Annotated in this window: 202 protein-coding genes, 1 tRNA gene, 2 pseudogenes and 1 riboswitch (1 of these 206 cut by a window edge); of the genes and pseudogenes, 99 read left to right on the top strand and 106 right to left on the bottom strand. The window is 65.4% G+C overall.

All coding sequences use genetic code 11. From position 1 onward, the window contains the following. Positions 1-339 (top strand): hypothetical protein (locus QX132_RS04720; RefSeq protein ID WP_316160244.1); only part of this gene is annotated, 339 nt, incomplete at its 5' end. Here QX132_RS04720 and QX132_RS04725 read toward each other — a convergent pair. After that, positions 309-716: a hypothetical protein gene (locus QX132_RS04725; RefSeq protein ID WP_316160245.1), complete on the bottom strand. Its 408-nt coding sequence runs from the start codon at positions 714-716 to the stop codon at positions 309-311. The two genes, QX132_RS04720 and QX132_RS04725, sit on opposite strands and share 31 nt — an antisense overlap. A gap of 180 nt (positions 717-896) precedes the next feature. Between QX132_RS04725 and QX132_RS33015 the strand changes: the two genes are divergently transcribed. After that, complete coding sequence (locus tag QX132_RS33015) at positions 897-1187, top strand: hypothetical protein (RefSeq protein WP_410052844.1); 291 nt, start codon at positions 897-899, stop codon at positions 1185-1187. A 45-nt stretch (positions 1188-1232) separates the two neighbouring features. Here the strand turns inward: QX132_RS33015 and QX132_RS04735 are convergent, their stop codons facing one another. From QX132_RS04735 to QX132_RS04745, 3 genes are all read right to left on the bottom strand, one after another. Further along, positions 1233-1796: a DUF4399 domain-containing protein gene (locus tag QX132_RS04735; protein ID WP_315813784.1), complete on the bottom strand. Its 564-nt coding sequence runs from the start codon at positions 1794-1796 to the stop codon at positions 1233-1235. 384 nt (positions 1797-2180) lie between these two features. After that, complete coding sequence (locus tag QX132_RS04740) at positions 2181-3695, bottom strand: formylglycine-generating enzyme family protein (protein WP_316160247.1); 1515 nt, start codon at positions 3693-3695, stop codon at positions 2181-2183. 34 nt (positions 3696-3729) lie between these two features. Next, positions 3730-8784, bottom strand: coding sequence for a helicase (locus QX132_RS04745; protein WP_316160248.1), 5055 nt, complete (start codon positions 8782-8784; stop codon positions 3730-3732). A 449-nt stretch (positions 8785-9233) separates the two neighbouring features. On the opposite strand from QX132_RS04745, the gene QX132_RS04750 reads away from it, so the two are divergent. From QX132_RS04750 to QX132_RS04815, 14 genes are all read left to right on the top strand, one after another. Next, positions 9234-9470, top strand: coding sequence for a hypothetical protein (locus QX132_RS04750; RefSeq protein ID WP_315775874.1), 237 nt, complete (start codon positions 9234-9236; stop codon positions 9468-9470). Positions 9471-9702: 232 nt separating this feature from the next. Then, positions 9703-11541, top strand: a complete 1839-nt coding sequence (locus QX132_RS04755; RefSeq protein ID WP_316160251.1) for a porin — start codon at positions 9703-9705, stop codon at positions 11539-11541. Between the two features lie 137 nt (positions 11542-11678). Then, entirely contained in the window at positions 11679-14036 is a 2358-nt protein-coding gene (gspD, locus tag QX132_RS04760; protein ID WP_316160252.1) for a type II secretion system secretin GspD, read from the top strand. Then, a complete protein-coding gene (locus tag QX132_RS04765) occupies positions 14033-14560 on the top strand; it encodes a tetratricopeptide repeat protein (RefSeq protein ID WP_316160254.1) in 528 nt (175 codons plus the stop codon). Before gspD ends, QX132_RS04765 begins: the two co-directional genes overlap by 4 nt. 113 nt (positions 14561-14673) lie before the next feature. Continuing rightward, entirely contained in the window at positions 14674-16350 is a 1677-nt protein-coding gene (locus tag QX132_RS04770) for a GspE/PulE family protein (protein WP_316160255.1), read from the top strand. 4 nt (positions 16351-16354) lie between these two features. Further along, entirely contained in the window at positions 16355-17569 is a 1215-nt protein-coding gene (locus tag QX132_RS04775; RefSeq protein ID WP_316160257.1) for a type II secretion system F family protein, read from the top strand. A gap of 18 nt (positions 17570-17587) precedes the next feature. Further along, positions 17588-18067: a type II secretion system major pseudopilin GspG gene (gene gspG / locus QX132_RS04780; RefSeq protein ID WP_315813763.1), complete on the top strand. Its 480-nt coding sequence runs from the start codon at positions 17588-17590 to the stop codon at positions 18065-18067. A 2-nt stretch (positions 18068-18069) separates the two neighbouring features. Further along, on the top strand, positions 18070-18543 hold the full coding sequence (locus tag QX132_RS04785; protein WP_316160258.1) for a prepilin-type N-terminal cleavage/methylation domain-containing protein: 474 nt from the start codon (positions 18070-18072) through the stop codon (positions 18541-18543). Then, positions 18512-18925, top strand: a complete 414-nt coding sequence (locus QX132_RS04790; protein ID WP_315813765.1) for a type II secretion system protein — start codon at positions 18512-18514, stop codon at positions 18923-18925. Before QX132_RS04785 ends, QX132_RS04790 begins: the two co-directional genes overlap by 32 nt. After that, positions 18925-19629 carry a prepilin-type N-terminal cleavage/methylation domain-containing protein gene (locus tag QX132_RS04795; RefSeq protein WP_316160259.1) on the top strand — a complete coding sequence of 235 codons (705 nt, stop codon included), beginning with the start codon at positions 18925-18927 and terminating at the stop codon, positions 19627-19629. Before QX132_RS04790 ends, QX132_RS04795 begins: the two co-directional genes overlap by 1 nt. Positions 19630-19631: 2 nt before the next feature. Next, entirely contained in the window at positions 19632-20573 is a 942-nt protein-coding gene (locus QX132_RS04800; protein ID WP_410052847.1) for a general secretion pathway protein GspK, read from the top strand. A gap of 2 nt (positions 20574-20575) precedes the next feature. Beyond that, positions 20576-21673 (top strand): PilN domain-containing protein, encoded by a 1098-nt coding sequence (locus tag QX132_RS04805; RefSeq protein WP_316160261.1) that lies wholly within the window; start codon positions 20576-20578, stop codon positions 21671-21673. After that, positions 21670-22227, top strand: coding sequence for a type II secretion system protein GspM (gene gspM / locus QX132_RS04810; RefSeq protein ID WP_315738695.1), 558 nt, complete (start codon positions 21670-21672; stop codon positions 22225-22227). Before QX132_RS04805 ends, gspM begins: the two co-directional genes overlap by 4 nt. After that, positions 22224-22904 carry a hypothetical protein gene (locus QX132_RS04815; protein WP_316160262.1) on the top strand — a complete coding sequence of 227 codons (681 nt, stop codon included), beginning with the start codon at positions 22224-22226 and terminating at the stop codon, positions 22902-22904. The genes gspM and QX132_RS04815 overlap by 4 nt, the downstream gene beginning before the upstream one ends. 98 nt (positions 22905-23002) lie before the next feature. On the opposite strand, the gene QX132_RS04820 is transcribed toward QX132_RS04815, so the two are convergent. Further along, positions 23003-23305 (bottom strand): hypothetical protein, encoded by a 303-nt coding sequence (locus QX132_RS04820; protein WP_315738692.1) that lies wholly within the window; start codon positions 23303-23305, stop codon positions 23003-23005. A 575-nt stretch (positions 23306-23880) separates the two neighbouring features. Here QX132_RS04820 and QX132_RS04825 point away from each other — a divergent pair. The 5 genes and pseudogenes from QX132_RS04825 to QX132_RS04845 all read left to right on the top strand — a co-directional run. Continuing rightward, the gene (locus QX132_RS04825) at positions 23881-25875 is read left to right on the top strand and encodes a multicopper oxidase domain-containing protein (RefSeq protein WP_316160504.1); all 1995 of its coding nucleotides are present in this window, start codon (positions 23881-23883) and stop codon (positions 25873-25875) included. A gap of 628 nt (positions 25876-26503) precedes the next feature. Further along, a complete protein-coding gene (locus tag QX132_RS04830; RefSeq protein ID WP_315715594.1) occupies positions 26504-26962 on the top strand; it encodes an FMN-binding protein in 459 nt (152 codons plus the stop codon). After that, positions 26943-27833, top strand: coding sequence for an FAD:protein FMN transferase (locus tag QX132_RS04835; protein ID WP_315775887.1), 891 nt, complete (start codon positions 26943-26945; stop codon positions 27831-27833). The genes QX132_RS04830 and QX132_RS04835 overlap by 20 nt, the downstream gene beginning before the upstream one ends. Next, complete coding sequence (locus QX132_RS04840) at positions 27823-28353, top strand: hypothetical protein (protein ID WP_315775888.1); 531 nt, start codon at positions 27823-27825, stop codon at positions 28351-28353. The genes QX132_RS04835 and QX132_RS04840 overlap by 11 nt, the downstream gene beginning before the upstream one ends. A 93-nt stretch (positions 28354-28446) precedes the next feature. Continuing rightward, positions 28447-29006 (top strand): annotated as a pseudogene (locus tag QX132_RS04845) (tyrosine-type recombinase/integrase); the annotation flags it as partial. A 17-nt stretch (positions 29007-29023) separates the two neighbouring features. On the opposite strand, the gene QX132_RS04850 reads toward QX132_RS04845, so the two are convergent. Next, a tRNA-Ile gene (locus QX132_RS04850) sits at positions 29024-29096 on the bottom strand. Positions 29097-29272: 176 nt separating this feature from the next. Beyond that, entirely contained in the window at positions 29273-30238 is a 966-nt protein-coding gene (locus QX132_RS04855) for a tripartite tricarboxylate transporter substrate binding protein (protein ID WP_316160263.1), read from the bottom strand. Positions 30239-30360: 122 nt separating this feature from the next. Between QX132_RS04855 and QX132_RS04860 the strand changes: the two are divergent. After that, positions 30361-31307, top strand: a pseudogene (locus QX132_RS04860) (TAXI family TRAP transporter solute-binding subunit). A gap of 63 nt (positions 31308-31370) precedes the next feature. Here the strand turns inward: QX132_RS04860 and QX132_RS04865 are convergent. The 3 genes from QX132_RS04865 to mobA all read right to left on the bottom strand — a co-directional run bounded on the left by QX132_RS04865 (position 31371) and on the right by mobA (position 33998). Next, positions 31371-32582 carry an ABC transporter substrate-binding protein gene (locus QX132_RS04865; protein ID WP_315738686.1) on the bottom strand — a complete coding sequence of 404 codons (1212 nt, stop codon included), beginning with the start codon at positions 32580-32582 and terminating at the stop codon, positions 31371-31373. Positions 32583-32768: 186 nt separating this feature from the next. Continuing rightward, complete coding sequence (locus tag QX132_RS04870) at positions 32769-33359, bottom strand: cation transporter (protein WP_315775891.1); 591 nt, start codon at positions 33357-33359, stop codon at positions 32769-32771. A gap of 9 nt (positions 33360-33368) precedes the next feature. Then, positions 33369-33998 carry a molybdenum cofactor guanylyltransferase MobA gene (gene mobA, locus QX132_RS04875; protein WP_315813773.1) on the bottom strand — a complete coding sequence of 210 codons (630 nt, stop codon included), beginning with the start codon at positions 33996-33998 and terminating at the stop codon, positions 33369-33371. A 243-nt stretch (positions 33999-34241) separates the two neighbouring features. Here mobA and mobB point away from each other — a divergent pair, with 243 nt between their 5' ends. The 4 genes from mobB to QX132_RS04895 all read left to right on the top strand — a co-directional run bounded on the left by mobB (position 34242) and on the right by QX132_RS04895 (position 38002). Continuing rightward, the gene (gene mobB, locus QX132_RS04880) at positions 34242-34775 is read left to right on the top strand and encodes a molybdopterin-guanine dinucleotide biosynthesis protein B (RefSeq protein ID WP_315738683.1); all 534 of its coding nucleotides are present in this window, start codon (positions 34242-34244) and stop codon (positions 34773-34775) included. 120 nt (positions 34776-34895) lie between these two features. Further along, positions 34896-35135 (top strand): sulfurtransferase TusA family protein, encoded by a 240-nt coding sequence (locus tag QX132_RS04885; RefSeq protein ID WP_315738740.1) that lies wholly within the window; start codon positions 34896-34898, stop codon positions 35133-35135. 732 nt (positions 35136-35867) lie between these two features. Beyond that, a complete protein-coding gene (locus tag QX132_RS04890) occupies positions 35868-37523 on the top strand; it encodes an OFA family MFS transporter (protein WP_315771955.1) in 1656 nt (551 codons plus the stop codon). A gap of 221 nt (positions 37524-37744) precedes the next feature. Then, entirely contained in the window at positions 37745-38002 is a 258-nt protein-coding gene (locus tag QX132_RS04895; RefSeq protein WP_315775895.1) for a hypothetical protein, read from the top strand. A 36-nt stretch (positions 38003-38038) separates the two neighbouring features. Here the strand turns inward: QX132_RS04895 and dapA are convergent, their stop codons facing one another. The 4 genes from dapA to QX132_RS04915 all read right to left on the bottom strand — a co-directional run bounded on the left by dapA (position 38039) and on the right by QX132_RS04915 (position 40149). Next, positions 38039-38989, bottom strand: a complete 951-nt coding sequence (gene dapA, locus QX132_RS04900; RefSeq protein ID WP_315775896.1) for a 4-hydroxy-tetrahydrodipicolinate synthase — start codon at positions 38987-38989, stop codon at positions 38039-38041. Beyond that, on the bottom strand, positions 38986-39261 hold the full coding sequence (locus tag QX132_RS04905; protein WP_315775897.1) for a hypothetical protein: 276 nt from the start codon (positions 39259-39261) through the stop codon (positions 38986-38988). The genes dapA and QX132_RS04905 overlap by 4 nt, the downstream gene beginning before the upstream one ends. Before the next feature lie 132 nt (positions 39262-39393). Beyond that, positions 39394-39678 (bottom strand): hypothetical protein, encoded by a 285-nt coding sequence (locus QX132_RS04910; protein WP_315782057.1) that lies wholly within the window; start codon positions 39676-39678, stop codon positions 39394-39396. An 18-nt stretch (positions 39679-39696) separates the two neighbouring features. Further along, the gene (locus tag QX132_RS04915) at positions 39697-40149 is read right to left on the bottom strand and encodes a hypothetical protein (protein WP_315738677.1); all 453 of its coding nucleotides are present in this window, start codon (positions 40147-40149) and stop codon (positions 39697-39699) included. Between the two features lie 439 nt (positions 40150-40588). On the opposite strand from QX132_RS04915, the gene QX132_RS04920 reads away from it, so the two are divergent. The 6 genes from QX132_RS04920 to QX132_RS04945 all read left to right on the top strand — a co-directional run bounded on the left by QX132_RS04920 (position 40589) and on the right by QX132_RS04945 (position 48768). Next, positions 40589-40678 (top strand): K(+)-transporting ATPase subunit F, encoded by a 90-nt coding sequence (locus tag QX132_RS04920; protein ID WP_012046201.1) that lies wholly within the window; start codon positions 40589-40591, stop codon positions 40676-40678. Between the two features lie 33 nt (positions 40679-40711). Beyond that, positions 40712-42415 carry a potassium-transporting ATPase subunit KdpA gene (kdpA, locus tag QX132_RS04925; protein WP_316160266.1) on the top strand — a complete coding sequence of 568 codons (1704 nt, stop codon included), beginning with the start codon at positions 40712-40714 and terminating at the stop codon, positions 42413-42415. 16 nt (positions 42416-42431) lie between these two features. Then, positions 42432-44549 carry a potassium-transporting ATPase subunit KdpB gene (gene kdpB / locus QX132_RS04930; RefSeq protein ID WP_316160268.1) on the top strand — a complete coding sequence of 706 codons (2118 nt, stop codon included), beginning with the start codon at positions 42432-42434 and terminating at the stop codon, positions 44547-44549. 113 nt (positions 44550-44662) lie between these two features. Further along, entirely contained in the window at positions 44663-45268 is a 606-nt protein-coding gene (locus QX132_RS04935) for a K(+)-transporting ATPase subunit C (RefSeq protein WP_316160270.1), read from the top strand. Between the two features lie 96 nt (positions 45269-45364). Then, the gene (locus QX132_RS04940) at positions 45365-48082 is read left to right on the top strand and encodes a sensor histidine kinase KdpD (protein ID WP_316160272.1); all 2718 of its coding nucleotides are present in this window, start codon (positions 45365-45367) and stop codon (positions 48080-48082) included. Further along, a complete protein-coding gene (locus QX132_RS04945) occupies positions 48079-48768 on the top strand; it encodes a response regulator transcription factor (protein WP_315775903.1) in 690 nt (229 codons plus the stop codon). Before QX132_RS04940 ends, QX132_RS04945 begins: the two co-directional genes overlap by 4 nt. Before the next feature lie 179 nt (positions 48769-48947). On the opposite strand, the gene QX132_RS04950 is transcribed toward QX132_RS04945, so the two are convergent. Further along, the gene (locus QX132_RS04950; RefSeq protein WP_315771968.1) at positions 48948-49205 is read right to left on the bottom strand and encodes a hypothetical protein; all 258 of its coding nucleotides are present in this window, start codon (positions 49203-49205) and stop codon (positions 48948-48950) included. Between QX132_RS04950 and QX132_RS04955 the strand changes: the two genes are divergently transcribed. Both QX132_RS04955 and QX132_RS04960 read left to right on the top strand, forming a co-directional pair. Next, the gene (locus tag QX132_RS04955; protein WP_315738670.1) at positions 49204-49383 is read left to right on the top strand and encodes a hypothetical protein; all 180 of its coding nucleotides are present in this window, start codon (positions 49204-49206) and stop codon (positions 49381-49383) included. The genes QX132_RS04950 and QX132_RS04955 overlap by 2 nt on opposite strands. Positions 49384-49566: 183 nt before the next feature. Further along, complete coding sequence (locus QX132_RS04960) at positions 49567-49860, top strand: DUF6496 domain-containing protein (protein ID WP_315738669.1); 294 nt, start codon at positions 49567-49569, stop codon at positions 49858-49860. A gap of 45 nt (positions 49861-49905) precedes the next feature. Here the strand turns inward: QX132_RS04960 and QX132_RS04965 are convergent, their stop codons facing one another. After that, positions 49906-50787: a Ku protein gene (locus tag QX132_RS04965; RefSeq protein WP_316160274.1), complete on the bottom strand. Its 882-nt coding sequence runs from the start codon at positions 50785-50787 to the stop codon at positions 49906-49908. 640 nt (positions 50788-51427) lie between these two features. Here QX132_RS04965 and ligD point away from each other — a divergent pair. Next, positions 51428-54112 carry a DNA ligase D gene (gene ligD, locus QX132_RS04970; RefSeq protein WP_316160275.1) on the top strand — a complete coding sequence of 895 codons (2685 nt, stop codon included), beginning with the start codon at positions 51428-51430 and terminating at the stop codon, positions 54110-54112. A 94-nt stretch (positions 54113-54206) separates the two neighbouring features. Here the strand turns inward: ligD and QX132_RS04975 are convergent, their stop codons facing one another. Further along, positions 54207-54371, bottom strand: a complete 165-nt coding sequence (locus tag QX132_RS04975; protein WP_006614022.1) for a DUF3309 family protein — start codon at positions 54369-54371, stop codon at positions 54207-54209. Positions 54372-54541: 170 nt separating this feature from the next. Between QX132_RS04975 and QX132_RS04980 the strand changes: the two genes are divergently transcribed. Beyond that, entirely contained in the window at positions 54542-54853 is a 312-nt protein-coding gene (locus QX132_RS04980; RefSeq protein ID WP_315796646.1) for a polyhydroxyalkanoic acid system family protein, read from the top strand. On the opposite strand, the gene treY is transcribed toward QX132_RS04980, so the two are convergent. From treY to treS, 5 genes are read right to left on the bottom strand one after another with little or no spacing between them, the layout of a single operon-like run. Next, positions 54854-57655, bottom strand: a complete 2802-nt coding sequence (gene treY, locus QX132_RS04985; protein ID WP_316160276.1) for a malto-oligosyltrehalose synthase — start codon at positions 57653-57655, stop codon at positions 54854-54856. 1 nt (position 57656) lies between these two features. Further along, the gene (gene treZ / locus QX132_RS04990) at positions 57657-59423 is read right to left on the bottom strand and encodes a malto-oligosyltrehalose trehalohydrolase (RefSeq protein WP_316160277.1); all 1767 of its coding nucleotides are present in this window, start codon (positions 59421-59423) and stop codon (positions 57657-57659) included. Then, positions 59420-61495, bottom strand: coding sequence for a glycogen debranching protein GlgX (gene glgX / locus QX132_RS04995; protein WP_315811638.1), 2076 nt, complete (start codon positions 61493-61495; stop codon positions 59420-59422). The genes treZ and glgX overlap by 4 nt, the downstream gene beginning before the upstream one ends. Positions 61496-61499: 4 nt before the next feature. Then, positions 61500-63638 (bottom strand): 1,4-alpha-glucan branching protein GlgB, encoded by a 2139-nt coding sequence (gene glgB, locus QX132_RS05000; RefSeq protein WP_316160278.1) that lies wholly within the window; start codon positions 63636-63638, stop codon positions 61500-61502. After that, positions 63635-66940, bottom strand: coding sequence for a maltose alpha-D-glucosyltransferase (gene treS / locus QX132_RS05005; RefSeq protein ID WP_315796651.1), 3306 nt, complete (start codon positions 66938-66940; stop codon positions 63635-63637). Before treS ends, glgB begins: the two co-directional genes overlap by 4 nt. 352 nt (positions 66941-67292) lie before the next feature. Between treS and malQ the strand changes: the two genes are divergently transcribed. Together malQ and QX132_RS05015 are read left to right on the top strand one after the other, a co-directional pair. Next, positions 67293-69245 carry a 4-alpha-glucanotransferase gene (gene malQ, locus QX132_RS05010; protein WP_315796652.1) on the top strand — a complete coding sequence of 651 codons (1953 nt, stop codon included), beginning with the start codon at positions 67293-67295 and terminating at the stop codon, positions 69243-69245. A gap of 40 nt (positions 69246-69285) precedes the next feature. Further along, entirely contained in the window at positions 69286-71097 is a 1812-nt protein-coding gene (locus QX132_RS05015) for a glycoside hydrolase family 15 protein (RefSeq protein ID WP_315775914.1), read from the top strand. Positions 71098-71108: 11 nt separating this feature from the next. On the opposite strand, the gene QX132_RS05020 is transcribed toward QX132_RS05015, so the two are convergent. Genes QX132_RS05020 through QX132_RS05045 form a run of 6 tightly spaced genes read right to left on the bottom strand, consistent with a single transcriptional unit; the run spans position 71109 to position 78640 of the window. Continuing rightward, positions 71109-71933 carry an HAD family hydrolase gene (locus QX132_RS05020; protein WP_315738656.1) on the bottom strand — a complete coding sequence of 275 codons (825 nt, stop codon included), beginning with the start codon at positions 71931-71933 and terminating at the stop codon, positions 71109-71111. 19 nt (positions 71934-71952) lie between these two features. Then, on the bottom strand, positions 71953-72483 hold the full coding sequence (locus tag QX132_RS05025; protein WP_315775915.1) for a gluconokinase: 531 nt from the start codon (positions 72481-72483) through the stop codon (positions 71953-71955). Next, entirely contained in the window at positions 72470-73219 is a 750-nt protein-coding gene (gene pgl / locus QX132_RS05030; protein ID WP_316160280.1) for a 6-phosphogluconolactonase, read from the bottom strand. Before pgl ends, QX132_RS05025 begins: the two co-directional genes overlap by 14 nt. A 2-nt stretch (positions 73220-73221) precedes the next feature. Beyond that, the gene (gene zwf / locus QX132_RS05035) at positions 73222-74745 is read right to left on the bottom strand and encodes a glucose-6-phosphate dehydrogenase (protein WP_315775916.1); all 1524 of its coding nucleotides are present in this window, start codon (positions 74743-74745) and stop codon (positions 73222-73224) included. Continuing rightward, positions 74742-75779 (bottom strand): phosphogluconate dehydrogenase (NAD(+)-dependent, decarboxylating), encoded by a 1038-nt coding sequence (gnd, locus tag QX132_RS05040; RefSeq protein ID WP_315775917.1) that lies wholly within the window; start codon positions 75777-75779, stop codon positions 74742-74744. The genes zwf and gnd overlap by 4 nt, the downstream gene beginning before the upstream one ends. Before the next feature lie 14 nt (positions 75780-75793). Then, positions 75794-78640 carry a bifunctional transaldolase/phosoglucose isomerase gene (locus QX132_RS05045; protein WP_315775918.1) on the bottom strand — a complete coding sequence of 949 codons (2847 nt, stop codon included), beginning with the start codon at positions 78638-78640 and terminating at the stop codon, positions 75794-75796. 1135 nt (positions 78641-79775) lie between these two features. Between QX132_RS05045 and QX132_RS05050 the strand changes: the two genes are divergently transcribed. From QX132_RS05050 to QX132_RS05060, 3 genes are all read left to right on the top strand, one after another. Continuing rightward, entirely contained in the window at positions 79776-81719 is a 1944-nt protein-coding gene (locus tag QX132_RS05050) for a PrkA family serine protein kinase (RefSeq protein ID WP_315755266.1), read from the top strand. A gap of 224 nt (positions 81720-81943) precedes the next feature. Further along, positions 81944-83221: a YeaH/YhbH family protein gene (locus tag QX132_RS05055; protein WP_315782020.1), complete on the top strand. Its 1278-nt coding sequence runs from the start codon at positions 81944-81946 to the stop codon at positions 83219-83221. After that, a complete protein-coding gene (locus tag QX132_RS05060) occupies positions 83218-84756 on the top strand; it encodes a SpoVR family protein (protein ID WP_315738648.1) in 1539 nt (512 codons plus the stop codon). Before QX132_RS05055 ends, QX132_RS05060 begins: the two co-directional genes overlap by 4 nt. 15 nt (positions 84757-84771) lie before the next feature. Here QX132_RS05060 and QX132_RS05065 read toward each other — a convergent pair whose 3' ends face one another. Further along, positions 84772-85182, bottom strand: a complete 411-nt coding sequence (locus tag QX132_RS05065) for a VOC family protein (RefSeq protein ID WP_315811649.1) — start codon at positions 85180-85182, stop codon at positions 84772-84774. Between the two features lie 161 nt (positions 85183-85343). Between QX132_RS05065 and QX132_RS05070 the strand changes: the two genes are divergently transcribed. Further along, on the top strand, positions 85344-86615 hold the full coding sequence (locus QX132_RS05070; RefSeq protein ID WP_316160281.1) for a TMEM143 family protein: 1272 nt from the start codon (positions 85344-85346) through the stop codon (positions 86613-86615). Positions 86616-86774: 159 nt separating this feature from the next. Here the strand turns inward: QX132_RS05070 and QX132_RS05075 are convergent, their stop codons facing one another. From QX132_RS05075 to pqqA, 10 genes are all read right to left on the bottom strand, one after another. Continuing rightward, positions 86775-87830, bottom strand: coding sequence for a 2-oxoacid:ferredoxin oxidoreductase subunit beta (locus QX132_RS05075; protein ID WP_316160282.1), 1056 nt, complete (start codon positions 87828-87830; stop codon positions 86775-86777). Positions 87831-87996: 166 nt separating this feature from the next. Further along, positions 87997-89847, bottom strand: a complete 1851-nt coding sequence (locus QX132_RS05080; protein WP_315738643.1) for a 2-oxoacid:acceptor oxidoreductase subunit alpha — start codon at positions 89845-89847, stop codon at positions 87997-87999. Then, the gene (locus QX132_RS05085) at positions 89817-91616 is read right to left on the bottom strand and encodes an FAD-dependent oxidoreductase (RefSeq protein ID WP_315796661.1); all 1800 of its coding nucleotides are present in this window, start codon (positions 91614-91616) and stop codon (positions 89817-89819) included. The genes QX132_RS05080 and QX132_RS05085 overlap by 31 nt, the downstream gene beginning before the upstream one ends. A 335-nt stretch (positions 91617-91951) precedes the next feature. Next, on the bottom strand, positions 91952-92620 hold the full coding sequence (locus QX132_RS05090; RefSeq protein ID WP_315811652.1) for a DUF4286 family protein: 669 nt from the start codon (positions 92618-92620) through the stop codon (positions 91952-91954). 179 nt (positions 92621-92799) lie between these two features. Then, a complete protein-coding gene (gene pip, locus QX132_RS05095) occupies positions 92800-93789 on the bottom strand; it encodes a prolyl aminopeptidase (protein ID WP_315811653.1) in 990 nt (329 codons plus the stop codon). Next, on the bottom strand, positions 93782-94978 hold the full coding sequence (gene pqqE, locus QX132_RS05100) for a pyrroloquinoline quinone biosynthesis protein PqqE (RefSeq protein WP_315811654.1): 1197 nt from the start codon (positions 94976-94978) through the stop codon (positions 93782-93784). The genes pip and pqqE overlap by 8 nt, the downstream gene beginning before the upstream one ends. After that, the gene (pqqD, locus tag QX132_RS05105) at positions 94975-95283 is read right to left on the bottom strand and encodes a pyrroloquinoline quinone biosynthesis peptide chaperone PqqD (RefSeq protein WP_315811655.1); all 309 of its coding nucleotides are present in this window, start codon (positions 95281-95283) and stop codon (positions 94975-94977) included. The genes pqqE and pqqD overlap by 4 nt, the downstream gene beginning before the upstream one ends. A gap of 206 nt (positions 95284-95489) precedes the next feature. Continuing rightward, positions 95490-96245 carry a pyrroloquinoline-quinone synthase PqqC gene (gene pqqC / locus QX132_RS05110; protein ID WP_409999327.1) on the bottom strand — a complete coding sequence of 252 codons (756 nt, stop codon included), beginning with the start codon at positions 96243-96245 and terminating at the stop codon, positions 95490-95492. Between the two features lie 20 nt (positions 96246-96265). Continuing rightward, positions 96266-97195, bottom strand: coding sequence for a pyrroloquinoline quinone biosynthesis protein PqqB (gene pqqB / locus QX132_RS05115; RefSeq protein ID WP_315811657.1), 930 nt, complete (start codon positions 97193-97195; stop codon positions 96266-96268). Between the two features lie 215 nt (positions 97196-97410). Beyond that, positions 97411-97491 carry a pyrroloquinoline quinone precursor peptide PqqA gene (gene pqqA, locus QX132_RS05120; protein WP_012029362.1) on the bottom strand — a complete coding sequence of 27 codons (81 nt, stop codon included), beginning with the start codon at positions 97489-97491 and terminating at the stop codon, positions 97411-97413. A gap of 305 nt (positions 97492-97796) precedes the next feature. Between pqqA and QX132_RS05125 the strand changes: the two genes are divergently transcribed. Continuing rightward, a complete protein-coding gene (locus QX132_RS05125; RefSeq protein WP_315718026.1) occupies positions 97797-98054 on the top strand; it encodes a DUF6894 family protein in 258 nt (85 codons plus the stop codon). A 54-nt stretch (positions 98055-98108) separates the two neighbouring features. On the opposite strand, the gene QX132_RS05130 is transcribed toward QX132_RS05125, so the two are convergent. Together QX132_RS05130 and QX132_RS05135 are read right to left on the bottom strand one after the other, a co-directional pair. After that, entirely contained in the window at positions 98109-98543 is a 435-nt protein-coding gene (locus QX132_RS05130) for a group III truncated hemoglobin (RefSeq protein ID WP_316160505.1), read from the bottom strand. Between the two features lie 80 nt (positions 98544-98623). Beyond that, entirely contained in the window at positions 98624-99727 is a 1104-nt protein-coding gene (locus QX132_RS05135; protein ID WP_316160283.1) for a lactonase family protein, read from the bottom strand. Positions 99728-99971: 244 nt separating this feature from the next. On the opposite strand from QX132_RS05135, the gene QX132_RS05140 reads away from it, so the two are divergent. The 4 genes from QX132_RS05140 (at position 99972) to QX132_RS05155 (ending at position 103535) form a co-directional block, all read left to right on the top strand. Then, positions 99972-101366, top strand: a complete 1395-nt coding sequence (locus QX132_RS05140) for an amidase family protein (protein ID WP_316160284.1) — start codon at positions 99972-99974, stop codon at positions 101364-101366. Continuing rightward, on the top strand, positions 101366-101842 hold the full coding sequence (locus tag QX132_RS05145) for a glutathione peroxidase (RefSeq protein ID WP_316160285.1): 477 nt from the start codon (positions 101366-101368) through the stop codon (positions 101840-101842). The genes QX132_RS05140 and QX132_RS05145 overlap by 1 nt, the downstream gene beginning before the upstream one ends. Further along, positions 101839-102093, top strand: coding sequence for a DUF3297 family protein (locus QX132_RS05150; protein ID WP_315718031.1), 255 nt, complete (start codon positions 101839-101841; stop codon positions 102091-102093). Before QX132_RS05145 ends, QX132_RS05150 begins: the two co-directional genes overlap by 4 nt. 401 nt (positions 102094-102494) lie before the next feature. Next, positions 102495-103535 carry a hypothetical protein gene (locus QX132_RS05155; RefSeq protein ID WP_315775933.1) on the top strand — a complete coding sequence of 347 codons (1041 nt, stop codon included), beginning with the start codon at positions 102495-102497 and terminating at the stop codon, positions 103533-103535. An 84-nt stretch (positions 103536-103619) separates the two neighbouring features. Here QX132_RS05155 and QX132_RS05160 read toward each other — a convergent pair whose 3' ends face one another. Both QX132_RS05160 and QX132_RS05165 read right to left on the bottom strand, forming a co-directional pair. After that, complete coding sequence (locus tag QX132_RS05160; protein ID WP_315775934.1) at positions 103620-104132, bottom strand: DUF4411 family protein; 513 nt, start codon at positions 104130-104132, stop codon at positions 103620-103622. A 3-nt stretch (positions 104133-104135) separates the two neighbouring features. Further along, positions 104136-105332: an XRE family transcriptional regulator gene (locus QX132_RS05165; RefSeq protein WP_315775935.1), complete on the bottom strand. Its 1197-nt coding sequence runs from the start codon at positions 105330-105332 to the stop codon at positions 104136-104138. A gap of 462 nt (positions 105333-105794) precedes the next feature. On the opposite strand from QX132_RS05165, the gene QX132_RS05170 reads away from it, so the two are divergent. Next, positions 105795-106211 carry an SRPBCC family protein gene (locus tag QX132_RS05170; protein ID WP_315775936.1) on the top strand — a complete coding sequence of 139 codons (417 nt, stop codon included), beginning with the start codon at positions 105795-105797 and terminating at the stop codon, positions 106209-106211. 677 nt (positions 106212-106888) lie between these two features. Here the strand turns inward: QX132_RS05170 and QX132_RS05175 are convergent. Together QX132_RS05175 and QX132_RS05180 are read right to left on the bottom strand one after the other, a co-directional pair. Continuing rightward, positions 106889-108238: a malonyl-CoA decarboxylase gene (locus tag QX132_RS05175; protein WP_315775937.1), complete on the bottom strand. Its 1350-nt coding sequence runs from the start codon at positions 108236-108238 to the stop codon at positions 106889-106891. A 126-nt stretch (positions 108239-108364) separates the two neighbouring features. Further along, complete coding sequence (locus QX132_RS05180) at positions 108365-109171, bottom strand: helix-turn-helix transcriptional regulator (protein WP_315796673.1); 807 nt, start codon at positions 109169-109171, stop codon at positions 108365-108367. 62 nt (positions 109172-109233) lie between these two features. Between QX132_RS05180 and QX132_RS05185 the strand changes: the two genes are divergently transcribed. The 4 genes from QX132_RS05185 to QX132_RS05200 all read left to right on the top strand — a co-directional run bounded on the left by QX132_RS05185 (position 109234) and on the right by QX132_RS05200 (position 112873). Further along, a complete protein-coding gene (locus QX132_RS05185) occupies positions 109234-110427 on the top strand; it encodes an MFS transporter (RefSeq protein ID WP_316160286.1) in 1194 nt (397 codons plus the stop codon). A gap of 161 nt (positions 110428-110588) precedes the next feature. Continuing rightward, positions 110589-111512: a hypothetical protein gene (locus QX132_RS05190; protein WP_316160287.1), complete on the top strand. Its 924-nt coding sequence runs from the start codon at positions 110589-110591 to the stop codon at positions 111510-111512. Between the two features lie 164 nt (positions 111513-111676). Beyond that, the gene (locus QX132_RS05195; protein WP_316160288.1) at positions 111677-111910 is read left to right on the top strand and encodes a hypothetical protein; all 234 of its coding nucleotides are present in this window, start codon (positions 111677-111679) and stop codon (positions 111908-111910) included. Between the two features lie 165 nt (positions 111911-112075). Next, positions 112076-112873, top strand: a complete 798-nt coding sequence (locus QX132_RS05200) for a transporter substrate-binding domain-containing protein (RefSeq protein ID WP_315738623.1) — start codon at positions 112076-112078, stop codon at positions 112871-112873. 77 nt (positions 112874-112950) lie between these two features. Here the strand turns inward: QX132_RS05200 and QX132_RS05205 are convergent, their stop codons facing one another. The 3 genes from QX132_RS05205 to QX132_RS05215 form a co-directional block, all read right to left on the bottom strand. Then, on the bottom strand, positions 112951-113745 hold the full coding sequence (locus QX132_RS05205; RefSeq protein WP_316160289.1) for an extracellular solute-binding protein: 795 nt from the start codon (positions 113743-113745) through the stop codon (positions 112951-112953). A 161-nt stretch (positions 113746-113906) separates the two neighbouring features. Beyond that, entirely contained in the window at positions 113907-115394 is a 1488-nt protein-coding gene (locus QX132_RS05210) for a flavin-containing monooxygenase (RefSeq protein WP_316160290.1), read from the bottom strand. A 268-nt stretch (positions 115395-115662) separates the two neighbouring features. After that, a complete protein-coding gene (locus tag QX132_RS05215; RefSeq protein WP_315718048.1) occupies positions 115663-116112 on the bottom strand; it encodes a cupin domain-containing protein in 450 nt (149 codons plus the stop codon). Between the two features lie 131 nt (positions 116113-116243). On the opposite strand from QX132_RS05215, the gene QX132_RS05220 reads away from it, so the two are divergent. Then, positions 116244-117278: an AraC family transcriptional regulator gene (locus QX132_RS05220; RefSeq protein WP_316160292.1), complete on the top strand. Its 1035-nt coding sequence runs from the start codon at positions 116244-116246 to the stop codon at positions 117276-117278. On the opposite strand, the gene QX132_RS05225 is transcribed toward QX132_RS05220, so the two are convergent. Then, the gene (locus tag QX132_RS05225) at positions 117268-118488 is read right to left on the bottom strand and encodes a polyhydroxyalkanoate depolymerase (RefSeq protein WP_316160293.1); all 1221 of its coding nucleotides are present in this window, start codon (positions 118486-118488) and stop codon (positions 117268-117270) included. The two genes, QX132_RS05220 and QX132_RS05225, sit on opposite strands and share 11 nt — an antisense overlap. Before the next feature lie 191 nt (positions 118489-118679). Here QX132_RS05225 and QX132_RS05230 point away from each other — a divergent pair, with 191 nt between their 5' ends. From QX132_RS05230 to QX132_RS05240, 3 genes are all read left to right on the top strand, one after another. Further along, positions 118680-119333 carry a glutathione S-transferase family protein gene (locus tag QX132_RS05230; protein WP_315811671.1) on the top strand — a complete coding sequence of 218 codons (654 nt, stop codon included), beginning with the start codon at positions 118680-118682 and terminating at the stop codon, positions 119331-119333. Between the two features lie 349 nt (positions 119334-119682). Beyond that, a complete protein-coding gene (locus tag QX132_RS05235) occupies positions 119683-120117 on the top strand; it encodes a cupin domain-containing protein (RefSeq protein ID WP_316160295.1) in 435 nt (144 codons plus the stop codon). Positions 120118-120424: 307 nt separating this feature from the next. Further along, positions 120425-120901: an HXXEE domain-containing protein gene (locus tag QX132_RS05240; RefSeq protein WP_315738615.1), complete on the top strand. Its 477-nt coding sequence runs from the start codon at positions 120425-120427 to the stop codon at positions 120899-120901. 23 nt (positions 120902-120924) lie between these two features. On the opposite strand, the gene QX132_RS05245 is transcribed toward QX132_RS05240, so the two are convergent. After that, positions 120925-121197: a hypothetical protein gene (locus tag QX132_RS05245; protein ID WP_315718054.1), complete on the bottom strand. Its 273-nt coding sequence runs from the start codon at positions 121195-121197 to the stop codon at positions 120925-120927. Positions 121198-121331: 134 nt separating this feature from the next. On the opposite strand from QX132_RS05245, the gene QX132_RS05250 reads away from it, so the two are divergent. The 5 genes from QX132_RS05250 to QX132_RS05270 all read left to right on the top strand — a co-directional run bounded on the left by QX132_RS05250 (position 121332) and on the right by QX132_RS05270 (position 126188). Continuing rightward, a complete protein-coding gene (locus QX132_RS05250) occupies positions 121332-121709 on the top strand; it encodes a hypothetical protein (protein WP_315738614.1) in 378 nt (125 codons plus the stop codon). A gap of 78 nt (positions 121710-121787) precedes the next feature. After that, positions 121788-122627 (top strand): AraC family transcriptional regulator, encoded by an 840-nt coding sequence (locus QX132_RS05255; protein WP_315781980.1) that lies wholly within the window; start codon positions 121788-121790, stop codon positions 122625-122627. 159 nt (positions 122628-122786) lie between these two features. Then, positions 122787-123713 carry an SMP-30/gluconolactonase/LRE family protein gene (locus QX132_RS05260; RefSeq protein ID WP_316160296.1) on the top strand — a complete coding sequence of 309 codons (927 nt, stop codon included), beginning with the start codon at positions 122787-122789 and terminating at the stop codon, positions 123711-123713. A gap of 183 nt (positions 123714-123896) precedes the next feature. Next, positions 123897-124490, top strand: a complete 594-nt coding sequence (locus QX132_RS05265; RefSeq protein ID WP_315775948.1) for a GNAT family protein — start codon at positions 123897-123899, stop codon at positions 124488-124490. Between the two features lie 63 nt (positions 124491-124553). Further along, the gene (locus QX132_RS05270) at positions 124554-126188 is read left to right on the top strand and encodes a GMC family oxidoreductase (RefSeq protein WP_316160297.1); all 1635 of its coding nucleotides are present in this window, start codon (positions 124554-124556) and stop codon (positions 126186-126188) included. A 375-nt stretch (positions 126189-126563) separates the two neighbouring features. Here QX132_RS05270 and QX132_RS05275 read toward each other — a convergent pair whose 3' ends face one another. Then, a complete protein-coding gene (locus QX132_RS05275; RefSeq protein WP_316160298.1) occupies positions 126564-127709 on the bottom strand; it encodes an ABC transporter substrate-binding protein in 1146 nt (381 codons plus the stop codon). A 177-nt stretch (positions 127710-127886) separates the two neighbouring features. Between QX132_RS05275 and QX132_RS05280 the strand changes: the two genes are divergently transcribed. Next, entirely contained in the window at positions 127887-128678 is a 792-nt protein-coding gene (locus QX132_RS05280; RefSeq protein WP_316160299.1) for a helix-turn-helix transcriptional regulator, read from the top strand. A gap of 90 nt (positions 128679-128768) precedes the next feature. Continuing rightward, positions 128769-129947, top strand: a complete 1179-nt coding sequence (locus QX132_RS05285) for a cytochrome P450 (RefSeq protein WP_316160301.1) — start codon at positions 128769-128771, stop codon at positions 129945-129947. A 182-nt stretch (positions 129948-130129) separates the two neighbouring features. On the opposite strand, the gene QX132_RS05290 is transcribed toward QX132_RS05285, so the two are convergent. Beyond that, a complete protein-coding gene (locus QX132_RS05290; protein WP_315738605.1) occupies positions 130130-130612 on the bottom strand; it encodes a MarR family transcriptional regulator in 483 nt (160 codons plus the stop codon). Positions 130613-130715: 103 nt separating this feature from the next. On the opposite strand from QX132_RS05290, the gene QX132_RS05295 reads away from it, so the two are divergent. Beyond that, positions 130716-131120 carry a VOC family protein gene (locus QX132_RS05295; RefSeq protein ID WP_315738604.1) on the top strand — a complete coding sequence of 135 codons (405 nt, stop codon included), beginning with the start codon at positions 130716-130718 and terminating at the stop codon, positions 131118-131120. A gap of 852 nt (positions 131121-131972) precedes the next feature. On the opposite strand, the gene QX132_RS05300 is transcribed toward QX132_RS05295, so the two are convergent. Continuing rightward, complete coding sequence (locus QX132_RS05300) at positions 131973-133565, bottom strand: ATP-binding protein (RefSeq protein WP_315775954.1); 1593 nt, start codon at positions 133563-133565, stop codon at positions 131973-131975. Between the two features lie 277 nt (positions 133566-133842). Here QX132_RS05300 and QX132_RS05305 point away from each other — a divergent pair, with 277 nt between their 5' ends. Continuing rightward, on the top strand, positions 133843-135972 hold the full coding sequence (locus QX132_RS05305) for a phosphocholine-specific phospholipase C (protein WP_316160303.1): 2130 nt from the start codon (positions 133843-133845) through the stop codon (positions 135970-135972). Between the two features lie 45 nt (positions 135973-136017). On the opposite strand, the gene QX132_RS05310 is transcribed toward QX132_RS05305, so the two are convergent. After that, the gene (locus QX132_RS05310; RefSeq protein WP_315738600.1) at positions 136018-137529 is read right to left on the bottom strand and encodes an ATP-binding protein; all 1512 of its coding nucleotides are present in this window, start codon (positions 137527-137529) and stop codon (positions 136018-136020) included. Between the two features lie 238 nt (positions 137530-137767). Between QX132_RS05310 and QX132_RS05315 the strand changes: the two genes are divergently transcribed. Continuing rightward, positions 137768-141466: a PAS domain-containing protein gene (locus QX132_RS05315; protein WP_316160305.1), complete on the top strand. Its 3699-nt coding sequence runs from the start codon at positions 137768-137770 to the stop codon at positions 141464-141466. After that, positions 141459-141842 (top strand): response regulator, encoded by a 384-nt coding sequence (locus QX132_RS05320; protein WP_315738598.1) that lies wholly within the window; start codon positions 141459-141461, stop codon positions 141840-141842. The genes QX132_RS05315 and QX132_RS05320 overlap by 8 nt, the downstream gene beginning before the upstream one ends. A 33-nt stretch (positions 141843-141875) precedes the next feature. On the opposite strand, the gene QX132_RS05325 is transcribed toward QX132_RS05320, so the two are convergent. Further along, the gene (locus QX132_RS05325) at positions 141876-142718 is read right to left on the bottom strand and encodes a MoxR family ATPase (RefSeq protein WP_315717852.1); all 843 of its coding nucleotides are present in this window, start codon (positions 142716-142718) and stop codon (positions 141876-141878) included. A gap of 97 nt (positions 142719-142815) precedes the next feature. Then, positions 142816-143061 (bottom strand): GlsB/YeaQ/YmgE family stress response membrane protein, encoded by a 246-nt coding sequence (locus QX132_RS05330; protein WP_316160307.1) that lies wholly within the window; start codon positions 143059-143061, stop codon positions 142816-142818. Positions 143062-143176: 115 nt separating this feature from the next. Here QX132_RS05330 and QX132_RS05335 point away from each other — a divergent pair, with 115 nt between their 5' ends. From QX132_RS05335 to sseA, 3 genes are all read left to right on the top strand, one after another. Next, positions 143177-144352, top strand: coding sequence for a VWA domain-containing protein (locus QX132_RS05335; protein WP_315755313.1), 1176 nt, complete (start codon positions 143177-143179; stop codon positions 144350-144352). A gap of 120 nt (positions 144353-144472) precedes the next feature. After that, positions 144473-144886: a rhodanese-like domain-containing protein gene (locus QX132_RS05340; RefSeq protein ID WP_315796689.1), complete on the top strand. Its 414-nt coding sequence runs from the start codon at positions 144473-144475 to the stop codon at positions 144884-144886. Between the two features lie 107 nt (positions 144887-144993). Further along, positions 144994-145851, top strand: coding sequence for a 3-mercaptopyruvate sulfurtransferase (gene sseA, locus QX132_RS05345; RefSeq protein WP_315796690.1), 858 nt, complete (start codon positions 144994-144996; stop codon positions 145849-145851). A 14-nt stretch (positions 145852-145865) separates the two neighbouring features. On the opposite strand, the gene QX132_RS05350 is transcribed toward sseA, so the two are convergent. After that, the gene (locus QX132_RS05350) at positions 145866-146888 is read right to left on the bottom strand and encodes a hypothetical protein (RefSeq protein WP_316160309.1); all 1023 of its coding nucleotides are present in this window, start codon (positions 146886-146888) and stop codon (positions 145866-145868) included. Positions 146889-147251: 363 nt separating this feature from the next. Between QX132_RS05350 and QX132_RS05355 the strand changes: the two genes are divergently transcribed. Next, positions 147252-148487 carry a L,D-transpeptidase gene (locus tag QX132_RS05355; RefSeq protein ID WP_315775960.1) on the top strand — a complete coding sequence of 412 codons (1236 nt, stop codon included), beginning with the start codon at positions 147252-147254 and terminating at the stop codon, positions 148485-148487. Positions 148488-148568: 81 nt separating this feature from the next. Here the strand turns inward: QX132_RS05355 and QX132_RS05360 are convergent, their stop codons facing one another. After that, positions 148569-149531: a D-2-hydroxyacid dehydrogenase family protein gene (locus QX132_RS05360; protein ID WP_315738591.1), complete on the bottom strand. Its 963-nt coding sequence runs from the start codon at positions 149529-149531 to the stop codon at positions 148569-148571. A gap of 124 nt (positions 149532-149655) precedes the next feature. Then, the gene (locus tag QX132_RS05365; RefSeq protein ID WP_315738590.1) at positions 149656-149874 is read right to left on the bottom strand and encodes a hypothetical protein; all 219 of its coding nucleotides are present in this window, start codon (positions 149872-149874) and stop codon (positions 149656-149658) included. Between the two features lie 304 nt (positions 149875-150178). Between QX132_RS05365 and ettA the strand changes: the two genes are divergently transcribed. The 3 genes from ettA to QX132_RS05380 all read left to right on the top strand — a co-directional run bounded on the left by ettA (position 150179) and on the right by QX132_RS05380 (position 153872). Beyond that, entirely contained in the window at positions 150179-151828 is a 1650-nt protein-coding gene (gene ettA / locus QX132_RS05370; protein ID WP_315755321.1) for an energy-dependent translational throttle protein EttA, read from the top strand. Between the two features lie 145 nt (positions 151829-151973). Further along, complete coding sequence (locus tag QX132_RS05375; protein WP_316160310.1) at positions 151974-152552, top strand: TIGR00645 family protein; 579 nt, start codon at positions 151974-151976, stop codon at positions 152550-152552. A 132-nt stretch (positions 152553-152684) separates the two neighbouring features. Further along, positions 152685-153872, top strand: a complete 1188-nt coding sequence (locus tag QX132_RS05380) for a lytic murein transglycosylase (protein WP_316160311.1) — start codon at positions 152685-152687, stop codon at positions 153870-153872. 82 nt (positions 153873-153954) lie between these two features. Here QX132_RS05380 and QX132_RS05385 read toward each other — a convergent pair whose 3' ends face one another. Together QX132_RS05385 and QX132_RS05390 are read right to left on the bottom strand one after the other, a co-directional pair. Then, positions 153955-154236: a hypothetical protein gene (locus QX132_RS05385; RefSeq protein WP_008964967.1), complete on the bottom strand. Its 282-nt coding sequence runs from the start codon at positions 154234-154236 to the stop codon at positions 153955-153957. 215 nt (positions 154237-154451) lie between these two features. Then, a complete protein-coding gene (locus QX132_RS05390; RefSeq protein WP_315738586.1) occupies positions 154452-154790 on the bottom strand; it encodes a hypothetical protein in 339 nt (112 codons plus the stop codon). Positions 154791-154971: 181 nt separating this feature from the next. On the opposite strand from QX132_RS05390, the gene QX132_RS05395 reads away from it, so the two are divergent. From QX132_RS05395 to bfr, 3 genes are all read left to right on the top strand, one after another. After that, positions 154972-155229, top strand: a complete 258-nt coding sequence (locus QX132_RS05395; RefSeq protein WP_316160312.1) for a hypothetical protein — start codon at positions 154972-154974, stop codon at positions 155227-155229. 188 nt (positions 155230-155417) lie between these two features. Further along, the gene (locus QX132_RS05400; RefSeq protein WP_316160313.1) at positions 155418-155702 is read left to right on the top strand and encodes a bacterioferritin-associated ferredoxin; all 285 of its coding nucleotides are present in this window, start codon (positions 155418-155420) and stop codon (positions 155700-155702) included. A 120-nt stretch (positions 155703-155822) separates the two neighbouring features. Beyond that, on the top strand, positions 155823-156308 hold the full coding sequence (gene bfr, locus QX132_RS05405) for a bacterioferritin (protein ID WP_316160314.1): 486 nt from the start codon (positions 155823-155825) through the stop codon (positions 156306-156308). 108 nt (positions 156309-156416) lie between these two features. Here bfr and QX132_RS05410 read toward each other — a convergent pair whose 3' ends face one another. The 5 genes from QX132_RS05410 to QX132_RS05430 form a co-directional block, all read right to left on the bottom strand. Further along, complete coding sequence (locus tag QX132_RS05410; RefSeq protein ID WP_316160315.1) at positions 156417-156728, bottom strand: DUF3240 family protein; 312 nt, start codon at positions 156726-156728, stop codon at positions 156417-156419. Then, positions 156725-159799 (bottom strand): CusA/CzcA family heavy metal efflux RND transporter, encoded by a 3075-nt coding sequence (locus QX132_RS05415; protein WP_316160316.1) that lies wholly within the window; start codon positions 159797-159799, stop codon positions 156725-156727. Before QX132_RS05415 ends, QX132_RS05410 begins: the two co-directional genes overlap by 4 nt. After that, positions 159800-160921 carry an efflux RND transporter periplasmic adaptor subunit gene (locus QX132_RS05420; protein ID WP_315771986.1) on the bottom strand — a complete coding sequence of 374 codons (1122 nt, stop codon included), beginning with the start codon at positions 160919-160921 and terminating at the stop codon, positions 159800-159802. It abuts the gene before it with no gap. A 163-nt stretch (positions 160922-161084) separates the two neighbouring features. After that, on the bottom strand, positions 161085-161438 hold the full coding sequence (locus QX132_RS05425) for a hypothetical protein (protein ID WP_315796699.1): 354 nt from the start codon (positions 161436-161438) through the stop codon (positions 161085-161087). Positions 161439-161459: 21 nt separating this feature from the next. After that, positions 161460-162521, bottom strand: coding sequence for an alpha/beta fold hydrolase (locus QX132_RS05430; RefSeq protein WP_316160317.1), 1062 nt, complete (start codon positions 162519-162521; stop codon positions 161460-161462). A gap of 96 nt (positions 162522-162617) precedes the next feature. Here QX132_RS05430 and QX132_RS05435 point away from each other — a divergent pair, with 96 nt between their 5' ends. After that, positions 162618-162890, top strand: coding sequence for a DUF2277 domain-containing protein (locus QX132_RS05435; RefSeq protein ID WP_315717862.1), 273 nt, complete (start codon positions 162618-162620; stop codon positions 162888-162890). 30 nt (positions 162891-162920) lie between these two features. Here QX132_RS05435 and QX132_RS05440 read toward each other — a convergent pair whose 3' ends face one another. Both QX132_RS05440 and QX132_RS05445 read right to left on the bottom strand, forming a co-directional pair. Continuing rightward, positions 162921-163448, bottom strand: a complete 528-nt coding sequence (locus QX132_RS05440; protein ID WP_316160318.1) for a collagen-like protein — start codon at positions 163446-163448, stop codon at positions 162921-162923. A gap of 161 nt (positions 163449-163609) precedes the next feature. Further along, positions 163610-163879 (bottom strand): helix-turn-helix domain-containing protein, encoded by a 270-nt coding sequence (locus QX132_RS05445; RefSeq protein ID WP_315738577.1) that lies wholly within the window; start codon positions 163877-163879, stop codon positions 163610-163612. A 416-nt stretch (positions 163880-164295) separates the two neighbouring features. Here QX132_RS05445 and QX132_RS05450 point away from each other — a divergent pair, with 416 nt between their 5' ends. Continuing rightward, positions 164296-164736, top strand: a complete 441-nt coding sequence (locus QX132_RS05450; protein ID WP_315717830.1) for a hypothetical protein — start codon at positions 164296-164298, stop codon at positions 164734-164736. 953 nt (positions 164737-165689) lie between these two features. On the opposite strand, the gene QX132_RS05455 is transcribed toward QX132_RS05450, so the two are convergent. Next, positions 165690-166217 (bottom strand): mismatch-specific DNA-glycosylase, encoded by a 528-nt coding sequence (locus QX132_RS05455; RefSeq protein WP_316160507.1) that lies wholly within the window; start codon positions 166215-166217, stop codon positions 165690-165692. Positions 166218-166325: 108 nt separating this feature from the next. Here QX132_RS05455 and QX132_RS05460 point away from each other — a divergent pair, with 108 nt between their 5' ends. Beyond that, positions 166326-166946, top strand: coding sequence for a glutathione S-transferase (locus QX132_RS05460; RefSeq protein WP_315771990.1), 621 nt, complete (start codon positions 166326-166328; stop codon positions 166944-166946). A 33-nt stretch (positions 166947-166979) separates the two neighbouring features. Here QX132_RS05460 and QX132_RS05465 read toward each other — a convergent pair whose 3' ends face one another. The 11 genes from QX132_RS05465 to QX132_RS05515 form a co-directional block, all read right to left on the bottom strand. After that, the gene (locus QX132_RS05465; RefSeq protein ID WP_315738575.1) at positions 166980-167249 is read right to left on the bottom strand and encodes a hypothetical protein; all 270 of its coding nucleotides are present in this window, start codon (positions 167247-167249) and stop codon (positions 166980-166982) included. 195 nt (positions 167250-167444) lie between these two features. Next, entirely contained in the window at positions 167445-167702 is a 258-nt protein-coding gene (locus QX132_RS05470) for a hypothetical protein (RefSeq protein WP_315738574.1), read from the bottom strand. 188 nt (positions 167703-167890) lie between these two features. Next, entirely contained in the window at positions 167891-169150 is a 1260-nt protein-coding gene (locus tag QX132_RS05475) for an acyltransferase (protein WP_316160319.1), read from the bottom strand. A 434-nt stretch (positions 169151-169584) separates the two neighbouring features. Then, on the bottom strand, positions 169585-169968 hold the full coding sequence (locus tag QX132_RS05480; RefSeq protein WP_316160321.1) for a RidA family protein: 384 nt from the start codon (positions 169966-169968) through the stop codon (positions 169585-169587). A gap of 86 nt (positions 169969-170054) precedes the next feature. Then, entirely contained in the window at positions 170055-171644 is a 1590-nt protein-coding gene (locus QX132_RS05485; protein WP_316160322.1) for an RNA-directed DNA polymerase, read from the bottom strand. Positions 171645-171771: 127 nt separating this feature from the next. Next, the gene (gene thiC / locus QX132_RS05490; RefSeq protein ID WP_316160323.1) at positions 171772-173670 is read right to left on the bottom strand and encodes a phosphomethylpyrimidine synthase ThiC; all 1899 of its coding nucleotides are present in this window, start codon (positions 173668-173670) and stop codon (positions 171772-171774) included. 387 nt (positions 173671-174057) lie between these two features. Then, positions 174058-174666 (bottom strand): thiamine phosphate synthase, encoded by a 609-nt coding sequence (locus tag QX132_RS05495; RefSeq protein WP_315796707.1) that lies wholly within the window; start codon positions 174664-174666, stop codon positions 174058-174060. Beyond that, a complete protein-coding gene (locus QX132_RS05500) occupies positions 174653-175435 on the bottom strand; it encodes a thiazole synthase (RefSeq protein WP_316160325.1) in 783 nt (260 codons plus the stop codon). The genes QX132_RS05495 and QX132_RS05500 overlap by 14 nt, the downstream gene beginning before the upstream one ends. Before the next feature lie 358 nt (positions 175436-175793). After that, the gene (gene thiS, locus QX132_RS05505) at positions 175794-175991 is read right to left on the bottom strand and encodes a sulfur carrier protein ThiS (protein ID WP_315771998.1); all 198 of its coding nucleotides are present in this window, start codon (positions 175989-175991) and stop codon (positions 175794-175796) included. Continuing rightward, complete coding sequence (locus tag QX132_RS05510; RefSeq protein ID WP_316160327.1) at positions 175982-176995, bottom strand: FAD-dependent oxidoreductase; 1014 nt, start codon at positions 176993-176995, stop codon at positions 175982-175984. The genes thiS and QX132_RS05510 overlap by 10 nt, the downstream gene beginning before the upstream one ends. Further along, a riboswitch (TPP riboswitch) is annotated at positions 176983-177093 on the bottom strand. Its footprint overlaps the gene before it by 13 nt. A gap of 79 nt (positions 177094-177172) precedes the next feature. After that, a complete protein-coding gene (locus QX132_RS05515; protein WP_315772002.1) occupies positions 177173-177955 on the bottom strand; it encodes a lytic transglycosylase domain-containing protein in 783 nt (260 codons plus the stop codon). Positions 177956-178170: 215 nt separating this feature from the next. Here QX132_RS05515 and QX132_RS05520 point away from each other — a divergent pair, with 215 nt between their 5' ends. The 3 genes from QX132_RS05520 to QX132_RS05530 all read left to right on the top strand — a co-directional run bounded on the left by QX132_RS05520 (position 178171) and on the right by QX132_RS05530 (position 181194). Further along, on the top strand, positions 178171-179658 hold the full coding sequence (locus QX132_RS05520) for a hypothetical protein (RefSeq protein ID WP_316160508.1): 1488 nt from the start codon (positions 178171-178173) through the stop codon (positions 179656-179658). Positions 179659-179821: 163 nt separating this feature from the next. Continuing rightward, positions 179822-180070 carry a hypothetical protein gene (locus QX132_RS05525; protein WP_315772004.1) on the top strand — a complete coding sequence of 83 codons (249 nt, stop codon included), beginning with the start codon at positions 179822-179824 and terminating at the stop codon, positions 180068-180070. Positions 180071-180657: 587 nt separating this feature from the next. After that, positions 180658-181194 (top strand): PRC-barrel domain-containing protein, encoded by a 537-nt coding sequence (locus tag QX132_RS05530; protein WP_315811696.1) that lies wholly within the window; start codon positions 180658-180660, stop codon positions 181192-181194. A gap of 71 nt (positions 181195-181265) precedes the next feature. Here QX132_RS05530 and QX132_RS05535 read toward each other — a convergent pair whose 3' ends face one another. The 4 genes from QX132_RS05535 to QX132_RS05550 form a co-directional block, all read right to left on the bottom strand. Continuing rightward, positions 181266-182678 (bottom strand): ATP-binding protein, encoded by a 1413-nt coding sequence (locus QX132_RS05535; RefSeq protein ID WP_316160510.1) that lies wholly within the window; start codon positions 182676-182678, stop codon positions 181266-181268. Positions 182679-182701: 23 nt separating this feature from the next. Beyond that, complete coding sequence (locus tag QX132_RS05540) at positions 182702-183442, bottom strand: response regulator (RefSeq protein WP_315717811.1); 741 nt, start codon at positions 183440-183442, stop codon at positions 182702-182704. A 411-nt stretch (positions 183443-183853) separates the two neighbouring features. Next, complete coding sequence (locus tag QX132_RS05545; RefSeq protein ID WP_316160329.1) at positions 183854-185491, bottom strand: DUF4403 family protein; 1638 nt, start codon at positions 185489-185491, stop codon at positions 183854-183856. 255 nt (positions 185492-185746) lie between these two features. Beyond that, positions 185747-186445 (bottom strand): L,D-transpeptidase, encoded by a 699-nt coding sequence (locus QX132_RS05550; RefSeq protein ID WP_316160330.1) that lies wholly within the window; start codon positions 186443-186445, stop codon positions 185747-185749. 357 nt (positions 186446-186802) lie between these two features. Here QX132_RS05550 and QX132_RS05555 point away from each other — a divergent pair, with 357 nt between their 5' ends. From QX132_RS05555 to QX132_RS05565, 3 genes are all read left to right on the top strand, one after another. Continuing rightward, on the top strand, positions 186803-187858 hold the full coding sequence (locus QX132_RS05555; RefSeq protein WP_315796711.1) for a glycosyltransferase family 1 protein: 1056 nt from the start codon (positions 186803-186805) through the stop codon (positions 187856-187858). A gap of 50 nt (positions 187859-187908) precedes the next feature. Beyond that, positions 187909-188598, top strand: a complete 690-nt coding sequence (locus QX132_RS05560; RefSeq protein ID WP_315738560.1) for a class I SAM-dependent methyltransferase — start codon at positions 187909-187911, stop codon at positions 188596-188598. Positions 188599-188742: 144 nt separating this feature from the next. Beyond that, positions 188743-189375 (top strand): hypothetical protein, encoded by a 633-nt coding sequence (locus QX132_RS05565; protein ID WP_316160331.1) that lies wholly within the window; start codon positions 188743-188745, stop codon positions 189373-189375. Positions 189376-189650: 275 nt separating this feature from the next. Here QX132_RS05565 and QX132_RS05570 read toward each other — a convergent pair whose 3' ends face one another. Continuing rightward, positions 189651-191315, bottom strand: a complete 1665-nt coding sequence (locus tag QX132_RS05570) for an aminotransferase class III-fold pyridoxal phosphate-dependent enzyme (RefSeq protein WP_410052848.1) — start codon at positions 191313-191315, stop codon at positions 189651-189653. A 35-nt stretch (positions 191316-191350) separates the two neighbouring features. Here QX132_RS05570 and asd point away from each other — a divergent pair, with 35 nt between their 5' ends. The 4 genes from asd (at position 191351) to QX132_RS05590 (ending at position 195314) form a co-directional block, all read left to right on the top strand. After that, entirely contained in the window at positions 191351-192226 is an 876-nt protein-coding gene (asd, locus tag QX132_RS05575; RefSeq protein WP_316160332.1) for an archaetidylserine decarboxylase, read from the top strand. Positions 192227-192341: 115 nt separating this feature from the next. Then, positions 192342-193337: an NUDIX hydrolase gene (locus QX132_RS05580; RefSeq protein WP_316160333.1), complete on the top strand. Its 996-nt coding sequence runs from the start codon at positions 192342-192344 to the stop codon at positions 193335-193337. Positions 193338-193367: 30 nt separating this feature from the next. Continuing rightward, positions 193368-194246, top strand: coding sequence for a DMT family transporter (locus tag QX132_RS05585; protein WP_315755497.1), 879 nt, complete (start codon positions 193368-193370; stop codon positions 194244-194246). A gap of 174 nt (positions 194247-194420) precedes the next feature. Next, on the top strand, positions 194421-195314 hold the full coding sequence (locus QX132_RS05590; RefSeq protein WP_315738555.1) for a DUF3313 domain-containing protein: 894 nt from the start codon (positions 194421-194423) through the stop codon (positions 195312-195314). A 106-nt stretch (positions 195315-195420) separates the two neighbouring features. On the opposite strand, the gene QX132_RS05595 is transcribed toward QX132_RS05590, so the two are convergent. From QX132_RS05595 to QX132_RS05610, 4 genes are all read right to left on the bottom strand, one after another. After that, a complete protein-coding gene (locus QX132_RS05595) occupies positions 195421-196695 on the bottom strand; it encodes a DUF2130 domain-containing protein (RefSeq protein ID WP_316160334.1) in 1275 nt (424 codons plus the stop codon). 110 nt (positions 196696-196805) lie between these two features. Next, the gene (locus QX132_RS05600; RefSeq protein WP_316160336.1) at positions 196806-199883 is read right to left on the bottom strand and encodes an efflux RND transporter permease subunit; all 3078 of its coding nucleotides are present in this window, start codon (positions 199881-199883) and stop codon (positions 196806-196808) included. Next, a complete protein-coding gene (locus tag QX132_RS05605; protein ID WP_316160337.1) occupies positions 199880-200956 on the bottom strand; it encodes an efflux RND transporter periplasmic adaptor subunit in 1077 nt (358 codons plus the stop codon). Before QX132_RS05605 ends, QX132_RS05600 begins: the two co-directional genes overlap by 4 nt. Next, the gene (locus QX132_RS05610; RefSeq protein WP_315772008.1) at positions 200953-202074 is read right to left on the bottom strand and encodes an efflux RND transporter periplasmic adaptor subunit; all 1122 of its coding nucleotides are present in this window, start codon (positions 202072-202074) and stop codon (positions 200953-200955) included. Before QX132_RS05610 ends, QX132_RS05605 begins: the two co-directional genes overlap by 4 nt. Positions 202075-202389: 315 nt before the next feature. Here QX132_RS05610 and QX132_RS05615 point away from each other — a divergent pair, with 315 nt between their 5' ends. Next, positions 202390-203028: a TetR/AcrR family transcriptional regulator gene (locus tag QX132_RS05615; protein WP_316160339.1), complete on the top strand. Its 639-nt coding sequence runs from the start codon at positions 202390-202392 to the stop codon at positions 203026-203028. 310 nt (positions 203029-203338) lie between these two features. Here QX132_RS05615 and QX132_RS05620 read toward each other — a convergent pair whose 3' ends face one another. Both QX132_RS05620 and QX132_RS05625 read right to left on the bottom strand, forming a co-directional pair. Continuing rightward, complete coding sequence (locus QX132_RS05620; protein ID WP_315781907.1) at positions 203339-203638, bottom strand: hypothetical protein; 300 nt, start codon at positions 203636-203638, stop codon at positions 203339-203341. A gap of 518 nt (positions 203639-204156) precedes the next feature. Beyond that, positions 204157-205341: a urate hydroxylase PuuD gene (locus QX132_RS05625; protein WP_315811707.1), complete on the bottom strand. Its 1185-nt coding sequence runs from the start codon at positions 205339-205341 to the stop codon at positions 204157-204159. Between the two features lie 200 nt (positions 205342-205541). On the opposite strand from QX132_RS05625, the gene QX132_RS05630 reads away from it, so the two are divergent. Next, positions 205542-205853 carry a hypothetical protein gene (locus QX132_RS05630; protein ID WP_315811708.1) on the top strand — a complete coding sequence of 104 codons (312 nt, stop codon included), beginning with the start codon at positions 205542-205544 and terminating at the stop codon, positions 205851-205853. Positions 205854-205969: 116 nt separating this feature from the next. Here QX132_RS05630 and QX132_RS05635 read toward each other — a convergent pair whose 3' ends face one another. Both QX132_RS05635 and QX132_RS05640 read right to left on the bottom strand, forming a co-directional pair. After that, complete coding sequence (locus QX132_RS05635; protein WP_316160341.1) at positions 205970-208684, bottom strand: molybdopterin-dependent oxidoreductase; 2715 nt, start codon at positions 208682-208684, stop codon at positions 205970-205972. Next, complete coding sequence (locus QX132_RS05640; RefSeq protein WP_315811710.1) at positions 208681-209508, bottom strand: FAD binding domain-containing protein; 828 nt, start codon at positions 209506-209508, stop codon at positions 208681-208683. Before QX132_RS05640 ends, QX132_RS05635 begins: the two co-directional genes overlap by 4 nt. Positions 209509-209648: 140 nt before the next feature. On the opposite strand from QX132_RS05640, the gene QX132_RS05645 reads away from it, so the two are divergent. After that, the gene (locus tag QX132_RS05645) at positions 209649-210995 is read left to right on the top strand and encodes an 8-oxoguanine deaminase (RefSeq protein WP_315796724.1); all 1347 of its coding nucleotides are present in this window, start codon (positions 209649-209651) and stop codon (positions 210993-210995) included. A gap of 9 nt (positions 210996-211004) precedes the next feature. Here QX132_RS05645 and QX132_RS05650 read toward each other — a convergent pair whose 3' ends face one another. The 9 genes from QX132_RS05650 to QX132_RS05690 all read right to left on the bottom strand — a co-directional run bounded on the left by QX132_RS05650 (position 211005) and on the right by QX132_RS05690 (position 221559). Beyond that, positions 211005-211982: a peptide ABC transporter ATP-binding protein gene (locus QX132_RS05650; protein WP_315811711.1), complete on the bottom strand. Its 978-nt coding sequence runs from the start codon at positions 211980-211982 to the stop codon at positions 211005-211007. Then, complete coding sequence (locus tag QX132_RS05655) at positions 211979-213013, bottom strand: ABC transporter ATP-binding protein (protein ID WP_315811712.1); 1035 nt, start codon at positions 213011-213013, stop codon at positions 211979-211981. The genes QX132_RS05650 and QX132_RS05655 overlap by 4 nt, the downstream gene beginning before the upstream one ends. Positions 213014-213040: 27 nt before the next feature. Continuing rightward, positions 213041-213952: an ABC transporter permease subunit gene (locus tag QX132_RS05660; RefSeq protein ID WP_315811713.1), complete on the bottom strand. Its 912-nt coding sequence runs from the start codon at positions 213950-213952 to the stop codon at positions 213041-213043. Further along, positions 213949-214959: an ABC transporter permease subunit gene (locus tag QX132_RS05665; protein ID WP_315738539.1), complete on the bottom strand. Its 1011-nt coding sequence runs from the start codon at positions 214957-214959 to the stop codon at positions 213949-213951. Before QX132_RS05665 ends, QX132_RS05660 begins: the two co-directional genes overlap by 4 nt. A gap of 92 nt (positions 214960-215051) precedes the next feature. Further along, positions 215052-216650 carry an ABC transporter substrate-binding protein gene (locus QX132_RS05670; protein WP_316160342.1) on the bottom strand — a complete coding sequence of 533 codons (1599 nt, stop codon included), beginning with the start codon at positions 216648-216650 and terminating at the stop codon, positions 215052-215054. 203 nt (positions 216651-216853) lie between these two features. Next, positions 216854-217933, bottom strand: a complete 1080-nt coding sequence (locus QX132_RS05675; RefSeq protein WP_315796727.1) for a BMP family ABC transporter substrate-binding protein — start codon at positions 217931-217933, stop codon at positions 216854-216856. An 81-nt stretch (positions 217934-218014) separates the two neighbouring features. Further along, the gene (locus tag QX132_RS05680; protein ID WP_316160344.1) at positions 218015-218932 is read right to left on the bottom strand and encodes an ABC transporter permease; all 918 of its coding nucleotides are present in this window, start codon (positions 218930-218932) and stop codon (positions 218015-218017) included. Continuing rightward, complete coding sequence (locus QX132_RS05685) at positions 218919-220010, bottom strand: ABC transporter permease (protein WP_315811714.1); 1092 nt, start codon at positions 220008-220010, stop codon at positions 218919-218921. Before QX132_RS05685 ends, QX132_RS05680 begins: the two co-directional genes overlap by 14 nt. Next, positions 219994-221559, bottom strand: a complete 1566-nt coding sequence (locus tag QX132_RS05690; RefSeq protein WP_316160346.1) for an ABC transporter ATP-binding protein — start codon at positions 221557-221559, stop codon at positions 219994-219996. The genes QX132_RS05685 and QX132_RS05690 overlap by 17 nt, the downstream gene beginning before the upstream one ends. 571 nt (positions 221560-222130) lie before the next feature. Between QX132_RS05690 and QX132_RS05695 the strand changes: the two genes are divergently transcribed. Continuing rightward, positions 222131-223252: a hypothetical protein gene (locus QX132_RS05695; protein ID WP_315811716.1), complete on the top strand. Its 1122-nt coding sequence runs from the start codon at positions 222131-222133 to the stop codon at positions 223250-223252. Between the two features lie 52 nt (positions 223253-223304). Here QX132_RS05695 and QX132_RS05700 read toward each other — a convergent pair whose 3' ends face one another. The 3 genes from QX132_RS05700 to QX132_RS05710 form a co-directional block, all read right to left on the bottom strand. Next, positions 223305-223823, bottom strand: a complete 519-nt coding sequence (locus QX132_RS05700) for a nucleoside deaminase (RefSeq protein WP_410052849.1) — start codon at positions 223821-223823, stop codon at positions 223305-223307. Between the two features lie 271 nt (positions 223824-224094). Further along, the gene (locus QX132_RS05705; protein ID WP_315781879.1) at positions 224095-225231 is read right to left on the bottom strand and encodes an MFS transporter; all 1137 of its coding nucleotides are present in this window, start codon (positions 225229-225231) and stop codon (positions 224095-224097) included. Between the two features lie 31 nt (positions 225232-225262). Then, positions 225263-226087: a DeoR/GlpR family DNA-binding transcription regulator gene (locus QX132_RS05710; RefSeq protein WP_316160347.1), complete on the bottom strand. Its 825-nt coding sequence runs from the start codon at positions 226085-226087 to the stop codon at positions 225263-225265. Positions 226088-226158: 71 nt separating this feature from the next. Between QX132_RS05710 and QX132_RS05715 the strand changes: the two genes are divergently transcribed. The 5 genes from QX132_RS05715 to QX132_RS05735 all read left to right on the top strand — a co-directional run bounded on the left by QX132_RS05715 (position 226159) and on the right by QX132_RS05735 (position 229309). Beyond that, a complete protein-coding gene (locus QX132_RS05715) occupies positions 226159-227091 on the top strand; it encodes a 2-dehydro-3-deoxygalactonokinase (protein ID WP_316160348.1) in 933 nt (310 codons plus the stop codon). 1 nt (position 227092) lies between these two features. Then, a complete protein-coding gene (locus tag QX132_RS05720; protein ID WP_315738529.1) occupies positions 227093-227734 on the top strand; it encodes a 2-dehydro-3-deoxy-6-phosphogalactonate aldolase in 642 nt (213 codons plus the stop codon). A gap of 95 nt (positions 227735-227829) precedes the next feature. Continuing rightward, the gene (locus QX132_RS05725) at positions 227830-228465 is read left to right on the top strand and encodes a phosphatase PAP2 family protein (RefSeq protein ID WP_316160350.1); all 636 of its coding nucleotides are present in this window, start codon (positions 227830-227832) and stop codon (positions 228463-228465) included. Further along, positions 228462-228809 (top strand): DUF3147 family protein, encoded by a 348-nt coding sequence (locus QX132_RS05730; protein WP_315811719.1) that lies wholly within the window; start codon positions 228462-228464, stop codon positions 228807-228809. The genes QX132_RS05725 and QX132_RS05730 overlap by 4 nt, the downstream gene beginning before the upstream one ends. Beyond that, positions 228809-229309, top strand: a complete 501-nt coding sequence (locus QX132_RS05735; RefSeq protein ID WP_316160352.1) for a DUF3147 family protein — start codon at positions 228809-228811, stop codon at positions 229307-229309. The genes QX132_RS05730 and QX132_RS05735 overlap by 1 nt, the downstream gene beginning before the upstream one ends. On the opposite strand, the gene QX132_RS05740 is transcribed toward QX132_RS05735, so the two are convergent. Continuing rightward, positions 229290-230686 carry the 3' portion of a flavin-containing monooxygenase gene (locus QX132_RS05740; RefSeq protein ID WP_316160354.1) on the bottom strand. Its footprint extends 1258 nt past the window's final position, so only the last 1397 of its 2655 coding nucleotides appear in the window; its start codon lies beyond the right edge, outside the window; the stop codon is at positions 229290-229292. The two genes, QX132_RS05735 and QX132_RS05740, sit on opposite strands and share 20 nt — an antisense overlap.

A 230686-nucleotide genomic window follows, 5' to 3' on the forward strand; every position in this document is an offset into this window, starting at 1 on the left:
GTCGAGCTGAGTGCCGCAATCGAGCTTTTTGTCAGCAAAGTGAAAGGCGATTTCGGCACTGATCGCAGTCTAGCGAACTCCGGCGAAAAACTCGGTGGAGCTACGCAACGAGTGCAGGATCTGCGACTCGGAGTGCGGGTTGACCGATCAATCGTGTTGCGCCGTCGTATCTCGGAGCCTTGGCCGATGCGTTCCGCCGCCGCGGCCGGAATGAAATCTTGGTCGTTTCCTTCGGGGGATCACTCGGGTCAGACGGTGCTACTGCTGCCGACCTCGGCCTCCTGTGCGGGCCTATCGATCTCAGCTCCTTATCGCTCCAGCCAAAAGCCAGGGGCATGATACCAGACCCGTTCGGAATCTGCGGACGATGGGTTCCCGCGGTGGAGTGCCCGGATCGGGACATTCACCGTGTTCGCGCTCTCGAGTGCGCTCTTCAGCCGGCGGCTGGCGTCCTCATCGCGGCCATTTTTGCAGGGGTAGATGCTGACCCCACCGGTGGACGAGGCGTCGAGAGAAGTGCCGCGGCGGACCACGCGCAGCAGGAAGCCGGACCAATCCTCGGCGGTCAGCGGGAGGAGCAGCCGGCCGTTCTCGGCGAGGCCATCGAGCCATCGCGCCGTGGTATGCGTGCAGCCCGCGAACACGATCACGAAGCGCGTGCGACGTCTGCGCAACTGGCCCCGTGGAATCCCGGGCGGCGACATCGGCGACGACATGGTCGACGAGCGTGTCGGCGCGTCCCCGCGTCTGCAGGGCGAGGTCGGCGCGGCTAACGAGCATTCGCGGGGGTGTGCCGGCTGCCGGGGAGGGCGGCGAGGATCCCTCTCGCTTTGCGCAGGGACCAATGCGCTGAGCAGCGGCTCGGAAGAGGTCACCGGGAGCTTGAGCCGGACTACATGTTCGGCAGGATGGGCGTTGACGCCAAGGTCGGTGGTGCCGCAATCCCAGGCTGGACCGTTACGGCTCTGGTGTTCATTCCATTCGCGGCTGGTTATTTCCTGTCGTACCTGTTCCGGACGATCAGTGGCGTGGTCTCCCAGCGCCTCGCCTCCGAGCTTGGACCGATGCTGATGATCGCTCTTGGCGCTTGCCGAGGCGAAGCAAGCCACGCGTCTGGAGGTCGTATCAATAGAGCCGAGCCGGACAAATGCAGCGCTGCGGTTGGAGGCTTCGGCACGTCGCGATGAACTGATGTGCCGGCCGAACCGGCTCCATGGGGGAGCGGCGGAGGTTCATTTCGCACCCGACAGGAAGCTCTTGATGAAATCGACGGCTCCCGCCGATTTTGCCGGATCGGGCGGCGGCGCTTCGGCGGCCGACGGTTGCGCCGCCTGACGCGCGGTGTGCGCGTGAAGATGCCGCGTCCGCCGGTGGGCGTGAGTGGCGCTCCGCCCGTGCCTCTGCGAAGCACTGCTCACGGTGATCGTGATCTTCTTCGATACCAGCGGCGGATCGAAGTTGAAGTGCATGCCGTCGCCCAGGACGAGCTGCAGGGTATGCTTGCCGGGGGGCAGCTCGATCAGAGCCTCGGTCTCGCCCGCGCCGTAGTGCAGGTGCTTTCTGTCCTGCGGAATCGGCTCGCCTGGGCTGATCGGCTCATCGGCGTCGATCAGGAGGTGATGATGGCCGGTATTGGCAAAGGCGTCACCGGCATGGGTCACGCCCATGTTGCGAAGTCCGAAGCGGCACCAGAACGCGCTCTTCACGGTGTCGCCGTCGGTTGGCGTGATGAAATACAGGTAGGCGTCCTTCGGCGCCGTTTTCGCCTGTGCCCATGCGAGAGTCGGCAACAGCACCAGCGTGCAGGCCAACACGGTGGGTCCGAGCGTCGCGACTGGGGCGAGACGACGTCGTCGCCAGGGCGTCAGATCCAATAGCGGCGCGCGACGCGTAGATTTCTCACTCCACATAAATCCCCAACTCATAAACAACGACGATCATCGATCGCAAATATCGAACGGTGTAGCCGGCCCATGAATGGGGCGTAGCGCGGCAAATTTGAGGTTTCGATCGGTCTCGTCCTACGATTCTCGATAAGAATTTGAATAAAGAGGCTCGGCAGAACAGGCGTCCTGCGGATCTGCGACGCTGGTGTTCGCTGTGGTGCGAGACATTTGCGGGCGCAGGCCCGGCATCGGTGTCGACGGCACGCTGGCCTGGCTCAGCATACAGCGGCCGCATCAGAGCGAAAGAGCGAGGCGAAAGCCATGGGTCGGATACCTGACGCGCCCATCATAGCGATCGCGGCTCCCGCTGCGGGCATAGCTCGCATCCTTCTTCCATGAACCCGAGCGAATGACATGGACGAAGCTCTGCTCGTCGATCCATGCCGAGCCATCGGACGGCGCGCCCTGATAGCTCTTGTGCCAGCTGTCGGCCACCCATTGGTCGACGCTCCCGCCCATGTCGAACAGGCCAAACGGATTGGCCGCAAAGCTTCCGACCTTCATGAGCTGCGCGGGCGCGCCGGGCTCGTTGCATCCGTTGCAATTGGCCATGCCGGAGCGCATCTGGTCGCCCCACCAGAACGCCGTCGTTGCGCCGCCGCGCGCTGCATATTCCCATTCGGCCTCGGTCGGGAGCCGGAACGGCTTGCCGATGGCCCGCGAGAGCCAAGCCAGATAGCCCCTGGCGTCGTCGTAGCCGACATTTGTCACGGGGTTGTCGTCCGGGCCGCTCATCACGTCGGCGCATGCCCTGTCAGCCACGCACGCCTTCCACTCGCCAATCGTGACGGGGTATTTGCCGAGCGCGAACGGCTTGATCGTGACGCGGTGGACCGGAAGCTCGGAGCGCTCGACGCCGCCCATTGCGAATGCCCCTCCTGGAATCATCACCATGTCAGGCAGGCGAATCGCCGCTGCCTCCGCCGGCCCTGGGGTCGCAGTCGACTCTGCCGCCGGCGCAGTCTCGGGAGCAGTCGCAGCGCTTGCCGACGCGAGCAGGGCGGGCGCCTCGAGCGGCGCGGTTTCCGCGGAACGCGAGAGCGTTGCAGTGTCCGAGGGCGCGTCCGGCAGCGGCGCCGGGGCGGGGGCGGTCGCGGCCGACACGGCCTCTGCCGTGACGACGCGCCCCGAACTCTCGACGCTTGCGCGGCTCGACGCGGCCACAGAGGCCTCGGCGGCTTGCGGCTGTGTTGGTGGGGGAGCGGCCGGCTCCCGCGCCAGCGTGAACCAGCTAGCGGCGGCAGCGAGCAACAATGCGCCGAGGCCGGCCGCCGCAGCGCGGGTCCAGACCAGCGGCCTGCGTTCCGCCCTCGCCGCGGCCGCACGAAGCGTCGTGGCCAGCTTGTCGTACCCGTGCGCCTGCCAGATCTCCGCGCGGCTGCGCGCCTCGTTCGGGGCGTATTGAGCGATCGAGACGCCGGGAATGCTGCAGACGACCCGTCCCGCCTGTCCGCCACCGGGAGCGGTGGCCTCGACCTCGGCCGCATCGCATCGTGCGGCGAGCGATTGCTTCAAGGGGCCGCACATCATCAACAACAGTCCGCCGTCGCCCCTGCTGCGGCGTTCCTGGATCTCGGGGCAGGCGACCTGCTCGTCGACACGGTGGAAACTGGGCGGGCGCAGCGTGTTCATCGCCACCCGCACGATCCGGCCGCACTGCTCGCAAGGCACCGGATAGGTGACGGCGGTCAGCGGTCGCTCGTCCCGATCGGTGGCCGGCGCCTGCGCTGGCGCGACGACGTCGATCATCGGACGCCTTTCGTGCGCCGGCCTTGCCGTCTGGTCATTGGCCCCAGGCGGCAAACGCATCCTTGAACGCGCGCTCACCGTCCGCTCCCTTCTCGATCGCCAGCACCGCCCGGCCGCCGCCATTGTAGACGATCGGGATGTCGATCCAGTCCTTGCCCTTGAGCAGCAACACGTTCCGCTTCATGTCGACATCCCCCGCCGACAGCGCGATCATGAAGAACTCTGGCGTCACTTTGGCGGTCATGGTGGTCAACGGGGTCCCGCGGCCCGCTTCCTTGGGTTTCATGCTGACGCCCTTCAAAGTCTCCACCCCGACGTGAGACGGATCGTCCGGCCAGTTGAACTTGATCTCCATGATGTGGCTCGCTGGCATTTCGGTTTCCTTGTTTGGACGCAGCGACAACGTCGCCTTCATCCTCTTGTCGATCTCCACATCGCCTTTGATCGATGCCGGCACCGCTCCTGCCTCAGGCTCGACATGCCAGGTTACCTTCCCGAGATAGCGCTTGCCGTTCGGATCCTGCGGATCCTCCTGATACAGCACGGCGTGGGATACCATCGTCGCGGTCGCGTTCCCCGTGGTGATCGCATCGCCGCCTGCACCGCCCCTGACGTCGGGCGTGATCCGATCCGCGGTGACCTTGCGGGGCTCGGTGCCGGCCGGTAGCGCGGCGGCCGGCGAGGCCGCATTCCAGGAGACCGGGAGTCGGTTCAAGACCGTCTGCCAGGACGTCGTGATCCGGCTCGCCGCCGGCTGCCAGTAGATCGATGCGCCAACCACCGCGACCGCCAAGCCGGCGGCAGCGGCCATCATGTGCCGGCGGAGCGAGCGGTGTGGACGCCTCGCTCCATGATCAGGCCGCGGACGCCGACCCGGCGACAGCGCGCGATGATCGATACGGACAGCGGCAGGCTCCGACTCGGCTTGACCGAGTGTCATCGTCTCGGACGTTTCCACCTCGTGGGCGAGCACGGCCACTCGTGCGACGGCGACATCGTCCGCCGGCGGCCTTGCAGCCTGCGCAAAACGATCGGCCACGGGCGGCTCATTCTCCGCGATTTCGACCGGCGCTGCGGGCGCGACGGACGTTGGCGGCGCAGAGGCGGGCGTATCAGACGACGAGGCGGCAGGCGTTTCGTCGGTCGCGACCTCACGCGCCCCGCGCCGCGATGGGCGTGCATCGATGCCGGCGCCTGTCCTGTTGCTCAGCCAATCCGGCACCGGACTCTCGATCGAGATGGCCGGCTCGTCGCGTTGCTCCGACAGCCGGGCCATCGACAGGCTTTCGGCCACCGTGGCGATCTCGTCTTCCAGCGAATAGGCGCGGCGCGTCAGGGATTGCGCAGATGCAGGGTGATCCGCCGCCGTGCCAGCAGCGGGTCCCGTGGCAGCCGGATGCATACCGGTTGCCGGCTGTGCCGATGGCTGCGGTGAGCCGACGGCTGCAAGCGCGACCGGATCGACCCGGCGAGCGTGCTCCCGAAGTCTGATCATCCGGTCGGGAAACAGCATCTTGACGAAATCGCAGAGCGCTGCGCCCGGCAGCAGGAACTGGCGCATGGCAGCCGGACCGCTGCGCAGGATGCTGCGTGCGATGGTTTCGATGTCGTGCTCACCTTGCGCGACGCGCTCGCCGGTCTGCCGATCGTCCTCGATGACGACGACCTTGCGGGCCCGGAGCATCGCAGTGAGTTCGCGCAGATCGGATTGCGAGGCATCGTCGATGACGACGAGATCAAATGCGCCGAGCCGGGCCGGTAGCTGCTCGGCCACGCGCCATGCCGGCACGAGCTGGCATGGGATGCCTTCGTAGCAGCTCTCGAGTGCCTCGCGTGTAACCTGACGCAACCGGCATGCGGTGGGGCCGGAACAGGTCGCTGCCATTTTTCGCAGCGTGGTCATGAACACGGTGAGGGCCTGCCTCATGGCGCTGCCGGTGTTCTGTACCAGGCCGAGATGCATCCGTGCCACGACCACCTGGCCGAACAGCTCGCGCAGTCGCATCTCCATCGCCGCGCGCTGGTCGGACAGATCTCGCAAGCGCTGATGCTGACCGATGCCTTCGTTCTGCCGCATCAGCACCGCCCAGTTCCAGGCCATCATCCAATCTGCAACGAGCACCGGATCGCCGGTCTGCGGATGTGCCGGCTCGGTCCTGAGCCGACGGGCGAAGGCATCTGCTCCGGCCTCGGTCATCGCTCGGCAGACCTCGTCGAGCAGCTCGAGATCCTGGCGCCGGTCGTGCAGCGACTTCAGCCGGGTGCGAAGGGTGGTCCAACGCGTCTCGATGTCGCGCGGCTCGACACCATCGCAGCCGATCTGCGACAGCACGTCGGCATGAGCCAGCGTTGTGAGCTTACCGCTGCCGCGAAACAGCCCGTTCAGCCGGGTGAGCTCCAGCCGCTGCTTGGTGATGCGGAGAGCCATGCTCCTCACCGCAGCTGCCAGCGCAGAAAGTCGTCGGCCGTCGCCGAGCAATCCGGCGATCGCGTCGTCCGACATCGACAGCTTCGGTGCGGCGGTGAGAACATTGCGCTTCGCCAGCGCCGCCAGCACGATCGCGGCCTCGACGCTTTTGACGACGCGCTCGTGACCGTGGAACGTGTGAGAGGAGTCCGGCTCGGGCGCAGGCGCACCGATTTCGGCCGCCAGCGATCGCCATCTGGCGTCGAGCGAATGCAGGTGACGACGCCAGGTCAGATAGTCGCGAACATGGCCCCAGTCGGCCGCGCCTTTCGGCGCGAAGCCCGCCACCCTGATCGCCTCCACGGTCTGCTTCAACGCACGGCCGGACAGGGAGAATGTCGCGAACGGCCTTGCTCCGGCCGACAGCCGTTCGACAATCGTGAGCAGTTCCTGGCTGGCGAAGGCGTCCGCCGGCGTTTCCACCGGCCGAACCAGGAAGCCGGCACGTTGCGACAGCAGGGACGACGCATCGCGGGCAAAATCGACGAGGATGCCACCGTCAACCGACATTGCATCGGCCTTGCGGCCGACCGGCGACAGCGCTGCGAGCCAGGGCTCGTCGGCAATGACCCGGTGGGCCGCCGCGAGCGCGTCGAGGTCGCCGGCGAGCAAGTCCGCTCCGTCCGGCCCGAGCTCCGCGATGATCTGGCAGGCAAGCCGGCCGTCACGGCTTTCGCCGTCGATCCGCGCCGGCTGCAGGTCCTGGTGCAGACGTCTCACTGTCGCGGCGTCCGGCAGGGCCGCGATTTCCGGGAGCGCGTCGTCGACATATGCGAGATCGGCACCCAGCCGAACACGCGCCTCACGGGCCTGCTCGACCGCCGCAACCAGAAGGTCGTTCTCACTCACGAATCGTGACGGCTGGTCGGTGAACCAGGCATAGGCGTCGCGGTCGGCGATCAGCGTCGTCAACGCGTCGAACGGCAGGTCGGGGACACCGGATGACCGCAGCATGCTGCGGCTGGCGATGTCTGCGAACGCATCATCGAGACGTGATATCTCGACGCTGGTCGCGATGATGTCGCGCTCCAGCCGATTGACCTGTTCCGCCTGCGCGCGCGGGTTCGTGGTCTTGAGGATCGACAGCAGCCGGCTGACGACTGTCTCTGCATGCTTCAAGACGTCCTTGTCGGAGCCGGTCAGATCGACGGTCAGATCACGGACGGCGCGCGGCAGCTTCTCGGACAACAGTCCGAGCGCAGCCTCGTTGCGCGAGACGACGAGAACGCGCAGGCCCATTGCGAGGTGATGGCAAACCAGGTTGACGAGGGTGGACGTGCGCTCGGACCCGCGCGCGCCTTGCACGACAAGTCCGTCCGATCGCCGGAGCTGTCGCACGATCTCCATCTGGTCGGAGTTCGTCGGCAGCGGAAAGAACAGGTCGCCGTGATCCGCCGCGATCTGCGCATCCGGCCCGACGTCGATCGGGTCACCGATCACGCCGGATAGACGACGGCGCGCGCCGTCATGGGCTTCGTGGTCCGGCGCGCCAAGCAGGAGGCGAGACAGTGCGGCCAGGCAGCAAGCGTCGCCGGGCGCGTATTCGATCGCTCGCTTCAGTCGGTCGATGTCGCGCAACAGCAGTGCGTCCGAGCGCGGCCGCGCAAAGATCACCCAGCGATCGGAGACGACCAGTTGCTCGTCCTCCTCGGGAAGCAGCAACGCGGAGTCGGGCATGGTGGGACAGTAGATCCCATGCGGGTCGAGCTGTGAGCCGATGGCGCTGAGAACCGGCTCGAAGCTGGCGGGCTGGAATGGCGAAAGCTCGTTGCCGCGCTCGATCGTCTCGAGCAACTGCTCGGCCGTTTGCCCCGCCAAGCCGGCCGCTGATGTCAGCGGTTCGAACGCCTTGAGATTGGCCGTCGCGCCGACCATGCGGGGCCGGATTCTGATTTCGGTGTCGGAGCCATCGAGGACCTCGATCTCGACCAGGCGTTCGAGCAGCGGCAGATCCAGCTCGCGGCCTTGTCGCCGCCAGCGTGACACGCCAACGCCCCACACGATTTCGCAGCTGCCATCGTTGCCTCCGGCTCCCGCCACGCGAGCCATCTCGCGCAATCGCTGGTGAACCGCGATGGTCTTGCGGCGTGGCCGCTCGGCCGCGGCCCAATTGGCCCACGAGCCGGCGAGATAGCGGTCCAGACGCTCGACGATGTCCGGGCGCTGCTCAAGATGCAATCGCACGCTCCAGAGCCCGGCGGCCACCCCCGGGCCGTTCGCCGGCGAGCAGTGCTCGGCGCGTGCGTGACCGGCCGCGATCAGCAGGTCTTTTTCCGCCGCGTGCACCGTGATCGTCACGCGCTGCCGAACCAGAGGGCGGCGGTCCGGATCGGCGGACACGTCGATCCACATCGCCAGGTCGTACTCGACGGCGGGAGGATCGGTGGCGACCAGGCGTTCGATGGAGAGCCACACGGGGCCATCAGCATCGAACGTGTTGTAGGTAATGCCGGGCAGCTTCTCCAGCTCATGCTGATGAAACACGAAGCATTGTCCGCCCGCAAGCCGATGGTCAGACAGGCGCGCGACCGCACGTGCATCGCGCAGGATCATCTCGGTGAGATATCCAAGAACATTCTGCAACGGTCCGGCCGCCGGCTCCAACCGATGGACAGCGTTCATAGTGCCTCTCCGATGATAGCGGCGACCAAGCGAAGCAATCGGTTCACCCTCAACTCCCGTCCTGACGTTCGTCCCGCTTTGCAGAAAATTCCGTCACGCGCGTCGAAGAAGATGGACGTATCTGACTATTCACGATCCCGATGTGGCCAGGCGACGTCTTTCGTCGACGGCATTCGAGGGAATACTGAAGCCAACGTCAGATAGACCGCACTAACTGGCGAATAGTAGCGTCACGCAATGCGGCGTAATGATGGGAGCTAGTCCGGGCGTGTCGTCGGTCCTGAAAATTGCGCCAACTGATTTGTTATCATTTCGAGAACCGCCGCTGTCGGTTCGCGTAACCGGTTTAGAATCCCTTTAAAGAAGCCGAGCGTCTTTCCGGTTTGACTGCCTTGATCGGAAACGGCTGGTATTCGCGTGCGTAGATGCGGCATCTCCATGAGAGAAGCATGCGGCGTCTTGCCGCAATCTCAGTCGCGATCACTTGCGGTTTTTCGTCGGATTCCATCGCTTCGTCCGAGCTGCGCCATCGCGCCAACGCAATTTCTTTCGGAGTAGGGCCGTCGCTGACGAAGTGTGACATCGCTTATTACTTCGCGATGCAAAGGCATGAATGCAGCTCTACGCTGCGCTACTCGGCGCTTCGCACGCCGGACATGAACCCAGCAGCAATTATCAATGACTGAAAACACTTAGCCAGATCTCGGCAGGGTCCGAGCGATTGGTAGGCCCAGCCGCGCCTCTGCCGCGCAACGAGCGCCGCCCAAGTGCTGACACGCGAGCATCCCCGACGAGCCCAAGTATCGACATCGCGGGCTTCTAGCGCGAATGGCTCGCAGTCGCGCACGAATTCTGTGCTCACGGCGGCGCGGGCGAAGGGGATGCACGTCCGCGCATCATCATGGGGAGGTTTGACTGATGGTCTTGATTAGCTGCAGCGGAAGGCGCGCAGATTGCTCCGCGTCTTCACACGACGGCGCTTTGAGTATTGGCAAAGGCGGCGGCCCGCTTCGCGGCCGCGACCGACTCCTGCCATCTCTGCTTGCCGCCGTATCGACATTGGCGTTGAGCGCGGCAGCAGCCCAGGCGGCCGACGCCGGCTCGGCGCGGTCCACGGACGGGGCGGCCGTCAAAGCGCTGATGGCGAAGCTCGAGTCCATGGAGCAGCGCATCAACAGCCTTCAAGTCGAGCTCAAGGACGCCAAGGCAAAGAAGACGACCAGCGTCGGGCAGTCCGCATCACTTGCATCCCGCCGCCCGTCCGATCCGATGCCTCTGATCGGCGCCAAGGACGCGCGTGCCGGCGGCGCGAAGGCATCCGACAACGCGCAGGCTGCATCCAGGTTGCCGGTCGGCAATGCCATGGCGCTCGCCGACCCGAAGGACGTCAAGGCCAGTGGATCGAAGGCGGCTGATGCCGCACCATCGTCGTCCCCGGCATCACGGCTCGCGGCAGCGTTCGCCGATTCGGATTCCAAGCCGCGAGTTCTCCCAGCAGCCGATCTGAAAGCGCCTGCGCCGCAGCCCAGCAGAGACCTGTTCGGTGCCGCGCCGTCGCCGGTCCCCGGCATGAAGATCGGCATGTACGGCGAGATCAAGTTCGGCTCGGTGCAAAATCCCGCAGCTAACGGTCAGTGGCAGAACGGCTTCGACATGGCCCGCCTGGTCTTGCTGCCGACCTATCAGGTCAATGACTCCATCACCTTCAACGCGGAGCTGGAATGGGAGCATGGCGGCATCGCGTTCGACAATGACGACAAGCTCCACGGTGCGGTCGAGGTCGAGCAGGCCTTCTTCGACATCAAGTTCAACGACCACTTCACCCTGCGCTCGCCGGGTATCGACCTGATCCCGATCTCCTTCACCAACCTGTATCACGAGCCGACGCTGTTCTACAGCGTGCATCGGCCGGAGCTCGCCAACGGCCTGATCCCGACGACCTGGTATGCGCCATCGGCAGGATTTCATGGCAAGATCATCGATGGCTTGAACTACCAGTTCCAGGTCAGCCAGAGCGCGGAGGACTTCGGCGACGGATTCGATCATCGCGGCGACAATGGCCACATCAATCCGGGAGGCTATGAAGGCGGCATCAGCGGCTCGGAAGCGCTCGCACTGTCGCGAGCGCCGATCGGCGACTATCGGCAGCTGAGCAACGAGCTCGCCTATACGCTCCGGCTGAGCTACACGCCATCGTTCCTCCCCGGCTTTGCCGGAAGCTCGGCGATCTATTATTCGCCGAACGTCACGCCGCGGGGCGCCTATGCGACGCTGCCGGACGGCAGCGAGGTGCCGCTCGGCAAGAACGCGATGACGATCTTCAATACCGAGGCTCGCTATCGCGTTCCGAACACCGGGCTGGAGCTGCGGGCTGAATATGCCCACGTAAACTTCTCCAATCCGGAGAACCTCCGCGCCAACAATGATCTCGTCGACGACAACAACGTCGGCAAGAACATGTGGGGCTATTCCGGCGAGATCGCCTACCACTTCAGGGCGCCGAACGACTACGACATCGTGCCGTTTTACCGCTATACCCGACAGAATTTCCAGACGTCGGGCATGCTCGGCTCCGATCTCACCAACGGCCTGAACAACATCACGGGCAGCGGTGACATGACGTTCCACGATGTCGGCATTGCCGTGTTTCCCAATCCGAGCCTTGTCTACAAGCTGAACTACACCAAGGTGATCGATCACAGCGCGGCGGGGGCGATGTCCGATCGGGTTCTCGCGGGCGTCGGCTGGCTCTGGTAGCCGACCGACGCGAGCAGGGGCCGCGGCCTGACGGCAGCGGCGTCTCCTCGCAAGACACAGGTTGGAGCACCCGGGCGGAAAGCGACCGCTCTCCGTCCGGGTGTGCCTCGAAACGAAGAACGGACTCGGCAGATCGGGTGGGCGTGCGAGTGGTTGAGATTGCTGATTTGAGCGCAGGTTGGCTGCGATGCCGCACGCTCGCAACGCTGGTCATGACGTCGATCGCGTTGGCGGGCTGCAACCCGGCGACGCTCGGCAGCGATAGCCGCGGTGATGACGTGCTTGACAAGGTGGGCCGGATCGACCTTTCGCCGCGCTATCCCAGGCAGGCGATGCCGGAGCAGTCGCCGGCGGCGCGGCGCGCCCGTGCCGAAATCTATGGTGGCAACGACGATGCACGAGATGCCAGGGATGCGCGAGCGGAAGCGCCGGCCGCGGGCTCGCTTCCGATCCAGCAGGTGGCGGCGCATTCGCAGCCGGTTGGCAACGGGTTCGAGCTGAACTTCGAGAATACGCCGATCGCGACGGTGGCCAAGGTCGTGCTCGGCGACGTCCTCGGCGTCGGCTACACCATCGATCCAAGGATCCAGGGAACGGTCAGCCTGTCCTCGGTGCGCCCGGTCCCGAAATCGGACGTTGCCTACGTGCTCGAGAACGCGCTCCGGCTCTCGGGGACGGCGCTGGTTCGCGACAACTCCGGATACCGGCTGATTCCGCTCGGCGACGCGGTCGGCGCCGGCAACGTCGATCCCGCCGGAGGCTCGGCAGAGCCTGGCTACGGCATCTCCGTGCTGCCGCTGCAATATGTCTCCGCCCCGACATTGCTGAAGCTGCTCGACAGCTTTGCGCTCAAGCCGGGCACGGTGCGCGCCGATCCGGGTCGCAATCTGCTGCTGATCCAGGGCACCGGAGCCGAGCGTCGCACCGCGATCGATGCCGCGCTGAGCTTCGATGCGGACTGGATGCGCGGACAGTCGGTCGGGATCTTTCCGATCGTCAATGGCAATCCCGAGCCGATCGTCGCCGAGCTCGAGAAGATCATGGACACCGGCGACAGCGGGCTCGGCCAGAACATGGTCAAGTTCCAGACTGTCAGCCGGATGAACGCCGTCATGGTCATCAGCCGCAAGCCGGCGCTGCTGCACACGGCGGAGACCTGGATCAAGCGGCTGGATGCCGGCAACACGCTGCGCAACAGCGTCCATGTCTACCGTGTCAAGTATGGCGAGGCGCGCCAGATGGCGCGGGTGCTGAACGACATGTTCACCGGAAACGCGGGCAGCGCGGCCGAAGCGTCGTCCTCGGACCTCGCTCCTGGGTCTGGAGCATCGTCGACCTCGAGCAGCGAGCGGCTCTCGGCTGCCGGCACGACGGCCCAGTCGGGCGGCTTCTCGAGCCAGCAGCAAGGCAACAGCGGCCTGGTCGCCAACCGCGGCTTCGGCGGGGCGCCGCCGCCGACCCAGGCCGGCCTTGATACGGGATCGGAATCGCGCGCATCGGGTTCGGGCGGCAAGCCGCTCATGGAGGGCGTGCGGATCACGCCCGACGTCGTCAACAACACGCTTCTCATCTACGCGGACAGGGAAAACTACCGGCTGATCGAAGCCACCCTGCGTCAGTGCGATCGTCCGCAGCTGCAGGTCGCCATCGACGCGACGATCGCCGAAGTCACGCTCAACGATTCGCTGAACTACGGCGTGCAGGCCTATCTCACCAGCAAGAATCTCGGCCTGAAGCCCGACCAGGGGTCAGTGCTCAACACCACCTCGACATCGGCGCCGGCAACGGTTGCCTCGGCCGCGGGAACGATCACCAACGCCTTTCTTAGCCGCGCTTTCCCCGGGTTCAATTTCCTGGTCGGGTCGGAATCCCAGCCGAGCGCGATCCTGAGTGCGTTGCATACGGTCACCGACGTCAAGGTGCTGTCCAACCCATCGCTGGTGGTGATCGACAACCAGGCGGCGACTTTGCAGGTCGGCGATCAGGTGCCGGTGTCGACCGGCAGCGCGACGGTGCTCACGACAAACAACACGGTCGTCAACACGATCGATTACCGCAACACCGGAATCATCCTGCGGGTCGCTCCGCGGGTCAACGAGAACGGCAACGTCCGGCTGGAGATCGAGCAGGAGATCAGCAACGTCTCGCCGCAGACCGCCAACAGCCTCACGCCGACGGTTGCGCAGCGCAAGGTGAAGAGTTCGGTCGCAGTCGCCAGCGGCCAGACCGTCCTGCTGGCCGGTCTCATCAGCGAGACCCATCAGGGCACCCGCAGTGGCATTCCGGGGATCGACCAGATCCCGGGTCTCGGCGACCTCTTCAGCAACAACGACCGCAGCCGCGGGCGGACCGAGCTGATCATCTTCATTCGCCCACAGATCGTCCGCGACGGCACTGACGCGCACTACGTCGCCGAAGAGCTGCGCTCCAAGCTGCGCGGCACGATCAGGCCGGTGTCGACGAGTGCGCTCCAGGCGCCGCGGAGCAATCGATGACGCGGCAAGCGACGGCCGCCTTCGCTGTTCTGGCGCTCGCCTTCGGCATCGCCGCGGCCGACGCGCGGCCGCGCGGAGACGCATGGGCGGCGCTGGCGCGCGGCGATTATGTCAGGGCGGCCGCAGCGTTGGCGCCGATGGCGCAGAGTGGACATCCTCGCGCCATGACCGCGCTCGGCTACATGTATGAAAACGGGGTCGGCGTCCCGCAGTCCTACGAGGCGGCGGTCGATCTCTATATCGGAGCCGCCGAGCGCGGCGATCCGACGGCGCAGCACCTCTTGGGCCTGAGCTACGACAAGGGGCATGGCGTCTGCCAGGACCTCGTGCTGGCCTACAAATGGCTCAATCTTGCAGCGGCCGCAGCGTCCAATCGTCTGCGCGAACCCTATTTGCGAATCCGGGACGCCGTCGCGTTCAAGATGTCGCCCGATCAGATCGCCGACGGCCAGCGGCTCGCGCTCGAATGGCGGCCGACGCAGCCCGGCGGAGGTCGCGCGACCGCATCGATTTCGGGTTTGTAGTTGTTCTAATCAGCTGACCGCAGAAGGGTCATCTTTGGTATCGATAACGAACTGATCAGCAATCCGGACCTCGGCAATGAAGTGATCGACAACGATCCGTCACGGGACGCGCCATGAGCTCGACTCCTCCTCTACGATTGGCCGACGATCTGCGGGATAGCCGCGGGCCGGTCCGGCTCGCCGCTGGACGGGTCGGCGCTGCGGCGCAGGAAGGCGCGGGGATGGGATCTTCGACGGCGACCAATCCCGCAGGTCCCGAGTCCGCCGACGACATCGCGCGGCAGCTCGGATTGACTCGGATCGCGCTGTCCGATTTGCTGGCGTCCAAACCGCTCACAGAACATTTTTCACGGCGCTTCCTGCGCGAGACGATGGTCTTTCCGTTCCAATCCGCGGGGCACGGACCGTGCCTTGCGGTGGCGGATCCCCGCGACACCGCAGCGGCACGCGCCGCGGAGCTGGTGTTTGGTGGCGCGGTCGAGCTGGTGGTGGCCTCCACTGAGGACATTGCCACCGCGCTGAACCGGCTCGCCGGTGATGACGAGGTGCCTGCGCGCAACGAGGTGGCCGCGCCGCAGCTGCGCGACGACGACATCGAAAGCCTGCGCGACCTCGCCACCGGAGCGCCGGTGGTGCGCGCCGTCAACGATCTGTTCGAGCAGGCGGTCGAGCTGCGCGCCAGCGACATTCACGTCGAAGCGATGCGGAGCGGGTTGTCGGTCCGGATGCGCGTGGACGGCCTGCTGAAGCCGGTCCCTGAGCCGTCGGGCGTGCTGCCCCAAGCCGTCATCTCGCGCATCAAGATCGTCGCCGGGCTGAATATCGCCGAACGACGCCTGCCTCAGGATGGCGCTGCGCGGCTCCGCGCCGGCCGCTTCGAGCTCGACGTGCGCGTTGCGGTGATGCCGACGCAGCATGGCGAGTCGGCGGTGATCCGGCTGCTTCCGAAGGACCGGGGTCTGCTCGCCATCGAGAAGCTCGGCTTTGCCCCGCACGACGATCGATCGCTCCGCCGGCTGCTGGCGCTGCCGCATGGCATGATCGTGATCTGCGGGCCGACCGGCAGCGGCAAGACCACGACGCTCGCGGCCGCGCTGTCGATCCTCAACGAGCCGACGCGGAAGATCCTCACGATCGAGGATCCGGTCGAGTACGAGATTCCCGGCATCAACCAGTCGCAGGTCAAGCCATCGATCGGGTTGACCTTCGCCTCTGCCTTGCGGTCCTTCGTGAGGCAGGACCCGGATGTCATCATGGTCGGCGAGGTGCGCGACGACGAGACCGCCCATGTCGCGGTCCATGCGGCGCTGACCGGCCATCTCGTGCTGACCACGCTGCACACCGAAAACGCTGCGGCGGCGGTGCCGCGGTTGCTCGATCTCGGCGTCGAAGATTTTCTGTTGCGATCGACGCTCCGCGCGGTGATCGCGCAGCGGCTGGTGCGCCGGCTGTGCGAGCGCTGCAGGTCGAAAAGGATGCTGAGCGCCGCCGATCTCTGCGCGGACCCGCGCTACGCCGCGGTGGGCTTCGACGTCGGCGAGACGGTCTATGAGCCGGCGGGCTGTGAGAGCTGCGGCGGTACCGGCTATCGGGGCCGGCTCGGCATCTTCGAGGTCCTGGAGCTAAATCCGGAGATCCGATCGCTGATCCAGGGCACGACCGATGCGGCCGTGATCGACCGCAGCGCCATTCTGAACGGCATGACCACGATGCTCGACGATGGCCTCGAAAAGTGCCGGGCCGGCGCCACGTCGGTCGCGGAAATCCTGCGCGTTACAACGTTGCGGTGAGCCGGTGAGCAAGTTCCGCTATCGCGCACTGACCGAGAACGGCGACGTGGTGCACGGCACGATCTCGGCTGCGACGGCCAAGGAGGTGATTGACCGGATCGAGTATCTGCGGCTGTTGCCGATCGAGACGATCGAGGAAAAGACCGCGAGCTTCGTCGCGCGCGACATGCTTGCGCTGCTCGGCGGTCCGACCCACGGCGATGTCACGACCTTCACGCGCGATCTGGCGCTGTTGTTGAAAGCCGGGGCACGGCTCGAGGAGTCGCTCGAACTGCTGGCCGGCGACGCCGATATCGGGCGCCTGCGTCCGATCATCAGCCGGTTGCGATCCAGCGTGCTGGCGGGAGAAAGTTTCGCCGAAGCGCTGTCGCATCATGCTGTGCAGTTTCCTGCGATGTATGTCGCGCTGGTGCGGGTCGGCGAGGTCTCGGGCACCCTCGATCACGTGCTCGATGTGCTCGGCGCCGAGCGGGCGCGCGCGGAAGCCATGCGTCGCAAGCTCAGTGACGCGATGCAGTATCCGTGTTTCGTGCTGATCGCCGCGTGTCTGGTGATGCTGTTCTTCTTCATCGTCGTGCTGCCGCAGTTTTCGGCCGTGCTGCGCGACTTCGGCGCCAGGACCGATGCCACCATCAACACGTTTCTGGACATCTCTGATTTTGTGCGCGGCAACGGCACGGCGATGGCGCTATCGGCAAGCGCGCTGATCGCTGTAGGTCTGCTCGCTTTCAGCCGCGCCGGCGTACGGGCTGCGGTGATTGCGCGGCTCTGCCGGCTTCCGGGTCTTGCGACCGTGTTCCGGTCGTATCGCACGAGCGTGTTCTGCCGCAATCTCGCGATCCTGCTTGGCAGCGGGCTGACATTGACGGCGACGCTGCGCATCCTGATCGACATCATGTCGGTCACCGGCAGCGCTGCGGCGTGGAACGCCGCCGCCGACCGCGTTCGTCACGGCGGCAAGTTGTCGGAGGCGCTGGCAGCGACCAACATCCTGCCGGCGATGGCGACGCGGATGATCCGGATCGGTGAGGAGACCGGGCAGCTTCCGGTCCTCGCCGGCCGCATCGCCGAGTTCTACGAGGCGAAGCTGCAACGCGGCCTCGATCGCATCGTCGGCATCGTCGGTCCGGCCGCGATCATTCTCATCAGCACCGTCGTCGGAGGTCTCATCGTCTCGGTGATGACGGCGCTCCTGTCGGTGACGCAACTCGTCGGGTAGCCCAAGATGGACCATCGCATGAAACAGGCAGGGATCAGCGGCAGCGCGCGGCGGACACGCACCGCGCGCGACGACCCTCAGAGCGGCTTCACGCTGGTCGAGATGCTGGTCGTCATTGCCATCATCGGAATGATCATGGGTCTGATCGGACCGCGTGTGCTGTCCTCCCTGAACGAATCCCGGGTCAAGACGGCCCGGATTCAGATTCAGAGTTTTTCCAGCGCGCTCGATCTGTTCTATCTCGATACCGGCCGCTATCCGACCTCGTCGGAAGGCCTGACCGCGCTGGTCCGGCCCGCCTCGACCATCCCAGGCTGGGCGGGACCGTATCTCAAGGGAGGAAACGTCCCGAGCGATCCCTGGAGCCACGCTTACGTCTACCGCTCGCCCGGGCAGCATGTGCCCTACGAGATCGTGTCGTACGGATCGGACGGGCAGGAGGGGGGCGTGGATCTCGCCGCTGACATCTCCTCGTCGATGACGATCGGTGCCAGATAGCAATGAGGGGCCGTGACGGCTGCGAGGCCGGCTTCACTCTGATCGAGGTGGTGTGCGTGCTCGCGATCGTCGCGCTGCTGGCGTCCGTCGTGGTCCCCGCCATATCGCGGCAGACCTCGCGGCCGCAACTCGAAGCCTATGCGGTCGAGGCTGCTGCGCTGTTGAAGGCCGATCGCAATGCCGCGATCAGGCGGGGCCTCGAGGTCACGACTCGCATCGATGCGCAGGCGCGGGCGCTCCGCTCGGGCGCGAACGGGCACGTCGTCCGCTTACCTGCGGACGTGCGGTTCGAGACGGTGCTGCCGCGCAGTTGCGACGAGCGGCCCGCCTTCGAGACCATCAGCTTCTTCGGATCGGGCAGGTCGTGCGGCGGCGTCATCACGCTCACCCATCTCGACGCCGGCTACCAAATTCGCGTCACTTGGCTGACAGGAAGGATCGAAGTTGTCTCAAACGCTGGTCTGTCGAAGCGATAGGGCGACAGCGGGATTCACGCTGATCGAGACGCTCGTCACGCTCGCGATCGTGGCGGTGTCGCTCGTCGCCATCGGTGCGCTCATGGGGTCCTCGGCGCGCGGCAGCAGGAAGCTGGAGCAGCACGTCGCGCTGGTGCAGGCCGCCTACGACGCGCTGTGGCTGGCCTTTCCGTCGCGCCTGCCGCCGGCATCTCCGACGCAGTCGGGGGAGGCGACGGCACATCTCTGGCGCGCGCAGGCGGAGCCCTTCCCCGTCGATATCGGCGCGCCGGGCGGCGCATCCGCCTGGATCCCGCAGAAGATCATGCTTCAGGTGCGATCGCCATCGGGCGCGACCATGGAGCTGGAAACCGTCCGGCTGTTCCGGAGGCGGGCCGAGTGATGACGACACGGGTCAACGATCGTCGAGCAGGCTTCACGCTGGTCGAAGCCCTCGTCGCGATGGTGGTGATGGGGCTGCTGGTCTCCGCGCTGTTCGCGATCACGGCGCAATGGCTGCCGAACTGGAATCGCGGTCTGCATCGCATCCAGCGCAGCGAATCGGTGAGCGTGGCGCTCGACCGCATTGCCGCCGATATCGCGGCCGCCGAGTTCATGAGGCCCGATGGACAGGCCAAGTCCGTTCTGTTCGACGGATCGGAGACGTCGATCACGCTCGTCCGAACGGCGCTCGGACCGCAGCGGGGCCGGGGTCTCGATGTGATCCGCATCGCCGAAAGCGGCGGTGGCGACGACGTGGCGTTGACGCGGACTCGCGCGGCCTTCGCACCTGGCAGTGTGTCCGCCTGGGAGTTCGCCGATCCGGTCGTGCTGCTGCAGGCGCCGTACCGGGTGTCGTTCGCCTATGCGGGGGCCGACCGGATCTGGAGTCCGTCGTGGCGCAATGCAGAGAAGTTGCCGGCAGCCGTGCGGGTGACGGTGCATGACGGAAGCCGCGGGAGCGCGCCGTCGCTGTCGCGGATCGCGGTCATTCGTGTCTCGGCACCGGCCGACAGCGTCTGCCGGCCCGCGGACACCAATTGCGACAGGCAGGCGGTTTCCGCCGATGCGACGGTCGGACGTGCCTCCGCGGCATCGAAGCCATGATCATGTGCCGAGACAGCCATCCGCGAGACGCTGATCCCGATGATCGGGAAGGTGGCTTCGTCCTCGTGGCGGTGCTCTGGCTCCTTGTCTCGCTCGCAGGACTCGCGGGAGCCCTGTCCGTCTATCTCGTCAGCACCGCCCAGCGGCTGTCGCTCGACGATGCGCGCCTGCGATCCGCCGCGCTGGTCCCCGCCGGCCTGGAGCTTGCGGCCTACAAATTGTTGGCGTTGCCGAAGCCGCAGCGCCCCGCTGCCGGGGCCTTTTCGTTCCGGCTCGATCATGCGCAGGTCTCGGTCGCGTTTCGGTCGGAAGCAGCTCGCATCGATCTCAATCATGCCTCCAAGCAGATGCTGGCCGCCTTGTTAGAGGGTCTCGGCGCGCGCGCTGACAGGGCCGGCGAATATGCCGAGCGGATCGTCGGCTGGCGAACGCCGCCGGCCGAGACCGGCGCGGACACAGAGCGCGATCTCTACCGCACAGCCGGTGCGGACTACATGCCGCGCACCGCGCCGTTCGCCAATGTCGAGGAGCTTCGGCTGGTGCTCAACCTGCCGCCGGCGCTGGTCGACAAGGCGATGCCCTTCGTGACCGTCTTCAGCGGCCGCAGGGAGGTCGACCCGCTGGAGGCCGCCCCCGAAGTGGTGGCCGCGCTTCCCGGAATGACGCCGGATCAGCTGAAGAGCTTCCTCGAGCAGCGAGCCGGCCTGCGTCGAGACGTCAGGTCGCTCAACGCGGCGCTCGGTCCCGCACGCGCCGCAGCGACGCTGGAGGTCGCCGATGCCGTCCGCGTGTGGATCACGATCGGCTTTGACGGCGGTCGCCGGGCCGCAACGGAGGCGGTCATCCTGCTGGGCGATGGTGACGATCCTTACCGGGTGCTGTCGTGGCGCGATGACGTCGATGCTCCGGGGATGCTCAAACAAGCGGGGAGGGCGCCGAGATGACGATGTCGACGAGAGTGCGCCACGAACTGGCGGCCTGGATCGGCTCCGTCGCCGAAACCATCGTCGCCGCGATCGGCCGGCTCAATATCAGGCCGGGGATTCGGCTGATCGAGACCGAACGGAACGTCTTCATCATGCGGATGGTCGCGCGGCCTCGGCGACCGGTCCCGCCGGATTGTCGCGTTCGTCTGCCGGACGGCCACGAGGCCTTTCCCGCACTTCCCGAGAGCTGGAAGACAGTCCTGCGCGGCAGCCGGATCGAAGTGGTGCTGAGATCGGACCGCTTCCTGTGGCGGCCGCTGTATCTGCCCAAGCGGGCCGTCGAGTTTCTCGATGCCATGATACGCTCGCAGCTCGATCGGCTGACGCCGTGGTCGGCCGAAGAGGCCGTGTTCGGCAGGACTGCGCCAGTAGAGATATCGGGCGAGCGCATCCGGACCATGGTGATCGCAGCACCAAGAGCGAAGCTGGATCCGCTCATTCGCCTTGCCGAGTCCTGGCGTGCCGGATCGATCGTCCTGTTTGCTGCGCCCGAGACGGCGCCGACGCCGCGTGACGACCGGCTCATTGCGTTCAGCGAAACGAGGCTGACCGAGCAGCGCTTGGAGGGAGCGCTCGACGTCGGCCGTATCAGTCGCGTCCTCACCGCGCTCCTGATGGTCGCCGCCCTCGCGGCGGCGCTGTCGTTCGCGACAACGAGCCTGCTGGGAGGACATCTGGACGAGCAGCAACGCCAGCTCGCGCAGAAGATCTCGGATCGGCGCGCGGCGCTGCGCCTCGATCTGCAAGGGGCCGACAGTGCCGCGCTGCGTGGCCTGATGCGACGCAAGCAGGAGACTCCCGCAGCGGTCGTGCTGCTGGAGGCGCTGTCCCGGATCCTACCGGACAACACCTACGTGACCGAGTTGCGGATCGAGAAGGACAGGATGCAAATCGTCGGCATGACCCAGGACGCGCCGGCGCTGGTCAAATTGATCGAGCAGTCGGCGCACTTCACGCGTGCGACCTTCTTCGCGCCGACCACGCGTTCGGCTGAGGATCCCGGAGAACGGTTCCATATCGAAGCTGGCATCAAGCCCCATTTTGGACTTGGCACATGAGCGTCGCAAAGCTCGTCACGGATAATTCCGCATCGCCCTCGATCGCCGCGGTCGCCTATGCGGGACTGCTGATCGTGCTGATCTCGGTCACGGTGCTGTCGATCAAGAGCATGATCGATCAGCGCAGCGAAGTGACCTCGCTCGCCGATACACTCCACCTGCTGGACGCCCACAGCATGGCGGCCGCGCGTCAGGACAGCAACGGCGATGCCGGCATGACGGGATCGGCCTTTCTCGAAGGACCGACCGTGACCGTAGCAGGAGCAGCGCTGCTGCAGCGCCTCGGCGACGTGGTGACGCGTCATGGCGGCAGCGTGTCGTCGTCGCAGCTCGATGTGCAGGGCCCCCGTGCCAAGGACGGTCATATCAGCGGGAGCGCGAACTTCGAGGCCGGTCAGTCCGACCTGCAGCCGATCCTCTACGATCTGGAGGCCGGCATGCCCTGTCTGTTCGTCGACGAGCTGGTCGTCGAGGGGCACGCCCCCGCGGCGGCATCCAGCGGAAAACTGCGCGTGCTGATCACGGTCTCTGGACAGTGGCAGGGCCCGCAATGAGCAGTCTCGCCAAGCTTTGCATGATCGGCTGTTGCAGCGTTCTGGCGGTGGGGTCGGCGTTCGGCATCGCTCATTCGACCGGCCTGGACGTCTCGGAAGCGGTCTCCGCCGAACAGCCGAGCGGATCGGCGCAAGCCTCGTCCATCGCGCAGCGACCGCCGTCGCGCACCGGCAACCCATTGTGGGGCATTCCGCTCGAGCAGCTGTCGGCAACGCGCGAACGCCCGCTGTTCTCGCCGTCTCGCCGCCCTCCGCCGACCGATGTCCCGCCGCCGGCCGTCGTGGCCGCTCCGGTGGTGCAGGAGCCGTCCGTTCCGGAACGGCCGCAGCTCGCGCTCGTCGGCACCGTCGTGAACGGGGACCGCGGCCTTGCCGTCTTCGTCGACCCGGGCAGCAAGACCGCGTTGCGGATCAGAACCGGTGCGGACTATCAGGGCTGGACGCTGCGTCTCGTAGAGGCGAGATCCGTCACGCTGCAAAGGGGCGAGGACGTTACCGTTCTCACGCTCGCGCCGGCGCCGGGCCAGCCGGCGAACACGGTCGGCGAGAGCCTTGCGCAGATGCCATCGACGCCCACGGCGCCTCCGCTGGCTCAAGCGGGGCCGCCCTATCTGTCGCCCGAGTCCAGGCTGCTTCGGATGCACCAGCGCCAGCGCTCGGGGCGCCGTCAATTGTAAGCAGCGATCCGACCGGGAACGGGGCGCGTCGATGGGCGCCTGCAGTCCGCGCCGGCACGCTCTCGATCACGGCCGTTTCGGCCTGTGCCCGACGGCGCTCAGCGCTTGCACAATCCGCTCGTCAGAACCCATCCCTTGTCCGTGAGAGCGGCGGAGACGATGTCGAAATACAGGCGCTTGTCGGGGTCGTCCTCCGACACGAACGAGACCTGGCACAGGAAACGGCCGCCCTCGTCGCCCTTGTCGCAGGTCGCCTCGACGATCTTGAGGCCCTTGTCGTGGCGGACTCCGGACGACGGCGCCTCCTGCTCATAGGCCTTCTGGATGATCTCGGTGGTCGGTGCTCCACAGGCCATGCCGGTCACGTTGCAGGCCCATGCGAGAACAACAGCAAGCAGCATCGTTCGGTCTCCTCGGAGCGGGGCACTCACAAACATGTCCGGCAGCGTTCGCGTCCGACACGATCTCATGAGCTTCATGGCGAGCTAGGGGAGCTGGTTGTCGTTTTTGTGTCGCTGCTGTCCGCCACGCGCACAACGCAGCCGGCTGGATGTGTAGTTAGATCGATTCTTAAACGCCGGTCGGCAATTCTCACAAAGCGAAAGAAAACGTCACAAAGGAGCCACCCGACGTAGCGACGAAGGCAGAGGGGGACGATGCGGCAGATCGGCTGATGAGTTCGGACTGCTCATTCGAATTCCGCATCCCGGGGACGGTGATCGTTCCTACCGGTGTATCTCGAGCCAGATGGGGATCAGGCATGTTAGTTGGGCGTGTGCGCAAGCCAACTCTGCGATTACTGACATCGGCGGCCGCGATGTTGGCCGGTTTGACCGTTGCGGGTCCTGCGGCGCAGGCCCATGATCTGGCCGAGCCGACGGTGTTCAGGAGCTGGCACGGCGTGCTCGATCTGCTGATGATCGCACGCCCCAAGCCGATCTCGACGATCACCTATGCGCCCCCTGGGGGCTCGCCGATGAACCCGACCGGCTGGGTCTACGAGATCTGTCGGCGGCCCGCCTCAGGCGACAAATGTCCGGCCGGCGCCGCGGTGGCGGACTACGGTGGCGTGCGACTTGCCCTGCAGAAGGGGGATACGCTGAAGATCAGGCTGGTGAACCAGCTGCCGCAGCTCGACCCGGCCAAGGTGAATCACAACACCGATCCCGGTCAGGCCAATTTGTTTCGCAACCCGACCAACCTTCATACCCATGGGCTGATCGTCGAGCCGCGCGCGCCGACGCTGACCGACCAGACCTTCGGGGACTACGTCTTCGTCCAGATCTTCAATTCGGCCAACGGCATGCCGGTGCCGCAGACCACCCACCAGCACGGCTCCAACAAGATGGACTCCGCGGATTTCCGCATCGAGATTCCGCGCAACCACCCGTCGGGCCAGTTCTGGTTTCACCCGCACATCCATGGCATTTCGCTCAACCAGGTCTCGCAGGGGCTGGCCGGCATCATCTCGGTCGGCGAGGTCTCGGACTACGCGCATGGCGATGCCAGGCATTCGCCGTTTCCGGACGCGAGCGTGCGCCATCTGATCCTGAAGGATCTTCAGGTCGCGCCCGGCGGCCCGGTGCAGTTCGACGGCGGTCCGGTGGACGTCCAGCCGGGCGAGGTGATCAACCAGCAGGATCCGGGCTTCTGCGCCCAGTTTCCGGCAGACAGCTCCGAAGTGCGTGAAGGGTCGTGCCCGGGCGTCGATCTGTCGGCCGATGGCGGCTCCAACTTCTCCGGCGGCAAATGGTTCTTCACGGTCAACGGCCAGACGTTCCCGAAGATCAAGGTCACCGATCCCGATGGCGAGATCTGGCGGCTCACCAATGCGTCCGGCAGCCTGTCCTACAATCTTCAGCTGACCGATGACGAGACGCAGAAGCCGATGGTCATGCAGCTGATCTCGGTCGACGGCGTGAGCGTGAACCTGCCGCAGGATACGACGATGGACACCATGGTTCGTCTCGGCGGCGCCCGCTTCAGGGTCGTTCCCTGTCCGCCGTCGCCGACGTCGGGCTTCCATTCGAAGCCGGTCTGCGTCACCCAGATGGTCATGATGCCGAGCTCGCGCACCGAAGTGTTCGTCACCTATCGCGATCCCGCGACGGGTGCGATCGCCAGCCTCGGGCGGTCTGCCTCCGCGACCTTCAAGATGGCCGGACTGACGATGGGCAGCGGCGATCAGTGGCCGGCGGTCGATCTCGCCAAGGTGCACTTCCACCAGCGCGGTTGGCGCAACCACATCGCCTACGCCATGGACATCAGGGGCGACGCCTTGGCGACCATGCAGCCATCAGGCATCCTCGATGCCAAGGTGCCGTATGCGAACGCTGCGCCGCTGCGTGCCGGCTGCCGTCCGCTGCCGGCGGGACATCGCCGCCGGATCTTCTTCGGCATCGCCGACCTGACCGACGACGGCACCTTCGGTCTCGGCTATGAGGAGGTCGATCAGAACGGCAACCCGGTGCCCGGCACCCAGCTTCCGGTGAGCCAGTTCGACCCGTCGCAGAACATCGTCTGCCTACCGCTCGCGCCGGGACAGCGCCCCGTCCACGAGACCTGGGAGCTGGTGCAGCTGTCGACGGAAAATCACAACTTCCACATTCACCAGACGCGCTTCCGGACCGTCAACAGCAAGGCGGGGGAGAACACGCCACTATCAGTATCGCTGAACAGGAGCATCGGCGGGGGCATGCTGCAGGACAACGTCCCGCTCGGCGTCGCGACTCCGAACGTCCCGGAAGTAATGGAATCCCAGAGCGGGGTCTGCAGCATCGAGCAGTGGCGGAACGGGCAGTGCACGTCGAAGCCCGTGGTGGTTGATATCCCGTTCTCACAGGTCGGCGAGTTCGTCTATCACTGCCATATTCTCGAACATGAGGACGGAGGCATGATGGCGAAGATCAAGGTCGTGCCCTCGCCCTATGGCGGCAATCCATGGGAGGCAATGAACCAGATGCCGTGGTAGTTGCGGCAGCGGTCTTCTGCCATGTCGTTCACGAGGTCGGCGCCACATCTGCGGCGCCGACCTTCGTTTGTGCGCAGCGATGCTCTTGCGCGGCTGCCTTACCGCCGCGAAGGACGATCGCCTGCCAAACGCGACGCGCTTTCCAGGTCTGGTTCGAAGAAGGAATTGCGCATTTTGAATCGGTCTAAACGGCTGCAAACGTCTTTGCATGACTTTGAAATGTCAGGCTCGCGTGCCGCAAGCTGCACGAGCGCGGTCCCCGCGACGTGGCGATCTGCAGCAACATTGTTATTCCTCAGCCGCTCCGGCAAATCGCCAACATCGACGTGGCAATTCGCCGCAATCGAAACACTACTCTCTCGACTGACATTCGGAGCCATTTGCAGCGCGCTTGGTTGCGAACGTCGCAAGGACGGAGGCAGACCCGCGAACGGGTAGGGCTGTTGCCGAGGCAAAGTGTGATCGATCGCTCGGGTTCATTGTCGCACTGAACTGGATGGTTCGGAGCGTCGCTGCTGCCGTTTAGACGGCTTCGCAGGAGAGGTTGACAGCGATTGATGCCCTGAGAAGACGAAAATGCGTTCGGCGAGGGAGGGCGTACCATGGAAACAAAGTTGAGGTGGACGAGATGAGCGATTGGTTGAAATGGACGGCGCCCGCAGTGGCCGTCATGTCGATCGCCGCACCGGCCCATGCCATTCAGTACATGAGCGTCGAAGAGGCGCAGAAGGCCGCTTTTCCGGGAGCCAGCTTTTCCGAAGTCCAGCCGGGCAGGGTATGGAAGGCGAGCAATGGCGGCTACTTCTATTACGATCACGTCGTCGGCAAGCACCTCCTGATTGACTACACGGTTGCCGTCGGACCCGACGGGCGGGTGCGTCGCGTCGACATTCTGAACTATCGCGAATCCTATGGCGGCGAGGTGCACGATGCCAGCTGGCTCGGTCAGTTCGTCGGCAAGAGCAGTCAGAACGAGCTTCGCATCAACTCCGACATTCGCAACATCTCGGGCGCCACGCTGTCCTCGACCCACTTGACCGAGGGCGTTAAGAAGGTGCTGTCGTATCATGCCAGCCACTTCCGCTAGCCTTCGACGAGCACGGGCTCTGCTCGGGACATTCGTCGAGATCGACGTCACGGATGCACACCGCTGCGATGCGGAGAATGCCGTTGAAGCTGCGTTTTCCGCGGTGACCGACGTGCATCGGCTGATGAGTTTCCACGATCCCGACAGCGACGTGTCGCGGCTGAACCGCGCGGCATCGAGCGGCGTCGTGAAGGTGCATTCCTGGACCTACGCCGTGCTGAAGATGGCGCTCGATGTGACCCATCACTCCGACGGCGCCTTCGACGTTGCCGTCGCCGGCGCGGGAAGGCCGTCTGTGGGCTCGACGGCGCAAGCGGATGTCCCGCAGTCGACTGCGATCGAGTTGCTCGCCGACGACCGCGTCCGTTTCCGCGATTCCGCCGTCAAGATCGATCTCGGCGGCATCGCCAAGGGGTTCGCCGTGGACCGCGCGATCGCGGCGTTGCAGAGCCGCGGCGTGCGCTCCGCAATGGTCAATGCAGGTGGGGACCTCGCCGCCTTCGGGCCCGATGCTCGCATCGTCCACATTCGCGACCCGCGTTTCCCAGACAGGCTTTTGTGCCAGGTCGAAGTAAGCAATGGGGCGCTCGCGTCGTCGGCGCGCCGCTTCGACCCGTTTCGATCGATGGAAACAATGGATACAGCGGTCGTCACGCCTTCGACCCGGCTGCCCACAGGGGTGGCCCACGGCGCCACCGTGAGCGCGCCAACCTGCATGGTTGCCGACGCCCTCACCAAGGTCGTGATGGTGGCTGGCCAACAGGCTGCGGCGCCACTGGCGCGCTTCCAGGCGAGCGCGATGTTGATTGCGGCGAACGGCGCCATTCATACGACACCGGACTGGCAAGGAGTTCACCAGCATGCGGCTTAAAGGCTTGTTTCGGTTCGCCCTCTACGGAATTCTCGGACTCTTGTTCGCCAGCGGGGCGCTGTGGATCTATGCCGATCAGATGAAGACCCGCACGGAGCTGGACAGCGAGATGTGGCAGCAGGCCGCCGCATTCCTGCTGAGCATGCATGGCGGAACTGCAATGGTGACGCTGATGCTGCTTGGGGCGCTCGGTCCCGTGCACGTCCAGCGCGCGTGGCGTGCCGGGAAGAATCGAGCGACCGGTATCGTCAGCCTCGCGATGTATGGTCTGCTGATCGCGACGGCGTTCGGGCTCTACTACGTCGGATCCGAAGCGCTTCGGCCCTGGATCAGCACGGTCCACATTGCGTTCGGGCTCGGCGTTCCGGCTGTCATCACCGCCCACATCATCGTCGGCCGCTCGAGCGTTGTCGCCACGGCTCAGTCCGTGCGGCCACAACGTGCGACCTCTCCGACCCTGGTTCCTGCCGACGCGCCTGCCGATGCCGATCTGGTCAACGTCATGAGCAAGGTAGGTTGACCGCATCCGGCGTTGGGCCGAGCAGGTCTCCATCCCGGCAACGACTTCCTTGCTCGCAGTTGGCCAGTCGCCGCATGGAGGAATTCTCCGAGCCGGCGGCCGCTGCGCCATATCGCCCGTTTCTTGCTGATCGGGTTGTACACTGGTACGCGCGCTGGGGCCATCGCGTCGGCTTCGTCGATCTCGATCGGGGGATCTTCTATCGCCTCGCGGAGGGCAAGCGAGCGACTAACAAGCGGCAGCCTCCAGTACCGATACCAGGACGGCTTTTGGCGCACATGCGGCGCTGGACGCGGCGCGGCGCAGTGCGTTCGCACTTCGTCGAATGGAACGGCCAGCCGGTGAAATCCGTCAAAACTGGATTTGCGACCGCGGTGCGGCTGTCAGGGCTGTCGCTGAGGGAGGGGAATATCTCGCCGCACACGCTGCGCCACACGGCAGCGACGTGGCTCATGCAGAGGCGCGCCGACCCCTGGCAGGCCTCAGGTTTTCTCGGAATGTCGGTCAAGGTACTGCTCGACATATATGGCCATCATCATCCGGATTACATGCGCGAGGCCGCGGCCGCGATTACGTCAAAGGACCGCAAGCAGAACGTATCGGTGGTCGAAACAGTGGTTGACCTGGAGAGGCACTTGGCCCGCAAGCCGTAGACTATTGACTTTGCGAGTGGGCCCGGCAGGACTCGAACCTGCAACCAGACCGTTATGAGCGGTCGGCTCTAACCATTGAGCTACAGGCCCCGCGGCGCGGAGGTCTTGCTGGCGGCGGGCAGGAGCGGGCCTGTCCGGCGCGGCGTGGGAACCCCAACGACGGTTCGGGCTCCGTTTACAGCCTGGCCAGCCATCCGGCAATGCCGCTACCGGATCGTTTTGGCGCGCCGCCGTCGCCGCCGGCCCGGTCTCGGCCCGCCGCGACGCTAGTCCACCGAAACCCCGGCGAATTCCACCACCTTGCGCCACTTCTCGGTCTCGTCGACGACCAGCTTGCCGAACTCCGCCGGCGTCATCGCGCGCGGGATGCCGCCGGTTTCGGTGAGCCGTGCCACCAGCTTGGGGTCCTTCAGCGCCTCGCCGACCGCCTTGTTGAGAATCTCGACGATCTCAGGCGGCGTGCCCTTGGGCGCCGAGATGCCGTAGAAGCCAACCGATTCGTAGCCCGGCACGGTCTCGGCGATCGCCGGGACGTCCGGCACCGTCGGCCAGCGCTGCGGCGAGGTGACGCCGAGCGCGCGCACGCTGCCGCCGCGCGCCTGCTCCAGCGCCGTCGGCAGATTGTCGAAGATCAACTGCACCTTGTTGGAGATGATGTCCGGGAACGCCAGCGCCGAGCCGCGATAGGGCACGTGCAGCATGTCGCATTTGGTCATCGTCTTGAACAGCTCGGCCGCCATGTGCACCGAGGTGCCATTGCCCGAGGAGGCGAAGGCGATCTTGCCGGGGTTGGCCTTGCAATAGTCAATGAACTCCTTGACGGTCTTGGCCGGCACGTCGTTGCTCACCACCAGCATGTTGGTGAGCTGCATGATGCTGGCGACCGGCACGGTGTCGCGGATGAAGTCGTAAGGCAGCTTCTTGTAGAGCGAGGTGCTGATCGCGTTGTTGGGCGCGACGAACAGCAGCGTGTAGCCATCCGGCGGCGCGTTGATCGCGGCGGCTGCGGCGATGTTGCCGCCCGAGCCGGTGCGGTTCTCGACCACCACCTGCTGGCCGAGCCGATCGGACAGCCACTGCGCCATGATGCGCGCGACGATGTCGACCGGCCCGCCCGGTGCAAAGCCGATCAGCCAGCGGATCGGACGGTCGGGGTAGGCCGCCGCGGCCGGTTGTATCGCCAGGCATGCCGTGACCACCAGGCCGGCCAGGAACGTGCGCGCCCACTTCATCTCGTCCTCCCGAAGTTCTTGTCGTCGTCTTTGGCGACATGCTTCCATAGATCTGCACGCTTGCATACAAGCTTGTGTCGGACGCGCAGGCAGGGAAAGGCAGGCTCATGACGTCGTTGCGAATGCTCGGCCTTGCCGTTGCGCTGGTGTCCAGCGCCGCCGCAGCGCAGCAGGGAGGGAACGCCATCAGCAAGCTCACGATCAGTCTCGGGACCGCGACGCCAGGCGGCGGCTTTCCGCTCTATGGCGATGCCTTCGCCAAGGCCCTGAATGACGCCGATGCCGGGCTTGCGATCGTCACGCGCAACACCAAGGGCAGCAACGAGAACATTCCGCTGCTGGAGCAGGGTGAGCTCGATCTCGGCCTCGTCGCCGGCGAGCCGGCCTACCAGGCCTTCATGGGCATCGACCGCCCCAAGACGCGGCTCAAGATCCTGACCGCGATCTTTTCCAGCCCGGGCCTGTTCGTGGTGCGCGCCGACAGTCCTTATCGCAGCATCCGCGATCTCGTCGGCCAGACGGTGGTGTTCGGCGCCAAGGGCTCGGGCCTGCCGATCATGTCGCGCTACATGCTCGACGGGCTCGGCCTGCAGCAGGACCAGGACTTCAAGGCGATCTATCTCGTGCTGGCGACGGCCCGGCCATGGTGCAGGACGGGCGCGCCGCGGCGCTGTGGGGCGCCGGCATCGGCTGGCCCGGCTTCGCGGCGATGGCCAAGGCGCCGGGCGGTGCCCGCTTCATCGCGCCGTCCGCCGAGGAGATCGCGCAGGTCAGGGCGAAGCACGGTTTCCTCAAGGCCCTGACGGTGCCTGCCGGCAGCTATGCCGGGCAGGACGCGGCGATCGATTCGATCGGGTCATGGAGCTTCGTGCTGGTGCGCGAGACCTTGCCCGACGACGTTGCCTACCGGCTGGCGAAGACGCTGCATGGCGCGGAAGCCGCGCTGTGCAGGACGCTGGCGCAGGCCTGCGAGACCACGGCCGCCAACACCGTTGCGGCAGCGCCCGATCTCGCACTGATCCATCCAGGCGTGATGCGATATTTGAAAGAGATTGGCGTTGCCAAGTGAACCGCTGTCGTCCCGTCGAACGCCGGCGTTCGCCGGGACGATGCCTTCATCGTTGCGGCGCCCTCACTTCTTGATCAAGGGGCACGCTGGATCTGGCGGGCCGAACGCGTCATCGCCTTTGATGGTCGCGAGGATTTTGTAGTAGTCCCACGGATATTTGCTCTCCTCCGGCGATTTCACCTGCGCCAGCACGAGATCGTGCACCATGAGATTGTCGGCGCGCAGCTTGCCGTTGCGGGCGAAGAAGTCCTCGACCGGCGTGTCCCGCATCTTCGCGGCGACCGCGAGCGGATCGTCGCTGCCCGCCGCCTTGATGGCGTTGAGATAGTGCATGACTGCGGAATAGACGCCGGCCTGCCACATCGTCGGCATCCGGTTCATCTTGGCGAAATAGCGCTTCGACCATTCCCGCGTCTTGTCGTCCATGTCCCAGTAGAACGAGGTGGTGAGCAAGAGCCCCTGCGCCGCCGGCAGGCCGAGCGAATGGATGTCGGTGACCAGCGCGAGCAAAGCCGCCATCTGCTGTCCGCCCTTGAGCAGGCCGAACTCGGATGCGGTCTTGATCTCGTTCATGTTGTTGGGCGGGCCGGCGGCGATGCCGATGATCTTGGCCTTGGAAGCCTGCGCCTGCAGGATGAAGGACGACAGATCCGGCGTCGCGAATGGCGGCCGCACCGCGCCCACGACCTTGCCGCCATTGGCGGTGACGACGCTCGACGCGTCGCGCTCCAGCGAATGGCCGAAGGCGTAGTCGTCGGTGATGAAGAACCAGCTGTCGCCGCCGCGCTTGACGACCTCCTTCGCCGTGCCGGTGGCGAGTGCGCGGGTGTCGAACACCCATTGCATCGCGTAGGGCGAGCAGAACTTGCCGTGGAAATCGGCGGAACCGGTCGACTGGGTGATGAACAGCTTCTTCTTCTCGGTGGCGATGGTCTGCACCGCGAGGCCCACCGCGGAGACGGGCACGTCGACGATGAGATCGACCTGCTCGGTGTCGTACCAGCGGCGCGCGATCGCCGCGCCGATGTCGGGCTTGAGCTGATGATCGCCGACGATGACGCTGATCGGCTTGTCCAGCACCTTGCCGCCGAAATCATCGACCGCCATCTGCGCCGCGGTGACGGACCCTTGTCCGGTCGGCGTCGAGGCCGGGCCGTTCATGTCGCTGAGCACGCCGATCTTGACGACGTTGTCGGAGATCTCGGCCTGCGCGGCGGTCGTGACCAGCAGCGCGGCTGCGGCCCACGCCGCCCGCTTCAAGCAGCTGAGTTGCAATCAGTCCTCCACCGATACAGGCATGATGCCGTTGTTTGTTCCGGCTCTGCCGGCCGGTCCGCCTATCTGCAATCAATCCAGGGCGGCCGTCAATCGTGCCGGACGGCGGAGCGGTGGAGCGATCCTGTGCGCTGCAATGCCGCAAGCAGCGAGGTCGTCGCTCACGCGCGCAGGCTCCTCGGCCGTTCAGGCCTTGGCGGTCTTTTGCTCCTCGTGCGCAGCCTCCCACACCTCGCGTGCGGCGTCGGCGTTCATCAGCGCGATGCCGACGCCCACGATCAGGTCGGGCCAGATCGAGGGCCACACAAAGGCGGTCACGAGACCGACCGCGATGATCGCGATGTTGGCGAAGGCGTCGTTGCGTGCGGACAGGAAGGCGGCGCGGGTCAGGCTGCCCCGGTGGTCCCTGACCCGCGCCAGGATCAGCGCGCAGCCGAGATTGACGATCAGCGCGCCGAGGCCGGTCACGGTGAGCGGCAGCGGCGCGGGCACGATCGGCGTGAAGAACTTCTCCCCGGCGGTCCACAGTCCGGCGATCGCCGGCGCCAGCAGGATCAGCGCCAGCACCTTGCCGAGCAGCGCCCGCCGCGGCGGGCTCCAGCGCAGCGCCAGCGCAATCAGGATGTTGACCGAGGCATCTTCCAGAAAGTCGACGCTGTCGGCGAACAGCGACACCGAGCCGATCGCCAACGCCACGGCGAACTCGATACCGAAATATCCGAGATTGAGCACAGCAACGGCGAGCACGGCGCGGCGGACCATGGTTGTCGCGTCCATCAGGAGTCCTCAATCCTCGAGAGCTGCGAGCCGCTCCGCCTCGGCGAGGTCGAGCGCGGTATTGGCATTGAAGAACGGATCCAGCGGAACCGACGGCCAGCTCACGGTCGCGACCTTGTAGCGCGCCGTGAAGCGGGTGACCTTCCGGATGTCCTCCGCGACCAGGGCGTGGCGGAGGTCCTCGCGCAGCCCGACCGGCCACAGCCCGATCACTGGGTGGATCTGTCCGCCGGACGCCGCCAACGCCAGTTCGGCCTGCTCCGCCGCCCGCGCTGTCGCCAGCCGTGCGACCAGATCACGCGGCAGGAATGGACAGTCGCCGGCGGCGCTCAGCATCCACCGTGCCTCCGGCATGTGCGCCGCAACCCAGTCGAGGCCGGCGAGAATGCCGGCGAGCGGGCCCGGAAAGCCGACGACACCATCCGGCACGACTGTCAGGCCGTTGCCTGCGAAGCGCGCGGGGTCGCCATTGGCATTGAGGATCAGCCGGCTGCACTGCGGCGCCAGCCGCGCGATCACGCGCTCCAGGATGGTGCGGCCGTCGACCATGCGCAACGGCTTGTCGCCGCCGCCCATCCGCTGCGCGCGACCGCCGGCGAGCAGCACGCCGGGGATCGAAGTCGAGGTCATGGCTGTCATCGCGGGTTCGTTACCACGACTGCTGCCAGGGCGTCAGCGTTGGGCGCGCACGATCCACCATTTGAGTCTGCGGGGCGGCCGCACGCACCGGCATGCCCCTCGCTTACGGGCCTTGCCTGGTCCGCGGGGCTGCTGGCATGACAGCGCGAAGCGTGGACATGGCGTTCCACCCGGCCTTCGGGCCATCGATCGATTCCGCGCTCCTGGCTGTGCGAAAGCGCCGGGGCTTTTCTGGAGACCGCGATGAAAGTCATCGGCCTCGCCGGCTGGAGCGGCGCCGGCAAGACCACGCTGCTGACGCGGCTGATTCCTCATCTCAAGGGGCAGGGACTGCGCGTCTCGGTGATCAAGCATGCCCATCACAAGTTCGACGTCGACGTTCCCGGCAAGGATTCGTGGCGGCATCGCGAGGCTGGCGCCGAGGAGGTCCTCGTCGCGTCGGGCACGCGCTGGGCGCTGATGCACGAGCTGCGCGGCGCAAGGGAGCCGGCACTCGCGGAGCTTCTGGCGAAGTTGTCTCCCGTCGATCTGGTCGTCATCGAAGGCTACAAGGCCGGGCCGCATCGCCGCATCGAGGTGCATCGCACAGCCAACGGCAAGCCGCTGCTGTTTCCCGATGATCCAGGCATCGTCGGGCTCGCCAGCGATGGCGATGTCGAGACCGCGCTGCCGCGCGTTCATCTCGACGATATCCCGGCGATCGCGGCGCTCGTCCACCATCTGGCGATGCCGCTGGCGGACGTTCTGGCGTTGTGCGACAAACTTGGTGTTCCGTGATGGAACTCGCGCGAGTTCGCAACGCCAGTGTTCCTCTGGCATCCCAGGAACCCAGTTCAGGGTTCCCGTGATGGTGCGGCCCGGTTGACGTGCCGGAACCGCTTGGCCATGGTCGCGCACATGATGATGACGAGGCTGGATCTGACGGGCCTGAAGTGCCCACTGCCGGTGCTGAAGACCCGGAAGGCGTTACGGACGCTCAAGGCGGGAGAGCGGCTCGAAGTGTGCTGTACCGACCCGCTTGCGGTGATCGACATCCCGAATCTGGTACGGGAGACCGGAGATCGGGTGGAGAGCGTCGATCGCACCGAGCGCGGCATTCTGTTTCGGATCGAGAAGGCGGCGGGACCGGCCGGATGACCCGTGCGGCGGTGAACATCCTCTGCTGCAGGTTGCTCGAACTACGTAGTTCGTGCGTGCGATCTCGACGCATCGATGTGTCAAGGGATCGTGCTGCTTCCTATCGTCGCAGCGGCGTCAACCCGAGCTCACAACAATGCCGCGTTCTCAGTCCAGGCTTGCGCCGCTGTTGCCAGGCAAGGACAAGTTGCTTCGTCTTCACGTTTCCGCGAGCGCGCGCATGCGGCCTTAAGCCGTGTCCCGTCGCTGATCGCCCGGACATCTCATTAGTTGATTCCATCAGGAATGGTCGTGACGCGTCCGGAAAGTAATCGAGAGCAATGTGGCTACAGCCGTGAGTGGCGGTCGCGTTGGTTGCACGTGAATTTGTGTGTTTGTTAGCAACACATTCCCGCTGCAGTGCGATCAATCCACGAAGATCGACCGATTATTACCATTTTACTATCGACAATTTGCCTCAGTTCTGCACCAATTGAGACGCTTCCGCGGAGGTTGCGGGAGACGAGTCATGCCCGCTGGGGAGCGGGCCAGGCAGAACAGCGGCACAAAGATGGTGAGGGCATAACGTCTCGGGTGGGGTGTTATGCGCATCGAGCCAATGATGAGCGTTTGTGCGTTGCGGGACTGCTCTGGTACGCGATAGCGGGCGGGGTGAGTGGGCGTATTGATTCTGATCAAGGGGACAGAACATGACGTTGTTGCGTTGGACGGGAGTCCGTAGGGGAGGAATGCATGGCTACCATTGAAAGCGCGGGCACGCTCCCGGGCTCGCAGGCGGGGATCTTCGATCGTGAGCACACGGTCGCCAAGGCGGGGTTCAACCGCTGGCTGGTTCCTCCGGCTGCGCTGTGCATCCATCTGTGCATCGGCATGGCGTATGGCTTCTCGGTGTTCTGGCTGCCGCTGTCGCGCGCGATCGGCGTGACCAAGACTCAGGCCTGCCCGGACATGACCCTGGTGCAGGAGCTGTTCACGACGACCTGCGACTGGAAGGTCGCAAGCCTTGGCTGGATGTACACCCTGTTCTTCGTACTGCTGGGTGGCTCCGCGGCGGTCTGGGGTGGCTGGCTCGAGCGGGCCGGACCGCGCAAGGCGGGTGCCGTTGCGGCCTGCTGCTGGGGTGGCGGCCTGCTGATCGCAGCGCTTGGCATCTATGTGCACCAGCTCTGGATGATGTGGGTCGGCGCCGGCGTCATCGGCGGCATCGGCCTCGGCCTCGGCTACATCTCGCCGGTGTCGACCCTGGTGAAATGGTTCCCGGACCGGCGCGGCATGGCGACCGGCATGGCCATCATGGGCTTCGGCGGCGGCGCGATGATCGGTGCTCCGCTCGCCAACCTGCTGATGAACTACTTCAAGACCCCGACCTCGGTGGGTGTCTGGGAAACTTTCGTCACGATGGGCGTGATCTACTTCGTCTTCATGATGATCGGTGCCTTTGCCTATCGCGTCGCTCCGGTCGGCTGGCAGCCCGAAGGCTGGACGCCGCCTGCGGTCAAGAAGGCAATGATCTCGGAGCACCATGTGCATCTCGACAACGCGCACAAGACTCCGCAGTTCTGGCTGGTCTGGTGGGTGCTCTGCTTGAACGTGTCGGCAGGCATCGGCGTGATCGGCATGGCCTCGCCGATGCTGCAGGAGATCTTCGCCGGCAAGCTGATCGGTCTGCCCGACGTCAGCTTCAACCAGCTCGACGCCGGCCAGAAGGCCGCGATCGCGGGCATCGCGGCAGGCTTTGCCGGCCTGTTGTCGTTGTTCAACATCGGCGGCCGCTTCTTCTGGGCGTCGCTTTCGGATCACATCGGCCGCAAGAACACCTATTACTGCTTCTTCCTGATCGGCATCGTGCTCTATGCGCTGGCGCCGACCTTCGCAGCGATGGGGTCCAAGCTGCTCTTCGTGGGGGCCTTCGCCATCATCCTCTCGATGTATGGCGGCGGCTTCGCGACCGTACCTGCCTATCTGGCCGACCTGTTCGGCACCCAGTTCGTCGGTGCCATCCACGGCCGGCTGCTGACCGCGTGGGCGACGGCCGGCATCATCGGTCCGGTGGTCGTCAACTACATCCGCGAGTTCCAGCTCGCCGCCGGCGTGCCGCGCGACCAGCTGTACAACACGACGATGTATATCCTCTGCGCCATGCTGCTCGCCGGCCTGATCTGCAACTTCCTGATCAAGCCCGTCGATGACAAGTGGAACATGAGCGCGGACGAAGTCGCGAAGTACCAGGCGGAGCTCGCCAAGAACGAGTCGGCGATCCAGCACGGGTCGTTCGGCATCGGCAAGGGCGGCCTCGACGTCAAGGCCGCCCTGTTCTGGGCCTTCGTCGGCGTGCCGCTGGCCTGGGGCGTCTGGAAGACGTTGGAAAGCGCGGTCAAGATCTTCTGACCGATCGACGATGATACAAACGGGGCGGCCGGATCGGCCGCCCCTTTTTTTGCGCGGTGCTGCGCGGCCGCTAGGTGGAAGCTCGCTTACCGCGAAAGCGCCGAACCTCCTTGCACTTATTGATTTCCTATACGAGACGAATTCGGCCTCTCTCGCATTCCTACGCTGCTGGGCTCCATCTTCCGCCTTGCCGGCCGGATCTGGCGCCGGCCCGACGGAGAATGGACATGAGCGCGGTTGACCTGTTTCGCGAAGCCCGCGGCGCTATCGGCCTGAGAGCCATCCGGCGGCCGCATCCAATCAAGACGCTGCGCGGCATCTTCAGGACCATTCATGCCGCGATCGCCGCGGCCAAGCTGCGGCGCTTGCGCAACGAGCTGCTCTGTCGGCGCAGTTCCGTGGCGTCTCCGTCGCCGCCGGGTGATGCGAGAGTCCGGCCGCGGTCGCCGCAGATTGTTGACGACAAAGGGAGCTTCTGAACGATCGGTCCTCGCGGCACCGCGCGGTGGGCCCTCTCAACACCGGACCTCCTGCCTCCGTGACGCGGCTGCGGTGTGAGCGCTGAGCAGCGTCATGGCCTGCATGACGGCTGCCATCGTGGGAGAGTCCAAAGCTGTCAATGGCAGACGAACGCCGGCGGCGATGAGCCCCTGGAGACTGAGCGCGTATTTGACTGCGGCCGGCGTATCGCGGCTGAATGCCTCGATCAGCGGCAGCAACTGATGATGCAGCCGTCGCGCCGCGCGCCAGCGGGCGCGCTGACAATAGGCGAAAAGCGCGCCGCAGAGCTGCGGTGCGACGTTGGCCACCAGCGAGATGTTGCCGTCGCCTCCGGCGGCTGCGAACGGCACCGCCGTCGCATCGTCGCCTGACAGCAGGCGGAAGCCGACCGGAAGCCGCGATCGCAGATGTACGGTCCGTGCGATATCGCCGGTGCCGTCACGCAGGCCGACGAATTGCGCCCACCGCGCAAGGCGCACCAGTGTATCGTCGGGCAGTGCGCGTCCCGTGCGCGACGGGCAATCGTGCAGAATGACCGGCAGCGCCGTCGCGTCGCCGACGGCGCGGAAATGCGCGTAGATTCCCTCTGCCGTAGGTCGGTTGTAGTAAGGGACCACCGACATGATCGCGTCCGCGCCGGCGGCTGCCGCCTGGCGGGTGTTCTGCACGGCCTGGAGCGTCGCGTTGGATCCTGCTCCGGCGATGACGTGGACCCGATTGGCGGCCGCCGTCACTGCCGTGCGAATGACCTGTTCGCGCTCTGCCGCGGTGAGCGTAGATGCTTCGCCTGCGGTCTCGCAGACCAGGATCGCGCTGGCGCCCGCTTCGATCTGCCGCTCGCACAGTCTGGCGAGCGCCGGGCGGTCGAGCGCACCATTGGCATCGAACGGGGTTGGAATGTCCGCGATGGTGCCGGCGAGCCAGCGTGCGGCCGATCCAGGCTGCATCCTGAGCGCATCGCTCATGCGACCGGTCGCCTTCCGCTCGCGAACAGCAGACCGATCGGAGCAAGCCGGCCATCGGCATCGAGCTCGATCGTGCGCGCGAGCTCGACGATGGTTTCCGGGTGGTGGCCGTTCTCGAACAGCGCATATTTCATCGCCTCGGCACGGCTCACGAACAGGCCGCCATAGAGCCCATTCTGCTCCTGGGCGACCCACTGGCCACGGCCGTTCTTGCCGATGAAGACGAGCGCGGGGGCCGGCATGCTGCACGATGGGGGTTCGAGACTTTTCACGGGTGTGATCCTTGCTGTGGTGTGAGCAGGCCGGTCGGAACGATCGGCGCTCATGGTCGGCAATATCGAAGGCGAGGGGTAGGAATTCGAGATGGCGCCGCGTGCGATCGCATAAGAGCGGTGTAAGGGCGCTTAGTTTCCGGACGGCTGGATCAGCGCCATCACCGCGCAATAGAGCGCGGTGTAGCCGATCATCTCGTCCCAATGGTTCAGGCTCGCGGCGAACACGCGCTCCCGACGCAGCATCGCGAGCACGGCACACAGGATCGTCGTCATCCAGAGCAGGGCAGCGAGGCTGCGACCGAAGCCGATGCTGCCGAACGCGGCGAACAGGATGAGGACCAACATTCGTAGCAGAAATCGAAGCAGCACCCTGGCGGCCGGAAGCTCCGTGGCCTTGTCAGCGGAAAGCAACATCGCGGCAATGACGGCGGCTCAGAAATTGTCGCAGCAGAGCAGGTCGGCGACCGCCGGCTCCGTCGTGATGCCGCGCCTTGCGTCAGGCTGCGAGACGCTCGGCTCGAGACGGCGGGCTTCGGCCGCGGCGTGGAGAATGGCGAGGGCGAGATCGCTGTGGCGGGCTTCAGCGCAACGATCGAGCCAGTCCGGCAATTCGCGCTGTTGCGACAATGCGCAGTGCCATTCGCCGTCATCATAGGCGATGCGGCGGAGCTGCCATCGCGGCAGTTGCAGCGCGATCAGCTCGAGCGCGGCATCGATCCGCGCCTCGACCTCCAGGAATCGTGCGATCCGCAGCCGGCGCCGCCCGCGCGCCGACAAGGGTGAGACTCCCTCGTCGTCGTCAAGCAAAGCCGCCAGCATCGCCGTGGTGGTCTGCGCGATCTGTGCCGGCTCCGGCACATCCGGTCGTGTCGTCAAGGCAGCCATGCTGGCCTCCCGTCGTCAGTGAGCGTTGGCCCGGTGGGCCCTGACCGGCAATGTGGCCGACGGCGCCGTAGGAATGCGAGAAGGGCGGGGGCTGAGAGAAATAAGCGGCGCATAAAGACGCCTCCGCCGTGCGGCCGCTCATATGCGGACGAGGCCCGCAGCCGCGCGATTTTGCCCGGGGAATGCCGCGGTCCTTATGAGATTCCTATAACTCAGCCGGTGGTGCCGTCTCGAAAACCTACGAGGCCCGATGCCATCTGTCCGCCATGGAACGGACCGTGGCTGCACCGGCGCTCGCGGCCGCTCCACGCATTGCGCGTCTTTCGCGCGCATGAGGAGCACACCATGCTTGACATCCTGATGCTGGCGCTGGCCGCCGGCTTCTTCGCCTTGGCGATCGGCTATACCTACGCCTGCGAGCGACTCTAGGAGACGCGCCATGATCTTCGACTATTCGCTCGCCGGCGTCGTGTCGCTCGGCCTTCTGATCTATCTCACCTACGCGCTGTTGCGGCCCGAGCGGTTCTGACCGCCGGCTCTCGCACCTTCAAGGACACATCCCATGACTGTGATCGGCTGGATCCAGATCCTGCTCTACTGCGCCGTCATCGTCGCGCTCGCCAAGCCGCTCGGCTGGTACATGACGCGCGTCTTCAATGGCGAGCGCACCTTCCTGTCGCCGGTGCTGCGGCCCGTGGAGTCCGCGATCTACTGGGCCGGCGGCGTCGACGAGCGGCGCGAGCAGCATTGGCTCACCTACACGGTCGCGATGCTGCTGTTCCACGTCGGCGGCTTCCTGATCATCTACGGCGTGATGCGCTTGCAGGCCGTGCTGCCGTTCAATCCGGCCGGGCAGTCGGCGGTAGCCGAAGATCTGTCGTTCAACACCGCGATCAGCTTCCTCACCAATACCAATTGGCAGAACTACGGCGGTGAGAGCACGGTCTCCTATCTCGTGCAGATGCTCGGCCTCACGCACCAGAACTTCCTGTCGGCCGCAACCGGCATCGTGCTGGCGATGGCGCTGATCCGCGGCTTTTCACGCGCCTCGGCGCGGACCGTCGGCAATTTCTGGGTCGATGTCGTCAGATGCACGCTCTATGTGCTGCTGCCGCTCTGCATCGTCTACACGCTGTTCCTGGTCTGGCAGGGCATCCCGCAGACGCTCGGGCCCTATATCGAGGCGACCACGCTGGAAGGGGCGAAGCAGACCATCGCGGTCGGCCCGGTGGCCTCGCAGGTCGCGATCAAGATGCTCGGCACCAATGGCGGCGGCTTCTTCAATGCCAACGCCGCGCATCCGTTCGAGAACCCGACCGCGCTGTCGAACTTCATCCAGATGCTCTCGATCTTCGCGCTCGGCGCCGCGCTCACCAACGTGTTCGGCCGCATGGTCGGCAATCAGCGCCAGGGCTGGGCGATCCTCGCCGTGATGGGCGTCCTGTTCATCGCCGGCGTCGCTATCACCTACTGGGCCGAGGCCAACGGTACGACCACGTTGAACGCGCTGGGACTGACCGGCGGCAACATGGAAGGCAAGGAGGTCCGCTTCGGCATCGTCGCCTCGTCGCTGTTCGCCGTGATCACCACGGCGGCGTCCTGCGGCGCCGTCAACGCCATGCATGATAGCTTCACCGCGCTCGGCGGCATGATCCCGCTCATCAACATGCAGCTCGGCGAGATCATCGTCGGTGGCGTCGGCGCCGGGCTCTACGGCATGCTGCTGTTCGTCGTGCTCGCGATCTTCGTCGCCGGCCTGATGGTCGGCCGCACGCCGGAATATGTCGGCAAGAAGATCGAGGCGCGCGAGGTCAAGATGGCGATGCTGGCGATCCTGGTGCTGCCGCTGATGTATCTCGGCTGGACCGCGGTTGCGGTGGTGCTGCCACAGGCCGTCGCCTCGATGGCCAATGCCGGTCCGCATGGCTTCACCGAGGTGCTCTATGCCTTCACCTCGGCGACCGCCAACAACGGCTCTGCGTTCGGTGGCCTCACCGGCAACACCTTCTTCTACAATTTGACGCTCGCCTCCTCGATGTTCGTCGGCCGCTTCTTCATGATCGTCCCGGCGATGGCGATCGCCGGCTCGCTCGCCGCGAAGAAGTCGATCCCGCCCTCGGCGGGCACGTTGCCGACCACCGGCGGGCTGTTCGTCGGTCTCGTCGTCGGCGTCATCCTGATCATCGGCGGCCTCACCTTCTTCCCCGCTCTCGCCCTTGGTCCAATCGTCGAGCATCTCGCGATGACCGCCGGCACCGTGTTCTGATCCCGGAGCAACCTCCATGGAAACCATGAAACTGCAGAAGCGCTCGTCGATGTCGACGATGCTCGACCCGAAGATCGTGCTGCCGGCCATCAAGGCCGCCGTCGTCAAGCTCGATCCGCGGCTGATGATCAGGAACCCCGTGATGTTCGTGGTCGAGGTCGTCGCCGCGCTCACCACGGTGATCTTCCTGCGCGACGTCGTCACCGGCGGAGCGAACCTCGGCTTCACCTTCCAGATCATTCTCTGGCTGTGGTTCACCGTGCTGTTCGCCAACTTCGCCGAGGCAGTCGCCGAAGGTCGCGGCAAGGCGCAGGCGGATTCGCTGCGCAAGACCCGCACCGAGAGCCAGGCCAAGCTGCTGACGGGCTCAAGCCCGACGGACCGCACCTACAAGCTCGTGTCGGGCACCAGCCTGAAGGTCGGCGACATCGTGCTGGTCGAGGCAGGCGACACGATCCCCTCCGATGGCGAGGTGATCGAAGGCGTCGCCTCCGTCAACGAGGCCGCCATCACCGGCGAGTCCGCTCCCGTCATCCGCGAATCCGGCGGCGACCGCTCGGCGGTGACCGGCGGCACCCAGGTCCTGTCGGACTGGATCCGCGTCAAGATCACGGCCGCACAAGGCTCGACCTTCATCGACCGCATGATCAAGCTGGTCGAGGGCGCGGAGCGGCAGAAGACGCCGAACGAGATCGCGCTCAACATCCTGCTCGCCGGCCTCACCATCATCTTCGTGTTCGCGACCGTGACGATCCCGAGCTACGCGGCCTATGCCGGCGGCTCGATCTCGGTGGTGGTGCTGGTGGCGCTGTTCGTGACCCTGATCCCGACCACGATCGGCGCGCTGCTGTCGGCGATCGGCATCGCCGGCATGGACCGCCTGGTGCGCTTCAACGTGCTGGCGATGTCCGGCCGCGCGGTCGAGGCCGCCGGCGACGTCGATACGCTCCTGCTCGACAAGACCGGCACCATCACGCTCGGCAATCGCCAGGCGACTGCGTTCCGTCCCGTCAGGGGCGTCAGCGAGCAGGAGCTCGCCGACGCGGCGCAGCTCGCCTCGCTCGCCGACGAGACACCGGAGGGCCGCTCGATCGTGGTGCTCGCGAAGGAGAAGTACGGCATCCGCGGCCGCGACATGGCCGAGCTCGGCGCCACCTTCGTGCCGTTCACGGCGCAGACCCGCATGAGCGGCGTCGATGCCGGCGGCTCCTCGGTGCGCAAGGGCGCGGTCGACGCCATCCTCAACTCCATCGGCGGCGGCCCGACCCAGCCCGTCTCCGGCAATACGGTGCGCGCGGTCCAGCCGGTCGAGAGCGAGCTTGTCCGCGAGATCCGTGCAATCTCCGACGACATCGCCAAATCCGGCGGCACGCCGCTCGCGGTCGCCAGGGACGGGCGCCTGCTCGGCGTCGTCCAGCTCAAGGACATCGTCAAGGGCGGCATCCGCGAGCGTTTCGCCGAGCTGCGCCGGATGGGCATCCGCACCATCATGATCACCGGCGACAACCCGATGACCGCGGCGGCGATCGCCGCCGAAGCCGGCGTCGACGATTTCCTGGCGCAGGCCACGCCCGAGGACAAGCTCAGGCTGATCCGCGACGAGCAGGCCAAGGGCAAGCTGGTGGCGATGTGCGGCGACGGCACCAATGACGCGCCGGCGCTGGCGCAGGCCGATGTCGGCGTCGCCATGAACACCGGCACGCAAGCCGCGCGCGAGGCCGGCAACATGGTCGACCTCGACTCCAATCCGACCAAGCTGATCGAGGTGGTGGAGATCGGCAAGCAGCTGCTGATGACGCGCGGCGCGCTGACGACATTCTCGATCGCCAACGACGTCGCCAAATATTTCGCGATCATCCCGGCAATGTTCCTGGCGTTCTACCCGCAGCTCAACGTGCTGAACGTCATGAACCTGGCGAGCCCGCAGAGCGCGATCCTGTCGGCGATCATCTTCAACGCGCTCGTCATCATCGCGCTGATCCCGCTGGCGCTGAAGGGCGTCGCCTACCGCGCCATCGGCGCCGGCGCGCTGCTCGGCCGTAACCTGATGATCTACGGCTTAGGCGGCATCATCATCCCCTTCATCGGCATCAAGGCGATCGACCTGATCGTGACCGCCTTGCATTTGGCTTGACCACTTACCGGCGTCATTGCGAGCGAAGCGAAGCAATCCAGAGTCCCGCGCGCAGCCCTGGATTGCTTCGTCGCTTCGCTCCTCGCAATGACGGAGAAAAATAGGAGACACCGATGCTCAAAGAAATCCGTCCCGCCATCTTTGTCCTGCTCGCCCTCACGCTCATCACGGGCTTGATCTACCCGCTCGCCATGACCGTCGTCGCCGGCACCATCTTTCCGGCCCAGGCCGAAGGCAGCCTGATCACGCGCAACGGCCAGGTGATCGGCTCGGCGCTGATCGGCCAGGAGTTCAAGGACGACAAATATTTCCACGGCCGTCCGTCCGCGACCTCGGCCGCCGATCCGAACGATGCGACCAAGACCGTGCCGGCACCCTACAACGCCGCCAACTCGTCCGGCTCCAATCTGGGCCCGACCAGCAAGGCGCTGGCCGACCGCCTCAAGGAGGACGTCGACAAGCTGAAGGCGGAGAATCCCGCGCAGGCCGTGCCGGTCGATCTGGTGACGACCTCGGCGAGCGGGCTCGATCCGGACATCTCGCCGGAGGCGGCGCTGTTCCAGGTGCCGCGGGTGGCCAAGGCACGCGGCTTGCCGGAGGCCAGCGTCCGCAGCCTGATCGCTCAGCAGACCCAGGGCCGTCTGCTCGGGCTGCTCGGCGAACCCCGCGTTAACGTGCTGGCGCTCAATCTGGCGCTCGATGCTGCCAAACCGCAATGAAGCCTTGCCGGCCGCGCCTTGAGGGTCTTGGCCTTAAAGGTCCTGGCCTTAACGGTCCTGGCCTTGGCGCCGAGGTCCCTCCGTCTATAATGCCGCATGGCCAGTCAACGCCGCGATCCTGACCAACGTCCCTCGCCGGAAGCCCTGCTCGAAGCGGCCCGGCGGGAGGACAGTCCTGCCGGCAAGCTCAAGATCTTCGTCGGCGCCGCCCCCGGCGTCGGCAAGACCTATGAGATGCTGTCGAGCGCGCATGCCAAGCTGAGGGCCGGCGTCGACGTCGTCATCGGCTTCGTCGAGACCCATGGCCGCGCCGAGACCGAGGCGCTGGTGCGCGGCCTGGAGGTCGTCCCGCGCAAACATATTTCCTACAAGGACCAGATCGTCGAGGAGATGGATCTGGATGCCGTGATCGCGCGCCGTCCCAAGCTCGCGATCGTCGACGAGCTCGCGCACACCAATGCCGCCGGCAGCCGCCACCCCAAGCGCTATCTCGACGTCGAGGAGCTGCTGTCGCACGGCATCGACGTCTACACGGCGGTCAACGTCCAGCACATCGAGAGCCTCAACGACGTCGTCGCCCAGATCACCCATGTGCGCGTACGCGAGACCGTCCCGGACTCGATCCTCGACCGGGCCGATGCCATCGAGCTGATCGACCTCACGCCCGACGATCTGATCCAGCGGCTGAAGGAGGGCAAGGTCTATGTCCCCAAACAGGCCGAGCGCGCGCTGGAGCATTATTTCTCGCCCGGCAATCTGACCGCGCTGCGCGAGCTCGCGCTGCGCCGGACGGCCGAGCGCGTCGACGAGCAACTGCTCACCCACATGCAGGCCAACGCCATCGCCGGACCCTGGGCAGCCGGCGAGCGGATCCTCGTCTGCGTGTCGGAGGATCCGCGGGCGACAGGGCTGGTGCGCTACACCAAGCGGCTCGCCGACCGTGTCCACGCGCCGTGGACCGCCGTTACCATCGAGACCCGGCGCAACCTGCAGCTCACGGACAAGCAGCGCGACCGGCTCGCCGATACGCTGCGGCTGGCCGAGACCCTCGGCGGCGAGGCGCTGACGATTCCGGGCGTCGGCCGGCGCATCGCGGATGACCTCATCAGCTTCGCGCAGGCCAACAACGTCACCCAGATCATCATCGGCAAGTCGAGCCGCTCGCGCCTGTTCGAGATCATCAGGGGCTCGGTGGTGCATGACCTCGTCAGGCGCGCCGGCAACATCAGCATCCACGTCATCGCCGGCGAGGAGGCGCCGGACACGCCGAGCCCGTCGGTGCAGACGCGCCCGCGCAGCGAGCCGCTGCAGCCAAAGCCCTATCTGATGGCGCTGCTGATCACGGCTGTCGGCCTTGGCCTCGCCGAGCTCATCCAGCCCTTCTTCGGTATCGAGAACGTCGATCTGGTGTTCCTGACCGCCGTGGTCGGCGTCGCCGCGCGTTACGGTCTTGGGCCGTCGCTGCTGGCGAGCCTCGCCGCCTCGCTCTGCTACAACTTCTTCTTCCTCCCGCCTCTGTATACGTTCACGATCACCGATCCGACCAACATCGGCGCGTTCTTCTTCTTCATGCTGATCGCCATCCTGGTGTCCAACGTCGCCGCGCGCGTGCGCGTTCAGGCTGACGCCGCCACCCAGCGCATCCGGACCACCGAGCAGCTCTACGCCTTCAGCCGCAAGCTCGCGGGCACCGCGACCCTCGACGACGTGCTGTGGGCGACGGCCTATCAGGCGGCGTTGATGCTGAAGGTGCGGGTGGTGCTGCTGCTGCCGCAGGACGGCAAGCTCACGGTCATGACCGGCTATCCGCCGGAGGATCAGCTCGACGACGCCGACCTCGCCGCTGCGAGCTGGGCCTGGAGCAACGACCGCGCAGCGGGCCGCGGCTCCGACACGCTGCCGGGCGCCAAGCGCCTGTTCCTGCCGATGCGCACCGGGCGCGGCTCGATCGGTGTCATTGGCATCGACGACGATCGTACCGGGCCGCTGCTGACGCCGGACCAGCGCCGGCTGCTCGATGCCCTGGTCGACCAGGGGGCGCTCGCGATCGAGCGCGTGCTGCTGGTCGAGGACATGGACAAGGTCAAGCGCACCATGGAGCAGGACCGGCTGCGTTCGGCGCTGCTCACCTCGATCTCGCACGATCTGAAGACGCCGCTTGCCTCCGTGCTCGGCGCGGCTTCGACGATGCGCGATCTGGCCGCCAGGCTGTCCGACAAGGAGAAGCTCGACCTGCTCGCCACCGTCATCGACGAATCCGAGCGGCTCAACCGCTTCATCGCCAATCTCCTGGACATGACCAAGCTGGAATCGGGCGCGATCGTGCCGAACGCCGCGCTCCACGACGTCGGCGAGATCGTCGGCAGCGCGCTGCGGCGCGCGGGCAAGATCCTCGCCGGTCATCATGTCTCGCTGGAGCTGGCGCCAGATCTGCCGATGGTCGAGGTCGACGCGGTGCTGTTCGAGCAGGTGCTGTTCAATCTGCTCGACAACGCCGCCAAATATGCGCCTCCCGAGACCTCGATCGCGATCCGTGCGGCCCGCGACAACAACTGGGTCGTGCTCGAGATCCGTGACGAAGGCGACGGCATTCCCGCCGCGGAGGTCGAGCACGTGTTCGACAAGTTCTATCGTGTGCAGAAGGGCGACCAGGTGCGACCAGGCACGGGGCTGGGGCTTGCGATCTCGCGCGGCTTCATCGAGGCGATGCATGGCCGCATCTTCGCCGGCAACCGCACCGATCGGCGCGGCGCGGTCCTCACCATCCGCCTGCCCGTGCTGGCGCAGGCCAGACCGCTGGATACGGCCGCATGACCGGCGCTCCGATCAAGGTGCTCGTGATCGACGACGAGCCGCCGATCCGCAAGCTGCTGCGGATGGGCCTGACCACGCAGGGCTACGAGATTCTCGAAGCCTCGAACGGCAGGATCGCGCTGGATCTGTTGGGTCAGGAGCCGGCGCTGATCATTCTCGACCTTGGCCTGCCCGACATCGACGGGCTCGAGCTGCTGCGCACCATCCGTGGCCGCAACGAGGCCGTGCCGGTCGTGGTGCTGTCCAGCCGCGGCGACGAGGCGGGCAAGGTCCAGGCGCTCGATCTCGGCGCCGACGACTACATCACCAAGCCGTTCGGCATGGATGAATTGCTGGCGCGGCTGCGCGCGGCGTTGCGGCATCAGTTGCAGGTGCAGGGCGAGCGTCCGGTGTTCCGCTCCGGCGATCTCTCCGTCGATCTCGTCCGCCGCATCGTCAAGGTCGGCGAGCGCGAGATCAAGCTGTCGCCCAAGGAGTACGATCTGCTCCGCGTCCTGGTGCAGCACGCCGGCAAGGTGCTGACGCACCGCTTCCTGCTCAAGGAGCTGTGGGACGAATTGACCGACGCGCAATATCTGCGCGTCTATGTGCGTCAGCTCAGGCAGAAGATCGAGGCCGATCCCGAGCGCCCGCAATTCGTATTGACCGAGACCGGCATCGGCTATCGGCTGCGCGCGCCGGACTGAGCTTGGCCGTATCGGCCGACTGGTCCTATGTGTCAGGGGCGTTGACATCGCCATTCGATGGGCGAGCTTGCGTGTCCCGCGGGCGGCATCAGCTCGTTTCGTTAAATTTACGAGCAATTTTGACCAACCGGTCATCTCGCGCTGCGGCACAGTACGTCCGCAGGCGCCCGTTCTCTGGATCAACGGATGATCGAGACTGCGGTCGTGCCACCTGATCGGCGCAGCTGATCGTGCGTTTGCATGCACGATGGTGTAAACACGGGACGTGCCATGTCTCGGCTTGTCAGAACGCGATCTGAATTTTGGGGGGCGAGGCTGCCGACTGCGGCGCAGAGATTGTCATCGGCGATACCGGGAAGAGCATCATGCCCGAAATTCATCTCAATCAAGGTCAGCCCGACGCGTTGTTCTTGGCTCCCATCAGTGAGGTCGGTCATGGAAGAATACATTCATCTGCAGAACCTCATCCTGTTCAGGAAACGTCTCGCTGAATTCAACGATGAGTCCAAGCGGACGGTGCTCCTGAAATTGCTGACTGAGGAAGAGGCCAGGGACGCATCATTCGGAACGTCGCCTTGTCCAGTTGCGCCTCATGCGGCGGATCAGAACGTCTGATCGGCTTCTCGGTCTATCCGTCATCGAAGCGACGAGCGCGAAGCTGCATTGGAATCTCGATGTATCGACGGGCTTCGATTCCCGCGATCGTGAAAGCATGTGTGGAGGTACGCGGCATCAGCTTGCGCTTTGGAACTTTCGTCTCGCCGACGCGGTTTACGTGTCGCAATCGGGAGGATGTTTATGGCACGACAATACTCGCGCAAGGCATCGGCCAAGGTCGGCCGGGCGATGAAGAAGCGCAAGGCCGGCACGCTGCGCAGCGGCGGTTCCGGTCGCAAGGTCAAGAGCCGCAAGCAGGCCATCGCGATCGGCCTGTCGGAGGCGCGCCGCGAGGGCAAGAAGGTGCCGCCGAAGAAGAGCGCGCGGACATCGGCGAAGAAGTCATCGAAAAAGACAACCAAGAAGGCATCGAGCAAGAAGACCACGAAGAAGACCAGCCGGAAGACAGCAAAGAAATCATCGAAGAAAAGCTGAGGCTCGGGATTGTGCCGCCTTGCGCTCATCCGGGCTACGGCGTACTCAGCCCGCCTTCCTCTGCCGCGCCGCCGACCGATGCGCCTTCTTCGCCGTGCGTCGATGCGTGCTCGTCCGCCGTGGCGCCGCACGCGCCGTCTTTTTTCCGCTCTTGCCGTTCAGGCTCTGCTTCAGCGCATCCATCAGGCTGACGACGTTGTCGGGCCGTTCCTCCGGCTCCGGTAGCTTGATCGGCTTGCCCGACGCCTTGCGTTTTACCAGCGCCTTCAGCGCGGTCTCGTATTGGTCCTTGAACTCCGAGGGATCGAAATGCGCCGCCTTGGTCTGCAGGATGTGGCCGGCGAGCTCGACCATGTCCTTGGTGATCTTCGGCGCCTTGATGTCGTCGAAGAACTCAGCTTCGTCGCGCAGCTCATAGGGAAAGCGCAGGGTGGTGCCGAGCATGCCCTTGCCCATCGGCTCGATGGCGATGATATGCTCACGGTTGGTCAGCACGATGCGCGCCAGCGCGACGCGGTCCTGATCCTTCATCGCATCGCGGATCACCGCGAAGGCGTCGATTGCCGCCTTGCCGTCGGGGGCGATGTAATAGGGATGGTTGAGATAGCGCTGGTCGATCTCGTCGCGCGGCACGAAGCTGTCGATGTCGATCGTATGGTTGCTCTTGATCTGGACCGCCTCCAGCTCCTCGGGCTCGATCTCGACGTACTGTCCCTTGGACAGCTCGTAGCCGCGGCCCTTCTGGTCGCCTTCGACGATGTCGCCGGTCTCGGAGTCGACCATCTGCTGCTTGAGCCGGTTGCCGGTCTCGCGGTTGATCAGATGGAAGCGCGTCTTCTCCACCGAGGTCGACGCCGGATAGAGGACGACGGGGCAACTGACGAGCGAGAGTTTGAGCGAGCCTTTCCAATAGGCGCGGGGGGCCATCGTGGTCTCCTTGGACAATCCGGACGAGGCTGCAACGGGCAAGCGTCGGTGTGGGTTCCATGGGCCCGGCGAAGGTCGCTTCGGGAAAAAATAATTCGCTTGACGACTTCGTAAAATCAGCATTATGGTCAGACCCGTTCCGTTGCGTCGGAGGGGACGTATCGCGGTCGTCACGGACGTCGGCAGCGGAATGCGATGGGTGTGTCGGATTGCAGCGTGATTCAGTCGCGCCGACGAACAATCCGGCATGCACGGTCAAGTCGCGCGGTCCTGATACCCCGATGCTGGTATCCAGCGCGATGCGCGCAAGCGCATTGTCGCGACACGGTGGCCAACAAGCCCGGCGCGCCGAGGAGAACGCGAAGCAGCCGTTAAAGCCGTCGCGCAGGGAGGGCCGGGATGTCTCGGCTGCACCTGTGGTACCTGCCGCCTGCATTTTTTTCGCAGGCGGGCCATGGGGGCGGCGAGCTCCCGGCCTTCCCTGCGCCCTCTCGATTGGCAGAGGGCGGACGCCAGCGCAGCCTGGGCTCCCTGAGCCGCGGGAACGCGGAACTTTGCCCGATGTTATCATCATGGTGATGCGGCCGGTTCCACGAGTTCACCGGCTTTGCTACGCTACCACTCAACGCGAGGGATCACCGTGGCGCTCAGGAAGCTCTCCACCTATCGCAAGAAGCGCGATTTTGACAAGACGGCGGAGCCGTCCGGCGACGCCAAGGTTGCGCGTGCGCCGCGGCCGCGTTTCGTCATCCAGAAGCACGACGCGACGCGGCTGCACTACGATCTCAGGCTCGAATTTGGCGGCGTCTTCAAGTCGTGGGCGGTGACCAAGGGCCCGTCGCTCGATCCGCATGACAAGCGGCTCGCGGTCGAGGTCGAGGACCACCCGCTCGACTACGGCGATTTCGAAGGCACGATCCCAGAAGGCGAGTATGGCGGCGGCACCGTCATGCTGTGGGACCGTGGCTATTGGGAGAGCGAGGATCCCGAGAGCGGCTTCAAGAAGGGCGATCTGAAGTTCACGCTGGATGGCGAGAAGCTGCATGGCAGTTGGGTGCTGGTGCGCATGCGCCACGATCGCACCGGCGGCAAGCGCACCAATTGGCTCCTGATCAAGCATCGCGACGAATTTGCCAAGGAGGGCGAGGCCAACGACATTCTCGACGCCGACAAATCAGTGGCGTCGGGGCGCACGATGGAGCAGATCGCGACCGGCAAAGGCAAAGCGCCGAAGCCGTTCATGCTCGCCAAGACACAGCGCATGAATGCCGATGCGGTGTGGCATTCGAACCGCAGCGACGGCAAGGCCACTTCGACGAAGACGGCGCCGTCGGCAAAGACGACGAAAGCGAGCCCGAAGTCGAAGACAGCGGCGCCGCGCATGGTGTCATCGTTGCCGGACTTCGTCGCCCCTGAGCTTTGTACCTCGGTCGCGAAGCCGCCGAGCGGTGAGGGGTGGGGGCATGAGATCAAGTTCGACGGCTACCGCGTGCAGATCAGGGTCGAAGACGGCAAGGCAACCCTGATGACGCGAAAGGGCCTGGACTGGACGGCCAAGTTCAGTGCGATCGCGCAGGAGGCCGCGAAGCTGCCGGATGCGATCATCGACGGCGAGATCGTCGCGCTCGACAAGGACGGTAATCCGAATTTCTCGGCGCTGCAGGCGGCGATCTCAGCGGGCGAAACCGACGAGCTGATCTTCTTTGCCTTCGACGTGATGTTCGCCGAAGAGTTCGACCTTCGCCGCCAGCCTTTGCGCGAGCGCAAGGCGCGGCTCGCGAAGCTGTTGAAGGCGAACATCAAAGGCAAGGCGCCGCGCATCCGCTATGTCGAGCACTTCGAGAGCGACGGCGAGGCGGTGCTGGAGTCCGCACGCAAGCTGTCGCTGGAGGGCATCGTCTCCAAGAAGCTGGACTCGGCCTATCATTCGGGACGGAAGGAGAGCTGGACCAAAGCCAAGACCAGGCCCGGCCACGAGGTCGTCATCGGTGGCTGGAAGACGACCAACGGCAAATTCCGCTCGTTGATGGTCGGCGTCAACAAGGACGATCATCTCGCTTATGTCGGGATCGTCGGCACCGGCTTCGGCCAGGACACGGTGAAGGAGATCATGCCGGCGCTGAAGGCGGCTGCCTCCGACAAGAGCCCGTTCAGCGGCAAGAACGCGCCGCGCAAGACGCGTGAGGTGCATTGGCTCAAGCCCGAGCTGGTCGCCGAGATCGAGTTTGCAGGCTTCACCGGCGACGGCAATGTCAGGCAGGCCTCGTTCAAGGCCCTGCGCGAGGACAAGCCGGCGCGCGAGGTCGTTGCCGAGGAGCCGGTGGTGACGACGAAGGTTGCGAAGCCGGTGGCGCGCGCCGCGGCGAGCGTCGCGACCGTCGGCACCACGGTCCACAAGACGCCGTCTCGGACGAAGGGCTCGGCCACCGTGATGGGCGTTGCGATCTCCAAGCCCGACAAGGCGCTGTGGCCGGACGCCGGCGACGGCGAGCCCGTCACCAAGCTCGATCTCGCGAACTATCTGGAAGCCGTCGGAGACTGGATGATCGGTCATCTTAAGGGCCGGCCATGCTCGATCGTGCGTGCGCCTGACGGCATCGGTGGCGAAAAATTCTTCCAGCGGCACGGCATGCAGGGCATGTCGGACCTGCTCGAGCTGGTCAAGGTCTCGGGCGATCGCAAGCCGTATCTGCAGATCGATCGCGTCGAGGGATTGATCGCGGTGGCTCAGGTCGCCGCCGTCGAGCTGCATCCATGGAATTGCGCGCCGGACGCCTATGACGTTCCGGGCCGGCTGGTGTTCGATCTCGATCCGGCGCCGAACGTCGCGTTCGAGGAGGTGATCGCGGCAGCCAAGGACATGCGCCAGCGCTTGAAGAGCCTCGGACTCGAGAGCTTCTGCAAGACCACGGGCGGCAAGGGTCTGCATGTGGTGACGCCGTTGCTGCACGGCGCGCGCGACAAGGTGAGCTGGCCCGAGGCGAAGGCGTTTGCCCAGGGCGTGTGCCAATGGATGGCGAACGACAGCCCGGAGCAATATCTGCTCAACATGTCGAAGAAGCTGCGCGGGGGAAAGATCTTCCTCGACTACCTGCGCAACGACCGGATGTCGACGGCCGTCGCCGTGCTGTCGCCGCGCGCCCGCGAAGGTGCCACCGTGTCCATGCCGCTGACCTGGGCGCAGGTGAAGAACGGGCTCGAACCCAAGCGGTACACGGTCCGAACCGCGCCGGCGCTGTTGCCCAAGACCAAGGCGTGGGAGGGCTATGACGACGCGGCCGGAGCGATCAAGCCGGCGATGAGGAAGCTCGCGAACGAAGTGTAAGGGATGCGATGCGGGGCGCAATCAAGCCCAGGCCGACGTGGCGCGGCCACGTCAGCCCGAACTGATCAGTTGGATGGCTATGAGATCGATCGGATCAGATGCGTCCGAGCAGGACGAGAATCAGCACGATGACGATGATCAGGCCGAGGCCGCCGCCGCCGTAGTAGCCGGTGCCGTAGAACGGACCGCCGCCGATGCCGGAAAAGCCGCCGAGCAGGGCGATGATGAGAATGATGAGGATGATAGTTCCGATGGACATGTGCTTCCCTCCAGTGCCCGGCAGCGGGGCGACAACGTGCTCTGCCTTCGCCGAGGAAACTGGTTGGAACTTCGAAAGTTCCGCATGGGAACAAGTAAAATGCAGCGTGTGTCTTTGCGGTCGCATCCACCGATGACTACATGAAGACGGTTGTTAGTCAGGAGATCGCGATGTCAAGTCCGCTTGTCGTTTCCATTCCGCATCGCCTCGGCAAGGACGAGGCCGTGCGCCGGCTCCGGGCCGGTCTCAGTCGCGCCGCGACCAGCGTTCCGGTCCTGAAGGTCGACGAGGAGCGCTGGGAGGGCGACAAGATGATCTTTCGCGTTCGCGCGCTCGGTCAGGCGGCGTCGGGCCATGTCGACGTCGCCGACGATCACGTGCGTGTCGAGGTCGTGCTACCCTGGCTGCTGCAGCGCTTTGCCGAGGCGGCGCAGGCCGCGATCCGTAACCGCGGCCAGTTGCTGCTGACGAAGAAGAGCTGATCAGGTCGGCGCTGCCGCTGTCTGGCGTCGACCAGCCGGGTGGGCTGCCGCATCAGTTCGCGCCGGGATCACTGCTGCAGGCAAGTGCGTGAAGATGGAGGACACCGCGACCATGCCGTTCTGCATGTCCGCAGATGTGTAACCGCGGGCATGAACCTCGGCTTCGAAATCATCCGCGTGGGGCCACACCCGGCCAGCGTCGGTAAACGGCGCAAAGTTGCGCGCAGTGACGACGATGACGGCGTCGCGCCCGCGCCGCCGTGCGAAGGCAATGATGTGATCGGCATGACGTCCGCTCACCTCGAGCGGCTCATAGGAACCGTCGGTGAAGACCGAGGACATCTCGTTACGCAGCCTGAGCAGCCGCCGCGTCCAGGCCAGCTTGATGCGGCCATCCGGCCAATGGCCCGCGAGGTGCGCCCAGTCGGGACTCTCGCACGCACGCAGCGCCTGTTCGCGTGCGGCGAAATCGACCGGGCGGCGATTGTCGGGATCGACCATCGAGAGGTCCCAGAATTCGGTGCCCTGGTAGAAGTCGGGCACCCCCGGCATGGTCGCCTTGAGCGTCAGCTGCGTCAGGGAGTTCAGCGCGCCGAGCAGCGCCAGCCGCTTGGCAAGCGTCTCCAGCGACTGCAGGAACTCGGGCGAACGGTCGCGGTCCAGGATGCGTTCGATGAAGGCGCGCAGGCCGTTCTCATAGGCCTCGTTCGGATTGAGCCAGCTGGTCTCCTCCTTGCCCTCGCGCGCGGCCTTCAGCGCATAGGCCTGCAGCCGATCGGGCAGGGTGTCATCGGTGCCGCTTGCCGGCCAGATGCCGACCAGCGTCTGGTACAGCATGTATTCGAACGCCGCCGAGGGCGCGCGCATCTTGCCATCCGTGATGACGTGCGGCGCGTTCAAGGTCTTCCAGCGCGCGACCGACGACGTCCAGTCATTGGGCAGCTCGGTGATGGCGGCCAGCCGCGTGCGCGCATCCTCGCCGCGCTTGGTGTCGTGCGTGGCGGTGGCGGTCATGCCGTGCGGCCAATGCCTGGCGCGGTCCTGCATCAGCTTGTGGAAGTCGGCGATGGCCAGAGCATGTGCCGCCGGATCGCCGCCGACCTCGTTGAGCGCGAGCAGCCGGTGGAAGCGGTAGAAGGCGGTGTCCTCCAGCGACTTCGCCATCATGGGCCCGGTGAGCTGCTGCACCTTGAGGGCGAAGCGCCGCACGCGCGGGACGCTGTGATTGGTGCTGCGGTCGCGCTTGATGAGGTCCATGGTCAGCGCATCGCGCAGGAACTCGAAGATCGAGCCGTCGGAGGCGAACCATTCGGCCCGGGCGCCTGCGATGGCGTGGTCGATCAGCTTGCGGTCGGTCTCGGTCGGACCGGCTGTGGTGAGATAGGTGCGATAGACCGGGAAGTGGAGAACATACAGTTCGAGCGCCTGGCGCAGGATGTCTTCCGAATAGTCGCGCGTGGAGTAGTGGCCGTTGGCGATGCGCGCCAGCAGGCGCGTCAGCACGGTGAACTCGCTGGTCAGCAGCGTCTCAAGCACGCGTCGCTTGGCTTCCTTTATCACCGGCGCCAGCTTCGGCGGCTTGTTGCTGATCTGGCGCCAGATCTCGTCGAGCGGCTCCAGGCCGTTGCCGTCGATCAAAAGCTGGATGACCACGTTCATCCATTCGTAGCCGGTGGTGCCGTGCACCCCTGCGAAGCGCGGCAGCTTCTCCTGCTCGCAGAGGATCTTCTCGATCACGACGTAGAACGGCCCCGCCGCGGGCCCGCGGGCGTCGCGGATCAGCCGGCGCAGGCGCTGAAAATATTGTGCGGGATCGCGCAGGCCATCGATATGGTCGAGCCGCAATCCCTGCAACTGGCCGCCGGAGATCAGCGTCTTGACCAGCCGATGGATCGCTTCGAACGTGCCGGCATCCTCGACGCGCAGGCCCGCCAGCGTGTTGACGTCGAAGAAGCGGCGGTAGTTGATGTCGCTGGAGGCGAGCCGCCAGTGGCCGAGCTTGTAGTGCTGCCTCTCCAGCAGATGATGCAGGGCGAGCGTCTGTGCCGGACGCTCGGGCCCGGCCTTGTAGGCCGCGATCCCGCGGGCAATGACGTCGGCGGCGCCCGGAATGGCCTTGAGGGCCGCCTTGAATGCCGGCGCTTCCTTGCGGTTCGGATGGCGCAGGCCTTGATAGCGCGAGGCGAGCTCCAGGATCGCCCTGCCGGTCTCACTGCTTTCTGCGCCTGCCTCCTTGACGATGATGCGCAGCACTTCGCCGTAGCGCTCGGGCGCGATCGGCAGCCGATGCTCGAAGTACCAGCAGGAGAACGAGCCTTCGCCTGGGTCATAGCGCAGCTCGATGTCGCCATGTTCGAGTGCATGCCCGTAGGAGGTGCCGACGATCGGCAGCAGCACGCCGCCGCGTGCGCGATACGGCAACTGGTCCCAATCGATGTCGAACGAGGCGGCGTGCGGCGAAGCCTGGCCCCATTCGAGGACGTCGAGCCACCATGGATTGTCGTCGAAATGCACGCCGACATGGTTCGGCACGAAGTCGAGGATGAGGCCGAGATCGTGCTGCTTGAGCGCCGCGCTCAGTTTGGCAAAGCCGTCCTCGCCGCCGAGCTCGGGATTGAGCTTGGAATGATCGGTGATGTCGTAGCCATGCGTCGAGCCCTTCCGCGCCGTCATGAACGGCGAGGCGTAGACGTGGCTGATGCCGAGCGCCTTCAGATACGGCACGACGCGCACGGCCGCTTCGAAGTTGAAATCACCCGTGAGCTGCAGGCGATAGGTCGCGAGGGGAACGGCCGGAGGCATGCTATCCTCCGATGCTCCAGAACACGGACCACGGCGGCAGGCGGTCTCCAGGCGTGCCGCCCCAGATCGGAGTGCCCGGGACGCCGTTCGGCGAAGCCGCGAGCTCCTTGTCCGAGACGTTGGCAAGCAGAGTCAGCCTGCTGCCATCGCCCATCTCCCAATGCGTGGTCAGGCGACCGTCATCGGTCACATCAGCGTCGCCGAATTTTGCGCCCGGAAGCCGCGGCGCAACCTCCTTGTGACGCACGGCGAGGAGCGCGCGCACCAGCGCCAGACGCTCGCGCCCCGGCGATGAATTACGGGAGTCCCAGTCGATGATCGCGGACTTGAAGGTTTCGATGTCGAGCGGATCGGGGACCTCGTCGCCATGTTTGGCGTATGCCCACTCATACTCCTTGCGGCGTCCCTTACGCACCGCATGCGCAAGGTCGCCCTGGAAGTCGCAGAAGAATGGGAACGGCTGCTTCGAGCCCCATTCCTCGCCCATGAACAGCATCGGCACGGTCGGCGCCAGCAGCGTCACCGCGAGCGCCGCCGCGATTCCTTGCGGCGGCGCCAGCGCCTCGAGCCGATCGCCGAACACGCGATTGCCGATCTGGTCATGGTTCTGCAGGAAGTTGACGAACGCTCCGGGGGCCAGATGACCGCTCGGCTCACCCCGCGGATCGCCGCCCCAGAATGCCGCCGGTTCGCCTTGATAGACGAAGCCGGAGGCGAGCGCGCGAGCGAGATCGCGGCGCGGCGCCTGCTGGTAGTCGCCGTAATAGCCGCCGCTCTCGCCCGTCAGCATGACGTGCCAGGCATGATGATAATCGTCGTTCCACTGCGCGCGGAATCTGCCGCGCGGCGGCTCCTCCGCGGAATCCAGCATGCTGGCGCGGTTGTCGCCGTTTTCGAGCACCAGATGGATGTGCCGCCCGGTTGCTTCGACAAGCTTGCCAACCGCCGCGCTCAGATCGTGCAGCATCGGGATCTCACCCTCGTTGGACAGGATGTGATTGACCGCATCGAAGCGCAGGCCGTCGAAGCGATAATTCGTCAGCCAATGCAGCGCGTTCTCGATCGCGAAGGCGCACACTTCCGCGCGCCGGTAGTCGATCGCGCTGCCCCATGGCGTATGCGCATCGGTGAAGAAGGTCGGTGCATACAGGCCGATGTAGTGTCCCTCCGGGCCGAAGTGATTGTAGACGACGTCGAGAAACACCATCACCCCACGCAAATGGGCCTCGTCGATCAACGCCCGCAGGTCGTCGGGCCGGCCGTAGACGCTGTCGGGTGCGTAGAGCAGCACGCCGTCATAGCCCCAATTGCGCCGGCCGGCGAAATCCGCCAGTGGCATCAGCTCGAGTGCCGTGATGCCGGTCTCGACGAGGTGATCGAGCTTGTCGATCATCGCGCGGTAGGTGCCTTCCGACGTGAAGGTACCGACATGACTTTCCAGGAACACGGCATCCTGCCACGGGCGGCCGCGCCAGTTTTCCGAGCGCCAGGTGTAGGCGCGGTGATCGATGACTTCGCTCGGACCGGAGACGTCCTCTGGCTGGAAATCCGAGCCGGGATCCGGAACGTCGAGCTCGTCGTCGATGCGGAACTTATACTGCGTGCCGGCGCCGGCGCCGGCGACCTCGAGCGCATACCAGCCGCCGTCGAGGCGCTGCATCTCGTGCTTGCCGTCGAGCACCAGATCGACGCGCTTGGCGGCGGGAGCCCACAACCGGAACGTCGTGCCTTTCCCGGTGATGCGAGGTCCGAACTGACGGGGGCTCATGGCAGGCCCGCAAACGCCAGCACGGAGCGGGGCGGAGCCTTGAGGTCGGCCCCGGCGGTGAAATCGACCTGCTTCTGCTGGGCTTCGGTGGTGTCGAGGACCTGCTGCCACGTCTTGTATTCGGCGAGCTCGGGCAATTTGAATCCAATCTCTTCGGGCGCTGCATTCAGAACGATAAAGATCGGAGCCTGCTCCTGTTCCAACGGGGCGAGCACGTAGGCGAGAAATCGTCCGTCGGGAAAGGTCCAGTCGGTTTGCGTCATCTCCTCCGCCGAAGGCGTCAGCCACAGCACGCCGAAGCTGCCGTCCGAGCGGCGGCCGTCCAGCCAGCGGCGTGCGCGGATCTGGCCGAAGCGGCGGCGCAACTCGGTCATATGCGCGATGAAGTCGATGAGGTCGTCACCCTCGCGGCCCATGCCGCTCCAGTCGACCCAGCCGACATCGTTGTCCTGACAATAGGCGTTGTTGTTGCCGTGCTGCGAGTTGCCAACCTCGTCGCCTGCGAGCAGGATCGGCAGACCCTGCGCGAGGAACAGACAGGCGAGCTGGTTCTTGCGCAACTGTCGGCGCATCGCATTGATCGCGACGTCGTCGGTCGGGCCTTCATGGCCGCAATTGTTGCTGTGATTGTCGTTGGAGCCGTCGCGATTGTCCTCGCCGTTCGCCTCGTTGTGCTTGCTGTTGTAGCTGAACAGGTCCGCCAGCGTGAAGCCGTCATGGACGGTGACGTGATTGACGCTGGCGCGTTGGCTACGGCCGTCGTGATTGAAGATGTCGGACGAGCCGGTCATGCGGCTGGAGACCTCGCCGATCAGGCTGCCTTCGCCGCTCCAGTAGCGGCGCATGGCGCTGCGATAGCGGTCGTTCCACTCCGACCATTGCGACGGGAAGGCACCGACCTGGTAGCCGCCGAGGCCGACGTCCCACGGCTCTGCCACGAGCTTCACGCCGGCGAGCACGGGGTCCTGGCGGATCGCGGTGAGAAACCCGCTGCGCCGGTCGAAGCCGTGCTTCTCGCGCGCCAACGTCGTCGCGAGATCGAAGCGGAAGCCGTCGACGTGACAGACCTCGACCCAGTAACGCAGCGAGTCCATCACCATCTGCAGCACGCGCGGATGGGTGAGGTTCACCGACGAGCCGCAACCAGTGAAGTCGTCGTAGAAGCGCGGATTGTCGGGCTGGAGCCAGTAGTAGGAGGCGTTGTCGATGCCACGATAGCACAGGGTCGGCCCGAGATGGTTGCCCTCGGCGGTGTGGTTGTAGACCACGTCCAGCATCACCTCGATGCCGGCATCGTGCAGCCGCGCCACCGTCGTTCGGAAGGCATCGAGCGGATTGTCCTGCGCGTAGCGCAGCTCCGGCGCGAAGAAGGAAATGGTGTTGTAGCCCCAGTAGTTGACGAGCTTCTTCTCGACCAGCATGCGGTCGTCGATGAAGGCGTGGATCGGAAGCAGCTCGATCGTCGTGACGCCGAGCCGCTTCAGATGCTTGATCATCGCGGGCGAGGAGAGTCCGCCATAGGTGCCGCGCAGATTGGGCGGCACGTCGTCGCGCTTGTTGGTCAGGCCCTTGACGTGGGCCTCGTAGATGATCGTGTCCTCCCACGGGATCTGCGGCCGCATCTCGCGCCGGCCCCAGTTGAAGGTCTCGTCGATGACGACAGCCTTGGGCATGCCGCGGGCATTGTCGCGCCGGTCGAACGAGAGATCCTCGCGCGGCGAGCCGGCGCGGTAGGCGAAATGGGCATCGCTCCAGACCAGCCGGCCAGCGAGCCGCTTGGCATAGGGGTCGAGCAGCAGCTTGTTGGCATTGAAGCGGTGGCCGCGCTCCGGCTCGTAGGGCCCGTAGACGCGGTAGCCGTAGAGCTGCCCCGGCGAGACGTCGTTGAGATAGCCGTGCCAGACATCTTCCGTCCGCTCCGGCAATTCGATCCGCTCGATCTCTCGCCGGCCCTGGCTGTCGAACAGGCAGAGCTCGACCTTCTCGGCATTGGCGGAGAACAAGGCAAAATTGGTCCCCCGTCCGTCCCAGGTTGCTCCGAGACGGGCGTGGCTTCCTGCGGCCAGACGCATTGCGTCAGGCTTCCGGGACGAGAAATACCGCTGCCATGGGCGGGAGGATGAGGTTGAGCTGGTGTTCTTCAGAGGCATGGACCTGGCCGACATTGCCGACATTGCTGCCGCCATAATGCAGGGAGTCGGAATTGAAAGCTTCCCTCCATTTGCCGCCGAACGGCACGCGGACCCGGTAATTGTAATACACGTTGGGCGAAAAGTTCACGACCACGACGCAGCGCGCGTGCTCATCGAAGCCCTTTCGCACCCAGGCGAACACGTTGCGGTCCGCGTCATCGGCGATCAGCCACTCGAATCCGTCCGGCTCGCAGTCCCGCTCATGCAGCGCCGGCACGTTGCGGTAGAGATGGTTGAGGTCTCGGATCAGGGCCTGGATGCCGGCATATTTGGCATCGCCGAGCAGATGCCAGTCGAGCGAGGTGTCGTGATTCCACTCGCGCTCCTGAGCGAGCTCGCAGCCCATGAACAGGAGCTTCTTGCCGGGATGCCCGAACATGAAGCTGTAATAGGCGCGCAGATTCGCAAAGCGCTGCCAGTCGTCGCCGGGCATCCGCCCGAGGATGGAGCGCTTGCCGTGCACGACCTCGTCATGCGACAGCGGCAGGATGAAGTTTTCCGAAAAGGCGTAGTGCAGGCCGAACAGGATCTCCCCGTGGTGATATTTGCGGTGGATCGGATCCTTGCTGATGTAGCGCAAGGTGTCGTGCATCCAGCCCATGTTCCACTTGTAGCCGAAGCCGAGCCCACCCATATCGACTGGGCGCGACACCTGCGGCCACGCCGTGGATTCCTCGGCAGCCGTGGTCGCCTGCGGGAAATGACCGAACACGTCGATATTGGTCCGACGCAGAAACTCGATGGCCTCGAGGTTCTCGCGCCCGCCATATTTGTTCGGGATCCAGCCGCCGGAGGGACGGCTGTAGTCGAGATAAAGCATCGAGGCGACGGCATCGACGCGCAGGCCGTCGATGCCGTAGCGCTCCAGCCAGAACAGCGCGTTCGAGCGCAGGAAGTTGGCGACTTCGGTGCGGCCGTAATTGTAGATCAGCGTGCCCCAATCGAGATGCCGGCCCTGCATCGGGTTGGCGTGCTCGTAAAGCGCCGTCCCGTCAAAATGGCCGAGGCCGTGCGGATCATCCGGGAAATGGCCCGGCACCCAGTCGAGCCACACCGCAAGGCCTTCGCGGTGGCAGGCATCGACCAGCGCACAGAAATCCTCAGGACTGCCAAAGCGGCTGGTCGGCGCGAACAGGCCGGTCGGCTGATAGCCCCAGGAGCCGTCGAACGGATGCTCGCTGACGGGCAGGAATTCGATGTGCGTGAAGCCCATGTCGCGTGCATAGGCCGGCAACTGCTCGGCGAGCTCGCGATAGGTCAGCCACTGGTTGTTGTCCCTGCGCCGCCAGGAGCCGAGATGCACCTCGTAGATCGAAACCGGTCGATTCAGTTTGTTGATGTCATGTGGCGCCGGCCGAGGCCGCGGCAGGCTGGTTTCGTCGATCACGATCGATGCGGTCTTGGGACGCGTCTCGGCCGCGAAGGCCATCGGGTCCGATTTCAGCGGCAGGTGCTCGCCCTGCGGGCCGATGATGTCGAACTTGTAGTGGTCGCCGGCCCTGGCACGGGGAATGAACAGCTCCCAATAGCCGTTGCCGCGGACGCGCATCGGGTGGCGCCGCGCATTCCAGAAGTTGAAATCGCCGACCACGCTGACGCGACGTGCATTGGGCGCGAGTACGACGAATCCGACGCCATCGACGCCGTCGAGCACCATCGGATGCGCGCCAAGCTTGTCGTAAAGCCGCTCATGGTTGCCTTCGCCGAGCAGATGCAGGTCGAAATCGCTCAGGATCGGCAGGAAACGATAGGGATCCTCGAGGTCGGTGACGTGGTCGCCGAATGTCGCCCGAAGCCGATAGCGCTGCAGCGACGGCATGGTCCCGGTGAACAGGCCGGCATCATGGACGCGCGTCAGCGGCGAGACTTCGCCGTGCTCGCCGACCACCTCGACCCGCGAGGCCTCGGGCAGGAAGGCACGCACCACGGTCCGCCCGTCGACATTGTGCTGACCGAGATAGCGAAACGGGTCGGCATGCCGACCTTCGATGATCGCAAACGCCTCGGGAGAAAGATGGGTCATGAGGACTCGCTGGCTGATGCTGGCTCGGACAGGACGCGAAGCAGGTTGCCCAATGCGACGCGCAACCAGTCCGGCCGGTGAGCCAGATCATATTCGAGCGCTCCGAGGGCTTTTTCCAGCATGAAAAAGTTAAGGAGCGCCTCCGCGGTGTGCGGATCGTCCGGCCAGAGGCGCTGGTTGGCCTTGATCTCCCGATAGCCCGTCAAAAAGGCCGTAACAGCCTGGTCGCGCCATTCCGACAGCGCGGCGGGGATCCGGCCGTGATCGTCCGGGCCTGCCCTCAGAGCACGCTCGAGCGCGACGCGGACCGAGCAATCGATCGAGCGCAGGAAGCCCGCGATGTCGCGGGCCGGCGGCGCCTTGCGCAGGCGCTCGGCGAGCGGCTGCTCCTCGTCGCCGTCGAAATCGATGATGAAGATATCATCCTTGACGATGAGGATCTGGCCGAGATGGAAATCGCCATGCAGCCGGATGTCGCAGCCGCCGACATGGTGCGGGATCAGGCTGCTGAGGCGCTCCGACAACTCGCCGCGCCTGGCGAGCACCTGGTCGACCAGCCCTCGTTCGGGATCCTTGAGGTGATCGCGGCGCTCGCTCAGGTCCGTCAGGACCCGTCCGGCCTGGGCGCGCAGCCGGTCGATCCAGTGATCGAGATGATCTGCGGTCGTGGGTTCGGGCGCGAAATCGGCGACGTCGCTGCGCGAGGCGAGCGCCGCATGCAGTTCGCCGACGCGACGGCCTGCCTGCGCCATGTAGCGCAGATAGGGCGACAGCTCCTCGCTCTGCCGCACGTCGCCGCTCGCGGCGAACACGCGCTGGTCGTCGACGTAGCGATCGAGATAGGCGGCGCTGACGGTCCAGCCGTCGCCCTGGTTCTCGATGAAACCATGGACGCAGCCGACGGTCTGCCGCTCGCCCTCCTGGATCACCTCGATGCTGCCGAGCAGCGGCGGGACATTGGCGAAGCCCACCGCCTCCGTGAGGAATCGGCCGATCTCGATCTCCGGATGCGGGCCGGCCTCCAGCTCGCGGCGGATCTTGATGAAGAACTCGTTGTTGACGACCGCCTTGCTGCTGCAGCGGTCGGTTTCGACCACGCGCACCTGCTCGGATTCGCGGATTGGCTTGTCCGGAAACCGCGACGTCGGCCGGAATTCGAGGCGCACCCCGTTTTCCTCGACCGTCAGCGATTGCTTCAGATTGTGCAGGAGCAGCGCAAGAAAGATCGGGCTGGTCGCTGCATCGAGCAGCGTTCCCTCGCGGGCGCCCTGGCGCACGGCGGCAAAGGCTTGCGGATTGTAGCGATCGCGATCGAAGCGGACCCATTCGATCTGCATCGGCAGCAGATAGCGCAGCTTGTCGTCGCGCTCAGCGGCCTTGAAGAAGATCAGCCAGGGCCGGTTGTCGCCGATGTCGCAGAACGGGATCGCCGAGGTCAGCGTCGGATGGATCGCGTCCGCCGAGCGCTCGGGGTACCATCGTGCGCGCGCCAGATGACCGGGCAGAACGTCGCGTTCGAACACGCTGCGAGTGCGGGCCAGCGATACCCAGGTCGAGCCGAGCGGCACGACCAGCGTCTCGAACTCCGGCACCGCGCGCTGGATGATGGGCTCCGACTTCTCGCGCTCCTTGAGCTGGAACCAGTAGAATCCGTAGGGCGCGAGCGTGATCATGTAAGGCAGCTCGCCGACCGGGGGAAAGCGCGAGCGGCCGAGCATCTCGATCGGGACGCGATCCTTGAACGGCGAGAGATCGAGCTCGGTCGCCTGCGCCGAGCGCGACAGGTTGGCGACGCAGAGGATGACCTCGTCCTTGTACTGGCGGACATAGGCCAGCACCGACCGGTTGGCCGGGCGGATGAAGGTCATGGTGCCCCTGCCGAAGGCCAGCGTCGACTTGCGCACCGAGATCAGCTTCTTGGTGGCGTTCAACAGCGACGACAAGCTGCGCGATTGCGCCTCGACATTGACCGCCTCGTAGCCGTACACCGGGTCCATGATCATCGGCGCGTAGAGCCGCGCCGGGTCGGCGCGCGAGAAGCCGCCATTGCGGTCGGGCGTCCACTGCATAGGCGTGCGCACGCCGTTGCGGTCGCCGAGATAGATGTTGTCACCCATGCCGATCTCGTCGCCGTAGTAGATGATCGGCGTGCCCGGAAACGACATCAGCAGCGAGTTCATCAGCTCGATCTTGCGCCGGTCGTTGTCCATCAGCGGCGCGAGGCGGCGGCGGATGCCGACATTGATGCGTGCGCGCGGATCGTTAGCGTAGGTCGACCACAGATAGTCGCGCTCGACGTCGGTCACCATCTCCAACGTCAGCTCGTCATGGTTGCGCAGGAACAGCGCCCATTGGCAGGTCGCGGGGATGTCGGGCGTCTGGCGAAGGATGTCGGTGATCGGGAAGCGGTCCTCCTGGGCGATTGCCATGTAGATGCGCGGCATCAGCGGGAAGTGATAGGCCATATGGCATTCGTCGCCCTGGCCGAAATATTCCTGAACGTCCTCCGGCCACTGATTGGCTTCCGCAAGCAGCAGCTTGTCCTTGGCGTAATTGTCGAGCTCGACACGCAGGCGCTTGATGATCGCATGCGTCTCGGGGAGGTTTTCGTTGTTGGTGCCGTCGCGCTCGCAGAGGTAGGGGATGGCGTCAAGCCGGAAGCCGTCGACGCCGGCATCGAGCCAGCGTTTCATCACCTGGATGATCGCGTTGACCACGCGCGGATTGTCGAAATTGAGGTCCGGCTGGTGCGAGAAGAAGCGGTGCCAGTAGAACTGGCAGGCCTCCGGATCCCAGGTCCAGTTGGACTTCTCGGTATCGGTGAAGATGATTCGGGTGCCGAGATATTTCTGGTCGGTGTCGCTCCAGACGTACCAGTTGCGGGCGCTGGAGCCGGGCGGGCTGCGCCGGGCGCGCTTGAACCAGTGATGCTGGTCGGAGGTGTGATTGACCACGAGCTCGGTGATCACCCGCAGGCCGCGCCGCTTGGCCTCCTGGATGAAGCGCTTGAACTCCTTCATCGTCCCGAAATCGGGATTGATGCTGCCGTAATCGGCGATGTCGTAGCCGTCGTCGCGGCCGGGCGAGGGGTAGAACGGCAGCAGCCACAGCGTGGTGACGCCGAGGTCCTGCAGATAATCCAGCTTGTCGGTCAGGCCGGCGAAGTCGCCGACGCCGTCATTGTTGCTGTCGGCGAACGCCTTGACGTGCAGCTGGTAGATGATCGCGTCCTTGTACCAGAGACCGTCGCCGTCGGTCTCGGTCTGCAGACTCGGCGAATCCAGGGATGACATCAGGTTCACGAGGCCCTCACCTAGGAGAGAGGATGATGATGCAGCTGCGATTGGAGGCGTCTCGAAAGATGTCTCGGTCTCGGCAGATGCGGCTCTCCTCAAAAGAGGGCAGAATAGGGGAGAAAGCGTCCTTGGGGGTGACGCTCTCGAACGTGTGCGCAAATTTGTTCACGGTGATGCCATTGACAAGAAAACGGCGTCCCGGTTCGCTAGAAACCGAGACGACCCCCTTACAAAGCTGCAAGGCTCGTTTTGTTCCCCCGGGAACGACGGCCATGCCGCGGCGTTAGGGGCTTATCTTCTTGCCGTCCCACAACAATTTACGACGTACGTCTCCCGTTACGTCCAGATCGCGTGCCGAATGGATCTCTACAGCGAAGCCCATAGTCTCGGAATCCTGACAGAATTCTACGATGGTCAGGGGCAGCGTCGTGTCACCGACGAAGCGGCGCTCAAGATCATCGTTGAGGCTTTTCCCAGGCCCACGCCTCATCGGCTGCTGAGCGGCGCGGTCGTGATTCGGTCCGGGCAGCCGGCGCGCAGCCGCCTCAACGAGGCGGCCAAGCTGCCAGTCAGGTGGACCATCAGGCGTGGCGACGCTGAGACAGTCTCCGGGCAGGCCGCTGAGGCCCTGGTCGAGTGGCCGGGTGATCTGCCGGTCGGCAGCTATCGCCTCGAGCTGGTGGATGCGTCGTCGTACCGCGAGGAGCTGCCGCTGCTGGTCGCGCCGGCGAAGGCCTTCGGCGGTGATTTCGATCGCGTCTGGCTGCTGGCGGTCCAGCTCTACGGCATTCGATCCGGTCGCAACTGGGGCATGGGTGATTTCACCGATCTTGCCGATCTCATCACGCTTTGCGCCAAGCTCGGCGCCGATGGCGTCGGCCTCAATCCGCTGCACGCGCTGTTCGACGACCGGCCGGGCGATTTCAGCCCCTATGCACCGAATAGCCGGCTGTTCCTGAATGCGCTCTATGTCGATGTGGAGCAGGCGCCCGGCTTCGCGAAGGGGCCGGACAGCAAGGTGCTCGAGCCGCTGCGGCGGGCCGAGCTGGTGGACTACAAGGGAGTGGCGGCGTTGAAATGGCCGGCCTTGCGCGCGGCCTTCGACGCCTTCATGGCTGCGCCCGCCGCCGCCGCGGCGGCGGAGTTCAAGGCCTACCGCGCCGAGCGCGGCGATCTGCTGGCGCGCTTCACCTGCTTCGAGGTGTTGCGGCATCGCTTCCAGAAGCCGTGGTGGGACTGGCCCGAGGAGTGGCGGCAGCCCGATGCGGGGCGCTGCGCGGCGCTGCTCAGCGGCCCCGATCGGAGGGAGGCCGATTTCGTCGCCTATGTGCAGTGGCTCGCCGAACGACAATTGAGCCATTGCAGGGATCTCGCGCAGCGGCTGGGAATGAAGGTCGGTCTGTATCTCGACGTTGCGGTCGGCGTTCAATCCGACGGTTTCGATGCCTGGAACGAGCAGGGCGCCATTTCGCGCACGCTGTCGGTCGGGGCGCCGCCCGATCCCTTGAACACGGTCGGGCAGAACTGGGGGCTCGCCGGCTTCAACGCGCCTGGACTGGCGCTGAAGAATTTCGAGCCGTTCCGGGAAATGGTCCGGGCGTCGATGCGGCATGCCGGCGCGATCCGGCTCGACCATGTGCTCGGTTTGAAGCGGCTCTATCTGGTGCCGCACGGATTTCCGGCCAAGCAGGGCGCTTACGTGCAGATGCCGTTCGAGGCGCTGCTCGCCGCAACCGTCATCGAGAGCGTCGCCAACGAATGCATCGTCATCGGCGAGGATCTCGGCACCGTGCCGGAGGGCTTTCGCGAGCAGATGGCCGATTGGGGACTGTGGTCCTACAAGGTGATGATCTTCGAACGCGACGACAACGGGCGCTTCCGCGATGTCGACTTCTATCCGCCGAATGCGCTGGTGACGCTGAATACCCACGATCTCTCGACCTACGCCGGCTGGCGCTCGTTCGGCGATCTCAAGACCAAACGCGGGCTGGGCATCGATCCCGGTGAAAGCGACCAGGATCGCTGGGATGCGTTGGGGCTCTGGGACGAGGTGCTCCGCCAAAACGGCATTCGAGCCAACGACGTCCACTCAGCGATCGCCTTCCTGTCGCGGACGCGGTCCCGGCTGCTGGTGATTTCCCTGGAGGATCTGCTGGAAGTGGTCGATCAGCCCAATATTCCCGGCACGATCGACGAGCATCCGAACTGGCGCCGCAAGATGCCGATCAAGCTCGAGGACATCGCCGGTGCGACCAGCGTCGCGGCGTTGAAGGCGGCGACCGCCGAACGGATCAGCCCGGCCGGCGTTTAGAACGGGGGGATTGCGGGGGGCAGTTGCACGCGGATGCCAAATGTCCTGCAGGATCGAAGACTACGCGCTGATTGGTGATTGTGAGACGGCTGCCCTGGTGAGCCGGAACGGGTCGATCGACTGGCTGTGTTGGCCGGCGTTCGATTCGGATGCCTGTTTCGCAGCCTTGCTGGGAGATCGCAGCCATGGCCGCTGGCTGATCGAGCCGCGCGGCGACGTCCGATCGACGTCTCGCCGTTATCGCGGCGACAGCCTCATCCTCGAGACGCGATACGAAACTGCGACCGGCACCGTCGAGGTGATCGATTTCATGCCGCCACGGGGCAGCGCCTCCGATGTCGTTCGGCTGGTCCGCGGCGTCTCCGGCCGGGTCGCCATGCGGATGGAGCTGATCATCCGATTCGGCTTCGGCATCGAGATTCCCTGGGTGAAGCGCTCGGAGGATCGCTCCGCGCTGCTCGCCATCTGCGGCCAGGACATGGCGGTGTTGCACACGCCGGTCGCCACCCGCGGCGAGGACATGACCACGGTGGCGGAGTTCGAGGTCGCTGCCGGCAACACCGTGCCCTTCGTGCTCACCTACGGTCCGTCGCATCTGCCGGTGCCCAAGGCGATCGATCCGGATCAGGCGCTTGACGACACCGAAACGTTCTGGGCCGACTGGTCGCGGCGCTGCACCCATCAGGACGAGCATCGTGCGCTTGTGATGCGCTCGCTGATCACCTTGAAGGCGCTTACCTACGCGCCGACCGGCGGCATCGTCGCGGCGCCGACCACCTCGCTGCCGGAGAAGCTCGGCGGCCGGCGCAACTGGGACTACCGGTTCTGCTGGCTGCGTGACGCGACATTCACGCTGCTGGCGCTGATGAACTCGGGCTACACGGAGGAAGCGCTGGCCTGGCACAACTGGCTGCTGCGCGCCGCGGCCGGCGCTCCCGCCTATATGCAGATCATGTATGGCATCATGGGCCAGCGGCGGCTGATGGAGTGGGAGGCCGAGTGGCTGCCGGGCTACGAGGGTGCCCAGCCGGTGCGGATCGGCAATGCCGCGCATGCGCAGCTCCAGCTCGATGTCTACGGCGAACTGATGGATGCCTTCCACCAAGCCCGCATGACCAAGCTCAAGCTGGACGACGGCACCTGGGACCTGGAATGCGCGGTGCTCGACCATCTCACCGACGTCTGGGACCAGCCCGACCACGGCATATGGGAACGCCGCGGCGATGGCCGTCACTACGTGTTTTCCAAGGTGATGACCTGGGTCGCGTTCGATCGCGCGATCAAGAGCGCGGAGAAGTTCGGGTTCAAGGCGCCGCTGGAGCGCTGGCGGCGGCTGCGCGAGGCCATTCATCGCGACGTCTGCGACAAGGGCTACGACGAAGGCCTCGGCAGCTTCGTCGAGTCCTATGGCTCGCGGCTGCTCGATGCCAGCCTGCTGCTGTTGCCGGCGGTCGGCTTCCTGCCGTGCTCCGATTCGCGCATTCGCGGCACGGTCGAGGCGATCGAGCAGCATCTGCTGCGGGATGGCTTCGTGCTCCGGCACGATCCGCGCGACGTCTCTCCGGACGAGCAGCAGCCGATCGAAGGCGCGTTCCTGGCCTGCACGCTGTGGCTGGCCGACGCGCATGTTCTGGCGGGCGCCACCGAAAAAGCCGAGACGCTGTTCCGCCGCGTTGTGAACATCGCCAACGACGTCGGACTGCTGGCCGAGGAGTACGACACCGAGGCACGGCGGCAGACCGGCAACTTTCCCCAGGCGCTGACCCATATCGCGCTCATCAACACGGCGCAGAATCTGAGCAGTGCCAAGAAGGCCAGCGACAAACCCGCAAGGCAGCGGTCGGAAGCCTGAGCTGCCGTGTGTCAGCTTGCGGATGAGCCTTGCGCGTTCTCTGCCAGGATCATCTCCATCGCATTGGCAAAGCCTTCGTCCTGATTGGACGTGGTGATGCGCTTGGCTTTGCTCTTCACCTCGTCACTGGCGTTGCCCATGGCGATCGACAAGCCGCTCACCTCGAACATCGCGACGTCATTATGCATGTCGCCGATGGTCGCGACCTGGTCGAGCGGGATACCGAGCCGCTGGGCCATCGCTTTGACGAAGGTGCCCTTGTTGCGGCCTGGCGGCGTGATGTCGAGATAGTAGCTCTGCGAGCGGACAGCGGTCGCTTCCGCCCCCAATGCCTGCTGCATCTGGCTCTCGCAGCGCGCCAGCAGCTCGAAATCGCTGCTGGCGCCGACGATCTTGCAGGCGTTCGACAGATAGGGGGAGAAATCGTCGACGATCGTCGGCTCCGCGCGAATGGCGCGCCGCTCGTTCGGGACGTACTCGCCGTCCGGATTGCGCGTCAGCCAGGCATCATTGGTGAAGACCCAGATGTCGACGCCGGATTGATGGAGAAGATCGACGCAGCGCGCGGCGGCCGCGGGCGGGATCAGGCTCTGCTCGAGCGGGCGCATGTCGGCGCCGATGATCGAGCTGCCGTTGAACGGGCCGACCGGAAGGCTGATCTGCAGCGGCTCGATCAGAAAGCGCATGCCGATCGCCGGGCGGCTCGAGGTGAGCGTGAAGGCGACGCCGCATTCATGCAGCCGTCGCGCCACCTTCGCAGCCCGCTCGGTCAGAACCTTGTCCTTGGTCAGCAGCGTGCCGTCGACGTCGGATACGACGAGAGCGATGCGGGTCATGAGCCCTTCCTGTTCGCGGTCAGGAGCAGCGCCGACCGGCGTGAAGCTGTTGCATGATGTCGTCCACGATCGCCGCGACCGGCGCGTCGACCGAGACGGTGATGGGATGCTCGGCGGCCCCAGGTGGTTCCAGGGTGGCGAACTGGCTGGCGAGCAGGCCCGGCGGCATGAAGTGCCCCTCGCGATGGCTCATCCGCTCGCCGATCAGCTCCTGACTGCCTTGGAGATAGACCATGCGGACATCGTTGCGGCCGCCGACGAGGATGTCGCGATAGGCCTTCTTGAGCGCAGAGCAGGCGATGATGATGTGCTGGCCCGCAGTACGGCAACGCGCGATCTCCGCCGCAATGGCCTGCAGCCAGGGCCAGCGATCCTCGTCCGTGAGCGGGTGGCCGGCGCTCATCTTGGCGACGTTCGGGGGCGGGTGAAAGCTGTCGCCATCCTCGAAGCGCCAGCCGAGGCGCTGGCCCAATGCTTGCCCGATCGTGCTCTTGCCGGAGCCGGACACGCCCATGATGACGAGCGCATGGGGCAGGTCAGATCTCGCCACTTCGCCCCTCCGGCCAGGCCTCGCTGTCGATGAGCAGGATCGTCTGCTGAATCGAGCGGGCGCGATTGGCGGGCAGGTCCTCACCGGCCAGCACGTGCGCCATGATCGCGCGCTTGTCGGCACCGGCGACCTCGAACAGCATGGTTCGGCAGGAGGCGAGCGCAGGCAACGTCAGGCTGATCCGCGGCACGAAGGGTGCGACGTGAGCCTTGTCGACGCCGACAACCCAGCGATCGGTGACGTCGATTGCGGGAAAGCCGGGGAATAGCGACGCGACATGGCCATCGGGACCGATGCCGAGCAGCACGAGGTCGAACAGCGGCCGCCCGGAGTCGAGCCGCGCGGCGCCGTAGAACGCTTCCAGCGTGCGCTGATAGTCGCGGGCAATGGCCTCCGGGTCCGACCCATCGGTCGCGATCGGGTGGATGTTCGCGGCCGGCGCGCAGGCATCGAGGAACACGTGACGTGCCGTGGTCATGTTGTGCAGGGAATCGCCGGGCGGAACATATCGCTCGTCACCTATGAACCAGTGGACGCGCGGCCATGGAATCCGTTCACGATAAGCGTCCGTCGCCAGCAGCTCATAGAGCTGCCTCGGGCTCGATCCCCCGGTGAGACAGATGGCCACGCGTCCCGGATTGGTATCAGTCCGAGCCAGGAGATGTTCGGCCGCGACCCTCGCCATCGTCGCCCGGTCGGCGACGCGCACGAGCTTGCGGTCCTGCGGCCCGGCCACGGCTAAACCAGCTTGCGCCAGCTGCGGCCGTCGCGGGCCAGGAGATCGGCCGCCGCCTCAGGTCCCTCGCTGCCGGCCGCGTAGGAATGCAGGCCATCGCGGCCAGCCTTCTTCCACGCCCCGATGAACGGCTCGACGGCCTTCCAGCCGGCTTCGACGCTGTCGGCGCGCTGGAACAGGATGTTGTCGCCGATCATGCAGTCATAGATCAGCGTCTCGTAGCCGGTGGCCGGCTCAGCCTGGAAATAGTCCTTGTAGTTGAACTTCATCTGCACGCCGTCGGTGCGGATGGTGGGGCCGGGTACCTTGGTGTTGAACTGCAGCGTGATGCTCTGGGTCGGCTCGATGCCGATGACCAGATAGTTTTCGGCCAGGGTTTCGATCGGCGTGCAACTGAACATCGCGAACGGCGCCTGGCGGAACTTGATCGCCACCTCGGTGCGCTTGGCGCCAAGCGCCTTGCCGGTGCGCAGATAGAACGGAACGCCGGCCCAGCGCCAATTGTCGATCGTGAGCTTGAAGGCGGCATAGGTCTCGGTGGTGCTGTCGGTACGGACGTCCTTGCTCCTGACATAGTCGGGCAGCTCGGCGTCGCCGATCATGCCGGCCGTGTACTGGCCGCGCACCGAGTTGAGCAGCGCCTCCCGTTCGCTCAACGGCTGGATCGCCGATAGCACCTCGGCCTTCTCGGAGCGGACGGTATGTGCATCGAACCGTGCTGGCGGCTCCATCGCCACCAGCGACAGCAATTGGAATAGATGGTTGGGGACCATGTCGCGCAGGGCGCCGGTGGCGTCGTAGAAGCTGCCGCGCGTGCCGACGCCGAGCTTCTCCTCGACGGTGATCTGGACATGGTCGATGTGATGCCTGTTCCAGATCGGTTCGAACATGCCATTGGCGAAACGCAGCACCAGGATGTTCTGCACCGTCTCCTTGCCGAGGTAATGATCGATCCGGTAGATCTGGTGCTCGGTCACGAGCTGCAGCAGCTCGTCGTTCAGCTTCTTGGCCGAGGCGAGGTCGGTGCCGAACGGCTTTTCCACCACGAGGCGGCGCCAAGCCTTGCCGTCCTCGCGCAGCAACCCGACGCGCCCGAGCTGTTGCGCGATCGGCGCAAAGGCGCTCGGCGGCGTCGCAAGATAGAACAGCCGATTGCCGTGGGTCTCCCGCGCGGCTTCCAGCTTTTCCAGCTTCGCCTTCAACTGATCGAAGCTTTCCGGCTCCTTCGGATCGGCCTCGATCGCCGTCACGCATTGCAACAGGCGCTGCGCGATCTCGTCCTCGATCGGGCGTGTGGCGTATTTGCGCAGGCCTTCCATGAGATTGTCGCGCAGTTGCTCGCTCGACATGCCCTTGCGGGCAATGCCGACGATGCAGAGCCTGTCGGGCAGCAGATGATTGGCGGCCAGATTGTAAAGCGATGGCAGGACCAGCCGATGCGTCAGGTCGCCGGTCACGCCGAAGAGGACGAAGGCGCAGGCGTCAGGCTTCTGGTGTTGCGGCTGATGCGAATGGTGGGCGGTCACGCGCGGTCCGCCTTCGGCTTGACGATCTCGGGCGCGCTCTGGCGCGCCGGGTCTGGGTGCTGTTCGGGCTCCTTGTGTCCGCCGAAGCCTTCGCGCATGGCCGAGAGAATCTTCTCCGCGAACGTGTGCTCCTGGCGCGAGCGGAAACGGGCGAACAAGGCGGCGGTCAACACCTCGGCCGGCACCGCCTCGTCGATCGCCGCATTCACGGTCCAGCGGCCCTCGCCGGAATCCTCGACATAGCCGGAATATTTCTCCAGACCGGGCTGCCGCGCCAGCGCGCTGGCGGTGAGGTCGAGCAGCCAGGACGGAATGACGCTGCCGCGGCGCCACACCTCGGCGATATCTGCGAGATCGAAGTCGAAGCGGTGCGCCTGCGGCAGCGCCGCGCTGTTCGCATTCCTGAGGATGTCGAAGCCCTCGGCATAGGCCTGCATCAGGCCATATTCGATGCCGTTGTGGATCATCTTGACGAAGTGCCCGGCGCCCACCGCACCGGCATGCAGATAGCCCTGCTCGACGCGCGGGTCGCGGCCATCACGGCCCGGTGTGCGCGGGATGTCGCCGATCCCAGGCGCGAGCGCGGCGAAGATCGGATCGAGCCGGTCGACGACCGGCTTGTCGCCGCCAATCATCATGCAGTAGCCGCGATCGAGGCCCCAGACTCCGCCGGAAGTGCCTACGTCGACGTAGTGCAGACCGCGCTCCTTGAGCGCCTTGCCGCGGCGGACGTCGTCCTGCCAAAAACTGTTGCCGCCGTCGATGATGACATCGTCGCGGGTCATCAGCCCGGTGAGCTGCTCGACGGTGGCTTCCGTGATCTTGCCGGCCGGCAGCATGATCCATGCGTGCCGCGGGGGGGCGAGCTTGCCGACGAACTCCTCGAGACTCGCGGCGCCGGTGGCGCCTTCGGAGACCAGCGCGGCCACAGCCTTTGCGTCGCGATCATAGACCACGCAGGAGTGCCCCGCGCGAATCAGGCGGCGCACGATGTTGCCGCCCATCCGCCCGAGACCGATCATTCCAAGCTGCATCGACGAGGCCCTTCCTAGCTCAGCGCTTCGCTGATCGCGCTGTCGAGCATCTTCAGGCCCGATTTCAGATTGCCCTTGAGATGGACCCGAAGAGCCCGGCGCCCGCGCTCGGTGAGCACGTCGAAATCGCCGCGCGCCTGCGCCGCCTTGATCACGCCGAAGCTCGCCTTCTGCCCGGGGATCGGCAGATCCTCGGCATCGTCGGCGGTGATCTGGAGAAACACGCCGCTGTCCGGACCGCCCTTGTAGGCCTGGCCGGTCGAGTGCAGGAAGCGCGGACCGAATTCGGCGCAGGTGGCGAGGTGCTTGGCGTCGCGCAGCCTCAGCCGGATCCGCTGCAGCGTGTCGATATTGCCTGCATTGCGGTCGATATAGCCCAGCAGGGCGATGTAGTCGCCGTCGCCGGCGCGGCCGAGATGCGCCTTCAGCCAGGACGCGAGCGTTCCGTCGGCGCCATGCCCGCGCAGGCTCTCGGCGTTCTGCGCATCGGTGTAGAGCTCGCAGCCCTTGATCGCCACGACGGGGTCCTCCGCCGGCAGTGCGCCGCTTTGCTCGAACGCCGCGGTCAGTTCGCGGGTCTTGATCTTGGCCGATTCGACGTCGGGCTGGTCGAACGGGTTGATGCCGAGCACGGCGCCGGCAACAGCGGTCGCTATCTCGAAGCGGAAGAATTCCTGGCCGAGCTGGTCGATCGACTTCATGACGATGCGCACGACCGGATGACCGGCCTCTTCGAGCGCGGCGAGCTTCGCGTCATGGCCCGCCACCTCGTCGCCCTCGACCTTGATATCGACGAAGAAGCGATCGCGGCCATAGAGCTCAGGCGACGCGATAGGCTCGCCGTCGATCGGGATCAGGCCTTTGCCTTCCTTGCCCGTGGATTCCGCGATCAACTGCTCGGCCCAGGCGCCGAAATCGGCGATCTTGGGCGAGGCGAAGATCGTCACCTTGTCGCGGCCTTCGAGGCCGGCAAGGCCCATCGCCAGACCGAGCTGCACACCCGGGTTCTGTAGCGGCGGCACGTCGGGCCCGCAGGAGCGCACCATGGACAGCGCCTGCGTGATCAGCCTGCGCACGTCGATGCCGGCGGTGGCGGCCGGCACCAGGCCGAACGGGGACAGCACCGAATAGCGGCCGCCGATGCTCGGCTCGCCGTGGAAGATGCGGGCGAAGCCTTGTGCCTTGGCCGCCTTCTCCAGCGACGAGCCGGGATCGGTCACGGCAATGAAGCGATGGCCGGCCTTCTTGGGCCCGATCGCGTCGGCCACGCGTGCGAAGAAATAGTCCTTCATCGCGTTCGGCTCGGTGGTGCCGCCCGACTTCGAGGAGACGATGAACACCGTCCTCGCGATGTCGATCGCCTTCTCCATCGCGCGCACCTGCGCCGGATCGGTGGAGTCGAGCACGTGCAGCTTGGGGAAGCCAGCCCGGCGCGGGAACGTTTCGGCCAGCACCTCCGGCCCGAGGCTGGAGCCGCCCATGCCGAGGACCACGGCGTCGGAGAATTTCTGTCCCTTCACCCGCTGCGCATAGTCCTCGTAATCGGCGATGTCGGCCTTCTCCGCGCTGGTCAGCCAGCCCAGCCATTTGTGCTCGTCTCGGCCGGTCCAGACCGTCGCGTCCTTGTGCCAGAGCCGGCGAATCTTGGCGTCCTTGCGCCAGTCCTCGGTAGCGGAGGCAACCTTCTTCTGCAGATCAGCAGCAACCGCGATCGACTGCTGCCCAAGCCCGGTCCCGAGCACGACGGCGCGCTTGTGCGCAACCGCGCCATAGAGCTTGTCGGCGGCGTCCGCGAACTGCTTGACGCCGTCGATCACGAGATCTGCGGTGATGTCGTCGAGCGAGATGCCGGTCTTCGCCAGATCCTCAAGGGCGGCCTGGGCGGCATCGACGTCTTCCTCCAGACTGTCGCGCACCTTGCCGTGATCACGGAAGGCGTCCAGCGTGGCCGGCGGCACGGTGTTGACGGTGTTCGGCCCGATCAGCTCCTCGACATAGAGGACGTCGCTGTAGTCCTTGTTCTTGGTGCCGGTGGAGGCCCAGAGCAGCCGCTGCGGCTTGGCCCCTTGCTTGGCCAGCCGCTCCCAGCGCGCGCCGGCGAACAGCTGCTTGTAGTCCTGATACGCCATCTTTGCATTGGCGATGGCGATCCTGCCCTTGAGCGCGGCCAGCCGCTCCTTCTCGGTCGGATCATTGGCCTGGGCGATCTTCTCGTCCAGCTGCTTGTCGACCACGCTGTCGATGCGGCTGACGAAGAACGAGGCCACGCTGGCGACATGCGACGGATCGCCGCCGGCGCCGACGTAGGCTTCGAGGCCGGCAATGTAGGCTTCGGCAACCTGCCGGTAGACGTCTTGCGAAAACAGCAAGGTGATGTTGACGCTGATGCCCTTGGAGATCAGGTGCTGGATGGCTGGCAGGCAGGCGTTGGTCGCCGGCACCTTGATCATCAGATTCCTGCGGTCGACCGCCGTCCAGAGCTGCTCGGCCTCGGCGATCGTGCCCTTGCTGTCCATCGCCAGATAGGGCGAGACTTCGAGGCTGACGAAGCCGTCATTGCCCTCGAAGCGGTCATAGACGGGCCGCAGCACGTCGGCGGCATTCTGGATGTCCTCGACGGCAACGGCCTCGAACAGCTGCGTCGGCGATCGATCGCCGTTCTTCAGCGCCGTGGCGATCGGTGTGTCATATTCGTCGGAGCTGCCGATCGCCTTCTCGAAAATCGCGGGATTCGAGGTGACGCCCTTGACGCCATCCTCATCGATCAGCCGCTTGAGGTCGCCTTTGGCGACGAAGCCGCGTGCGAGGAAATCGAGCCAGACCGCCTGGCCGTGTTCTTCGAGAGCTTTGACCGGATTCATGATGCCTATCTATGTGCGTCGGCTTGCTTTTTTGGGTTCCCGCCTGGCCGCTGCCAGGTCGATGGGGACCTCACATGAACAACTATGCGCCAGCCCTCAGGAGAACGCCATTCATAATGGATTGATCCCTCTGGAATCCCAAGAGCTTCGAGCCGGGGTGACGTGCCGGCGGGGGGCGTCCGGAGGGAGATCGGCAGGCGACGCGAAGCCCGCCGCTGATCGTTCCGGCCAAAGCGCGCGGCGGAGCCGCCAGAGCGCGGTCGGCGTTCGGCCTGCGTCGACCTCAGCAGCGCTCGTGCGCCGGAGAGGCTCCCGGGAGGCAAGCAAATGCCGTCGATCGAAAGCTTCTCCGGCTTGCAATGCTGGAAAGGTGCCACATGTGTTCTGGGTAATGGTGCCCTACGCAACGGATCATGGCGAACGTCTCGCGGTTGTCGCCTCGGCAGCGCCTCACGAGTGTCGGCGGATAACCCATGATGCTTTCCGGCTGCAGATGCTCAGCGGCGAACTGCCGTGTGATCATGGCAATGATCGGCATCGAGTGATCCATCCGGCTTCGGCCGCGCGTTATTTCACGACGTTCGGATCTGGCGGCGAACATGCGTGCGCGCGGCCCTATGAGATGCGCGCGGTCATCGCTCGCTCGAGGACGTTGTATGAGCGACGGCAGATGCGGTCGCAGGCCCATGTTTGGTCGGCCGCCGTGGCCGGCGCGCATCAGGTCGCGCAGCGAGTGAGACGTTCCCTGCCTGGAGCGCTCGCGAGAAGAGCTGCGTTCACTCGCGGTTCACTTCGGGAAGAGAGACTGATTTTGGAGCTGTCACGCCACCAGTTCACGTGGCTTCACAACACCTTGTGCGGCGCAGGGAGACTACGGTGCCGGGGTATTGCGGATGTTGCGAAGCAGAGACAATGAGGTACAAATGGGGAGAGTCGGCCGGCTTTTGCCGAACTATTGAGCGAAGTGCATGTTGATAGGGCATATGCTGCATGCACTTTGCGTTGCGGAAAAGGACGAAGACGGTGCCCAATGGGGGCTAGCGCGCTTCACTCTGAGTCGGTTCGGGATCAGCAGGAACGTACTTGGATCTCGGCCCGTTGCAGCAGTGCGGCGGAACCTACGTGGAGAGGGATCATGTACAACGATTCGTTGTTCAACGCGTTCGCAAGGTCGTTCGAGGCACGCAGCCAGACCGACATGTCGATGCAGGAATATCTAGAATCGTGTCGAACCGACCCGATGCGATACGCGAACGCCGCTGAACGACTACTAGCTGCGATCGGCGAGCCTCAGATGATAGACACGGCCAAGGACCCACGCCTTGGCCGTATTTTTTTGAACCGGACGGTTCGCCTGTATCCTGCATTCGCCGGCTTCTACGGCATGGAGGACACGATCGAGCGCATCGTCGGCTTCTTCCGTCACGCCGCGCAGGGTCTCGAAGAGCGCAAGCAGATCCTCTATCTGCTCGGACCGGTCGGCGGCGGCAAGTCGTCGCTGGCCGAACGGCTGAAGCAGTTGATGGAAACCCATCCGATCTACGTGCTCAAGGCCGGAGATGAGCTGAGCCCCGTGTTCGAGTCGCCGCTCGGCCTGTTCGATCCCGACACGCTGGGCCCGATGCTCGAGGAGAAATACGGCATTCCGCGCCGCCGTTTGTCCGGCCTGATGAGCCCGTGGTGCTACAAGCGGCTGGAAGCCTTCGGCGGCGACATCTCGCAGTTCCGCGTCGCCAAGATCCAGCCGTCGCGGCTGCGCCAGATCGGCATCGCCAAGACCGAGCCCGGCGACGAGAACAACCAGGACATCTCCTCGCTGGTCGGCAAGGTCGATATCCGCAAGCTCGAGACCTACGCGCAAAACGATCCCGACGCCTACAGCTATTCGGGCGGTCTCAACCGCGCCAACCAGGGCATTCTCGAATTCGTCGAGATGTTCAAGGCGCCGATCAAGATGCTGCATCCGCTGCTGACGGCGACGCAGGAAGGCAACTATATCGGCACCGAGAACATCGGCGCCATTCCCTACAACGGCGTGATCCTCGCCCACTCCAACGAGTCGGAGTGGCAGAGCTTCAAGACCAACAAGAACAACGAGGCCTTCATCGACCGCATCTGCGTCATCAAGGTGCCGTACTGCCTGCGCGTCACCGAGGAGCGCAAGATCTACGAGAAGCTGATCCAGGGCTCCGAGCTCTCCACCGCGCCCTGCGCGCCGGCGACCTTGGACACGCTCGCCCGCTTCTCGGTGATGTCGCGCCTGCGCAAGCATGAGAACTCGACGCTGTATGCCAAGATGCGGGTCTATGACGGCGAGAGCCTCAAGGAGTCCGATCCGAAGGCGCGCAGCGTGCAGGAATATCGCGATGCTGCCGGCGTCGACGAGGGCATGGACGGCATCTCCACCCGCTTTGCCTTCAAGGTGCTGGCTGCGACCTACAATCACGATACGGCGGAAGTATCGGCCGACGCCGTGCATCTGATGTACGTGCTGGAACAGTCGATCAAGCGCGAGCAACTACCCGAGGAGATCGAGAAACGCTACCTCGAATTCATCAAGGCGGATCTCGCGCCGCGCTACGCCGAGTTTATCGGTCACGAGATCCAGAAGGCCTATCTCGAATCCTACTCCGATTACGGCCAGAACCTGTTCGATCGCTACGTCGACTACGCCGACGCCTGGATCGAGGATCAGGACTTCAAGGATCCCGATACGGGACAGTTGCTCAATCGCGAGCTGTTGAACCAGGAGCTGACCAAGATCGAGAAGCCGGCCGGGATCGCCAACCCGAAGGACTTCCGCAACGAGGTTGTCAAGTTCTCGCTGCGCTCCCGAGCCCAGAATGGAGGCAAAAATCCGTCCTGGACCTCCTACGAAAAGATCCGCGAAGTCATCGAAAAGAGGATATTCTCGCAGGTCGAGGATCTGCTTCCGGTCATCTCGTTCGGTACCAAGAAGGACGGCGAGACCGAGAAGAAGCACGACGACTTCGTCGCGCGCATGGTCGAACGCGGCTACACCGAGCGGCAGGTCCGTCGGCTGGTCGAGTGGTACATGCGCGTGAAGCAGGCGGGTTGATCGTGGTCCGGCGCCGATGTCCACTGCAGGTGCGGCAGGCCATCGGCCTGACGTCGGCGCCAGGGTTACGAACGAGATGAACGTTCGACGCTGAGCTTCGCTGGGAGGCGTCGGACAGGCAGAGGGTGCCGTTGCAGTGTCGGGTCCGATACTGCACCGCGGCATCGCGGCGGGGGAGAGCAGGAGTCGAAGCCGCTGCAGCAGGAGGCGTATGGAACGTGGTCATGCACATCATTGATCGGCGCCTGAATCCGGGCGGCAAAAGTCTCGAAAATCGCCAGCGATTTTTGCGCCGCGCCAAGGCCTTGGTTCAGGGAGCGGTCAAGAAGACCTCGCAGGACCGCGACATCAAGGACGTGCTGGAGGGCGGCGAGGTCTCGATCCCGCTCGACGGCATGGACGAGCCGCGCTTCCGCCGCGAGGGCGGCACCCGCGATATGGTGCTGCCCGGCAACAAGAAGTTCGTCGAAGGCGACATCCTGCCGCGCTCCGGCGACGGCAGCGGCCGCAAGTCGGCGCCCGGACAAGGCGACAGCGAGGACGCGTTCCGCTTCGTGCTGAGCAAGGAGGAGTTCGTCAATCTCTTCCTCGACGATCTCGAATTGCCTGATCTCGCCAAGCGCAAATTCGCCGAGGCCGAGAGCGAGGGGCTGGTGCGTGCCGGCTACTCGACGTCGGGCTCACCGGCCAACATCTCGATCAGCCGCACCGTCACCCGCGCCTTGGCCCGCCGCGTCGCGCTGCGCCGTCCGCGGCCGGAAGCGATTGCCGAGCTCGAGGCCCAGCTGGAGCAGGAGACCGACGACGACAAGCGTGCCGCGCTGCTGGCCGAGCTCGAAGCCCTGAAGGCCAAGGCCAAGCGCATCCCCTTCATCGATCCGATCGACATCCGCTACCGCCGCTTCGAGGCCGTGCCGAAGCCGATCGCGCAGGCCGTGATGTTCTGCCTGATGGACGTGTCCGGCTCGATGTCGGAGCACATGAAGGACCTCGCCAAGCGGTTCTACATGCTGCTCTACGTGTTCCTGACCCGGCGCTACCGCCATGTCGAGATCGTCTTCATCCGTCATACCGATCGGGCCGAGGAGGTCGACGAGCAGACCTTCTTCTATGGACCGGCGTCCGGCGGCACCTTGGTGTCGAGCGCCCTGCAATGCATGCACGACATCGTCCGCTCGCGCTTCCGCCCCTCGGACTGGAACATCTACGCGGCGCAGGCCTCCGACGGCGACAACGCCACCTCGGATTCCGAGAACGTCGCCCGTCTCTTGACCGACAACATCCTGCCGGTGTCGCAGTTCTTCGCCTATCTCGAGGTCGGTGAATCCGGCACCTATTCGTTCGAGATGCCGGACTCCGCACTGTGGTCGCTGTATGAGCGGCTGCGCGCCGATGGCGAGCCGCTGTCGATGCGCAAGGTGCGTGACCGCAGCGAGATCTTCCCGGTGTTCCACGACCTGTTTCAGCGTCGCGGCACCACGCAGGAGAGGGCGGCGTCATGAGCGGGTTGCTGTTCGAGGGCGCGGATTGGAATTTCCTCACCCTGCAGCGCATCCACGATGCCTGCGAAGCCGTCGCCGAGAAGGAGCTCGGGCTCGACACCTATCCCAACCAGATCGAGGTGATCACGGCCGAGCAGATGCTCGACGCCTATTCCTCGGTCGGCATGCCCCTGTTCTACAAGCACTGGTCGTTCGGAAAGCACTTCGCCTACCACGAGGCCTCGTACCGCAAGGGCCTGATGGGCCTCGCCTATGAGATCGTGATCAACTCCTCGCCCTGCATCTCCTATCTGATGGAGGAGAACACGGCGACGATGCAGACCTTGGTGATCGCGCACGCCGCGTTCGGCCACAACCATTTCTTCAAGAACAACTATCTGTTCAAGCAGTGGACCGACGCCGACGGCATCCTCGACTATCTCGATTTCGCCCGCGGCTACATCGCGCAATGCGAGGAGCGCTACGGCCGGCTCGCCGTCGAGCATACGCTGGACGCGGCGCATGCGCTGATGTCGCACGGCGTCGACCGCTATCCCGGCAAGAAGAAGCTCGACTTCCGCGAGGAGGAGAAGCGCGCCGGCAAGCGCAGGCTCTACGAGGAGGGCCAGTTCAACGATCTCTGGCGTACGGTGCCGACCGGCCCGGTCAAGACCAACGCGATGCTGAACGTCGAGCGGCGCCGCGCGCTGCTCGGCCTCCCGCAGGAAAACCTGCTCTATTTCCTGGAGAAGACCGCGCCGCGGCTGGCGATGTGGCAGCGCGAATTGCTGCGCATCGTCCGCCACATCGCGCAATACTTCTATCCGCAGGGCCAGACCAAGGTCATGAACGAGGGCACGGCGACCTATGTGCATTATCGCATCATGAACCGGCTGCACCAGGACGGCCGCCTCACCGACGGCAACTTCCTGGAGTTCCTGCAGTCGCACACCAACGTCGTCTTCCAGCCGGAGTTCGACGATCCGCGCTTCTCCGGATTCAACCCTTACGCGCTCGGCTTTGCGATCATGCAGGACATCGAGCGCATCGTGAAGGACCCGACCGACGAGGACCGCGAGTGGTTTCCGGACATCGCCGGCACCGGCGACGAGATGGCGGTGCTGCGCGACGTCTGGGCCAATTATCGCGACGAGAGCTTCATCAGCCAGTTCCTCAGCCCCAACCTGATCCGGCAGCTCAGACTGTTCCACCTGCATGACGATCCGGCCGAGCGCGCCGGCATCCTCGTCGACGCCATTCATGACGAGCGCGGCTATCGCCGCGTCCGCCGCGAGCTATCCAAGCAGTACGACGTCGGTTGCATCGATCCGAACATCGAGGTGGTCGATGTCGATCTCGCCGGCGACCGCCGCCTGATGCTGCGGCATACCGTGGTGAAGGGGGCCCAGCTCAGCGAGACCGACACCAAGCGCGTGCTGCAGCATCTCGCCGATCTCTGGAGCTACGACGTCTCGCTGGTGGAAGTCGATGCCGCCACCGACAAGGTGCTGAAGGAGTACGTGCTCAATCCCCGGATACAACCGGCGGCCGCCTAGCGCGGCCGCCAAGCCTTAGATGTCCGCAAACACCTCGAGCAGATTGCCGTCGGGATCCCTGAAGAACAGCGTGCGGTGGCCGAAGGGCTGGTCCGTCGGCGGCTCCATGAGGGCGATGCCCTTGCCGGTCAGCTCGGCCGCGCAGCGGTCGACATCGTCGCGGGTCACCTTGAAGGCGAGCTGAAGCGATGCGCTCCCTGGCGGCGTCGGCTGGTCCGAGGCCAGCCGTTGCGGCCGGGCGAGCGCCAGCGTGTTGCTGCCGGCCTGGTACTCGATCCAGCCTTGTGACAGCTCGCGCAGCAGGGGAAAGCCCAGCACCTCTTCATAGAAGCGGCGCATCGCGGACCAGTCGCGCACCAGGATGACGGTGTAGTCGATGGCCCGGATGGCCCGGAACGGGGATGTCTGCTGTCCGGCGTCGGTCATGATCAGTCTCTCGTTCTGCAGGCGGGACCTGCAGCTTACGTGTTGCGGCGAGTGGCGTGAACGGGATCGGGGCGCTATGGTATGCGGGTTGGCCGGACGCGCCGGCCCGTGCAGCCGGATCGGCTGTCAATGGCGCAGATCGAAGCTCGGGCGTGAGAGGCGTGGTCGGACCAGGGAAGACGGCGGCGGCGGAGCGGCGGGACCGGTTCATTCCGTTGCGCAAGTCGGACATTCTTGATGGCCTGATCTCGAACGGCCATGTCGATGACGCCCAGGCCAGCGAGCTGCGGCAGCTGGCGCGTATGCTCGGCGCGATTCTGCACCATCAATATTTCGACGAGCTCGATCGGTTCCGCGACGCCTATTTCGACTTCGATCCCGAGGTGCCGGTCGGCCGCCGTCGATCGCCGGAGGATCTCGACGCGGCCTATCGCAGCCTCGCCGACGAAGTCGTGCGGGTGCTCGGCGAGGCCAATTTCATCGAGATCAGCCATGACGAGATCGAGCGCGCCTTTGCCGAGCATGCGCTGGTGCGGGTCAAGCTGAAGGCGCCGATCTCCGACTATCGTGCTGTACGGATGTTCCGGCGTGGCCAGCATCAGGAGACGATCGAGGTCCCCATGCTGTATGGGCTGCGACGGCGCAAGCATGAGATCGAGGTCTATGACGACATCGTGCTGATGGTCGCGACCAAGCCCGACGAGCCGGTCAAGAAGAAGAGCAAGGCCGCCGCCTGGCGCGGCCGCAACAAGATCCGCGGCGGCGCGGTGCTGTTCAAATATTTCCGCCACATCGCGCGCTTCGACCTCGAGGCGCTGCTGCCGAACGTCCGCGTCGTCATGGGCCTGCGCGAGCAGCTGACCCTGGGCGTGCCGGCGCTGGTCGGCGGGGTGCCGATCCTGCTCAAGCTGGCCTCGACCTTGACGGTGCTGTTCATCGTCGCCGGCTTCTATCTCGGCCTCAGCGGCACCGTGCACGACAACGATACGGAGCAGGCGCTGGCGGCGCTGTCGGGATTGTTCGCGCTCGGCGCCTTCATCCTGCGGCAATGGGGCAACTTCCACCGCCAGTCGCTGATCCATCAGAAGCAGGTCACCGACAACATCTACTTCCGCAACGTCAACAACAATTCCGGCATCTTCAACTATTTGATCGGCGAGGCCGAGGACCAGGACTGGAAGGAAGCGATGCTGGCCTATGGCGGCCTGCTGCTGGCGTCGGTGCCGCTCTCGCGTGCTGCATTGGGCAGCCATGTCGAGGAGTTGCTGCAGCAGATGTTCGGGCTGGGTCGGGCGTTCAATATCGATGAGGCGCTGCTGCGGCTGCGCGAGTTTGGGCTTGTGAGTGGTGGCGACGACGCGCTCTCGGCGCTGCCGCTGCCAGAGGCGATCGCGCAGCTCGATCGCGTTTGGGCGAGCGCGCTGCGGCCGTAGCCGCACGTGGACGATGAACAGGATCGTAGTCCGGATGAGCTCAAGCCTGCGCCCGGAGGGCGGAGGCGGACGCGACATCCGGGTTACGAGAGCCAGCTCCGAAACCGGCGCGGCAAACAGGCGTCGTCTCGAAGCACGACTGCGGGCGTTGCTGCCGCGTCAGCGCAGGCTCGCATTGATCTTGTCGAGCGCCGACTGCCCCGGGCACAGATCCGCCGCCTCCAGCCGGTTGAGCGGGCGCTCCACCGTGTTGAGGTGGCTGTGCAGATCGTCGGCCTCAGGGTCGACATAGAGTAACCCGGTCACGATCTGGCCTTGCGCGGCATGCTTCTGGAGGAAGGTCATGGCGCCGAGCCGGTCATGCGGGTCGTAGTCGGCGTCGATCTTGCGCAGCGCCAGCCTGGAGCCGTCGTGCTGCTCGACGATCTGCACCGTGCCCGGATCCTGGTCGATCTCGATCGGATCGCGTCCGGTCAGCACGTCGAGCCGGTTCACGGCATCGTTGTGCTCGCGGACATAGTCGAAGCTCTTGGTTGAGCCGGCGTGATTGTTGAACGCGATGCACGGGCTGATGACGTCGATGAACGCCGCGCCCTTGTGCTGGATGGCGCCCTCGATGATCGGCACCAGCTGCTTCTTGTCGCCCGAGAAGGACCGCGCCACATAGGTGGCCCCGAGCTGCAGCGCGATGCCGACCAGATCGATCGGATTGTCGGTGTTGGTGACGCCCTTCTTCGACTTCGACCCGCGGTCGGCGGTCGCCGAGAATTGGCCCTTGGTCAGGCCGTAGACACCATTGTTCTCGACGATATAGGTCATGTTCACGCCGCGCCGGATCGCGTGGGCGAACTGGCCGAAGCCGATCGAGGCGGAATCGCCGTCGCCGGAGACGCCGAGATAGATCAGCTCGCGGTTGGCGAGATTGGCGCCGGTCAGCACCGAGGGCATGCGGCCGTGCACGGTGTTGAAGCCGTGCGAATTGCCGAGGAAATAGTCCGGCGTCTTCGACGAGCAGCCGATGCCGGAGATTTTTGCCACGCGATGCGGCTCGATCGACAGCTCGAAACAGGCCTCGATGATCGAGGCCGTGATCGAATCGTGGCCGCAGCCGGCGCAGAGGGTCGAAATCTTGCCCTCGTAGTCGCGATGGCTGTAGCCGAGCGCGTTCTTCTTGATGCCCGGATGCTGGAACTTCGGCTTTGCGATGTAGGTCATGAGAGCCTCGCATCACCCGGCATCGTCATGGCCGGGCTTGTCCCGGCCATCCACGTCGGGGCCGGGAGGAAAGACGTGGATGCCCGGGCCTTCGCCGCGTCGAAGCAGCTACGGCCGCGCAGGCGGGTCGAGCCCGGGCATGACGGCGGAGAGAGCGGAGAGTACGTCATGACACGGCCTTGCGCAGTGGGGTGACCTTGATGTGGTCCTGGTGGTCGCCGATAGCATCGGCGATGAAGCGCGCCGTGATCGGCGTGCCGTCATAATGCAGGATCGGCACCAGCCGGACCGGGTCGATGCCGTTCTCCGTGACGATCAGCTGGCGCAGCTGGGCGTCGCGGTTCTGCTCGACCACGTAGACGAAATCGTGCTCGGCGATGAAGCTCGCCACGCTCGAATGGAACGGGAAGGCGCGGATGCGCAGGCGGTCGAGCTGGCAGCCGCGCGCCTCCAGCAGTCCGATTGCCTCGTCCATCGCCGGCGCGGTCGAGCCGAAATAGATCACGCCATATCTCGTCGGCTTGCTCGCATTGGCCTGCAGCGGCCGCGGCACCATGTCTTGCGCGGTCTGGAACTTGCGCAGCAGGCGCTGCACGTTGTCGGCATAGACGGCGCCTTCCTCGGAATAGCGCGCGTAGCGGTCACGCGACGTGCCGCGGGTGAAGTAGGAGCCCTTCGTCGGATGCGTGCCGGGGTAGGTGCGGAACGGAATGCCGTCGCCGTCGACGTCGAGATAGCGGCCGAAGTCGCGGCCTTCGTCGAGCATCTCCGCCGTCATCACCTTGCCGCGGTCATACTGCTTGGCATCGTCCCACTTCAGCGGTCTGCACAGCCGCTGGTTCATGCCGATGTCGAGGTCGAGCATCAGGAAGATCGTGGTCTGCAGCCGCTCGGCAAGATCGAACGCCGCAGCGGCAAACTCGAACGCCTCGGCCGGATCTTCGGGGAACAGCATCACGTGCTTGGTATCGCCGTGCGAGGCATAGCCGCAGGCGATCAGGTCGCATTGCTGCGTCCGCGTCGGCATGCCGGTCGAGGGGCCGGCGCGCTGCACGTTCATGATCACGGCCGGGATCTCGGCAAAGTAGGACAGGCCGATGAACTCGGTCATCAGCGAAACGCCGGGGCCCGATGTCGTGGTAAAGGCGCGGGCGCCGTTCCAGGACGCGCCGACCACCATGCCGATCGAGGCGAGCTCGTCCTCGGCCTGCACGATCGCGTATTTGGCCTGCCCGGTTTCCGGATCGTGCCGCAGTTTCTTGCAGTGGTTGCTGAACGCTTCGGCCAGCGAAGACGACGGCGTGATCGGGTACCAGGCGCAGACCGTGGCGCCGCCATAGACGGCGCCCAGCGCGGCGGCGTTGTTGCCCTCGATGAAAATGCGGTCGCCGACCTTGTCGGCCTTCTTGATGCGCAGGCCGATCGGGCACTTCAAATTCTGCAGCGCCCAGTCGCGGCCGAGATGCAGCGCGTGGACGTTGGAGGAGAGCAGCTTCTCCTTGCCCTTGTACTGCTCGCCGATCAATTGCTCGATCAGCTTCGGATCCATGTCGAGCAGCGCTGAGAGCGCGCCGAGATAGATGATGTTCTTGAACAGCTGGCGCTGGCGCGGATCCGAATAGGTCGAGTTGGTGATCGCGGTCAGCGGGACGCCGATGACGGTGATGTCGTCGCGGAACTTGGTTGCCGGCATCGGCTTGGTGGAATCGTAGAACAGATAGCCGCCCGGCGCGATACCGGCGACGTCCTTGTCCCAGGTCTGCGGGTTCATCGCCACCATCAAATCAGTGCCGCCGCCGCGCGCGCCGAGATGGCCCGCTTCGGTGACGCGCACCTCGTACCAGGTCGGCAGGCCCTGGATGTTCGACGGGAAGATGTTGCGCGGGGATACCGGCACACCGTGGCGGAGCACGGCGCGCGCGAACAATTCGTTGGCGCTGGCCGAGCCGGAGCCGTTGACGTTGGCGAAGCGGACGACGAAGTCGTTTACGCTGCTGAGCGGCGCTTGCTGGGACATGCGTTACCTGCGTGGGTCGTCTCGATGAAATATTTCTGCATGTCCCACGCACCGGTGGGGCAGCGTTCGGCGCACAGGCCGCAATGGAGGCAGACGTCCTCGTCCTTCACCATCACGCGCCCGGTCTTCAGATCCGAGGACACGTAGAGGCTCTGGTCGGGATGCAGCGAGGGCGCCTTCAGCCGCGCGCGCAGATCCGCCTCTTCGCCATTGTCGGTGAAGGTGATGCAATCCATCGGACAGATGTCGGCGCAGGCGTCGCATTCGATGCACAGCGTGTCGGAGAACACCGTCTGCACGTCGCAATTCAGGCAGCGATGCGCCTCGCCGAGCGCGAGCTTGACGTCGTAGCCGAGCTCGACCTCGGTGCGGATGTCCTTCAGCGCCACGACCTTGTCACGATGCGGCACCTTGAAGCGCTTGTCGGAGGAGATGTCGTTGTCATAGCTCCATTCATGAATGCCCATCTTCTGCGAGGAGATGTGCACCTCGGGCAGCGGGCGCTCGGTGATGTCCTCGCCCGAGAGCAGGCGATGGATCGACAGCGCGGCCTCGTGGCCCTGTGCGACCGCCCAGATGATGTTCTTCGGCCCGAACGCGGCGTCGCCACCGAAGAACACCTTTGGATTGGTCGAGACGAAGGTGGTCGGATCGACCTTGGGCATGTGCCGCTTGTCGAATTCGATGCCGCAATCGGCTTCGATCCAGGGGAATGCGTTCTCCTGGCCGACGGCGACCAGCACGTCGTCGCAGGGATAGGTCTCGTCGGGCTCGCCGGACGGCACCAGCGAGCGTCCGCCGTTGGCGTCATATTCCGCCTTCACCTTCTGGAAGGTCATGCCGGTCAGCTTGCCGGCGGCATGGTGGAACGCGATCGGAACGAGATAATTGAGGATCGGAATGTCCTCGTGCAGCGCGTCCTCCTTCTCCCACGGAGACGCCTTCATCTCCTCGAAGCCGGAGCGCACGATGACCTTGACGTCCTCGCCGCCGAGCCTGCGTGCGGTGCGGCAGCAATCCATCGCGGTGTTGCCGCCGCCGAGCACGATCACGCGCTTGCCGATCTTGTCGGTGTGGCCGAACGAGACACCGGACAGCCAGTCGATGCCGAGATGGATGTTGGCCGCCGCTTCCTCCCGACCTGGAATGTTCAGCTCGCGGCCGCGTGGCGCGCCGGAGCCGATGAAGACGGCGTCATAGTTCTCGGCCAGCAGCTTCTTGAGGCTGTCGATACGATGGCCGGCCTTGTAGTCGACGCCGAGGCTGAGCACGTAGCCCGTCTCCTCGTCGATGACGCTGTCGGGCAGGCGGAACTTGGGAATCTGTGAGCGCATCATGCCGCCGGGCTTGGGATCGGCGTCGAACACGGTGCAGTGATAGCCGAGCGGCGCGAGATCGCGCGCCACGGTCAGCGACGCCGGGCCGCCGCCGACCAGCGCGATGCGCCGGCCGTTCTTCGGGGCAGGGCGCGGCATGCGCTGATGGACGTCGTCCTTGAAATCGGCCGCAACGCGCTTGAGGCGGCAGATCGCGACCGGGCTTTCCTCGACGCGCCCGCGTCGGCAGGCGGGCTCGCAAGGGCGATCGCAAGTGCGTCCGAGAATGCCCGGGAATACATTCGATTTCCAATTGATCATGTAGGCGTCGCTGTAGCGACCCTCGGCGATCAGGCGGATGTATTCGGGGACCGGAGTGTGTGCGGGACAAGCCCATTGGCAATCGACTACTTTGTGAAAGTAGTCGGGGGCCGAGATATCAGTCGCTCTCATTCATACCCTGTCCGCGCGGCGAACCATGAGCGCGCGGCCTTCCTGACGTGAGGACGACTGCTTGTTCAGGATCGGCTGGGGATCGATTGGGAGTCCGGAGCAGGTCCTGTTCGTCGCCCTTCTGTTTTTTGAATGGCTCAATTGAATAGTCTTATCAGACTAGAGCCATTCCAAGGCGCACACAAAGGCAAATTTGCAAAGCTGCCCTTCGTGCACAGTGTGCGGCGCCGCATTGCGGGCGTGATGATGCCATCGAATGTTGCGTTGCGGCATTGTGGCGAGCGGCTGCATCTGCCGGTTGCACGCTCGCGTCATTGATGCAGAACAATGCGCGCTCAGCCAGAGGCGATGTCCGCGCGGCTCAGGTCCCACATCAGCCTGTAGATGCCGGCCGAGATCTGCGTCGCCAGCGGACCGTCGATGGCCGCGAAGCGCGTGGTCATCAAGGTCGCGATGGCATGACTGTCGGCGCCGTCGATGAGGATGAACCAGTCGGCATCGCGCGAGCTCGCAGGAACCCCGGCTGCCGGACCGGAGAGATCAGCATCGCCCTCGAGCAGGTGCATCGAGATGACGCCCTTGACCTCGCTCGGATCGAGCTCGATCTGCAGCGCGTCGCGCAGCGCCCCGTCCTGTCCCGGCTTCGGCCGCAGGCGGATGATGCCGAGCACCGCGCCGCGACCGGCGCCGATCGAGATCGTGATGCGTGCGACGCTGCGGATCATGTTCTTGAACCGCGCCATCACTGCCTTCGACCATTCCGTCGGCGACTCCAGCCGGGCGCGATAGGGCGCGCTGTCGAGCACGTCGATCGTCTCGGTCGAATACAGGCAGAGATATTTAGGGCTGCCCTGCTCGGCGACATAGCGCCGCGCCTCGATGAAGCCGGGGATGGCCACGCGCTCTTCGAGATGCTCGCTGTCATACCAGCGGTTGAAGTCGGCTTCGTCAGCGGCATCGATATTCATCGATGTCAACAGCATGCCTTTCCCGGCGATGGGCATTGCAGATGTCCTTAGTTTGGCGGCCAATTCCTCATGGTGAGGAGCGCCCCTCGGGCGCGTCTCGCGGACAATGCTTGCGCATTGCCTGGTGAACCATGAGGTCGGGATGGATCGGCCTCATCCTTCGAGACGCCATGCTGCGCATGGCTCCTCAGGAATGAGGGGAGACGATCACATGTTTAAGGCGCGGTCGTGCGCTTAGCCATGTCGGAGATGGCTTTCATGACCGCATCGCGGATGCCGGGGTCATAAAGATTGTGACCTGCGGCTTCGACGACACGGATTTCGGCGTCGCGCCACACCTCCGCCAGCCGTGCCGAGGTCGCCGGCGGACAAAGCAGGTCGTAGCGGCCCTGCACGATGATTCCGGGAATCCCGTTGAGACTGTTCGCATTGCGCAGCAACTGGTCCGGCGCCATGAAGCTGTCGTGCGAGAAATAGTGCGCCTCCATGAACGGCGTCGCCGGCAAGGCGGTGCCGGAGCGGATGGCGAGGCGATCGAGCCGGGCGCGCGCGGGCTTCACCTCCGACAGCGCGCGCTCGGTATCGTGCCAGGCGCGGGCGGCAGGGCCATGGATCGCCGGATCGGGATCGAGGATGCGCCGGAAGTAGGCGTCGCACGGATCGGCGTGCTCGTTCTCCGGCAGCAGCTCCAGAAAGTCGCGGTGCAGGGCCGGGTGAAAGCGCGCCAGCGTCTCGCCGAAGGCGGTCGCCACCTCCGCGCGGGTGCCGAAAAAGGTCGCGCGCAACACCAGCCCCGTGACGCGCGTCGGGTGCGCCTGCGCATAAGCCAGCGCCAAGGTGGCGCCCCAGGAGCCGCCGGCGACGATCCAGCGCTCGAAACCGAATCTTTCGCGGATCGCCTCCATGTCGGCGATCAGGTCGGGCAGGGTGTTGTTGTCGCGGCTGCGTGCAGGACGCGAACGGCCGGCGCCGCGCTGGTCGAACAGCACGGCGTGGAAGCGCTCGGGATCGAACAGCCGGCGGTGATCCGGCTGGCATCCGGAGCCCGGCCCGCCGTGCAGATAAACCGCGGGAATGCCGCCAGCGCGGCCGCTGCTCTCGACATAGATCTGGTGACCGCCGGAGACATCCAGCCATTCCGACGTCAGCGGGATGAACGGATCGCTGCGGTGCGCGGAGGCGCGGCCGGCTTCGGCGTCAGGCATCGTTGCCGTTCTCCGGCGTGCCGCCGGCGAAGTTGCGATACAGGAAGCGGTCCTGGCCCGAGGCCGCGTCACGCTCGGCCTGCTTGAAGATGCTCTCGTGCAGCGGGGACAAGGTGCAGGCCGGATCGGTGTTGGCGGCGTCGCCGGTCAGCGCGAACGCCTGGCAGCGGCAGCCGCCGAAATCAATCTCGCGGAACTCGCAGGATTTGCACGGCTCCTTCATCCAGCCGGTGCCGCGGTAGCGGTTGAAGGCCTCGGAGTTCTGCCAGATCCAGGCGATCGAATGGTTCGAACGGACAGACATGAAGTCGAGGCCGGTGATGCTCTCGGCGGCGTGGCAGGGCAGGATCTTGCCCGAGGGCGAGATGTTGAAGAACTGCCGGCCCCAGCCGCCCATGCATTTCTTCGGCCGCAGCGCGTAATAGTCCGGCACCACGTAGTCGATGGTCAGCGTGCCCTTCAGCCGCTCGCGGGCGTCCTCGACGATGCGGTCTGTCTCTTCGAGCTGGGCGTAGGTCGGCATCAGGCTGGCGCGATTCTTCAGCGCCCAGCCGTAATATTGCACGTTGGCGACCTCGAGCCGGTCGGCGTCGAGATCGACCGCCATCCGGATGATATCAGGCAGCTGATGCAGGTTCTGCCGGTGCATCACGGCGTTGACCGTCAGCGGCAGGTCGAGCTCGCGAGTCCAGCGCGCCACTTCGAGCTTCTTGGCGTGGCCGCCCTTGTAGCCGCCGACGCGGTCGGCGATGCCGGCCTCGCTGCCCTGGAAGCTGATCTGGACATGGGACAGCCCGGCATCGGCCAGCTCCTTGAGCCGCTCGCGGGTCAAGAGCACGGCCGAGGTGATCAGGTTGGTGTAGAGCCCGACGTCGTTGGCATGCTGCACCAGCTCGACCAGATCCTTGCGCGCGGTCGGCTCGCCGCCGGAGAAGTGGATCTGCAGCACGCCGATCTCGGCGAGCTCCGACAGCACCTTCTTCCACTCCGCCGTCGTCAGCTCCTGCCCGGCGCGATCGAGCTCCAGCGGGTTGGAGCAATAGGGGCATTGCAGCGGACAGCGATGCGTCAGCTCGGCCAGCACGGCGAGCGGGATGCCGTAGGTCTCGGCCACGGAGCCGCGCCGCTCCAGCACGGCAAGGCCGTCATTCGCGGCGATCTGCGGCGTCGTCTCGGTGAGCTCGGTCATGATGTCGTCTCCCGAACCTCGGTCAGGAATCCCTTGTCAGCGAGATCCTGCAGCATGGCGACGACGTCGGTCGCGATGACGTCGCGGGGCGCGGCATATTTCACCGCGAGATCGTCGATGATGCCGGCGACGGCGCGCGCGCCGTCGCACAGCTTGAGCACCTCGACCGCGATCTCGTCCGGCGCCAGCACGCGCTCAGGGGCGAGGATGACCCAGACCTGGCGCGTCTCGTCGAACTTCAGCTTGGTGTGTCGCGGCAGCACCACGCGGCTGGTCTCGGTGACTTGGATGTGACGCGGGGCCATGGCGGGTCTCTAAGTCGTGTAGTCGTGAAGAAGCACGGTGGCCGCGCAGAGCACGATGCCACTCCCCTCCCCCTTGCGGGGAGGGGTCGGGGGTGGGGGTCCCAGCAAAGACTTCCCGTGTGGACCCTCCACCCCAACCCTCCCCCGCAAGGGGGGAGGGAGTGCACCGTTCGCGGTACGAGAGCGGTGGTTCAAACGGGACACGGCTACCCCTCCTTCGGCACGAAGGCGCCGGGCGGGATGTTGCCTTCGACATAGGCGTAATACAGCGCGTCGAGCTGCACCCACAGCACGTTGGTCTTGAAGATCAGCGCGTTGCACACGGCGGCGCGCTGCTCCGGCGTGGTGGCGTGCTCCTTGACGTAATGCAGCGCGAAGTTGGCGTCGCGCGGCGCCTGGGTGAGACGCCGCTTGAAGTAGCTCATCGTGTCGTTGTTGACGAAATTGTAGTGCTCGAGCATGCCCGAGATACGCTCTTCATGGATGCTCGGCGCGAACAGCTCGGTCAGCGACGAGGCGATCGCCTCCAGCGGCGTGCGGTCGCGGCAGAAATGCACATAGGCTTCGACCGCGAAACGGGTAGCGGGCAGGATGCCCTCGGTGGATTCGACATAGTCCGTGTCGAGGCCGAGGCCCTCCGTGAGCTTGATCCAGCGCTCGATGCCGCCTTCGCTGCCGACGTCGCCATCATGATCCTCGATGCGGTGCCGCCATTCCAGCCGGGTGGCGCGATCGCGGAAGCGCGTCATCACCATCGCGTCTTTGATTGGGATCGTCGACTGATAGTAGTAGCGGTTCAGCGCCCAGGCCTGCACCTGGCCCTTGTTCAGCTTGCCGCCGTGCAGCAGCTTATGAAACGGATGCAGGTTGTGATAGCGCGTCGCGCCGATATGGCGAAGCGCCGCTTCCAGCTCGCTGGCACTGTTCAAGGTCACGCCCTTGCCGACCGACAGCGCCGTCATTCCACTCAGTTTCGCCTCACTCACAGCTCGATCTCCATCCCTTCAGCGGGGATTTCCCATCCCTCGCGTTCCAACGTTTGCCGCTCGGGTGAGGCGTGCAGCCACGCCGGATTGGAGTTGTTGATGTGCAGGAAGACCTTCCTGCCGATCCCGATATCCGCCAGCGACTTGATCGCGCCGCTTTCTCCAGACATCGCGATATGTCCCATGCTCTGCCCGGTCTTGTTGCCGAGTCCGGCCTGGATCATCTCGTCGTCGCGCCACACCGTGCCGTCGAACAGCACCAGGGGCGCGCCCTTCAATCTCGTTCTCAGATCATCGTCGACGCCGGCACAGGCGGCGATGACGTAGCAATATTGGCCGCCTTCGAGATCGGCAATCTTCAGGCCCAGCGTGTCGCCGATCGAGGAGCTACCGCCGGGATGCTGCTTGTCGCGCAGATACCACGCGCTCGTTCCCGAGACGGCGAAGGCCGTGACCTCCAGGCCCGAGGGCCTGCCGTCCTGCAAAAGCGGCCGGAACGGCACATCGATCACGATCGGCACGCGCTTGACGGTCTCGTCCTTCAGCACATCGAAGATGTTGTTCGATCTGAGGATCGCAAGCACCTTGGGATGCGCATGGATCGAAAATGGCGAGCTCTCGCGCATCGACAGCAGCCCCGTGACCGCGTCGATCTCGCCATTGGTCAGGATCACGCCGGCGATCGGACTGTGGCGCAAGGCGCCGGGCTTCGGATGCAGTTGCGGCGTTCGGGTGACCTGCTGACGCAGATCGGGCGAGGCGTTGATCAGGAACCAGTTGGCGCCATCGGCGCTGACCGCGACCGAGGCCTGGCTGTTGCTGATCTCGGGATGATCCGTGCGCGCGGCACGACACACGGGGCAGCCGCAATTCCACTGCGGCACTCCACCGCCTGCGGCGGCGCCCAGGACGACGAGGCGAAGCATGAGCCGTCTCCTGGAATTCAGCTGTGGTGGCGCACGCGATTACCAGCGGCAGGATGACCGACAGGCAAGCTGACCAACGGCCAGGATCGCCCGCAGGGAAGGTGACGAGGGTGGGACATCCGACCCGCGTACGGGCTGGCACATACGCGGTCGCTGATCCCCACCCTCAAGCGTCGACGTCCTGATCGCCGAGACCTGGACGTCACACCCGCGAATTATTTGCGGGCCGCGCAGGCGTACATGTTGATTTCCATGCCGACCGGCACTTCAACGATCTTCGGTGCTTTCCAGGCCATTGTCCTCTCCTTCAAGACGGGACGGTTATCGTCCTCAGCATTAAACTACCGTGCTACGAAAAGTTCGCCAGTGGAATCTTTTTGTTTGAGCCTCTCAGGCCTGTTTATTGCAGTGCGAAGTTGCAGATGCGAGTTGCTGCCGTTTTCGTCGGATTGAGCCGCGAAAACAACGAATTCGTGATCGATGGCTTCGCAACGCCGTACAATTCGGTCCCTAGCTTGAGGGGCTGAGCTGGCCGGATGAAGCAGTCGTGAGATGTTCGAGACTTCAAAACCCAAGCGCGCGACCCCATTGGAAGCTGATGATGCCTAGATATTTCTTCAACACACGGATCGGCGAGGAACTGGTCTCCGATACCGACGGCGAGGTGCTGCGCAGTCCCGACCGCGCCTGGGAAGTCGCGCGCGACATGATCAAGGAACTGCTGCGTACCGAAGGCGGCAACGCGGCGCTGATGACGGCCGTCATCGAGGTCACCGACGAGGACGGCGAGATCGTGCTGGAGTTCCCGTTCTCCGAAGCGATCTTCAACATGCCGGCGCAATCGATGACGCGCCATTGAGCGCAGAGCGGCCGCATCGCCGCTCCTCGAACGCTCGCATGTTTGCAGCCGGGGTCAGACCGAATGGCGCGGGCGCACGATGTCGCCGCGCGTGCTGGCGATGCCCATCTCGAAGCTGTCGGCGATGCGGCGGGCGCGGATGATGAAGAGCTCCGCGAGGTCGGGCGTGAACAGGTCGCGCACCGTGGCTTCGAACAGTTGCAGCCAGCGGTCGAAATGCGGCCCCTGCAACGACAGCAACAGATGCGGCCGCATCGGCGCGCCGCTGTAGCGGCCGGTCTTCAGGAACATCGACGACCAGAAATCGCTGATCCTGCCAATATGTTCGTCCCAATCCTCCACCGCACGGTTGAAGATCGGGCCGATCAGCTCGTCCTCCCGTGCGCGCCCGTAGAAGGTCTCGACCAGCAGGCGGATCGATGCGTCGTCGAGTTCCGGATGTTGAACGGCGAGGGGATGGCGGTCGGGCTGGGCGGCAGGCATGGTCATGCGCTGTATATAGGGGATGATAGCGCCGGTGGAAACGCCGGGGCCGCCACTCACGATCTCGCGGCGGCCCTGGCGTTCGGTCACGGCAGGCTGACGAACTCCACCCAGTTCGGCTTCTTGCCCACGGCGTAGGATTTCAGCTTCTCCAGCGCGCCGCCGGCGGCGTCGATCCGATACACCGTCATGCCGTTCGACAGCTCGCCGACAGCGGCGAGATAGCGCCCGGTGGGATCGATGGCGAAGCCGCGCGGCTGGGTCTCGGTCGGCACGCTGCCGATCAAGGTCAGGCGCCCGCTGGCCGCATCGACCTTGAAGCCGGCAATCGTGTTCGAGCCGCGTTCCGAGGCGTAGAGGAACTTGCCGTCAGGCGTCACGTGAAGATCGGCCGCCCAGGGTTTGCCGGTGAAGCCGGCGGGCAGGGCGGTGGTGCGCTGCTGCTCGCTCCAGCTGCCTTTCTCGGCATCATAGGCATAGACGGCGAGATCGGCGTTGAGCTCGTGCAGGAGGTAGATGAACTTGCCGTTCGGGTGGAAGATGAAGTGGCGCGGCCCTGACTTCTCCGGCGTCTTCACCGTCAGCGCATCCTTGGCCGTTAGCGCGCCGGTGGCGGCGTCGAAGGCGAAGCCGAGCACCTGGTCGGAGCCGAGATTGGTCGCGAACACGAAGCGGTTGTCGGGCGAGGGCAGGAAGGCATGCGCGTTCAGCCCGGTCGGGAGCACCTGGCTCGGCGCGGCGACCACGCCGTTGGCCTGGACCGGATTCGCCGCGACCTTGTTGCCGCCATAGGACGCGCTGAACAGCACCTTGCCGGTGCGGTCGAAGGCGATGTTGGCCATGCTGTCGGCGAGCGGGCCGTTGCCGACATGCGTGAGCTGGCCGGTCTTGGCATCGATCGCGAAGCTCTCCGCGAGGTAAGGCTGCGACCGCACACCGGCGATCAGCACCCGCTTGTCCGGGCTGACCGCGAGCGGGATCGACGAGCCCGGCTTGTCGACGCCGACGAAGGAAGCCGTCTGCACCGGGATCATCTCGCCGGTCGCGGCGTCGAATTTGAAGACGCTGATGTCGTTGCTGTCGGCGTTGCCGACATAGGCGTAGGTCTCGGCGTGGCCTGCGCGCGGCGCCAGCGTTGCTGCAGCGGCGAGAACGAATGTAGCGGCCATGATGGTGCCCGGTCTGATCATGTGGTTTCCCCCTTCGTGATGTTGTTGCTTGAGGTCTTAAAGTCGTTTGTGAAGCTTGACCAAGCTTGTTTCCGGATCGATCGATGCAGGATTGGCATTGATCGTCCCCTCGGTCCCGATCGGCGAGCGGGGGACAAGACCCATGCGCGTTGCTGCATGGGCTATCCCGGAGTGCCGCGCCTGGACGGCTTTCTCCCATCCAGCCCGCGCGCTAGAACAGCCATCCGTCACCACGGAGCTCCCCATGACCGAACTCTGGCGCCTGCCGGCTGCCGACCTCGCCGCCCTCATCAAGTCGAAACAGGTCTCCGCCCGCGATGCCGCGACCGCGGCGCTGGCGCGGCTCGATGCGGTCAATCCCGCGATCAACGCCGTGATCGACCATCGCCCCGAGGACGTGCTGCAGCAGGCCGACGCCATCGACGCCCGGCTGGCGCGCGGCGAGGATCCGGGGCCGCTCGCCGGCGTGCCGGTGACGATCAAGGTCAATGTCGACCAGGCCGGCTTCGCCACCACCAACGGCCTCAATCTGCAGAAGGACGCGATCGCGTCGGCACACAATCCGGTCGTCAACAACCTGGTCAAGGCCGGTGCCGTGCTGCTCGGCCGCACCAACACCCCGGCGGTGTCCTATCGCTGGTTCACCAGCAACCTCATCCACGGCCACACCAAGAATCCGCGCGACCCCGGCATCACGCCCGGAGGTTCGTCGGGCGGCGCCGGCTCGGCCACCGCGGCGGGCATCGGCCATATCGGCCACGGCACTGACATCGCCGGCTCCGTCCGCTATCCCGCCTATGCCTGCGGCATCCACGGCCTGCGCCCCACGGTCGGGCGCATCCCCGCCTTCAATACACAGTTCCCCGAGCGTCCGATCGGACCGCAGATCAGCGCCGTCTCGGGCCCGCTCGCCCGCACGATCAACGACGTCAGGATCGCGCTGGCGGCGATGTCGGCGCGCGACGTCCGCGACGTCTGGTGGATGCCGGTGCCGCTCGAAGGCCCGGAGCTGCCGAAGCGCGTCACGCTGTGCGTCAACCCGGACGGGCTGAACCCGGTGCCGGAGGTCGTGGCCGCCTTGCGCGATGCCGCCAGGCGGCTGGAAGCCGCCGGCTGGACCGTCGAGGAGGTCGCGGACACGCCGCCGATGCAGGAGGCCGCATTGCTGCAGACCCGGCTGTGGCTCGGCGACGGCTACGAGGCGCAGCTTGCGGCGGCCGAGAAGGAGGGCGACCCCGGTGCGCTCGCCTGCCTACGCGGCAACCGCGACAAGGTGCATCCGTTCGACCTGTCGCAGACCTTGGCGCGCCGAGCCGCATTGACCCGGCAATGGCTCCTGTTCATGGAGCAGCATCCGCTGCTGCTGATGCCGGTGTCGGGCATGCTGCCGTTCGCCGATCAGCTCGACCGCAAGGACGAGGAGTCCTTCAGGCAGGTCTGGCACGCCCAGCTCACGCAGATCGCGATTCCGTTCTTCGGCCTGCCGGGCCTGACGGTCTCGACCGGCATGGTCGGCCGCGTCCCGGTCGGCGTCCAGCTTGTCGGCCAGCGCTTTCGCGAGGACATGTGCCTCGCTGCCGGCGAGGCGATCGAGGCCGGCGGCACGCCGCCGTCGCCGATCGATCCGGTGCTGGGCTGATGGCCGGCATCACCGATTTCACGGCGACCTCGCTGTCCGGCGAGGAGGTGCCGCTGAAGCGCTTCGAGGGCCAGGTGCTGCTGATCGTCAACACCGCCAGCGCCTGCGGCTTCACGCCGCAATATCGTGGTCTCGAGGCGCTGCACCGGGCCTATGCGTCTCGGGGCTTTGCCGTGCTCGGATTTCCCTGTAACCAGTTCGGCGCCCAGGAGCCCGGCACGGCCGAGGAGATCGGCGCGTTCTGCGCCGGCAAGTACGACGTCACCTTTCCGCTGTTCGCGAAGATCGACGTCAACGGTGCGGACGCGCATCCGCTATACCGGTTCCTGAAGGGCGAGAAGACGGGCCTGCTGGGCTCAGCGATCAAGTGGAATTTCACCAAATTCCTGGTCGATCGCACCGGTCACGTGGTGTCGCGCCATGCGCCGACCACCACGCCCGAGGCGTTGAAGAAAGAGATCGAGGCACTGCTGTGAGCGACAACGAGACGACTGCGACCCCATTTCCTGACCGGCTGTCGGTCGATCCGAAGAGCCCCTATTACAATGCGGAGATCCTGTCGCGCGACGTCGGCATCCGCTTCAAGGGCGCCGAGAAGACCAATGTCGAGGAATACTGCATCAGCGAAGGCTGGATCCGCGTCGCCGCAGGGAACGCCAAGGACCGCCACGGCAACCCGCTGACCATCAAGGTCCACGGCCCGGTCGAGCCGTATTTCAAGGATTGAGGCGACTGCGCTGCGGGCCTCTGGTGGTCGTATCCGCCAACCTCTGGCCTCAGCGATGAGGCAAACCGCCAACCCAGGACTGGTCATGCCCGGGCTTGTCCCGGGCATCCACGTCGTCATTCCAGGCGCACGACATGGATGGCCGGGACAAGCCCGGTCATGACGGTGTGGAGAAGGGCGGGGTCGAAGCAGCTTTAGTCCCCGCGTCGCGATGGGTAATTTAGAACGTTGGTCGTAGATATTTGAGCGTCGTTCAAAATCATATTGAACGTCGCTCACATTCCGTTACACTCACCCATATCCGCCCCGTCGGCACCGGTCCCGACGCGCGACGTCCCCAGGCGTTTGCGCGATCGGACCCCTGCGTGCCGTCTCCGGCGAGATCACAGAGGGTGAAGACGATGTCCTATTCGGAACAAGATCTGCGCGCCGCAGCCGGGGCCGGCGCGATCGGGCCCGACGAGTTGCAGCGGTTGCTGACCTACCTCGAGCAACAGGCGAAGGCGGGTCCGGCGGCGCACGCCAAATTCGATGCCGCGCATCTGCTCTGGTACGCCGGCGCGCTGATCGTGATCGGCGCCATGGGCCTGTTCTCGACAGTGGCCTTCTCGCAGATGGGGGGCCGCGCCCTGACGGCCTGCGCGCTCGCCTATGCCGCCGCGTTCGGCTTCGCCGGCGACCACCTCTGGCGCCGCGACCTACGCGTCCCCGGCGGCCTGCTGATCGCCATCGCCGTGTCGATGGCACCGCTCGCCGTCTACGGCGTCCAGGCCGAATTCGGCTGGTGGGGCAAGTTCGGCAAGCCCGGCACGGTTCATGACTTCTACGTCTGGATCAAGGGCAGTTGGCTGTTCATGGAGATCGCCACGATCGCGGCGGGTGCGATCGCGCTGCGCTTCTATCGCGTGCCCTTCATCGTCGCGATCATGTCGGTCGCACTGTGGTTCATGTCGATGGACCTCACGCCCTGGATCTTCAATGTCAGCCATTTCGACTGGGAGATGCGCCGCATCGTGTCGATCTGGTTCGGCCTCGGCATTCTCGCGGTGGCGTGGATCGTCGACTACACCAGCCACAGCCGCGACTTCGGCTTTTGGCTGCACTTGTTCGGCCTGATGGCCTTCTGGGGCGGCGTCAGCGCCACCGAAGGCGCGACCGAGCTGGGCAAGGCGATCTACTGCCTGCTGAACGTCGGCCTGCTCGCGATCGCCGTCATCATCGTCCGCCGCGCCTACGCCGTGTTCGGCGCCATCGGCATCACCATGTATCTCGGCCATCTCGCCGACGTCGTCTTCAAGGATTCGCTGCTGTTCCCGTTCGCGCTGTCGCTGATCGGCGTTGCGGTGGTCGCGGTGGGGCTGGCCTATCACCGCAAGCAGCGGGTGATCGCGGAGTGGCTGGCCGCGAATCTGCCGGCGGCGGTGCTGCGGCTGCGGCCGTAGGGTTACTGAATGCCACGATTTGTTATCTTTGGGAGCTTGTCAGCGTCGAGAGGTAGTGAATTAGCTAGCCAGCTACTAATAATGCTAGGGCTTCCATCCCGTCTTGAAACCGAGCGCTCTGGTCATTTTAAATGTGTCGCAGCATTGCACTCCGAGCGTTCCGCATACGTCTGGAATATGCCGGTTTTGTCTCACTCGCTTGGGTTTCGAAACTTCGGTCGTAACGATGCATCGATCTTTAGGAGAAGCTAGTGCGTACGAAATGAGAAATGGATCTCGCCCCAGTGCCGGAAGCTCATCTTCGGTAAGGTCGGGAGCATATCCGCGGCTGATCACTTCCGCCACCAACGCGGGGTCACTTTGAGCGTCGAGCACGATTGCCTCTCGAACATCTTTGTCTGAAATCCAGCCAAAAAGCAGGTCCTTCTCATCGTCCGTGCCTCCATCTTTCACTTCTTCGAAGTTCTCGATGGGGATTTTCAATGAGCCTGCAGCGCCTTGGTAGGCTAGCCAGCTCCAAAATTCTGGTACCGTATCGACGGGGTAGTAAAGTGTATGAGCTGTAATGAGAACATTCGCATCCAGCAAATACAGCATGGCTTAAGCGGCTCTGCCGCCAAAAGCTGCGTCACTCAACAGCGGAGAGACGCTTCGTGGCTTGACGCCTAAGATTTGGCTCGCGCGGGTAGGGCTTAAAGTTCCTTCGTTTAAAGCTCTCAAGACGGTATGCATCAGGGCGCGCCCCAAACGATGTCGCCGAACAACGTAGTAATTTGGCCCCGATGAATCTTGATCTCGCTCCTTTTGAGCGTCTCGACTCCTCCGCCATTGAGTAGAAAAAAAATGTGTGATGGCGCGCCACGTCTCAACTGTGATTTTGCCCTTTCGCAGGAGGCTGTACGCAACCATCGATCCGCTTATGTGACGCTTCCTGGCGAACTCCGAAATCTTCGAAATTGTCTCTTGCTGCGATTCGCCCTTCTCAATTTTCAGTGTGTCCAGCTCGGCGTCCGAAAGGAAGAATAGATTGGCAACGGTGTTGCAAAACTTTTCGGTTTCCACGTCAGAAACCTTGCCGCTTATGCCGCTGGCGCCAAGCCAAATGTGCGCCAATTCATGGATCAGCGTGAACGACCAGGCTGTTCTTGCATCCTGGTCGTTGACAACAACGAAGGGGGCAATTTCATCCGCAAGGGCGAAACCTCTGAATGCTTCCGCATCTATCGCAGTATGATGGCTGCCCAGGTTGCCAATCAGTAGGACAAAAACTCCGGCCGCTTCAACTTTTGCTCTCAGGTAGGCAAAAGCGAGCTCAGGAGTAGGCCTCGCGCGAAATTCCTCGCGCTTCATTCCGGTAATGTTGACTATGCTTTCTAGAACAGCCGTCGGACCGTCCTTGATTGATTTCGAAGCAACGAATGCCAGCGGAGCGGATTCGTCGTCTACGAGGATCTCTCGGACTGCAGATTGCCTTGCTCTCACATTGCGCACGAGAACTGAGATCAAAATGTCCGAGTCGGGATCTCTATCCGGGATGTTTCGAAAATCTTCCGGGCGGGCGCCCTGCGCTGGTCTGCTTTTCATGTAGAAAGCCACTAGAGGACGTCTATATTGTTGTGACATCCTGACGAGCAGAGGTCGTGACGGACTCAGTACGCCTTTTTCGTAGGCCTCTAGCTTCTCGGCGCCGGTCATGTTTTTGCTAGGGTTTATGCCCAGCTTTTTGACAGCCTCGTCAGGCGTAAGCCCAGCGGTCTCGCGCGCCCAAATCAGAATATCTGGATTCACGTCAGGCATGTTTCGAACATCGCATAAAGCCAATTTGGCGAAAACCCATCAAGTCAGCGCAACAAACGTATCCCTCGATTCTTAAAGATTCCGAAGGGGCGGACTGACCATGCGACTATAGAATCCATTATCATAACACTCCAGAGGGTGTTTCGACCCCGGCCGGGTAGCAGGGGGGAGTACCTTGGACCGGTGTGAGTTTGTGTCACGCCTCGTACCTGCTCAAGGCAAATTCCGCTTGGTTTTTCAACGCTCCTGTTGGTTGAAGGACGACGCCAAATCTCCTCTTCTTCCGAATTTCGGGGTAGTCCACGCGGCTCGAAGCGTTCCATCTGAGTCAGCGAAGCGGTTCCCCAGAGCGCAAGATTTGTCCCGCGGCGTGTCGGGACTTGCCGGTCTGGGCCGTCCTTGGACCAACACCGGGCCTGCACCCGTGCAGCTCCCGTCACAACCGAAGCCGGAGCAACATCCATGCGGATCATCGTCGAAACCACCGTCACAGCCCCGATCGATCAGGTCTGGCGCGCCTATACGACGCCGGCCGATATCGTGAAGTGGAACGCCGCGTCGGACGATTGGCATACGACCAAGGCCACGGTCGACCTGCGCGAAGGCGGCGCGTTCTCGTCGCGGATGGAGGCCAAGGACGGCAGCATGGGGTTCGACTTCGCCGGCACCTACACCAAGATCGTCGAGCACAAGCTGATCGCATACGCCTTCGGCGACCGGCAGGCGGAAGTTCACTTCGAGCCCGGCCCGAAGGGTGTTGTCGTTCGCGTCGTCTTCGATGCCGAAACGACCCACTCGGTCGAGCAGCAGCAGGGTGGCTGGCAGGCGATTCTCGACAGCTTCGCGCGGCATGTGGAGGCGACGCAGAAGGCGTTGTGAGCGGCGCCCAGATCTTTCCGCTTGACAAATTCCGAAAATCAGCAATGATGCATGCATCCTGCCTCATCGCAGAGGGGCGTACGCGTCGTCACGAACGTCGGGGCAGGGATGCGGTGGCCGTGGAGATGTCGGGTGACGACCGGCGTCTGTGCGGACGGAGAAGTCGTGTGGTCCTGGCCTCTCGACGCTGAGGTCAAGTCCGCAAGCGTTGCTTGACGGCACGCGCGGGCGATGGGGGCAAGAACGCCGATCCCCAGGGAGAGCACGAAGGACACCGTTCAACCATCGCGCAGGGAAGGCCGGAATGCACCGGTCGTACCTGTGGTTCCTGCCCCGTGCACTTTTTCCCGCACGGGGGCCATGGGTTGCGGCCAGCACCCGGTCTTCCCTGCGCCCTCTGTATTTGATGAGGGTGACGTGTTTCGCAGCACTCGGGCGTCAGGCGCCGCGAGGCCGCGGTCGCACGTCCTCCAGCTGTTTGAGATGTGAAAGCGGTTTTCCTACAGCGTCGTCCCGGCGAACGCCGGGACCCATACTCCGCGGCGGATGTGGGACGCGAGGTCTAACGACGAGTCCGCCCCAAATCACGTCCTGGGGTTATGGATCCCGGCGTTCGCCGGGATGACACTGACTTTGTGGTTCGCGTGGTTCGTCCCATGCGCCGTATAGGGGACCAATTACGACGACAGCCGCATATCCAGCAGCCGCCGGCCCTCGGCGCGCAGCAGCTTCTTGACCGCGCTGGAGGCGACGACCTCGCCGTCATTGGCATAGGCTTCGTGGTTCTTCTCGATGTCCTCGAGCCGATACAGATAGTTCACCATCACGGTCGCGGATTCGCGCTGGCCTTTGGACGAGAGGTCGCCGAGCCAGTTGATGCGCTCCAGCCTCGCGCCGTTGCCGAGGTGGAAGCGGGCGACGGGATCGATCACCTTTCCCTTCGACGTGCGCGCCCTCAGGAAGTAGTGCGCGGCGAGCGGCTCGATCACGGGGCGCAGCTCGGCGGACATCTCGGCGTCCTCGACCCAGCGCGGCTCGTTCAGCAGCTTGAGCACGTTGCGGTCCTCTTCGGTCGCATCGGCCGTCGACTTCAGCCAATTCATGAAGCCCGGCACCGGCGACAAGGTCACGAAGGTGTCGAGCTTCGGCAGCTCGCGCCTCAACTCCTCCACCACTTGCTTGATCAGGAAGTTGCCGAACGAGATGCCGCCGAGCCCGCGCTGGGTGTTGGAGATCGAATAGAACACGGCGGTGCGGGCGCGGTCGGCCGGCACCGGCGGACGGTCGACCGCGAGCAGCGGCGCGATGGCGCCGGGGATCGTCTCGGTCAGCGCGATCTCGACGAAGATCAGGGGCGCGTCGGGCATCGCCGGATGGAAGAAGGCGTAGCAGCGGCGATCGACCGGATCGATGCGGCGGCGCAGATCGTCCCAGTCGTGGATCTCATGCACCGCCTCGTAGCGGATGATCTGCTCCAGAATGTTCGCCGGCGTCGACCAGTCGATCTTGCGCAGCACGAGAAACCCCCTGTTGAACCACGAGCTCAAGAGATGCACCACGTCACGGTCGAGCGCGGCGAGTTCCGGATTGGCCTTCAACAGATCCAGGAGATCGGTGCGCATCGCCACCAGCTCGGGCGTGCCGCCCGGCGCGCGGTTGAGCCGGCGGATCAGCTCCTGCCGGCGCGGCTCGGAGGCGAAATGCAGCGCGCTCGCGCCTTCGTCCGACGGCGCCGCACGCCAGTCGTCGATCGCCTTGGCGAGCCTGGCCTTGTCGGGCCCGAAATCATGGACCAGCGCGGTGAAGAACGCCTTGCGCCCCTCGGGGTCGAGATCGTGATAGCCGTCGAGCACGTCGCGGGCCATCGCCGTGCCCGAGGCCTCGCCGGCGCCGGACACCAGCGCCTCGCACAGCTCGGCCAGGCTCGTCGCATCGTGCTTCTCGACAGGGGCGCCGCCGCCGCGAAGCAGCGTCCGGCCTCGCTCGGAAATTGTGGTGATCAGGTCGGTGAAAAAGGCATTGGCCATCTGATGTCGGTCGAATCCCAGAGCGTGATGAAGGCGATGTTACATGGATTTATGGCAAAGCTGGCGACATTCAAACATAACAAATCGTCAACGCCGCCGTCGCGGCGCGCATATGCGGCCGGCGTGTCATGCACCTGTCTGCTCCGCGAATTCGGTCGGAGTGCGGCCGGTGACCTGCCTGAAGGCATGCGAAAACGCCGGCACGCTAGCATAGCCGAGATCGGCGGCGAGCTGCTTGACGGAGAGGTGACGGTCGGTGGACAGCCGCTCGATCGCGGCGGCGATCCGGGCACGCTGGCACCACGCCTTGAAGCTCAGCCGCGTCTCCGCCGCGAACAGCCGCGACAGGGTGCGGGCCGAGCTGCCGACCTTGCCCGCCAGGGTCGCCAGGTCCTGCTCGCTCGCGGGAGAGGCGAGGACGAGCTGGGCGGCACGGCGCGCGCGCGGATCCTGCGGCAAGGGGATGAAGGTCGAGGAATCCTCGGCGCGGCGCAACTCGAGCAGAGCGAGCCGCACCAGCAGCGCCGTGCGCTCCGGCCCGCCGTCCGCCGCGAACAGCGCCAGGATCGCCTGATGCAGCAGCGGCGAGACCTGCACGACGAATTCGCGGTCGAGCCGCGCGCCCCGTGTCTCCCGCTTCAGCCAGTCCAGCTCGAAATACAGCGTCCGCATCTGGCTGTCGGCCAGCATGTCGATGGCGTGGCCATGGCGCGCCGGCACCCAGACCGCGCGGTCCGGTGGCACCAGCCAGCGTCCCCGCGGCGTCGTCACCTGCATCGTGCCGCGCGAGGCGTAGATCAATTGGGATTCGCGGTGCATGTGCGGATCGAGCCGCGCACCCTTGTGATAGAGGCGCGCGATCAGATGGACGCCGGGCTCGGTTGTCACCCGGTCGGCGCCGAGCGGCTTCAATGGCGTGTCCACGATGGTCATTGGCGGCTTCTCGTTGGTCGCGTCGACTATAACCGATCCGTCAGGAATCGAGGACAGCTCCCATGAACAGCGCCCGCCGCGTCATCGGCTTCGTCAACGCGGCCCATTTCATCGACCATTATGCGATGCTGATCTTCGCAGCCGCGGTCATCATCATGGGCCCGGCGCTCGGCATGGCCTATGCGGACCTGCTGCCCTATGCGACGCCGGGCTTCATCGCCTTCGGCGCCGGGTCGCTCCTGACCGGCTGGCTCGGCGACCGCTGGAGCCGGCGGCACATGATGCTGATCTTCTATCTCGGCATCGGCCTGTCGATGATCTCGGTCGGCCTGGTGCAGACGCCGTGGCAGCTCGGCGCGGCGCTGCTTTCGATCGGCCTGTTCGCCTCGATCTATCACCCGGTGGGAACCGCGATGCTGGTGTCCTACGCCGACCGGCTCGGTCGCGACATGGGGCTGAACGGCGTGTTCGGAAATCTCGGCGTCGCCTCGTCGGCGCTGGTCACCGGCGTGGTCGGGCAATATCTCGGCTGGCGCTTCGCCTTCATCGTACCCGGGGTGATCACGGTGGCGATCGGCGTGGTGTTCGCGCTGTCGGTCGTGCATGAGGACCGCCGCGGATCGAAGCAGGCCGCGGCGCAGGCCCGTGTCGCGCGCGACCAGATGTGGCGCGTGGTGCTCGCGCTGCTGCTGGTGGTGATCGCGATCTCCACGACGTTCAACGCGATCACCGTGGCGCTGCCAAAGCTGTTCGCGGAGCGGCTGGCCGGGTTGACGCAGAGCCCGGCGCTGCTCGGCGTGATCGCGGCCGGCGTCTACGTGTTCGGCGCGATGACGCAGTACACGATAGGGCGGCTGCTCGATCGCCACGCGCTGAAGACGATCGCGCTGCCGCTGTCGCTGGTGCTGGCGCCGCTGCTGTATCTCGCCGCCGACGCGCGCGACTGGGCGCTGATCGTGGCCTCGATCGGCATCGTCATGGGTGCGTTCGGGCAGGTCACCGTGAATGACGCCATGGTCGGCAAATACACGGCCGAGGAATGGCGCTCGCGCGCCTATGCGGTGCGCTACTTCGTCGGCTTCACCGCGGCCGGCGCCTCGGTTGGCCTGGTCGCCTGGCTGTATGAGCGCGGCGGCTTCGTCACCATGCTGCAGGCGTTCGCCGTGCTCTGCCTGGTTGCGGTCATCGCCGCGCTGATCCTGCCGCCGGAGCTTCCGGCGGCGCAGCCGGCGCTGCGGGAGGCGCCGGCGGAGTGAGAATGCGATCCACCCAAATTTTCCCAATTGCCAGGCACGCGCTGCCGGCGCAGCCTGGGCCGATATGCGCGTGCTGATACTGATGAGATCTGATTGGCCACCATGCAGGCGACCGCGGTGGCGACGAGAGATTGAAGCACGACACCATTGAGGATCGATCGATGATCAATCGCTTCAGGAGAATGCTGGTGCTCGGGATGGTCGCGGCGGCCGGCCTTGCTGCAACGGAGGCGCTGGCGCAGAGCGATGCGCAGCGCAACGCGATCAAGTCGGCATGCCGGTCGGACTACATGTCGAAATGCGCGAGCGTGCCGCCCGGCGGCACGGCGGCGTTCCAATGCCTGCAGAAGAACATCGCGAGCCTGTCCTCATCTTGTCAGACGGCGGTCAAGGCGCTCGAGCCTGCCGCGGAGACCAAGCCTGCGGCAGAAGCCAAACCCGCGGCAGAGGCCAAGCCTGTCGTGCAAGCCAAGCCGGATTCGGCGCCACCGGCCGAGAGCAGGCCGGCCGCCGCCGAGGCGAGCAAGCCTCCCGCCGAGCCTCCGAAGGTCGCGGCGCAGCCGGCCGCGTCCGTCCCGGCCGTGCCTGCCCAGTCCGCCACGGCTGCGGCCAAGCCGGCTGCGTCGGCGCCTGCGGTCAAGCCGAGCGAGGCGCAGGTTGCCGCGATCCGAAGTGCCTGCGGCTCCGATTACCGCAAGGTGTGCAGCAGCGTGCCGCCGGGCGGCGCGGCGGCGCTGCAATGCCTGGAGCAGAACAAGGCCAAGGTGTCCGCTCCCTGCGCTCAGGCCATGGCGGCTTCGAGCGGTGGTGCCGCGTCGACCGGGACATCGACGGCGACTGCGGCTGTTGCCTCGCCCGCGGCGACAACCACCGCTGGACTAGCGGCGCCGGCGCTGGTGTTGCGACCGCTGCGGCCGCTCGAGGAGTTGCGCATCGTGAGGGCCGCGTGCGGCGCGGACGCGCGGGCGTTGTGCAGTGGCATCGAGCCGGGCGGCGGCCGGATTGCGCAGTGCCTCGCGGCCAATGCCGGCGCGCTGACACCTGGCTGCAAGGGCATGCTCGCGCAGTTTGCGGCCAATCGCTGATGCAGGGCGGCTGCCGCCGTTCACAGTTACCACCGCCGTGCCCGCGAGGACGCACACGAAAGCGAATCCACCCAAATTGTCCCAGTTGTCGGGCGGGGAGGTCCCAGGCAAGGTCGCGACAGGGTGGATATTTGACCAATCAGATCATGATCAGGAGTTTGAAGATGAGCGCCATTCTTTCACGTGCCATTATTTCCACGCTGTGCGGATTGTTCATCCTGGCGGCGATGCCGTTCGTGTCGATGTCGGATGCCAATGCCGTGGTCTGCGCACGCGGCGTCGTGCGGGCCGGCTGCGCCGGTGCGGCGGGCGCCGTGGTGGTTCGCAAGCCGCCGGTGGCGGCCGCGGCGTGCCGCACGGTGATCGTCAATGGCGTCGCGGTTCGCCGCTGCGTTTAAGCGACGCTTAATCGGTTTTCGGTATCGAGTTATTTGAAACCGCAATTGCGACGCGCAAGTTTTGCGCGTCGCATGCTGCTTTGCGTAAGCGAGGTAAGCTGTATTTAACGGTGCTCCCGGCAAGGTGCGGCTCGTATCCAACTTGCAATCCAATGGGAGAGGGCCATGGCGTTTTGGCGCTGGCTGCGTGACGCAGCCCTGGTAGCTGCGGTAGTCACGTTTGCCGGCCACGCCGCGGGCGCAGCCGGCTTGAAGGAAGAAATCGCGCCGACGGGCAAGCTTCGCGTCGCCATTGCCGTTGGCCCCGCCGGCGGTGCGTTCTGGTGCGTCAAGTCGGACAGCGGCTATTCAGGCGTTCCGGTCGAACTGGGCAAGGCGATGGCCGCGCAGGTCGGTGTGCCCGTCGAGTTCGTCGAGCATCCGAATTCCAATGCGATCACCGATGAAGCTGCTCGGGGCGTCTGGGATGTGGCCTTCATGCCGAAGGACGCGGAGCGCGAAACCAAGGTCTCGTTCGGTCCGGTCTACGATTCGGTCGAGACCACCTTCATCATCCGCGCCGGTCTCGACGTCGCCAACATCGCGGCGCTGGACCAGGCCGGCACCGAGGTTGCGGCCATCAACGACACGACCGTGCTGCGCGGTGCCAAGGCCTTCCTGAAGAAGGCGACCGTCACCGGCTTCAAGTCCTACGAGGAAGTCTACGCGTTGCTCAGCGCCGGCGAGATCGACGCGCTCGCGCTGGCGCGCGATCAATTGAATCTCATCACCAAGCAGATTTCCGGCACCAAGGTGCTCGCCGAGACCTTCAAGAAGACGGACACCGCGGTTGCGGTACCGCTGAAGCATCCGCAGTCGCTGGCCTTCGTCACCAAGTTCATGACGGACTCCAAGGCGAACGGCCTGCTCAAGAAAGCGTACGGTGCCAACAATCTGAGCGAGTCGACTTTGCTCACCCAGTAAGCGCACCGACGCTACCTGCCGAACTCTCCCACGCCACAGGCGGGGAGAGCCATCGTCTCAGCCGGCGCGCTCTATCGTCAGTTCGGGGCCCGCCTCACGATCGGATCGAGGCCGCTTTCCGCGATGACATGACGCGCATCCGGTGATTGCAGGAACTTGATGAGCGCCTTGCCGGCCTCCGGCTCCTTGGCGTCCGTGGCAATGCCGGCGGAGAACACGGTGATCTTCTGCAGTCCGGCCGGCAGCGGCCCGACGATGTCGATGCCCTTCACCGGCTTGAGCTCGCTGATCTGCTGAAAGCCGATCTCCGCTTCGCCCTGGGCGACGATCTCGCCGACGGGAGTGGCCGGAATCATCCGCGCCTTGCCCTTCATCTCGTCCTTGATGCCAAGCTTATCGAACATCTCGGTGGAGACGTAGACGCCGCTGGCGCTGTCCGAATAGGCGATGGCCTTGGCCGCGATCAGCATGCGTTTCACGGCTTCCGCGTTCGAAATATCGGGATGCGGCGTCCCCGACTTGACCGCGACGCCGATCGGCGAATTGGCGAGGTCCGCACGGCTGTCCGGCATCACCTTGCCCCTGGTGGTGAGATCGCTGAGCGCGTAGCCCACCATGATGAGGACATCGGCAGGTTCGCCGCGCTCGAGGCGAACGGGAATCGCATTCGTTGTCGTTCCCATCGACGGGCCGTAGGCAATCGTGACCTTGTGACCCGAGCGCCGCTCGAACTCCGGCACCAGGGATTTGAACGCAGCGGTCATGCCGCCGGAGATCATGACGTGGACTTCTGCAGCTTGGGCCGCGGTGGTCAGGAGGAACGCGGCCGAAGCGGCGAGACCGATGATGCGGAGATGGGGCGAGAGTATCATGGCAGGCTCCGAGGCGAACGGCTGGAGGCCGGGGGCGCTTTGGATAGCCCGGCCTTGCCAGGAAGGCCAGCGCCGGCGTCGGCGCATACGGCCGTCCCTGCAATGCGTCTCGCTTGCGGCGTCACTGTGTTAGTAGTGTGGCGAGGCTGCTCGCCGCCACCTCAGCCGGCCTGATAGGCCGGCGCGGATGCGAGAAAGTCGTTATACGCGTCCGCATCGGGCGGCGTGAACATCTCGGCCAACGGGTTGCGCCGTCGGCGCTGGGCGCCAATGTCTGCAAGCAGTTCGTCGAAATGCTTGAAGTGATAGGGCGCGACGCAAAGTCCGCCATAGACGCCCGCGGCAGGGCGCTCGATCCGCTTGAAATGCAGCATCATCTCGATGTTGTCGCGCATCTCGCGCTCGCTCGGCTGATGCGCCAGCTGCTTGTCGGCATACCGCACCAGCCAGTTGGCGGCCATGTCCGCACAGAGCACGGTGCAGAAGCTCGAATTGAAGCCGACGAACCCCATGTCGCGAAGATCGGGATTGGCGATCAGCCGATAGAGCCGGTACTGCCCGTCCGGATCGACCAGTCTGGCGCGGTCGGCTGCCGACAGGAACGGGACCCCGAGCTTGTAGCCGATGGCGAGGATCGCGACGTCGGCCGGAATTCGTTCACCGCCGCTGGTCACGATGGTGTTCGGCTCGTAGTGGCCGAAGGTGCCGTAGACAGCCTTGATCCGGCCGTCTGCGACCATCGGGAAGAAGTCGGGCGTCGCGATCGGGACGGAGCAGTTCAAGCCGTCCTCGATCCTGCCCTTCGGCACCATGTTGCATTTGGCAAGCTTCAACTGCGTCTTGAGCAGACTCTCCAGGCCGCGCCAATTGGCCCAGACGAGCGGCTTGGCCAGCAGATGGGCAAGGCGCGAGAGCGGGCCGATGCCCCAGCCTGGAAACATCTGCTCCTGGGCGCGGATATAGAGGATGCGCTTGAAGTTGATTAGGCCGCCGATGAAGTAGGGAATGCGCCACACCGCTTCACGGAGCACGATCGTGACCGAGCGCGCGCCGGAGCGCACGGCGTTGACCGCGATATCGGTTGCCGATTTCGAGCCGCCGAGGACTACCACGTCGCGCCCCCTCGTGAGCGCGGCATCGTTGTATTTCGAGGAATGCAGGATCAAGCCGCCGGCGGCCGCGAACTGATCTTCGCCGGCAAGCGACAACGTCTGCGGCTCGTTGAACTGACCGGTGCAGACGGCGACGAAATCGAAATCCTCCCGGCTCGTTCGGTCCCCGGTCTTGAGGTCGAGGCTCCATCCAGGCTTGCCGTCACTGCGGCGCTGCATCGCAAGGACGGTCGTGTTCAACCGCATCAGGCGGATGAGGTCGTGGGACTTCGCGTAGTCGGCAAGATAGGCATAGACCTGCGGTCCCTTCGGCCATTCGGGATAGTGATCCGGCATCGCCTTGTCGGTGTAGCGATAGAGCTCCTTGGGGCTCTGCGTCTGCACGTCGGGATAGGATCGCGCGGGCTCCCAGACGCCGCCGAGATCGGCGCTCCGCTCGACGATGGTGACGTCGTGCCCGCGGGCGGCGAATGCTTTGGCTGCAGCCAGGCCGGAGACACCGGCGCCGATCACACAGACATTCTTTCGATTGATCATGGGACCTCCTTGTTGTCGGGCGCGCGGCCGCGCACCCGCCGCGCCGCAAGAGCCCGCAAGAGTTTGATGGTGACGAAGGTCGCCCGGCGCGACCGAGATGTGCGATGCCGACGGACAAGCCAGCTTCGAAATCAGGGCGAGAAGGATCTCGCCGATCGTTCAGGCGCAGCCGTTGCTCATGCTGCAGGCGCACCGGGCCGATAGCGATGATCGCGCGCCGTCCGTACCGCAACAATTGAGGAGCGCTCGCCAGGTCCGGCGCTGCCGCCTAGTCGTTGGCCTCCGGCGGCAGGAAGTCGACCTCGTGCTCCGCCGAGATCCGCACCACTTCGGCCGGGTCGGCGAGATTGTCCAGCATGTTGAACAGCGCCTCCAGCTTCTGCATCGGGGAGACCCAGAACAGCGCGCGCGCCGGCTTGTCGGATTTGTTGAAGTAGCCATGCGGAATGCCGCGCGGCATGCGCACGAGGTCGCCGGCATTCGCCTTGACCCAGACGCCGTCGAGCTTGAGGTCGAGGACGCCTTCCTGCACCAGGATGAACTCGTCCTGGGTGGGATGAACGTGAACCGGCACGAACTGCCCGGGCTCGCTGTTGGTCTCGAAGGCGAACGTGGAGTCGGTGACGGCCTTGGGATAATAGAGCTGACCCAGGATATTCCAGGTCTTGCCGGCATAGCCGGTACCTGCGCGCGTGATGCCTTTTTCGAGTGTGATCATGGCGGATCTCCTTGCTGCACGCATGGGAGGATCAAGCCGGGGCGACGCCAAGTCTATCCAGAAAACGAATCTCTCGACGTCAGTTGCTAATTATTATAGGTTTCAAACGATCTCGACGGACGATGTAGGCCATGACTGCAGGTGCAGCCGCTGATCGTAGTTGGAAGTCACCGGCTGAGCCGCGGCTTACAGCCTATGGCCGTGTTGCAACGCACGATGTCGATGAGGCCGCTGAACAAATAGGCCGCATCTTCTGTCCGCATGGGCTGCAACCGGAGGCCGATACAGCGCGCGATTTCCTCGCTCTGCATAATTGTGCGGCATTCGATGGCTTTTCCATCAACTACGTCGCCTATGGCGGTGCGGTAACCATCGATCCCGGCTGTCTCGACCGCTTCTTCCTGCTGCAGCTTCCGCTGGCGGGGACCGCGCGGGTTTTCGCCGGGGCCGGCGAGGTCGCCACGGCGCCAGACCATGCAGCATCGCTGCTGTCGCCGACATTGCCCACGCGTATGGTCTGGGACGCTTGCGCTCAGTTGATCCTGTTGCTCGACCGCCGTCTCGTGGAACAGCGCGCCGCCGCGCTGTCCGGGCGCGCGGTGCAACCGATCGAATTCGATCCCGCGATCGCGCTGTCGGGATGTCATGGCTCGCGGCTCCGGGCTCACATGCTTGGGCTCGCCGACCTCGCCGAGCGTCTCGGCGGTGGGCGCGGCCTGCCATCGGTTGCGGCAGCCAATTGGCGCGAGACGCTGCTGGACATTCTGTTCGAGCAGCCGGGCAATGGCCTGGCGGAGGCGATCAGGCTGCATTCCGGCCGGGTCGAGACGCTGCCGCAGGCCGTCCGCCGGGCGCGTGATCTCCTGGCGGCGCACGCAGCCGAACCGCTCGATCTGGCGCAACTCGCGGCGTCGTCAGGAGTGGGGATCCGGGCGCTGCAAGGCGGCTTCCGCCGCCATTTCGGCATGTCGATCTCCGACATGCTGCTCGACATCCGGCTGGCGCGGCTCAATGCGCAATTGATGGCGGCTCCGCCGGAGGCGCGGATCATCGACATCGCCTTCGACCTCGGCTTCACCCATCTCGGGCGGATGGCGGGTGCCTATCGCGACAAGTTCGGGGAGGCGCCGTCGGCGACACTGCAACGCGGCCGCTTCACGAATTGACGTGCACGAAATCCCGCAGCAGCGGATAGATCTCGGTATTCCACTTCTTGCCACTGAACACGCCGTAATGGCCGACGCCGGCCTGCATGTGATGGACGCGGCGATAGGCACGTACATTGGTGCAGATGTCCTGCGCCGAGAGCGTCTGTCCGATCGAGCAGATGTCGTCGCGCTCGGCTTCCACCGTCATCAGGCCGATGCGCCGCACGGCTTTCGGATCGACGGGACGGCCGCGATGCATCAGCTTGCCCTGCGGCAGCAGATGCTCCTGGAACACGTCGCGCACGGTCTCGATGTAGAACTCGGCGGGAAGGTCCATGACCGCGAAATACTCGTCGTAGAACGTCTTGATGGTCTCCGCCTTCTCGACCTCACCCTTGGCGAGATGATTGGCGAGATCCATGTGCTGTTTCACATGGCGCTCGAGATTCATCGACACGAAGGCCGTGAGCTGCACGAAGCCCGGATAGACCTTGCGGAAGGCGCCCCTGCACTGGAAGGGCACGTAGTGGATCAGGTTGTCCTCGAACCAGTCGATCGGCTTGCTCTTGGCGAACTCGTTGACCTTGGTCGGCTGGATCCGCGTGTCGATCGGTCCGGCCATCAAGGTCAAGGTGGCGGGGCGCGACGGATGGTTGTCGTCGCACATCACGGCGGTGGCCGCGAGCGCGGAGACCGACGGTTGGCAAATCGCCACCATGTGTGGGCGCGGCCCGAGCTGGCCGAGGAAGGTGATGAGATGATCGGTGTAGTCTTCCAGTCCGAAGCGGCCATGATCGCGCGGGATGTCGCGCGGATTGTGCCAGTCTGTGATATAGACGTCGTGGTCCTGCAGCAGCGTCTTCACGGTGCCCCGCAGCAGCGTGGCAAAATGGCCGGACATCGGTGCGACCAGCAGCACCTTGGGCTGATCCGGCGCAGCGTCCTTCTTGAAGTGCAGGAGCGAGCCGAACGGCGTCTTGAACGTGACCTCTTCGGTGACGGCGAGCTCGCGGTTGCCGACCGTCACGCTGTCGATGCCATACGCCGGGCGAGCGTAGGTCAAGGCCGCGCGGGAGATCAGCTCGAGCGCGGCGGACAGACGCCGCATGGCGCGGCTGGATAGCCCTGATGGGATCAGGTTGAGATAGCGCATGGCGGCTGCCGCGCTCTGGCGCCACGGCTCGGTCAGGTCCATGTGGTTCTGATAGGCTTGGTACAGCAGCGCCATCGCTTCCGATCCATTACATGCATTGCTGTATGCAATATCGGAGCCAGAGTGGCCGAGGCTTGCCTGAAAAACTGGCATGTCGCTTGCTCGCTGAAATCTCTGACGTATCCGGCTCCGCGCATGATGCCGCTCGCACGAGCGGCACGATGGGCGAACGACAAGCGGCAAAGCGACAAGAGGGTAGGGGCGACATGGCCAAAGCGACGTTGACCATCAGCAGCAAGAATTACTCGTCGTGGTCGCTGCGCGGCTGGCTGCTCGCAAAATTTTCCGGGCTCGATTTCGACGAGGTCGTGGTCGGTCCGGACGACGCATCGGCGCGCGCCGAGATCCTGCTGCTGTCGTCCTCGATCCTGGTGCCGTGCCTGCGCCACGATGGTGCGACGATCTGGGATACGCTGGCGATCGGCGAGTATCTCAACGAGACCTTTCCGGAGGCGGGCCTACTGCCTGCCGACCGCATTCAGCGCGCGCATTGCCGCTCGATTTCGGGCGAGATCCATTCCGGCTTCACGACCCTGCGGGCGTCGCTGCCGGTCAATCTCAAGGGCCGCTTTCCGGGCTTCAAGGTCTGGACGCGGGCGCAGGCCGACATCGACCGCATCTGGGCGATCTGGCGCGACTGCCTGGACAGATCCGGCGGCCCATTTCTGTTCGGTCAGCGCGGCATGGCGGATGCGATGTATGCGCCGGTGGTGACGCGGTTCGTGACTTATGACGTGAAGCTCGAGCCGCAGCTCAAGGCCTATGCCGACCTGATCATGGCGCTGCCGGAGATGCAGCAATGGATCGAGGCCGCCAAGGCCGAGCCAGAGGAGATCGAGGAGCTGGAGGTCGAGTACTAGGGTCCTGCCGTCAGCGGCCCGTGCCCGCGGCCCTTTGCAGCCGCCGGCTCCGGCGAGAACGGCTCATGCCACGGGCAGGTGCTGCTCAATTTGAAGCCGGATCTGCGTCTTCGCGGCGCGTGGCGTGAGCTGTCAGCACGTCACCATTGCCGTGTGGAGTCGGCCAAAATCCGGTTGTTGGCAATCGGTTCGGCCCGCGATGCCGTCCTGGCCTGCCGATCTTTGCGTTGCAAACGGGGCGTGGCGTGGTTTTCGCATGGCACAATCCGCTTTCGGACGTGGTGGCCTCTGTGGCCGATCGATGGGCCGCAACGGTCGCCGATGTCGCGATCAACCGGTGGAGGCCGTCATGAACCAGCATGCAGTGGTGACCAAGTTCTCGCACGTGAAGCCCGACGACACCGCCTACACGGGCGGCGGGTTGCGCGACTTCTTCCTGTATCGCGATCTGGGCATCGCCGACGCCACCGGCGGGCAGGTGATCGGCCACCTCGTCAAGGCCAATCCGGATTGTCCGCCGGTGGATGGCACCGGCTGGCATCGCCATGATTGCGATTTCCAGATCGTCATCATGATGAAGGGCTGGGCCCGCTTCATGTACGAGGACAAGCCGACCCTGGTGAAGGCCGGCGACGTTGTGCACCAGCGTCCCGGCATCGTGCACTACCTCTACGATTATTCCCCTGACATGGAATATATGGAGATCGTCAGCCCGGCCGACTTCAAGACGGTCGAGATGCCGCCGGCGACCGACAACGTGCCGCCGGTCACGCCGTGGAGCTGAGCGCCTGAGCTCCTTCTCCGTTAATCTTTGGCATCCGGTTGCGGCATGCGGCCGGAGGCTTCTCCTCACGATGTGGTGCGTCGTCTCCATTGTGTCCGACATCTAGCGTGAACAGATCGCGCACCAGATGCGGCGTCCGATTCGGACGCGATTCGTTCTAGCAGCGTTCCAGGGATTAAGACGGTAGGCAGGGGCGTCGCATTTTGAAACACGGCACGCGCGCTGCCTGTCTCGCGCCTCGGTGCTCTACATTGCCCCTTGCGACCGATCTGGCGCCGGTCCATCACCCGCGAGGGGAGCATCGATCATGACCTTGACCACATTGGCTTGGCTCGCGCTCGCGGCCTATGGCGCGCATATTCTCGAGGAATACACGTTCGATTGGCGCAATTGGGCGCGTGCGGTGATGAAGCTGCCGGTCGAGTGGAGCGACTTCTACGTGACGAACGCGCTGGTGGTCGTGCTCGGCGCGGTGCAGGCAGAGCTTGCCGAGACATGGCCGCCGGCCGCGCTCGCCTACGCAGCGCTGATGATCATCAACGCCATCTTCTTCCACATTCTGCCGTTCCTGCGCAGTGGAGGCAGATTCTCGCCGGGGCTGGCGACGGCGCTGATTCTGTTCTTTCCGATCGCAATTGCGATGTGGCGGCGGGCGTGGGGTGACGGTGTGCTCGACGTTGGAACGGCTGTCCTTGCGGTCGTCACCGGCGCGCTGCTGATGGCCTATCCGGTCGTGATGCTCAATCTGCGTTCAAAACCATATTTTCGGCAAGACCGGCCCTGAGCAGAACTCAGGGCCCGGTGTGATCAATAAGACGAAGCGCGATCGGCAACGAAGCTCGGCTGCGGACGGCGTCCATTGCGCTCATCAAATCGCGCGCGCGGGAAGCGCCAGCCGATGACAGTGGCTTCGAGCGCGCCGCCGGATTCCTTGTTGTGCCATTTGCCATCAATGTAGAAACAGGGGAACGGAAGTTGATAGGTGCCGCTGTGATCTTCGCACAGCACCTCGACCGTCTGCCCCGGCGGTGGCTCACCGCTGCCGTCGAATTGCGCCAGCCGTTTTTCGCGCGTAGCCATTCTGTCCATCTCCCTAAAAACGGGTCCCGGCCGGAACTTCAATGCGCGATTGAGGTCTCAGTATGGTATCAATCAGGAAACTCCGTCAGTTCCACGCAAAATCATGTGTTGGGCAAGCCAATGAGAAAATTGTGATGCGAAAATTCGTTGCCGCGCGAATCATCTTTGCCGCGAGCGTGCTCGCGATATGTGTGAGTTCTGCCGGACATGCGCAGGATATTCCGGGCATCGAAATCTGCACTGCAGAAAAGGCGATGGATCGACGGACATCATGTCTGCAGAGCAATATCGATTTCCTGCAGAAGACGATGACCAAGCAATCGCTCGATCAGCAGCAGAAGCTCGATGCGGCGAATCGCCAGATCCAGGCGCTGAAGGCCGCGCTGATCTCGCAGCAGGGCCTGATCGACGAGCTGAAGGCGTCCCAGGCGAAGCTCGCGGACGAGCTGAGGAAGAAGGCCGATGCGCCGGCTGCCAAGGATGCGGCGCCGGCGAAGCCGACCAGCAAATAGCACCGTCCGCAGCGCAATAACGATCAAGCGCACGTGGATCTCCGCGCGCAGGATCGGGCGCTTCGATAGGAGAGAAGCGTGTCCACCAACCCGGCCCAGAAGGCACTCTGGTTCATCGAGAGTCATCTGTCGGCGCCGTTGACGTTGGATGACGTGGCGGCCATCGCCGGCGTGTCGCGCTTCCACATCGTGCGCGCGTTCGCGGCGGCGACCGGCGTCTCGGTGATGCGCTATGTCAGGCTGCGCCGTCTCAGCGAGGCGGCACGGGCTCTGGCCTCTGGCGCACCCGACATTCTCAGTCTCGCGCTTGAGGCGGACTACGGCTCCCACGAAGCGTTCACGCGCGCGTTCCGCGACCAGTTCGGCGTCACGCCGGAATCGGTGCGCGCCAACCCATGCCTCGATGGCCTGCCGCTTCAGGAGCCGATCATGATGGACCAGACCCCGCTCGACGATCTCGCCGCCCCGCGCTTCGTGACGGCCAAGCCCCTGCTCGTGGCGGGCGTCTCCGAACGCTTCAGCCACGACAATGGGGCCGGTATCCCGGCGCTGTGGCAGCGCTTCCACCAGGGGGTGCACGAGATCCCGGCTCGCATCGGAGATGTCGCCTACGGTGTCTGCTGCAACGGCGACGATGCCGGAAATTTCGACTACGTGGCAGGAGTCGCGGTGACCGACTTCTCCGACCTGCCGCGCAGCTTCGCCAAGGTTCGGATTCCCGCCGCGACCTTTGCCGTGTTCGCCCATCCGGGCCACGTCTCGACCATCCGCCGCACCGTCAACACGATCTGGAATCACTGGCTGCCGCAATCGGGCTGCACGGTCGCCGACGCACCGAGCTTCGAACGCTACGATCAGCGCTTCGATCCGAGGACCGGTGATGGCGGGTTCGAGATCTGGGTTCCGGTGATTCGCTGACCCCCGCCGGAGGCGTCCCGGATTTGTGTCGAGACGCTGCAGGCCAGCCCTGCGGCGCCGGACCCCGCCGATTGCTTGGCAAGCAGCGGCACGTTTGCGATAACCTCACGCCTAACAACAATGCGCCGCAGCGCGGCGACGAAAGCGGGAGGTCGTCCGATGTCCGACATGCGCGTGCTCGCCACCGATCTGGAATTTCCGGAAGGGCCCGTGGTGATGCCCGACGGCTCGGTGGTGCTGGTCGAGATCCGCGGCAAGCGCCTGACGCGGGTGTTTCCCGATGGCCGCAAGGAGGTCGTGGCGCAGATTCCGGGCGGGCCGAACGGCGCAGCCCTTGGGCCTGACGGCAAGATCTACATCTGCAACAATGGCGGCTTCTCCTGGATTCCGACCGGCAAGATGATCATGCCGGGCCCGCAGCCCGAGGACTATCTCGGCGGCTCGATCCAGCGCGTCGATCTGCAGAGCGGCAAGATCGAGACCGTGGTCAGCCGCTGCGGCGAGCATGAGCTGCGCGGGCCGAATGACCTCGTATTCGACCGCCATGGCGGCCTGTGGTTCTCCGATCTCGGCAAGCGCCGCGCCCGCGACATGGATGTCGGCGCGTTCTACTACCTCAAGCCCGGCATGAGTGAGATCGTCGAGGCCGTCCACGGCATCCTGCCGGCCAATGGCATCGGGCTGTCGCCGGATGAGAAGACCGTCTACATCGCGGAGACGCCGACCGCGCGTCTCTGGGCCTACGATCTCGTCGAGCCCGGCACGGTGAAGCCGCGCGAGGTGATCTATCGCGGCGAGCGCGGCCGGCCGATCGCGGGCCTCGGCGGCTACCAGATGTTCGATTCGCTCGCGGTCGAGGCGAACGGCAATGTCTGCGTCGCCACGCTGGTGACCGGCTGCATCAGCGTGATCGCGCCCGACGGCACGCTGGTCGAGCAGGTGCCGACCGGTGACCGCGTCACGACCAACATTGCCTTCGGCGGTCCCGAGCTGAAGACGGCCTACATCACGCTGTCGGGCAGGGGTGAGCTGGTGGCGATGGACTGGCCGCGGCCGGGCCTGCCGCTGAATTTTCTGAACAAGTAGGACAGCTGGGCATCGTCATGACGCTGCGCGGATGATAACGAGCAACGTAGAACGTTCTCGGAATTGCTCCTCATGGTGAGGAGCGCCGTAGGCGCGTCTCGAACCATGAGGCCCGACCTCGGCCTCATCCTTCGAGACGCAGCGCTGCGCGCTGCTCCTCAGGATGAGGGGAAGGAGTGTCAAATGCCCTTTCTCGAACCAGTCACCCTCCGCGGCGCGCACGCCAGCCTCGTGCCGCTGTCATCAGACCATCACGACGCGCTGGTCGAGGCGGTCAGCGACGGCGAATTGTGGAAGCTGTGGTACACCGCAGTTCCGAAACCCGAGACCATGGCCAAGGAGATCGAGCGCCGGCTCGGCCTGCTCGCGGCCGGCAGCATGCAGCCGTTCACGGTGCTCGACCCCGACGGCCGCGTCGCCGGCATGACCACCTACATGAATGTCGATGCCGCCAACCGTCGCGTCGAGATCGGCTCGACCTGGTATGCGAAGCGGGTGCAGCGCAGCGCGCTCAACACCCAGTGCAAGCGGCTGCTGCTGGCGCACGCCTTCGAGGCGATGAACTGCATCGCGGTCGAGTTCCGAACCCACTTCTTCAACCACCAGAGCCGGCGCGCCATCGAGCGGCTCGGCGCCAAGCAGGACGGCATTTTGCGCAGCCACCAGATCGCGCCGAACGGCACGCTGCGGGATACCGTCGTCTACAGCATCACCGCGGCCGAATGGCCGACCGTGAAGGCGCATCTGGACTACCAATTGAATGACAAGCCGCGCTGATCGCGCTATGGCCGCTTGCCGCCTGGCGCGGCGGACGATGACGAGACCGGGACGAACGACCAGATGGATACCTTCGACTATGTGATCGTGGGCGCCGGCTCTGCCGGCTGCGTGCTGGCGAGCCGCCTCAGCGAGGACCCGTCGGTGACGGTGTGCGTGCTGGAGGCGGGGCCACGCGACTGGCACCCCTACATCCATCTGCCGGCCGGCTTCATCAAGACCTTCTACATGAAGAGCATCAATTGGGGCTATCAGCAGGAGCCGGGACCCTACACCGCTGGGCGCAGCATCTACGCGCCGCGCGGCAAGACGCTCGGCGGCTCCTCCTCGATCAACGGCCATGTCTACAACCGCGGCCAGCGCCAGGATTTCGACACCTGGGCGCAGATGGGCAATCGCGGCTGGAGCTATTCCGATGTGCTGCCGCACTTTAAGCGCATGGAGAAGCGCATCGGCGCCGGCGAGGATCAGTATCGCGGCCGCGACGGCAACCTCATCGTCACCACCATGGAGTGGAAGGACGCGCTGTGCGAGGCCTTCATGGACGGCGCGGTGTCGCTCGGAATCCCGCGCAATCCCGACTACAACGGTGCGATCCAGGAAGGCGTCTCCTACGTCCAGCGCACCATTCAGAACGGCCGCCGCGTGTCGTCGGCAACCGCGTTCCTGCGTCCGGCCAGCAAGCGGCCGAACGTCGAGGTGCGCACCCATGCGCATGCCACCGGCGTCGTGCTCGAAGGCAAGCGTGCGGTCGGCGTGCGCTATAGCCGTGGCGGGCGCGGCGGCGTCCCGGTCGAGGTGCGCGCGCGAAAAGAAGTGATCCTGTCCGGCGGCACCTACAATTCGCCGCAGCTGCTGCAGCTGTCCGGCATCGGTGCGCCCGAGCTGCTGCAGGAGCACGGCATCGAGGTGCGTCATGCGCTCCGAAGCGTCGGCGAGGGCCTGCAGGACCACTACGCGCCGCGCACGGTGGCGCGCGTCAAGAACATCAAGACCATCAACGAGCTCGCGCGCGGCGTGAATCTGTGGGGCGAGGCGCTGAAATGGGCGGTGACGCGGCGCGGCATCCTGTCGCTGTCGCCGACCATGGTCTACTGCTTCTGGCATTCCGGCGAGACCGCCGAAAGCTCCGACCTGCAGCTCACCTTCACGCCGGCGAGCTACAAGGAGGGCGTGCAGGGCCAGCTCGAGGACGAGCCCGGCATGACGGTCGCGTCGTGGCAGCAGCGACCGGAGAGCCGCGGCTATGTGCGGCTGCGCTCGGCCGATCCGTTCGCGCCGCCGCTGATCCAGACCAACTATCTCACCGCCGAGCTCGATCGCCGCGTCGTCGTCGCCGGCATGAAGCTGGCGCGGCGGCTGCTCGCCTCCGCGCCGCTCGCGCCGTACTACGCGTACGAGGATTTTCCTGGGCCGAAGGTGCAAGGCGATGACGAGCTCCTGGCAGCCGCAACGCAGCGTGCCACCACCACGTTCCATCCCGGCTGTTCCTGTCGCATGGGACCGGCGGACTCGACCTGGGCCACGGTCGACGACCAGCTCCGCGTCCACGGCCTTCAGGGCCTGCGCGTCGCCGATGCCTCGATCATGCCGCGCATGATCTCCGCCAACCTCAATGCTGCGACCTTGATGATCGGCGACAAGGCGGCGGACCTGATTTTGGGCAAGGCGCCGGCGGCGGAGAGCCTGTCGGCGTAATGGGGCGCCCCACACTCGGCACTTGCTTGGAGGTCGGGCAATCACCCCAGCGGAGGTGAGTTCCCCTCCCCCTTGCGGGGAGGGGTCGGGGGTGGGGGTCCACGGGCGCTGAACTCCGTTGTGGGCGCGCTGTCGGCAGGGCGCTGTTGTTTCGCAAGAGCGAACCACGATATCTGCAAGTCGTGATCTATCGCACGAGTCAAAGCAAGCCGAGGGTGGCCCGGCGAGCTAACGATGTGGACACGGTTCGGAGCTCTCAATCGCTCATCATTTAGAGCAGGACTCGCGGACCCCCCACCCCCGACCCCTCCCCGCAAGGGGGAGGGGAGCTCACTGCCCGTGCGGCAGGCGGCGGTCACGCGCGACGTGCACAAACTACTTCACCAGCCTGAACTTCCCGCCCTCGACCTTGATCAGAAACGCCGAGCGCTCGTCGTAGCCGTTGTGGTCGGTCGGGCTCATGTTGGACAGGCCGTTGTTGAGATAGACGTCCTTGCCGCGCTCCAGCGCGTCGCGCAGGGCGCTACGAAACTCCGGGGTGCCGGGCTTGGCGGCCTTCAGTGCGCCGGGAATCGCGCCCTTTAGCAAGGTGACCGTGTCCCACAGATGCGCGGCGAAGATGTTCGGCTTGTCGCCGTTGACGGCCTGATAGGCGGTCACGAATGCGTCGTTGGCCCGACGGAACGGATCCTCAGGCGCGAGATCGTCGGCGATCGAGAACGCCTCGCCGGCGAATACCGCACCCTCGACATTCTCCTTGCCGAGCTTGATGAACTCCTGCGTCGCGACGCCGTGGGTCTGGAAGATCTTGCCCGCATAGCTGCGCTCGCGCAGCGCCTGCTGCGGCAGCACAGCCGGCGTGCCGGCCGAGGCGATGAACACCGCGTCCGGATTGGTGGCGATCACCTTGAGCGCCTGGCCGGTGACGCTGGTGTCGCCGCGGGCATAGACCTCGTGGGTGGTCACCGTGAGCCCGAGCTTCGGCGCCAGCTTCGTCACCTCCTGATAGTAGCCTTCGCCATAGCCGTCGGACACGCCGATGAAGCCGAGCGTCTTCACCCCGCTCCTGGCGATGTATTTGAGCATCGCCGCGGCCATGATGTCGTCATTGGGCACGACCTTGAATGCCCATCTGCGCTTGTCGTCCATCGGCTGCACGATCGCGGTCGAGGCCGCCAGCGACAGCAGCGGCGTCCTGCTTTCGAGCGCGACGTCGAGCATCGGCATGGTGACCGGCGTCAGCGACGAGCCGATGATGACGTCGACACCATCCTGGATCACCAGCCGGCGCGCGTTCTGCAATCCCTTCACGCTGTCGGATTCGTCGTCGAGCGCGATATAGACGATCTTCTCGCCGCCGATCTCCTTCGGCAGCGCAGCTACCGCCTTGATCTGCGGCTGCCCGAGCGCCGAGCCGGGCCCGGTTGCGGACACCACGATACCGACCTTGATGTCGGCGCGCGCGGGCGAGCCGAAAGCCATCGTTGCAGCAATTCCGATCGCCGTGAGCGCGGCTCTCATCGTGGTTCCTCCCCGTTGAGCGTGCTCGGCGCGTTGACTGGCCGAGACTTTGGCCAATGAGCGTAGCCGGACTGGCGGCCTCGTGTCTGTCCCCGTGGTTGGTGACGCGGGGCGGCGCTTCCAGCCGAGGCGGGTTGCTGCTAGGTTTCAGCGAACAAAGAGATCCGGGAGGAACGCATGGAGGCTCAGGGGCCTGGCATCGAGGCGGCCGGCGCCGTCGGCGCGATGGTGCTCGCGATCGGACAGCCCGAGTTTCCGCAAGTCCTGATCGAGACGCTGCGCACCGTTGCCGATGTCGGCCACTGCATGGTGTTCACCTTCGAGAACCAGCGCTCGGCGCGCTGCCTGCTCAGCACGGGGAACATCGCGATCGGGCCTGATCTCGGCGCGGCCTATTCGGAGCATTTCCACACGGCCGATCCGAACCGGGACACGATCTTCCGCAGGCGCGCGGACGCGCGCCACATCCTGCTGCCGAATTTCGCGCGCCGCATGTACCCGAAGGGCTACCGCAAGCTGTTCTTCGAAGATTCCGAGATCGTCGACAAGGCCGCCACCGCGATCTGGGTCGGCGAGCACTGCACCTACGTGAACTTCTATCGCACCGCTGTGCAAGGCGGTTTTGCGCCCCACGAGCGCCAGCGCATCGCCGCGGTCGCCCCGATCGTGGGGGCCATCGTCGCGCGTCATTGTCAGGATTGCGCCGCCGCGATGGACCCCGCCGACAAATTTGCTTCGTTGTTTGCCGCCGGCGGACCGCTGTCGGTGCTGACCGCGCGGGAGAAGGACGTCTGCCGTCGCATCCTCGAAGGCTTCACCTCCGAGGCGATCGCCGGGGATCTTGGCATCGCCCTCAACTCCGTCTTCACCTATCGCAAGCGCGCCTATGAAAGGCTCGGCATCGCCTCGCAGAACGAGCTGTTTGCGATCGCCCTCCGCCTGATGGCGACACCGCGGCCGCTGAACTGAGCGAGGAGGGCTCGCCTGCTGTCACCCATCGCCGGGACAGACGTTGCCGGAGCGTGCAGCTAGCCTGCGCCGTCAGACCGGAGACCGAGAGTGAGCACAGCACCGCGCTTCGATATCGATACCGCCACCTTCTGGGCCGATCCCTATCCGGCGCTGGCGCGCATGCGCCAGGAGGCGCCGATCGCCTTCGTGCCGCAGCTCGGCAGTACGCTGTTGTGCCGTCGCGACGACATCTTCGTGTCCGAGAAGCAGATCGACGTCTTCAGCTCGCATCAGCCGCAGGGCCTGATGAACCGGCTGATGGGCCACAACATGATGCGCAAGGATGGCGCGGCGCACATGGCCGAGCGCCAGGCGATCGCGCCGGCGGTGTCGCCGCGGGCCGTGCGGGTGCACTGGCTGGCGCAGTTCCAGGCCCATGCCGACCGGCTGATCGACGCGCTCGATCCCACCGCCGACGTGGACCTCGTCCGCGACTTCGCATTGCCGTTCTCGGCCGAGTGCCTGAAGCTGATCACCGGCCTCACCAACATGCGCTTTCAGGACATGAATGCGTGGTCGCAGGCGATGATCGACGGCATCGCCAACTACACCGCCGATCCCGCGGTCGAGGCGCGTTGCAGCGCCGCGACTGCCGGCATCGACGCCGCCATCGACGACATGCTGCCGGTGCTGGAGAAGACCCCGAACCAGAGCCTGCTTGGCGTGATGCTTGCCACGCAAATGCCGATGGAGAGCATCCGCGCCAACATCAAGCTCGCCATCTCGGGTGGCCAGAACGAGCCGCGCGATGCGATCGCCGGCACGGTATGGGCGCTGCTGACGCATCCCGATCAGCTCGCGCTGGCCCTCAATGGCGAGGTGCGCTGGCTGCAGGTATTCGAGGAATATGCCCGCTGGATCTCGCCGATCGGCATGTCGCCCCGGCGCATCGCCAAGCCCTGGACGATTCGCGACGTCGCCTTCGAGCCGGAGGAGCGCGTGTTCCTGATGTTCGGCTCGGCCAACCGCGACGAGGCGCATTTTTCCGGGCCGGATCGCTTCGACATCCGCCGCGACGTCTCCAAGAGCATCGCCTTCGGCGCCGGTCCGCATTTCTGCGCCGGCGCCTGGGCCTCGCGGGCGATGATTGCCGAGGTCGCATTGCCGACGCTGTTTGCGCGACTGCCGAACCTGAGGCTCCGAAACACCGAGCCCGTGCGCATCGGCGGCTGGGCCTTCCGTGGCCTGCTGAATCTGCCGGTGACCTGGAACGCGGGGCCGAATTGACGGACGCAATCCTCTTGCGTCGCGACCATCGACATTCCGGGGCAAGGCCGTAGGCCTTGAACCCGGAATCTCGAGATTGTGTCGGCACCCGCAACCGCGTAGTTGGACGAGATCACATAGCTCGCGGCCAGCGTGAAGCAGTCGTCCCAGGTGATAGGTGAAGGCTGAGGTGCCAAAACGACCTAGAGGCCGGTGAGCAATTTCTTGAGAAGAGCGTTGAGCGTCTTCTGTTCCGCCGGTGTCAGGACGGAAATCAATCGTGCCTCCAGGGCCACCATTGGACCGATCAGATCGTCGATCGCGCGCTTGCCGGCAGGGGTTAAGGCAATTTGCCTGCCACGTCGGTCATTGGGATCGGGGTATCGTTCGACCAATCCGGCGCGCTCCAACCGATCGAGGCGGTTCGTCATGCCGCCTGAAGAGATCATTGCCGCTTCATAGAGCTGGGTCGGTGAAAGCATATAGGGCTCACCGGCGCGCCTGAGGGGCGTGAGGACGTCAAACTCGCCAACCTGTAGCCCTGCTTCTGCGAGCAATGGGTTCATGTGGTCGCGGATCACCCGTGCGGCGGCGTCAAGCAAACGCCCCACGAGCTCTACAGGCAGCGTTGGAAGATCAGGGCGCTCGCGAGCCCATTGTTTTGAAGCGATCTCGGCACGATCCATGGGCAAGTGTCTTTCGATAAAGTATCTTGATATTAAGATACATTTGGACTACCGCTATGAGGCGAGGCGACAGCTTGGCCTCATAGGTCTTGGAATGAAAGCGATGCCCAACATGATTTTGGTGAACTTCCCCGTGAGAGATCTCGCCGCGTCGACAGCATTCTACGTTGCCCTTGGTGGGGCGGTGAACTCACAGTTTTCCGGCGAAAGCTCGACGTCCCTCATGTTCACGAACACGATCGGTGTGATGCTGCTGACCCACGATCAATATCGCGAATTCACCAAACGCCCGATCGGCGACGCTCGACGCGAGAGTCAGGCTATGTTCGCCCTTACGGTCGCCGACCGCGATGCCGTTGATGCAACCCTAACTCGCGCTGTTGCTGCGGGCGGACGCGCCGATCCCAACCCAGCTCAGGATCTCGGCTTCATGTACAACCGCCACATTGAAGACCCGGATGGCTACGTTTGGGAAATCGTGTGGATGAACTCGTCAGCAAACACCTAAACGTGGAAGATTACCCCATAAGCACAGATCACTCATGCCGGCGTCTCCTCGGGGTGCCAGTGAATCGAGCCGCCCTTGTCCCGCAAGCAATTCAATAGGTCCTGAGCCGAGGATGTCTCCCGCCGGGCGACCTGCTCGAATACAGGCCTGATGGCGCCGAGGAGCCGCAGCGACGCCTTGCTGGGTGAGCGGCGCTGTTTTCATCCTGGCGTGAGCTTCCAGGCAGTCCGGCATCCCGCGCACGCAACAAAATTTTCCTTTCGCTTTTTCGGAAAGTGTGCTTATCTCCTGCCAACCCGCCTCGTGCAGAGGGACGTACGCGTCGTCACGATACGTGGAGGTGGGGGGCGATGGACGTGATGGCTGCGCCAGACGAGCGCAGTCGGCGCGTACGGAGAAGTCGTGTGGTCCTGGCCTCTCGACGCTGAGGTCAAGTCCGCGGTCGTTGCTTGACGGCACGCGCGGACGATGGGGGCAAGACAGCCGATCCCCAGGGAGATCACGTATAATTCGTAGAGCCATCGCGCAGGGAAGGCCGGGATGTCTCGGCCGAACCTGTGGTTCCTGCCCCGTGCATTCTTTCCGCACGGGGGCCATGGGGGCGGCGAGCTCCCGGCCTTCCCTGCGCCCTCTCGTTGTTGGGGAGGGGACGTGACCGCCGCATCACTCGGGCCTCATCAGCTGCGAGAGCGTGTACTCATGAGCAGAATGGGCGGATGTGAGATCAGCATGAGCCTCTACAAGCTCCGCCGTCACGCCCGGCTTCGCGGGTGATGACAGACATGGCGAGGATGGGCTGTTGGAAACGTCGATCAGATGTCGGACGCGCGACCGCAACGACCGATGTCAGTCTCACGCCTCCAGCGCAGTGCGGATCATGCGCGCAAGATCGGCGCTGACGTAGGGTTTGGCGAGCAGCAGCACGTCGGCATCGAGCCGCCCATGATGCACGATCGCGTTCTCCGTGTAGCCCGATGTGTAGAGCACCTTCAGCCCGGGACGGCGCTTCTCGGCCTCGATCGCGAGCTGGCGGCCGTTCATGCCGCCTGGAATGATGACATCGGTGAACAGCAGGTCGATCCGTTCCGGATTGTCGATCAGCGCCAGGCCCTCGGCGGCGTTGCTCGCGGCGAGCGTGCGATAGCCGAGACGGCGCACCTGAGCCACGACGTAGTCGCGCACCAGCGCATCGTCCTCGACGATCAGGATGGTCTCGTCGCCCTGTGCGACAGCCGGCCGGCCGGGCTCGGCCGCCGGCGGCTCCGGCGCGCTCGCGGCCCGCGGCAGATAGAGCTTGACCGTCGTGCCGTGGCCTTCCTCGCTGTAGATCTTGACGTGGCCGTTCGATTGCTTGACGAAGCCATAGACCATGCTGAGGCCGAGACCCGAGCCCTTGCCGACGTCCTTGGTGGTGAAGAACGGCTCGAACACCTTGTCGAGCAGCGGGGCGGGAATGCCCTGGCCGGTGTCGCTGACCGCGATCATGACGTAGCTTCCGGGCTTGGCGTCGCGGTTCAGTTGCGCGTAGTGCTCGTCGAGCGTGACGTTCTTGGTCTCCAAGGTCAGCTTGCCGCCGTCCGGCATCGCGTCGCGCGCGTTGAGCGCGAGGTTGAGGATCGCCGTCGACAATTGGCTCGGATCGATCAGCGCCGGCGCGCTGTCATGGGCCAGCATCGATTCGATCTCGATCTGCTCGCCGAGCGTCGGCCGCAGCAGACGGCCGGCTTCGACGACGAGCGCATTGATGTCGGTGGCGCGGGGCTGCAGCGGCTGGCGGCGCGAGAAGGCAAGCAGGTGCCGGGTCAGATCGGCGCCGCGCTCGGCGGCGGCGCTGATCATGCCGGCGATGCCGGCGAGCTGGGGCTTGTCCTTGACCGCATCGGCGAGGATCTCGATCGTCCCGGTGATGACGGTCAGGATGTTGTTGAAGTCGTGCGCGACGCCGCCGGTGAGCTGGCCGATCGCCTCCATCTTCTGTGCCTGACGGACCTGGGCCTCGTTGGCCTCGATCTCCTGGAATCGCCGCACCATCGCCTCCGCGGCGCGGCGCTGCCGGATCTCCTCCTCGAGCTGCGCATAGGCCTTCTGCAAGGTGATGCGCGTCGGCAGCACCAGCAGTTGCGGCAGCATCTTGATCATGACGACGATGATCCCGATCGAGGTCACGCCGAGAAAGACGTTGATGATCCCTGTGATGGTCGAGGTCGGCACCCAGAGATCGACGATCGCGAGCACGCGGGTGACACCGACGACGGCCACGAAAGTCGCAAGCGCCCCGACGATGCCGCGGAACATCACGTCGCGCCAACGCCGCCGCAGAAACGTGCCGACCACGAAGGCGATGGTGAAGAAGGCGCTGGCGACCAGTCCGTTGGACACGACCTGCAGCCATATCCATACCGGCGCTCCCTGCAGACCCGCCGCTTGCACCGTCAACGTCGGCATATGCAAATCATCCTCAAAAACGCAACGCGCCAAACCCGGTGGCGGCCCGGCCTGTCGTCGTCTCAACCCGAACGGATCATTCAGCTTTTCGCCTCTGGCGCAAGGGCAATGGCGGCTTCGACGCGGATCGCGGCAGGGCGCCTTCGCGCCGCCGCGAATGCCGCACCGCCGCGCGGCGTCAAAAGCCTGCCACACATCCTTTACCGGCCGGTCACGCGGCTGTTAACGCGCCGACCTAAGTCGCTCGACACCGTCATCACCATGGGGAATGAACGAGATGTCGAACACGATCGCGCACAACCGGCGCGAGTTCCTGCGGCTGCTCGGAGCGTCGGCTGCGACCGCGGCCCTCGGCCAGAGCATCGAGCGCGCGCATGCCATTCCGGCGTTCAACCGCCACGGCAGCATCGAGGACGTCAAGCACATCGTTGTGCTGATGCAGGAGAACCGCGCCTTCGATCATTACTTCGGCGCGATGCGCGGCGTGCGCGGCTTCAACGATCCGCGCGCCGTGAAGCTGCCGAACGGCAACCCGGTGTGGCAGCAGCCGGGCGGCACGGGATCGGTGATGCCGTTCCGCGTCGACAATGCCGGCCAGGTCTATGTCGAGGACGTGGCGCATGGCTGGAACGACGGCCAGAAGGCCTGGAACAACGGCAATTACGACAAGTGGATCGCCAACAAGGGCACCACGACGATGACCTGCATGAATCGGCAGGATCTGCCCTGGCACTATGCGCTCGCGGACGCCTTCACGGTGTGCGATTCGTATTTCTGCTCGGTGATGGGCCCGACCGATCCGAACCGCTACTACTTGTGGACCGGCTGGGACGGCAACGACGGCAAGGGCGGCGGCCCGGTCATCACCAATGCGGAAGCCGGCTACGACTGGACCACGTTCCCGGAGCGGCTGGAGAAGGCCGGCATCTCCTGGAAGGTCTACCAGGACATCGGTCTCGGCCTGACGGCGGAAGGCTTCTGGGGCTGGACCCAGAATCCGTGGATCGGCAATTACGGCGACAACTCGCTGCTGTATTTCCACCAGTATCAGAACGCGCAGCCGGGCAGCCCGCTGTACGAGAAGGCGCTGCGCGGCAGCAACATCGCCAAGGGCGGCACGTTCGAGAACCTGTTCGACGGGCTGCGCAACGACGTGCGCAACGGCACGCTGCCGCAGGTGTCGTGGATCGCAGCTCCCGAAGCGTTCAGCGAGCATCCGAACTGGCTGCCGGGGCCGGGCGCCTGGTACATCTCCAAGGTGCTCGACATCCTGACGTCGAATCCGGAACTGTGGAGCAAGACCGCGCTGATCATCAACTACGACGAAGGCGGCGGATTCTTCGACCATGTCGTCGGCCCGTATCCGGCGATGTCGCAGGCCTGGGGCCAGTCGACCGTCGATGTGAGCACGGACCTCTTCAACGGCGACGGCAGCCACGTGGCTGGTCCCTACGGCCTTGGCGTGCGCGTGCCGATGCTGGTGGTGTCGCCGTGGTCGCGCGGCGGCTTCGTGTGCTCGGAAGTGTTCGATCACACCTCGGTGATCCGTTTCATCGAGCGCCGCTTCCATCACAAGGCGCCTGATTTGTTCGAGAGCAACATCCCGGCCTGGCGGCGCGCGGTGTGCGGCGATCTCACCTCGGCGTTCAACTTCACCTCGCCCAACGAAGGCATGGCACCGCTGCCGAGCACGGCCGGCTTCAAGCCGCCGGTCGCGGACATCACCTCCGGTGCGCGTTTCGACGACTATCACCCGGTTCCGCCGGCCAAGCAGGTGATGCCGCAGCAGGAGCCTGGCATTCGCCCGGCGCGCGCGCTGCCCTACGATCTCCGCGTCGACGGCGATGCCGACGCCGCGCACAGGACGTTTGCGATCCGCTTCGTCAATCCGGGGCAGGCGGGCGTCTGCTTCCACGTCCGCTCCGGCAACACCGCGGCCGGACCGTGGAGCTACACCGTCGAGGCCGGCAAGTCGCTGCGGGGCGCATGGGACCTTGCGGCCAGCGCCGGCCAGTACGATCTGTCGGTGTACGGGCCGAACGGCTTCTTCCGCCACTTCAAGGGCGGCGTCGCCACCACCGCCGCGCTGGTCGATGTCGACACCGTCCATCTCTGCGATTGGGACGATGGCGACGATTCGCGCAGCCTTGCGATCGCGCTCACCAACAAGGGGGCGAGCTGCGTCGTGACGCTGGCCGACAACTACACCGGACGCAGCGAGCGGCACCGCCTGCAGCGCGGACAGCGGCTCGAGACGCGGGTTCGCCTGCAGCAGACCCATGGCTGGTACGATCTGACGGTCACGACTGATACCGATGCCAACTTCAACTGGCAGCTCGCGGGTCATGTCGAGAACGGCCGGCCCAGCATCAGCGACCCGGCGATGGGCAGGATCGCCGCGACCTGATCGCGAACGATATCGGGATGCGCCCGGAGCGATCCGGGCGCATCCTCAAGATGATGAGGTGACGAGACTTTGCTCGGCGTCGTCGGCATTGGGATCACCCGGCGCGGTGGCCCAGGCGAGTTCGACCAAAGTGACGATGCGGCGGCCGGCGCCATCGAGCTGGCAGACGATGAGGCCCTGGTCCTCGATATAGGTCAGCAGGCGCTGCGCCCGGCGCAACGAGTGCGAGCCATAGGCGCGGGCGATCGCGGCATCGCTCGGGCAGGGGCGCCCGTCCTTGGCGGCGCGGGCGATCATCATGAACACGCCCTGCATGTCCTCAGGGAGCAGCGAGGCGCGCAGCGTGACGTCCCGCCAGCCGGCGTCGTCGGCCGTCTCGTCGCCGCCGAGCCCCGCGCGGGCGCGCGTCAGCATGCGGCGGAACTCGTTGAGGTCGGGCACCGCCGTGCCCAGCCCCTCGATGCGGCAGCGCACGACGAACTCCTGGTACAGCACGCCGACGGCGCGGAAGCCGGCGTCGGGCTCGGCCAGCACGGCGCGCAGCACGCGCTCGACGCGGGCGCGGCGCTCGGCGAGCTCCTCCTCGCTGACGGCGGGCGCCGGCGGTTCGGGGCGCAGTTCGAGCGCGGCGGACTTCGCCGCCATCAACTGGTCGAGCAGCTCGGGCTGCGGCTTGCGCTGCGGCCTCGCGTTCGTCTCGGGCGGCGGTGCGGCGAGAATCACCGCGCGGGCGTCCTCGAGCGAGGCCTCCGGCAGCGGCATCAGCCGCGGCGTCGCGTTGCGCGGCTTGGTGTCAGTCGGGCCGATGCGCAGGCCCAGCGGCCGGCGCGACAGCGCAGGGCCCAGCGCCATGAACTGGCCGCGCTCGAGGTCGCGGAACGCCTCGGCCTGGCGCCGCTCCATGCCGAGCAGGTCGGCGGCGCGGGCCATGTCGATGTCGAGGAAGGTGCGGCCCATGAGGAAGTTCGAGGCCTCGGCCGCGACATTCTTGGCGAGCTTCGCCAGTCGTTGCGTCGCGATCACCCCCGCCAGCCCGCGCTTGCGACCGCGGCACATCAGGTTGGTCATCGCGCCGAGCGAAGCCTTGCGGGCCTCGTCGGAGACTTCGCCCGCGACGGCCGGTGCGAACAGTTGGGCCTCGTCGACCACGACCAGCATCGGGTACCAATGGTCGCGGGAGATCTCGAACAGGCCGTTGAGAAAGGCGGCCGCGCGCCGCATCTGATTCTCGGCATCGAGGCCTTCGAGGTTGAGGACCGTCGAGACGCGATGCATCCGCGCCCGTTCGCCGGCGACCTGCAGCGCGCGCTCGGTGTGATCCTCGGCCGCGATCACGAGATGGCCGAATCGCTCGGCGAGCGTGACGAAGTCGCCCTCCGGATCGATGATCGTCTGCTGCACCCAGGGCGCGCTCTGCTCCAGCAGGCGGCGCAAGAGATGCGACTTGCCGGAGCCGGAATTGCCCTGCACCAGGAGCCGGGTCGCCAGGAGTTCCTCGAGGTCGAGAGCTGCAGGCGATCCCGCCGCCGTCTGCCCCATCTCGATCGCAACCGTCATGTGCCCCGACTCAACCCCGCCTCACGCAGAGGCTGGCGCTTAACAAGCGCAGGCGCGCACGTCGAGCGTTTGCGGCGGACTGTCCCAAATTGCGAGATCGGCTGTGGATGGACAGATGGAACCCGCCTCGCCGCCGAGTTCCCCGTCGATGCGCTTGTCGCTCGTTCGGGCCCGTGCTTGGCGCCCGCGCGCATTTCGCGATACTGTGCGGCGAAAAAGGGGCCAAAAGGGACCAGGAGTGAACCAGCATTCGGATGCCGGTCGCGCAACGTTTCAGGCGTTCGCGCGCGGGGCCGACTTCCTGCAGGGTGGCGGCGAGATGGGAGCGCTCATGCGCATCCATGATTGGTCACGGACGCCGTTGGGGCCGCCCGAGAGCTGGCCTCAGTCGTTGCGCACGTCGGTCAGCACCTGCCTGGACTGCGCGTTCCCGATCCTGATCTGGTGGGGCCAGGAGCTCGTCATGCTCTACAATGACGAGTATCGCCCGATCCTCGGCTCGCAGAAGCATCCCGCCGCGCTGGGGGCACCGGGGCGCGCGGTATGGTCCGAGATCTGGGAGGTCATCAGCCCGATGTTGCGGCAGGTCGTTGGGCTTGGCGAAGCGACCCGCTCACGCGACATGCCGCTGTTCATCGACCGCCATGGCTACCTCGAAGAGACCTATTTTTCGTTCTCGTATTCGCCGATTCGCGATGAGACCGGCGGCGTCGGCGGCGTATTCACCCCCGTCATCGAGACGACGGCCCGGGTCGTGGGCGAGCGCCGCATGCGGACCTTGCGCGATCTCGCCGCGCGCGGCCGTGCCGACAGTCTGGCCCACGCTTGTCGCGAAGCCACCGATGTCCTCGCCGAGAATCCGCATGACGTCCCGTTTGCGGTGATCTACCAGCTCAGCGAGGACCAGCGATCGGCACGGCTGTTGAGCGCTGCGGGGGTGCAGCCGGACAGCGCGATCGCGCCGGCGCAGATTGCCCTCGACGGCAACGGAGGCGCGCTGTGGCCGATCCGGGAGGCGGCGCGTGCGGCGGCACCGATTCGCGTCGTGCTGGATCGTGCGAAATTTGCCGGCGTGCCGACCGGCGCATGGCCCGAGCCGCCACAGCTGGCGCTTGCGCTGCCGGTTGCCACGGGCCGGGAGCAGGCGACGGCGATCCTGATCTGTGGCGTCAATCCGCGCCGCGCCCTCGATGCCGAGCACCAGGGCTTTTTCGATCTGATGGCCGCTCAACTCGGCAGCGCCTTCGCCGAGACGCTGGCCTATGAGCAGGAGCGGCGCCGCGCCGAGACGCTCGCCGAGATCGATCGGGCCAAGACCGCGTTCTTCGCCAATGTCAGCCACGAGTTTCGCACGCCGCTGACGCTGATGCTCGGTCCGCTCGAAGATGTCCTGCTGCGGTCGCAGAGCTTGCCGCCGGCGGATCGCGACCGGTTGGAAATCGCCCAGCGCAATGCCTTGCGGCTGCTCAAGCTGGTCAACACGCTGCTGGATTTCTCGCGGATCGAGGCCGGCAGGATGCAGGCGGTCTACGCGCCGGTCGACCTCGCGAGCCTGACCGCGGAGATCGCCAGCACCTTCCGCTCGGCGATCGAGGCCGCCGGCCTCAGGCTGATCGTGGATTGCCCGCCGCTGCCGGAGCCGGCCTATGTCGATCGCGAAATGTGGGAGAAGATCGTCCTCAACCTGCTGTCCAACGCGTTCAAGTTCACCTTCACGGGCGACATTGAGGTCCGGCTCGTCACCTGCGATCGTCATTTCGAGCTGAGCGTGAAGGACACCGGAACCGGCATCCCGCAGCACGAGCTGCCGCGACTTTTCGACCGTTTCCATCGCGTCGCCGGCGCGCGCGGCCGCACCCATGAAGGCTCGGGCATCGGGCTCGCGCTTGTGCATGAGCTCGCCGAGTTGCACGGTGGATCCGTCGCAGCGACCAGCGAAGCCGGGCAGGGCAGCACGTTCGTAGTCAGAATTCCCAGGGGACGAAGCCATCTGCCGTCCGACCAGGTCGACGCGGCGCCAGCGCAGGAGCCGATGTTCCGCGGTGAGCGCCCCTTCATCGAGGAGGCGTTGCGCTGGCTGCCGGATACGCCGCCGCTCGATGCGCATGCCGTTCGGGACATCGACGTCCCCGCCCCCTCCGCCAACAGGGCCGGGCCGCGCCCCCGCATCCTCCTGGCCGACGACAATGCCGACATGCGCGACTATGTCCGCCGCCTGCTCGCAGCGCGCTACGATGTCGAGACCGTCGCCGATGGTGAAGCCGCGCTCGCAGCCATCGCCCGCGACAAACCCGACCTCGTTTTGTCGGACGTGATGATGCCGCGCATCGATGGCATGCAGTTGCTCGCCCGGCTGCGCGCCGATGAACAGGTCGGCACCATCCCGGTGATCCTGCTGTCGGCCCGGGCCGCAGAAGAGAGCCGCGTCGAAGGCATGGAGGCCGGTGCGGATGATTATCTCATCAAGCCGTTCAGTGCGCGTGAACTGCTGGCGCGCGTCGAGGCGCATCTCAAGATGGCCCGGCTGCGTGCCGAGGCGACGGAGCGGCTGCGTGCCAGCGAGGAGCGCTATCGCGCTTTCGTGACGGCGAGCTCCGACGTCGTCTATCGCATGAGTCCTGACTGGCGGGAGATGCGCCAGTTGCAGGGCAAGGACTTCATTGCCGATACGATGAAGCCGAGCCAGGGCTGGCTCGCGAAATACATTCATCAGGACGATCAGCCGCAGGTGATGGCGGCGATCAGCAGGGTCGTTGCGACGAAGAGCATGTTCGAGCTGGAGCACCGTGTCATCCGGATCGATGGCAGCCTCGGTTGGATCCATTCGCGCGCCATCCCCATTCTCGGGCGCAACGGCGAGATCATCGAGTGGTTCGGAACGGCGCGCGACATCTCCGAGCAGAACAAGGCCGAACGGGAGTTGCGCAAGAGCGAGGAGCGCCTGCGCAGCGCGGTCGAGGTGGGGCGGCTCGGCCTGTGGGACTGGAACGTCGCGACCGGCGAGGTGTATTGGTCGGACGAGCACTTTCGCATGGAAGGCTATGGTGTTGGCGAACTGACCCCGAGCTACGAGGTCTGGGCCGCGCGCATCCATCCCGACGATCGTCCCGCAGCCGAAGCCGCGCTTCACCGCGCGATGGAGGCGCACCAGGAATATGTCAGCGAGTTTCGTGTTGTGCATCCGGGCGGCGCAATTCGCTGCCTGTACGGCCGTGGGCGCTTCTTCTATGACGATGCAGGACGACCGATCCGCATGACCGGCGCCATGGTCGACGTGACCGAGCGGCGCGAATGGGAGGAGCGGCAGAAGGTGCTGGTCGCCGAACTGCAGCATCGCACCCGCAACCTGCTCGGCGTGGTCCGCTCGATGGCCGACAAGACGGCGCGCGCGAGCACCGATCTCGGCGATTTTCGCGCCCGCTTCCGTGATAGGCTGGATACGCTGTCGCGCGCCCAGGGCCTGCTGTCGCGCCTCAAGGAGCATGATCGCGTCACCTTCGACGATCTGATCCGCAGCGAGCTGTCTGCTGTCGCCGGCGGTTCCGAGCGCATCGAGCTTTCGGGGCCGTCCGGCGTTCGGCTGCGGTCGTCGACGGTTCAGACCCTTGCCATGGCGCTGCACGAGCTCGCCACCAACGCGGTCAAGTATGGTGCGCTGGCGCAGCCGTCCGGCCGGCTCTGCGTGGGCTGGTCGCTCGAGTGCGAAGGCGCGGAGGGACGACCCTGGCTGCACATCGAGTGGCGCGAGAGCGGCGTCGACATGCCGCCGCCAGCCACGATGCCCCGCGGCACCGGACAAGGGCGCGAGCTGATCGAACAGGCCTTGCCCTATCAGCTCAGCGCGAGGACCTCATACACTTTCGAATCCGACGGTGTCCGTTGCACGATATCGATTCCCGTTTCGCTCACCACACTGGAGCTCGATGAGCATGCCTGAACGCTCGCTTCGCGACCGTCATATCCTCATCGTCGAGGACGAATACATGCTTGCCGACGAGCTGCGCTGCGCCTTCGGCGGCGCCGGTGGCACGATCCTGGGCCCGGTCGGAACCGTCCCTGACGCGCTCGCGTTGATCAAACGCGAGGGGCGGATCGAAGGCGCCGTTCTCGACGTGAACCTGCGCGGCGACATGGCGTTTCCGGTCGCCGATCTGCTTGTCGAGCGCGGCGTGCCCTTCGTCTTCACCACCGGTTACGACGAATCGGTCATTCCGGACCGCTTCTCGAAGATCCTCCGCTGCGAGAAGCCGATTGCCGTCGATGGGATCATGCGCGCGCTCGGACGCCTGATCGAGAGGACGGCGCCGCAATGACGCGTTCGGCCCCGTCGGATTGAGCCGGGCGCCTCACACCTCGCGCCGGCTGAGGAAGGCGAGCCGCTCGAACAGGTGCACGTCCTGCTCGTTCTTGAGCAGCGCACCGTGCAGCGGCGGGATCAGCTTGCGCGGATCGCGCTCGCGCAACTGCTCGGGTCCGATGTCCTCGTTGAGCAGCAGCTTGAGCCAGTCGAGCAGCTCGGAGGTCGACGGCTTCTTCTTCAGGCCGGGCACGTCGCGGACCTCGAAGAAGATGCGCAGGGCCTCCTCGACCAGACGCTTCTTGATGTTAGGGAAGTGCACGTCGACGATGCGGCCCATCGTATCCGGATCGGGGAACTTGATGTAGTGGAAGAAGCAGCGGCGCAGGAACGCATCCGGCAACTCCTTCTCGTTGTTGGACGTGATGATGACGATCGGGCGCAGCTTCGCCTTGATGGTCTCGTTGGTCTCGTAGACGTGGAATTCCATCCGGTCGAGCTCGAGCAGCAGGTCGTTCGGGAACTCGATGTCGGCCTTGTCGATCTCGTCGATCAAGAGCACCGGCCGCTGCTCAGCCGTGAAGGCCTCCCACAGCTTGCCGCGCTTGATGTAGTTCTTGATGTCGGACACCCTGCTGTCGCCGAGCTGGCTGTCGCGCAGCCGCGACACCGCGTCGTATTCGTAAAGGCCCTGCTGCGCCTTGGTGGTCGACTTGATGTGCCAAGTGAGCAGCGGCGCGTTGACGGCCTTTGCGACTTCCTCGGCCAGCACGGTCTTGCCCGTCCCCGGCTCGCCCTTCACCAGCAGCGGGCGCTCGAGCACGATCGCCGCATTGACGGCCACTTTGAGGTCGTCGGTGGCGACGTAGTCCTGGGTGCCGGTAAATTTCATCGCGTCTCGCTCATCGTTCGAACTTGTGTTGAGTGGCTACGCAGCGGCAACGCCGCTGCGGCCTTGAGATGATGGCTGCCATCGGAAGCAGAAATAATCAAGCGCGCCTGATCAATGAGAGGATCACGAGCACGATGACGGCGCCGATCGTGGCGTCCAGGATCGTCCCCAGCGTGCCGCTGGCGAGCGCAATGTGCAGTGCCGGCAGCACGTAGCTTGCGACCAGCGCGCCGACGATGCCGATGACCATGTTGCCGATCAGGCCGAAACCGGCGCCGCGCACGATCAGCCCTGCCAGCCAGCCCGCGATGGCGCCGATGATCAGCGCTGCAATGATACCCATGAAAGCCCCCATTTCGCCTGTTGTTCCAGGGATTGTAGAGCAAAATGCGGGCGGGTCCAGCGCGGGGCGTGGAGCGGCCCTTGACGTGCCCTCCCGGCCGCGCGATCTAATGGGCATGTTCCTGCAATTCTTCACAGCGCTGCGCGACGCGCAGGTCCCGGTCTCCTTGCGTGAATATCTCACGCTGATGGAGGCCGTCGACGCCGACCTCGCCGAGCATTCGGTCGAGAATTTCTACTATCTGTCGCGCACGGCGCTGGTGAAGGACGAGCGAAATCTCGACAAGTTCGATCGCGTGTTCGGTACCGTATTCAAGGGGCTGGAGAACCTGCTCGATGCGATGGAGAAGGCCGAAATCCCCGAGGAATGGCTGAAGAAGCTGGCCGAGAAATATCTCACCGAGGAAGAGAAGAAAGAGATCGAGGCCATGGGCTGGGACAAGCTCATGGAGACCTTGAAGAAGCGTCTGGAAGAGCAGAAGGGCCGTCACCAGGGCGGCAGCAAGTGGATCGGCACCGCCGGCACCTCGCCATTCGGCGCCTATGGCTACAATCCCGAAGGCGTCCGCATCGGCCAGGAGAAGAACCGCAACAACCGCGCGGTGAAGGTGTGGGACCGCCGCGAGTTCAAGGATCTCGACGGCAATGTCGAGCTCGGCATCCGCAACATCAAGGTGGCGCTGCGCCGGCTGCGCAAGTTCGCCCGCACCGGTGCGCCCGACGAGCTCGACTTGGACACCACGATCCGCGAGACCGCCAACCACGGCTATCTCGACGTGCATATGCGCCCTGAGCGGCGCAATGCGGTGAAGGTGCTGGTGTTCTTCGACATCGGCGGCTCGATGGATTCCCACGTCGCGCAGGTCGAGGAGCTGTTCTCGGCCGCCAAGAGCGAATTCAAGCACATGGAATATTTCTACTTCCACAACTGCCTCTATGAGGGCGTATGGAAGCAGAACAAGCGGCGTTTCACCGATCGCACGCCGACCTGGGACGTGCTGCATAAGTACCCGCACGACTACAAGGTCGTGTTCGTCGGCGACGCCTCGATGTCGCCCTATGAGATCATGGTGCCCGGCGGCTCGGTCGAGCACGTCAACGAAGAGCCGGGGTCGGTGTGGCTCGACCGCGTCATCCGCACCTATCCACACGCGGTGTGGCTCAATCCGGTGGCGCAGAAGCACTGGGACTATTCGGAGTCCACCACCCTCATCCGCCGCATCTTCTCCGAGCGCATGTATCCGATCACGATCGAGGGTCTGGAAGCGGCGATGAAGGAACTGGTGCGGTGATGCTGTCATTCCGGGGCGCCCGAAGGGCGAACCCGGAATCCCGACATTGCGTTGCCACTTCGAGATTCCGGGTTCGATGCTTCGCATCGGCCCGGAATGACGCCAAGAGGAAACGAGAGAATGCCCCAGACCATCACCCGCGGCATCAAGGCGCTGCTCGACGAAGCCAATGCCGAGATCGCCACGCTCTCTGCGGCTGAGGCAATCGAGGCTGCCAAGCGCGATGACGTCGTCATCGTCGATATCCGCGATCCGCGCGAGATCGAGCGCGAGGGCAGGATCCCCGGCGCGTTCTCCTGTACGCGCGGCATGCTGGAGTTCTGGATCGATCCGCAGAGCCCCTATGCCAAGGCGATCTTCCAAGAGGACAAGACGTTCATCTTCCACTGCGCTGGCGGCCTGCGCTCTGCGCTCGCTGCCAAGACCGCGCAGGACATGGGCCTGAAACCGGTCGCCCATATCGGCGGCGGCTTCGCGGCGTGGCGGGACGCCGGCGGACCGGTCGAGGCCTGGGCGCCCAAGAAGAAGGATTGATCGCTGCCCATCACGCGCGGGCTTGACCCGCGTGTCCATCGCTTGAAGAAGATGGATGACCGGATCAAGTCCGGCCATGAGGACCGAAAGTGACCGCGGAGCCACGCATGACCACCCCCAACGACCCTCTCGTCTCCACCGACTGGCTCGCTGCGCATCTGGGCGATCCCTCGGTGAAGGTGCTCGACGCGACCTTCAAGATGCCGGGTGTGCTGCCGCTGCCGAAGGACGATTATCTGAAGGCGCACATCCCCGGCGCGGTGTTCTTCGACGTCGACGAGATCTCCGACCATTCCAATCCGCTGCCGCACATGTATCCGAGCGCCGAGCAGTTCGGCCGCGACGCAGGCCGGCTCGGCGTCAGCAATGGCGATACGGTAGTGGTCTATGATTCCGGCGGCTGGGTCGCCGCGCCGCGCGCCTGGTGGATGTTCCTGTCATTCGGCCACACGGATGTGCGCGTGCTCGACGGCGGGCTGAAGAAGTGGATGGCGGAGGGACGCCCGGTCGAGAGCGGACAGGTCACGGCGGCGCTCGGCACCTACAGCGCGAAATTCGATGCCGCGCGCGTGCGCCGGATCGAGCAGATGGTTGCCAATCTCGCTGGCAATGCCGAGCAGGTGATCGATGCACGGCAGGCGCCGCGCTTCGCGGGCGAGGTCGCCGAGCCGCGGCCCGGCCTCCGATCCGGCCATATCCCCGGCAGCCGCAATCTGCCCTATGCGGAGTTGTTCGACGCGACGACCGGCGTGATGAGGCCGCTCGACCAGTTGCGCGAGGCATTCGGCGCCGCTGGAGTCGATCTCGCCAAGCCGATCGTGACCTCCTGCGGCTCCGGCGTGTCGGCGGCGGTGCTCACGCTGGCGCTCTATCGTCTCGGCATCCGCGACACCGCGCTCTACGACGGCTCGTGGTCGGAGTGGGGCATCGAGAACGGACCGCCGGTTGCGACCGGGCCAGCCTGATCGGCGGCTCTTCTTTACCGTGTGCGCGGCCCGGCCGCCTGCTGGCTGACCGCCTGCGGTTGACCGAACGGCTGCTGCCCGAACGGATCGGGGAATGCGGCCTGTTGTTGCTGAGCAGCAGCAGCAGCAGCTTGGCGTGCCGACCGGAGCCGCTGTGCGATGCGCCGCTGGTTGGCGCGGCGCGCCGCGATCTGCTTCTCGCGGGCCTGGCGCTTCTTGAGGATGCTTCGGCGCAACTGAATGCTCGCGACCTTCACCGAGGCACGATGCTCGCTGGCGGCGGGCCGCTCCTGATGAGCCGGCTGTTCGGCCAGTGCGGCGAGCTTGGCGGCGATCGGGTCAAGCACCGCCGGAACGGGCGCGAGCGCGGTTGAAGCGGCGGCTACGGTCGTCATCATCGGATCGGCGCTGGCGAGGATCTGAGGAGCTGGCGGCGGCGGTGCCACCACGGCTGCCGCAGCTTCACGCGACGCCCGCGGCGGGGCGGTCGCTGCAGTCTCGGGCGAGCTGTCCATGCTCGGCTTGTCGAACGCTTTTTCGACCGGAACGACGATCGAAGCGGTCGTGTCCGGAATGGAGCGCTCCGGCTTGATGCTCTCGATCCGGTCATTCGTCGCGGACGCGGTCGCGACAATGGCGGAGGTGCGGGACGTGTCGACCGTTTCCGCCGGCAGCGAGGGCGTCGGCAGATCGGTGGCCACCGCAACGGGGGTCACTTCGGGCGCTTCTGTGAGCGGCGCCGCCGTCGACGGCGCGCTCGGCTGTTCGGACGTTGCCGGGGCAGCATCGGCCACGACCGGCGGCGGCGTCACCGGCGGTGTCGGAATCGAATCCACCCGCAGCACCGCGAGCACCGGCGTGGGTTCGGCCGGCGGTAGGAACGTCGTGAAGCCCGACGCCTGAGTCGTGCGCCAGGACGCGTTGCTGGCGAACTGCTCATGGGCGGCGCGCAACAGAGCCGCAGCGCCCATGCCGAAGATGGTGAGAGAAATGGAACAGACGATCGCGGCGACCAGAAAACGAAAGCCGGGAAGCATTGACGGTAACTCTCGCCACGGCAGCGGGACTGCCGAGACATTCGAGCCAGTAGGGAACGCGGTGATCACAGGGAATAGCCGCGTCCGCGACGAGGCCGGCTTCTGCCGTGCATCGCGAATCAGGCTCACGTCAGAATACCGGAAGTGTTCCCGCCCGCTCGGCAAATCACGGCATCGATAGGGCCTGCGGGGGCTCCGCTGCACTTTTTCGGCGGCGTGAGACTTCCGTGCAACGACGGAGACATGATCACAAATTGCCGAAGTCGGGCCGCTCTGGCCGGAATTGTCTTGAATGCGCCGCTATCTTCGGCCATCTGGCACAGCAAAGGTCCCAATCGGCGGCTTGGGGATACTGCAAGGGCGATGATGATCAGACAAATCCTGACGGTTTGCGCGGTCGCGGCAGCGGGCGTGACGGCAGCTTCGTTTGCCGAGGCACAGCAGGTCTATCAGACCGCGCCTGGAGCGTATTCACCGGCGCCGACGCCTTACCCGGCCGATGCGCGCGGGCAGGGGCAGGATTTCGACGCGCTCGACGACGAGGATGCGCCTGGCAATTCCGCGGCCCTGCCGCCGCCCGGCCCGGTGATCTCGCCGGACGATCCGCGCTACGGTCGTCCAGCCAATGCGCCGGTCTATGGCGCTGCTGCTCCGACCGGCCCCATCCTTTCTCCCGACGATCCCCGATATGGGCGTCCGGCCGGTGCAGCGGTCTATGGAGCAGCTCCGAACGGCCCCGTGATGTCCCCGGATGATCCACGTTACGGCCGTCCGGCTGGTCCGCCCCCGGTGATCTACGGTGATCGTCCCGCCTCCGGCCAACAGGCTTATGGTGGCGCCTACGGCAACAGCGCGCCTGGTGGCGACTCCGGTGCGCCGCGGCCGCCCGGCGCCGTCGGTGGCGCTCCCGCCGTCGCGGGCGCCGCACAGGCTCCGGCCGCCGGCGATCGGCCGATGACGGTGGCAGCTCTGCCGCCTGAGGAACAACCCGATGCGGCGCCGGCGCCGCTGCCGGCGAACCTGCGCCGGCAGGAGGTCGACTTCGTCACCAAGGAGCCGCCGGGAACGATCGTCGTCGATACGCCCAACACCTATCTCTATCTGGTGCTCGGCAACGGCCGGGCGATGCGCTACGGCGTACGTGTCGGCCGCGAAGGCTTCACCTGGACCGGCGTGCAGAAGATCACCAAGAAGACCGAGTGGCCGGACTGGTATCCGCCGAGCGAGATGATCGAGCGCCAGCCCTATCTGCCGCGCTTCATGGCCGGCGGTCCCGGCAATCCGCTCGGCGCCCGCGCGATGTATCTGGGCTCGACCGTGTACCGCATCCACGGCACCAACCAGCCGTCGACCATCGGCAAGTTCGTGTCGTCCGGTTGCATCGGCATGCTGAACGACGACGTCGCCGACCTGTTCGACCGGGTCAAGGTCGGCACCCGCGTGGTCGTGATGCCGGGCGGTGCACCTCCGGGCTCCGGCAAGAACATGGCTGCCGCCGCGGCCTCACCGGCTCAGGCGCCTGTCCAGGCGCAGGCGGCCGTGCCGGCTAGCCAGCCGGCCAACATGCAGCCGCTGCCGCCGCCGGTCACGATCCGCTGAGGCGCGTTTGCCCGAGCTGAGCCCGTTGGAAACACCCTCCTCGCGGAGGGTGTTTTGCTTTGTGAGCCGCTCTCGCCTGCCTCAAGCCAGCCGGCGCGGCGGCTCGGACCCGGCGAGCCAGGCGGCGATGCAATCGACCATCTGACCGTAATGGGCCCGAAAGCTCTCCTCGGTGACGTAGCCGAGATGCGGCGTGATCACGACGTTGCCGAGCCCGCGCAGCGGATGGGCGACCGGCAGCGGCTCGACCGAGAACACGTCGAGCCCGGCGCCGGCGATGCGCTTGTCGCGCAGCGCCTGCAGCAGCGCGGCCTCGTCGACGATCGGTGCGCGCGAGGTGTTGACGAGGTAGGCGGTCGGCTTCATCCGCGCGAGGTCGGCGGGGCCGACCAGCCCGCGTGAGCGGTCGCTGAGCACGACATGGATGGTGATGACATCGGCGGTCGCGAACAGCTCCTCCTTGGTGGCGTAGCCGACGCCCGCCGCGTTGCAGCGGTCTGGCGTCAGGTTGGGGCTCCAGGCGATCACGTTCATGCCGAACGCCTTGCCGAGCTCCGCCACCTTGGTGCCGAGCTTGCCCAGCCCGATCACGCCCAGCGTCTTGCCCTCGATCTCCACGCCGCCCAGCGCCTGCCAAGGCTCGCCGGCATGCATGCGGGCGTTCTCCTGGCCGATCCTGCGGGTCAGCTCCAGGATCAGGCCCATGGTGAGCGGTGCGGTGGGGTCACGGCCATATTGCGTGCCGCAGACCATGATGCCGCGCGCCTTGGCGGCCTCCATGTCGATGGCAGCGTTGCGCATGCCCGAGGTGATCAGGAGCTTCAGCTTCGGCAACCGCTCGATCAGGGAGCGCGGCAATGGCGTCCGCTCGCGCATCGCACAGATGATGTCGGCATCGGTGAGCGCGCCGGCGGCCGCTTCCTCGTTGCCGAACGGCTGTGTGAAAGCTGTCACATCCACTCTGTCGGCCAGCCGGGGCCAGTCGGCCAATGAGAGGGCCGTATCGTAATAGTCGTCGAGGATCGCACAGCGCAGCCGTGTCATCGGCAAGGTCCATTCATCGGGAAACGGCGGCAATCATGAATGCCGTCGGGAATGGAGCCATGCTTGCGCGCAAAGGGCTGGGTGCGCAAGGCGTCGTCCCGCTGTGACGCGGAACCAGGCGATATCAGTCGAGGCGGGTCTTCAGCCGGAAGGCGGCGTCATGGCCGTATTTGGCGCGCCAGGCGGGGCCGGGGCCACGCATGTAATGCAGCTCCGGTCGGTACGGGTTGAACGCTCGCGTGACGAAGTCGCGCCAGAAGCCGCGGATCTCGTCGACGATCCCGGATCGGTCGTTGCGGTGGGCCGCCGGAGCGGGCAGGGAGGCTGAGGTGAAGGCTGCCATGACGGGCTCTCGCTGTTGTCGGTCGCGGCTTTTGCCGCTTGGGCGCGCGGGTCTTGCGGGCCGAGACCGAGTGTCCCGCCGAATTAATTAAAAGATGGTTGCAATTGTCGTGATCCGCCACACACAAGGTGACGGACCCGTATTCGTCCGTGGGCGGGAGGCCCGTCCCGGCGCAGGAACGACCGTGATTCTCCCGGCATTTGTTCCGGTCAGGACCGGCTCGCCGGTTGCCCTTTGGGGACCGCGCGGTTACATCAGCGGCAACCATTTTCCGAAAATTCCGGCAGGCTTCAAGGGACACGCGATGGCGCGCCAGTTCGTCTACTTCATGCAGGGTCTGTCCAAGACCTACCCGACACGCAAGGTGCTCGATAACATCCATCTGTCGTTCTACCCGGACGCCAAGATCGGTGTGCTCGGCGTCAACGGCTCCGGTAAGTCCACCCTGCTCAAGATCATGGCCGGCATCGACAAGGACTATACCGGCGAGGCGTGGGTCGCCGAGGGCGCCCGCGTCGGCTATCTCGAGCAGGAGCCGCAGCTCGACCCGAAGCTCACGGTGCGCGAGAACGTCATGCTCGGCGTCGGCAAGCAGAAGGCGATTCTCGATCGCTACAACGAGCTGGCGATGAACTACTCCGAGGAGACCGCCGACGAGATGACCAAGCTGCAGGACGAGATCGAGGCGCAGGGCCTGTGGGATCTCGACAGCAAGGTCGACCAGGCGATGGATGCGCTGCGCTGTCCGCCCGACGATGCCGACGTCGCCAAGCTGTCCGGCGGCGAGCGTCGCCGCGTCGCGCTGTGCCGGCTGCTGCTCGACCAGCCCGAGCTGCTGCTGCTCGACGAGCCGACCAACCATCTCGACGCCGAATCGGTGTCGTGGCTCGAAGGCCATCTGCGCAACTATCCGGGCGCGATCCTGATCGTCACCCACGACCGCTACTTCCTCGACAACGTCACCAGCTGGATCCTCGAGCTCGACCGCGGCAAGGGCATCCCCTACGAGGGCAACTACTCGTCCTGGCTGCAGCAGAAGCAGAAGCGGCTGGAGCAGGAAGGCCGCGAGGACGCGGCGCACCAGCGCACTTTGGCGCGCGAGCAGGAGTGGATCGCGGCGTCGCCGAAGGCCCGCCAGGCGAAATCCAAGGCGCGCTACCAGCGCTACGAGGAGCTGCTCAAGAAGGCGAGCGAGAAGCAGACCCAGACCGCGCAGATCATCATTCCCGTGGCCGAGCGGCTCGGTAACAACGTCATCGATTTCGAGGGGCTGACCAAGAGCTTCGGCGATCGCCTGCTGATCGACAATCTCACCTTCAAGCTGCCGCCCGGCGGCATCGTCGGCGTGATCGGCCCGAACGGCGCCGGCAAGACCACGCTGTTCCGCATGATCACCGGGCAGGAGAAGCCGGACGCCGGCACCATCACCATCGGCGAGACCGTGCATCTCGGCTATGTCGACCAGTCGCGCGACGCGCTCGATGGCAACAAGACAGTGTGGGAAGAGATCTCCGGCGGCAACGAGCTGATCCTGCTCGGCAAGAAGGAAGTCAACTCGCGCGGCTATTGCTCGTCGTTCAACTTCAAGGGCGCCGACCAGCAGAAGAAGGTCGGCGCGCTGTCGGGTGGTGAGCGCAATCGCGTGCATCTCGCAAAGATGCTGAAGTCCGGGTCCAACGTGCTGCTGCTCGACGAGCCGACCAACGATCTCGACGTCGATACCCTGCGTGCGCTCGAAGAGGCCCTGGAGGACTTCGCCGGCTGCGCCGTCATCATCAGCCACGATCGCTGGTTCCTCGACCGTATCGCGACCCACATGCTGGCCTTCGAGGGCGACAGCCATGTCGAATGGTTCGAAGGAAACTTCCAGGACTATGAGAAGGACAAGATGCGCCGGCTCGGCCAGGACAGCGTGATTCCGCACCGGGTCAAGTACAAGAAGCTGACGCGCTGATCTCAGGACATCGCAAGGCGCGACGCTGTCTTCGTTCCGGGACAAAGCGTCGCGCCCAGGCTGCGGCCAGTTGTCGCTTCCATGTGCGACGTGATTGCGTAGATAGTCGTTCCGCAATCCCATCCAGCCGCGAGAAAATCCCATCATGTCTTCCCCCGACGCGCCCCTGTCCTCCAAGGGCGGAGCGCTGCGCCCCATTCCAATGCTGATCTTCGGCTCGCGCTGGCTGCAGCTACCGCTCTATGTCGGGCTGATCATCGCACAGGGCGTCTATGTCGTGCTGTTCCTGAAGGAGCTCTGGCACCTGTTCGCTCACGCCTTCGATTTCTCCGAGCAGCAGATCATGCTCGCGGTGCTCGGCCTGATCGACGTGGTCATGATCTCGAACCTGCTCGTGATGGTGATCGTCGGCGGCTACGAGACCTTCGTGTCGCGGCTGAATCTGCAGGGCCATCCCGACGAGCCCGAATGGCTCAGCCACGTCAATGCCAGCGTGCTGAAGATCAAGCTGGCGATGGCCATCATCGGCATCTCTTCCATTCATCTGCTCCGCACCTTCATCGAGGCCGGCGCGCTCTCGTCGGGCAAGTCGAACTACACCGAGACCGGCGTGATGTGGCAGACGATCATCCACACGGTCTTCATCCTCTCCGCGATCGGCATCGCCGTGGTCGACAAATTGTCGAATGCCGCGATCGAAGAGGCGAAGCAGGCGGGGCATTGAGCGGCAACCTCGAGTTCCGCCGCGCGGTCTGCTGACGTTCACAACGGCCGCGGGCTGTGCTAGCCCTATCGGATGGCTCGGCAGCTGCTACTCCGTTTGCGCAGGCTCGTTCTCGTCGGTCTGGTGCTCTGCATGTTTGGCGATGGCCAAGCGAGCGCGACCGACGCCGCCTTCACGGAGTTCGTCAACTCGCTCTGGCCCGAAGCCAAGGAGCAGGGCGTCTCCCGCGCGACATTCGAGGCCGAGACGCGGGGGTTGGAGCCTGACTACAAGCTTCCCGATCTGCTGCTGCCCGGCCGGCCCGCGACGGGGGCGCCGGCGCAGGCCGAGTTCGTGCAGGTGCCAGCCGACTACATCAAGGAAGCGTCGATCGCGCGGCTGGCCGCGCATGGTGAGAAGCTGATCCAGCAATATCGTTCGGCGCTCGCCGAGATCGAACGCCGCTTCGGCGTGCCGGGGCCGGTTGTGCTCGCGATCTGGGGCCGCGAAACCGATTTCGGCCGTTATGCGCTGCCCTACGATGCGCTCCGCGTGCTGGCGACGCAGGCCTATGTCGGCCGGCGCAAGGACCAGTACCGCACCGAGTTCATCATGGCGCTGAAGATGCTGAGCGACGGTGTCGTGTCGCGCGGCGATCTCAGGGCCTCATGGGGTGGGGCGGTCGGGCTCACCCAGTTCCTGCCGTCGGAGTACTACAAGCACGGCGTCGATCTCGATGGCGACGGCAAGGTCGATCTCTGGCATTCGGTGCCGGACGCGCTGGGCTCGGCGGCGCTGCAGCTTGCGAACAAGGGCTGGCAGCGCGGCGTGCGCTGGGCCTACGAGGTCAAGCCGCCTGCCAATGTCGATTGCGCGATGGGTGTGCCGGAGGTGAAGAAGCCGATCGGCGAATGGCTGCGGGCCGGCTTCGTCCCGGTGCGTGGCCAGCGGCTGAGCGCCGCCGAGCAGCGGCAGCCGGCGTCGCTGCTGCAGCCTGAGGGCATCTATGGTCCGGCTTTCCTGACGACGGCGAACTACTTCGTCATCAAGGAGTACAATTTCTCCGATCTCTACGTGCTGTTCGTCGGCCACCTCGCGGACCGCATGACGAGCCCGGCCCCGTTCGCGACGCCGTGGGCGGCGTCGAAGCAGCTTCGGAGCAAGGACGTCGAGGCGATGCAGAAGGGCCTGACGCGGCTCGGTCTCTACGGCGACAAGCTGGACGGCAAGGCCGGCATGCAGACCCGCGCCGCGCTCGGCGCATTTCAGAAGAAGGCGGGCCTGAAGGTCGACTGCTGGCCGAGCGAGTCGGTGCTGCAGGCGATCGACGCCGCGCGCTGATCGACCGAATTCAGCGGGTTGGCCGGCAGCAAAAAGCCCGGCCGCAGGGCCGGGCTTGCTGCAACGCTATGCGTCGTCAGGATCAGTAGCAGACGCGAACCGGGCGCGACACCCAGCCGTAGCCGTCCCAATAGCGCTCACGGCGCCACACGCACGGCGGCGGGCCCGGCGGAGGGGCTTCGACATAGACCGGACCACCATAGGCCGGGCGGCTGGACGCGATCGCGCCGCCGATCAGGGCGCCGCCGATCAGGCCGGCAGCCACGCCGGCACCCACGTCGCCAGCCTTGGCGGCTGGTGCCGTCACGCTCAGCGAACCGGCGATGGTCGCAACCGCAAGCACTGCGGTCAGGATCTTCTTCATGTTCCGAGATCTCCTGGAAGGCGCCCTCGCGGGCACCAGGTTGGTGATTCACGCACGATCAGGGGCCGTCAGCATCGTGAGAAAACACGACAATCCGTCAACCCTTCGTAAACTCTGTCCGACCTGATGCGACGGAAAAACGGTTTTTTCTGGCCGTGGAGGCCGCCGTTCTCGAAATTCCGGTGCAAGGTCATGGAATTAATGAAGGTGAACGATCACTCGCAAACGCGGACGCGGCGAAGCCGCCAGCCGTAGCCGTCCCAGAAGCGCTGGCGTTGCCAATAGCAGGCATAGCCGGGATCGGCGACGTAGGCAGGCCCGCCGTAATAGGAGTAGCCCGGCCCGTAGGAATATCCTGGCGAGTAGGAGTAACCCGGCCCGTAATAATAGGGATTGCTGCCCGCAGCGATGGCGCCACCGATGAGGGCGCCGCCGAGCAGGCCGGCAGCGACACCGGCGGCGACACGACCATTGCGCGCTTCAGCAGGAGCAGGGGCCAGCGCTGCGGTCGACAGCGTCGCGACGGCGGCCAGGGCCGCAAGAGTCTTCTTCATGACCTTAACCTCTCTCACTCCAAGTCGGCGGATCGCGCATCAAGCGATACGGCAGGTTCACATATCCCGCTTGAATGATCAATGAACGGGCGCGTTCCATTGGACGACCCATCTCCAGGATGCGTTCAATGTTGCAGTGCACAAAATTTGGCCTCGGTTCGGAGCAGGCGTGACTCCCACGATGACGATCGTCGTGGCGATCGGACTGACCTCGGCCATCTGCTACGCGCTGCTGGTTCGCGCCGACCGCGGGCCCAACCGCCGCCGCTCTTCCACCGACACCACCATCAGCAATTCCGGCAGCTCATCGCACGACGGCCAGGGGATCGGACTTGCGAGTTGGTTTTCCAATACCTCGTCAGACGTCGTGGGAAACCCGATCGATGGCGGGGATGACGGTGGCGACAGTGGTGGAGGCGACGGGGGTGGTGGCGACTGAGTTCCGGCTGCTCGATCGCCACTCGATGGTCGTCCGGCGACGACTTTGATCTGCGGCAAGCTCGCATAGTTGGAGTCGTTCTAGATTGATCTGGAAATTGGAATCGCTTCAAAAGCGCCGTTTTCCCTTTGCGCGGGTAGCTGCGGATGACTATCGATACCTGACCAAGGACGATTGGCCGGTTTCTCATGATTGTTTGTTCCTGCAACGTCATCAGCGATCACGACATCCGCAACGCGGTGAAGTCTGCGGACGAACTGCCGCGGAACCCCAAGCAGGTCTACGGTTGCCTGGGGTGCAGCGCGGAATGCGGCCGCTGTGCGCGCACGATCAAGACGATCATCGACGAGGCGCTGGGTCCCTGCGCCCGCTCCTGCCAGGTTGGCTGTCAACACGGCCACCATCATGGGGCGGCGTCGGTGCAGGCGATCGATGACGACCTTCAGAGCCGGTTCGCGCTCGCCGCCTGCTGACAGGCGTTTGCCCTCGGTCGCGTGCTTTCCGCCCTAAAAATGCACATGAACGGGGGTCGTCTCCGCACTTCGAACCTGTTATTGAGCGCCTGCGGCCTCTAACTTTTTCGGAGCTTATCCATGCAGGGCGACCCCAAGGTCATCGAATATCTCAACAAGGGATTGCGCAGCGAGCTGACTGCCATCAACCAATATTGGCTGCACTATCGCCTGTTGAACAATTGGGGCCTTCTCGACATGGCGAAGGTCTGGCGCAAGGAATCCATCGAGGAGATGGAGCACGCCGACAAGTTCACCGACCGCATTCTCTTCCTCGACGGCTTCCCCAACATGCAGGTGCTCGATCCGCTGCGCATCGGCCAGAACGTCAAGGAGATCATCGAGTGCGATCTCGCCGCCGAGATCGGCGCGCGGACGCTGTATCAGGAAGCCGCAACCTATTGCCATGGCGTGAAGGACTACGTGTCGCGCGACCTGTTCGAGCAACTGATGAAGGACGAGGAGCATCACATCGATTTCCTCGAGACCCAGCTCGACCTGATCAACCGGATCGGTCTCGAGCTTTACACGCAGAAGCACGTCGGCGGCCTCGTGAGCGAGCATTGACGTCGACGGCGAGGCGGCAGTCCGCTTCGGAACAAGGTCGATTCAGGGCTGGTGTTTCATGCCTTGAATCGACCGCCCCTGTGACGTGAGGGGCGCCCAGAGTCGTGCTCAGTCGATAATGCCGAAGTCCGTCACGGGCACGACCCAATAGACGAGCTTCGTCCCTGCAAATGCGTTCCTGAGCCGGTCCAGCAGGTGCTCGAGATCCTGTCCCTGCAGCACGACCCGCACGACGACCTCGTCGGCATGTCCCTTGACCCGCTCCGCCGCGCTGCGCAGCCGGACGCGGACGCCATGTCCGGACGCATCAGAGGCCGTAAAGCCGCTCACCAGATCGGTCTGCTCGCTCAGATGGTCGAGTACCTCGGCACGAAGCGCATCCGGCACGATCAATGTCAGGCAGACGGCTTGGCTGGTCATGTCGCGTCCTTCGCAGCGGCGCCGTAGCGGCGATACAGGATCGGCAACAGGATCAGCGTCAGCAGCGTAGACGACAACAGGCCGCCGATTACGACGATCGCAAGCGGGCGCTGGACCTCCGATCCAGGTCCGGATGCAAACAGCAGTGGGATCAATCCGAGCGCCGTGATGCTCGCCGTCATCAGCACCGGCCGCAGCCTGCGCTTTGCGCCTTCGACCACGATGCGCTGCTCGGAGAGCCCGTGAGCGCGCAACTGGTTGAAATGAGACACCAGCACGACGCCGTTGAGCACGGCGATTCCAAGCAGTGCGATGAAGCCGACGGAGGCCGGGACGGAGAGGTATTCGCTGGTCGAGACCAGCGCGAACACGCCGCCGATCAGCGCAAAGGGAATGTTGACGAGGACGAGCAGGGCCTGGCGCACCGAGCCGAACGTCGTGAAGAGCAGCACGAAGATCAGGCCGATCGCGACCGGCACCACGACGGACAGACGCGCGGCTGCACGCTGCTGGTTCTCGAACTGCCCGCCCCATGTCAGCCGATAGCCGGACGGCAGCGGCAGCTCGGCTGCGACCCTTTGCTGGGCCGCCTGGACGAAGCCGACCATGTCACGGCCGCGGACGTTGCTGCGAACCACGCTCATGCGGTTGCCGTCCTCACGATCGATCTTCACCGGGCCGTCGACCCTCTGGATGCGGGCGACCTGCGAGAGCGCAACATGCTGGCCTGACGCAAGCGTCAGCGGCAGCGCCGCCAGCATCGTCGGAGCCTGCCGCGTGGCCTCGCCGCCGCGGACTAGGATCGGCGTCCGGCGTCCCTCCTCGAGCGCGGTGCCGATCGTTCGGCCTTCGATCTGCGTGCGCAAGGCGGCCGAGATCGAGTCCACGGTGAGCCCAAGGCGGCCCGCCTCCATCCGGTTGACGGCGATCGTGTAGTATTGCGCGCCCTCGTTGAGCGTCGTGTAGACGTCTTGGGCCCCATCGATGTCGGACATGATCGCCGACAGCTTCGCTGCGATCTCGTTGAGCTTGGTGATGTCCGGGCCGAAGATCTTGACCGCGACGTCGCCGCGCACGCCGCTGATCATTTCCTGCACGCGCATGTCGATGGGTTGCGTGAAGCTGAGCGAGACGCCGGGAAAGCCGGTCAGGACCTCGCGAAGCTTCTCGAGCAGGACATCGCGGTCGCTGGTCTGCCGCTGGTCTGCCGGCTTGAGCACCAGGAACGTGTCGGTCTGATTGGGTCCCATCGGATCGAGCCCGAGCTCGTCCGAGCCGGTGCGCGCGATGATGCCGGCGACGTCTGGCACCTTCATCAACGCCGTCTGCAGCCGGGCATTGATGGCGAGGGACTCGTCGAGATTGACGGACGGCAGCGTTTCCACGCTGACGATGACGTCGCCTTCGTCCATCGTCGGCATGAAGGTCTTGCCCAGCTGGGTGTAGCCGTATCCCGCGGCAACGAGGCTGACCAGCGCCGCGATGATCACCTTGCGCTCGTTCCCGAGCGCCCAGTCGAGCGCGGGCGCGTAGACGCGCTGCGCTGCCCGGATCAGCATTGGATCGTCATGCGACGCGGATGTGAGCACGAAGGACGTCGCGACCGGAAGCACCGTCAGCGCAAGCAGCAGCGATGCGGCCAGAGCGAAAATGATCGCCAGCGCGACCGGAATGAAGAGCTTTCCCTCCAGCCCCTGCAAGGTCAGCAGCGGAACGAACACGATGATGATGATCAGGACGCCCGAGGCGACCGGCTGCAGGACTTCGCAAACCGAGCGGTAGACGACGTGGATCAGCGGCGTGGCGCTTCCGTGATCGTGCTTGGCGAGATTGCCGACGATGTTCTCGACCACCACGACCAGCGCGTCGATCAGCATGCCGATCGCGATCGCAAGGCCGCCCAGACTCATCAGGTTCGCGGACATGCCGACAGCCCGCATCACGATCAGCGCCATCACGATCGCCAGCGGCAGGCTGAGCGCGATCACCAGCGAGGCGCGCCAATTGCCGAGGAACAGCAGCAGCAGCACGACGACGAGCACCGTGGCTTCGCCCAGCGCCCGGACCACCGTGCCGACGGCGCGGTTGACCAGCCGGCTGCGGTCGTAGAACACGTTGATGGAGACGCTGCTCGGCAGCGACGGCTTCAGTTCGTCCAGCCGGGCCCGAACGTCGCGCACCAATTGTCCGGCGTTGGCGCCGCGCAGACCGAGCACGAGCCCCTCGACCGTCTCGCCCTTGCCGTCCGTCGTGACGGCGCCATAGCGGGTGAGTGCGCCGATCTTGACCCTTGCGACGTCGCTGACCCGGATCGGGATTCCGTCGCGGGTGTCGACGATGATCGCCCGGATGTCGTCGATGCCGCGGATGCTGCCTTCGATGCGGACCAGCGCGCTGTCTTCGCCCTGGTTGACCCGCCCGGCACCGTCGTTGCGGCTGTTGGCCTCGATGGCCTTGCGAAACAGCTCGGACGAGATGCCGCGCGCCGCCAGCGCGTCGTTCCTCGGCACGATTTCGAAGGCGCGGACATAGCCGCCGAGCGCGTTGACGTCGGCTACTCCGGGCACCGTACGCAGCGCTGGGCGGATGACCCAGTCGAGCAAGGTCCGGCGTTCGGCCAGCGACAGTTCGGGACTGTCGATCGTGAACATGAACATCTCGCCCAGAGGGCTCGTGATCGGGGCGAGGCCCCCGTTCACGCCCTCGGGAAAGTCGCGCGAGATGTTGGACAGCCGCTCCGACACTTGATTGCGGGCCCAGTAGATGTCGGTGCCGTCCTCGAAATCGACGGTGATGTCGGCCAGCGCGTATTTCGTGGTCGAGCGAAGGATCTTCTTGTTCGGCAACCCGAGCAGCTCCAGCTCGATCGGTACCGTGATGCGCTGCTCGACCTCTTCCGGCGTCAGGCCGGGAGCCTTCATGATGATCTTCACCTGGACCGGCGAGACGTCTGGAAAGGCATCGATCGGCAGGCTCGGCAAGACAACGGCGCCTGCGCCGATCACCAGCAGCGTGCTGAGGATGACGAAGAGCCGCTGTGACAGCGCGAATGCGACCAGCCGTTGCAGCATCTACTGCCCCAGTCGCGAGAGGATGCCGCGCAACGCCGAGATGCCGCCGATGGCGATCTCGTTCTTGTCCGTGAGGGGGCCTGCGATGACGACGTGATCCTGATCCTCCGCGAGCAGGGTGACCGCAACGAGCCGGAAGCCGCCCTCCGTGGCAACGAACACCGCGGTCTGCTCACCGCGCCGGACGAGGCCGCTATAGGGAATTTCCCACGCGCTTTCTCCTGCCGAGACAAAGCCGATGCGGGCCGCCGCCATTTGTCCGGAATGCAGTTCGCCGTTGTTGGGAATCTCGGCGCGGACGAGAATTGTCTGCGTGGCGGCATCGGTCGTCTCGGACACCAGGATGACCTGGCCCGGTGTCGCATAGCCTTCGATGTCGACCTTGGCGCCGGTCTTGATGGCGCCGATGTTGGTTGCGGGAATCGCGATCTCGGCCCATAGCGGCGACAGCCGGGCGAGCTTCACCAGTGACGCGGCCTGTTCCAGGCGCTGGCCCGGCGATACCGCGAGCTCGACCACGGACGCCGTGCGCGGGGCCGTCACAGTGAGCGTCGCGCTGATCGCCGCCTCGCTGCTGAGCCGGGCGATGGCTTCGTCGGACAGCCCGCTGATGTGCAGCATCTGCCGACGTTCGGCGACGACGATGCTGGCCTGGCGCGCTTCGGTCTGGCTCGACTCCAGCACGCGTTGCGGGATGGCCTTGCCTTCGAACAGGTCGGCATTGCGCTTCAACTGCTGAACCGCGAGAACCTCCTGGGCCAGCGCATGCAGGTAATCGCGCTGGAGCGAGACGAAGCTCGGACTCTCCAGCGTGAGCAGCGGTTGTCCGACGGTCACGCGATCGCCGCGGGCAACGGCGAGGTTGGTAATCATCCCCGCGACCGGCGCGCTGACGACCCACAGTTGAGGCGTGGGAATGACGATCTGCGCGGGATAGGGCAGCGTTTTGTCCATCCGGCTGGAGATCGGATGCGTCACGCGCACGCCGAGGTTCTGCGCCTGGCTTGGCGTGAGCTTCAGCTCATCATCGGCCGACGCGGCGCAGGGCGCCACAACGAGAGCCAGCCCGAGAGACGCCCGGGCCAGGCGGCCTGCGGACCAGTGAAACAATCGCTTGGGCATCTCGATCAAGAATCTTCAGGTTCATGCATGACACATTCTGTACACTATTTCGGCCGGTTTCCGCGACTGTTGACTTAGGTCAATCGGAGCTAGTCACGAAACCGGAGGTCACTTCTCGTGCCGCCAACGAGTCGCATGAGTGGAGGCCGCACGCGCCAGCGCCTCATACGGCATCGGCGGGAACGAAACAGCTGATGATGATGTCGCCGCGGTGATGGACGTACCACACCACGGCTTCGCCGATCGGGTTGCCGCGGTCGCGGATGATGGCGCGTTCCGGCACCGCCATCCACCGGCCTTCGATCGGTACCCAATAGGTGCCGTCGCGCACGTCATAGGTGGTGCGGTGGCCGTCGGAGACATCGCAGCATGGCACGCCGTTCGGGGCGACCACGCTCTTGAACCACGCGCGGATATCGGGCGGGACGTTGTCGAACTGCCCGTTGTCGAAGGCGGCGGCGACGGTCGCGCAGGCGAGCGAGCCCATCGTGAGACCGGCCAGCACCATCCTGCGCATTCAACGCTCCCTTCTGCGGACCTACATGCCGCGCTGCGGCGCCGTCGCCAGCAATTCGCGCAGCGGCTCGACGTAGAACTTCGCATTTCCGGTGGTCAGGTGGCCGCGCGTCTCGGCCGAGGTCGGGATGAGCAGGAGCTTGCCGTTGGCGACGCGCTTCATCGCGTCGACCGTCACGCCGGTCTCGGGCGGGTTGCGCTCGTCGTCGGCCGAGTTGATCAGCATCACGGTCGCCTTGATCTTGTCGAGATAGGCAGACGGATTGTAGTCGTGCGACGAGTCCCACTGATAGATGAAGTCGTTGGCGTCGGTGGGAATGGGCGTGGCGAGCCGCTCCTCGACCAGCTTGTCGGCCTTGGCCGCGGTCGGTGCCGCGAGCTGATAGGCGATGGTGCCGCCGGCCGTGGCGGTGGCATAGGCCGTGACGGCATATTTCATCATGCGCGGCTGTGCGGTGTAGTTGCCGCCATTGTAGTCGGGATCGTTGCGGATCGTCTCCAGCATCAGCCGGCGCAGCATCCAGTTGCGGGCCGCCATTTCGGTCGGCTGCGAGGCCATCGGCACCGCGGCGTCCATGAAGTCCGGATAGCGCGTGGCCCACACCCAGCTGTGCATCCCGCCCATGGAATTGCCGATCACGAGCCGGACGTGCTTGATGCCGAGGCCCTCGGTCAGCAGGCGATGCTGCGCATCGACCATGTCGGCATAGTCATAGGCGGGAAACCTGGTCTTCAGCCCGTCGGAGGGCTTCGACGATTTGCCGTGGCCGATGCTGTCGGGAATGATGATGTAGTACCTGGTCGCATCGAGCGGCTGGCCCTTGCCGAACAATTCGCCGGCGAAGGTCGGCACCAACATGCTTCCGCCTGAGCCGCCGGTGCCATGCAGCACCAGCACCGGCTGCCCGGTCGGCTCGCCGACGGTCGTATAGTGCAGCCTCAGCTCCGGCAGCGTCTCGCCGGTGTGAAACTTGAAATCCTTGACGACGAAGTCGCCCTGCTTCGGGGCGGGATAGTCGGCGGCGCGGGCCGGCGCGCAAAAAACGACGACGGCGGCAATAACGGCGGCAAGCGGTCGAACCATGGACTCCCCCTGATCATGCGCGACTCTTCCGGCCGCGTCGGGGACATGATAGCACGATCTGCGACCTGGTTCAGTACCGGATTGATGAGACTCATCATGTGCCGCAACATCAAGACGCTGTTCAATTTCGAGCCGCCGGCGACGGAGGCTGAAATTCAGGCCTCGGCCCTGCAATTCGTGCGCAAGCTGTCCGGCTTCAACGCGCCGTCGCAGGCCAACGAGGCCGCCTTCGCCCGCGCGGTCGAGGAGGTGGCCGACGCCGCGCGGCGGCTCTTGACCTCGCTGCAGACCCAGGCCCCGCCGCGCGACCGCGAGATCGAGGCGGCCAAGGCGCGGGAGCGTTCGGCGGCCAGGTTCGGGCCGCGCTGAGGCCCATCGTGCCCTGACAGAAGGCGAAGCTCAGACCCCCTCGTCGTCGTGGTCGTGGCGGTCCTGGGCCCGCTTGTCGTGCTTCTTCTTTTTCTTGCCCTTCTTCTTTTTCTTCTTCTTCGGGATGTCGATGTCGTGCGGATCGTCGTCCTCGAAGGCCTCGTCCAGCGCATCGTCATGGGTCGTCGCGGCGAAGATGTCGCGCACCGCGACCAGCTCGGCCTCGCGCTCATGCGCCTCGCGATCGCGCGCGCGCTTGTAGTCGTCATAGGCCGCGAAGATCTGCTCGAGCCACGGCATCAGCTGATCGATCGTCGGCAGCGTGCCCGGCGGTCCCGGTTCACCCTGCGGACCTTGAGGCCCCTGCGGTCCCGGCTTGCCGGGCGGGCCTTGCTCGCCGCGCGGCCCTTGCGGGCCGGGCTTGCCTTGCGCACCTGCCTTGCCGTCGGAACCCGGCTTGCCGCGCTGACCATCTGGCCCGCGCCGCCCGGGCTGCCCCTGCGGGCCACGTGGACCCACGGGGCCCTGCAGGCCGCGTCCGGCCGGATTCTTTGCCACTACCGCAACTCCGCTACACACCTTTGATTCGCGGCGAAGCGTAACAGAGCCGCGATGATGGCAGCAATTGCAGCAGGGCTGCGAGGCCGATTGATCAACATCAATCGGCGTCGCATCCTGATGAGTTCCACGCGATGGGATATCGCGTGGCCGCCGTTGGATCAGGCCGAATAGGCCGGCACCGCGATGCCGTCGGCCGTGTAGATGCGGATCTTGTTGCGCAAAGTGCGCACGGGCATGCCGAGCAGCCTTGCAGCGTGGGTACGGTTGCCGTTGCAGCGCGCCAGGGTCTGCACGATGAGCTCGCGCTCGATCTCGGACAACGGCGTGCCGATCAACAGCGGCAGGATCTCCGCCGCGGAGCGCGACGGTGGCATGGCAAGCGGCACGAGTGACGGACTTGCGGCTTCGGATGACAATTCTTGCGACATAACTCCTCCCGATCAACGCCCACGCCGACACTGAAACGACGCGCAAACATCGAGACCAACTAAACATCCAGCCCGTAGATCACCGTGGTCCGACAAGGTTAATGGGGCCTTAACGCGGGCGTCCTGTTGTCGCACCGGTGCCGAATACCCCGAAATGGCCTTGGTTTCGCGCGGGTCTCGACCCATTTGGCCGGCGTCGACGCGCGTCCACGATGGGGGTGCAGAGGACTAATCGTCGGACCGCCACAGTTCCTGCGCTGCGAGCGCATCATATCGAACACACCGGTGGCTGCGCATGCACGGTGCCGTGCAAAGGGCTAAATTCGGCCCGATCGATTCGCTTAGTGGGGCACGATCGTCGCACACGGCCATCGAATTACCTCAAGCCCAAATTCACTTCGCTGGAGACTTCATCCATGACAATTGCATCCTCGCTTCGCGGTCTGCTGGTGGCACTGACAGCTGCTTGCGGCGCTGTCATTCCGGCCACGGCGCACGCAGATGGCGGCTTCATCACGCTGACCATCTACAAAGCGGGGTGGATCATCGGCGGCTCCGGCGGCAGCGGCGTGTTGAACTTTCATGGCCGCGCCTATCCGCTGTCGACCGGCGGCCTCGACTGGGGTCTGGTGTTCGGCGGCTCGCGCACGGTGCTGCGCGGCCGCGTCAGCAACATCTGGCGTCCGTCCGACGTCGAGGGCGTCTATGGCGCCGCCGGCGCGGGCCTTGCCGTCGGCCGCGGCGTGCGCGGCATCGTGCTGACCAACCAGAAGGGCGCGGTGCTGGAGCTCTCGGGTGAGCAGATCGGCCTCTTGGCGAACGTCGATCTGTCGGGGCTTGCGATCACGATCAGGTAGTTGCGTCGTCGTCGTCATCGTGGACGCCTAGCAACTCACAACAGGTGTCATCGCCCGCTTGCGTGGGCGACGACCGTTGTTGCGTGCTGAGCATTGCCAACACCGTCTCTCTCCCTCTCTTCTGCTCATAAGCCCGTGCTCTCGCCGCACCGCGTGCGCGAGGGATGCATCGTGAGAGCCCCGTCGAAAATCGAGAGGGGCAGGGAAGGCCGGGAGCTCGCCGCTCCCATGGTCCGCGTGCAACAAAAAAGCACGCGGCAGAACCACAGGTTCGGCGGAGACATCCCGGCCTTCCCTGCGCGCATGGTTTGACGGCTTATACGTGGTCTCCCTGGTGCGCCGGGCTTGTTGGCCACCATTGCGCGCGCTACGCTTTCGCATGAGCACGCACGTGACACCAGCTTCGGGGTGTCAGGACATCACGACTTCACCGTACGTGACAGCCGGCGCTCGTCGGGCGCAGCCACCACGTCCACCGCGGCCCACCTCCACGTATCGTGACGACGCGTACGTCCCTCTGCATGAGGCGGGTTGAGCGAAAACATCGTCCTGATTTGCCCGACGTGGCAAGCGCGCGTGGGTGCGACAAACTAACACGACGGGCAGTTTGCGCATGATGCGCATGCGCGGATTGCCCGTCGGGCAGAGATAGGATGCTTCACCTCGGTGACGTGGATAGCCACAACCGCGCGTCGGATCGCCAGCATTGCGCTCTGCGATGCAGCGCCCTCTCCCCTTGTGGGAGAGGGCATCTCCGGCCTATCAGCCCGCTCGCTTGGGTGAGGGGTCTCTCTCAGCAAACTACTCTCGGAGAGAGACCCCTCACCCGAGCGCATTTGCCGCTCTATACGACATGCCCTCTCCCACAAGGGGAGAGGGCGTAGTCATCGGCATTGCGCGGATCGTCGTCAGCGAGTCGCTTGCCGCAATGATGATGGGCTTACTACCCATCATCACCGCACGCGAGTCGGCTGCGCGTCTGAGGTCTGGGCCAAATGCATCGCCAGCTCGCGCCATGGCGCCAATGTCCACGCACCCGACGCCGCGCCGGAGGGCGAGGCGAGCACGAACGTGGTCGGGAAGTCGGCCTGCTCCGGCTGCCGCCCGAGCGCGGTCGCGCCGGTCGGCTGGCCATAGAACAGGCTCGCGGCCTTCTTGCTGGTGAAGGCGACCGTGGCTGGTCGATGCTGCCGGATCTTCGCAATGAAACCGGCGACGTCGACGCCGGCCTTCAGCGCGACATGGTCCATGCCCGCGCCCTGCTTGCACAGATCGGTGAAGCCGATGCCGAGCACGCGCAGCGCTGGAAACTCGTGCGGCTGGTACAGCCGCGGCGTCAGGCCGACGGCGAACAGCGTCGGCCAGAAACGGTTGCCGGGGTGGGCGTAATAGTGCCCGGTCGCCGCCGAGCGCTCGCTCGCGGCGGTGCCGACGAAGACGAGGCGCAGGCCGGGCTGGAGCTGGTCGGGCAGGCGGTCCATGGCGCCGTTGTCGCATTGTTGCAGTCGTTGCAACAGGCTGTTGACGCGATGCTGCATTGTTGCTGCGGCGGCCGTGGTCTAGGTGACGGCGAGCAACAGGAGCACAGCATGTCGCAACGTCGTCTGTATCATTTCGTCCTTTCCGGCCACGCGCATCGCGTGCGGCTCATGTTGAGCCTGCTTGACCTGCCTTGCGAGCTCGTCGAGGTCGACCTCAAGGGCGGCGCGCACAAGCGGCCGGACTTTCTCGCGCTCAATCCGTTCGGCCAGGTGCCGGTACTGGTCGACGGCGACGCCGTCATCCCGGACTCCAATGCGATCCTGGTCTATCTCGCCGGCCGCTATGATGGCTCGGGCAAATGGCTGCCGCGCGATCCGCTCGGCCAGGCGCAGGTCCAGCGCTGGCTGTCGGCCGCGGCCGGTCCGCTCGCGTTCGGCCCGGCAGCGGCGCGGGTGGCGACCTTGTTCGGCGCCCCGCTGGACATGGTGAGGGCGCATCAGCTCGCCAACAGCCTGTTCACGGTGATGGAGCGCGAACTCGCCGCGCGGCCGTTCCTCACCGGCGCGGCGCCGACCATCGCCGACGTCGCGCTCTACAGCTACACCGCGCACGCGCCCGAAGGCGGCGTGTCGCTGACGCCGTACCCGAGCGTGCAGGCGTGGCTGGCGCGGATCACTGATCTGCCCGGATTCGTGCCGATGCAGGCGAGCGCGGTCAGCGCCGCCTGACCGCCGCCATGCATGAATGCGTGCGAACGCCGCTTACAGGAAGCAGCGGCGCTCGTCGCGCAGCTTGAGCTGGATGTTGGTCGCCTCGACGAACGTCGGCACCGGCTTGGAAACGATCTTGTAGGTCGACGGCCACTCCACCGGCTTCGACTGCAACTCGGTGTTCCAGATCTGGCAGATGCCGGTGTTGTCCCAGCGGATCACGTAGTAGCCGGACTTGGGCGCAGGCGCGGCGAAGGCGGTGGGCACGATCGAGGCGGCTGCAATGGCCGTGGCGGCAGCGAACGTGGTCAGGCGACGCATCATCAATCTCCTCAAACGAAACAACGACAATCGCCCGCCCGCGCGGGCCACCGGCCTTGCGGCCGGACCAAGGCCCAAGTGGTGCGACAAAAGCGCGCGCAACGCAAGCCGCCCGTGCCGTCGTTCACAGCGATGTCCGGGATGTGAATGACGACATGCAGCCGTCACATGGACGCGCGTCAGGCGCGCGCCGGCTTACAGCGTGCAGCGGCCCTGCTGGCGCAGCCTGATCTGGCGGGTCACGGCGTCGTTGAACGTCGGCACCGGCCGGCTGATGACCTGATAGCCGGACGGCCATGCGATCGGCTTGAAGGCGAAGGCCTCGCTCCAGACCTGGCAGATGCCGGTGTTGTCCCAGCGGATGATGTAGTAGCCGGCCTGCGCCGGCGCAGCGGCGAGCAGCGCGGCCGCGGCGAGGCCTGCGGCAAGACAGACTGTGGTGAAACGAGGCATCGTGAAAACTCCGGCAACAAACTGGCCCAGCCCGCGGCCGGCCCTATGTCGGAGCGGTCTCGATCAATTTGAAGGCAGCCGCGCGCGAATCGTGCGGCAAAAGCGCGCGATGCCCCTGGCCGATGATGAGGCGCGATGAGGTGGCGGAGCGAGAGGCCTCTCGGCGTGCGTAGCGCGTCGCGCAGGCCTCAGGAGTGGGTGCCTCCGGCGCTCGGTCGGGACGAGAACCGGAGATCGCCGCTGAAGCTCGCGGTCGGAACCAGCGCCGGACCCGCGCCGGCGAGGAGCGGCTGCGAGGCCACCGGCCCCGCGCGCCGGCGCAGGAAGTGGCGCTCGAGATAGGCGTAGGACAGCGTGGCCGCCACGACCGACAGCGGCAGCCCGATCGCGAGCCGCAGCGGCCACCAGACGCCGTAGCTGTCCAGGAAATTCAGGACCGGCAGGTGCCAGAGATAGATGCCGTAGAAGATCCGGCCGAGGAAGATCGCGACCGGCCATTCGAAGATGCGGTGGCAGATCGTGCCGTGGCTGCGCATCAGCATGGTCAACGCGAGGATGCCGGGAAGCACGCCGCACACCATGCTGCCGAACAGATAGTAGTTCATGCTCGGCCCGTCCGCCGGCCAGAACAGGAAGGTGACCGTGCCCCAATAGATCAGGAGCGGCCACGCCAGCTTCGGCCAGAGCCGGTCGAGCGCGGGTGAGGTGCCGTGCGGCACCAGCCTGAGCACGACGGCCATCGCGCATCCCGCCATCAGTGCATCGGCGCGGGTGTCGAACGCGGTATAGAGCCGCCGCCACTCGGCCCCATCGAGCACCAGCGCTACGCGCCAGGCCCAGATCGCGGCCGCAATGGCGCAGATGGCGCCGACCAATCGCCAGGTGACGCCGAGGCGCTTGACCAGGACTGCGAAGGTCAGCGGCCACAGCAGATAGAACTGCTCCTCGGTCGACAGCGTCCAGGTGTGGCCGATGTCCTCGATCGTCTTCGGGTCGAACACATACCAGTAGTTGGCGATGTAGGAGAGCGCGATCGCGGCGCGTTCCAGCGCCGGCAGGAACGGCGGCCGCAGCAGCCAGGTGAACAGCAGATAGGCGGCGAGCATCAGCAGCAGCGGCGGCACGATCCGGGCGAAGCGCCGCGCATAGAACTGCCGGAACCTGATGTGGCCGTGCTTATCGATGTCCCGCAGCAGCAGGCCGGTGATGTAATAGGCGCTCGCCACGAAGAACAGGTCGATATAGAGCACCGCGCCCGGCACGAGCGTGTGCGAGACATGGGCCGTAACGACGCCCAGGGTCATCAGCCCGCGCATGCCGTCATGCGAGGGAACGTAGCCGAGCGGATAGACCTGGGCCTGGAAGGCCTCCCGGATCGCCTCCCGCAATGGCGCCGTGGCGGCGCCGACGAGGCGGAACAGGGCATGGAACGGCCATGAATAAAACATCTATCGTGAAATTTTCGGAGATAATGTTTCGGACTATTAAATCCTATTTAAAATTTAAATCGTCCGCAAGAGACGAAAACAGCGGAGCGGGGGCCATCACGACGCAGGGTTGCAGAAGAATGCGGCAGGCCGCTCGCTGCGGTGGCAAACGGCGGCGCGGCTCGGCATCATTGCAGTGGATGAAGGGGGCCCCGCGGTTGAACTGCGCTTGGGCGACGGCGAGTAGCTGAGGCCGGCGAATTCTGCAGGCGGAGCGGTTGCTTCCTGCACGGAGAACGTAGGGCGGGTTAGCGCCCGCGGGACGATTTCACCGCGGAGGGAATGTTTGCCAGGGCGCGTAACCCGCCGCCTGCGCGGAATGGTGGGTTACGCGAACGGCTTTCAGCCATGTGCGAGCGTGGAGAGATCCGTCGGTTGCCGTCCGCTAACCCACCCTACCGTTTCACGGCCGCGACGCCCTCGATCTCGATCAGCATCTTCGGATCAGGCAGCGCCACCACCACGCAGGTGGTGCGCGCCGGATACGGCGCCGGCCCGAACGCCGCGGCGTAGAGCCGGTTCATGGTCGCAACATCAGCGGCGCGCGTCAGCAGCACGTTGACCTTGACGAGGTCGCGAATATCAGCGCCGCCTTCGGTCAGGACGCGGGTGAAGTTGGTCACGACATTGGCGAACTGCGCGTCGAAGTCGTCGGGCAGGTTGCCGTGGGCGTCGAAGCCGGGAATGCCGGAGATGAACAGGAGATCGCCGATCCGGGTGCCGAAGGAGAGCGGCGGGGCCTTGATGTGAGGTGGGGCGGGGATGTGGTGGATGGGCATGGGGACACTGAGTTCTGAGGAAATTTTAAAGTGTTGTCCGCGGTCCCGCGAGCGAAGTCGACCGATGACCACGTACCCGCTCATAATCAGATTTCGATTTCTTCTTCACCGGTGCGGTCATCGTAACGATTGTATCGATCTGGTATGGCACGCCTGCCTTCCTCAGAATCGAGATCCAAAAGAAAGTTCGGATTGAGGAACGAGATGTCCTTTCCAACAACGATTTTGCGATGCCTAGCGATCCGATCGCGTGCCGCTTTGGTTACCCACGCATTTGAGATGACCTCGTTGCAAAGTAGCCAGTTTGAGTTGACTTCGGAGTTTGGTGCGACTTCGTCGATAAATGAATTCCCATCAAACTCGACCAATCCGGAGTCAAGGCAGTGAAGTAAAAGAGTGTTTGTTATCTGTCTGTTGGGGTCCGGTGTGAGGCTTAATTTCCCTACCTTTATCTCCGCGCCAACTATTGCCGTGAGAAGCCATGAGGCTTCGTGATCATGTGACGACGATAAGTGACGAGTTAGCTCGCGGCAAATAACGTCGCGCCAAAGCTTGGTGTTTGCATTGCCAAGAGCGTGCTGCTTGAGGAAGAGGAGAATGCAATAATCGACACAGTGCGGATAACTAACTAGTGATCGAACTAGGCTGTGTTCTACTTCGTCGAATTCGAGATCGTCTGAGGACGTTAGGGTGTCGACGGTTCTGACGAGGTATTTCAATGCGCTGTCTGATCCTACGTTGCTTGCGTAATAAAATGCTCTGTCAAAGGCTCTATTAATTCCCTTTGAAGTTTCACTCGGCGTGCTATTCAGCAAGAGGTCGAGTTCATGTATCCATGAGTCGTCAATTAGAGTTGAAGCCTCTTTTATGCTGGTCTTGTCGTCGTTGAGTTCAAGCTCGTAAGCGCGAAGCGACTCTTGCAGTGCGTGAAGAATTGCTTCGGCAGATGCGAGGTCGTGGGCTCCGATATAAAAGTCGTCGATGTTCCGGACGTAGCCTATGTGCCGACTGTCGATCTTTTCAAGTACGAGCTTGTCGATCGCTGTGCCAACCACTTCGCCAGCTGCGCGACTGAAGTCTGGACCGACCGGAATGCCTTTCGTTTGATTTCCCTGCCCAATTCGAATGGCCCAATCGAACTCGTTGCCAAAAACCTTTTTCGAGTAGGTGCCTCTGTCTTGTTTCGCGGCATCTTTTCCATTTAATGCCCAAGAAATCGCGTGAGTGTATATAGACGAATAGTATTTTGCGACGTCCGCACGTACTATGTAGCGAGCGCCCGCGAGGCGTTCTTTTGCTTCCTTCAGCACTCGGTCGAATGAGCAGCTGACAATGCAGCGATTGTCTTTGCTTTCTTCAAGTGCTGTTTGAGTTGGGGCAGTTTGCGTTGAGCTGCAGAAGCTTTCGATGTCTTTCCAATGCCGAGACATCCAGGCCGATGTTGATACAGCTGACGCCGGATGTACGAAGTCAAAATAGCGCCTGCCATACCCCCGCTTGGTGCAGCTATAGGAGATTTTCTGTAGTTCAACTTCTTTCGGCAGATCGATAGCAATCTCCTTGCCTGCCAAGCCGGTGGCCCACTTTTTGGACGTAAATATCGGCGGAAGCACCTCAGGCAAGTAGCCTCGTTGCAGAAAAGATTGAAAAATCTTCTCGTCCGAAACCTGAGCCACTTGTGATGTCTCTGCCTCTTGAAGAACGAAAAATGAATGCTCTCGTTTTAGTTGAATGGAATTGGAAATGCAAATAGCTGGATCTGTGCCGGGACTTTTCAGGCACAGATCCAGATAACTAGGCGTCTCACAACGCCTTGTTGCTCTCCTTGACCTTCTCCGCATCGAGATACACGCTGCCGCCCATTTCCTTGAACTTGGCGCTCATCTGGGCCATGCCGTCCTCGATGGTGCCGCTGATGGTCATGCCAACGGTGGTCGGATCATTCAGCGTGGCGGCGTAGTCGCGGACGTCCTGGGTGATCTTCATCGAGCAGAATTTCGGGCCGCACATCGAGCAGAAATGCGCGACCTTGTGGGCTTCCTTCGGCAGGGTCTCGTCGTGGAAGTGCTTTGCGGTCTCCGGATCGAGGCCGAGGTTGAACTGGTCGGTCCAGCGGAAGTCGAAGCGGGCGCGGGACAGCGCGTCGTCGCGGAGCTGCGCGGCCGGGTGGCCCTTGGCGAGGTCGGCGGCGTGGGCGGCGATCTTGTAGGTGATGACGCCGGTCTTGACGTCGTTGCGGTCGGGGAGACCGAGATGCTCCTTCGGCGTCACGTAGCACAGCATGGCGCAGCCGAACCAGCCGATCATGGCGGCACCGATGCCCGACGTGATGTGGTCGTAGCCCGGCGCGATGTCGGTGGTCAGCGGCCCCAAGGTGTAGAACGGCGCCTCGCCGCACTCCTTGAGCTGCTTGTCCATGTTGATCTTGATCTTGTGCATCGGCACGTGGCCGGGGCCCTCGATCATGACCTGGCAGCCCTTGGCCCAGGCGATCTTGGTGAGTTCGCCAAGTGTTTCCAGCTCGGCGAACTGGGCGCGGTCGTTGGCGTCCGCGATCGAGCCCGGACGCAGGCCGTCGCCGAGCGAGAACGAGACGTCATACTTGCGCATGATGTCGCAGATCTCCTCGAAATGCGTGTAGAGGAAGCTCTCCTTGTGATGCGCGAGGCACCACTTCGCCATGATCGAGCCGCCGCGCGAGACGATGCCGGTGACGCGGTTCGCGGTGAGGTGGATGTAGGCGAGGCGCACGCCGGCGTGGATGGTGAAGTAGTCGACGCCCTGCTCGCACTGCTCGATCAGGGTGTCCTTGTAGAGCTCCCAGGTCAGCTGCACCGGGTCGCCGTTGCACTTCTCCAGCGCCTGGTAGATCGGCACGGTGCCGATCGGCACCGGCGAATTGCGCAGGATCCACTCGCGCGTGGTGTGGATGTTGCGGCCCGTGGAGAGGTCCATCACGGTGTCGGCGCCCCAGCGGATCGCCCACACCATCTTGTCGACTTCTTCTTCAACCGAGGAGGTCACCGCCGAGTTGCCGATATTGGCGTTGATCTTGGTGAGGAAGTTGCGGCCGATGATCATCGGCTCCAGCTCGGCATGGTTGATGTTGCAGGGGATGATGGCGCGTCCCCGCGCGATCTCCGAGCGCACGAACTCCGGGGTGATGAAGGCCGGGACCTCGGCGCCGAAGCTTTCGCCGTCGGCGAGCGCGGCCTCGGCGCGCTCGAGCTGGGCCTTGCGGCCGAGATTCTCGCGCTCGGCGACGTAGATCATCTCCTTGGTGATGATGTCGGCGCGGGCGAATTCGAGCTGGGTGATCTTGTGGCCGTCGAGGCCACGCAACGGCTTGTGGTGCGCGGTGAACGCTTTTGCGGCCTTGTCGGCGCCGACATTGCCGTTGTCCTCGGGCTTGATGTCGCGGCCCACATATTCCTCGACGCCGCCGCGCTCGCGCACCCAGGCAATGCGGACGCGCGACAGACCGGCGTTGACGTCGATCGTTACGGTCGGATCGGTGTAGGGACCGGAGGTGTCGTAGACCGGCAGGTTCGGCTCACCGGCGCCTTCGGAGAGGATGATCTCGCGCAGCGGCACGCGCAGGTCGGGCGCGGACTCCGGGGTCGCGTAGATCTTGCGCGAGGAGGGCAGCGGGCCGGTGGTGATGGCGGGAAGCGTCGTGTCGGGATTGGAGCGGATGTTCATGGGATCTTCCTTCTCAATCGTTGTTGTCGGAGTGAATGGGGGACGTCACTGCGAGGAGCACTTGCGACGAAGCAATCCAGGGCTGCTCACGTCGCTCTGGATTGCGTCGCTTCGCTCGCAATGACGGTGGAGAGAGTTGAGCCTCATGCCAGTTGCTCGCTCGTACCGAGCCGAGGGCGAAAATGAGTTGTCGACGTAAGGGGCGGATGCTGTTCAGGCTCCCTCCCCCCTTGTGGGGGAGGGGTGGGGAGGGGGGTAACCCCGCGTTCGGTGCTCGTGGCTCACCCCCCTCCCTAGCCCTCCCCCACAAGGGGGGAGGGAACGATCTCGTTTGGGGCGACGTCAGGGCCCACTCACTCTCAGACGCATTCGCAAGTGCGGCGCGCATCAGGCCGGCTCCTTCGTCGCATCGAGCCAGGCGCGGACGCGGGCGTCGGGGTCTACGTTCTGCGTGACGTCGCTGACGACCGCGATGGAATCGGCGCCGGCGGCAAAGATCTCCGCGGCCTGCTCCAGCTTGATGCCGCCGATCGCGACCAGCGGAATATTGCCGACGCGCTTCTTCCAGTCGCTGATCTTCGCGACGCCCTGCGGCGCGAAGCGCATCGCCTTCAACGTGGTCGGGAAGATCGGACCGAGTGCGACGTAGTCGGGCTTGGCGGCGAGCGCGGTCTCCAGCTCGGCATCGTCATGCGTCGAGAGGCCGAGCGTCAGGCCGGCCTCCTTGATCGCGGCGACGTCGGCGTCGGCGAGATCCTCCTGGCCGAGATGGACGTGCGCGGCGCCGGCGACGATCGCGGCGCGCCAGTAGTCGTTGACGATCAGCCTGGTCGCGGTGCCCTTGGTGATGGCGAGCGCGTCGGTGACGATCTGCAGCGCCTCGCCGTCATTAAGGTCTTTCGCGCGCAACTGCACCGTGCCGACGCCGAGCTTGGTGAGACGCTCGACCCAGGCGAGGCTGTCGACGACGGGATAGAAGCGGTCAGGATACGGCATGCCAGAACGGTGTCCCAACGACAGGGGTGGAGGGCGAGGCGAAATCACGGGCGTCCATCAGCCCGGCCTCAAAGGCGGTGCGGCCGGCCTCGCAGCCGAGCCGGAAGGCGCGCGCCATCGCGACCGGGTCGGCGGCTTTTGCCACCGCGGTGTTGAGCAGCACGGCGTCGTAGCCGAGCTCGAGCGCCTCCGCCGCGTGCGAGGGCGCGCCGAGGCCGGCGTCGACGACGAGGGTGATGTCGGGCAGGCGGTCGCGTAGGAGCTTGAGCGCATCGCGATTGGTGATGCCCTTGGCCGAGCCGATCGGCGCCGCCCAGGGCATCACGACCTTGCAGCCGGCATCGACCAGGCGCATCGCGACCGTGAGATCCTCGGTGCAATAGGGGAAGACCTCGAAACCGTCCTTGATCAGGATGGTCGCGGCTTCGACGAGCCCGACCACGTCGGGCTGCAAGGTGTCGTTGTCGCCGATCACCTCGAGCTTGATCCAGCTCGTGCCGAACAATTCGCGCGCGAGCTTGGCGGTCGTCACCGCCTCGCGCACGCTGCGGCAGCCGGCGGTGTTCGGCAGCACCGTGACGCCGAGCTCGTTGATCAGCTTCCAGAACGCGTCGCCGGTCTTGCCGCCGGCCGCCTCGCGCCGCAGCGACACGGTGACGATCTGCGCGCCCGAGGCGCGGATCGCGTCCTGCATGATCGCGGGCGAGGGGTAGAGCGCGGTGCCGATGAGCAGGCGGGAGGTGAAGGTCTTGTCGTAGAAGGTGGGCATCAATGGTCTCCGCCATGTCGGACGGTGGTCGCCGCAATGAAGCCTGTCATCCCCGCGAAAGCGGGGATCCAGTATTCCAGAGGCGGCTCGGACACGCAGATAGGCCACGGCGTACTGGATCGCCCGGTCGTTTTCGCCGAGACGCGCTTCGCGCTTTCGCCGGGCGATGACAGGTGTGCGTGGGGCGCGACCTCCCTCCCCACGTCGTCCCGGCGAACGCCGGGACCCATACCGCGTGATCTGGCGTGGGACCTCAGTGGGAGAGATCGAGCTTCAACACAAAAGCCGGTGGCTATGGGTCCCGGCGTTCGCCGGGACGACAGCGGAGTGCGTGGCGCAAGCGAGCGCTCCATGAACTTCACCCTCCCTGCCGGGGCGTGATGATCTCGATCTCGTCGCCGGCCTTCAGCGCCGTCTCGGCCCAGCGGCTCTTCGGCACGACGTCGTAGTTCAGCGCGATCGCGAAATGGGTGCCCTCGTAGTCGAGCTCGGAGAGCAGCGCGGCGACGGAGGTCGCGGCGATGTCGCGGGCCTCGCCATTGACGGTCACGCGCATCGCATCACCTCGTTGTCGATCTGGCCGTGCGAGATGTAGTTCAGCGTCGCCTGCGCCAGCGCGGGCGCGATCAGGAAGCCGTGGCGATAGAGGCCGTTGACGCGGATCTCGCGCTCGCCCTTGATGGTGATGCGCGGCAGATTGTCGGGATAGGCCGGCCTGAGCCCTGAGCCGAATTCGAGGATGCGGGCCTCGCCGAATGCGGGATGCACGGAGTAGGCGGCACCGAGCAATTCCAGCGCCGAGCGCAAGCTGACGCCGGTGTCCTCGGCCTCGAGCGAGGTCGCCCCCAGCATGAACAAATTGTCCTCGCGCGGGATCAGATAGAGCGGGAAGCGCGGATGCATCAGCCGCACGGGCCGCGCGAGCTGCACCTCGGCGGTCTCGATCAGGATCATCTCGCCCTTGACGCCGCGCAGCTCGGGCTCGGCGTCGCGCGCCTCCAGCCCGCGGCAGTCGATCACGAGGCCGTCGAGATCATCAGCCGTGACGTCGCTGTTGAACAGCACCCGGCCGCCGGCCTCGACGATGCGCTGATGCAGCTTCGGTAGCACGCGGCGTGGCTCGACATGGCCCTCGGTCGGATAGAACAGGCCCTCGCGGAAGCGCCCCTCCAGCGACGGCTCCAACGCCGCAAGCTGCTGCGCGTCCAGCCGCTGATAGCCTGAGGTGCGGCGGGCGAAGCGGTCGTAGTCGGCGCGGTCGCGGGCATGCGCGATCACCAGCGAACCGTTGAACGGCGTGTCCGGCAGCTCGCGCCGCCAGATGTCGAGCGAGGCGAGCCCGAGCCGGCTGATGATCGGCTCGGCGACCTCGCTCTCGCAATAGGGCGCGAGCATGCCGCCTGCCCAATGGCTGGTGGAGAGCATCAGATCGGCGTCGCTGCGCTCGTGCAAGGTGACGTGATGGCCGGCCCGCGCGAACAGCAGGGCTTGCCAGGCACCCGCGATGCCTGCACCGATGATGGAAACGGGGACATCCCCGCGCGTGGTTGTCTGCTGCATCCCTGTCCCTTCGCCGGCATGACCCGGATCAGGTTCAAAGGGTCACCGCACATCGCTGCGGTATCTCAGCTCCCCTCGGAGCTCCCCTCGGAACGCGCTTAAAATAGACCGATATCCCCCCGTGTCAACGGAGTGTCACGGAAAGACAATGCCGACGGCCCTTGGAACCAATGGCGATCAGTGCGCCCGCGCGTGGCGGCCGGTTGCAATCTTCGGGGTGATGTCGAGCGGGGCGCTCGTCCGCTCGGAGCGGCCGGCGGGCCGCGCGTCAGCCAGGCGCTGCCGCTTGGCCTCCTCGTAATAGCCCCTGGCGAAGTAGAGCACGGCGCGGTCGTGGTCGCCGCGGGCGGCACGGTAGGCGCCGGCGAGATAGCGCACGCCATAGGTGAGGTTGGTGTTCGGATCGTGCAGGCCCTGCGCGTCGCCGGTGTAGCCGAGGCCGCGCGCGGTGCCGAGCTTGATCTGCATCAGGCCGATGCAGCCGCAGCGGCCGACCAGGTCCTTCTGGTATTTGCTCTCGCGCACGATGACGCGGTGGATCAGCGATTCCGGAATGTTGTTGGCGGCGGCGTGCACCGCCACCAGCGCGTCGATATGCGGATGGCCGCTGTCGATGTGGCGCGGCTTGGCTTCGGCCGCCTTGCGCTCGGCCTCGCGGGGCTCGGCCGCAGCGGCATCGGTGTCGGCTGGCGCTGAGGCATTGGCGTCCATCGGCGGCGAGGTGTCGGCGCTGCTGACGGCCTCGATCGCCTCGACCTCGCGCGCGGCCTTGGTCACCGCGCTGCGTACGGCCAGCTCCCTGGTGCCGTCAGAGCGGACATGGGCGAGCTTGACCTTGCCGGCCTTCGGTTTGGCTGCACTGTCCGATGCGGTGCTCGCATCATCGGCAGCCATGGCGAACGGCACGGGACCAGCCATCGCGAAGCCTGCAATGCAGGCCGTCAGCACGAGACGTCTCATGTGTCAGGATCCCCCGGGAACCACACGCATGCCGAGTAGCCCCCCAGCACGCGCTTTACACTTTGCACACCGTAATTGGCGCAAACGCCGGGCGATAATGTGGCAGGAATGGGGCGAAGATGCCGGGTCGAGTCCGGATGCGCCGGCGGTTTACCGCGAATTATACCGTGCATGCTTGGCTGGCGGAGCAATTCCGCCAATGGGGCCATGCCGCGATGACGCTGTCCGTCACCCACACCGAAGCGACCGCCGGGCGCGCGCAGGCGCTGCTGCCGCTGTGGGTCGGCGCCGGCGTCTATGCGCTGCTGCTGATCTCCGGCAACCGGCTGCTCAACGATCCCGACACGTTGTGGCAGATCACGGTGGGGCAGTGGATCATCGACCACCGCACGGTGCCCGAGGTCGACGTCTATTCCTTCACCATGCGCGGCGCGCCGTGGATCTCCACGCAGTGGCTGGCGCAGGTCGCCTATGCCGCCGCTTACAAGTTCGCCGGCTGGACCGGACCGGTGGTGCTGGCGGCGTCGGCGATTGCGCTGTCCTTTGCGCTGTTCGCGCGTGCGCTCGGCCGGCATCTGCGCGACAGCACGACATTGGTGTTCGTGGTCGCGGCGTTCCTGCTCTGCCTGCCGCATCTATTGGCGCGGCCGCATGTGCTGGCGTTTCCCATCCTGGTCGCCTGGATCGCCGGTCTGATCGACGCCGCCGATCGCAAGGCCGCGCCGCCATGGCCGCTGGCGCTGCTGATCGCGCTATGGGCCAATCTGCATGGCGGCTTCGTGTTCGGCCTGTTCTTCATCGCGCCCGCCGCGCTCGACTCGCTGGTCGATGCCGATGCCCCGGCCCGCCGCGGCCTGGCGCTGCGCTGGGCGGGGTTTGCGGCGCTCGCGCTGGCGGCGAGCTGCTGCACGCCCTATGGCTGGAACGCGCTGCTGGCGTCGCAGAAGATCCTGTCGCTGGGACAGGCGCTGCCGCTGATCGTGGAATGGAAGGCGACCGATTTCCAGGGCCTCGGCCCGTTCGAGATCTGCCTGCTGATCGCGATCGGGGTCGCGCTGTTCCACGGCCTCAGGCTGCCGCCGGTGCGCATCCTGATGCTGCTCGGCCTGCTGCACATGGCGCTGGCGCAGGCGCGCGCGGCGGAGATCCTGGCGCTGGTCGGCCCGCTGGTGCTCGCCGCGCCGCTGGCCCGGCAGGCGGGCGCGCTGCCCGTGCTGCCGCAGGCGCGCGCGTCGGGAGCCGCGCTGACGGCGGCGGTGATGCTCGCGCTCGGCGCCGGCACCATCGCATCGGCCGCGATCCTGAACTACACGCCGAACATGCGCGGCACCCCGGTCGCAGCCGTGACCGAGCTGAAGAAGCTCAACCTCACGCGGGTCCTCAACGACTATGATTTCGGCGGCTACCTGATCTCAGCCGGTGTCGCGCCGTTCATCGACGGCCGCACCGAGCTCTATGGCGAAAAGTTCTTCGTCGATCACAATGCCGCCTCCGGCCTGATGGAGCCGGACAATCTGTTCCGCCTGCTCAAGGACTACGACATCGAGGCGACCCTGCTGCGCACGCAGAGTGCGGCGACCAAGCTGCTCGATCACGTCGACGGCTGGCAGAAGGTTTATGCCGACGATATCGCCACCATTCATCTGCGTAATCCAGGCGCCCGCCATGTCGCGGAACCGGCGGTCACTTCCGGAGGCAATTGAATCAAACGCATTGATCCCATCCTCGGATCCCATCCTCGTGAGGTCGGATGTCGCGCGGCATCCCGGCGCGTGCAAATCAGCCGCTGCGCGGCTATGATCCCGCCCGTCAGTTCGACAGCATGCCTGACTCATTCAAGAAGACTGAACAGAGAGGGAGCGCGTCATGGCCGTGAAGGCAGCCGACATCCAGTTTCGCAATTTCGACAACGCGCAATCCGCGATGCGCGTCCTCGACCTGCCGCGCAACAATCCCTGCGCCCAATGTGGCGAGCCGATCGCGCTGCCGGCCTGGGTCGAGAAGGATGGGCGGCGCACCGCCTATCTCTGGCACTGCCGTCTCTGCGACTATCGCTACGAGACCATCGCGTTCTATGCCGAGGCCGTCGATGAGGACGGCGCGATGGCCGCGTAGCTGATTCAGAATGCGCCGCTCTCTCGGAAATATCGAAGCTCGGAGTTTTCGTCGATCGACCGACCAGTCGTCCCGAATGAGATGGCCCTGACGCAGTCGGCGGGCAGGGCAATCTCCTATGGGCTGAGCCGTCGTGGCCCCCTGGTTCGAGACGCTCACCACGAGGGCTTGGATTTATGAGGGCTTGGATCTTGCCAAGCAGCCCTCGTCCCGAGGAGCCCGCCGCAGGCGGGCGTATCGGGCGGCCAGCCTCTTCCAGATGCGATTGACCTGCGGGAGGTGAGCATCGAACCGCGTTGCGGGATCCGTGCTCGACGCGCGCAGCTCAACGAAGACCGCCGGCTCGCAGTCCTCTGCTGTGAGGGGCGGCTCTTCCGGTTGCACGGGCTTCCAGTCGAACGCTCTCCTCAAACGCGATTCCAGCTTTCGGCTCGCCGGCCCGGCGCGCTCCCGAGTGTCACAAAGCGACGTTGTCGCGCTGCACCGAGGCGGCTTGTCGCGCAAAATGACGAAATCGTAGTTCCCACGGAACGCTGGGGGGCGGCTGCAGTTCTCTCGTCACCATACACATTGAGAGGAGACACCACATGGTGATGAAAACTGTTGCGGCCGGCCTCGCCGGTTCCCTGTTGCTCGCGACGGCGGCTTTCGCTGCGGAGAGCACGACCTCGACCACGACGACCACGACCCATGCCAGCACCACGGCGGCATCGTATCAGGGCGACTGGCGCAGCTCGAAGCTCGTTGGCGTGAAGGTCTACAACAACAACAACGAGAATGTCGGCTCGATCGACGACCTGCTGGTCGACAAGAGCGGCGCGGTCAAGGGCGTCGTGATTGGCGTCGGCGGCTTCCTCGGAATGGGCGAGCACCTCGTCGCCGTCTCGTTCGATCAGATCAAGTTCTCGGATCAGCCGGTTCAGGCAAGCACTGCGTCGAATGCCCCGGCCTCCGGCACCACGTCCTCGACCACGCCGCCGGCCACGACCACGACTGGTGCGGCCACCGGCACTTCGTCCTCGTCGATGAGCTCCACGAAGAACCGCTGGTATCCCGATCACGCGATGATCAACGCGACCAAGGACCAGCTGAAGTCGATGCCCGAGTTCAAGTACTCCCAGTAACGGCATCGCCGACGAAAATAGCTGCTCGTCTCGATCGCGGCGCGCCCGGCTTGTCCGGGCGCGTTCGCGCGTCATGCTGCGGGGCGCAAGGTGGTCTGGCCGAGCGGCAGCTCGATGCGGGCGATCAGCCCGTGCGGCCTGCGATCGTGCAGCGACAGTTCGCCGCCATGAGCCTGGACGATCGCCTTTGCGATCGACAGGCCAAGCCCGAAGCCGGTGGCCTCGTCCATGTTGCGGGCATCGTCGCCGCGCACGAACGGCTCCAGCATGTCGGGCTTGCGCGCATCGGCGATCCCGGGTCCGTCGTCCTCCACATCGATCGTCAGGCGCTTCCCCGACGCAGTTAACCTGATGACCGTTTCCTTGCCGTACTTCACGGCGTTCTCGACCAGATTGGTGACCGAGCGCATCAGGTCGTCGGGCCGCACCGTCGCCATTGCGTGCGCCGGGCCGATATAGGTGACGCTGTGGCCGACGTCGGCGAACTGGTCGGCGACGAGCTGCAGGATGCTCGCGATATCGACCAGCGTCATCGGCTCGAGCTTGCGGCCGTTGCGCAGGAACGACAGCACCGAGCCCAGCATCGCATGCATCTGATCGAGATCGGCCAGCATGCGGCTGCGCTGCAGCTCGTCCTCGACGAACTCACAGCGCAGCCTCATGCGGGTCAGCGGTGTCCGCAGATCGTGGCTGATGGCCGCCAGCATCTTGGTGCGGTCGTTCATCAGCGCCGTGATGCGTTGGCGCATCCGGTTGAGAGCGCGCGCCAACGATCGGATCTCCTCCGGTCCGCGCTCGGGCAATTCCGGCGCATCGCCGTCGAGGCTGAAATTCTCGGCGGCCTTCGCGAAGCCCGACAGCGGCGATGTCAGTGCGCGCGCGGCCCACAGGCCGAGCAGCGTCATGCTGATCAGCGCGAACATGATCGTCGTCAGCCAGGGCGCACCCCAGAACGGCGGCCGGTGCGGCCGGTCGACCATTCGGGCCGAGACCATGTTGCCATCGGGTAGAGCGAAGATGACGGTGCGCGTCTGGGAGCCGGGCGGCGGCATGAAGATGCGATAGCCTGGGCCAAGGCCGCGAAAGCCGCCTGGACCGTGAGGCCGTCCGTCAGCCATCTCCGGAGGGGCTGGGCGGCGCTCGTCGCCACCGGTCCCGGCGCCGACGTCGGGGCCGGCCGGCTCGTGCAGGCGGCCGGGATCACCCGGCAGAGGTCCCGCGTGAGGCTTGAGCTCGAACTCAGGATAGGCACGAGCGATGTCGGAGATCAGCCGAGGTCGTTCGGCAGCAGGGGCGCGGCCAAGAATGCGGATGGCCGTCGCGAGCTGAAACGGCCCGACCTCGTTTTCGGGGTCGGGCTGCTCGGCACGATAGATCAGGAACGTCGCCGTGATGATGGCATGGAGCGCCACGATCGAAATGGCCACCAGCGCCGTGATCTGGCCGCGGATTCCCTTGAGGTTGAGAAAGCCGAACGACATCATGACATCGCCATTCGATCCGATGGTCAATGGCTTTGCGGGCCGGTCACCACCTCGACGACGGGCGTGAACATGTAGCCGCCGGAGCGCACGGTCTTGATCATGGTGGCCTCCTGCGGGTCTGGCTCGATCTTGCGGCGGATGCGGCTGACCAGCACGTCGATCGAGCGCTCGAACGAGCCGGCGCTGCGGCCCTGCGTCAGGTCGAGCAGGCTGTCGCGTGACAGCACGCGGCCCGGCCGCTCGCAGAAGGTGCGGAGCAGATCGAACTCGGCGCTGGTCATCGCCACGCGCGCGCCCTCGGGATTGCGCAGCTCGCGCAGCCGGAAGTCGATCGTCCAGCCGAGGAAGCTCAGCGCGGTCGCGCCTTCGGTTGCGCTCGCCGTCATCGCGGCCGCCTGCCGGCGCAGCACCGCGTTGATGCGGGCGAGCAGCTCGCGCGGATTGAACGGCTTCGGCAGATAGTCGTCGGCGCCCATCTCCAGTCCGAGGATGCGATCGACGTCCTCGCCGCGCGCGGTGAGCATGATGATCGGCACTTGCGACTCCGCGCGCAGCTTGCGGCACAAGGTCAGGCCGTCCTCGCCGGGCAGCATCACGTCGAGGATCAGGAGATCGACACGGTGGTCGCCCATGATGCGGGTCATCTCGCGGCCGTCGGTCGCGGTGGTCACGTTGCAGGCATTGTTGCGCAGATATTTTGCGATCAGCGTCCGCGTCTCGCGGTCGTCCTCGACGACAAGAATGTGTGGTTGTGTCTGGGCCATACCGACAAGTGACCTAGAATCGCGGCGTTTTGCGAAGAATTTTGTTACGGAATGTTTCCTGCGACGGGCGCGCGGAAAGGGCCCGACGACATCTCTCTGCGCCGTGTTGCGGCTTTCGTGAGAGCGCGTCAAGCCCGCGCAGTGGCGGGAGCGCTACGGTCCCGTCTCGCGTCCGCGCCGCGCATGACGGCCCGGCTATGCGCTTGCGGATGATAATACCAGATCGGTCGTGAATCGGAATGATGACGAAGCCGTCGATGCCCCGCGTCCGTCTATTTGTCGATCGCCAGACTAATGGCGCCATCCATTTGGCTTCCCATGTCCTGCTCCTGAAGTGGCCTCGGCCGTCGAGGATCACGAATTGCCGCCGGCTTCGGCAAGGCGTCGTCGTCCAGGCGTAGCAACGGGCCGCTACAGTCCTGGCAATGTATTGACTCGAACCGACATCGTGCCCTCCGCCGAGGCGATCACGCGCAGCACGGTGGCGTCGAAGGCGATGTCGGTCAAAGCGAGATTGTTGATGTCGGTATCGACGCGGATGCCGTTCTCGTTCTTCTGCAGCTCGGCGACCGCCGTGGCGATCTTGTCGCGGACGTTGTCGGCGAAAGGCTTGAGATCGACCACCGAACGTTCCAGCAGCGCGCGTTGCAGATGCGGCACCACGGCGCGAGCGGCGGCGCCGAGCAGGCCGAATGCCGCGTCGGATTCGACGGCGAGCTGCAGGTCGGACAGCCGCAGAATCTGCTGCGCCTGATCCACCATGGGGCGTCCCCAGATGTGCACGGTCGCATCGGCGCCGAAGCCGAAGAGGCTCTCCTTCTCCTTGCCCTTGACCTGCAGCGAGATCAGCAGCCGGTCGCCCGAGGGCACGACGGTCGCATGCTTGACGGTGACCGCGACCGGGCCGGAGCCGTCCTCGGGGAATGTCCGCCCCGCAAGTTGCGAATCGACGAGCTTGCTGAGCTCGGTGAAGGGGACGTCGATCGGAACCGCGACATTGATAGTTCCGGCGGTGGGCGGAATGATCGTAATCTTATCGGGGAACGGACACTCCGGCTTGGTCTCGGCCGCCGTGACCCGGGTCTCCGCTTCGATTCCCATGGTGACGCTGACTGCGTTGGTATCGATCGCGGGCTGCGCGGCCAACGCGCGCGTCGGCTTGATCTCGAGCCAGACGGCGGGCAGTCCGGGCGCGGTGCCCTGCAGCGGCACCGAGCGACAGGCGCGGGCCCATTGCGCCTGCGCCACGCGTCGGATGGTCGGGTCCTTGCGCAGCCTGTCGCTGAGCGCGCTGAGTTGCTCATTGACGGTCTTGTCGATGATCGGCTTCATCTGCGCCGGCACGTTGACGCGGGCACCCGCCACGGTCAGCGCGGTGTCGCCGAGATTGACCTGGGCGGCGAAATTCGGCTCGACATACCATGAGGCGGCGAGCCGCGGCCGCATCGCGATCAGGACGTTGCCCTTGATGTCGGCGGTGGCGTTCAGATTCTTGATGTTGATGCCGCCGATCTGCTTGGCGGCATCCGAGCCGAGCAGGCCGCCGATGGCATCGCCGAGCGCGCCGGTCGCCTTGGCGGACAGCGATCCGGTGACGTTCAGCCGGCCCGAGAGCGGCGTCGCCAGGGACAATGTGTCCTGGGTGCCGGTGGCGGCGATGACGCCGCGGGTGACGGTCCAGCCGATGTCGGCGTTCTGCAGGATCTGGTTGACGGGGTTGTCGGCCTTTCCGGAGAAGTTGCGCGGCGCGGCCTTTTCGGCGGCGTCACGAATCGCGCCGAGCGAGATCGACACAGGCGTCATGATGATCGAGTTGCGCGTGGCCGGCGGCAGCGGCGGCAGTTGGGTCAGTTGCGGCGCCGGCGTGCTGCCCGAGAACAGAAACACCTCCGCGATGATGATGCCGATCAGCACGACGGCGGCAAGGCCGGCGGCGCCGATCAGGATCATCCGCAGCCGGGGCGGCGAGCGCCGCCGTGGCTGCTGCGGTCTCGGAGCGAGCGGATGAGGTCTGCTTTGCCAATCCGGTCGCGGCGTCGGAAGATTCATGTCGGATCCACGGACTCCAGTTGCCACGGGCCGGCTCGTGCCGGAAGCGGCGAGATCGCGGTTAATGCAAGATTGCCGAGCTTACAGGGCCGGACGGAGGCGCGCCAGGGCAGCCGATGAAGCAGGCCACCATCAATCGGCCGTGATGGTGAATGGCGAAAGGTGCGCAAAGAAATGACCGCCGCGGCTTTCGGGCCTCGGCGGTCCAGTCAGGGAGGATCCGGGAGAAGGAACGAGCAGTGCGGCCCGCGCAGGTCAGCGGGTCATGCGGCCGAGATCGGCGCGGCGCTCCATCGGCAGCACGATCACCTTGGCGCCGACGCCGACGCGGGAATAGAGGTCGATCACGTCCTGATTGGTCAGGCGGATGCAGCCCGACGACACATGCGTGCCGATCGTCTCGGGCGCGTTGGTGCCGTGAATGCGGTAGACGGTGCCGCCGAGATACATCGCGCGGGCGCCGAGCGGATTGCCGGGACCGCCGGCCATCTGACGCGGCAGATAGGGCTGACGCGCGATCATCTCCGGCGGCGGCGTCCAGTCCGGCCATTCGGCCTTCCTGGTCACCGACTGCACGCCCGACCAGGTGAATCCGTCACGGCCGACGCCGATGCCGTAGCGCATCGCCTGGCCGTTGCCGAGAACGTAGTACAAATACTTGTTTGGTGTGTCGATGATGATCGTGCCGGGCGCTTCGCGGGCCGCGTAGCTCACGACCTGGCGGCGCAGGCGCGGCGGCAACTCATAGGCGGTCGCCTCGTCCTCGCGCGGCGTGATCAGTTGCGGCGTCGTTGCCGGCGGCTCGTAGGTCGCCACTGGCGGCTGCAGCAGGAAAGGGAAGGGGAGCGGGGCCGGGGGCGCGGCCAGCGTCGGCGTTGTGGCAACGATCGTGCCGACGATCAGCGCACCGAACAGGATGCGGGATGGCGAACGGACTGTGCCTGGCGTGAACATGGACGTCCCCTTGTTTGATCGCTTGGTGCGCGCCGCCATTGTCTCGGCCGGCGTCGTCAAAATCGGCTGCCTGTCATCATTCTTTGTGGCGCTTCGACCCACGCCTGATGCTGCAACTCATAGGGGAGAAAAGTTTCGTTGCGTTTGCGCGCTGCACGCAAAACGGTTTCGTCGGCTTAACCGTTTGTTTCATGACGGTTTCACGACAGTGCCTGTGCGACGCCGCCACGGATCGCGGGGAAAATAGCGGCGGGCGGGCAAAAAGACCCTTCGACAGTTCGATGACGTCACACGCCTGAAATAACAATGTCGGAATTTGCGGCCGTTCAGAATCGCTGCAACTTTCCGGATCGCCTTATGCGGATCTTAATCGCAACCGACGCCTGGCACCCGCAGGTCAATGGCGTGGTGCGCACGCTCACCTCGCTGGCGCGCGCGGCCGCCGGCCTCGGCGCCGACATCACCTTCCTTACGCCGGAAGGCTTTCCATCGTTCGGCGTGCCGACCTATCCGGGCCTTCGGCTCGCCGTGACCAACGGCCGCGAGATCGCTCGGCGCATCGAGGCCGCCGCGCCGGATGCGATTCATATCGCCACCGAAGGCACGATCGGCTGGGCGGTGCGCCGCTACTGTCTGCGCCACGGCCTGCCGTTCACGACGTCCTACACGACGCGCTTTCCGGAATATGTCTCGGTGCGCACCGGCATTCCCGATGCCGTCGGCTACTGGGTGATGCGCCGCTTCCATGATGCGGCTGCGATGACCATGGTGGCGACCAATTCGCTGAAGCAGGATCTCGCTTCGCGCGGCTTCAAGAAGCTGGGCTTCTGGACGCGGGGTGTCGATACGAGACTGTTCAATCCGGATGAGCCTGTCACGCTCGATCTGCCGCGTCCGGTGTTCATGACGGTCGGCCGCGTTGCGGTCGAGAAGAACCTCGAGGCGTTCCTGTCGCTCGATCTGCCCGGCTCGAAGGTCGTGATCGGCAACGGCCCGCAGAAGGCGGAGCTGGAGCGCCGGTTTCCGACGGCGCATTTCCTCGGCGAGAAGACCGGCAAGGATCTGACCGCGCACATGGCCGCCGCCGACGTGTTCGTGTTTCCGAGCCTGACCGATACGTTCGGCGTGGTGCAACTGGAGTCGCTGGCCTGCGGCACGCCGGTCGCGGCCTTCCCCGTGACCGGTCCGCTCGACGTCATCGCCGATCATCCGATCGGGGCGATCGACTGGGATCTGCGCGCAGCATGTTTGAAGGCGCTGACGATGTCGCGGGAGACCTGCCGCGCATTTGCGCTCGATCGCTCCTGGGAGAACAGCGCGCGCCAGTTCATCGGCAATCTCGCCGTGCTGCAGCCGTCCCGCGTCGTGCGTCCGACCCCGGTGCTGGCCGGTCAGAGCGCCGTGCGCGGCTGACGGCAGATGTTGCGTCACTCCATCAATTCCAAACCAAGTGAGATGTAACGATGGCAGAAACCATGAAGCTCGACGGCGCGCGGGAGCTCGACTTCGATCGCGAGCAGGTCGAGCAGGCCTACGACCGCTGGGCACCGATCTACGACCTCGTGTTCGGCGGCGTGTTCGAGAAGGGTCGCAAGGCTGCGATCAGCGCCACCAACAAGCTCGGCGGCCGCGTGCTCGAGGTCGGCGTCGGCACCGGCATCTCGCTGCCGCTCTATGCGCCCCATGTGCGCGTGTTCGGCACCGACATCTCCGAGGCGATGCTCGGCAAGGCGATGCGCCGCGTCGCCGACCAGCGGCTCAAGAACGTCGAGGGCCTCGCGGTGATGGACGCCGAGCAGCTCGACTTCCCCGACGACTCCTTCGACGTCGTGATGGCGCAATATGTCGTCACCGCCGTACCGAACCCGGAGGTCGCGCTCGACGAATTCGCGCGCGTGCTGCGCCCGGGCGGCGAGCTGATCATCCTGACCCGCGTCAGCGCCGACGACGGCCTGCGCCGCGTCATCGAGCAGGCGTTGCAGCCGGTGGTCCGCCGTCTCGGCTTCCGCACCGCCGAGTTCGGCTGGTCGCGCTATCTCCGCTGGCTCGCCGGCGCCGAGCGCATGGAGCTGGTCGAACGCCGCCTGATCCCGCCGCTCGGCCATTTCTCGCTGGTCCGTTTCCGCAAGCTGGAGCGTGCCGCCGCGGCCTGAGCCGCGGCAGCCCTCTGCCGCCGTTGCGGCGTTCTCCGTAGTCCCCAACGTCTCGCTGCGTCCGATCGTGTGACATCTTGATGATGTCACACGATCTACACCGAATCCCTGTACACGACCTGCAACTCATTCTTCGGAGCAACCATGATCAAGCATTTCCTGGAGCAGCTGCGGATCCAGCGCTGGGACGACCACCGCTATTATCATCACAGCCGCATCAACCAGAGCCTCCACTTCGTCAGCGCGCTCAGCTTCATGATCGCCTATGTCATGATGGTGTTCGATCCGCTGGTCTCGGCGCTGATCGGCTGGCTGGTGTCGATGACCTCGCGCCAGGCGGGCCACTTCTTCTTCGAGCCGAAGGGCTACGACCACGTCAACCAGGCGACCCACGAGCACAAGGAAGAGATCAAGGTCGGCTACAATCTGCAGCGCAAGGTCGTGCTGATGTCGATCTGGGCCGCGGCTCCCGTGGTGCTCTATCTGCAGCCGACCCTGTTCGGCCTGCTGTCGCCCTGGACCTCGGCGATGGATTTCGTGCGCGAGACCGCCAAGCTGTGGCTCGTGATCGGGATCGGCGGGCTGCTGTTCCGCACCGTGCACCTGTTCTTCATCCGTGACGTCGAGACCGGTCTCGTCTGGATGACCAAGATCATCACCGACCCGTTCAACGATTTCATGCAGTATCGCTCGGCCCCGCTGGCGCTGCTGCGCGGCGAGCTGATCGACCCCGGCCTGCACCTGATGGGCGAGAGCCTCGAGGAGCAGCACGCCTGAGCCGGACGCTGCGTTTGAGTTGCGCGATGCCCGGGCCGGTCCCGGGCATCGGTGTTTGTGGGAAGGCCAAAGTGAGATCGATCGCGCCCGAAGCCGAAGCGGCGGTGCCACCCTCCCCTGGAGGGGGAGGGTCGATGCGCGCGCAGCGGGCGTCGTGGTGGGGTGATCTCTCCACGAGCACTGAACTGCGTCGAGAGATCACCCCACCCCGCCTCACGCGCCGCTGCGCGCCCCGTGAGGCGACCCTCCCCCTCCAGGGGAGGGTGGCAGCGACCTCAGCGCCCGACCGCGGCGCCGAGCATCTCTTTCAGGATCTGGCGCTTGATCGTCTTGTTGGTGAGGGTGCCGTCGTTCCACCACCAGCCGTCCTGCTTCATCTTCTCGGCTGCCGTGACGAAGCGCCTGGTCACCTCGGCAAAATCGGCGTCGGTGTAGTTCAGGCTGAAGATCAAGCGGCCGGTACCGATCCAGCTCAGCGCCAGGCCCTCGGCACGCAGGTAGTATTGCAGCATCCAATTGTAGCGCGACGGCACGGTGTACTCGACCAGCCAGATCGAATGCATATTGGAGACGCGCACCGGCAGCTCGTGCTCGGCCAGTGCGGCGTTGAGTTGCGCTGCGCGGCCGTTCCAGGTCTCGTCGAGGCCATCGTAGATGGCACGGAAGTTCGGGCTGTCGAGCCGGCTCAGGAACTCGTCCATCGCCGCCATCACGTAAGGATGCGAGTTGAAGGTGCCGCGGGCGAAGCAGATGTCGGCTGGGCGGTCGTCGCGGAAGCGGCGCATCAGCTCGCGCTTGCCGCAGACCACGCCGATCGGCAGGCCGCCGCCGAGGCTCTTGCCGTAGGTCACCATGTCGGCTGCGACGCCGAAATACTCCTGGGCGCCGCCCGGCGCGAGCCGGAAGCCGAGGAACACCTCGTCGAACAGCAGCACGATGCCGCGCTCCGTGCAGACCTCGCGCAGCTGCTTCAGCCAGGCGGTGTAGGCCGCGCGGTCGTAGCGGCCCTTCCGCGAGGAGTCGACCAGCGCGGAATCGCCAGGCGCATTGCCGTTCGGGTGCAGCGCCTGCAGCGGGTTGACCAGCACGCAGGCGATGTCGCGCCGCGTGCGCAGGACGTGCAGGGTGCGCTCGGACATCTCGGCCAAGGTGTAGGTCTCGTGCGGCGCGATCGGATTGCCGACGCCGGGCTGCACGTCGCCCCACCAGCCGTGGTAGGCGCCGGCGAAGCGCACCAGATGGCTGCGGCCGGTGTGGTAGCGGGCGAGCCGCACCGCCTGCATCACGGCCTCGGTGCCGGACATGTGGAACGAGACCTCGTCCATGCCGGACAGCTCGGTCAGGCGCTTCACGTTGTCGGCGACGACCGGATGATAGAGCCCGAGCACCGGGCCGAGCGCGCTCGCGCGCCGCTCGGCGGCCGCGATGCACTCCTTGTAGAAGTCGTAGCCGAAGATGTTGACGCCGTAGGAGCCGGTGAGATCGTAGAACCGGTTGCCGTCGAGATCGGTCAGGGTCACGCCGGAGGAGGCCTGCATGAACGAGCCGGCGCCGAGCTGCTCCTTGACCAGCCGGCTGTACTGGAACGGCACGCGGTAGGACTGCGTGAACTGCAGATCGGAGATGCGGCTCGCGGCTTCCGCCGTCAGCGCGCGGCTCTTGGCGAACTTCTCCTGGAACAGCGTGCCGAGCCGGAAGAAGCTATCCTGCCGCCGGGTCGCGACATCCGGCGGAGCGCCGTCGGAGCGGAAGAAGTCGTCGATGTCGAACTCATAGCGCGGGATCAGCTTCGAGATCCGGCGCGACATCTTGGAATGGCCGGCCAGCGAGCGGTGCTTGGCGCGCGACAATTCGATGCGGGCCTTGACCTTCGGGGCGACGGCGGCCGTCACGGCAGCGCCAACGGCGAGCGATACATAAGGAATCGAGTTTTCCATCATGTCCACCAGCGCTAACCCCTCCTGCTGACAGATTCATGACAGTCAAAAGCCTGATCGCCTCCGTTACCCAACAGGAAGATCTCAACTTCCTGCTCACCAACCGCGTGCCGCGCGCCGCGCTGACCCGCTTCATGGGCTGGTTCTCCAAAATCGAGAACCCGCTCGTCCGGGACGCGTCGATCGCGCTGTGGAAGCTGTTCTCCGACCTCGATCTCTCCGAGGCCAAGGAAAGCCGCTTCAAGAGCCTGCACGCCTGCTTCACGCGCGAGCTGAAGCCCGGCCTGCGGCCGTTCGATCCCGATTCCACGATCGTCACCAGCCCGTCGGACGGCATCATCGGTGCCCACGGCCTGATCCGCGACGGCGAGCTCTACCAGATCAAGGGTGCGCCTTATTCCTTGCGCGATCTGGTTGCCGATCCCGCCGTGGTCGAGACCCATCGCAACGGCTGCTTCGTCACCTTGCGTCTCACCTCGAGCATGTATCACCGCTTCCACGCGCCGGCCAACATGACGATCGAGCATGTCAGCCTGATCCATGGCGACGTCTGGAACGTCAATCCGATCGCGCTGAAGCGGGTCGAGCGGCTGTTCTGCAAGAACGAGCGCGCGGTGATCCGTACGCATCTCGCTTCCGGCGAGCCGCTCACGATCGTGCCGGTCGCAGCGATTCTGGTCGCGAGCATCCGCCTGCACGCGCTCGACCGCGTATTGAACGCGCAGACCGAGCGGCCGCTCGCCTACACCTGTAACAACAATGTGCGCAAGGGCGACGAGCTCGGCTGGTTCGAGCATGGCTCGACGATCATTCTGCTCGCGCCCGGCGACTTCATGTTCTGCCCCAATGTGACGGAAGGCGCCCGCATCCGCGCCGGACAGCCACTGTGGCGCAGGCGCGTCGCCGCCGGATGAATGTCAGGTCCACGCTTGCGGAATCTCGATTTCGTCGTTGCGCAGTCCTATATCGGAGCGTTCAACTGACGAATCAGACCGCGGGAGTTGCGGTCGTTGCGGCTCGGGAGAGGCGATGGCGAGAGCGCCGATCATGGCGGCAGGTGGCATCGTGCTGCGGCGGGAACAGCCGCCGCGCATCGCGGTCGTGCGCCTGCGCAAGCGCGACGAATGGGTGCTGCCCAAGGGCAAGCTCGACGACGGCGAGACGCCGCGCGACGCCGCCAAGCGCGAGGTGCTGGAGGAGACCGGCCACAAGGTGACCGTGCACGAATTCCTTGGCACGTTGGTCGTCGACACCGGCACGCGCTCCAAGGTCGTGCATTACTGGCGCATGGAAGCGGCCGATGAGCCGTCGCAGCCGCTGATGGACGACGTCCGCGCCGTCGACTGGCTGCTGCTCGATGCCGCGGTCGCGCGGCTGTCACGCGATCATGAAAGGACGTTCCTGGAGATGGTCGGGCCCTACGCGCTGGCCGGACTGATCCGCAAGACCAGGGCGAAGCCGGCGCCGGAGGTGGCCAGAACGGTGGAAAAGACCCCGGCGGCAGCTGAAAAGATCGTGGCGGAGAAGGCCGCCGTCGCCGAAAAGTCTGCCGTGGCGAAGAAGCGCCGCAGCCGCGTCAGCGAGCCGCCTGCGCCGCCTGCAGAGATCGCCGTCGTCACCGCAGCCGAGCACGACGCGCCCGCGCCGGAGATCGCACCAACGCCGGCAGTGGCGGCCACAGCAGCGGCGCCGGAGGCTCGGCCGGACCGGTCGGAGACGGAGGCACTGTCCGAGGTCGGCGCGACGATCGCGCCGCAGCCCGCCGAGGCGGAGCGCGTGCCCGAGGATGTCGAGCGGGTGGAAGCTGTCGTGGCCGCGATCAAATCGCTCGTTCCGGACCATCCGGCGACGCGTGGCGGCGCAGCCGGCGCCGTGCCGACACGAGAGACGGGCAGCTCCGAGCCGCAGCCTTCCGATGCGGATCGCGAAGCTGCCGATGATCCGGTCGGCAACGGGACATCGGCGGGAGAGCCGCGCCTCACCTTGGCCCAGAAGATGCGCGCCTGGCTTGGCCGTGCCGCGTGAGGTGTTCGGCCGACCGGCGTGCCGCCGATGATGCTTCACGATCTGGCCGCGCTGGCGGCCGCTTTCAGCATCGCCGTCAGCAACATCATCGCGCCGTCGGCCGTCCGCCAACTCGGTCCCGTCAGGTTCAATGCGATCCGCCTTGCGGCGGCGCTCTTGAGCATGCTGGCCTTGGTGACGCTGCGAGGCCACTGGGCCGCGCCGTCCGGTGATCAGCTGCTGATGCTGGCAGCATCGAGCCTGCTCGGCGTCGTCGTCGCGGATTCCTGTTTCTATGCGGCGCTGGCCCGGCTGGGGCCGCGCCTGACCGCCGTCGTCTACGCCAGCTGGGCCGCATTCGCGGCCGTGCTCGGCTATCTCCTGCTCGGTGAGACGCTGTCCACGATCAAGATGACGGGCGTGGGGTGTATCGTGAGCGGCGTGTGGGTCGCGATCGTCTTTCGACAGCCTGTCGCGGTCGCTCAGGAAGCGCACGGCTCGGTCGGAGCAGGTTTGTTGTTCGGTCTGGCGGCCGCGCTGTTCGCGGCGGCCGCTGTCCTGATGGCGCGTCCTGTGATGGCCGCGGGTCTGGATCCGGCATTGGCCACGTCAATTCGCGCTGCGATCGGATTGGCTGCTTTGGTCGCCTTGTCCGTCATGCCGCGTTTCCGCAGCTCGTTCGCAGTGGATCGATCGGTCGTCATGCGGTCCGCGCTGAGCGGTGTGCTCGGGATGGGCGTCGGCATGACACTCGTCTTGTTTGCGCTGACCAGCCGGCCCGTCGGGATCGTCTCCAGCCTGTCGTCGACGACCCCTGTCATGATCCTGCCGCTGCTGTGGTGGAGCACCGGGCTCAGGCCCGCGCCGGCCGCCTGGCTGGGCGCCGTCCTGGCGGTGTCGGGCGTCGTCGCCATCACCAGCGGATTTTGAGTCCGCCGGCGCAGGTGGCGGACCGCGGACGCGCTTGCCGCACTCTCTCCTTGGTTGGTGGCGTTGCGTAACATCTCTCCATGCTTCCGCCCCACGCTGTCCGGATTTTCCTAGGAGAAACATGGCGCCGCTCGTGAGGGGCGCGCAGATTGGTCGGCGTGAGGCGGTCCGGGCATGGTCGAAATCGACGTCGCGGCTTTCGTGAGATCATGTACCCCGGCCACCATCCGCCTGGCGATGCTGTGCGCGGCCCTCGGCCTGTCGGGCTGCGCCACGGCGCCGATGACGCAGAGCGGCGCGCTCGCATCCTATCAGTCGCTGGCGGAATCGAACGGCGTGCTCGCCAAGTCGCTGCTCAACGTCGACAAGGACAATGTGCTCGCGGCGCAGACCGTGCGTATCATGCCGACAACCTTCTCGGGCCAGGCCGGCGCGGTGCTGACGGACCAGCAGCGGCAGCTCGTCGCCAACGCCGTCGACCGCGCGCTGTGTCTCAACCTGAGCGAACGCTTCACGGTCGTGGCGCCCAATCAGAGGGCCGATTTGACGACGCGCACCTTCATCACCCAGGCGACGCCGACCGATCCGGTTGCCGCCGGGGCCTCCAAGGTCGTGTCGGCCGTGCCGGGCGCGCTCGGCGTTCCCGTTCCGGTGCCGCGGCTGCCGATCGGGCTCGGCAGTCTCACGATCGAGGCTGAGGCGCTCGACCGCAAGGGCCGGCAGCAGGCCGCAATGGTATGGGCGCGCGGCGCCAATTCGTTCACCAACTCGCCGGTGCTGTCGCAGGCCGGCGATGCCTACGATTTGGCAGGTTCGTTCAGCGCCGATTTCGGCCAGATGCTGGTGACCGGCGAGACCCCGTTCGGCAAGGTGCCGAAGCTGCCGTCGATCGAACGGATCGGCGCGGCGCTCGGCGGCAAGCCGAAGAATGCGGCATGTGAGGCGTTCGGCAGGGATCCTGGAGTCATCGGCATGGTCGCCAACCGTCTGGGCGCACCGCCGGAATGGGTCGACAAGGGTGCTGTGCAAAGGGACGCGCAGGCGAGCACACAGATGGCGAAGCAGTAGCGGCCATCTGCATCCGCATGCCATGGGAATGCGAGACGCGGCCGCGTAGGAAAGCATAGGCGCGGTGCGGTGCTGGCACACCTCGGATCGGCGCGGCCGGCGCGCGCTACTCCGCCGCCTCGCTCTTGCCCTCGATCAGCAGCACGTCGAGGCTCTCGATCTCCTGCATCGCCCGGCCGGCGATGCCCTGCAGGTCGCCATACAGTCCCGCCGTCGAATCCAGCACGCCGCGCAGTTGCTCCTCGCGCTTGGCCCACAGCCGCATCATCGTCTTGCGTTCGCGGTCGAGGTCCGACTGCATCTCGGTGAAGCGCTCGACGATGGCGTCGATGCGGTGGCGGAAACGGGGCCCGGTGAGGTAGGCGTAGACCATCTCCATCTTGGTCTGCTGGCCCTCCTGCGCGAGCTTGCTGCAGGCGACGTCGATCAGCGACTGCCGCAGTGCCAGCGACAGTGGCAGCGCGAAGCGCGGCTCGGCGACCCAGACGCCGTCGATCAGGTCGAAGCCGTCGACCCCCTTGGGCAGCGCGCTCGAGACGATCAGCGCGATGTCGGCCTTGGCGGCGCGCAGGTCGTCGCGCAGCTTCACCAGCCAGCCATCGCTCCAGTTCTTGGTGCGCTTGGACTCCCACAGGATCGCACCGCAGACCTGCCCGCTGGGGGCCACGACCCGATGGATCACGTCGCCGCCGAACTCGCCCTTCGGCACCGGCTCGACAAGGTCGCGGGGGAAGCGCGCACGCAATTGCGATTCCAGCTCGATCTCGAGCGCCTCGCCCTGCAGTTGCTGCGAGCCTTGCTCGGCCTTGCGGCGGAGTTCCTCGATCTGGCGCTGCATGCCGGCGATCTGGGTTTCCTTCTCGGCGACCTTGGCCTTCAGCGACTCCTCGGCCTCCAGCCGCGCCTTGTCGCGCACGGCAACAAGGCTCTCCTGCACCTTGGTCTCGATGGTGAGATCGAGCTCGCGGCGGGCCTCGTCGAGTTCGCGCTGCTTGCGCATCATCTCGGCCTGCGCCTTCTGGGCGTCGGCGAGCTTGGCGTCCTTGCTGAGGATGGTCTCGTGCAACTCGGCGAGCTGGCGGTCGCGGTTGCCCATTTCGTCCGCAACGGCCTGGCGGGCCTTCGCCGCCTCGGCCTGCGCGATCGCGGCGCGCTCGGCCTTCAGCTTGGCGGCGACCTGCTGATCGATCGCGGCCTTGGCCTGGGCGATCTGCTCCTGCGCCGCTTTGAGCTGCGCCTCGCGGCGGCCGAAATCGGCTTCCTTCGCCTGGAGCTGCTTCTCGAACTGCCGGCGCGTCTCCGCGATCAAGGGCGCTGCGAGCTGCTCGGTCAGCCTGATCTCGGTACGGCAGGAGGGGCAGACGATCTGAGGATCGGTCATGATTCGCATCCTTCCATGAAGACCGAATCTAACCGGCCGCCGCGTGGCGTTTAACCCACGCGGACGGCTTATCCCATGCAATTATCTGCGATTCCCCGCCCTTCGTCGTCTTACGCGCCGTGCGGCGTGGCCTCCGGAGCCGCGGTGTTATCCGGCGACTTGATGCGGAACCAGGCGACGTACAGCGCCGGCAGGAACAGCAAGGTCAGCACTGTGCCGACGATGATGCCGCCCATCATCGCATAGGCCATCGGGCCCCAGAACACCTCGCGCGCGATCGGGATCAGCGCCAGCGAGGCTGCGGCCGCCGTCAGCATGATCGGCCGCATGCGGTGCTCGGTCGCCTCCATCACGGCCTCCCACGGCGGCCGTCCTTCTTCGCGCAGATGCTCGATCTGCACGATCAGGATCACCGAGTTTCTGATCAGGATGCCGATCAGCGCGAGCACGCCGAGGATGGCGACGAAGCCGAGCGGCGCGCCGCTCGGCAGCAGCGCCGCGACGACGCCGATCAGGGCCAGCGGCGCCACCGCGAACACCAGGAACAGACGCTGGAAGCTCTGCAGCTGCAGCATCAGGATGGTGGCCATCGTGAACAGCATGATCGGGACGACCGCGATGATCGGCGCCTGGCTCTTGGCGCTCTCCTCGACGCTGCCGCCGGTGACGACCTTGTAGCCGGCCGGAAGCTTGGCGTCGAAGGCCGCGATCGCCGGCTTGAGCTGATCGACGACTGTGTTGGGCTGCACCTGATCGATCACGCTGGCCTTCAGGGTCAGCGTCGGCTGCCGCGAGCGGCGCCAGATCTCCGGCTGCTCGATCTGGTAGCGCAGGGTCGCCAGCGCCGCGAGCGGGATCGACTGGCCGTTCGATCCGGACAGCTGCAGATCGCGCAGCGTCTCCAGCGACTGTCGTTCCTTGGCCTGGGCGCGGCCGCGAACGTCGATCAGATAGATGTCGTCGCGCACCTGGGTGATCGAGGTGCCGTCGAGCACGCCGTTCAGCGCGTTGGCGATGTCCTCCGAGGTGACGCCGAGCTGGCGCGCCTTGTCCTGCAGCACGTCGACTTTCACGACGCGCGCCGGCTCCATCCAGTCGAAGATGACGGCCCCGAGATGGCTGTTGCCGCGCAGGACGCCGGCCAATTCCTGCGCGATCTCGCGCACCTTGGCCACATCGGGCCCGCTGACGCGATACTGCACCGGGCGGCCGACCGGCGGGCCGATGTCGAGCAGATGCACATAGGCGTCGGTGCCGGGGAACGTCTTGGTCAGATAGGCCTGCAGCTTGGCGCGGGCACGGTCGCGCGCCTCGAGGCTCTTGGTGACGATGATGATCTGGCCGAACGACACGTCGGCCGGCTGCACGTCGAACGACAGCACGAAGCGCTGCGCGCCGGAGCCGACATAGGTCGACCAATGGTCGATGTCGGGATCGCCCTTCAGCGCCTCCTGCTCGAACTGCGCCATCTGCGCATTGGTCTCGGCGATCGAGGAGTTCTGCGGCAGGTTGAAGTCGATGACGAGCTCATTGCGGTCGGAGGAGGGGAAGAACTGCTGCTGCACGAAGCGCATGCCGAACACGGAGAGGCCGAAGATCAGCACCGTGGCGATGATCGTGGTCCAGCGGTGCCGCATGCAGGCATTGAGCATGGCGCGGAAGATCCGCGTCAGCCGGCCGCCTTCGGCATGATGACTCGGCAAGGTCGCGGGCAGAATGGAGACGCCGAGCAGCGGCGTGAACAGCACGGCGACGATCCACGACACGACCAGCGACACCGCGATCACGACGAACAGCGTGAAGGTGAACTCGCCGGCGGCGCTGTTGTTGAGGCCGATCGGAATGAAGCCGGCGACCGTGACCAGCGTTCCCGTCAGCATCGGGAACGCGGTCGAGGTGTAGACATAGGTCGCTGCCTTGCGCAGGCTGTCGCCCACTTCGAGCCTCGCCACCATCATCTCGACCGCGATCATGGCGTCGTCGACCAGGAGGCCGAGCGCAATGATCAGCGCGCCCAGCGAGATGCGCTGCAGGGATATGCCCGTGTAGTTCATGAACAGGAAGGTGATCGCGAGCACCAGCGGGATCGAGATCGCGACGACGAGGCCCGCGCGCACGCCGAGGCTGACGAAGCTGATCGCCAGCACGATGATGACGGCTTCGTACAGTGCCTTGGTGAAGCCGCCGACGGCTTCCTCGACGATCTTGGGCTGGTCCGAGACGAGATGCACGCCGACGCCGACCGGCAGGTCGGCCACGACCTTCGCCATCTCCTCCTTCAGCGCCTCGCCGAAGTCGAGCAGGTTGGCGCCCGCCTTCATGCCGATGGCAAGCCCGATCGCCGGCTGGCCGTTGAAGCGGAACAGCGACGTCGGCGGGTCCTCATAGCCGCGGGTGATGGTGGCGACGTCGGTGAGCGGAAAGAAGCGGTCGTTGATGCGCAGGTTGATCGCCTTGAGGCTCTCCTCGGAGGTGAACTGGCCGGAGACGCGCACGGCGACGCGCTCGGGGCCGGCCTGCAGCACGCCGGACGGCGACACCGCGTTCTGCGCCTGCAGCGCGGTCAGGATGGTGCGCTGGTCGATGCCGAGCGCGGCCACCTTGCGCGGCGAGAATTCGAGATAGATCACCTCGTTCTGCGCGCCGACGATGTCGACGCGGCCGACATTGGGCACGGTCAGCACCTTGGCGCGGACCTCTTCGACGCGGTCACGGAGCTGGCGCTGGCTCAGCCCGTCGCTGGTGAAGGCGTAGATGTTGCCGAACACGTCGCCGAAGCGGTCGTTGAATCCCGGCCCGATCACACCCGACGGAAAGTCGCCCTTGATGTCGTTGATCAGGTTGCGCACCTGCAGCCAGGTCGGAACGACATCGCGCGCCTTGGTCGTGTCGCGCAGGTTGACGAACACGGTGGTTTGGCCGGGCACGGTCAGGCTCTTGGTATAGTCGAGCGCCGGCAGCTCCTCGAGCTTCTTCTCGATGCGGTCGGTGACCTGGCGTGTCATCTCCTCGGCGGAGGCGCCGGGCCACTTGGCCTGGATCAGCATCGTCTTGATGGTGAATGACGGATCCTCCTCACGGCCGAGATGCAGGTAGGAGTAGAGACCCGCGGCCATGAACGCGATCATGAAATACCAGACGAGCGAGCGGTGCTCGAGCGCCCAGTCGGAGAGGTTGAAGGACTTCACGGCTGAGATTCCTGATCGATGCGGACGGACTGGCCATCCTTGAGACTGTGCACGCCGGCGGTGACGACGCGCTGCCCGGCGTCGAGGCCGCCGGTGACGCGGACGCTGCCGTCCTCGTTCCTGGCGATCGTGATTTCCTGTCGCTTGACCGTCTTGCTGGCCGCATCGACCAGCCAGACGAAGCTCTTGTCGTTCTGCTCCAGCACGGCCGAGCGCGGCAGCCGGATGACGGTCTTCTGCTCGGTGTCCAGCGTGGCGGTCACGGTGGTGCCGAGGCGCATGATCTCCGGCGGGCTGTCGAGCGTGATGCGGATGCGGCGCGTGCGCGTCGTGGCATCGGCGCGCGGCGCGATCTCGCGGACCTTGCCTGCCGCGCTGACGCCGGGATCGACCTGGAGCCGCACGGTGAACGGCGTGCCGGCCTGCAGGCCGCCGGCGATGTCGTCGCCGACATCGATGACGGCTTCGCGGACGTCGGGCCGCGCGATGGTGACGACGCTCACGCCCGGCGAGACGACCTGTCCGACTTCCGCGCCGACCGCGGTGACGATGCCGGCGAAATCAGCCTTGAGCTGCGCGTAGCCGAGCTGCTCGCGCGCCTTGGCGAGGTTGGACTGCGCCTTGACGACGGAGGCCTGGGCGGCTGCACGCGACTGCTCCGCGCTCTCCAAGGTCGCCTTGGTGGTCGCGTCGGTTTCCAGCAGGGTGCGCTGCCGGCCTTCGGTGCCGGTCGCATTGGTCAGTTGCGCCTGGCTGCGCGAGACCTCGGCGGCCGAGGCACGCACGGCGAGCTCGAGCGCGGCGGGATCGATCGCCGCGACGACCTGGTCCTGCTTGACCATGTCGCCGACATAGACGGGCCGTGCGATCAGCCGTCCGAGCACGCGGAAACTGAGATCGGCCTTGTAGCGCGGCTCGATCGTGCCGGTGACGGCCGAGCCGTTGGCCGCCTGCGGCTCGATCTTCATCGACAGCACCGGCCGGACCGGCTCGGGGGCGGCGGCCTGTTCGTTGCAGCCGGCGAGCAGAGCGAGCGCGCCGAGCGGAAGAACACAACGCATCGGCGTCATCACGACCGCTTCTCCTCGTTGAATGTGATCTGTTGTCCGACGCTGAGCAGCTTGCCGCCATCGGTCACGACGCGATCGCCGGGCTTCAATCCGGCCGAGACGACGATCGCGCCGGTCTCGTAGTCCTCGATCGTGATCGGCTTCAGCGACACGGACTTGTCGGCGGCATTGACCAGCCAGACCGCCGGCGTCTTGCCTGCGGCCGTCAGCGCGCTCCATGGCAGCACGATGCGCTGCTCCGGCTTGATGAAGCCGGTGGCGCTGACGGCGCTGCCGAGGGTCATCTCAGGTGGCGGAGTCTCGATCGCGATCTTGACGCGGACCGTGCCGGACTTCGGATCGATGGTCGGCGAGACCTCGCGCACCGTGCCCTTGGCGGTGACCGAGGGATCCGACAGCAGCGAAAGCGCCACCTTGCTGTCATCGAACTTGAGCGACAGCGCAGCCTCGTAGACGTCGATCACGGCGTCGCGGGCGCCGTCATGGGCCAGCGTGAACACCGACTGCGCGGCTTGGGCAACCTGGCCGACCTCGATGTTGCGCGCGGTGATGGTGCCGTCGGCATCGGCGCGCAGCTCGGTATAGGTCAGGGCGTCCTTGGCCGTGCCCAGCTGCGCCTTGGCGGACTCCAGCGAACCCTCCGCCGTGCGCAGCGTCTCCTGGGCCTGGTCGAAGGTCGCCCGTGTCGTGAAGCCGCTCGACAACAAGGTCTGCTGCCGGTTGAAGTTGGAGGTCGCGACCTTGACCTGCGACTCCGCAGCCGTCACGGCGGCCTCCGCGGAATCGAGATCGGCCTGCTGCTCGGCCGGGTCGATCTTGGCCAGCAACTGGCCGGCCTTAACGTGTGCGCCGACCTCGACCAGCCGCTCGGTGACGCGGCCACTGACCCGGAACGACAGGTCCGCGAGCACGCGCGCCTGGACGTCGCCGGTCAGCGTGATCGATTGCCGCCGCTCCGACAGCTTGACCACCTCGGTCCGCACCAGCCGGGATGGCGGCGCCGTTGCGGCCGTCTTCTGCTCGCAGCCGGCCAGCAGCAGGCCAATGGCAGCACAGCCGGCCACGGCCAGCAGGCGTGAGCCCGACGTCCGAAGGAAGGGGAATCCTGCGAATGGAGACATGGTCGTATCTTCGGCTCGGTTGGGTGGTGACGGTCGTCCCTGTCCCGCCGCGCATGCACGCCGGATCAGAAGCGCCTGTTGGTCGTAAGCAGCCCGCAGAATTCGCTCAGCCGCCCGCCGTTGCAAGGAAGCAGGTTCACGCGAGAGTTGAACACCATCCTCTTGACAGTGCGTGAATTAGACAATCAAATCTAGAATATATCGTCTAGTAACATTCTCGTGGCGGTTTCCAATTACCCCTATGCGGCTTGCCGGGCGCTCCCGTTGGGACATCGGCATCGCTGCCGCCGCGATGAACGAAGGCATGACGCGAACGTGCGACGGAAAGCTGCGACCGACCTGAATGACCCCGCGCGCACGGCGGCTCGTGCGCCCCGCCAGGCGCGCGGCCGTGAGCGCCGCGAGCAGTTGCTCGACGCGGCAGCCGCCATCATCGCCGAGGCCGGGATCGGTGCCGTCGGCATGCACGCCGCAGCCCAGCGCGCCGGCGCGTCGATCGGCTCGGTCTATCACTTCTTCCGTGACAAGGAGCAGATGCTCGACGCGCTCGCCGAGCGTCACGATGCCGAGCTGCAGCCGGCGTTCGATCGCGTGCTGCAGCGAAGCGATGCGGAATGGGCAGCGATGTCGCCGCCGCAGGTCATCGAGCAGTTGATAGGCTGGGCGATTCGCTACTTCGTTCGCCATCCAGATGCGCTGGCGACGCTGGATCTGCACGATCAGACCATGCATGCCGAGTTCAGGGCCCTCATCGACCGCGTCATGCGCGCCAGGCTCGGCGATGAATTGGGCCAACAGGCGGCCACCACGCTCGATGCCGTCGTGCTCGGTACCCTGCTGTTCACGCGCGAGCAGGATCCGCGCAGTCGCGACGTCGTGGTCGCCGCGCTGCCGGAGATGATGGCAACCTATCTCACGGCGCTGGAGGCGAAGCGGAAGCGGCCGAAGGGCTGAGGTACAGACGCCGTATCGACGCGATCAGTGCGGCGACCTGAACGGCCACTCGCTCCTTTTCCGATGGATCGCCACCGAGCGCGGCGTCGCTGTGTCCTCGATCGGCTTGGCCGAGAGGATGATCTGGTCCTCGCCGTTCCAGCGGTCGAACTCGTAGCACCATTTGCCAGTCTCCGGTGTCCGATAATGCCTGTCCTTCAGCGCTCGATCGCGAGACGGATGATCGACGACCGCGAGGGTCGTTCGGTGCCGCCGACGATGCTGCAGATCAGACGGAACGACGAGGCAGGCGCGGCCGTATGCATCCCGCTCATCGCACGGGCCCCGCTGGCGATGGCGTGTCGACATGATCCATCGTCGTCATCGACAGCGGCTGCGGGCCCTCGACGAGAGCAGGGCGATCGCGGCGATGGGCCAGCCGCTGCTCGCCGCTCCGATTGCGTTTGCTGGCGATCCCTTCGACCAGCCGGGCCACGACGCCGACCACGGCAAAGCTCACGAGCAGCGAGATGCACAGCAGCCCCAGATAGAGCTTCAGCACCGAGCTTGCGAAGCAGGCAAGCGCGATGAGCGCGACAATGGCCAGCCGGCCTTTGACGGAGATCGACATGATGGAGCGTTTCGCTGATAGCTGATTGTGGGCGCCACTCTAGCGCCATGTTTTCTGCAGCCAAGCCGCGTCCCAATGGGTGGTAAATTTTGCCGCAAGGTCATGACGACAATCGGATGTGCTCCAGCTCAATCGTCGTTGCTCGGATCGCAGCTCAACTGCGCGTTGTGAAAATCCGGTTGTCCCAGCGTCGGCTTCACGCATGCGTCGTGGGGAACCGAAGCGAGCATCTGCAAGTACGCCGCCGCGCAATGACCGAGCCGACGGCTGCGTTGTCGGCGAATGCCGGAACGATGGGTCGAGTGCTTGTTGCGCGCCGAGAACATGCCCCGTGCCCGTGAGGGCGAACGATATACGCAACCCGGGCTGATCGCGCCGCGGGAGCGACGTGGCACGTCTTCTCCTGGAGAACCGCGGTGATTGAAAGTCGAACCGTTGCCAGGGCGCATGAGCTCGCGCGGGTGCAGGCTCGGCGAACGAGCTGTTTGACAGGTGAAGAGGACAGTGAAGGTGAGCGGCTATTGCGCACCCGCCCACGCCGCGAGCACGGCGCGCTCGTCGCCGGTGATCTCGGTGACGTTGCCGGGCGGCATGGCGCTCGACCACGCGGCGTTGCGCGCGATCAGCCGTGCATTGCGCTGGATGTTGTCGGCAGTGTCGAGCCGCACGCCCTTGGGGGCTGCGACGATGCCGTCCCATACGGGCTCGGCGGCGTGGCACATGCTGCAGCGGGAGGTCACGATCTCCGCGACCTGCGCGAATGTTGGCGGCGCGCTCATCGTCGTCTTGGCGTCGCGAGGGCCCGCCGCGGACAACAGCAGGATGCCGATCATGCCCGCGGCCGCAACGCCCCACACCCACCATGGCGACGGATGACCCTTGTGACGCGCGTTGAAGAAGTGGCGGATCACCGGCCCGAGCGCAAGCACGATGGCGACGATCGCCCAATTGTAGTGGGTGCCGAACAGCAGCGGATAGTGATTGCTGATCATCAGCACCACGACCGGCAGGGTCAGATAGTTGTTGTGGACCGAGCGCTCCTTGCCGGTCTTGCCGAGCCTGGGGTCCGGAGCCTGACCTGCGAGCAACGCGGCAACGATCTTCTTCTGGTTGGGGATGATCACCGCGAACACGTTGGCGACCATGATGGTGCCGATGATCGCGCCGATCTGATTGAAGGCGCCGCGGCCGCTCAGCACGTGGGTGAAGGCGTAGGTGAGCGCGACGAGGAAGATGTAGCCGCCGATCGCGAACGGCAGCTCGTGCCTGGCAAGGCCGCTGCGGCAGGCGCCCTCGTACAGCAGCCACGCCAGCGCCAGCGAGCCGAAGCTGAACAGGCCGGCCTGAACGGGCGTGAGATCGAGGATCGACTTGTCGACCAGGAACAGGTCGGCGTTGAGATAATACACCACGATCATCAGCACGAAGCCGGACAGCCAGGTGGTGTAGGCCTCCCATTTGAACCAGGTCAGCTCGCTCGGCATCTGCGCCGGCGCCACCAGATATTTGACGATGTGGTAGAAGCCGCCGCCATGGACCTGCCAGGCCTCGCCCATCACGCCCGTCGGCAGGCCCTCACGCGGCTTCAGGCTGAGATCGAGCGCGATGAAGTAGAACGAGCTCCCGATCCACGCCACCGCCGCGACCACATGCAGCCAGCGGAAGATCAGGCTCAGCCATTCCGATATGATCGAGGCCCACATCGTGCGCTCATCTCCTTTGTGCAGCACGCGCCGAAGGACGGCCGCCTGCGCCCCATCTGTTGCATCGATCCCGTGTGATTTCCAGCGCATCGCTTTGGCAGGCCGTGCACAGGAGACAGGCCTTCATGCGCGCTTGATCTGGTGGACTTCGACCGCGCGATTGCGTTCAATGCATCCGGTAACGACGCATGGCGGACGCGATGAAGAGACCGGTCCTGATCATTCTGGTGATGGCGCAGCCCGCCTTGGTGCAATCCACCTTGGCGCAGACAGCGCCCGCGCCGAAGCCGGCAGCCGCCAGGCGCGCCGATGCCTGCGCGCCGATCGGGCGCACCGAGGACGGCAAGCTGGTCTATTCGATGAAGTGCGAGACCATTCCAAAGCCGGTCGCGCCTGCCGCGCCACAGGCGGCCGCGCAGCCGACGCAATCTGCTCCGGGAGCCGAGCCGGAGCCCGAGACCGAGCGAAGCGGCCTGTTCGGCTGGTCCTACGATCGCCGGTCGAAGCCCTAGCGCAGCCATCTCCCACCTCGGACGTGCTGCGCAGAGGAGCTGGTGGCCGCCGGACGCTCGTCGACCGGACGAAATGTCTCGCTCATGCCCGTCCCCGGATCGTCGCCATCATTGGCTCATTCGCCGAATGTCTCCTGCAACTGCGGAAACAGCCGGTCCGGCTTGAACGGCACGGCGGTGAAGCGGATGCCGGTGGCGGCGCGCAGCGCGTTGCCGAGCGCGGCGGCGACCGGATTGTAGGGGCTCTCGCTCATCGACTTCGCCCCCAATGGGCCGATCGTATCGCTGGTGTCGGCAAACAGCACTTCGGTGCGCGGCACGTCGGCATAGGACGGCACATGGTAGTCGCGGAAGCGCGGATTGATCACGCGGCCCGTCTCGTCGATCACGATCTCCTCGTAGAGCGCAGCACCCAGCGACTGCGCGACGCCGCCCTCGATCTGGCCGCGGCACTGCATCGGATTGGCGACGCGGCCAGCATCCGCAGCCTGCACGCTCTTGAGGATCTTGACCACGCCGGTGTGCTTGTTCACGGCGACGCGAAAGCCCTGGACGTTGAACGCGACCGAGCGCGGCGTGCCCTGCGAACTGCCGCTCGCGGTGAGCGGCGATCCGCTGGCGTTCGCGAGCTCGGCAAAAGCGAGACGGTGTGCGCCGCACGTGATTGCATCATCGGCGATCACGCAGGCGCCGGGAGCGACGTTCCACCTGTCGGCCGCGAACCGCTTGATCGTCTCGGCCAGCGCCTCGGCGGCAGCCTGGGTCGCGCGTCCAGCGACGAAGGTGCCTGTCGAGCCATAGGCGCCGGTGTCGTGGCCGCCATGCGCCGTGTCGGACTGTCTGAGGCTGATGCGACCGACCGTGGTGCCGAGCACGGTCGCCGCGATCTGGCGATGCACGGTGCTGGTGCCATTGCCGAACTCGGCGGTGCCGACGGTGAGCACGAAGCCGCCGTCGTCGCGCAGGCTGATGGCGGCGTCGGCGAAGTGGCCGTCAGGCGGCACCGTATCGATCATCGTCAGCGCGATGCCATCGCCCGTCAGCCACTCGGCCGACAGCTCCGGCGTCGGCGTCGTCTCGGCCATCGCGCGCTCGACCAGATCGAGGCACTGGTCGAGCCCGTAGGAGCCGTACAGCACGTCGCTGTGCTCCGATGCCGGCGGCGCCAGCATGGGATCGCCGGGCCTGACGATATTGCGGCTTCGCATCTCGACAGCGTCGATGCCGAGCTGCCGCGCGAGCTCGTCGATTGCGGCTTCGACCGCGAAGGTGGTTTGCGGCAGGCCGTAGCCGCGATAGGCGCCGGCCGGCACCGTGTTGGTGTAGACGGCGATCGCGTCGACCTTTTTGTTGGGACAATTGTAGACCGAGATCGACTCGCCGCAGGCATGGAACAGCACGGGCCCGGCGTGATTGCCGTAAGCGCCGGTGTTGGAGACTACATCGAGCTGCAGCGCGGTCAGCTTGCCGTCGCTGTCGGCGCCCGCTTTGACCGTGACACGCATCGGATGTCGCGTCGAGGTCGCGATGAACTGCTCCTCTCGGGTGAATTCGAGCTTGACGGGACGGTTGGTCTTCAGCGCGGCGAGCGCGAGGATATCCTCGACGAACATCTCCTGTTTGCCGCCGAAGCCGCCGCCGACGCGCTCGCAGAACACGCGGACCTGGTCGGAAGGCAGGTCGAAGATTTCGCACAGCGCCCGCCGTGTCAGGAACGGCACTTGCGTGCTGGAACGGACGGTGAGCACGCCGTGGTCGTCGAGCCAGGCGAGACCGCCGTGCGTTTCCAGGGCGGCGTGCTGCACCCGCTGCGTGGTGAAGGTGCCTTCATAGGTCGCGGCGGCAGACGCGAGCGCGGCGGCGACGTTGCCAAGCTCGCCGTGGGTCTCGGCGACAATGTTGCGGCTGACGTCCGCGATGCGATGCGCAGCTGTGCGGCCGGCGTGAATGACGGGCGCGCCGGGCGCGATCGCGGCTTCGGGATCGACCACGGCAGGCAGGATCTCGTAGTCGACGACGAGGCGTCGGCAACCTTCCTCGGCGGCGGCCTCGCTGTCGGCGACCACGGCGGCGACCTTCTGGCCGATGAAGCGGACGACGTCGTCGAGCACGCGGGTGTCGGCCGGATCCATCCAGGCCTGCTCATGGCGCGCGGTGGAGAACAGCGTCGCCGGCGCATCCTCATGCGTCAGCACCGCATGCACGCCGGGCACCGCCAGCGCGGCCCTCTTGTCGATGGCGACGATACGCGCATGCGCGTGCGGCGAGCGCGCGAGTTTGACGTCCAGCAGGCCTTCGACCGTGGTGTCGAAGGTGTAGCGTGCCCGGCCGCGCACGACGTCGGGGCCGGCGGGGGCCGGCAGGCTGCGTCCGAAGGCTTCGCCGGCCGTGACATCCTCGACATGGGTGAGGCCGAGCAGCGCGTCCTCGATGGCGCGATAGCCGGTGCAGCGGCACAGATTGCCCTTCAGCGCCGCGCCGAGATCCTTCTTCTGCGCCTGGTTCAGCGAGGCGCAGGTGACGATCATGCCGGCGGTGCAGAAGCCGCATTGGAACGCCTGCGCATCGAGGAAGGCCTGCTGCATCGGATGCAGGCCGTCATCGGCGGCGAGACCTTCGACAGTCGTGACCGCCTTGCCCTCGGCGCGAAAGGCGGGGATCAGGCAGCTGTGCACCGGCTCGCCATCGAGCAGCACGGTGCAGGCGCCGCAATCACCGGCGTCGCAGCCCTTCTTGACGCCGAAATGGCCGGCGTCGCGCAGAAAGGTCCGCAGGCACTGTCCGGGGCGCGGGGCAGCATCGACTTCCTTGCCATCGACGATCACGCTCATGACCGCGCGCCGCCAGCGAGCTCGGCGCGAATCTCCTCGGCGAGGCGCAGGGTCATTGCCTTGCGCCAGGCGGGCTTGCCATGAACATCATCATGATACGACGTATCGGGGATGTCGCCGAAGATGCTCGCGCGCAGCAAGGTTGCGTCGGGCATGCTGGCAAAGCGCAGCTGCAGCGGCTTGACGGTCGATCCGGTTACGGTGAGCAGCAGGTCGCCGTTGCGGCCCGAGGTTCCGATCAGCAGCGCGCCGGAGCGTCCGACCGGAGTGAGTGCGATCTGGCGGAAGGCGGTGCGGCGCTTGAGCGCGGCCAGCGGAATGTCGATCTGGCGCAACAGGTCTCCAGGTGCGAGCACGTTGCTGTTGTTGCCGGTGACGAAGTCGGTGACCCTTATGCGCTGCTCGCTGCCGTCACTCCTCCAGATCGTGCAGACGCCCTCGAGCGCGGCGAGCAGCGAGATCATCGGCCCGGCCGGCAGCGACATGCAGAGATTGCCGCCGACGGTCGCCGTCTTCCAGATCTTGAAGGAAGCGAGGAACGCGCGGCAGCATTGATCGATCAGGGGCGCCGCGATCCAGTCGGCCGGGCAGGGCAGCGCGTCCAGCGCGGCGACGCTGCAGGTCGCGGCGATGCACAGGCCCTGATCGCTGATGGTGAGTGGCGGCCAGGCGAGCTCGCTGAGATCGATCAGCCGCGACAGCTGCGCCTGCGGTTCGGAGAACAGCCACGTGCCGCCGGCCAGCCAGGCATCGCCTGCCTGCCAGCTGGGCAGCTCGGCCCGCGTTCTCGGGCGCACGACCTCCGTGATGGTGTTCAGATCCATGGTGATGCCAGCTCGTGGGCGCAGCCTATCGCGGGTGGAATCCTTGCAAGACCAGCGCCAACTGGCAATAGGATGACGCTGGCCTTCCGCTTGCAAGTTACCGGCACACGCAAACGCCCAATCAACGAGACGAGGCAGCCATGAGCACGACGCCGATCTGGATCAAGGACCCGCTCGCCATTCTCGCCGAGGATGCTGCGCGCGGTGTCGTCGTCAAGGACGGCCGCATCGTCGAGCTGGTGCCTGCCGGTGCCGAGCCGGCCACCGCTGATGCGGCGACCTATGATGCCAGCGCGCATGTCGTGATCCCCGGGCTGATCAATACCCATCATCACTTCTACCAGACGCTGACGCGCGCGCTGCCGGCCGCGATGGACCGCGAGCTGTTCCCCTGGCTGAAGGCGCTCTATCCAATCTGGGCGAAGCTGACGCCGGAGGCACTGGATGCGGCGGTCACGGTCGCGATGGCCGAGCTGATGCTGTCGGGTTGTACGACCACGACAGATCATCACTACGTCTTCCCCGCCGGGCTCGAAGATGCAGTTGGCATCGAGGTCGCGGTGGCGAAGCGGCTCGGCATTCGGGTGCTATTGACCCGCGGCTCGATGAACTTGTCCGAGCGCGACGGCGGGCTGCCGCCGGACAGCGTGGTGCAGGACGAGGACACGATCCTTGCCGACAGTGAGCGCGTGGTCGCCACCTATCACGAGCGCGGGCCGGATGCGATGGTGCAGATCGCGCTGGCGCCGTGCTCGCCGTTCTCGGTGACGGGATCGCTGATGCAGAAGACGGCTGCGCTCGCCGACAAGCTCGACGTGCGGCTGCACACGCATCTCGCCGAGACCGAGGACGAGAACCGCTTCTGCGAGGCGATGTTCGGCTGTCGTCCGCTGGACTATCTCGAAAAGCAGGGTTGGCTTGGTCCGCGCACCTGGCTTGCGCACGGCATCTTCTTCAATGCCGAGGAGATGAAGCGGCTCGGCAAGGCGAGGACGACGATCACGCACTGCGCCTGCTCGAACCAGTTGCTCGCCTCCGGCTGCTGCCCGGTGTGCGAGATGGAGGAGGCGGGCGTCGGGATCGGCCTCGGCGTCGACGGCTCGGCGTCGAACGACGGCTCCAACCTGATGCAGGAGGTGCGCTCCGCTTTCCTGCTGCAGCGGGCGCGCTACGGCGTTAGCCGGATCAGCCACAAGGATGCGCTGCGCTGGGCGACGAAGGGCTCGGCCGCCTGCGTCGGCCGGCCCGAGCTCGGCGAGATTGCGGTCGGCAAGGCCGCCGACCTCGCACTGTTCAAGCTCGACGAGCTGCGCTTCTCGGGTTCAGGGGATCCGATCGCCGCGCTGGTGCTGTGTGGCGCGCATCGCGCCGATCGCGTGATGGTCGGCGGCCGCTGGACCGTGATCGACGGCGCCATTCCGGGGCTCGATGTCACCCGGCTGATCCGGCGCCACAGCGCGGCGGCAGCTCAGATGCAGGCGGGGTGAAGACGATTGTCAGGCCGGCTGTGGGTCCAGGAAGCGCTCGGCGTAATGGCAGGCGACGAGGCGGCCGTCGAGCGGGCGCAGCGGCGGGCGCTGCGCGCGGCAGAGATCCGTCACATGGGGACAGCGGGTCGAAAACACGCAGCCGGCCGGTGGGTCGAGCGGCGACGGCAACTCGCCCTTGGGCACGATCCGCTGACGTTTGCGGCCTAGGCCCGGCGTGGCGTCGACCAGGGCCTGCGCATAGGGATGAAGTGGCCGCGCGAAAATGCGCTCCTTCGGCCCGTGCTCCATGACCAGTCCCAGATACATGATCAGCACGTCGTCGGCGATGTGCCTGACAACACCGAGGTCGTGCGAGATGAAGAGATAAGCGAGCCCCAGCTCACGCTGCAGATCGGCCAGCAAGTTGAGCACCTGCGCCTGCACCGACATGTCGAGCGCGGAGACCGGCTCGTCGGCGACCAAGAGCTTCGGCCGCAGCATCAGGGCGCGCGCGATTGCGATGCGCTGCCGCTGGCCGCCGGAGAACATGTGCGGATAGCGGCCATGATGCTCCGGACGCAGCCCGACCTTCGCCATCATGTCGAGCGCCTGCGCGCGCCGCTCCTGCTTGGTGAGGTCGGTGTTGATGATCAGCGGCTCCTCGAGGATGGCGCCAACGCGCTTGCGCGGGTTGAGCGAGCCATATGGATTTTGAAACACGATCTGCACGGTACGCCGCAAGGTCCTCGAGGCGCCGGCCGGAGGATCGACGGCGTCGAGGCCGTCGAGCATGAGCGTGCCGGCGTCCGGCTTCTCGATGAGTGTGACCAGTCGCGCGAGAGTCGATTTGCCGCAACCGGATTCGCCGACGACCGCCAGCGTCTTGCCGGCCTCAATGGCAAAGGACACGCCGCCAACGGCCTGCAGATGCGCGGGGGCGCGGAACAGGCCCTGCTTGACCTCGTAGCTGCGCTTGAGACTGTCCGCGGTGACGAGCGCCGTCATGACAGGGCCTCGTGGGCCTGGCTCGGCGCACCGGCGCCATGCCGGTCGGCCTCGATTCGCTCTTCGCGCGTGGGATCGCCGAGCGGGTAATGACAACGCACCAGGCCATCGCTCCAGGGACGCAACTCGGGACGCACCGCATCGGTCAGCGGCGTCGCATAGATGCAACGCGGGCTGAACAGGCACCCGGGCGGCCGGTCGTAAGCTCCGGGCACCACGCCAGGGATGGTGGCGAGCCGTCCCCCGTCGCTCGCTTCCGGGCGCGCCGCCAGCAAGGCGGCCGTGTAGGGATGCTGGGGCGAGGCGAACAGGCTCGAGGTCGGGCGCTGCTCCATGATCTGTCCCGCATACATCACCGCGACGCGCTCGGTCGTGTCCGAGACCACGCCCATGTTGTGGGTGATGAGGATCAGCGCCATGCCGCGGTCGCGCTGCAGCGACAGCAGCAGATCGAGGATCTGGGCCTGGATGGTGACGTCGAGCGCCGTCGTCGGCTCGTCGGCAATCAGGAGCTTCGGATTGCAGGCGATCGCCATCGCGATCATGACGCGCTGGTTCATGCCGCCCGAGAGCTGGTGCGGATAGGACGAGAGCCGGCTCTCGGCGGCGGGAATGCCGACCTGCTCCAGCAGCTCGATCACCCGCCGACGCGCGGCCTTGCGATCCATCCCCTCGTGAATGCGCAGCGTCTCGGCCAGCTGATAGCCGATCGTGAAGGAGGGGTTGAGCGACGTCGTCGGCTCCTGGAAGATCATCGCGACGTCCTTGCCGGTGAGCGCGCGCCGCTCGCGGTCGGACAGGGTCTGCAGATCGCGTCCTTCGAACACCAATTTGTCGGCCTGAACGCGACCGGGGTAGGGCACCAGTCCCATCAGGGCCAGCATGCCGACGCTCTTGCCGGATCCGGACTCGCCGACGATGCCCAGCACCTCGCCTTTGTCGAGCGCGATGCTGACGCCATCCACGGCACGGACCATCCCGTTCCGCGATGGAAATGCGACCGACAGATTTTCGATCTCGAGAAGCGGCATCGGATCGCCTTCACTCTCTTGCGCAGATTATCGTTTGAGCTTGGGATCAAGCGCGTCGCGCAGCCCGTCACCGAGCAGGTTGAAGGCCAGCACGGTCAGCAGGATCGCCAGGCCCGGCAGCGTGACGACCCACCAGGCCCGCAGCACGAATTCGCGCGCGTCCGCCAGCATGGTTCCCCATTCGGGCAAGGGCGGTTGCGCGCCGAGACCGAGAAAACCGAGCGCAGCCGCGTCCAGGATCGCGGTGGAAATTCCGAGCGTCGCCTGCACGATCAGCGGGGCCGCGCAATTCGGCAGCACTTCTTTGAACATCAGGCGGAGCCGGCCGGCGCCCGCGACCTTGGCCGCGATGACGTAGTCCTTCGAGACCTCGCTGATCACGGCGGCACGCGCGATCCGCACGTAGTGCGGCAGCAGCACGATCGCGACAGCCAGCATGGCATTCATCAGGCCCGGCCCGAGGATCGCGACGATGACGATCGCGAGCAGAAGGCTCGGCAGCGTCAACGTGATGTCCATCAGTCGCATGATCGCGACCTCGGTCACGCCGCGGAAAAAACCGGCGATCAGGCCGAGAATCGTGCCCGATATCACCGACAACGTCACCACCGCGATGCCGATCAGAAGCGACAGCCGCGCACCATGGATGAGACGGGACAGAATATCGCGCCCGATCGCATCGGTGCCGAGCGGATAGGTGAGCGATCCACCCTGCTGCCAGAACGGAGGCTTCAGGAACGCCGCGTTGTTGGTGAGAACAGGCGAATGCGGCGCGACGACATCGGCCGACACCGCGAGCAGGACCAGGACCGCGATCACGACGAGGCCCGCGACGGCCCCTGCGTTTTTCCTGAAGTCCTGCCAGAACTCCAGCCATGGCGACGGCGGCGCTTCTGGCTGCGCCACAACGATGTTGGCTGGGAGGTTTTCGGCGCTCATCGCGTGTACCGGATGCGGGGATTGATCAGCCCATAGGCGATATCAACCAGCAGATTGACGGTCATGACGATCGCGCCGATCAGCAGCGTGCCGCCCTGCAGCACCGGATAGTCGCGGCGGTTGATGCCCTCGATCAGCCATTTGCCCACGCCCGGCCAGGAAAAGATGGTTTCGGTAAGGATGGCGCCGGTGAACAGTACGCCGACCTGCAGCCCGATCACCGTCACCACCGGGATCAGCGCATTGCGCAAGGCGTGAATCGCGATCACGCGGAACGGCGGCAGCCCCTTGGCGCGGGCGGTGCGGATGTAGTCCTCGCCGAGGACCTCCAGCATGGCCGATCGCGTCATGCGGGCGATCACCGCGAGCGGCACCGTGCCGAGCACGATCGTCGGCAGGACGAGATGCGACAGGGCCGAACGAAACGCGCCGACATCACCGGCCAGGAGCGTATCGATCAGCAGGAAGCCGGTCACCGGCTCGATGAAATACTGCACCGCGATCCGGCCCGACACCGGCGTCCATCCGAGCTGCACCGAAAACAGCAGGATCAGCAGCAGTCCCCACCAGAAAATCGGCATCGAATAGCCGGTGAGCGAGATCCCCATCACGCCGTGATCGAAGATCGAATTGCGCCTGACCGCGGCGATGATGCCGGCCGGCAGCCCCACGCACAGCGCAAACAGGATCGCGCAGACCGACAGTTCGACCGTCGCGGGGAACAAGGTCTGGAATTCGGCAATCACCGGCTCATGGGTGACGATCGAGCGGCCGAAATCTCCGTGCGCCAGCCGCGACAGATAGAGACCATACTGGACCAGCACGGGCTGATCGAAACCGTAGTCCTTGCGCAATTGCGCGAGGCGGGCCGGATCGATGCCGCGCTCGCCGGCCATGGTTTCGATAGGGTCGCCGGGGATCAGGCGGATCAGCACGAACACGAGCAACGTGATGCCGATGAAGGTCGGGACCACGAGGCTGAGCCGGGTAAAGACGAACCGCAACATGCAGAGCTCTGTCAACTTTCCCCGGAAGGTCTTCGGGAGGGCAGCGCAGCGGAAGCGGCGAAGCAGCGAAAGCTGCTTCGCCCTGAGGTCCGCTAATCCTTGACGTCGACGCCATAGAAGCTGTGGCGTCCGAACGGCGATAGCTTGAAGTCGATCACGCGTTTGCTGACAGGCTTCAACTGCACCGCATGCGCGATCGTGAACCACGGTGCCTGCTCCTTGAAGACCACCTGGGCCTGTTCGTAGAGCTTGGCACGCTCGGCCTGGTCGCTGACGGTCTTGGCCTTTACGACCAGTTCGTCGAACGGCTTGTAGCAGAACTTTGCGATGTTCGACCCCGATCCCGCCGCCGAAGCACAGCCCAGCAAGGTGTGCAGGAAGTTGTCGGGATCGCCGTTGTCGCCGGTCCAGCCGTACATGCCCATCTGGTGCTCGCCGGCCTGCAGCCGCTTGCGGTATTCGCCCCATTCGAACGACTTGATCTCGGCCTTGACGCCGATCTTGGCGAGATCGGCCTGCATCAGCTCGGCGATGCGCTTGGCATTCGGATTGTAGGGACGCTGCACCGGCATGGCCCACAGATCGGTCTCCAGGCCGTTCGGGAATCCGGCATCGGCGAGAAGCTTCTTGGCCGCGTCGGGGTCATAGGGATCGTCCTTGACGGCGTCGTTGTAGGACCACATCGACGGCGGGATCGGGTTCTTTGCCGCGATGCCGGTCGACAAATAGACCGCGTCGATGATCGCCTGCTTGTTGATCGCCATGCTGAGCGCTTTACGCACGCGCACGTCGTCGAACGGCTTCTTCTGCGTGTTGAAGGCGAGATACCCAACGTTGAGGCCCGGCTGCTCCAGCACGGTGACGTTCGGGTCCTTTCTGATCGTGTCGATATCGGCCGGGTTCGGATAGGGCATCACGTCGCATTCGCCCTTCTGCAGCTTGGCCCAGCGAACGGATGCATCCGGCGTGATCGCATAGACGAGGTCGTCGATCTTGGCCTTGCCGCCCCAATATTGGGGAAACGCCTTGTACCGGATCACGGCGTCCTTTTGATACTGTACGAGGTAGAATGGACCAGTGCCGATCGGATCCTGGTCGATCTTCTCGGGCGTACCGGCCTTCAGCATCGCGTCGGCATATTCCTTCGACTGGATCGCGGCGAACGGCATCGCGAGATCCGCGAGGAAAGGGGCTTCCGGCTGATTGAGGGTCACCTTGATCGTATAATCGTCGATCTTCTCGACCGACTTCAAAAGTTTTGGCATCGCCATGTCGCCGAAATACGAATGGTTCGGGCTCGTCACCTTGAAATAGGGATTATCCTCCTTCCATTGCCGTTCGATCGAGAACAGAATGTCGTCGGCATTGAAGTCGCGTGTCGGCTTGAACGACTTGGAGGTCGAATGCCACTTCACGCCCTTGCGGAGGTTGAACGTGTAGGTGGTGCCGTCGGGCGAGATCGTCCATGTTTCGGCGAGACCTGGCACGACTTGCGTGCTGCCGCGCTCGAACTCGACGATGCGGTTGTAGATTGGCTCATTGCCATCGAACGATGTCCCAGTTGTGTTGACACCGGGATAGAAGTTCTCCGGGCTGCCTTCCGAGCAGAAAACCAGGGTCTTGGCGAAAGCGGCTGGAGTCGTCAGTAGCGCCGACGTGCAGACGGCAACGAGCAGGATAGATCTGTTCACAGTTGGAACTCCCGGTTACGGCTGTCGAGGCATCGCAAGGTGGAGCATCATTGGACTCGACCCAGACGATGCGGCCGTACCACACGATGCATTCGGGTAACGATCTACCTCATCATTCGTCGTAACAAAAGGTCCAACTCAAATGTGAGCACCGATCACCCTGCCGCAGCAGAGCTGCAGGGTGATCGGCAGCTCCAGCTTGATTACTTGCCCGGCACCTTGTCGTCGATGCCCTTGACGTAGAAGTTCATGCCGAGGATCTGGCCGTCGGCGAGATGGTCGCCGCCCTTGCACTCGATCTCCTTGCCGTCCTGGCCGAGCACCGGGCACTTGAACGGGTGCAGCTTGCCGGCGGTGATCGCCGCCTGGGTCTCCTCCGCCAGCTTCTTCACGTCATCGGGCATGTTGGTGTAGGGCGCCATCTCGAACATCTTGGAATCGAGGCCGCCCCAGGTGTCCTCCGACTTCCAGGTGCCGTCGAGCTCGGCCTTGACGCGCGCGATGTAGTAGGGGCCCCAGGTGTCGAGGATCGAGGTGAGCTGCGCCTTGGGGCCGAACTTGATCATCTCGGAGTCCTGGCCGAAGGCGAGCTTGCCGCGCTCGGCTGCGATCTGCATCGCGGCCGGGCTGTCGGTGTGCTGCATGATGACGTCGGCGCCCTGGTCGATCAGCGCCTTGGCGGCGTCGGCTTCCTTGCCCGGGTCGAACCAGGTGTTGGCCCAGATGATCTTGACCTTGATGTTCGGGTTGACCGTCTGCGCGCCGATGATCGTGGCGTTGATGCCCGAGATGACCTCCGGGATCGGGAACGAGCCGATATAGCCGAGTACGCCGGTCTTCGACATCTTGCCGGCGATGATGCCCTGAATGTAGCGGCCCTGATACCAGCGCGCCGAATAGGTCGACATGTTCTTGTCGCGCTTGTAGCCAGTGGCGTGCTCGAAATGCACGTTGGGATATTTCTTGGCGACCTTCAGGGTCGGATCCATGTAGCCGAACGAGGTCGTGAAGATCAGCTTGTTGCCGGCGCGGACCAACTGCTCGATGGCGCGCTCGGAGTCGGGTCCTTCCGGCACATTCTCGAGATAGGTCGTCTCGATCTTGTCACCGAGCTCCTTCACTAGCGCCTGGCGCGCGAGCTCATGCTGATAGGTCCAGCCGAGGTCGCCGATCGGCCCGAGGTAGATGAAGCCGATCTTCAGCTTGTCGGCGGCGTGCGCCACGCCGGCGATGCTTCCCGCCAGCACCAACGCGGCGGCAGCCCCCAGAAGCCTTTTCATCATCGTCAATATCTCCAAACAGTCGGGGGGAAACCTCGTGAGCCAGAGCGTCGCGCCCCATCGCTGGCGCTCCGGATGATTGCTTCAGCGATCCGGCACGAACACCGTCCCCAGCGCCGCCGGCGCGGTGGAGCCGCCGGTGCGGGCGCGCGACAGCAGCACCAGGACGATCACGGTGGCGAGGTACGGCAGCGCCGACATGAACTGCGAGGGGATGCCGACGCCGGCGCCTTGCGCATGCAGCTGCAGGATCGTCACCGCACCGAACAGATAGGCGCCGATGACGAGGCGGCCCGGCCGCCAGGATGCGAACACGACCAGCGCCAGCGCGATCCAGCCGCGCCCCGCGGTCATGCCGGGAATGAAGAACGGCGTGTAGGCGAGCGGCAGATAGGCGCCGGCAAGCCCGGCGCAGCCGCCGCCGAACAACACCGCGAGCAAACGGATGCGCAGCACGGGATAGCCGAGCGCGTGGGCGGAGACATGGTTGTCGCCGCAGGCGCGCAGCACTAGGCCGGCACGGCTGCGGTACAGGAACCACCAGACGGCGATGATCAAGGCGAGCGACAGATAGACGAACGCGTCCTCGCCGAACACGATACGGCCGACCAGCGGGATGTCGCTGAGGCCGGGGATGGAGAGGTGCGGCGCGGTGCTGATGCGCTCGCCGACGAAGCGCGCGCCGATCAGGCCGGACAGACCGATGCCGAGGATGGTCAGCGCGAGGCCCGTCGCCACCTGGTTCACGGCGAGGCCGAGGGTCATGAACGCGAAGATCAACGACATCAGCATGCCGGCGACGATGCCGCACAGCGCGCCGACGATGATCGAGCCGGACAGCCAGGCCCCACCGAAGCCGCAGGCCGCGCCGACGATCATCATGCCCTCGACGCCGAGATTGAGGACACCCGAGCGCTCGGTGACCAGCTCACCGGTGGCCGCCAGCAGCAGCGGCGTCGAGGCGGCGAGCACCGACAGGATGATTGCTTCAACCAGCACCACTTTGCACCTGCCGCGCGGCCAAGACGAGCTTGAAACGGTAGAGGATGAGCGAATCGCAGGCGAGCACGTAGAACAGCAGGATGCCCTGGAACACCTTGGTCACATCGAGTGGAATCTTCATCGTGATCTGGGCCTGCTCGCCGCCAATGAACGTCAACGCGAGGAAAAGCCCTGCAATGAATATTCCAACCGGGTTGAGCCGCCCGAGAAAGGCCACGATGATCGCGGTGAAACCATAGCCCGGCGAGATGCCGGGCTGCAGATGTCCGATGGGGCCCGCCACCTCGATGATCCCTGCGAGACCGGCCAATGCGCCCGACACGGCGAACGTCAGAAGGATGAGCTGGTTCGCATTGAAGCCGCCGAACCGCGCGGCACGCGGCGCCACGCCGACGACGCGGATCTCGAACCCCTTGATGGTGCGCTCGAGCAGCACGAAGGCGCCGGCAACGACAATCAGCGCGATGATGCTGCCGAGATGCAGGCGTCCGCCCTCGATCAGCACGGGTACGGTCGCGACCGGATCGAACTCCGCCGTGGTGGGGAAGTTGAAGCCGGCGGGGTCGCGCCAGGGGCCGCGGACGAGATAGTCGAGCAGGAGATCGGCGACGTAGACCAGCATCAGGCTGGTGAGGATCTCGCTGGCGCCGAACTTGACGCGACACAGTGCCGGGATCAGCGCATAGAGGGCGCCGGCCGCGGCACCTGCGACCAGCATCGCCGGCAGCACCCAGTGTCCCGCCTCGGTGCCCTGCGTCTTCACCGCGATCCAGCTGCCGGCTACGGCCCCGATCAGGAACTGGCCCTCGGCACCGATGTTCCAGGCGTTGGCGAGGTAGCACAGCGACAGGCCGATCGCGATCATCACCAGCGGCGTGGCCTTCACCGCGATCTCCTGCAGCGAATACCCGTCGGTGAGCGGCGCGATGAAGTAGACGCCGAGCGCAGTGATCGGGTTCTTACCGAGCACGGCGAACAGCACGCTCACGGTGACGAGCGTCAGCCCGATCGCGATCAGCGGCGAAACCAGCGCAATGATGCGCGAGCGCTCGGCGCGCTTCTCAAGCACGAGCTGCATGCGTGGCCTCCTTCTCGATGCTGGCGCCGCCCATCAACAGGCCGAGCTTTTCGCGCGTCGCCTCCGCGCGTGGCAGCGCCTTCGAAAGCTGCCCGTGAAACATCACGGCGATGCGGTCGGCGATCTCGATGAGTTCGTCGAGGTCCTGGCTGGTCACGAGGACGGCAGCGCCCGCGCTGGCGAGATCGATCAGCGCCTGGCGGATGATCGCGGCGGCGCCGGCGTCGACGCCCCAGGTCGGCTGGTTGACGACCAGCACCGCCGGCGTGCGCAGGATCTCGCGGCCGACGACGAACTTCTGCAGATTGCCGCCGGACAGGCTCGCCGCTTCCGGATCGCGCTTCGCCTTGCGGACATCGAATGTCTCGGTGGTGCGATCGACGGTCCGCAGCATCGCTGCCGCGTTGATGAAGCCGTGCCGGACCATGTCGCTGGCAGCGTGTCCCGTCAGCAGCGCATTCTCCGACAGCTTCATCCGCGGGGCGGTGCCGTGCCCCAGCCGCTCCTCCGGCACGAAGGCGGCTCCCATCTTGCGGCGCTGGCTGATCGAGAGATTGCCGCAAGCGAGGCCCTCGATGATGATCGTGCCGGGCTCTTTGACGAGGCGTTCGCCGGACAGCGCAGCAAATAGCTCGTCCTGGCCGTTGCCGGCGACACCGGCGATGCCGAGGATCTCGCCGCCCTTCAGCTCGAAGGAAATGTTCTTGAGGCCCACGCCATGCAGCTCGCTGGGGGCGAGGGTGAGATCATTGACGACCAGGCGCGGCACGGTGGTGCGCCGCTCGGCCGGCGGCTTCACTTCCTTGATCTCGGTCCCCACCATCATGCGGGCCAGCGAGGCAGCCGTCTCCAGCTTCGGATTGCAGGTCGCGACCTTCCTGCCGCTGCGCAGGATGGTGGCGGTGTCGCACAGCCGCTTCACCTCCTCGAGCTTGTGGCTGATGTAGAGGATGGCGCGGCCTTCTGCTTTTAGTCGCTCCAGCACGACGAACAGCTGGTCGGCCTCCTGCGGCGTCAACACGGCGGTGGGCTCGTCCAGGATGAGGAATTTCGGACTCTGCATCAACGCCCGCACGATCTCGATGCGCTGCCGCTCGCCGACCGACAATTGCCAGACCTCGCGCTTCGGATCGAGCGGCAGTCCGTAGTCGCGCGCGACGTCCGCGAGCCGCGCTGACATGGCCTTGAATGGCTCTTTGCCGTCGAGCCCGAGCGCCACGTTCTCAGCCACGGTGAGGTTGTCGAACAGGGAGAAATGCTGAAACACCATGCCGATGCCGAGGGATCGCGCCTCGGCCGGGCCGGACAGCTTGATGGGCACACCCTGCCAGCGCAACTCACCGGCGCTCGGCTGCACCAGTCCGTAGATCGTCTTCACCAGCGTCGACTTGCCGGCACCGTTCTCGCCGAGCAAGGCGTGTATCTCGCGTGGCCGGATCTCGATGTCGATCTCGTCGTTAGCAAGGAAGTCGCCATAGCGCTTGGTCAACCCGATCGTCTGCAGGAGCGGAGGCATAGGGTTCGGATCGGCCGGCGCGGGTTCAGGCATTTGCTGCGTCGTGGGGGCAGGGGAACGAAGATGCCTCAATTGTGATCTAATTTTCCGCGGCGCGTAAGAGGCGAAAAGCGCCATCCTCTGCCCAACTCTTGTCCAAGCGCCCATCGCGCGGCGATCGGCGAATGCAGCGCGCCCTTGGTTGCAAGCAGCGTACGCTGCAATCAGCTGTGATCGATAAAGCTCTGTGGCACTTTTGAGACACTGGCCGGAAATCGATCCGCCGCAGCAAGCTGCACGTTGGATGAGCAGCGTCATCCAATGCGCGTCAGGGGCGCGCTTGCGCGCAGGCTTGCTCGCGAAAGCGCGCGGAAGGCCACGCGGGGGGCTTTCGGAAAAACTTCTGCAATGTGAAGCGGCAAGATCGGAATTTGGGAGCATCGCGGCCGCGGCCAATCGTCCCATGTTCAGGCCAGCATCTGCTGTCGTCGCCGCTGCAATACGGCGGAACCTTGATCAAACTGCGGGCAAGTCCTGGAGAAAGTTGAGGCTTCTCCAGCCGGTCGAACGGCGCAACTGTGCATGCAAGTCGGGAATCGGCGCTTGTCAACTGGGGGTGTTCTGAATGTCGTTACGTCAAACAATCGCGGCGGCCGTCGCGCTGGGCGCGGTAGCGCTTAGCTCAGTCGGTGTCGCAGGGGCTGCTGACCTGCCCGCCAAGGCGATCGCGAAGAAGGCTCCGGCCGAGGTGCCGTTCTTCCTCGTCGTCGATAATCGCGTCAGCTACTCCTACATCTTCAATGCCAGCCAGCCTGGTGCATGGAGCGTCAACGGCAACGGCACGTTCAACGCCAAGACCGCCAAGCAGGTCTATTCGTTCACCCATTTCGACGTCTGGGGTTACGGCACCAACTTCTTCACGATCTCGCTGTTCAAGTCGGACCACAACGACCCGGCGGGGCCCTGCACGCAGACCGGCGGCATCGTCTCGCCCAACGCGGGCTTCGCGTTCACGCCGGCGAGCTGCGCCGGTGCGACCGAGATCTACGGCCTGTTCCGCTCGACCTTCGGCTGGAACCAGATCTTCAACACCAAGGCCTTCACGGTGGGGCCGCTGCAGAACATCTCGTTCGAAGTGGGCATGGATGCCAATACCGAGAACCGCTACTTCGGCGCGGCCAAGCGTGACGTCGTCGCCGGTCTGCAGTTCGCGTTCAACCTGCCTTACAAGGGCTACTTCAACGTCGCTCCCTTGATGTACTGGGAGTTCGCCAACCACAACTCGTTCTCGCAGTGCGGCGCCGGCTGGTCGAACCCCTGCATCTCCGACGGCAACACCTCGTTCAAGCCAACCTGGGCCGTCGAGACCAACTACTACATGGATCTCGGTTTCCTGCCTGAGAGCATGCAGTTCTTCTCGATCTCGGGTCGCGCCGGCTGGTACGGCAAGAAGGGCACCGATACCGAGCCGCTCCCGGCCAGCGTCGCGAACGGCGTCTATCCGACCAAGGTCGAGTTCAACTCCGAGCCGATCCGCCTGACCTTCGATGCGTCGAAGGCGATGTGGGGTGAGAAGCAGAGCCACATGATCGACGTCTGGGTGGCCTATCGCTACTGGCAGAACAAGTTCGGCCTCGACCACAACAACGCGGTCGGCTGTTCCGTCGCCGGTGGCGGCGGCACCCGCGTCGCCACGGGCGCTTGCACCGAGTCGTCGCTCTACTCGGGCGTGACCGTGAAGTTCTGATACGGATCGAAGCACTCGAAGAGGGCGCCGCGGCTCGGTCGCGGCGCCTGCTTCATTTGTCCCAGGCTCCTTCATGCAGCGCCGCGGCTTCCTCCTCCAACAAGGGGCCGACAATCTCGGTTGCGCGCTGGCCGCTCGCGAACACCTCGCGACAGGGCAGGTCGAGCGTCGGGTTCTCCGGATGGTTGCCGGTAAGGTCGCGTAGCCGCCGCTCGCTGAGGCCGTAGACCACGCGTCCGATGCCGGCCCAGTAGATGGCGCCCGCGCACATCGCGCACGGCTCTGCCGACGAATACAGCGTAGCCACAGCTCTGATCTCGGGGGCAATCGACGTGCAGGCCTGCGTCGCGACCAGTCGCTCTGCATGCGCTGTGGCATCGCGCGCTGGCAGGTAGCCGTTTTCACTTTCGATCAGGACCCTGCCGTCAGCATCGACGAGAATGGCGGCGAACGGGTGATTGCCGTGTGACATCGAGCGGAGGGCGACAGCGAAGCTGTGGCGCAGGAAATGCGCGTCGCGCGCCTGTGTGTCGGCAAATCCGTCTTCGTCCGCAGGGGCCTCGCCAGCGATCTCCACTAGACTGCTCCGCTGTCTGTCCGGCGATCCTGAGCCGTCCGGACGAGCTTCGCAAGGGAGGCGATGTCTGCAACCTGCGTTGCGGGGCGGCGCACGAAGCGGGGCAGGCGGGCAGGCTACGATGGCCGCGAACGCGGATTCCAGGATTGCCGTCTAGGCCGCGCCGACGATGATGAGAATGAGAGTAACGATATTGGGTGCGCGTCCGATTCTGCTCTTGGCTGGGGCATGAGATGCGTATCAAAGCCAAGCACCGGGCTCGTTCCTAATTTGGCGCAGCTACGACGCGTGGTGCGCTCAGCAGCACAATGACGAGCAGTGCGGCCAACATCCAGAACGCGGCCGGCAGGCTGGTGGCCGCGGCGACGAAGCCGATGCCGGCGGGCCCAAGCAGTACGCCGGAGTAGCCGGCGGTGGTGACGGCGGCGACGGCCAGCCCGACCGGCATCGCTGTCTGCGCGCCGGCCCGGCGGAACAGCACCGGGACCAGGTTCGATGCACCCAAGCCGATCAGCGCGAAGCCGGCCATGGCAGCAACAATCCAGGGAACCGCGAGCAGCACGACGAAGCCGGTGATCGCGATGACGCTGCCCCCCAGCAACGTCGCGCGATCGCCGATCCGTGCAACCACGGCATCGCCGACGAGACGCCCGGCGGTCATTGCGATCGAGAACATGATGTAGCCCAGCCCGGCTTGCGCGGCCGGCAGGCGGCCCGACCCGGCGAGCAACAGCGCGCTCCAGTCGAGCATCGCACCCTCGACCAGGAACATGATCGCGGCGAGCGCCGCCAGCAGCAGCACTGCGCCGTGAGGAAGCACGAGCAGAGGGCCCGATTGCGCCGGTTTGCTCGCTATCAGTCGTGGGGCAGCCACGGTCATCGCGGCCAGGGCGAGCGCACAGCAGGCGAGCGTGCCGAGCAGCGGCGCGACATCGAACGCGAGCAGCGCAGTCATGACGCCGGAGCCTGCGAAGCCGCCGATGCTGAACTGCGCGTGGAAGCCGGACATCAGCGGACGCTCGCTCAGCCGCTCGACGTCGATCGCCTGGATGTTCACGGCGACGTCGAGCGAGCCGAGCGCCGCGCCAAAGGCGAACAGCGCAAGCCCGAGCGTGGCTGGCGTTGAGGCGATCGTCAGCGGGGGCAGCAGCATGCTCAAGGCGATGCCGCTGACGATGACGACGGGCTTGCTGCCGTAGCGGGCGCTCAGGAGACCTGCCGCCAACATCGATGCGACCGAGCCCACGCCGAGCGAGAGCAGCAGCAGCCCGAGCGTCGCATCGTCGACCCCCAGCCGCTGCTTGGCGAACGGCACCAGCGGCGCCCAGCAGGCGATGCCGAAGCCGGCGACGAAAAAGGCCAGGCGTGTCGCGAGCCGCGCCGCGCGGTGATCCGAACTCATCTGGAAGATTCCTGAAACTCCGAAGGCGCCGTCATCCGGGCGGGGTGGCGGTCATGATGGTAGCTCCCGCCCGTCTGAGCAGGGCGAGTCGGGCCGCCGGCGCATCATGCTCGACGGTGAGCTGGCTGATCGTCTTGGCGCCGGCGATACGGTGGGGGGCTCGGGTCTCGAGCTTGTCGTTGGTGACCATTGCGACGCTGACGCGGCTCAGCGACAGCAGCGTTCGCTTGAACGTTGCGTCAGTCGGATCAACCGCGCTGATGCCGCCTTGCGCCGATACAGCGCAGGCGCCGATGAAGCAGCGGTCGATGTTCAAGCGCTGTACCTGCATGATGGCGTCGGCGTCGACACAGCCGCCGACTGCGGGGTGAACGGAGCCGCCGATCACGATCAACTGCAGGTCCTGCCGATGCAGCACGGTTGCGGCAACGTCGATGGCGTTGGTCGCGACGGTGAGATCGAAATCATCGGGCAGGACTTCAGCGAGGGCGAGATTGGTGCTGCCACTATCGAGGAAGAGAAACTCCCCACGCGCGATGCTGCGGGCGGCCGACCGGGCGAGCGCCAGCTTGCGTTCGCGATCTTGCCCGATACGCGCCGCCATCGGTGCCATGCCGCCGGCGATGGGCAATGCGCCGCCGTACACGCGGCGGCAGCGTCCTTCGGCGGCAAGCGCGCGAAGATCGCGCCGGATCGCATCCTCGGAGACGCCGAATTCGTCGGCGAGGGCGGTCGCGATGACCGCTTGCCCCGCAGAGAGGCGGCCGGCGATCTGGTCGCGGCGCGCCAGTGGAAGGTCTGACATGCCGCTTGTTACCATGCATGAACAAGAATAACAACGTGCATAATCGTGCATGATGCAATTTGTTGTTTGCGTGGCCCGCCCGGCGTGCCATTGCCAGATGTGGAAGTGTTCGGGAGCAGGATGTGACCGCCGTCTATTCGTCAGCAACGCCGGCCTTTGTCGCCGTCGACTGGGGAACCTCCAGTTTCCGTGCCTGGCTTATGGCCGGAGACGGGACGGAGCTTGCCGAGAGCCGGGGTGGCGAGGGCATGCTGCATTGCGCGACATCAGGCTTCGCGCCGGTGCTGCGTGATCATCTGGCGAAGCTTGCCGCACCGGCCGATGTTCCGGTGCTGATCTGCGGCATGGCCGGCGCGCGGCAAGGCTGGGTCGAGGCGCCGTATCTGCACACGCCCACCCGTCTGGATGCGCTGTATGCCGGAGCGATCAGTGTCGACGCCGACCGCGACGTCAGAATTCTGCCGGGACTGGCGCAGGTTCGCGCGGACCGGCCGGACGTGATGCGCGGCGAGGAAACCCAGCTGCTCGGAGTCACCGAGCCGGATTTCACCGGGATCGTCTGCATTCCGGGCACCCACAGCAAATGGATCCGGATCGATGCCGGCGCGGTGATCGACTTCGCCACCTACATGACCGGTGAGCTGTTCGCGGTGGTCTCTCAGCACAGCATCCTGATGCATGCCGTCGAACCGGAAGCCTCGACCGTCGAGCACGACACGGCGTTCCGCGAGAGCCTCGCGGCGGCGCTGGCCGCGCCGACGGCACTGACGAACGCGCTGTTCCGGCTGCGCGCGGCGCAGCTCCTCGGCTTCGAGCGGCGGTCCGATGGAGCTGCAAGGCTCTCCGGGATTCTGATCGGCAGCGAAATCGCCGATGCGCGCGCGCGGTTCGGCGCCGAGCTTCCACTCCGGTTGATCGGAGCGGGCCGGCTCGGCCGCCTCTATCGCGAGGCGCTGGCCGCTGCTGGTTTCGACGTGAATGAATGCGATGCCGAACAGGCGTCACGCCGCGGCCTGCTCAAGGCCGCGCGGCAGATCTGGGGAGCGCGTTTCTGAAATGACACAGTCCGTCGCCTGGCCGCATGTGAAGCGGTCGCTCGTTGCGATCCTGCGCGGTATCAAACCCGACGAGTCCGAGGCCATCGTCGATGTCCTGATCGAAGCCGGTTTCGAGCTGATCGAGGTTCCTCTCAACTCGCCGGAACCGTTCGTCTCGATCGAGCGTCTGGCATCTCGGTTCGGCAAGGACTGCCTGATCGGCGCAGGAACGGTCGTCAATGCCGCGGATTGCGTGCGCGTTGCGGAGGCCGGCGGGCGCCTGATGGTCAGCCCGAACGTCGACGTCGAAGTGCTGGCGACGGCGCAGGCCTATGACATGGTGACCATGCCCGGGGTCTTCACGCCGACCGAGGCCTTTCTGGCTTTGCATTGCGGCGCCTCGGCCCTGAAATACTTTCCGGCGTCAGTGCTCGGTCCGTCGGGGATTGCAGCGCAACTTGCAGTCCTGCCGAAAGGCGTCGTGGTCGGCGCCGTCGGCGGTGTGTCGGACAAGACGCTCGCCTCCTACGTCGCCGTCGGCGTGTGCGCCTTCGGTCTCGGCTCGAGCCTGTACAAGCCGGGCATGAGCGCGAGCGATGTGCGGGAGACAGCTCGAGCCTCGGTCGAGGCGTATGACGAGGCTATTCGCGGTCAGGGCTGAGCTGGTAACTCGTGACAGTTTCGTGACTGTTCCCGAAACCCGTTGTGAGGGCTCGGCGTTGTAGGTGAACATATTGTTCGTCCTTCGCAAGTGCCATGATCCGCGCCATCGGGAAGAAGATCACACCGGCAATTTCGGTGCCCTTTCGCAAGCAAAGTTCCGCCACGGCCATCCACGTCGAGCCGACCAAGGCGGACCGCATCATTGCGGACGTAGCTGCACGAACCACGGAGCCGTGGCTGCAAAAGCTCGCACGCGGCCTCGCGTGGGGTGCGGACGAGAAGGTGTGGTTGGCCCTGACATCGGTGGCTTGGCTGGTGACGCGCGGCCAAAGCAGCCGCGTTCGCGCGACGACCACTCATGCATTGCTGGTCACGGTTGCGGCTTCGGCTCTGCCGCATGCCTTGAAGGCGATCTTCGATCAGACCCGGCCGGATCGCACCACCTTGCGCGGCCATCTCCACGGCGTGGCGCCGTCCGGCCATGCACAGGACGCCTTTCCCTCGGGACATGCGCTGCACATGGGTGCGCTCTACTCCGCCGCCGGTCCGCTGCCGGCACGCGCAAGGATTGCGGTGAGGAGTGCTGCCGTCGGGCTCAGCATCACGCGCGTGATGCTGCTTGCGCATTGGGCCAGCGACGTCGTTGTCGGATTCATGCTCGGCGCTGCCCTCGAGCGCAGCTTGCGCCCGTGGACCGGCTACCAACCACCGGGAGCAAGCCGGACATGACCGAATACGTCATCCGCTTCCTGATCGGCGGCGTCATCGTTTCGGCATTCGCGATGATTGGCGACGGGCTGCGTCCGAAGAGCTTTGCCGGATTGTTCGGAGCCGCGCCCTCGGTTGCGCTGGCGACGCTTGGCATTGCGATCGTCACACATGACGCCGCCTACGCGGCGGTCCAGAGCCGTTCGATGATGTTCGGCGCCGTCGCGCTCTGTCTCTACAGCATGATCGTGTGCCAACTGCTGATGCGGCTGCATCTGCGCGCGTCGACTGCGAGCCTGCTCGCGACGGTCGTCTGGCTGGTGGCGGCGCTCGGACTCCAGGCGGTCTTCTCCGGAGGCGCGTGATGCTGATCCGCATCTCGCCCTCGGCGCTGAAGGACGGCAAGTGGCACGAATATGTCATCCGCTTCGCGCTGGGCGGCGCCGCGACAGCCGCCACGGGGCTCATTGCCAAGGCCTTCGGTCCTGCGATCGGCGGCCTCTTCCTGGCATTGCCCGCCATCTTCTGCGCCAGCGTCACCCTGATCGAGGCGCACGAGATCAGGCGCAAGCGCCAACAGGGATTCTTCGGCGAGCGGCGCGGACGCGAAGCGGCTGCGCTCGACACCGTAGGCGCGGTGCTCGGCAGCCTCGGCATGCTGGCGTTCGCGGCCGTATTCTCCACGCTGGTTCAGTTAAGCGTCGCGACCGCCTTCGCCGCCGCAACAACGGCGTGGCTCGTCGTCTCGGTGACAGCGTGGGCGATCCGACGCAAGCTGCGCGTCGCAGCAACGGCCCGCAAGGTTGCGGGCCGTTGTGATACTGCTCGGCCGCAGCCTCCGCTGGTCAGCTCGCGGCGGCGTTGATCTCCAGCGATTCGCCTTCTTCCGCAGACGGGGTGAACGCCTGCAGCGCCTCCGCCATCCGCATGCGGCCGCCGACGCCGGTGATGACGACGTCGACCATCATGAACGACGAATGGAAGTGGCCGTGCGCCTTGAGCTGTCCGACCGGCACGCCCGCGGCGGCGAGGGCTTCCGCATAGGCAATCCCCTCGTCGCGCAGCGGATCGAACTCGCAGGTGACGATGTAGGCCGGCGGCAGGCCCTGCAGCTTGCCCCGCAACGGCGATGCGCGCGGATCGGTGCGATCCGCCGGCGAGCAGTAGATGTCCCAGAACCAGTACACCAGCGACCGCGTCAGGAAGTAGCCGGTCGCATTCTCCGTGTAGGACGGACGATCGAAGCTGCAGTCGGTGGCCGGGCACAGCAGCAGCTGGCCGCCGATATCAGGCCCGCCGCGATCTCGCGCGAGCTGGCAGGTGACCGCAGCGATGTTGCCGCCGGCGCTCCACCCTGCCACCAGCACCGGTCCCTCGCGTCCGCCGAGCTCGGCGGCGTGCTCGGCCACCCAGCGCGTCGCCGCATAGCCGTCCTCAGCCGCCGCCGGGAAGCGGTGCTCGGGCGCATGGCGATAGTTCACGCTGACGAAAATCATGTTGGAGCGGCGGCACATGTCGCGGCAGAACGGATCGTCCGACTGCTCGTCGCCGAGGACCCAGCCGCCGCCATGGAAGTACACCACGATCGGATGCGGGCCGGGCGTCGCCGGACGATAGAGCCGGTAGGCCAGGGGACCATCAGCGCCGTGCAATGTGCCATCCTTGACTTCGCCAACGGGACGTCCAGGCGGCCTCGTCGCGTTGAATTGCGCGACGAATTCACGGGCGCCGGCCGCGCCCATTGATTCGATCGGCGGCAGGTTCATCTCGGCCAGCATGTTCAGCACCAGCCGGACATCCGGCTGCAGCCGCACGATCTCGCCGTCATTGCATTGGGACGCGCCGTTCGGACCTGACAGCTTGAAGCCGAGCATGCCGCGGCTGACGATCTCGTTGCAGATGCCGCGATAGGGGCCGACGCCGCCGGTGTAAGGCATCAGCGTCTGCGGCTTGCCCGGCACGTTGGCGCCGGTGTACCAGGTGTTGGCGAGCCGGTGCAGCGTCACGGTCGCGCAGTCTGCCATGTGGCGGGCCCAGCCGGCCTGCGCGGTCTCCGTGGGCTCAATGGTGGTGAAGCCGTCCTCGCGAAGGGTGATGAGACGGTCGACCACCCAGTCGACATGCTGCTCGATCGAGACCGCCATGTTCGACAGCACTGACGGGCTGCCGGGACCCGTGATCAGAAACAGATTGGGAAAGTCCGCGACCGTGAGTCCGAGATAGGTTTGCGGTCCGTTGGCCC

The organism is Bradyrhizobium sp. SZCCHNRI20481, from assembly GCF_032485055.1.
Classification (GTDB): domain Bacteria; phylum Pseudomonadota; class Alphaproteobacteria; order Rhizobiales; family Xanthobacteraceae; genus Bradyrhizobium.

Bases quoted from the DNA above. Each gene is read 5' to 3' on its own strand.
- QX132_RS04945 (WP_315775903.1), top strand. From the start codon at position 48,079: ATGACCGGCGCTCCGATCAAGGTGCTCGTGATCGACGACGAGCCGCCG.
- QX132_RS05475 (WP_316160319.1), bottom strand. From the start codon at position 169,150: ATGTTTTATTCATGGCCGTTCCATGCCCTGTTCCGCCTCGTCGGCGCC.
- gspM (WP_315738695.1), top strand. From the start codon at position 21,670: ATGAGCGTCGCAAAGCTCGTCACGGATAATTCCGCATCGCCCTCGATC.
- QX132_RS05020 (WP_315738656.1), bottom strand. From the start codon at position 71,933: ATGACCCGCATCGCTCTCGTCGTATCCGACGTCGACGGCACGCTGCTG.
- QX132_RS04785 (WP_316160258.1), top strand. From the start codon at position 18,070: ATGAGGGGCCGTGACGGCTGCGAGGCCGGCTTCACTCTGATCGAGGTG.
- QX132_RS05210 (WP_316160290.1), bottom strand. From the start codon at position 115,394: ATGATCAATCGAAAGAATGTCTGTGTGATCGGCGCCGGTGTCTCCGGC.
- QX132_RS05340 (WP_315796689.1), top strand. From the start codon at position 144,473: ATGCCCCAGACCATCACCCGCGGCATCAAGGCGCTGCTCGACGAAGCC.
- pqqE (WP_315811654.1), bottom strand. From the start codon at position 94,978: ATGACCGAGCTCACCGAGACGACGCCGCAGATCGCCGCGAATGACGGC.
- QX132_RS05160 (WP_315775934.1), bottom strand. From the start codon at position 104,132: ATGCTGTATTTGCTGGATGCGAATGTTCTCATTACAGCTCATACACTT.
- QX132_RS04740 (WP_316160247.1), bottom strand. From the start codon at position 3,695: ATGATCGACGTCGTCGCGCCAGCGCAGGCGCCGGCCACCGATCGGGAC.
- QX132_RS05470 (WP_315738574.1), bottom strand. From the start codon at position 167,702: ATGCCTCGTTTCACCACAGTCTGTCTTGCCGCAGGCCTCGCCGCGGCC.
- QX132_RS05610 (WP_315772008.1), bottom strand. From the start codon at position 202,074: ATGTCTCCATTCGCAGGATTCCCCTTCCTTCGGACGTCGGGCTCACGC.
- QX132_RS05275 (WP_316160298.1), bottom strand. From the start codon at position 127,709: ATGAGAGCCGCGCTCACGGCGATCGGAATTGCTGCAACGATGGCTTTC.
- bfr (WP_316160314.1), top strand. From the start codon at position 155,823: ATGCAGGGCGACCCCAAGGTCATCGAATATCTCAACAAGGGATTGCGC.
- QX132_RS04840 (WP_315775888.1), top strand. From the start codon at position 27,823: ATGCGGCTTAAAGGCTTGTTTCGGTTCGCCCTCTACGGAATTCTCGGA.
- QX132_RS05725 (WP_316160350.1), top strand. From the start codon at position 227,830: ATGATCCGCGCCATCGGGAAGAAGATCACACCGGCAATTTCGGTGCCC.
- QX132_RS05385 (WP_008964967.1), bottom strand. From the start codon at position 154,236: ATGAAGAAGATCCTGACCGCAGTGCTTGCGGTTGCGACCATCGCCGGT.
- QX132_RS04910 (WP_315782057.1), bottom strand. From the start codon at position 39,678: ATGTTGCTTTCCGCTGACAAGGCCACGGAGCTTCCGGCCGCCAGGGTG.
- QX132_RS05625 (WP_315811707.1), bottom strand. From the start codon at position 205,341: ATGTGGGCCTCGATCATATCGGAATGGCTGAGCCTGATCTTCCGCTGG.
- treZ (WP_316160277.1), bottom strand. From the start codon at position 59,423: ATGAGCCCCCGTCAGTTCGGACCTCGCATCACCGGGAAAGGCACGACG.
- QX132_RS05515 (WP_315772002.1), bottom strand. From the start codon at position 177,955: ATGAGACGTCTCGTGCTGACGGCCTGCATTGCAGGCTTCGCGATGGCT.
- QX132_RS05175 (WP_315775937.1), bottom strand. From the start codon at position 108,238: ATGGCCAATGCCTTTTTCACCGACCTGATCACCACAATTTCCGAGCGA.
- QX132_RS05075 (WP_316160282.1), bottom strand. From the start codon at position 87,830: ATGACCTACATCGCAAAGCCGAAGTTCCAGCATCCGGGCATCAAGAAG.
- QX132_RS05375 (WP_316160310.1), top strand. From the start codon at position 151,974: ATGTCTTCCCCCGACGCGCCCCTGTCCTCCAAGGGCGGAGCGCTGCGC.
- QX132_RS05445 (WP_315738577.1), bottom strand. From the start codon at position 163,879: ATGTCGCAAGAATTGTCATCCGAAGCCGCAAGTCCGTCACTCGTGCCG.
- QX132_RS05685 (WP_315811714.1), bottom strand. From the start codon at position 220,010: ATGCAGCTCGTGCTTGAGAAGCGCGCCGAGCGCTCGCGCATCATTGCG.
- QX132_RS05220 (WP_316160292.1), top strand. From the start codon at position 116,244: ATGACTGCAGGTGCAGCCGCTGATCGTAGTTGGAAGTCACCGGCTGAG.
- QX132_RS05530 (WP_315811696.1), top strand. From the start codon at position 180,658: ATGGTGATGAAAACTGTTGCGGCCGGCCTCGCCGGTTCCCTGTTGCTC.
- QX132_RS05395 (WP_316160312.1), top strand. From the start codon at position 154,972: ATGACGATCGTCGTGGCGATCGGACTGACCTCGGCCATCTGCTACGCG.
- QX132_RS05330 (WP_316160307.1), bottom strand. From the start codon at position 143,061: ATGGGTATCATTGCAGCGCTGATCATCGGCGCCATCGCGGGCTGGCTG.
- QX132_RS05455 (WP_316160507.1), bottom strand. From the start codon at position 166,217: ATGGACCGCCTGCCCGACCAGCTCCAGCCCGGCCTGCGCCTCGTCTTC.
- QX132_RS04920 (WP_012046201.1), top strand. From the start codon at position 40,589: ATGATCTTCGACTATTCGCTCGCCGGCGTCGTGTCGCTCGGCCTTCTG.
- pqqA (WP_012029362.1), bottom strand. From the start codon at position 97,491: ATGGCCTGGAAAGCACCGAAGATCGTTGAAGTGCCGGTCGGCATGGAA.
- QX132_RS04815 (WP_316160262.1), top strand. From the start codon at position 22,224: ATGAGCAGTCTCGCCAAGCTTTGCATGATCGGCTGTTGCAGCGTTCTG.
- QX132_RS04745 (WP_316160248.1), bottom strand. From the start codon at position 8,784: ATGAACGCTGTCCATCGGTTGGAGCCGGCGGCCGGACCGTTGCAGAAT.
- QX132_RS04935 (WP_316160270.1), top strand. From the start codon at position 44,663: ATGCTCAAAGAAATCCGTCCCGCCATCTTTGTCCTGCTCGCCCTCACG.
- QX132_RS05620 (WP_315781907.1), bottom strand. From the start codon at position 203,638: ATGTCGATCTCCGTCAAAGGCCGGCTGGCCATTGTCGCGCTCATCGCG.
- pqqB (WP_315811657.1), bottom strand. From the start codon at position 97,195: ATGCTTCGCCTCGTCGTCCTGGGCGCCGCCGCAGGCGGTGGAGTGCCG.
- QX132_RS05500 (WP_316160325.1), bottom strand. From the start codon at position 175,435: ATGCCCACCTTCTACGACAAGACCTTCACCTCCCGCCTGCTCATCGGC.
- QX132_RS05200 (WP_315738623.1), top strand. From the start codon at position 112,076: ATGGCGTTTTGGCGCTGGCTGCGTGACGCAGCCCTGGTAGCTGCGGTA.
- glgX (WP_315811638.1), bottom strand. From the start codon at position 61,495: ATGCGTCTGGCCGCAGGAAGCCACGCCCGTCTCGGAGCAACCTGGGAC.
- QX132_RS04965 (WP_316160274.1), bottom strand. From the start codon at position 50,787: ATGGCCCCCCGCGCCTATTGGAAAGGCTCGCTCAAACTCTCGCTCGTC.
- malQ (WP_315796652.1), top strand. From the start codon at position 67,293: ATGGATCTCTACAGCGAAGCCCATAGTCTCGGAATCCTGACAGAATTC.
- QX132_RS05065 (WP_315811649.1), bottom strand. From the start codon at position 85,182: ATGACCGACGCCGGACAGCAGACATCCCCGTTCCGGGCCATCCGGGCC.
- QX132_RS05250 (WP_315738614.1), top strand. From the start codon at position 121,332: ATGCGAAAATTCGTTGCCGCGCGAATCATCTTTGCCGCGAGCGTGCTC.
- QX132_RS04885 (WP_315738740.1), top strand. From the start codon at position 34,896: ATGATGATGACGAGGCTGGATCTGACGGGCCTGAAGTGCCCACTGCCG.
- QX132_RS05235 (WP_316160295.1), top strand. From the start codon at position 119,683: ATGAACCAGCATGCAGTGGTGACCAAGTTCTCGCACGTGAAGCCCGAC.
- QX132_RS05045 (WP_315775918.1), bottom strand. From the start codon at position 78,640: ATGAATCCGGTCAAAGCTCTCGAAGAACACGGCCAGGCGGTCTGGCTC.
- ettA (WP_315755321.1), top strand. From the start codon at position 150,179: ATGGCGCGCCAGTTCGTCTACTTCATGCAGGGTCTGTCCAAGACCTAC.
- QX132_RS04890 (WP_315771955.1), top strand. From the start codon at position 35,868: ATGGCTACCATTGAAAGCGCGGGCACGCTCCCGGGCTCGCAGGCGGGG.
- QX132_RS05360 (WP_315738591.1), bottom strand. From the start codon at position 149,531: ATGACACGGCTGCGCTGTGCGATCCTCGACGACTATTACGATACGGCC.
- QX132_RS05230 (WP_315811671.1), top strand. From the start codon at position 118,680: ATGGCCAAAGCGACGTTGACCATCAGCAGCAAGAATTACTCGTCGTGG.
- glgB (WP_316160278.1), bottom strand. From the start codon at position 63,638: ATGACCCATCTTTCTCCCGAGGCGTTTGCGATCATCGAAGGTCGGCAT.
- QX132_RS04870 (WP_315775891.1), bottom strand. From the start codon at position 33,359: ATGGACGCGACAACCATGGTCCGCCGCGCCGTGCTCGCCGTTGCTGTG.
- QX132_RS05525 (WP_315772004.1), top strand. From the start codon at position 179,822: ATGGCCGTGAAGGCAGCCGACATCCAGTTTCGCAATTTCGACAACGCG.
- QX132_RS05060 (WP_315738648.1), top strand. From the start codon at position 83,218: ATGAGCGGGTTGCTGTTCGAGGGCGCGGATTGGAATTTCCTCACCCTG.
- QX132_RS05350 (WP_316160309.1), bottom strand. From the start codon at position 146,888: ATGCTTCCCGGCTTTCGTTTTCTGGTCGCCGCGATCGTCTGTTCCATT.
- QX132_RS05205 (WP_316160289.1), bottom strand. From the start codon at position 113,745: ATGATACTCTCGCCCCATCTCCGCATCATCGGTCTCGCCGCTTCGGCC.
- QX132_RS05655 (WP_315811712.1), bottom strand. From the start codon at position 213,013: ATGCCGCTTCTCGAGATCGAAAATCTGTCGGTCGCATTTCCATCGCGG.
- QX132_RS05225 (WP_316160293.1), bottom strand. From the start codon at position 118,488: ATGGCGCTGCTGTACCAAGCCTATCAGAACCACATGGACCTGACCGAG.
- gspG (WP_315813763.1), top strand. From the start codon at position 17,588: ATGAAACAGGCAGGGATCAGCGGCAGCGCGCGGCGGACACGCACCGCG.
- QX132_RS05710 (WP_316160347.1), bottom strand. From the start codon at position 226,087: ATGCACGATTATGCACGTTGTTATTCTTGTTCATGCATGGTAACAAGC.
- QX132_RS05130 (WP_316160505.1), bottom strand. From the start codon at position 98,543: ATGACCATGCCTGCCGCCCAGCCCGACCGCCATCCCCTCGCCGTTCAA.
- QX132_RS05295 (WP_315738604.1), top strand. From the start codon at position 130,716: ATGCCCAACATGATTTTGGTGAACTTCCCCGTGAGAGATCTCGCCGCG.
- QX132_RS05675 (WP_315796727.1), bottom strand. From the start codon at position 217,933: ATGATGAAAAGGCTTCTGGGGGCTGCCGCCGCGTTGGTGCTGGCGGGA.
- QX132_RS05540 (WP_315717811.1), bottom strand. From the start codon at position 183,442: ATGGCCCAGACACAACCACACATTCTTGTCGTCGAGGACGACCGCGAG.
- QX132_RS04820 (WP_315738692.1), bottom strand. From the start codon at position 23,305: ATGCTGCTTGCTGTTGTTCTCGCATGGGCCTGCAACGTGACCGGCATG.
- QX132_RS05645 (WP_315796724.1), top strand. From the start codon at position 209,649: ATGAGCACGACGCCGATCTGGATCAAGGACCCGCTCGCCATTCTCGCC.
- QX132_RS05730 (WP_315811719.1), top strand. From the start codon at position 228,462: ATGACCGAATACGTCATCCGCTTCCTGATCGGCGGCGTCATCGTTTCG.
- QX132_RS05590 (WP_315738555.1), top strand. From the start codon at position 194,421: ATGGTCGAAATCGACGTCGCGGCTTTCGTGAGATCATGTACCCCGGCC.
- QX132_RS04895 (WP_315775895.1), top strand. From the start codon at position 37,745: ATGGACATGAGCGCGGTTGACCTGTTTCGCGAAGCCCGCGGCGCTATC.
- QX132_RS05335 (WP_315755313.1), top strand. From the start codon at position 143,177: ATGTTCCTGCAATTCTTCACAGCGCTGCGCGACGCGCAGGTCCCGGTC.
- QX132_RS05545 (WP_316160329.1), bottom strand. From the start codon at position 185,491: ATGAATCTTCCGACGCCGCGACCGGATTGGCAAAGCAGACCTCATCCG.
- pqqC (WP_409999327.1), bottom strand. From the start codon at position 96,245: ATGACGGCGCTGTCGGTCGGCAAGGGCGTGACCTTGAACAGTGCCAGC.
- QX132_RS04960 (WP_315738669.1), top strand. From the start codon at position 49,567: ATGGCACGACAATACTCGCGCAAGGCATCGGCCAAGGTCGGCCGGGCG.
- QX132_RS04750 (WP_315775874.1), top strand. From the start codon at position 9,234: ATGCGGCGTCTTGCCGCAATCTCAGTCGCGATCACTTGCGGTTTTTCG.
- QX132_RS05720 (WP_315738529.1), top strand. From the start codon at position 227,093: ATGACACAGTCCGTCGCCTGGCCGCATGTGAAGCGGTCGCTCGTTGCG.
- QX132_RS33015 (WP_410052844.1), top strand. From the start codon at position 897: ATGTTCGGCAGGATGGGCGTTGACGCCAAGGTCGGTGGTGCCGCAATC.
- QX132_RS05595 (WP_316160334.1), bottom strand. From the start codon at position 196,695: ATGACCGATCCTCAGATCGTCTGCCCCTCCTGCCGTACCGAGATCAGG.
- QX132_RS05480 (WP_316160321.1), bottom strand. From the start codon at position 169,968: ATGCCCATCCACCACATCCCCGCCCCACCTCACATCAAGGCCCCGCCG.
- QX132_RS05630 (WP_315811708.1), top strand. From the start codon at position 205,542: ATGAAGAGACCGGTCCTGATCATTCTGGTGATGGCGCAGCCCGCCTTG.
- QX132_RS04795 (WP_316160259.1), top strand. From the start codon at position 18,925: ATGACGACACGGGTCAACGATCGTCGAGCAGGCTTCACGCTGGTCGAA.
- QX132_RS05660 (WP_315811713.1), bottom strand. From the start codon at position 213,952: ATGAGCGCCGAAAACCTCCCAGCCAACATCGTTGTGGCGCAGCCAGAA.
- QX132_RS05145 (WP_316160285.1), top strand. From the start codon at position 101,366: ATGGCCGGCATCACCGATTTCACGGCGACCTCGCTGTCCGGCGAGGAG.
- asd (WP_316160332.1), top strand. From the start codon at position 191,351: ATGACAGTCAAAAGCCTGATCGCCTCCGTTACCCAACAGGAAGATCTC.
- QX132_RS05665 (WP_315738539.1), bottom strand. From the start codon at position 214,959: ATGTTGCGGTTCGTCTTTACCCGGCTCAGCCTCGTGGTCCCGACCTTC.
- QX132_RS05090 (WP_315811652.1), bottom strand. From the start codon at position 92,620: ATGCCCATCGCCGGGAAAGGCATGCTGTTGACATCGATGAATATCGAT.
- sseA (WP_315796690.1), top strand. From the start codon at position 144,994: ATGACCACCCCCAACGACCCTCTCGTCTCCACCGACTGGCTCGCTGCG.
- QX132_RS05585 (WP_315755497.1), top strand. From the start codon at position 193,368: ATGCTTCACGATCTGGCCGCGCTGGCGGCCGCTTTCAGCATCGCCGTC.
- QX132_RS05015 (WP_315775914.1), top strand. From the start codon at position 69,286: ATGTCCTGCAGGATCGAAGACTACGCGCTGATTGGTGATTGTGAGACG.
- QX132_RS05690 (WP_316160346.1), bottom strand. From the start codon at position 221,559: ATGCCTGAACCCGCGCCGGCCGATCCGAACCCTATGCCTCCGCTCCTG.
- QX132_RS05290 (WP_315738605.1), bottom strand. From the start codon at position 130,612: ATGGATCGTGCCGAGATCGCTTCAAAACAATGGGCTCGCGAGCGCCCT.
- QX132_RS05705 (WP_315781879.1), bottom strand. From the start codon at position 225,231: ATGAGTTCGGATCACCGCGCGGCGCGGCTCGCGACACGCCTGGCCTTT.
- treY (WP_316160276.1), bottom strand. From the start codon at position 57,655: ATGCCTCCGGCCGTTCCCCTCGCGACCTATCGCCTGCAGCTCACGGGT.
- QX132_RS05400 (WP_316160313.1), top strand. From the start codon at position 155,418: ATGATTGTTTGTTCCTGCAACGTCATCAGCGATCACGACATCCGCAAC.
- QX132_RS05555 (WP_315796711.1), top strand. From the start codon at position 186,803: ATGCGGATCTTAATCGCAACCGACGCCTGGCACCCGCAGGTCAATGGC.
- QX132_RS05270 (WP_316160297.1), top strand. From the start codon at position 124,554: ATGGATACCTTCGACTATGTGATCGTGGGCGCCGGCTCTGCCGGCTGC.
- QX132_RS05450 (WP_315717830.1), top strand. From the start codon at position 164,296: ATGACAATTGCATCCTCGCTTCGCGGTCTGCTGGTGGCACTGACAGCT.
- dapA (WP_315775896.1), bottom strand. From the start codon at position 38,989: ATGAGCGATGCGCTCAGGATGCAGCCTGGATCGGCCGCACGCTGGCTC.
- QX132_RS04765 (WP_316160254.1), top strand. From the start codon at position 14,033: ATGACGCGGCAAGCGACGGCCGCCTTCGCTGTTCTGGCGCTCGCCTTC.
- QX132_RS05085 (WP_315796661.1), bottom strand. From the start codon at position 91,616: ATGAGAGCGACTGATATCTCGGCCCCCGACTACTTTCACAAAGTAGTC.
- QX132_RS05495 (WP_315796707.1), bottom strand. From the start codon at position 174,666: ATGCCGTATCCTGACCGCTTCTATCCCGTCGTCGACAGCCTCGCCTGG.
- QX132_RS04830 (WP_315715594.1), top strand. From the start codon at position 26,504: ATGAGCGATTGGTTGAAATGGACGGCGCCCGCAGTGGCCGTCATGTCG.
- QX132_RS05430 (WP_316160317.1), bottom strand. From the start codon at position 162,521: ATGGTTCGACCGCTTGCCGCCGTTATTGCCGCCGTCGTCGTTTTTTGC.
- QX132_RS05165 (WP_315775935.1), bottom strand. From the start codon at position 105,332: ATGCCTGACGTGAATCCAGATATTCTGATTTGGGCGCGCGAGACCGCT.
- QX132_RS05325 (WP_315717852.1), bottom strand. From the start codon at position 142,718: ATGAAATTTACCGGCACCCAGGACTACGTCGCCACCGACGACCTCAAA.
- QX132_RS04825 (WP_316160504.1), top strand. From the start codon at position 23,881: ATGAACCCGACCGGCTGGGTCTACGAGATCTGTCGGCGGCCCGCCTCA.
- QX132_RS05380 (WP_316160311.1), top strand. From the start codon at position 152,685: ATGTTTGGCGATGGCCAAGCGAGCGCGACCGACGCCGCCTTCACGGAG.
- QX132_RS05410 (WP_316160315.1), bottom strand. From the start codon at position 156,728: ATGACCAGCCAAGCCGTCTGCCTGACATTGATCGTGCCGGATGCGCTT.
- QX132_RS05265 (WP_315775948.1), top strand. From the start codon at position 123,897: ATGCCCTTTCTCGAACCAGTCACCCTCCGCGGCGCGCACGCCAGCCTC.
- QX132_RS05050 (WP_315755266.1), top strand. From the start codon at position 79,776: ATGTACAACGATTCGTTGTTCAACGCGTTCGCAAGGTCGTTCGAGGCA.
- QX132_RS05310 (WP_315738600.1), bottom strand. From the start codon at position 137,529: ATGACGGTTGCGATCGAGATGGGGCAGACGGCGGCGGGATCGCCTGCA.
- QX132_RS05300 (WP_315775954.1), bottom strand. From the start codon at position 133,565: ATGCCGACGTTGACGGTGCAAGCGGCGGGTCTGCAGGGAGCGCCGGTA.
- mobA (WP_315813773.1), bottom strand. From the start codon at position 33,998: ATGACAGCCATGACCTCGACTTCGATCCCCGGCGTGCTGCTCGCCGGC.
- QX132_RS04770 (WP_316160255.1), top strand. From the start codon at position 14,674: ATGAGCTCGACTCCTCCTCTACGATTGGCCGACGATCTGCGGGATAGC.
- QX132_RS05425 (WP_315796699.1), bottom strand. From the start codon at position 161,438: ATGCGCAGGATGGTGCTGGCCGGTCTCACGATGGGCTCGCTCGCCTGC.
- QX132_RS04950 (WP_315771968.1), bottom strand. From the start codon at position 49,205: ATGACCGACCTCACTGATGGGAGCCAAGAACAACGCGTCGGGCTGACC.
- kdpA (WP_316160266.1), top strand. From the start codon at position 40,712: ATGACTGTGATCGGCTGGATCCAGATCCTGCTCTACTGCGCCGTCATC.
- QX132_RS05190 (WP_316160287.1), top strand. From the start codon at position 110,589: ATGATCAATCGCTTCAGGAGAATGCTGGTGCTCGGGATGGTCGCGGCG.
- QX132_RS05520 (WP_316160508.1), top strand. From the start codon at position 178,171: ATGACGCTGTCCGTCACCCACACCGAAGCGACCGCCGGGCGCGCGCAG.
- QX132_RS04855 (WP_316160263.1), bottom strand. From the start codon at position 30,238: ATGAAGTGGGCGCGCACGTTCCTGGCCGGCCTGGTGGTCACGGCATGC.
- QX132_RS05170 (WP_315775936.1), top strand. From the start codon at position 105,795: ATGCGGATCATCGTCGAAACCACCGTCACAGCCCCGATCGATCAGGTC.
- QX132_RS05195 (WP_316160288.1), top strand. From the start codon at position 111,677: ATGAGCGCCATTCTTTCACGTGCCATTATTTCCACGCTGTGCGGATTG.
- QX132_RS05305 (WP_316160303.1), top strand. From the start codon at position 133,843: ATGTCGAACACGATCGCGCACAACCGGCGCGAGTTCCTGCGGCTGCTC.
- thiC (WP_316160323.1), bottom strand. From the start codon at position 173,670: ATGAACATCCGCTCCAATCCCGACACGACGCTTCCCGCCATCACCACC.
- QX132_RS05635 (WP_316160341.1), bottom strand. From the start codon at position 208,684: ATGAGCGTGATCGTCGATGGCAAGGAAGTCGATGCTGCCCCGCGCCCC.
- QX132_RS04755 (WP_316160251.1), top strand. From the start codon at position 9,703: ATGGTCTTGATTAGCTGCAGCGGAAGGCGCGCAGATTGCTCCGCGTCT.
- QX132_RS05365 (WP_315738590.1), bottom strand. From the start codon at position 149,874: ATGGCAGCCTTCACCTCAGCCTCCCTGCCCGCTCCGGCGGCCCACCGC.
- QX132_RS05125 (WP_315718026.1), top strand. From the start codon at position 97,797: ATGCCTAGATATTTCTTCAACACACGGATCGGCGAGGAACTGGTCTCC.
- QX132_RS05155 (WP_315775933.1), top strand. From the start codon at position 102,495: ATGTCCTATTCGGAACAAGATCTGCGCGCCGCAGCCGGGGCCGGCGCG.
- QX132_RS04980 (WP_315796646.1), top strand. From the start codon at position 54,542: ATGTCAAGTCCGCTTGTCGTTTCCATTCCGCATCGCCTCGGCAAGGAC.
- QX132_RS05735 (WP_316160352.1), top strand. From the start codon at position 228,809: ATGCTGATCCGCATCTCGCCCTCGGCGCTGAAGGACGGCAAGTGGCAC.
- QX132_RS05510 (WP_316160327.1), bottom strand. From the start codon at position 176,995: ATGCAGCAGACAACCACGCGCGGGGATGTCCCCGTTTCCATCATCGGT.
- QX132_RS05435 (WP_315717862.1), top strand. From the start codon at position 162,618: ATGTGCCGCAACATCAAGACGCTGTTCAATTTCGAGCCGCCGGCGACG.
- QX132_RS05460 (WP_315771990.1), top strand. From the start codon at position 166,326: ATGTCGCAACGTCGTCTGTATCATTTCGTCCTTTCCGGCCACGCGCAT.
- QX132_RS05240 (WP_315738615.1), top strand. From the start codon at position 120,425: ATGACCTTGACCACATTGGCTTGGCTCGCGCTCGCGGCCTATGGCGCG.
- QX132_RS04835 (WP_315775887.1), top strand. From the start codon at position 26,943: ATGCCAGCCACTTCCGCTAGCCTTCGACGAGCACGGGCTCTGCTCGGG.
- QX132_RS05320 (WP_315738598.1), top strand. From the start codon at position 141,459: ATGCCTGAACGCTCGCTTCGCGACCGTCATATCCTCATCGTCGAGGAC.
- QX132_RS05465 (WP_315738575.1), bottom strand. From the start codon at position 167,249: ATGCGTCGCCTGACCACGTTCGCTGCCGCCACGGCCATTGCAGCCGCC.
- QX132_RS05650 (WP_315811711.1), bottom strand. From the start codon at position 211,982: ATGACGGCGCTCGTCACCGCGGACAGTCTCAAGCGCAGCTACGAGGTC.
- thiS (WP_315771998.1), bottom strand. From the start codon at position 175,991: ATGCGCGTGACCGTCAATGGCGAGGCCCGCGACATCGCCGCGACCTCC.
- QX132_RS05215 (WP_315718048.1), bottom strand. From the start codon at position 116,112: ATGATCACACTCGAAAAAGGCATCACGCGCGCAGGTACCGGCTATGCC.
- QX132_RS04915 (WP_315738677.1), bottom strand. From the start codon at position 40,149: ATGGCTGCCTTGACGACACGACCGGATGTGCCGGAGCCGGCACAGATC.
- QX132_RS05140 (WP_316160284.1), top strand. From the start codon at position 99,972: ATGACCGAACTCTGGCGCCTGCCGGCTGCCGACCTCGCCGCCCTCATC.
- QX132_RS05550 (WP_316160330.1), bottom strand. From the start codon at position 186,445: ATGTTCACGCCAGGCACAGTCCGTTCGCCATCCCGCATCCTGTTCGGT.
- QX132_RS05560 (WP_315738560.1), top strand. From the start codon at position 187,909: ATGGCAGAAACCATGAAGCTCGACGGCGCGCGGGAGCTCGACTTCGAT.
- gnd (WP_315775917.1), bottom strand. From the start codon at position 75,779: ATGCAGCTTGGAATGATCGGTCTCGGGCGGATGGGCGGCAACATCGTG.
- QX132_RS05055 (WP_315782020.1), top strand. From the start codon at position 81,944: ATGCACATCATTGATCGGCGCCTGAATCCGGGCGGCAAAAGTCTCGAA.
- pqqD (WP_315811655.1), bottom strand. From the start codon at position 95,283: ATGGCCCCGCGTCACATCCAAGTCACCGAGACCAGCCGCGTGGTGCTG.
- QX132_RS04725 (WP_316160245.1), bottom strand. From the start codon at position 716: ATGTCGTCGCCGATGTCGCCGCCCGGGATTCCACGGGGCCAGTTGCGC.
- QX132_RS04955 (WP_315738670.1), top strand. From the start codon at position 49,204: ATGGAAGAATACATTCATCTGCAGAACCTCATCCTGTTCAGGAAACGT.
- QX132_RS05245 (WP_315718054.1), bottom strand. From the start codon at position 121,197: ATGGCTACGCGCGAAAAACGGCTGGCGCAATTCGACGGCAGCGGTGAG.
- QX132_RS04805 (WP_316160261.1), top strand. From the start codon at position 20,576: ATGTCGACGAGAGTGCGCCACGAACTGGCGGCCTGGATCGGCTCCGTC.
- QX132_RS04940 (WP_316160272.1), top strand. From the start codon at position 45,365: ATGGCCAGTCAACGCCGCGATCCTGACCAACGTCCCTCGCCGGAAGCC.
- QX132_RS05185 (WP_316160286.1), top strand. From the start codon at position 109,234: ATGAACAGCGCCCGCCGCGTCATCGGCTTCGTCAACGCGGCCCATTTC.
- mobB (WP_315738683.1), top strand. From the start codon at position 34,242: ATGAAAGTCATCGGCCTCGCCGGCTGGAGCGGCGCCGGCAAGACCACG.
- QX132_RS05355 (WP_315775960.1), top strand. From the start codon at position 147,252: ATGATGATCAGACAAATCCTGACGGTTTGCGCGGTCGCGGCAGCGGGC.
- QX132_RS04975 (WP_006614022.1), bottom strand. From the start codon at position 54,371: ATGTCCATCGGAACTATCATCCTCATCATTCTCATCATCGCCCTGCTC.
- QX132_RS05080 (WP_315738643.1), bottom strand. From the start codon at position 89,847: ATGTCCCAGCAAGCGCCGCTCAGCAGCGTAAACGACTTCGTCGTCCGC.
- QX132_RS05180 (WP_315796673.1), bottom strand. From the start codon at position 109,171: ATGACCATCGTGGACACGCCATTGAAGCCGCTCGGCGCCGACCGGGTG.
- QX132_RS05415 (WP_316160316.1), bottom strand. From the start codon at position 159,799: ATGCTGCAACGGCTGGTCGCATTCGCGCTGTCACAGCGGCTCTTCGTC.
- QX132_RS05535 (WP_316160510.1), bottom strand. From the start codon at position 182,678: ATGATGTCGTTCGGCTTTCTCAACCTCAAGGGAATCCGCGGCCAGATC.
- QX132_RS05420 (WP_315771986.1), bottom strand. From the start codon at position 160,921: ATGCCCAAGCGATTGTTTCACTGGTCCGCAGGCCGCCTGGCCCGGGCG.
- QX132_RS05280 (WP_316160299.1), top strand. From the start codon at position 127,887: ATGGAGGCTCAGGGGCCTGGCATCGAGGCGGCCGGCGCCGTCGGCGCG.
- QX132_RS04800 (WP_410052847.1), top strand. From the start codon at position 19,632: ATGTGCCGAGACAGCCATCCGCGAGACGCTGATCCCGATGATCGGGAA.
- QX132_RS05565 (WP_316160331.1), top strand. From the start codon at position 188,743: ATGATCAAGCATTTCCTGGAGCAGCTGCGGATCCAGCGCTGGGACGAC.
- kdpB (WP_316160268.1), top strand. From the start codon at position 42,432: ATGGAAACCATGAAACTGCAGAAGCGCTCGTCGATGTCGACGATGCTC.
- QX132_RS05135 (WP_316160283.1), bottom strand. From the start codon at position 99,727: ATGATCAGACCGGGCACCATCATGGCCGCTACATTCGTTCTCGCCGCT.
- QX132_RS05695 (WP_315811716.1), top strand. From the start codon at position 222,131: ATGTCGTTACGTCAAACAATCGCGGCGGCCGTCGCGCTGGGCGCGGTA.
- QX132_RS05390 (WP_315738586.1), bottom strand. From the start codon at position 154,790: ATGAAGAAGACTCTTGCGGCCCTGGCCGCCGTCGCGACGCTGTCGACC.
- QX132_RS05260 (WP_316160296.1), top strand. From the start codon at position 122,787: ATGTCCGACATGCGCGTGCTCGCCACCGATCTGGAATTTCCGGAAGGG.
- QX132_RS05570 (WP_410052848.1), bottom strand. From the start codon at position 191,315: ATGATGGAAAACTCGATTCCTTATGTATCGCTCGCCGTTGGCGCTGCC.
- QX132_RS05640 (WP_315811710.1), bottom strand. From the start codon at position 209,508: ATGGATCTGAACACCATCACGGAGGTCGTGCGCCCGAGAACGCGGGCC.
- pip (WP_315811653.1), bottom strand. From the start codon at position 93,789: ATGCCTGACGCCGAAGCCGGCCGCGCCTCCGCGCACCGCAGCGATCCG.
- QX132_RS05580 (WP_316160333.1), top strand. From the start codon at position 192,342: ATGGCGAGAGCGCCGATCATGGCGGCAGGTGGCATCGTGCTGCGGCGG.